The organism is Sporosarcina sp. YIM B06819, assembly GCF_033485175.1.
Lineage (GTDB): Bacteria > Bacillota > Bacilli > Bacillales_A > Planococcaceae > Sporosarcina.
Genome location: NZ_JAWLIQ010000007.1, coordinates 1 through 230,686 on the forward strand (window position 1 = coordinate 1; position 230,686 = coordinate 230,686).

At 41.9% G+C, this 230,686-nt stretch carries 221 protein-coding genes, 4 pseudogenes and 2 other annotated features (1 of these 227 cut by a window edge); of the genes and pseudogenes, 17 read left to right on the forward strand and 208 right to left on the reverse strand.

Translation table 11 applies throughout. From position 1 onward, the window contains the following. Nucleotides 1-133: 133 nt before the first annotated feature. From R2B72_RS05185 to R2B72_RS05205, 5 genes and pseudogenes are all read right to left on the reverse strand, one after another. Nucleotides 134-829, reverse strand: a complete 696-nt coding sequence (locus R2B72_RS05185) for a class I SAM-dependent methyltransferase (RefSeq protein ID WP_318615271.1) — start codon at nt 827-829, stop codon at nt 134-136. A gap of 126 nt (nt 830-955) precedes the next feature. Then, nucleotides 956-1,354, reverse strand: a complete 399-nt coding sequence (locus R2B72_RS05190; protein ID WP_318615272.1) for an Rrf2 family transcriptional regulator — start codon at nt 1,352-1,354, stop codon at nt 956-958. A gap of 139 nt (nt 1,355-1,493) precedes the next feature. Continuing rightward, nucleotides 1,494-2,402 (reverse strand): annotated as a pseudogene (locus R2B72_RS05195) (NAD(P)/FAD-dependent oxidoreductase). Between the two features lie 249 nt (nt 2,403-2,651). Beyond that, nucleotides 2,652-3,320, reverse strand: a complete 669-nt coding sequence (locus tag R2B72_RS05200) for a VWA domain-containing protein (protein ID WP_318615273.1) — start codon at nt 3,318-3,320, stop codon at nt 2,652-2,654. A 174-nt stretch (nt 3,321-3,494) separates the two neighbouring features. Further along, nucleotides 3,495-6,101: a cation-translocating P-type ATPase gene (locus R2B72_RS05205; RefSeq protein ID WP_318615274.1), complete on the reverse strand. Its 2,607-nt coding sequence runs from the start codon at nt 6,099-6,101 to the stop codon at nt 3,495-3,497. Between the two features lie 241 nt (nt 6,102-6,342). Between R2B72_RS05205 and R2B72_RS05210 the strand changes: the two genes are divergently transcribed. Together R2B72_RS05210 and R2B72_RS05215 are read left to right on the forward strand one after the other, a co-directional pair. Then, complete coding sequence (locus R2B72_RS05210) at nt 6,343-7,128, forward strand: AraC family transcriptional regulator (RefSeq protein WP_318615275.1); 786 nt, start codon at nt 6,343-6,345, stop codon at nt 7,126-7,128. 108 nt (nt 7,129-7,236) lie between these two features. Then, complete coding sequence (locus R2B72_RS05215) at nt 7,237-8,133, forward strand: phytanoyl-CoA dioxygenase family protein (RefSeq protein ID WP_318615276.1); 897 nt, start codon at nt 7,237-7,239, stop codon at nt 8,131-8,133. 520 nt (nt 8,134-8,653) lie between these two features. On the opposite strand, the gene R2B72_RS05220 is transcribed toward R2B72_RS05215, so the two are convergent. Next, nucleotides 8,654-9,292 carry a 2OG-Fe(II) oxygenase gene (locus R2B72_RS05220; protein ID WP_318615277.1) on the reverse strand — a complete coding sequence of 213 codons (639 nt, stop codon included), beginning with the start codon at nt 9,290-9,292 and terminating at the stop codon, nt 8,654-8,656. Nucleotides 9,293-10,093: 801 nt separating this feature from the next. Here R2B72_RS05220 and R2B72_RS05225 point away from each other — a divergent pair. Continuing rightward, nucleotides 10,094-11,143: a sialidase family protein gene (locus R2B72_RS05225; RefSeq protein ID WP_318615279.1), complete on the forward strand. Its 1,050-nt coding sequence runs from the start codon at nt 10,094-10,096 to the stop codon at nt 11,141-11,143. A 281-nt stretch (nt 11,144-11,424) separates the two neighbouring features. On the opposite strand, the gene R2B72_RS05230 is transcribed toward R2B72_RS05225, so the two are convergent. The 5 genes from R2B72_RS05230 to R2B72_RS05250 all read right to left on the reverse strand — a co-directional run bounded on the left by R2B72_RS05230 (nt 11,425) and on the right by R2B72_RS05250 (nt 17,629). Continuing rightward, complete coding sequence (locus tag R2B72_RS05230) at nt 11,425-12,888, reverse strand: protein adenylyltransferase SelO (RefSeq protein WP_318615280.1); 1,464 nt, start codon at nt 12,886-12,888, stop codon at nt 11,425-11,427. 230 nt (nt 12,889-13,118) lie between these two features. Then, on the reverse strand, nt 13,119-13,763 hold the full coding sequence (locus R2B72_RS05235; RefSeq protein WP_318615281.1) for a plasmid pRiA4b ORF-3 family protein: 645 nt from the start codon (nt 13,761-13,763) through the stop codon (nt 13,119-13,121). A 425-nt stretch (nt 13,764-14,188) separates the two neighbouring features. After that, on the reverse strand, nt 14,189-14,872 hold the full coding sequence (locus R2B72_RS05240) for a VCBS repeat-containing protein (protein WP_318615543.1): 684 nt from the start codon (nt 14,870-14,872) through the stop codon (nt 14,189-14,191). Nucleotides 14,873-15,056: 184 nt separating this feature from the next. Then, nucleotides 15,057-15,839 (reverse strand): YqhG family protein, encoded by a 783-nt coding sequence (locus tag R2B72_RS05245; RefSeq protein WP_318615282.1) that lies wholly within the window; start codon nt 15,837-15,839, stop codon nt 15,057-15,059. Between the two features lie 269 nt (nt 15,840-16,108). Next, a complete protein-coding gene (locus tag R2B72_RS05250; protein WP_318615284.1) occupies nt 16,109-17,629 on the reverse strand; it encodes a DEAD/DEAH box helicase in 1,521 nt (506 codons plus the stop codon). A 190-nt stretch (nt 17,630-17,819) separates the two neighbouring features. On the opposite strand from R2B72_RS05250, the gene R2B72_RS05255 reads away from it, so the two are divergent. Next, on the forward strand, nt 17,820-18,884 hold the full coding sequence (locus R2B72_RS05255) for an aminopeptidase P family protein (RefSeq protein ID WP_318615286.1): 1,065 nt from the start codon (nt 17,820-17,822) through the stop codon (nt 18,882-18,884). A gap of 218 nt (nt 18,885-19,102) precedes the next feature. Here R2B72_RS05255 and R2B72_RS05260 read toward each other — a convergent pair whose 3' ends face one another. Next, on the reverse strand, nt 19,103-19,738 hold the full coding sequence (locus tag R2B72_RS05260; RefSeq protein ID WP_318615287.1) for a GGDEF domain-containing protein: 636 nt from the start codon (nt 19,736-19,738) through the stop codon (nt 19,103-19,105). A gap of 644 nt (nt 19,739-20,382) precedes the next feature. Then, the gene (locus R2B72_RS05265) at nt 20,383-21,369 is read right to left on the reverse strand and encodes an ABC transporter substrate binding protein (protein WP_412177798.1); all 987 of its coding nucleotides are present in this window, start codon (nt 21,367-21,369) and stop codon (nt 20,383-20,385) included. Nucleotides 21,370-21,622: 253 nt separating this feature from the next. Between R2B72_RS05265 and R2B72_RS05270 the strand changes: the two genes are divergently transcribed. Further along, nucleotides 21,623-21,895: an alpha/beta-type small acid-soluble spore protein gene (locus R2B72_RS05270; protein ID WP_318615289.1), complete on the forward strand. Its 273-nt coding sequence runs from the start codon at nt 21,623-21,625 to the stop codon at nt 21,893-21,895. A gap of 169 nt (nt 21,896-22,064) precedes the next feature. On the opposite strand, the gene R2B72_RS05275 is transcribed toward R2B72_RS05270, so the two are convergent. Both R2B72_RS05275 and R2B72_RS05280 read right to left on the reverse strand, forming a co-directional pair. Continuing rightward, the gene (locus R2B72_RS05275; RefSeq protein ID WP_318615291.1) at nt 22,065-22,319 is read right to left on the reverse strand and encodes a YqkE family protein; all 255 of its coding nucleotides are present in this window, start codon (nt 22,317-22,319) and stop codon (nt 22,065-22,067) included. A 22-nt stretch (nt 22,320-22,341) separates the two neighbouring features. Further along, entirely contained in the window at nt 22,342-23,526 is a 1,185-nt protein-coding gene (locus tag R2B72_RS05280; RefSeq protein WP_318615292.1) for an acetyl-CoA C-acetyltransferase, read from the reverse strand. A gap of 76 nt (nt 23,527-23,602) precedes the next feature. Here R2B72_RS05280 and R2B72_RS05285 point away from each other — a divergent pair, with 76 nt between their 5' ends. Together R2B72_RS05285 and R2B72_RS05290 are read left to right on the forward strand one after the other, a co-directional pair. Further along, a complete protein-coding gene (locus tag R2B72_RS05285) occupies nt 23,603-24,502 on the forward strand; it encodes a hydroxymethylglutaryl-CoA lyase (RefSeq protein WP_318615293.1) in 900 nt (299 codons plus the stop codon). 18 nt (nt 24,503-24,520) lie between these two features. Beyond that, nucleotides 24,521-25,447 carry an alpha/beta hydrolase gene (locus R2B72_RS05290; RefSeq protein ID WP_318615294.1) on the forward strand — a complete coding sequence of 309 codons (927 nt, stop codon included), beginning with the start codon at nt 24,521-24,523 and terminating at the stop codon, nt 25,445-25,447. A gap of 127 nt (nt 25,448-25,574) precedes the next feature. On the opposite strand, the pseudogene R2B72_RS05295 reads toward R2B72_RS05290, so the two are convergent. From R2B72_RS05295 to R2B72_RS05325, 7 genes and pseudogenes are all read right to left on the reverse strand, one after another. Beyond that, nucleotides 25,575-25,673: pseudogene (locus R2B72_RS05295) on the reverse strand (YneF family protein); the annotation flags it as partial. Between the two features lie 868 nt (nt 25,674-26,541). After that, a complete protein-coding gene (locus R2B72_RS05300) occupies nt 26,542-28,098 on the reverse strand; it encodes an EVE domain-containing protein (protein WP_318615295.1) in 1,557 nt (518 codons plus the stop codon). An 88-nt stretch (nt 28,099-28,186) separates the two neighbouring features. After that, nucleotides 28,187-28,468: a hypothetical protein gene (locus tag R2B72_RS05305; protein WP_318615296.1), complete on the reverse strand. Its 282-nt coding sequence runs from the start codon at nt 28,466-28,468 to the stop codon at nt 28,187-28,189. A gap of 519 nt (nt 28,469-28,987) precedes the next feature. Beyond that, nucleotides 28,988-29,722: a hypothetical protein gene (locus R2B72_RS05310; protein WP_318615297.1), complete on the reverse strand. Its 735-nt coding sequence runs from the start codon at nt 29,720-29,722 to the stop codon at nt 28,988-28,990. Between the two features lie 586 nt (nt 29,723-30,308). Further along, a complete protein-coding gene (locus tag R2B72_RS05315; RefSeq protein ID WP_318615299.1) occupies nt 30,309-31,493 on the reverse strand; it encodes a hypothetical protein in 1,185 nt (394 codons plus the stop codon). A gap of 693 nt (nt 31,494-32,186) precedes the next feature. Beyond that, complete coding sequence (locus R2B72_RS05320) at nt 32,187-32,756, reverse strand: recombinase family protein (RefSeq protein WP_318615300.1); 570 nt, start codon at nt 32,754-32,756, stop codon at nt 32,187-32,189. A 110-nt stretch (nt 32,757-32,866) separates the two neighbouring features. After that, a complete protein-coding gene (locus tag R2B72_RS05325) occupies nt 32,867-33,589 on the reverse strand; it encodes a hypothetical protein (RefSeq protein ID WP_318615301.1) in 723 nt (240 codons plus the stop codon). 325 nt (nt 33,590-33,914) lie between these two features. On the opposite strand from R2B72_RS05325, the gene R2B72_RS05330 reads away from it, so the two are divergent. The 3 genes from R2B72_RS05330 to R2B72_RS05340 all read left to right on the forward strand — a co-directional run bounded on the left by R2B72_RS05330 (nt 33,915) and on the right by R2B72_RS05340 (nt 37,271). Further along, on the forward strand, nt 33,915-34,547 hold the full coding sequence (locus R2B72_RS05330) for a hypothetical protein (RefSeq protein WP_318615303.1): 633 nt from the start codon (nt 33,915-33,917) through the stop codon (nt 34,545-34,547). A gap of 510 nt (nt 34,548-35,057) precedes the next feature. After that, the gene (locus R2B72_RS05335; RefSeq protein ID WP_318615304.1) at nt 35,058-36,086 is read left to right on the forward strand and encodes a PIN domain-containing protein; all 1,029 of its coding nucleotides are present in this window, start codon (nt 35,058-35,060) and stop codon (nt 36,084-36,086) included. 345 nt (nt 36,087-36,431) lie between these two features. Beyond that, complete coding sequence (locus R2B72_RS05340) at nt 36,432-37,271, forward strand: hypothetical protein (RefSeq protein ID WP_318615305.1); 840 nt, start codon at nt 36,432-36,434, stop codon at nt 37,269-37,271. Between the two features lie 566 nt (nt 37,272-37,837). Here R2B72_RS05340 and R2B72_RS05345 read toward each other — a convergent pair. The 6 genes from R2B72_RS05345 to R2B72_RS05370 form a co-directional block, all read right to left on the reverse strand. Continuing rightward, complete coding sequence (locus R2B72_RS05345; protein WP_318615306.1) at nt 37,838-39,316, reverse strand: DEAD/DEAH box helicase; 1,479 nt, start codon at nt 39,314-39,316, stop codon at nt 37,838-37,840. Nucleotides 39,317-39,383: 67 nt separating this feature from the next. After that, on the reverse strand, nt 39,384-39,740 hold the full coding sequence (locus R2B72_RS05350) for a hypothetical protein (protein ID WP_318615308.1): 357 nt from the start codon (nt 39,738-39,740) through the stop codon (nt 39,384-39,386). Between the two features lie 32 nt (nt 39,741-39,772). Further along, the gene (locus R2B72_RS05355) at nt 39,773-40,300 is read right to left on the reverse strand and encodes a hypothetical protein (protein WP_318615309.1); all 528 of its coding nucleotides are present in this window, start codon (nt 40,298-40,300) and stop codon (nt 39,773-39,775) included. Between the two features lie 420 nt (nt 40,301-40,720). After that, nucleotides 40,721-40,942, reverse strand: coding sequence for a hypothetical protein (locus R2B72_RS05360; RefSeq protein ID WP_318615310.1), 222 nt, complete (start codon nt 40,940-40,942; stop codon nt 40,721-40,723). Continuing rightward, on the reverse strand, nt 40,939-41,859 hold the full coding sequence (locus R2B72_RS05365; protein ID WP_318615312.1) for a tyrosine-type recombinase/integrase: 921 nt from the start codon (nt 41,857-41,859) through the stop codon (nt 40,939-40,941). The genes R2B72_RS05360 and R2B72_RS05365 overlap by 4 nt, the downstream gene beginning before the upstream one ends. Before the next feature lie 186 nt (nt 41,860-42,045). After that, nucleotides 42,046-42,282 (reverse strand): YneF family protein, encoded by a 237-nt coding sequence (locus R2B72_RS05370; RefSeq protein WP_318615314.1) that lies wholly within the window; start codon nt 42,280-42,282, stop codon nt 42,046-42,048. A 167-nt stretch (nt 42,283-42,449) separates the two neighbouring features. On the opposite strand from R2B72_RS05370, the gene R2B72_RS05375 reads away from it, so the two are divergent. Continuing rightward, on the forward strand, nt 42,450-42,596 hold the full coding sequence (locus R2B72_RS05375; RefSeq protein WP_318615316.1) for a hypothetical protein: 147 nt from the start codon (nt 42,450-42,452) through the stop codon (nt 42,594-42,596). Nucleotides 42,597-42,822: 226 nt separating this feature from the next. Here R2B72_RS05375 and sirA read toward each other — a convergent pair whose 3' ends face one another. The 5 genes from sirA to R2B72_RS05400 form a co-directional block, all read right to left on the reverse strand. Beyond that, nucleotides 42,823-43,278 carry a sporulation inhibitor of replication protein SirA gene (gene sirA, locus R2B72_RS05380; protein ID WP_318615318.1) on the reverse strand — a complete coding sequence of 152 codons (456 nt, stop codon included), beginning with the start codon at nt 43,276-43,278 and terminating at the stop codon, nt 42,823-42,825. 348 nt (nt 43,279-43,626) lie between these two features. Then, a complete protein-coding gene (tkt, locus tag R2B72_RS05385) occupies nt 43,627-45,633 on the reverse strand; it encodes a transketolase (protein ID WP_318615320.1) in 2,007 nt (668 codons plus the stop codon). A 75-nt stretch (nt 45,634-45,708) separates the two neighbouring features. Then, nucleotides 45,709-45,942 carry a DUF896 domain-containing protein gene (locus R2B72_RS05390; protein ID WP_318615321.1) on the reverse strand — a complete coding sequence of 78 codons (234 nt, stop codon included), beginning with the start codon at nt 45,940-45,942 and terminating at the stop codon, nt 45,709-45,711. A gap of 67 nt (nt 45,943-46,009) precedes the next feature. Then, nucleotides 46,010-46,672: a recombinase family protein gene (locus R2B72_RS05395; protein ID WP_318615323.1), complete on the reverse strand. Its 663-nt coding sequence runs from the start codon at nt 46,670-46,672 to the stop codon at nt 46,010-46,012. Then, nucleotides 46,669-46,980, reverse strand: coding sequence for a hypothetical protein (locus R2B72_RS05400; RefSeq protein WP_318615325.1), 312 nt, complete (start codon nt 46,978-46,980; stop codon nt 46,669-46,671). The genes R2B72_RS05395 and R2B72_RS05400 overlap by 4 nt, the downstream gene beginning before the upstream one ends. A gap of 182 nt (nt 46,981-47,162) precedes the next feature. On the opposite strand from R2B72_RS05400, the gene lexA reads away from it, so the two are divergent. Further along, the gene (lexA, locus tag R2B72_RS05405) at nt 47,163-47,783 is read left to right on the forward strand and encodes a transcriptional repressor LexA (RefSeq protein WP_318615326.1); all 621 of its coding nucleotides are present in this window, start codon (nt 47,163-47,165) and stop codon (nt 47,781-47,783) included. 115 nt (nt 47,784-47,898) lie between these two features. On the opposite strand, the gene R2B72_RS05410 is transcribed toward lexA, so the two are convergent. After that, nucleotides 47,899-49,116 carry an aminotransferase class I/II-fold pyridoxal phosphate-dependent enzyme gene (locus R2B72_RS05410; protein WP_412177800.1) on the reverse strand — a complete coding sequence of 406 codons (1,218 nt, stop codon included), beginning with the start codon at nt 49,114-49,116 and terminating at the stop codon, nt 47,899-47,901. Between the two features lie 251 nt (nt 49,117-49,367). Here R2B72_RS05410 and R2B72_RS05415 point away from each other — a divergent pair, with 251 nt between their 5' ends. After that, nucleotides 49,368-49,970, forward strand: coding sequence for a trimeric intracellular cation channel family protein (locus R2B72_RS05415; RefSeq protein ID WP_318615329.1), 603 nt, complete (start codon nt 49,368-49,370; stop codon nt 49,968-49,970). Nucleotides 49,971-50,014: 44 nt separating this feature from the next. On the opposite strand, the gene hfq is transcribed toward R2B72_RS05415, so the two are convergent. The 121 genes and pseudogenes from hfq to R2B72_RS06020 form a co-directional block, all read right to left on the reverse strand. Then, nucleotides 50,015-50,239 carry an RNA chaperone Hfq gene (gene hfq, locus R2B72_RS05420; RefSeq protein WP_318615331.1) on the reverse strand — a complete coding sequence of 75 codons (225 nt, stop codon included), beginning with the start codon at nt 50,237-50,239 and terminating at the stop codon, nt 50,015-50,017. 44 nt (nt 50,240-50,283) lie between these two features. Further along, on the reverse strand, nt 50,284-51,231 hold the full coding sequence (miaA, locus tag R2B72_RS05425) for a tRNA (adenosine(37)-N6)-dimethylallyltransferase MiaA (RefSeq protein ID WP_318615332.1): 948 nt from the start codon (nt 51,229-51,231) through the stop codon (nt 50,284-50,286). After that, nucleotides 51,228-52,145, reverse strand: a complete 918-nt coding sequence (locus R2B72_RS05430) for an alpha/beta hydrolase (protein WP_318615333.1) — start codon at nt 52,143-52,145, stop codon at nt 51,228-51,230. The genes miaA and R2B72_RS05430 overlap by 4 nt, the downstream gene beginning before the upstream one ends. 21 nt (nt 52,146-52,166) lie before the next feature. Then, complete coding sequence (gene mutL, locus R2B72_RS05435; RefSeq protein ID WP_318615334.1) at nt 52,167-54,005, reverse strand: DNA mismatch repair endonuclease MutL; 1,839 nt, start codon at nt 54,003-54,005, stop codon at nt 52,167-52,169. Nucleotides 54,006-54,010: 5 nt separating this feature from the next. Next, complete coding sequence (mutS, locus tag R2B72_RS05440) at nt 54,011-56,581, reverse strand: DNA mismatch repair protein MutS (RefSeq protein ID WP_318615335.1); 2,571 nt, start codon at nt 56,579-56,581, stop codon at nt 54,011-54,013. 389 nt (nt 56,582-56,970) lie between these two features. Next, a complete protein-coding gene (cotE, locus tag R2B72_RS05445) occupies nt 56,971-57,525 on the reverse strand; it encodes an outer spore coat protein CotE (RefSeq protein WP_318615336.1) in 555 nt (184 codons plus the stop codon). Nucleotides 57,526-57,680: 155 nt separating this feature from the next. Next, the gene (locus R2B72_RS05450) at nt 57,681-58,112 is read right to left on the reverse strand and encodes a RicAFT regulatory complex protein RicA family protein (protein WP_318615337.1); all 432 of its coding nucleotides are present in this window, start codon (nt 58,110-58,112) and stop codon (nt 57,681-57,683) included. Beyond that, nucleotides 58,112-59,647: a tRNA (N6-isopentenyl adenosine(37)-C2)-methylthiotransferase MiaB gene (gene miaB, locus R2B72_RS05455; protein ID WP_318615339.1), complete on the reverse strand. Its 1,536-nt coding sequence runs from the start codon at nt 59,645-59,647 to the stop codon at nt 58,112-58,114. The genes R2B72_RS05450 and miaB overlap by 1 nt, the downstream gene beginning before the upstream one ends. 498 nt (nt 59,648-60,145) lie before the next feature. Next, nucleotides 60,146-60,415, reverse strand: coding sequence for a stage V sporulation protein S (locus tag R2B72_RS05460; RefSeq protein WP_318615340.1), 270 nt, complete (start codon nt 60,413-60,415; stop codon nt 60,146-60,148). An 86-nt stretch (nt 60,416-60,501) separates the two neighbouring features. Beyond that, a complete protein-coding gene (locus R2B72_RS05465) occupies nt 60,502-61,299 on the reverse strand; it encodes a TIGR00282 family metallophosphoesterase (RefSeq protein ID WP_318615341.1) in 798 nt (265 codons plus the stop codon). A 250-nt stretch (nt 61,300-61,549) separates the two neighbouring features. Beyond that, complete coding sequence (rny, locus tag R2B72_RS05470) at nt 61,550-63,109, reverse strand: ribonuclease Y (RefSeq protein ID WP_318615342.1); 1,560 nt, start codon at nt 63,107-63,109, stop codon at nt 61,550-61,552. Nucleotides 63,110-63,327: 218 nt separating this feature from the next. Further along, nucleotides 63,328-64,392, reverse strand: a complete 1,065-nt coding sequence (recA, locus tag R2B72_RS05475; RefSeq protein ID WP_318615343.1) for a recombinase RecA — start codon at nt 64,390-64,392, stop codon at nt 63,328-63,330. 201 nt (nt 64,393-64,593) lie between these two features. Continuing rightward, a complete protein-coding gene (locus tag R2B72_RS05480) occupies nt 64,594-65,847 on the reverse strand; it encodes a competence/damage-inducible protein A (protein WP_318615344.1) in 1,254 nt (417 codons plus the stop codon). A 14-nt stretch (nt 65,848-65,861) separates the two neighbouring features. Beyond that, nucleotides 65,862-66,440, reverse strand: coding sequence for a CDP-diacylglycerol--glycerol-3-phosphate 3-phosphatidyltransferase (gene pgsA, locus R2B72_RS05485; protein WP_318615345.1), 579 nt, complete (start codon nt 66,438-66,440; stop codon nt 65,862-65,864). Nucleotides 66,441-66,486: 46 nt separating this feature from the next. Then, the gene (locus R2B72_RS05490) at nt 66,487-67,353 is read right to left on the reverse strand and encodes a helix-turn-helix domain-containing protein (RefSeq protein ID WP_318615346.1); all 867 of its coding nucleotides are present in this window, start codon (nt 67,351-67,353) and stop codon (nt 66,487-66,489) included. A gap of 16 nt (nt 67,354-67,369) precedes the next feature. Beyond that, nucleotides 67,370-68,167 carry a DUF3388 domain-containing protein gene (locus R2B72_RS05495; RefSeq protein ID WP_318615347.1) on the reverse strand — a complete coding sequence of 266 codons (798 nt, stop codon included), beginning with the start codon at nt 68,165-68,167 and terminating at the stop codon, nt 67,370-67,372. A gap of 164 nt (nt 68,168-68,331) precedes the next feature. Then, a complete protein-coding gene (gene ymfI, locus R2B72_RS05500; RefSeq protein WP_318615348.1) occupies nt 68,332-69,066 on the reverse strand; it encodes an elongation factor P 5-aminopentanone reductase in 735 nt (244 codons plus the stop codon). Further along, on the reverse strand, nt 69,063-70,361 hold the full coding sequence (yfmH, locus tag R2B72_RS05505; protein ID WP_318615349.1) for an EF-P 5-aminopentanol modification-associated protein YfmH: 1,299 nt from the start codon (nt 70,359-70,361) through the stop codon (nt 69,063-69,065). Before yfmH ends, ymfI begins: the two co-directional genes overlap by 4 nt. Nucleotide 70,362: 1 nt before the next feature. Further along, nucleotides 70,363-71,631 carry an EF-P 5-aminopentanol modification-associated protein YfmF gene (gene yfmF / locus R2B72_RS05510; RefSeq protein WP_318615350.1) on the reverse strand — a complete coding sequence of 423 codons (1,269 nt, stop codon included), beginning with the start codon at nt 71,629-71,631 and terminating at the stop codon, nt 70,363-70,365. A 190-nt stretch (nt 71,632-71,821) separates the two neighbouring features. Next, nucleotides 71,822-72,781 carry an ABC transporter permease gene (locus tag R2B72_RS05515; RefSeq protein WP_318615351.1) on the reverse strand — a complete coding sequence of 320 codons (960 nt, stop codon included), beginning with the start codon at nt 72,779-72,781 and terminating at the stop codon, nt 71,822-71,824. A gap of 1 nt (nt 72,782) precedes the next feature. Further along, nucleotides 72,783-73,855 (reverse strand): annotated as a pseudogene (locus R2B72_RS05520) (ABC transporter permease). After that, the gene (locus R2B72_RS05525; RefSeq protein WP_318615353.1) at nt 73,815-75,365 is read right to left on the reverse strand and encodes an ABC transporter ATP-binding protein; all 1,551 of its coding nucleotides are present in this window, start codon (nt 75,363-75,365) and stop codon (nt 73,815-73,817) included. Before R2B72_RS05525 ends, R2B72_RS05520 begins: the two are co-directional and overlap by 41 nt. A gap of 155 nt (nt 75,366-75,520) precedes the next feature. Next, entirely contained in the window at nt 75,521-76,591 is a 1,071-nt protein-coding gene (locus tag R2B72_RS05530; RefSeq protein WP_318615354.1) for a BMP family protein, read from the reverse strand. A 49-nt stretch (nt 76,592-76,640) separates the two neighbouring features. Then, on the reverse strand, nt 76,641-77,369 hold the full coding sequence (locus tag R2B72_RS05535) for a GntR family transcriptional regulator (protein WP_318615355.1): 729 nt from the start codon (nt 77,367-77,369) through the stop codon (nt 76,641-76,643). A gap of 193 nt (nt 77,370-77,562) precedes the next feature. Further along, complete coding sequence (locus R2B72_RS05540) at nt 77,563-79,917, reverse strand: DNA translocase FtsK (RefSeq protein ID WP_318615356.1); 2,355 nt, start codon at nt 79,915-79,917, stop codon at nt 77,563-77,565. Nucleotides 79,918-80,046: 129 nt separating this feature from the next. Next, nucleotides 80,047-81,714: a ribonuclease J gene (locus R2B72_RS05545; protein WP_318615357.1), complete on the reverse strand. Its 1,668-nt coding sequence runs from the start codon at nt 81,712-81,714 to the stop codon at nt 80,047-80,049. A 108-nt stretch (nt 81,715-81,822) separates the two neighbouring features. Beyond that, the gene (dapA, locus tag R2B72_RS05550; RefSeq protein WP_318615359.1) at nt 81,823-82,713 is read right to left on the reverse strand and encodes a 4-hydroxy-tetrahydrodipicolinate synthase; all 891 of its coding nucleotides are present in this window, start codon (nt 82,711-82,713) and stop codon (nt 81,823-81,825) included. A 13-nt stretch (nt 82,714-82,726) separates the two neighbouring features. Beyond that, the gene (locus R2B72_RS05555; RefSeq protein WP_318615360.1) at nt 82,727-83,761 is read right to left on the reverse strand and encodes an aspartate-semialdehyde dehydrogenase; all 1,035 of its coding nucleotides are present in this window, start codon (nt 83,759-83,761) and stop codon (nt 82,727-82,729) included. 166 nt (nt 83,762-83,927) lie between these two features. Continuing rightward, nucleotides 83,928-84,518: a dipicolinate synthase subunit B gene (locus R2B72_RS05560; RefSeq protein WP_318615362.1), complete on the reverse strand. Its 591-nt coding sequence runs from the start codon at nt 84,516-84,518 to the stop codon at nt 83,928-83,930. 12 nt (nt 84,519-84,530) lie between these two features. Beyond that, on the reverse strand, nt 84,531-85,304 hold the full coding sequence (locus R2B72_RS05565) for an NAD(P)-dependent oxidoreductase (RefSeq protein WP_318615363.1): 774 nt from the start codon (nt 85,302-85,304) through the stop codon (nt 84,531-84,533). Further along, entirely contained in the window at nt 85,294-85,575 is a 282-nt protein-coding gene (locus tag R2B72_RS05570; RefSeq protein WP_318615364.1) for a YlmC/YmxH family sporulation protein, read from the reverse strand. Before R2B72_RS05570 ends, R2B72_RS05565 begins: the two co-directional genes overlap by 11 nt. A gap of 243 nt (nt 85,576-85,818) precedes the next feature. Beyond that, nucleotides 85,819-87,066, reverse strand: a complete 1,248-nt coding sequence (locus tag R2B72_RS05575) for a pitrilysin family protein (protein WP_318615366.1) — start codon at nt 87,064-87,066, stop codon at nt 85,819-85,821. Nucleotides 87,067-87,182: 116 nt separating this feature from the next. Further along, complete coding sequence (gene pnp, locus R2B72_RS05580; RefSeq protein ID WP_318615367.1) at nt 87,183-89,300, reverse strand: polyribonucleotide nucleotidyltransferase; 2,118 nt, start codon at nt 89,298-89,300, stop codon at nt 87,183-87,185. Nucleotides 89,301-89,785: 485 nt separating this feature from the next. Next, the gene (rpsO, locus tag R2B72_RS05585; protein ID WP_318615368.1) at nt 89,786-90,055 is read right to left on the reverse strand and encodes a 30S ribosomal protein S15; all 270 of its coding nucleotides are present in this window, start codon (nt 90,053-90,055) and stop codon (nt 89,786-89,788) included. A 312-nt stretch (nt 90,056-90,367) separates the two neighbouring features. Then, nucleotides 90,368-91,366: a bifunctional riboflavin kinase/FAD synthetase gene (locus tag R2B72_RS05590; RefSeq protein WP_318615370.1), complete on the reverse strand. Its 999-nt coding sequence runs from the start codon at nt 91,364-91,366 to the stop codon at nt 90,368-90,370. Between the two features lie 12 nt (nt 91,367-91,378). Further along, nucleotides 91,379-92,290, reverse strand: coding sequence for a tRNA pseudouridine(55) synthase TruB (truB, locus tag R2B72_RS05595; protein ID WP_318615371.1), 912 nt, complete (start codon nt 92,288-92,290; stop codon nt 91,379-91,381). A 404-nt stretch (nt 92,291-92,694) separates the two neighbouring features. Then, nucleotides 92,695-93,045 (reverse strand): 30S ribosome-binding factor RbfA, encoded by a 351-nt coding sequence (gene rbfA, locus R2B72_RS05600; protein WP_318615372.1) that lies wholly within the window; start codon nt 93,043-93,045, stop codon nt 92,695-92,697. 22 nt (nt 93,046-93,067) lie between these two features. Beyond that, on the reverse strand, nt 93,068-93,346 hold the full coding sequence (locus R2B72_RS05605) for a DUF503 domain-containing protein (protein WP_318615374.1): 279 nt from the start codon (nt 93,344-93,346) through the stop codon (nt 93,068-93,070). Then, nucleotides 93,343-95,790, reverse strand: coding sequence for a translation initiation factor IF-2 (gene infB, locus R2B72_RS05610; RefSeq protein ID WP_318615375.1), 2,448 nt, complete (start codon nt 95,788-95,790; stop codon nt 93,343-93,345). Before infB ends, R2B72_RS05605 begins: the two co-directional genes overlap by 4 nt. After that, complete coding sequence (locus R2B72_RS05615) at nt 95,738-96,115, reverse strand: YlxQ family RNA-binding protein (protein ID WP_318615376.1); 378 nt, start codon at nt 96,113-96,115, stop codon at nt 95,738-95,740. The genes infB and R2B72_RS05615 overlap by 53 nt, the downstream gene beginning before the upstream one ends. Beyond that, nucleotides 96,112-96,390: an RNase P modulator RnpM gene (gene rnpM / locus R2B72_RS05620; protein WP_318615377.1), complete on the reverse strand. Its 279-nt coding sequence runs from the start codon at nt 96,388-96,390 to the stop codon at nt 96,112-96,114. The genes R2B72_RS05615 and rnpM overlap by 4 nt, the downstream gene beginning before the upstream one ends. A gap of 19 nt (nt 96,391-96,409) precedes the next feature. Further along, nucleotides 96,410-97,597 (reverse strand): transcription termination factor NusA, encoded by a 1,188-nt coding sequence (gene nusA / locus R2B72_RS05625; RefSeq protein WP_318615378.1) that lies wholly within the window; start codon nt 97,595-97,597, stop codon nt 96,410-96,412. A 21-nt stretch (nt 97,598-97,618) separates the two neighbouring features. Continuing rightward, nucleotides 97,619-98,095 (reverse strand): ribosome maturation factor RimP, encoded by a 477-nt coding sequence (gene rimP / locus R2B72_RS05630; protein WP_318615381.1) that lies wholly within the window; start codon nt 98,093-98,095, stop codon nt 97,619-97,621. 236 nt (nt 98,096-98,331) lie between these two features. Continuing rightward, the gene (locus tag R2B72_RS05635; RefSeq protein WP_318615383.1) at nt 98,332-102,648 is read right to left on the reverse strand and encodes a PolC-type DNA polymerase III; all 4,317 of its coding nucleotides are present in this window, start codon (nt 102,646-102,648) and stop codon (nt 98,332-98,334) included. Between the two features lie 110 nt (nt 102,649-102,758). Beyond that, nucleotides 102,759-104,462 (reverse strand): proline--tRNA ligase, encoded by a 1,704-nt coding sequence (locus R2B72_RS05640; RefSeq protein WP_318615384.1) that lies wholly within the window; start codon nt 104,460-104,462, stop codon nt 102,759-102,761. Between the two features lie 47 nt (nt 104,463-104,509). Continuing rightward, on the reverse strand, nt 104,510-105,769 hold the full coding sequence (gene rseP / locus R2B72_RS05645) for an RIP metalloprotease RseP (protein WP_318615385.1): 1,260 nt from the start codon (nt 105,767-105,769) through the stop codon (nt 104,510-104,512). Between the two features lie 344 nt (nt 105,770-106,113). Then, entirely contained in the window at nt 106,114-107,259 is a 1,146-nt protein-coding gene (locus tag R2B72_RS05650) for a 1-deoxy-D-xylulose-5-phosphate reductoisomerase (protein ID WP_318615546.1), read from the reverse strand. A 22-nt stretch (nt 107,260-107,281) separates the two neighbouring features. After that, nucleotides 107,282-108,076 carry a phosphatidate cytidylyltransferase gene (locus R2B72_RS05655; RefSeq protein WP_318615386.1) on the reverse strand — a complete coding sequence of 265 codons (795 nt, stop codon included), beginning with the start codon at nt 108,074-108,076 and terminating at the stop codon, nt 107,282-107,284. Then, a complete protein-coding gene (locus tag R2B72_RS05660; RefSeq protein ID WP_318615387.1) occupies nt 108,073-108,867 on the reverse strand; it encodes an isoprenyl transferase in 795 nt (264 codons plus the stop codon). Before R2B72_RS05660 ends, R2B72_RS05655 begins: the two co-directional genes overlap by 4 nt. Nucleotides 108,868-109,046: 179 nt before the next feature. After that, nucleotides 109,047-109,604, reverse strand: coding sequence for a ribosome recycling factor (gene frr, locus R2B72_RS05665; RefSeq protein WP_318615388.1), 558 nt, complete (start codon nt 109,602-109,604; stop codon nt 109,047-109,049). Continuing rightward, entirely contained in the window at nt 109,604-110,329 is a 726-nt protein-coding gene (gene pyrH, locus R2B72_RS05670) for a UMP kinase (RefSeq protein ID WP_318615390.1), read from the reverse strand. Before pyrH ends, frr begins: the two co-directional genes overlap by 1 nt. Nucleotides 110,330-110,408: 79 nt before the next feature. Next, nucleotides 110,409-111,296 (reverse strand): translation elongation factor Ts, encoded by an 888-nt coding sequence (tsf, locus tag R2B72_RS05675; protein WP_318615391.1) that lies wholly within the window; start codon nt 111,294-111,296, stop codon nt 110,409-110,411. 174 nt (nt 111,297-111,470) lie between these two features. Then, nucleotides 111,471-112,196 (reverse strand): 30S ribosomal protein S2, encoded by a 726-nt coding sequence (gene rpsB, locus R2B72_RS05680; protein WP_318615392.1) that lies wholly within the window; start codon nt 112,194-112,196, stop codon nt 111,471-111,473. A gap of 143 nt (nt 112,197-112,339) precedes the next feature. After that, nucleotides 112,340-112,843, reverse strand: a complete 504-nt coding sequence (locus R2B72_RS05685) for a DUF6115 domain-containing protein (protein ID WP_318615393.1) — start codon at nt 112,841-112,843, stop codon at nt 112,340-112,342. 5 nt (nt 112,844-112,848) lie between these two features. Continuing rightward, nucleotides 112,849-113,157, reverse strand: a complete 309-nt coding sequence (locus tag R2B72_RS05690; protein WP_318615394.1) for a hypothetical protein — start codon at nt 113,155-113,157, stop codon at nt 112,849-112,851. Continuing rightward, nucleotides 113,154-113,936 carry a FliA/WhiG family RNA polymerase sigma factor gene (locus tag R2B72_RS05695; RefSeq protein WP_318615395.1) on the reverse strand — a complete coding sequence of 261 codons (783 nt, stop codon included), beginning with the start codon at nt 113,934-113,936 and terminating at the stop codon, nt 113,154-113,156. Before R2B72_RS05695 ends, R2B72_RS05690 begins: the two co-directional genes overlap by 4 nt. Before the next feature lie 158 nt (nt 113,937-114,094). Next, the gene (locus tag R2B72_RS05700) at nt 114,095-114,589 is read right to left on the reverse strand and encodes a chemotaxis protein CheD (RefSeq protein ID WP_318615396.1); all 495 of its coding nucleotides are present in this window, start codon (nt 114,587-114,589) and stop codon (nt 114,095-114,097) included. A 1-nt stretch (nt 114,590) separates the two neighbouring features. Next, nucleotides 114,591-115,223 carry a chemotaxis protein CheC gene (locus tag R2B72_RS05705; RefSeq protein WP_318615397.1) on the reverse strand — a complete coding sequence of 211 codons (633 nt, stop codon included), beginning with the start codon at nt 115,221-115,223 and terminating at the stop codon, nt 114,591-114,593. Next, nucleotides 115,213-115,680 (reverse strand): chemotaxis protein CheW, encoded by a 468-nt coding sequence (locus tag R2B72_RS05710; RefSeq protein ID WP_318615399.1) that lies wholly within the window; start codon nt 115,678-115,680, stop codon nt 115,213-115,215. Before R2B72_RS05710 ends, R2B72_RS05705 begins: the two co-directional genes overlap by 11 nt. Before the next feature lie 16 nt (nt 115,681-115,696). Continuing rightward, entirely contained in the window at nt 115,697-117,754 is a 2,058-nt protein-coding gene (locus R2B72_RS05715; protein WP_318615400.1) for a chemotaxis protein CheA, read from the reverse strand. Between the two features lie 13 nt (nt 117,755-117,767). Continuing rightward, a complete protein-coding gene (locus R2B72_RS05720; protein WP_318615402.1) occupies nt 117,768-118,916 on the reverse strand; it encodes a chemotaxis response regulator protein-glutamate methylesterase in 1,149 nt (382 codons plus the stop codon). A gap of 1 nt (nt 118,917) precedes the next feature. Then, the gene (locus R2B72_RS05725) at nt 118,918-119,787 is read right to left on the reverse strand and encodes a MinD/ParA family protein (protein ID WP_318615403.1); all 870 of its coding nucleotides are present in this window, start codon (nt 119,785-119,787) and stop codon (nt 118,918-118,920) included. Continuing rightward, complete coding sequence (flhF, locus tag R2B72_RS05730; protein WP_318615404.1) at nt 119,777-120,889, reverse strand: flagellar biosynthesis protein FlhF; 1,113 nt, start codon at nt 120,887-120,889, stop codon at nt 119,777-119,779. The genes R2B72_RS05725 and flhF overlap by 11 nt, the downstream gene beginning before the upstream one ends. Beyond that, nucleotides 120,889-122,919: a flagellar biosynthesis protein FlhA gene (gene flhA / locus R2B72_RS05735; RefSeq protein ID WP_318615405.1), complete on the reverse strand. Its 2,031-nt coding sequence runs from the start codon at nt 122,917-122,919 to the stop codon at nt 120,889-120,891. Before flhA ends, flhF begins: the two co-directional genes overlap by 1 nt. A gap of 121 nt (nt 122,920-123,040) precedes the next feature. Beyond that, nucleotides 123,041-124,123 (reverse strand): flagellar biosynthesis protein FlhB, encoded by a 1,083-nt coding sequence (flhB, locus tag R2B72_RS05740; RefSeq protein WP_318615406.1) that lies wholly within the window; start codon nt 124,121-124,123, stop codon nt 123,041-123,043. A gap of 1 nt (nt 124,124) precedes the next feature. Further along, nucleotides 124,125-124,901, reverse strand: a complete 777-nt coding sequence (gene fliR / locus R2B72_RS05745; RefSeq protein ID WP_318615407.1) for a flagellar biosynthetic protein FliR — start codon at nt 124,899-124,901, stop codon at nt 124,125-124,127. Between the two features lie 4 nt (nt 124,902-124,905). Then, nucleotides 124,906-125,175 (reverse strand): flagellar biosynthesis protein FliQ, encoded by a 270-nt coding sequence (gene fliQ / locus R2B72_RS05750; RefSeq protein WP_318615409.1) that lies wholly within the window; start codon nt 125,173-125,175, stop codon nt 124,906-124,908. Nucleotides 125,176-125,185: 10 nt separating this feature from the next. Continuing rightward, nucleotides 125,186-125,851 carry a flagellar type III secretion system pore protein FliP gene (fliP, locus tag R2B72_RS05755; RefSeq protein WP_318615411.1) on the reverse strand — a complete coding sequence of 222 codons (666 nt, stop codon included), beginning with the start codon at nt 125,849-125,851 and terminating at the stop codon, nt 125,186-125,188. Continuing rightward, the gene (locus tag R2B72_RS05760) at nt 125,844-126,563 is read right to left on the reverse strand and encodes a flagellar biosynthetic protein FliO (protein WP_318615412.1); all 720 of its coding nucleotides are present in this window, start codon (nt 126,561-126,563) and stop codon (nt 125,844-125,846) included. Before R2B72_RS05760 ends, fliP begins: the two co-directional genes overlap by 8 nt. A gap of 7 nt (nt 126,564-126,570) precedes the next feature. Continuing rightward, nucleotides 126,571-126,933, reverse strand: coding sequence for a response regulator (locus R2B72_RS05765; protein ID WP_318615413.1), 363 nt, complete (start codon nt 126,931-126,933; stop codon nt 126,571-126,573). Between the two features lie 19 nt (nt 126,934-126,952). Beyond that, entirely contained in the window at nt 126,953-128,146 is a 1,194-nt protein-coding gene (fliY, locus tag R2B72_RS05770) for a flagellar motor switch phosphatase FliY (protein ID WP_318615547.1), read from the reverse strand. Next, a complete protein-coding gene (gene fliM / locus R2B72_RS05775) occupies nt 128,139-129,137 on the reverse strand; it encodes a flagellar motor switch protein FliM (RefSeq protein WP_318615414.1) in 999 nt (332 codons plus the stop codon). Before fliM ends, fliY begins: the two co-directional genes overlap by 8 nt. A gap of 46 nt (nt 129,138-129,183) precedes the next feature. Continuing rightward, nucleotides 129,184-129,609, reverse strand: coding sequence for a flagellar basal body-associated protein FliL (gene fliL / locus R2B72_RS05780; RefSeq protein WP_318615415.1), 426 nt, complete (start codon nt 129,607-129,609; stop codon nt 129,184-129,186). Beyond that, entirely contained in the window at nt 129,599-129,820 is a 222-nt protein-coding gene (locus R2B72_RS05785) for a flagellar FlbD family protein (RefSeq protein ID WP_318615548.1), read from the reverse strand. The genes fliL and R2B72_RS05785 overlap by 11 nt, the downstream gene beginning before the upstream one ends. 81 nt (nt 129,821-129,901) lie before the next feature. After that, entirely contained in the window at nt 129,902-130,990 is a 1,089-nt protein-coding gene (locus tag R2B72_RS05790; RefSeq protein ID WP_318615416.1) for a flagellar hook-basal body complex protein, read from the reverse strand. 85 nt (nt 130,991-131,075) lie between these two features. Further along, nucleotides 131,076-131,456, reverse strand: coding sequence for a TIGR02530 family flagellar biosynthesis protein (locus tag R2B72_RS05795; RefSeq protein WP_318615549.1), 381 nt, complete (start codon nt 131,454-131,456; stop codon nt 131,076-131,078). 2 nt (nt 131,457-131,458) lie between these two features. After that, complete coding sequence (gene flgD / locus R2B72_RS05800) at nt 131,459-132,220, reverse strand: flagellar hook assembly protein FlgD (protein WP_318615417.1); 762 nt, start codon at nt 132,218-132,220, stop codon at nt 131,459-131,461. Between the two features lie 2 nt (nt 132,221-132,222). After that, nucleotides 132,223-133,491, reverse strand: coding sequence for a flagellar hook-length control protein FliK (locus R2B72_RS05805; protein ID WP_318615418.1), 1,269 nt, complete (start codon nt 133,489-133,491; stop codon nt 132,223-132,225). Nucleotides 133,492-133,531: 40 nt separating this feature from the next. Next, complete coding sequence (locus R2B72_RS05810; RefSeq protein WP_318615419.1) at nt 133,532-134,149, reverse strand: MotE family protein; 618 nt, start codon at nt 134,147-134,149, stop codon at nt 133,532-133,534. A gap of 1 nt (nt 134,150) precedes the next feature. Further along, complete coding sequence (gene fliJ / locus R2B72_RS05815; RefSeq protein ID WP_318615420.1) at nt 134,151-134,603, reverse strand: flagellar export protein FliJ; 453 nt, start codon at nt 134,601-134,603, stop codon at nt 134,151-134,153. After that, a complete protein-coding gene (gene fliI / locus R2B72_RS05820) occupies nt 134,600-135,931 on the reverse strand; it encodes a flagellar protein export ATPase FliI (protein ID WP_318615422.1) in 1,332 nt (443 codons plus the stop codon). The genes fliJ and fliI overlap by 4 nt, the downstream gene beginning before the upstream one ends. Nucleotides 135,932-135,933: 2 nt before the next feature. After that, complete coding sequence (fliH, locus tag R2B72_RS05825) at nt 135,934-136,704, reverse strand: flagellar assembly protein FliH (RefSeq protein WP_318615423.1); 771 nt, start codon at nt 136,702-136,704, stop codon at nt 135,934-135,936. Further along, nucleotides 136,697-137,710 carry a flagellar motor switch protein FliG gene (gene fliG, locus R2B72_RS05830; protein WP_318615425.1) on the reverse strand — a complete coding sequence of 338 codons (1,014 nt, stop codon included), beginning with the start codon at nt 137,708-137,710 and terminating at the stop codon, nt 136,697-136,699. The genes fliH and fliG overlap by 8 nt, the downstream gene beginning before the upstream one ends. Before the next feature lie 14 nt (nt 137,711-137,724). Continuing rightward, complete coding sequence (fliF, locus tag R2B72_RS05835; protein ID WP_318615427.1) at nt 137,725-139,302, reverse strand: flagellar basal-body MS-ring/collar protein FliF; 1,578 nt, start codon at nt 139,300-139,302, stop codon at nt 137,725-137,727. Between the two features lie 56 nt (nt 139,303-139,358). Next, a complete protein-coding gene (fliE, locus tag R2B72_RS05840; RefSeq protein WP_412177799.1) occupies nt 139,359-139,667 on the reverse strand; it encodes a flagellar hook-basal body complex protein FliE in 309 nt (102 codons plus the stop codon). A gap of 23 nt (nt 139,668-139,690) precedes the next feature. After that, nucleotides 139,691-140,152, reverse strand: a complete 462-nt coding sequence (flgC, locus tag R2B72_RS05845; protein ID WP_318615428.1) for a flagellar basal body rod protein FlgC — start codon at nt 140,150-140,152, stop codon at nt 139,691-139,693. Between the two features lie 2 nt (nt 140,153-140,154). Next, nucleotides 140,155-140,547: a flagellar basal body rod protein FlgB gene (gene flgB / locus R2B72_RS05850; RefSeq protein ID WP_318615430.1), complete on the reverse strand. Its 393-nt coding sequence runs from the start codon at nt 140,545-140,547 to the stop codon at nt 140,155-140,157. 322 nt (nt 140,548-140,869) lie between these two features. Then, nucleotides 140,870-141,646, reverse strand: coding sequence for a GTP-sensing pleiotropic transcriptional regulator CodY (gene codY, locus R2B72_RS05855; protein ID WP_318615432.1), 777 nt, complete (start codon nt 141,644-141,646; stop codon nt 140,870-140,872). Between the two features lie 87 nt (nt 141,647-141,733). After that, nucleotides 141,734-143,137 carry an ATP-dependent protease ATPase subunit HslU gene (hslU, locus tag R2B72_RS05860; protein WP_318615433.1) on the reverse strand — a complete coding sequence of 468 codons (1,404 nt, stop codon included), beginning with the start codon at nt 143,135-143,137 and terminating at the stop codon, nt 141,734-141,736. Then, nucleotides 143,137-143,676: an ATP-dependent protease subunit HslV gene (gene hslV, locus R2B72_RS05865; protein WP_318615434.1), complete on the reverse strand. Its 540-nt coding sequence runs from the start codon at nt 143,674-143,676 to the stop codon at nt 143,137-143,139. Before hslV ends, hslU begins: the two co-directional genes overlap by 1 nt. Nucleotides 143,677-143,688: 12 nt before the next feature. Further along, complete coding sequence (locus R2B72_RS05870) at nt 143,689-144,588, reverse strand: tyrosine recombinase XerC (protein WP_318615435.1); 900 nt, start codon at nt 144,586-144,588, stop codon at nt 143,689-143,691. A gap of 352 nt (nt 144,589-144,940) precedes the next feature. Further along, nucleotides 144,941-146,251 (reverse strand): FADH(2)-oxidizing methylenetetrahydrofolate--tRNA-(uracil(54)-C(5))-methyltransferase TrmFO, encoded by a 1,311-nt coding sequence (trmFO, locus tag R2B72_RS05875; protein WP_318615437.1) that lies wholly within the window; start codon nt 146,249-146,251, stop codon nt 144,941-144,943. A 216-nt stretch (nt 146,252-146,467) separates the two neighbouring features. After that, nucleotides 146,468-148,543: a type I DNA topoisomerase gene (topA, locus tag R2B72_RS05880; RefSeq protein WP_318615439.1), complete on the reverse strand. Its 2,076-nt coding sequence runs from the start codon at nt 148,541-148,543 to the stop codon at nt 146,468-146,470. 309 nt (nt 148,544-148,852) lie between these two features. Then, a complete protein-coding gene (gene dprA / locus R2B72_RS05885; protein ID WP_318615441.1) occupies nt 148,853-149,740 on the reverse strand; it encodes a DNA-processing protein DprA in 888 nt (295 codons plus the stop codon). Between the two features lie 93 nt (nt 149,741-149,833). Continuing rightward, nucleotides 149,834-150,736 (reverse strand): succinate--CoA ligase subunit alpha, encoded by a 903-nt coding sequence (gene sucD / locus R2B72_RS05890; RefSeq protein WP_318615442.1) that lies wholly within the window; start codon nt 150,734-150,736, stop codon nt 149,834-149,836. A gap of 18 nt (nt 150,737-150,754) precedes the next feature. Next, entirely contained in the window at nt 150,755-151,915 is a 1,161-nt protein-coding gene (sucC, locus tag R2B72_RS05895; RefSeq protein ID WP_318615444.1) for an ADP-forming succinate--CoA ligase subunit beta, read from the reverse strand. Between the two features lie 117 nt (nt 151,916-152,032). Beyond that, the gene (locus tag R2B72_RS05900) at nt 152,033-152,329 is read right to left on the reverse strand and encodes an EscU/YscU/HrcU family type III secretion system export apparatus switch protein (protein WP_318615445.1); all 297 of its coding nucleotides are present in this window, start codon (nt 152,327-152,329) and stop codon (nt 152,033-152,035) included. After that, on the reverse strand, nt 152,326-154,320 hold the full coding sequence (locus tag R2B72_RS05905) for a hypothetical protein (protein WP_318615446.1): 1,995 nt from the start codon (nt 154,318-154,320) through the stop codon (nt 152,326-152,328). The genes R2B72_RS05900 and R2B72_RS05905 overlap by 4 nt, the downstream gene beginning before the upstream one ends. Then, nucleotides 154,317-155,099 carry a ribonuclease HII gene (locus R2B72_RS05910; RefSeq protein ID WP_318615447.1) on the reverse strand — a complete coding sequence of 261 codons (783 nt, stop codon included), beginning with the start codon at nt 155,097-155,099 and terminating at the stop codon, nt 154,317-154,319. Before R2B72_RS05910 ends, R2B72_RS05905 begins: the two co-directional genes overlap by 4 nt. Nucleotides 155,100-155,226: 127 nt before the next feature. Beyond that, nucleotides 155,227-156,090, reverse strand: a complete 864-nt coding sequence (gene ylqF, locus R2B72_RS05915; RefSeq protein WP_318615448.1) for a ribosome biogenesis GTPase YlqF — start codon at nt 156,088-156,090, stop codon at nt 155,227-155,229. Nucleotides 156,091-156,106: 16 nt separating this feature from the next. Beyond that, complete coding sequence (gene lepB, locus R2B72_RS05920) at nt 156,107-156,664, reverse strand: signal peptidase I (protein ID WP_318615449.1); 558 nt, start codon at nt 156,662-156,664, stop codon at nt 156,107-156,109. Nucleotides 156,665-156,763: 99 nt separating this feature from the next. Then, on the reverse strand, nt 156,764-157,108 hold the full coding sequence (gene rplS / locus R2B72_RS05925; RefSeq protein ID WP_318615551.1) for a 50S ribosomal protein L19: 345 nt from the start codon (nt 157,106-157,108) through the stop codon (nt 156,764-156,766). Between the two features lie 134 nt (nt 157,109-157,242). Beyond that, on the reverse strand, nt 157,243-157,980 hold the full coding sequence (trmD, locus tag R2B72_RS05930; protein WP_318615552.1) for a tRNA (guanosine(37)-N1)-methyltransferase TrmD: 738 nt from the start codon (nt 157,978-157,980) through the stop codon (nt 157,243-157,245). Next, nucleotides 157,980-158,495, reverse strand: a complete 516-nt coding sequence (gene rimM, locus R2B72_RS05935) for a ribosome maturation factor RimM (RefSeq protein WP_318615450.1) — start codon at nt 158,493-158,495, stop codon at nt 157,980-157,982. The genes trmD and rimM overlap by 1 nt, the downstream gene beginning before the upstream one ends. A gap of 66 nt (nt 158,496-158,561) precedes the next feature. After that, complete coding sequence (locus R2B72_RS05940; protein WP_318615452.1) at nt 158,562-158,795, reverse strand: KH domain-containing protein; 234 nt, start codon at nt 158,793-158,795, stop codon at nt 158,562-158,564. A gap of 164 nt (nt 158,796-158,959) precedes the next feature. Continuing rightward, nucleotides 158,960-159,232 (reverse strand): 30S ribosomal protein S16, encoded by a 273-nt coding sequence (rpsP, locus tag R2B72_RS05945; RefSeq protein ID WP_203246201.1) that lies wholly within the window; start codon nt 159,230-159,232, stop codon nt 158,960-158,962. 112 nt (nt 159,233-159,344) lie between these two features. After that, nucleotides 159,345-160,700 carry a signal recognition particle protein gene (gene ffh, locus R2B72_RS05950; protein WP_318615454.1) on the reverse strand — a complete coding sequence of 452 codons (1,356 nt, stop codon included), beginning with the start codon at nt 160,698-160,700 and terminating at the stop codon, nt 159,345-159,347. Nucleotides 160,701-160,714: 14 nt separating this feature from the next. Beyond that, nucleotides 160,715-161,047 carry a putative DNA-binding protein gene (locus R2B72_RS05955; protein ID WP_318615455.1) on the reverse strand — a complete coding sequence of 111 codons (333 nt, stop codon included), beginning with the start codon at nt 161,045-161,047 and terminating at the stop codon, nt 160,715-160,717. A gap of 72 nt (nt 161,048-161,119) precedes the next feature. After that, nucleotides 161,120-162,127: a signal recognition particle-docking protein FtsY gene (ftsY, locus tag R2B72_RS05960; RefSeq protein WP_318615456.1), complete on the reverse strand. Its 1,008-nt coding sequence runs from the start codon at nt 162,125-162,127 to the stop codon at nt 161,120-161,122. Nucleotides 162,128-162,141: 14 nt separating this feature from the next. Beyond that, nucleotides 162,142-165,699 (reverse strand): chromosome segregation protein SMC, encoded by a 3,558-nt coding sequence (gene smc, locus R2B72_RS05965; protein ID WP_318615458.1) that lies wholly within the window; start codon nt 165,697-165,699, stop codon nt 162,142-162,144. A 2-nt stretch (nt 165,700-165,701) separates the two neighbouring features. Beyond that, a complete protein-coding gene (rnc, locus tag R2B72_RS05970; RefSeq protein WP_318615460.1) occupies nt 165,702-166,466 on the reverse strand; it encodes a ribonuclease III in 765 nt (254 codons plus the stop codon). 143 nt (nt 166,467-166,609) lie between these two features. Continuing rightward, nucleotides 166,610-166,846, reverse strand: a complete 237-nt coding sequence (locus R2B72_RS05975) for an acyl carrier protein (protein WP_203246195.1) — start codon at nt 166,844-166,846, stop codon at nt 166,610-166,612. A gap of 54 nt (nt 166,847-166,900) precedes the next feature. Beyond that, nucleotides 166,901-167,647: a 3-oxoacyl-[acyl-carrier-protein] reductase gene (fabG, locus tag R2B72_RS05980; protein WP_318615461.1), complete on the reverse strand. Its 747-nt coding sequence runs from the start codon at nt 167,645-167,647 to the stop codon at nt 166,901-166,903. Beyond that, nucleotides 167,647-168,591 (reverse strand): ACP S-malonyltransferase, encoded by a 945-nt coding sequence (gene fabD / locus R2B72_RS05985; RefSeq protein ID WP_318615462.1) that lies wholly within the window; start codon nt 168,589-168,591, stop codon nt 167,647-167,649. The genes fabG and fabD overlap by 1 nt, the downstream gene beginning before the upstream one ends. Beyond that, nucleotides 168,588-169,580 carry a phosphate acyltransferase PlsX gene (gene plsX, locus R2B72_RS05990; RefSeq protein ID WP_318615463.1) on the reverse strand — a complete coding sequence of 331 codons (993 nt, stop codon included), beginning with the start codon at nt 169,578-169,580 and terminating at the stop codon, nt 168,588-168,590. The genes fabD and plsX overlap by 4 nt, the downstream gene beginning before the upstream one ends. Nucleotides 169,581-169,591: 11 nt before the next feature. After that, nucleotides 169,592-170,161 carry a transcription factor FapR gene (gene fapR / locus R2B72_RS05995; RefSeq protein WP_318615464.1) on the reverse strand — a complete coding sequence of 190 codons (570 nt, stop codon included), beginning with the start codon at nt 170,159-170,161 and terminating at the stop codon, nt 169,592-169,594. A 299-nt stretch (nt 170,162-170,460) separates the two neighbouring features. Then, nucleotides 170,461-172,554 (reverse strand): annotated as a pseudogene (recG, locus tag R2B72_RS06000) (ATP-dependent DNA helicase RecG); the annotation flags it as partial. Continuing rightward, nucleotides 172,490-173,398: an L-serine ammonia-lyase, iron-sulfur-dependent, subunit alpha gene (sdaAA, locus tag R2B72_RS06005; protein WP_318615465.1), complete on the reverse strand. Its 909-nt coding sequence runs from the start codon at nt 173,396-173,398 to the stop codon at nt 172,490-172,492. The pseudogene recG and the gene sdaAA, both read right to left, overlap by 65 nt. Nucleotides 173,399-173,412: 14 nt before the next feature. Continuing rightward, nucleotides 173,413-174,075 carry an L-serine ammonia-lyase, iron-sulfur-dependent subunit beta gene (gene sdaAB, locus R2B72_RS06010; RefSeq protein ID WP_318615466.1) on the reverse strand — a complete coding sequence of 221 codons (663 nt, stop codon included), beginning with the start codon at nt 174,073-174,075 and terminating at the stop codon, nt 173,413-173,415. A 147-nt stretch (nt 174,076-174,222) separates the two neighbouring features. After that, entirely contained in the window at nt 174,223-175,890 is a 1,668-nt protein-coding gene (locus tag R2B72_RS06015; protein WP_318615467.1) for a DAK2 domain-containing protein, read from the reverse strand. Between the two features lie 17 nt (nt 175,891-175,907). Continuing rightward, complete coding sequence (locus R2B72_RS06020; protein ID WP_318615468.1) at nt 175,908-176,270, reverse strand: Asp23/Gls24 family envelope stress response protein; 363 nt, start codon at nt 176,268-176,270, stop codon at nt 175,908-175,910. Nucleotides 176,271-176,507: 237 nt separating this feature from the next. Between R2B72_RS06020 and rpmB the strand changes: the two genes are divergently transcribed. Then, nucleotides 176,508-176,696 (forward strand): 50S ribosomal protein L28, encoded by a 189-nt coding sequence (gene rpmB / locus R2B72_RS06025; protein ID WP_318615469.1) that lies wholly within the window; start codon nt 176,508-176,510, stop codon nt 176,694-176,696. A 56-nt stretch (nt 176,697-176,752) separates the two neighbouring features. Here rpmB and spoVM read toward each other — a convergent pair whose 3' ends face one another. From spoVM to gmk, 13 genes are all read right to left on the reverse strand, one after another. Continuing rightward, nucleotides 176,753-176,902 carry a stage V sporulation protein SpoVM gene (gene spoVM / locus R2B72_RS06030; protein WP_318615470.1) on the reverse strand — a complete coding sequence of 50 codons (150 nt, stop codon included), beginning with the start codon at nt 176,900-176,902 and terminating at the stop codon, nt 176,753-176,755. A gap of 13 nt (nt 176,903-176,915) precedes the next feature. Beyond that, nucleotides 176,916-177,569 carry a thiamine diphosphokinase gene (locus tag R2B72_RS06035; protein ID WP_318615472.1) on the reverse strand — a complete coding sequence of 218 codons (654 nt, stop codon included), beginning with the start codon at nt 177,567-177,569 and terminating at the stop codon, nt 176,916-176,918. Continuing rightward, nucleotides 177,566-178,234 (reverse strand): ribulose-phosphate 3-epimerase, encoded by a 669-nt coding sequence (gene rpe / locus R2B72_RS06040; RefSeq protein ID WP_318615554.1) that lies wholly within the window; start codon nt 178,232-178,234, stop codon nt 177,566-177,568. Before rpe ends, R2B72_RS06035 begins: the two co-directional genes overlap by 4 nt. Then, nucleotides 178,227-179,120, reverse strand: coding sequence for a ribosome small subunit-dependent GTPase A (gene rsgA, locus R2B72_RS06045; protein ID WP_318615473.1), 894 nt, complete (start codon nt 179,118-179,120; stop codon nt 178,227-178,229). Before rsgA ends, rpe begins: the two co-directional genes overlap by 8 nt. 14 nt (nt 179,121-179,134) lie before the next feature. Then, the gene (gene pknB / locus R2B72_RS06050) at nt 179,135-181,111 is read right to left on the reverse strand and encodes a Stk1 family PASTA domain-containing Ser/Thr kinase (RefSeq protein WP_318615474.1); all 1,977 of its coding nucleotides are present in this window, start codon (nt 181,109-181,111) and stop codon (nt 179,135-179,137) included. After that, on the reverse strand, nt 181,108-181,866 hold the full coding sequence (locus R2B72_RS06055; protein ID WP_318615476.1) for a Stp1/IreP family PP2C-type Ser/Thr phosphatase: 759 nt from the start codon (nt 181,864-181,866) through the stop codon (nt 181,108-181,110). The genes pknB and R2B72_RS06055 overlap by 4 nt, the downstream gene beginning before the upstream one ends. A 48-nt stretch (nt 181,867-181,914) precedes the next feature. Continuing rightward, nucleotides 181,915-183,273: a 16S rRNA (cytosine(967)-C(5))-methyltransferase RsmB gene (rsmB, locus tag R2B72_RS06060; RefSeq protein WP_318615477.1), complete on the reverse strand. Its 1,359-nt coding sequence runs from the start codon at nt 183,271-183,273 to the stop codon at nt 181,915-181,917. Further along, nucleotides 183,270-184,211, reverse strand: a complete 942-nt coding sequence (gene fmt / locus R2B72_RS06065) for a methionyl-tRNA formyltransferase (protein ID WP_318615478.1) — start codon at nt 184,209-184,211, stop codon at nt 183,270-183,272. Before fmt ends, rsmB begins: the two co-directional genes overlap by 4 nt. Continuing rightward, nucleotides 184,204-184,710 (reverse strand): peptide deformylase, encoded by a 507-nt coding sequence (gene def, locus R2B72_RS06070; protein WP_318615479.1) that lies wholly within the window; start codon nt 184,708-184,710, stop codon nt 184,204-184,206. Before def ends, fmt begins: the two co-directional genes overlap by 8 nt. A 22-nt stretch (nt 184,711-184,732) precedes the next feature. Next, nucleotides 184,733-187,144: a primosomal protein N' gene (priA, locus tag R2B72_RS06075; protein WP_318615556.1), complete on the reverse strand. Its 2,412-nt coding sequence runs from the start codon at nt 187,142-187,144 to the stop codon at nt 184,733-184,735. Continuing rightward, nucleotides 187,134-188,351, reverse strand: a complete 1,218-nt coding sequence (gene coaBC, locus R2B72_RS06080; RefSeq protein ID WP_318615480.1) for a bifunctional phosphopantothenoylcysteine decarboxylase/phosphopantothenate--cysteine ligase CoaBC — start codon at nt 188,349-188,351, stop codon at nt 187,134-187,136. Before coaBC ends, priA begins: the two co-directional genes overlap by 11 nt. A 105-nt stretch (nt 188,352-188,456) precedes the next feature. After that, a complete protein-coding gene (rpoZ, locus tag R2B72_RS06085; RefSeq protein ID WP_318615481.1) occupies nt 188,457-188,681 on the reverse strand; it encodes a DNA-directed RNA polymerase subunit omega in 225 nt (74 codons plus the stop codon). 3 nt (nt 188,682-188,684) lie between these two features. Continuing rightward, nucleotides 188,685-189,302 carry a guanylate kinase gene (gmk, locus tag R2B72_RS06090; protein ID WP_318615482.1) on the reverse strand — a complete coding sequence of 206 codons (618 nt, stop codon included), beginning with the start codon at nt 189,300-189,302 and terminating at the stop codon, nt 188,685-188,687. Nucleotides 189,303-189,460: 158 nt separating this feature from the next. On the opposite strand from gmk, the gene R2B72_RS06095 reads away from it, so the two are divergent. After that, on the forward strand, nt 189,461-191,152 hold the full coding sequence (locus tag R2B72_RS06095) for an NFACT family protein (RefSeq protein WP_318615483.1): 1,692 nt from the start codon (nt 189,461-189,463) through the stop codon (nt 191,150-191,152). 150 nt (nt 191,153-191,302) lie between these two features. Here R2B72_RS06095 and lysS read toward each other — a convergent pair whose 3' ends face one another. Beyond that, nucleotides 191,303-192,763: a lysine--tRNA ligase gene (gene lysS, locus R2B72_RS06100; protein ID WP_318615485.1), complete on the reverse strand. Its 1,461-nt coding sequence runs from the start codon at nt 192,761-192,763 to the stop codon at nt 191,303-191,305. A 106-nt stretch (nt 192,764-192,869) separates the two neighbouring features. Next, nucleotides 192,870-193,131, reverse strand: a binding site (T-box leader). A gap of 64 nt (nt 193,132-193,195) precedes the next feature. Continuing rightward, nucleotides 193,196-193,441, reverse strand: a complete 246-nt coding sequence (locus R2B72_RS06105; RefSeq protein WP_318615486.1) for a hypothetical protein — start codon at nt 193,439-193,441, stop codon at nt 193,196-193,198. Between the two features lie 248 nt (nt 193,442-193,689). Between R2B72_RS06105 and R2B72_RS06110 the strand changes: the two genes are divergently transcribed. Next, entirely contained in the window at nt 193,690-194,352 is a 663-nt protein-coding gene (locus tag R2B72_RS06110) for an MOSC domain-containing protein (RefSeq protein WP_318615487.1), read from the forward strand. A gap of 189 nt (nt 194,353-194,541) precedes the next feature. On the opposite strand, the gene R2B72_RS06115 is transcribed toward R2B72_RS06110, so the two are convergent. The 8 genes from R2B72_RS06115 to R2B72_RS06150 form a co-directional block, all read right to left on the reverse strand. Continuing rightward, the gene (locus R2B72_RS06115; RefSeq protein WP_318615488.1) at nt 194,542-195,021 is read right to left on the reverse strand and encodes an ureidoglycolate lyase; all 480 of its coding nucleotides are present in this window, start codon (nt 195,019-195,021) and stop codon (nt 194,542-194,544) included. 41 nt (nt 195,022-195,062) lie between these two features. Next, complete coding sequence (locus R2B72_RS06120) at nt 195,063-196,019, reverse strand: carbohydrate kinase family protein (RefSeq protein WP_318615490.1); 957 nt, start codon at nt 196,017-196,019, stop codon at nt 195,063-195,065. 30 nt (nt 196,020-196,049) lie between these two features. Next, nucleotides 196,050-196,793 (reverse strand): BtpA/SgcQ family protein, encoded by a 744-nt coding sequence (locus R2B72_RS06125; protein ID WP_318615491.1) that lies wholly within the window; start codon nt 196,791-196,793, stop codon nt 196,050-196,052. Nucleotides 196,794-196,832: 39 nt separating this feature from the next. Then, entirely contained in the window at nt 196,833-197,636 is an 804-nt protein-coding gene (locus R2B72_RS06130; RefSeq protein WP_318615492.1) for an ABC transporter ATP-binding protein, read from the reverse strand. After that, nucleotides 197,637-198,485, reverse strand: coding sequence for an ABC transporter ATP-binding protein (locus R2B72_RS06135; RefSeq protein WP_318615493.1), 849 nt, complete (start codon nt 198,483-198,485; stop codon nt 197,637-197,639). Then, nucleotides 198,482-199,267, reverse strand: a complete 786-nt coding sequence (locus tag R2B72_RS06140) for an energy-coupling factor transporter transmembrane component T (protein WP_318615494.1) — start codon at nt 199,265-199,267, stop codon at nt 198,482-198,484. Before R2B72_RS06140 ends, R2B72_RS06135 begins: the two co-directional genes overlap by 4 nt. An 88-nt stretch (nt 199,268-199,355) precedes the next feature. Continuing rightward, on the reverse strand, nt 199,356-199,964 hold the full coding sequence (locus R2B72_RS06145; RefSeq protein ID WP_318615495.1) for a hypothetical protein: 609 nt from the start codon (nt 199,962-199,964) through the stop codon (nt 199,356-199,358). Nucleotides 199,965-200,122: 158 nt separating this feature from the next. Further along, on the reverse strand, nt 200,123-200,845 hold the full coding sequence (locus R2B72_RS06150; RefSeq protein ID WP_318615496.1) for a GntR family transcriptional regulator: 723 nt from the start codon (nt 200,843-200,845) through the stop codon (nt 200,123-200,125). 450 nt (nt 200,846-201,295) lie between these two features. On the opposite strand from R2B72_RS06150, the gene R2B72_RS06155 reads away from it, so the two are divergent. Beyond that, nucleotides 201,296-201,391: a putative holin-like toxin gene (locus tag R2B72_RS06155; protein WP_318615498.1), complete on the forward strand. Its 96-nt coding sequence runs from the start codon at nt 201,296-201,298 to the stop codon at nt 201,389-201,391. Between the two features lie 272 nt (nt 201,392-201,663). Here R2B72_RS06155 and pyrE read toward each other — a convergent pair whose 3' ends face one another. The 30 genes from pyrE to murD all read right to left on the reverse strand — a co-directional run. Further along, on the reverse strand, nt 201,664-202,296 hold the full coding sequence (gene pyrE / locus R2B72_RS06160) for an orotate phosphoribosyltransferase (RefSeq protein WP_318615499.1): 633 nt from the start codon (nt 202,294-202,296) through the stop codon (nt 201,664-201,666). After that, a complete protein-coding gene (pyrF, locus tag R2B72_RS06165; protein WP_318615501.1) occupies nt 202,296-203,006 on the reverse strand; it encodes an orotidine-5'-phosphate decarboxylase in 711 nt (236 codons plus the stop codon). Before pyrF ends, pyrE begins: the two co-directional genes overlap by 1 nt. Further along, nucleotides 203,003-203,917, reverse strand: a complete 915-nt coding sequence (locus R2B72_RS06170; RefSeq protein ID WP_318615502.1) for a dihydroorotate dehydrogenase — start codon at nt 203,915-203,917, stop codon at nt 203,003-203,005. The genes pyrF and R2B72_RS06170 overlap by 4 nt, the downstream gene beginning before the upstream one ends. Beyond that, nucleotides 203,914-204,690, reverse strand: a complete 777-nt coding sequence (locus R2B72_RS06175; protein ID WP_318615503.1) for a dihydroorotate dehydrogenase electron transfer subunit — start codon at nt 204,688-204,690, stop codon at nt 203,914-203,916. Before R2B72_RS06175 ends, R2B72_RS06170 begins: the two co-directional genes overlap by 4 nt. Continuing rightward, the gene (carB, locus tag R2B72_RS06180; RefSeq protein ID WP_318615504.1) at nt 204,687-207,875 is read right to left on the reverse strand and encodes a carbamoyl-phosphate synthase large subunit; all 3,189 of its coding nucleotides are present in this window, start codon (nt 207,873-207,875) and stop codon (nt 204,687-204,689) included. Before carB ends, R2B72_RS06175 begins: the two co-directional genes overlap by 4 nt. Next, nucleotides 207,868-208,968, reverse strand: a complete 1,101-nt coding sequence (locus R2B72_RS06185; RefSeq protein ID WP_318615557.1) for a carbamoyl phosphate synthase small subunit — start codon at nt 208,966-208,968, stop codon at nt 207,868-207,870. Before R2B72_RS06185 ends, carB begins: the two co-directional genes overlap by 8 nt. Next, nucleotides 208,968-210,245: a dihydroorotase gene (locus tag R2B72_RS06190; protein ID WP_318615505.1), complete on the reverse strand. Its 1,278-nt coding sequence runs from the start codon at nt 210,243-210,245 to the stop codon at nt 208,968-208,970. The genes R2B72_RS06185 and R2B72_RS06190 overlap by 1 nt, the downstream gene beginning before the upstream one ends. 1 nt (nt 210,246) lies before the next feature. Continuing rightward, nucleotides 210,247-211,125, reverse strand: a complete 879-nt coding sequence (locus R2B72_RS06195) for an aspartate carbamoyltransferase catalytic subunit (RefSeq protein WP_318615506.1) — start codon at nt 211,123-211,125, stop codon at nt 210,247-210,249. A 157-nt stretch (nt 211,126-211,282) separates the two neighbouring features. Next, the gene (locus R2B72_RS06200; RefSeq protein ID WP_318615507.1) at nt 211,283-212,554 is read right to left on the reverse strand and encodes a solute carrier family 23 protein; all 1,272 of its coding nucleotides are present in this window, start codon (nt 212,552-212,554) and stop codon (nt 211,283-211,285) included. Nucleotides 212,555-212,583: 29 nt separating this feature from the next. Beyond that, nucleotides 212,584-213,126 carry a bifunctional pyr operon transcriptional regulator/uracil phosphoribosyltransferase PyrR gene (pyrR, locus tag R2B72_RS06205; RefSeq protein WP_318615509.1) on the reverse strand — a complete coding sequence of 181 codons (543 nt, stop codon included), beginning with the start codon at nt 213,124-213,126 and terminating at the stop codon, nt 212,584-212,586. Nucleotides 213,127-213,531: 405 nt separating this feature from the next. Further along, entirely contained in the window at nt 213,532-214,458 is a 927-nt protein-coding gene (locus R2B72_RS06210) for an RluA family pseudouridine synthase (RefSeq protein WP_318615510.1), read from the reverse strand. Continuing rightward, nucleotides 214,458-214,934, reverse strand: a complete 477-nt coding sequence (lspA, locus tag R2B72_RS06215; RefSeq protein ID WP_318615512.1) for a signal peptidase II — start codon at nt 214,932-214,934, stop codon at nt 214,458-214,460. Before lspA ends, R2B72_RS06210 begins: the two co-directional genes overlap by 1 nt. A 127-nt stretch (nt 214,935-215,061) precedes the next feature. After that, entirely contained in the window at nt 215,062-217,824 is a 2,763-nt protein-coding gene (ileS, locus tag R2B72_RS06220) for an isoleucine--tRNA ligase (RefSeq protein WP_318615513.1), read from the reverse strand. Nucleotides 217,825-218,007: 183 nt separating this feature from the next. Further along, nucleotides 218,008-218,225, reverse strand: a binding site (T-box leader). A 55-nt stretch (nt 218,226-218,280) separates the two neighbouring features. After that, nucleotides 218,281-218,787, reverse strand: coding sequence for a DivIVA domain-containing protein (locus R2B72_RS06225; protein WP_318615514.1), 507 nt, complete (start codon nt 218,785-218,787; stop codon nt 218,281-218,283). Nucleotides 218,788-218,877: 90 nt separating this feature from the next. Beyond that, complete coding sequence (locus tag R2B72_RS06230; RefSeq protein ID WP_318615515.1) at nt 218,878-219,654, reverse strand: RNA-binding protein; 777 nt, start codon at nt 219,652-219,654, stop codon at nt 218,878-218,880. A gap of 196 nt (nt 219,655-219,850) precedes the next feature. Beyond that, nucleotides 219,851-220,120 carry a YggT family protein gene (locus R2B72_RS06235; protein ID WP_318615516.1) on the reverse strand — a complete coding sequence of 90 codons (270 nt, stop codon included), beginning with the start codon at nt 220,118-220,120 and terminating at the stop codon, nt 219,851-219,853. A 26-nt stretch (nt 220,121-220,146) separates the two neighbouring features. Continuing rightward, entirely contained in the window at nt 220,147-220,611 is a 465-nt protein-coding gene (locus R2B72_RS06240) for a cell division protein SepF (RefSeq protein WP_318615517.1), read from the reverse strand. Then, on the reverse strand, nt 220,608-221,300 hold the full coding sequence (locus tag R2B72_RS06245; protein WP_318615518.1) for a YggS family pyridoxal phosphate-dependent enzyme: 693 nt from the start codon (nt 221,298-221,300) through the stop codon (nt 220,608-220,610). The genes R2B72_RS06240 and R2B72_RS06245 overlap by 4 nt, the downstream gene beginning before the upstream one ends. Nucleotides 221,301-221,369: 69 nt before the next feature. Further along, nucleotides 221,370-221,615: a PRC-barrel domain-containing protein gene (locus R2B72_RS06250; protein WP_318615520.1), complete on the reverse strand. Its 246-nt coding sequence runs from the start codon at nt 221,613-221,615 to the stop codon at nt 221,370-221,372. Between the two features lie 69 nt (nt 221,616-221,684). Continuing rightward, entirely contained in the window at nt 221,685-222,470 is a 786-nt protein-coding gene (gene sigG / locus R2B72_RS06255) for an RNA polymerase sporulation sigma factor SigG (protein ID WP_318615521.1), read from the reverse strand. Nucleotides 222,471-222,563: 93 nt separating this feature from the next. Then, nucleotides 222,564-223,274 (reverse strand): RNA polymerase sporulation sigma factor SigE, encoded by a 711-nt coding sequence (gene sigE, locus R2B72_RS06260; RefSeq protein WP_318615522.1) that lies wholly within the window; start codon nt 223,272-223,274, stop codon nt 222,564-222,566. Next, on the reverse strand, nt 223,264-224,106 hold the full coding sequence (locus tag R2B72_RS06265; RefSeq protein ID WP_318615523.1) for a sigma-E processing peptidase SpoIIGA: 843 nt from the start codon (nt 224,104-224,106) through the stop codon (nt 223,264-223,266). Before R2B72_RS06265 ends, sigE begins: the two co-directional genes overlap by 11 nt. A 168-nt stretch (nt 224,107-224,274) precedes the next feature. Further along, entirely contained in the window at nt 224,275-225,438 is a 1,164-nt protein-coding gene (gene ftsZ, locus R2B72_RS06270; protein ID WP_318615524.1) for a cell division protein FtsZ, read from the reverse strand. Nucleotides 225,439-225,489: 51 nt separating this feature from the next. After that, a complete protein-coding gene (gene ftsA, locus R2B72_RS06275) occupies nt 225,490-226,773 on the reverse strand; it encodes a cell division protein FtsA (protein WP_318615525.1) in 1,284 nt (427 codons plus the stop codon). A gap of 118 nt (nt 226,774-226,891) precedes the next feature. Then, nucleotides 226,892-227,263, reverse strand: a complete 372-nt coding sequence (locus R2B72_RS06280) for a small basic family protein (protein WP_318615526.1) — start codon at nt 227,261-227,263, stop codon at nt 226,892-226,894. 2 nt (nt 227,264-227,265) lie between these two features. Beyond that, nucleotides 227,266-227,985, reverse strand: a complete 720-nt coding sequence (locus R2B72_RS06285) for a DUF881 domain-containing protein (protein WP_318615528.1) — start codon at nt 227,983-227,985, stop codon at nt 227,266-227,268. 18 nt (nt 227,986-228,003) lie between these two features. Then, complete coding sequence (locus R2B72_RS06290) at nt 228,004-228,726, reverse strand: DUF881 domain-containing protein (protein WP_318615530.1); 723 nt, start codon at nt 228,724-228,726, stop codon at nt 228,004-228,006. Then, entirely contained in the window at nt 228,707-229,504 is a 798-nt protein-coding gene (locus R2B72_RS06295) for a cell division protein FtsQ/DivIB (protein ID WP_318615531.1), read from the reverse strand. Before R2B72_RS06295 ends, R2B72_RS06290 begins: the two co-directional genes overlap by 20 nt. A 16-nt stretch (nt 229,505-229,520) precedes the next feature. Beyond that, entirely contained in the window at nt 229,521-230,591 is a 1,071-nt protein-coding gene (gene ftsW / locus R2B72_RS06300) for a putative lipid II flippase FtsW (RefSeq protein WP_318615532.1), read from the reverse strand. A 41-nt stretch (nt 230,592-230,632) separates the two neighbouring features. After that, nucleotides 230,633-230,686, reverse strand: partial view of a UDP-N-acetylmuramoyl-L-alanine--D-glutamate ligase gene (murD, locus tag R2B72_RS06305; RefSeq protein WP_318615533.1) — the 3' portion only. 1,299 nt of this gene lie beyond the right edge of the window; only the last 54 of its 1,353 coding nucleotides appear in the window; its start codon lies off the right edge, out of view; it ends in the stop codon at nt 230,633-230,635.

Below are 230,686 nucleotides of genomic sequence, written 5' to 3' on the forward strand. Positions count from 1 at the left end.
CAGGATAGTTATTTTTAGTATACCTAGGCTTTTAGACAGAAAAAACCCCAAATGGGTCACTTTTTTAAAAGTGTCTACCATTTGGGGTTCAGTTCAAAAATGTAGTAAGGCCCCTATTTGATACTGCTGTTAATCATTCCGCATGACAAATCCATCCTGCGAAAAGTCCCGTTGAATAAAATCGGGTAATATTCGTAAAACCTGATTCCGCTAGTAGTCCCTCAATCTGTTTTTCAGGAATGAAAGAAATCTTCATAATACCTTTACCCATCTCATCCAATTTAGACGATTCATATCCGACATCAAAGAAGAAAGTTTTCCATACATTTATTCTGTCTTGAAGTTCGGCTTCACTAGGGTCTCCGTAGGCACTAACGAGCACGAATGGAGCTCCCGGCTTCAAATTATTCTTAATGGTTTGAAGCAGTTTCAACTTCTGCTGTACATCTTCTATGAAGTGAAGAACTAAGATACAACTTGCTGCATCGAACTTCGACTCTGAAAGTGGCAGATCGTCAATCGTTCCCTGAATAAGTCTGACACGACTTTCTAAGCCAAGTTGAATGGATTTATGCTCAGCCATCTGAAGCATCTCTTTAGAAGGGTCCACTCCGGTAAAAGTCCATTTGGGGTTCGACGGTCCCCATGCGGCTAATTCATTTCCTCCACCTGCTCCAATCACGAGCAATGAAGCCCCTTTTTCGCCCCATTGAGCTCGAAAATAAGATTGAACCATCGTAAATAACGTATCATATGTGGGTATCGAGACACGAGCACTCGCCTCGTATGCAAGAGTATTTTTAGAATCAAATGCAAGTTCCTCAGTCATTGTCAACCGCCTCCATTACGTTTTTATGCATTCCGCGACAAGAGTAATTATCCCTTACTAGCCAGATATTAAAGACTTGTTATATCTATAATTAATCCAAAATGACTATCATTTTTCTAGCTCAACTTACACTTTCGTATGCTGTTGAGCCAGGACCGCTAATTTCATTTTTTTAAGATAACCATGCATTTTCTCTTCGGCCTCTTTCATAATTGCTTGAATTGAGCATTCGTCACCATGAACAAAATCACATTCAAATAATGAGGCTGTACCTTCAATCGCATGAATAATATCTAAAAACGTTATGTCGTCCTTTCTAGACGATAATCGATAACCCCCATTGGCCCCTGAAATCGATTCGATCATCCCAGCTTTCACGAGCTTCGTTAAAATTTTGGAAAGATAAGTCGGAGAAACATCTTGAGATTCCGCCAACTGCTGGACTCTAATCGGTTTATCCGGTGAAACAGTAAAGAGCATAAGCATAGTATGGAGAGCATAATTCGTCGCTTTCGAAAATTTCATAGAAACACCCCTTTAAAGACTTATAGGGTCTATAATATCCTTGAAATCAATAATCCGTCAAGTTGTACGATTTTCCTCGTAGGTTGAAGTAGCCTATCCAAGCCCTTTACTTAAACTCGTCTAAAATAAAGTTTCGTTTTTAGTTTTCAAATTCCTCATTTATCAAATCGCTGATGACACCGATTGCCGCTTTACTTCCTTCAGCTGCCGCAATGATTACTTGGGAGAGTGAATTAAAATTAGAATTATCTCCACTGGCATAAACACCCGCGATATTCGTGCGTCCGAATATTTCAGTTTCGATGCCACCCATCTTGTTCATCGTACAGCCTAAAGTTTGCGCGAATGGAGCCGCTTGTTGTAGACCAGTCGCCAACAAGCCGCCATCCCTCGCGATTTCTTTCCCATTTTTAAATCGAATCTTTTTCAAATGACCCCTATCGCCTCCTAAATACAATATTTCATCTTCTATCAAAGTTATATTCTTCTTTGTGAATAACTCTTTCTGCTCGGGAGAAAGAATGCTTTTTCCATTTGTACAAACAACCACATCTCGGCTCCAATTATACATCATTTTAGTTATATGAAATGCACGGGGCTCTTCTGATATGACGACTACTGTACCGTTTTTTAATTCCCAACCATCACAAAATGGACAACTAAACAGACTTGTACCATAGAAATCATGAATGCCCGCAATCTGAGGCATAACATCTGTAAGCCCCGTCGATAAAATCACCTTTTTTGCTCGATACATGTTGCCGTCCTTTGTAAATACACCAATTGTTTCGTCTACCTTTTTTATATCAATCACTCGTTGCTTTTGAATAGCTATATTCGGATATTTCATCAAATCCCCTTGCGCGACCTTTTTAAATTAAGCAGGGGTGATTCCATCTCTCGGGATAAATCCATGAGACTCCTGTGCAACGGCTTTTCTCGGTTTATCTTCCTCAAAGAGCATGACCTTTCTTCCTGCCCTTGCTACAACAAGTGCAGCATTTAAACCTGCTGGTCCTCCACCAATAATTACGCAATCTAACAACATCAAACCACCTCTTTTCAATAAAGTATAATCAAGACTTCTAATATCTATAATCGAAATAAAAGCATGTTCTCTAGCCGTTCCATCCAAACCTATTATAGACCTTCAATGTCTGTGATTGATTGTAGTGAATCAGATACAAAATAGCAAGCAGCTTCCATTCACTTATTTGATAGTTGGTCGTATCACCCTTTAAATCCAATAAAAAAAGCTTGTTCAGTATACATACCAAAACAAGCCCTGAACCATTATTTAACGCAAAACCCCTTTTTGCTTAGCTTCTTCTAGCCATTCTGGAAACTCGTTTAATAATTGATCATATAATTCCTCATCTGATATGTCTTCCAAATAATCAAGGTGAAAGAAATTAGCGTTATCAACAAATCGTCCTTCCATTGTATCTAGCTTTCTCAAAACATCAAAATTAGAATTTCCTATGCCGATAAATTGCCAAAAGATAGGTTGTGTCGAAGACGAAACTATGGATTTTTTAATACCAGGTTTACAGCCGCCATCATTAATAAATACTAAAAAAACAGGCTCACTGCTCGGTTCTTCTTTCGTATATTTGAGAATGACATCTTCCATTACTTGAGGTTCATCATTTCTCCCAAATTTATGAATACTATCATTTTTTAGAATTTGCAGATCTACATAATCCTCAAAATCCTTTTCTGTAACAGCTGGTAAACGAGAAAATTCATTATCATATACCCACACATCTAAGGAACCATCATCATCAAATTGACTCGCAACAGCCAATATACGTTCAACCGCATCTTGTACAATCCCTTTTCGATATAACTGGCGCATTGAACCTGAAATATCTAAAACAATTCCTACTCTTGCAGTAACTCCAGTTAGTTTTTTCTTTTCTAGCACAATCTTCGCTGCGTTCTTTTTTAATGAAATTGTACTCATATGATAGCCTCCCTATTTCATTTCTCTTAGTCAACCGACCTTATATTCAAATAAAAGTGAATATTACCACTATAAATATACCATAATAAAAGAAGCAAACACCCTTCCCAAGGAGTTTGCTGTCACTGTTAAGCAACTTTATTTCATTTAATTGTTTAAGTGAATGGACTGCAATCATTTCCCTCTCACAAACAACACCTTAACCCACTGATTCACCAAAAACGGCATAACGGACAAACTATATATGAAGCCTAATTGTGTGCCACTTAAAGGCGCAACTTCAAACATGCCCGTAAGCGAAGGCATAAATAATACTGCATGTAAACATAAAAATCCGATTAAAAAAGCTAGCCACGTATACATATTCGTAAACAAACCAATTGTGAAGATTGATTCTTTCGATCTGGAGTTGAAGCCATGTATTAACCTCGACAAACATAATGTTGCAAATGCCATTGTGCTCGCTGTTAGCGTATCTCCTGTTGCCAAGCCCATTCGGAAAGCAATAACCGTTGAGATCGCAATTAATACGCCTTCGAGTAGCACTTGAATAGTAAATCTTTTATTTAATAAAGGGGCGTGAATATCTCTCGGCTTATCCTTCATGGTCTTTTTATTATGCGGCTCTAAACCGATGGCGATGGCTGGCAGACTGTCGGTCAGTAAGTTTATAAACAATAGATGCACGGGTGCAAAAGGAACTGATAAACCAAATACGGTTGCATATAGCACAACAAAAATCGCACCTGCATTGCCTGATAATAAGAATAGAATCGCGTTTTTAATATTCGTATACATGCTTCTGCCATTCGAAATCGCTTTGACAATCGTTGAAAAATTATCATCCGTTAAGATCATGGAGGATGCGTCTTTCGCTACCTCGGTACCCGTTATCCCCATCGCCACACCGATATCGGCTTGTTTTAAGGCAGGGCCATCATTAACACCGTCCCCCGTCATCGCAACGACATGCCCTTTTTCCTGCCATGCTTTGACGATTCGAATTTTATGCTCGGGTGTTACGCGAGCATAGACAGAGACATCTTGAACTTTTTCTTGGAGTTGTTGATCGGTTAATCCTTCAATTTCATATCCTTCAATCACTTCTGATGGATCATTGACTAGTCCAATTTGTTTGGCAATCGCAGTTGCTGTTATTTTATGGTCACCAGTAATCATAACGGGTTTAATACCCGCTTTAATACAGCTTTCAACCGCTGCTTTTGACTCTTTTCTTGGAGGATCCATCATCGCTATTAATCCGACAAAGGTGAAATCACTTTCTGCCCAGGCATCCATAGGCTGATGTGCCTGTATCCTTTTGTACGCAATCGCCAATACTCTTAATCCATTCATCGAAAAAGCACGATTCACTTCTTCGATTTTTTTGCGCTGTTCTGCAGTAATAGCATGTACACCTGTAGAAGTCTCGATTTTCACAACTTTTGGTAGAAGAACATCTACTGCTCCCTTGGTAATCATGACTGTTTGTTGACTGATTCGATTCACTGTCGTCATGAGCTTTCGATCAGAATCAAATGGAATTTCCGTCAGTCTTGGATAATGATTTCTGGCGACTAATTCGTCAAAATTGTACTGTTTTCCTAACTTCACAAGTGCAATTTCGGTAGGGTCACCGATTTCTTTCTGATCCCTTTCCACAGCATCATTACATAAGAGTCCTTGTAGGATCAATTTTTTCTCTATACTATTTCCCGTCTGAATTTGATCGTGTGAGATAATTTTCTGATCCACATAGACTTGTTGCACAGTCATTTTATTTTCGGTTAATGTGCCCGTTTTGTCTGAACAAATCACAGATACACTACCCAGACTTTCGACGGCATAGAGCTTTCGGATAATGGCATTTTCCTTCGCCATTTTTTGTGTCCCAAAAGCTAGCACAATGGTAACAATTGAACTTAATGCTTCTGGAATCGCTGCAACTGCAAGCGAAACCGCGAACATAAATGATTCGACTAATTCACGTCCCCTGAACAGATCAATTGTGAAAATGGCTAAACATATCAATGTAATTCCTAATGCTAATTTTTCACCAAAATGATCGAGACTAACTTGGAGAGGGGTTCTCTTCTCTTTTGCAGTATCTAATAAATTGGCGATTTTCCCGATTTCTGTTTCCATACCAATCGCTGTCACTACAACAATGCCACGTCCATTGGTGACAAAGCTACCAGTGAACACCATATTCCTTTTATCTGCAACGGTTACCTGATCTTTTTCAATCGAAGTGATACTTTTCTCCACTGCCAATGATTCACCCGTCAGCGAACTTTCATTTACATGTAGATTATGGCTTTCTACTAATCTGCCATCGGCGCTAATATAATCACCAGCATCCAAATAGAGCAGATCCCCTACAACGATATCTTCGGAAGGAATCTCTACTAGCTGATTATTTCGCATCACTTTGGCAACTGACGTGGTCAACTCTTTCAAACTATCCAAAGACTGTTCTGCCTTCACATGCTGTACAGTACCCAAGATTGCGTTTAACATAACAACAATCAGAATGACAATCGTGCTTTCTACTTCACCTAATAGAAATGAAATGAAAGCAGCAATCAGTAAAATAATGACTAATAAATCTTTAAACTGTCCAAAGAAAACGGCGAATGTACTTGTCCTTTTTCCTTCCTCCAATTCATTGGTACCGTATACTTCTTGTCTCTTTTGGACGTCATAATCACTCAATCCTTGATTTGTCACACCAAAAGCCTTCATAACTTCAACTGATGATTTTCGATGAAATTCTGACATTCGATTCCCCTTCCAGTATGTATTTTGTAGACTACCATACCATCGACTAGACCCCTTTTGGCTTGTCCTTACTTATGCTGGTAGCGAATGCCCTTGAATAGTGAGCATTTCAATTTTTCTCTTTATCTACTCCCCTTTCATAACACCTTACCAATACTATTCCTGATTCAATCTCAGTATGATAGTATTCAAAATAGAACTTGAATTTTTTAATGTATCGATGAAAATATGAGGTGTACGAATGGTAAACATTAAAACAAGTAGTGCCTTTGTCAATCACGAACCTGGTTGGCATATCGAACATCAACACAGTGCTATAGAGATTTCAGTGGTACTTGAAGGTAAAGGGTTGTTTTGCGCGGAGAATCGATTGATTGAGATACAAGAAGGAAACGTTATCCTCGTACGAAAAAATGTCAGCCATTGTTTTCAAGCAATCACCCCTATTCGTTTCGGAGTTTTAATGATTGATGATTTACCCGAAGGAACAACGCCATTCTTCGAACAATTAATCACTACGCGTCAGACCAAAATTATTTCCCTTTCACCTTATGAACTCCAGCAGTATTTATCGCTATTTAAAAATTGGTTACGGACCCTTTCTCAACCTTTTTTAAAAGAAAAAAATCTTCTTATCAAGAATTGGTTAGAAATTTTATTATTAAACCTATTACAGAATGCTCATATTGGGAACAAAGTATTTTCCGTTTCACAGGCTGCGGACTTTATAAGGAACCATCTCGAACAAGACATTGTGATGAACCACCTTGCAGAACAAACTGGACTGTCAGACTCTACTTTCAGAAGGTATTTTAAAGAACAATATGGAATCTCACCAAAAAGATTTCAACAGCAATATCGAATGGCCGAGGCTAAATGGCTTCTACGTTCTTCGGAAAAGTCCTTCCAACAAATCGGGGAAATTGTCGGCTTTTCTTCTGTACACTCGTTCTCTTCTTGGTTCAAAAAATATGAAGGTTTAAACCCTTCTGAATGGAGAAAGCAGCAACAAATCGGTTTATCCTAAGATCTTTGACGGTTTTGAACAAACTTTTAACCACTGTGACTAAATACTAATTCAATCTTTTCTTTTACAATTCATAATGAAGATATGATAAAAGGAAGGATTGATTGTATGAAAGTCAAAATGGGAAACCATGAATTAGAGATGAACAGTGATTATTTAACGGAATTACGTAGCTCAAATGACATTCTTGGTGATTGGGAAGCATTAAGAATGCGATTAAACGAAGAGGGATACTTGCTCATTCGTAATTTTCATGATCGCGAAAAAGTGCTAGAGGCTCGTCAAAACATTCTCGAAAAACTACAGCAGATGGGAAGGCTAGATCCTAATGCCCCGCTGGAAGCAGGAATGATTGTATCTGAAGGAAAAGGAGCCGCTTTTATGGGGGTCGCTGATAAGTTGAAAAATGAAATTCCAGATGTAGTGGCATTAAGTGAAAGTGAAAGAGTCATGAATTTCTTTGACCATTTACTTGGCGGCGAATCTCTTACCTATGATTTTAAATGGCCTCGAGCTGTGCCTACTGGCGGAAATACAGGAGCCCACTATGACAACGTCTATATGGGACGAGGAACAAGGAATTTATATACTTGTTGGACACCCTTAGGCGATGTTTCGCTAGACATGGGACCCCTCGTTGTGTGCCTAGGGTCGCAGAATTTTGAAAAAGTAAAAAGTACGTATGGGGAAATGGATGTCGACCGCGATAATGTAGAAGGCGGATGGTTATCGGATGATCCTTATGAAATCGTTGATAAGTTTGGCGGAAAATGGGCAACAACTTCTTTTAATGCAGGGGATGCTATCATATTTGGGATGTTTTTCTTACATGGATCATTAAATAATACAACAAATCAATATCGATTGAGTATGGACACCCGCTACCAATTAAAAAGTGAGCCTATTGATGAACGATGGTTTGGAAAAGATGCTAAAGGTCACTATGCTTGGGGTAAAGGAAAAGTAAAAACCATTTCCGAAGCAAGAAAAGAATGGGGCATTTAAAACAAAGAGCTTTTCCCGGATGAAAAGAACTTAAGATTTGAAAAAATGCAAGGCGCCTGCTAGACCCAACAGGGATAAGTCGAGCAGGCGCCTGGAGCTAAACACTTTTACAAATAAATTCATCAAACAAATGCAATACCATGATCCTCTTCTACATAAAATAGATAAAAAAAGGGAATATACGAGAATGTCTACATTTTTATGTAAAGGAAGGACCTCAAAAGAAATCTCTTTTCCTTTAGGAGGAATTGGTGTATACGCTCACTTTAATTCATTTTAAAAGCCTATGGTTTTATTGTCGTAATGGAATAAGTGAAGAGGTAGTGGTTAGAATTCCTATTTTCCGCATGGGGTGTTTGGTGTGCTGAGTCAGTTTTTCGATCTTACCGGATTTCCTGCTCCCTTACTTTCAATACATCCTCCATACACTTATGATACATATTAAGTATGATAAATTCCCAAAAATAAAAAGCACTCATTTTGAGCACTTTTCATGTCATGTTATTAAGTTAATTCAGTTTCATCTTACTCTTTGTTTTCTCATCCATTGCGTTGCGACCCACTTTTCTCCCGTTATAACTGGTGCTCCACCATGTAAAGTTAGCTCGTTTAAATTGTTATCGGTATAGAAGTACTCAAAATAAACGGCCGTACCTTTTTGTGGCGATACTGAAAAATTAAGTTTCGGGAAAAAAGTTTCTCCGCCTTGCTCTACATCATTTAAGTACATAACGAGCGTACTAATTCTATTATTGTTTGCTGCCTTACTGGTTGATGAAAAAAAATCATAATGTGCTTTATACTCTTGGCCAGGCGTATACTTCAGGATTTGAATACCTTCTCCGTGTTCAAGCGGTATATTCATAATAGCAGATATTCTTTTTTCAACTCTAGCAACAATTTCGTTTTCATTTTCTTGCAAAAACATGCTACTGCTTGTTCTCAATTCATTTACTTCGCGTGTCGCCCCAATTTTTGAACGTTGCATGTTGTCCTTCGCCAATCTAATTAGTTCATCGCATTCTTCATCACTTAACACATTTCCTAAAATCACTACCAATGGCTCTTCTAGTCTTGTGATAATTTCAATCTCTCTATCTGTTTTTATGGTATTTCCAGCGTGATCAAATATAGTTTGCTCTTTATTCTCCGTCGTCAACTTCAAGCAACCCCTTAAACTAATTAATTTTTAATACGAGTACGTGTTTTGTGTAGTGAATATTCGTGTTAATGGTTTTCTATTACTTCGACTACTCGATTATTAGGGCTGCTTTATCCTTTCTTTCCCAACACTATTTTATCACGCAAGTTTAATATGCCGCAAGTTTGGAAATAGTTATGCTAATAACAGGCGAAACGCTTCCAAAATACCACATCAAAAACGCATCTCCTATGTGCGTCAAGCTTGTCCATATGGTCGATTGATTTGCCAATTGTCTTTAAAATTATAGAAGATGGCTGGCTTTTTCCACTCCAGTAAACTACCTCCATCGGCATTCGGCTGTGCTATTCTCCCTTTGCAACCAAAAAAATAATATTTTTGATCCCCTTTTCAACAGAATTCAATGTAAATACTTCATTCTTATAGCACAAGTAATTTATTGTTTTAAAAACGCTTAAAATTAAGTAGAATATATAGATATTTCACAAGAGTTAGTTTACACTACAATAGTCGTTCTTGTAAACGCTTTGGTTAAAAATTGTCTGCTTGATTTAATAACCTAATTAAGATGATTAAGCTCCGCCTTAGCAAAAGTAGCAACTATATTTTTTATAAAACTAAAGAAGCGAAAAATTAGTCCTTATTGTTTTTCTTGTTATAAGTTTTAGTGAAGTAATAGACTTATCTAGGTATTGGCAGATAAGTCTAACAAGTAGTATCAGGCATTCGTTATTCCTTGATTAGTTCATCTAGTCTAGTTTTCAAATTAAATATGTTCAATCTTACTGGAGGTAAACGATGAATATTGAAAAATTCACCATTAGCAGGGATGATCAGATTTATGAAGCGTGGCCGGATGTAGTTTTAACTAAAGATGGACAATTAATTTGTGTTTTTGCAGAGTGTACTCATCATAATGATCGTTCTTTCACACGTCTAGTCTTATGTAAAAGTGATGATAGAGGACGAACTTGGAGCGAAAAACAACATCTCACACAAGGAACTAATGGGATACCTTATTGGAATTGCCCGAGAATCTCACGCATGAAAGATGATCGGTTAATCATTGTAGCCGACAAAATATTTGCTGGTAATGAATTAGGAGGAAAAGTTTATTATTGGATAGGGAATTCCCAGGAAACAGCATGGGATGGACCTATATCTACACCAGTTACTGGGATTGTTCCCGATAAATTATGTGAACTCAATAATGGAAGATGGATACTTTCAGCACATGATAGAAATAATGAAGGTTTTTTAGAACAAAAGTTATGGTACTCAGATAATCAGGGAGGGGAATGGCAAGGACCAGTCACTGTAGCAAGTCAGAATGGCTTGAATTTATGTGAAGTTTCTATTCTTTCTTTACCGGATGAAATCCTGGTAGCCTTTTTAAGGGAGAACTCTAGTCAAGGGTGGGATTGTTATAAAACTATATCTTATGACAATGGAGAAAGTTGGTCTGATGCTTACAATGTACCATTACCAGGATGCCATCGGCCAGTTGCTGGGCATTTGAGTAGTGGGAGAATCCTGATTACTTACCGATTTATGCAGGGAGGAAAAGGTTGGCTTGGCACTTGGACACAAAACTTCTTTGCGGCTCTAACAGATATAGAGTCTGTCAAGGCTACGGAAAGAAAAGAGCAATGGACGAGAATACTTCCTATTGATTTTGACAGAAGTCTAGTTGCTGATCTTGGTTATTCCGGCTGGGTACAATTTGAAGACGGCGAAATTTATATTGTCAATTATATAGTTGATGATGCTCCCAATGGACAAATTAGGGGCTATAGCCTCCGTGAAGAAAACTTTTTGATTGATAATAATTCACTACCAGTGAATTAATGTTTCGCCCTACGTTAGGCTAGTTGTCGGATTATGATTAAATGAATACTTTAATCATATTGATGTAATCTGGTTAAAGACTTCATTTATACAAAAAAATATGTAACCAAACAAAAAGGCGCTTTTGATCCAGCGCCTTTATCATTTATATACGTTTTTCAAGTCTAAAAATTACTTGCAGGTGTGTACCTTGATGAAAATTTGGAAATAAACTTTTTATCAATATATACCACCAAAGCCTGAGGTTTATTTTGATTGTACATATGAATACCCTCCCGAAGTTAAGTCCCGCAATACGTGTGATATGGACCGTCTGATTCAGGCACAGTCGCAAATTCCGCCTGTTCTTTGGAGTTCGCGTACGGATTGGACAGTATATCGAGTAACTGCTCCATCACACTGTAATCTCCATGCTCCACCGCAGCTTCAAGTGCGACTTCGACCCGATGGTTACGGGGAATGACTGCCGGATTGCTACTACGCATTAGCTGAGAAATTAGTTCCTTCGATTCCTGCTGCCTGTCAAGCCTTGCTTGCCATAGCGCGTGCCACTCGGCAAATTCCGCCGTACTAAATAAGTCACTCTCTTCCAACGTATCGAAAGTCAATGCACGGAATGTATTGGTGTAGTCCGCACGATGCTGCTCCATCATGCGAAGAAGGCGGTCAATGAGTGCTGCATCCTGTTGTTCTTCATTAAATATCCCCAATTTTGCGCGCATGCCAGCAATCCAATTGGCGAAATAGTGCTCGGGAAACTCTGAAAGGGCATCTTGCGCCAGTTTGGCACCTTCCCCATAATCGATATGCAATTGCGATATCAGACTTTCGGCAAAGCGTGCTAGATTCCAGCCGACAATATTCGGTTGATTGCAATAGGCGTAGCGACTTTGAACGTCAATGGAGCTGAAAACCGTTGCCGGATCATACGTATCCATAAATGCACACGGTCCGTAATCGATGGTCTCTCCGCTAATGGTCATGTTATCGGTATTCATTACCCCATGGATAAAACCAACCAATTGCCACTGCGCAACGAGGGCTGCCTGACGCTGGATGACGGCCTGTAACAATGCCAGATAGCGATTGTCATCCGTTTTAACATCTGGAAAATGGCGTTGAATTGCGTAGTCAGCCAGCTCGCGGAGCTCTTCATCTGTGCCCCACTTCGCCGCATATTGAAATGTCCCAAATCGTAAATGACTACTAGCGACACGGGTCAAAATCGCACCTGGAAGGTTAGTTTCACGGATGATGGATTCACCTGTCGTCACCACCGCTAAACTGCGTGTCGTAGGAATACCAAGTGCATGCATGGCTTCACTGATGATATATTCGCGCAGCATTGGACCCAGTGCCGCACGGCCATCGCCACTGCGCGAATACGGTGTTCGCCCCGAACCTTTGAGCTGGATATCAAACCGTTCACCAGAAGGCGTGAGTTGTTCACCAATAAGCATAGCTCGCCCATCGCCTAGCATTGTAAAATGACCAAATTGATGGCCCGCATAGGCTTGTGCGAGTGGCATAGCACCTTCTGGAACTCCATTCCCCGCAAGTACTGCGATACCTTCTTCGCTTTGCAGCGCCTGCGCATCTAACCCTAGGGATGCCGCCAAAGAATCATTGAATATGATCAATTTTGGTGCCTGCACTGGGTTCATGTTAATAGTGGAGAAAAAAGTGTTCGGTAGACGAGCATAGCTGTTATCTAAATGCCATCCTGATTGTTGTTGTTTTGTCATACAATCTCCTATCTTCTTACCTTTTTTAGACACATCTATCTGAGTGTGAGTTGTCCTAGTGTCATCTTCTGTTTGTTTATTATACCTTGCTACTTTTTAGAAAGCTTACTTTGACGTCAAAAAAGGATCGACCGCAACTTGAGCTGCATCGATCCTTTCTATATAGTTAACACTACAACACTTCTATGGATAATTAGATCAATATTAGAGTAATCACCTATATCTATCTATTATTCACTACGATATTTATCAGAAAGCACATAATAATTTTCGTGATGGATGTATTGCCATTCTGTCTTTTTGTATTTCACATATTTTAAACGCTTATTCACCTTGGCAATGTCTAGAGGCAAATAGTACTGTTGCTCCGCCCATGCATTGATAAATAAATGCTCTGGATGTGCCGGATCTCGATACACTTTTAGAAATTCCTCGTATCCAGGAGGACCGCCAACATCCTCTGGCGGTGCCGTCCCCTCTCCACCAAGCAATGTGGGATAGCCAAAATAATAATCCTCAACGATTTCTTCAAGTACCACCTGAATCCTCCAGTCGTCTCCAAAATCATAGTTATATGAAAAATAGTTATGCTTTTCAAGATACGCATCAATTTTAATACGATCTGGTTGCTTGACCGTTTTACCCGCATAACTCTTCCCTTTGTATTCGTCTAAAATCGATTCATTATCGGTAATAAAATAATCATCAATTTCCAAGCCAAATGAATGGTATGGAGATAGCCTGCTTTGAAAGTTTGTGACGTTTTGGATTGTTTCATGTAAGCGGTTAAATGTCGCACCTGCTGGTAAAACAATGCGTCGCCAAATAAGTGGTGTAATGTCTTCAAAGGACAGTTTCAAAATATATGCTTTCATGTGTCACCTTCGTCTTTTCTTTTAACCTTATTTCTTCAACTTTCTTCCTATTGTATATTTTAACGCATTCTATCTAATACATCGAAGAAAAGACCTTTCATACATTCAATGAACATGCGAAAGGTCTTATGGGAATAACACAGGTTGCTGTAAAATAAACTAAACTAGAACAAATAATATTGAAGCAGAAGGAGGATTTCCATGGGTTTTTGGTATATTTTATTATTTCTCATTGGTGTCGCATTATTTGTGTTTGGAATAACTCGAAAGTCAGTATGTAACGAGGTAAAAATTGTTATTCTGTCATTAATTCTCGGCATATTATTTGTATTTGGCGCTCTATTTCTGTTACTTCCCGGAAGTTCTGAACTACTTTCAACATTATTAGGCAGCCAAAATTAATCTTTATCCCACGTTATTTTTTATCACCTAAGATTTTCTCCAAGTACAGACACAGTCAGCCGATTTGAAATAAATTCAATATCTTTCCACGTCAATAGATTTTCAATATAACCTAATGTGTCCACATTGGTCGGTCCAATAATACGCTGCAAGGCCAATAAATCAAAATGATAGCTTTTGTTATTTGTAATGATTGGATATAAAGCCCCTAAGGCAAGGGCTCCTCCTTGTACTGGATTTTTTAGTCTCCCCTTATCGTCATAAAACTGTGATAAATAATCGGAGCCTTTGTTACTGATGTCTATCATGAACACCACGTTAAGCTCGGAGCTTTTCACACGCACTTTATAGAAATCCTCGTAATGGACTTCGAATGCATATTTTTCATTATATTTATCAACGTCAAACAGTTCCTGTAACCGATTATTTCGGAAGGAATAGATCGTAAAGATACCATATCCCCCACTGCCTCCCGTATCTATACTTACCATAATATCAGTAATAGCATCTTTGTTGAAATCACCAAGGAACAACCGTGCATTATAACCCGCGTTATTTTTGAGATGAACGGTTGTACTTTTAGTCGTCCTCCCATCTTGAATCACCAGTGTAATGTTATCAGCAAAGATGCCTGGCGGTCCATCGATTTGACCATACAAATAGACGGTGTCCACAACACCATCCCCGTTAACATCTCCCATTTTCACATCTAACAATGTATGATTCCTGTAAAATTTAATCCCTCCTGTTCAAATGCAATCGTCGTTCTTTGTATGATATGCCGATTAAAGCTAGTTGATTTTCTTACAAATGAATATTCAAAACAAAAAAAGACCTTCCTTATGTATAAATGTACATAGGGAGGGTCTTAGTTATTTGGGATAACATAATTCATTTCAAATAAAATACTCCACCATTCACAATATCAATGCTAATCCTCGCTTCATACTGCTGATCCATTGCCTCTTTCTCAATTTCATAACAATCCGGCTTGTTGTCTACCCCTTCATAAAAATATTCCAAGACCCTTCGATCCTTTTGCCATCTCTTCTTCGCTTCTTCCGCCCATGCATGATCCTCTTGTTGGATGATGTTATCAATCACAGCATCCAATCGTTCGAGGGCACGAATCGGCTTGATGATATAGGGTACATGAAAGGTATTACTCGAAATCGTCACATCTAAATCTACTTCACTTAACGATTCCTGAAAGTTATCTATCACACGCCCCGTTAGTAAATTAATTCCTAATGAATACAAAACTTCTTTCGTTTGATCACTGGAATACGTTACTTTATAATTCACACCTAACCAAGGCGTTAAAATCGTTTGACTATCAGATGTATTAGTCACCCGCTCATACATCTGCACAAATGAGCCCATCTCTTTCGTTACTTGAAACAGCTGACTGAGCCGTGGTGAACCAAAGTGGACAACTTCACCTTTAATATTTTCTCCAAGCTGATTTTTATCCGTAATTAACGTCAGTTGTGCAGGTCGCGGCTCGTCACCTGTACTAGCTAAATAGTGCCAATAAAATGGACGGTTCATAATTTTTTTATCCATCTCAATCGTCAATTGTACATCGATGTAATGGTAATGATTATTTAATATCTGGCAGTTATTTTCGTTGAAAAACTGTCGTAGATATTGATGAATTTGTTGTGGATACATACAAACCCTCCTATCAATTAAGCCTCGGCATAATTGCGTCCAAATTTTGAATTGCGCTTGAGGGCTACAGGGGGAAGGATTGACCTACATCCTTCCTTGTAGGTCATGCAGTCGTTGCGAATCGAACAGCGAAGGGTTCGATTTGCCGTATTTCTGCGTTCTTTGCGGAAATTAAGGCACGTTCCAGACATCGCGAACTTAGACTGCCTTCGCTTATCTCCCTTCAAAATTTATGACATCCGCCAGAGGCTTTAACCTGCTTTAGCAGGTTAAATGGACTCCTTATAAGTTGATAAAATATCATCTAATTCACCCACTACTTGTTCAAAGACGCCAATTTTCACATGCAGTAAATCCAATATATGGTCTTCGATTGTATGTTGAATCGCCAAATTGTAAATATGCACGTCATGCTCTTGCCCTAATCGGTGAACGCGCCCAATGCGTTGCTCTAACTTCATCGGATTCCAAGGTAAATCATAGTTAATGACATGGTGGCAAAATTGCAGGTTAATCCCTTCACTACCGGACTCCGTCGCAATGAGTACCTGCGCTTGTTCTTTAAACAGCTGCTTCATCCACTCGCGTTTACTTTTGCTATATTTCCCGTTAAACAGCACACTCGATATGCCTTTTGAATATAAATACTCCTGCAAATAGCTTTGACTCGCCCGATATTCGGTAAAAAGAATTACTTTATCATTTGCCTGTGTAATAATTTCATAAGCCTTTTCTGCTTTTGAATGAATAGCGAGCGCACTCAATTTCCCTGTAATTTCCTCCATATAAGAAATAGCTTCAGGTTGACTACATTCTTGACGCATTTTGGTTAACGTGACCAAGACAGCCTCCTTACTACTGCACATTTCCCTTTGTAATGTCATCTTGGAAAAAGCATCCGAAAAATGATCCAATTGCGAGATCATATCATAAACTTCTTGTTCTTCTACGGTAAAATCAATGGGTATAATTTGAACATGACGATTCGTCCAATCAATACCTGTATCTTGCCTTCGATTTCTGACCATCACTTGATGCACCAATTCCTTTAAAAATTCATCATGCTCCACAGCATGTTTTCGCGCAGAAAACGCCGATTGAAACGTTTCATAATTGCCAAGATGCCCTGGTTTTAATAACGATATGAGATGAAAGAGTTCAAACACATCATTTTGAATAGGCGTCGCCGTTAACAATAAACAGAACTTTTTCCTTAAGTTTTGCACAAACTCATAACTTTTCGTCTTGTGGTTCTTTAATTTATGAGCCTCATCAATAATGATTAAATCATATTCTTGCGCATAGATATTTTCTTTATGTGGGCTCCTTTTGGCCATATCGATACTCATGACGACAATCGTACAATAGTTTAAATCATAATTTTTTTTATAAGGAAAAGCTGGAATATGAAATTTTAGATTCAACTCATCCGTCCATTGATTGACAAGTGAAGCTGGAGCCAAAATAAGCGCTTTTTTGACAAGGCCCCTGATGAGATATTCTTTTAAAATTAAACCCGCTTCAATCGTTTTCCCAAGTCCCACTTCATCCGCCAAAATCGCTTTACCATTCATTCTTTCAATGACCGTTTCCGCTACTTCCAATTGATGGGCAAGAGGCGTTAAGTTCGGCAAATATTTTGGTGATTGAAGCCCTGTAAAATCGCTTATCAAAGTCGTTTTAGCGACCTCATAACTCATTTTATATAACGTCCAATTATCCCATGCTTCGCGATTTTCCAAGCGTTCGATAAAACCTTCTTTCCATGCGGACGACCTTTCAATGATCATAACATCACCTCATTCGACATTTGCTGTCTTATAAGGTTATCCTAAAATGAACTTCTTATGTTTAATGAATAAAATTTGAACGCAGACCTAAATAAAGCACTTTTATTTAATAGAATCTTATGCCATATTAGTAGTTGGAATACTTTTTCTATATCGAACTCTTTGATATCAAATCGATGGAGGTTTCACAATGGAGAAATTAGCAAAGTTAAGAGCAACGTTTGACAACTTAGGAATTGACGGGATTCTTATTACGGATGCATATAACAGGAGATACCTGACAGATTTTACCGGTAGTGCAGGGACAGTTATTGTGACGAAGACAGATGCGTTTTTATTGGTCGATTTCCGTTATGTCAGTCAAGCAAATGCACAAGCTACGAATTTCACCGTCAAAGAATTAGATCGGTCAATTATTTTTGAAGAGATTGCTACACTTGCAGAAAATCTGGGTATAAAGAAGCTTGGATTTGAACAGAAGCATCAAACCTATTTTTATCATTCCCAGCTCGTTAAAGCCGTTAAAGCAGATTTAGTACCTGTTGCCAATGTGGTGGAAACGTTACGGATGTTTAAAAACGAAGCTGAAATTGCCATTTTGAAAAAAGCTGCGGAAATTTCAGATGCTGCATTTTCGCATATTTTAACCTTTATTCAACCCGGACGAACTGAAATTGAAATTTCGAATGAATTGGAATTTCATATGCGAAAATTAGGGGCAACTTCTTCTTCCTTCGATATCATTGTCGCATCTGGTGCTCGTTCCGCATTGCCACATGGTGTAGCGAGTGACAAAGTAGTGGAAAAAGGCGATATGATTACGCTTGATTTTGGTGCTTATTATCAAGGCTATTGCTCTGATATGACACGTACGATTGCAGTTGGAGAACCAAATCCTAAGCTGAAGGAAATCTATGGTATCGTTCATGATGCCCTTGAAAATGCGCTGTCGGGCATAAAGGCAGGAATGACTGGTAAAGAAGCAGATGCTCTTACTCGTAATTTGATCAGTGAAAAAGGCTATGGCGACAATTATGGTCATGGCATGGGACATGGGATTGGCCTATATATCCATGAAGATATTTTCATGAACCCAACATGTGAACAGCACATAGAAGAAGGAATGGTGCTAACAATAGAGCCAGGCATCTACATACCTAATCTTGGTGGCGTGCGTATTGAGGATGACATCATCTTGAAAAAGGATAGCATCGAGATTATTACAAAATCTCGAAAAGAGTTGATTATTTTGTGATTGGGTAGGCACTCGAAATTAAATATCGCATTCTCAAATCTTCAAATGGATTGACGCACACATAAAATAACACCGGAAGTCCATCGACGTTTGGTCGAAGGATTTCCGGTGTTTTCTATTCAAAAGCAGGTTCCGAAGGGATCATCAAAAATCCGAGGAACTGTTCTATCTTCCTCGGATTTCTTGTTTCATTTTTATATTTACTTTCCTCTTCCAAATCAAGCCCCTTTTGCCTTATACATCGCTCCATCAGCTTTCTGTATTAATTCTTGAAGGCTTTGCCCATCATCGGGATAAATAGCAAAACCAAGAGACACGCCTACTGAAGAAAACTTCTCAAAGTTTTCACTAGCTAATTTTTGTTGAAGCTCTTGGATATAAATCGACTCAAAATCGTCTTTACTATCAGGTACGAGAATGAGAAATTCATCACCACCCCATCGTGCTACTACATCATTGTTCTTAACAGATTTTTTTATTAGATATGCAAAATGACTTAATAACTCATCACCTTTATTATGTCCGTATGTATCATTAATTTCTTTGAATTTATTGAGGTCCATCATAATAACAGCCAGTTTTTTATTTTCTTTTTTACAATCTTTCAAAAAGTTTTTGAAATGCTGTTCTACTGTTCGACGATTAAATGTATCTGTTAAAGGGTCCTTTTCAGAATAGTATTTCACCAAATCATATTGCTTTCCGCACCAGGCAGCAATCGCTAAAAAAATGATTGTTAATATAAAAAAGTTTGCTTTAAACGGAAGCCCTAAATAATAATGATAATAAAAATATCTGAGAACATTGAATACAATAACTACTAGAATAGCGGCTATCCTACCTACATACTTCATATAATCACTCATTTCTACACTGCATGCAGGTATATTACACTACCACAGAATGGACTGCAACTTAATTCACTACATTTTTTCTCACCCTTTGTAGTATATAGTTTCCTTAATCCTATCAACATTTTATTAAAGCGACAAAGTCTTTTACGGTATCAAATAGAAAATGAAACACTTTTTTTAAAAAATTGTTTATTATGGTTTAACTTTATAGAGGTCGGGTATATAAAGAATACAAGGCGAAACAACTAGGAAGAACGGCATTGTAGACGAGCAACCTACAATGATTTCCTATGATGAACTGCACGGCCTTGGCGGAAAATTTGCTTTGACTTGCGATTAGATACACTCGTCAGGAACTGAAAGACCCAAGTTCCATTCACTGAAGTGTGAACTATGCAGTAGAAGGAAAGTTTTTTGTGGAAGTGCAACTTGATGCCTGATTACAAACAGAAAATCACATGTAACATTATGTGACATTCCAACTTGAATCGGTCCAATCAAACTGCACAGACGAGCGATGGGTAAATGATCGTTAGGCAGAACAGTTTGTGTAATTGAAAAAACTATCAAATTTTCCGAGTGCGATTCCCTTTTGCAGAGGGATGGAAAAAGCATGGTCCCCGGGGGCCATGCTTTTTTCGTAGTTATTCACTAATTTCAGCTTGCCATTCCTCTTTAATGTCAAGCCCAATTGCAGATGCGGTTTCTTCATTCACAACAAACTGCAAGTTTTTCGTTACTTGAACAGGTAACTCAGAAGGCTTGCTTTCTCCCGTTAAGATCTTGACAGCCATTTGACCTGTTTCATAACCGAGATCGTGGTAACTGAAGCCGTATGCTGCTAAACCGCCTCGTTTGACGGAGTCTAGTTCACCGACCATCATCGGCAGTTTATTATCAAACGCAGCTGATGTGACAGATTCGAGCGCTGAAACAACTGTATTGTCTTTAATGATGTACAAAGAGTCCACTTTCCCAATCAACGAATCGACAGCTTGTTTAACATCCGCCGATGTGGCAACAGAAGCTTCAATAATGTTCAAATCCATTTCTTTTGCCAGCTCTTTCACCTTGTCAATCTGAACGCGTGCATTTTGTTCTCCTGCGTTAAACACTACACCAATATTTTTCGCCCCTAATTGCTTTTTCAGAAACGTCATCGTTAATGGAATAACATCTGGATGTAAATCGATTGTGCCTGTTACATTCCCACCCGGATTTTCTAATGAATCAACCAATTGAGCACCGACAGCATCCGTCACAGATGTGAACACGATTGGAATTTCTTGTGTCTCACTTGCCACAGCCTGTGCACTTGAAGTCGAATTCGCAAAAATTAAATCGACATTGGAATTCACAAGGTTAGTTGCAATTGTCATATTTGTACTGTTATCATTTTGTGCGTTCTGCACTTGATATTCTACGTCAAGCCCCGCATCTGCTAGTGCCTGTTTAAAACCTTCATAAGCAGCATTCAATGACGGATGTTCCACAATTTGCGTGACCCCTACTGTATATTTCTTGCCATTCCACTCGTTGCCCGATAATGGATTTTGATTTCCTCCACCGCAGGCTACAAGTAGTAACATAGCACTGAATAGAATAATTGTAATTTTTTTCAATTTACTCATGATTTCCTTCCTCCCCTTTTTGTATAAAAATTATACAAAGTTCTTAATTTTCCATAAGATTACACGGTCTCTAATTAATAGTCAATACAATTTTGAATACATCTTACTATTAAGCGCTTACATATTTTGCAGACCTCGATTTATCCAATTTAGGACTTGTAACATATAATTTTATTAATAAATTCCTTCTCAAATGAGTGGCAGAATGAACGCTCGATTTCGGGAAACACTACATGATTAAGGAGGGAATAAGATGGCGAAAAATAATAAAATTCTAGTACCAGAAGCGCGCAAAGCGTTGGATCAATTAAAAGCAGATGTGATGAGTGCACAAGGCTACAAAGTTGATACAGCCGATCCAGGCAATGTGAAATACGAAATTGCAGATGAGCTTGGTATTCCGTTGACGAAAGGCTATAACGGCAAACTCACATCTGAACAGGCTGGAAAAATCGGTGGTCCGATTGGTGGCAATATGGTGAAAGAAATGGTTCGGATGGCGCAGGAGAATATGGCGAAGAAATGAAATAAAACGCTGATCCATGAGAGAATGGATTAGCGTTTTATTATTTGTGATTGCTTGATGTTACACTGACTGTTTCAACAGTTTCTCGGTATACTTACAGTCCGACGATTTGCCATGACAATTCCCCAATAAAAAAGCACCGACCCAGTTACAGTCAGTGCTCTCCCCTTTAAAACTTCGATCCAACGTCCCCATATTCATTGAGAAGTTCTTCGAAACTTTTATTCTTCTCGCGTTCTTTGCGTTCACGACGAATCTCTTCTTGACGCTGTTCTTCTTTCGCCTGTTCTGCAGCCGATAATTGTTGTTTAGCAGCCTTCAACTTTGCAAGAATATCATCGCCGAGTGCGTCAGATAACGTCAACCTATCATTTTCTACCTTATTTGAACGTGTTGGTGCTACTTGCTTACGTTTTTTTGCCATTTGTTTCACCTGCTTTCATAATTTATGGTCGCGTAACGATGGTTGCGACGCCTTGCCCCCCGCCGATGCACAGTGTTACGAGTCCTGATTTGGCGTCACGACGCTTCATTTCGTGAAGGAGTGTGACGAGAATCCGTGCGCCACTAGCGCCGATTGGATGACCGAGTGCGATTGCCCCGCCGTTGACGTTCAGTTTTTCTTGATCAAACCCTAGTTCTTTATCGACAGCAATCGATTGTGCCGCGAATGCTTCGTTCGCTTCAATCAAATCAATGTCAGACAGTTGCATACCAGCTTTGTCAAGCGCCTGTTTAACAGCTTGAACAGGGCCAATACCCATAACTGCAGGATCGACGCCTGCATTGCCATTTGCCGCGATCGTTGCGAGCGGAGTCAAGCCGAGTTCGTCTGCCTTCGCTTTTGACATGATGACGAGTGCTGCCGCTCCATCATTGATACCCGAAGCATTTCCTGCCGTAACACTACCGTCTTTTTTAAAGGCTGGACGCAATTTCCCTAGCTTATCCACCGTCGTTCCTGCTTTAACATATTCATCTGTATCAAAAATAATTGGCTCGCCTTTCCGTTGCGGAATAGCAATCGGCACAATTTCATCTTTAAATACGTCTGCTTCAATAGCAGTAACTGCTTTCTGTTGTGACAGTGCTGAAAACGTATCTTGCTCTTCACGTGTAATCGCATAACGATCACATAAATTTTCAGCTGTAATACCCATATGATAATCATTGAATGCACACCATAAACCATCTGTAATCATGCTGTCTATGATTTTCTGATCACCCATTTTAAAGCCTTCTCGCCCATTTTTCAACAAATAAGGCGCTTGACTCATATTTTCCATGCCGCCTGCAACGATAATGTCTGCATCCCCTGCGATAATGGCTTGACGTGCTAAATGAACGGCTTTTAACCCAGAACCACATACTTTATTAATGGTGAGAGATGGAACTGTTTCAGGAAGCCCCGCTTTGATGGCGGCTTGACGTGCTGGATTTTGACCAAGCCCTGCTTGTAACACATTCCCCATAATCACTTCATCCACATTGTCAGGATCCACTCCCGCGCGTTGCAATGCCTCTTGAATAACCGCCGCACCAAGATCTGTTGCAGATACATCTTTCAATGAACCCAAAAAAGAACCGATGGCGGAACGGACCGCACTGACGATTACGACTTCTGTTGACATGAAATTTCCCCCATTCCCTTTATCAAGTTGCCTGTATATGCATCCCTTCAGTACAATATACTAGAGGAGGGATGTTATGTTTATTTTACCAAACAACGTTACGATTATCGAGGTCGGTCCGCGGGATGGGCTGCAAAATGACAAAAAACAGGTCGATACACAGCATAAACTCACATTCATACGGGCACTTCAAGGGGCAGGCATTACGGAAATGGAGCTGACTTCATTCGTATCGCCGAAGTGGGTGCCACAAATGGCAGATGCCAAGGAAATTATTGCAAAGACGCAACACATTGGACGGCAATTCGTCCTAGCACCGAATGCAAAAGGCGCAGAACTAGCACTCGAAGCGGGTGTGCGTAGCATCGCTGTGTTCGTAGGGGTCAGCAATTCATTTAACGAAAAAAATATTAACCGCACAACAGCTAAAAGTATGGAAGCACTACAAGCCGTTATTGCAACATTAAAAGCAGCCGGCGTTTTTGTCCGCGCCTGCATTTCCACTGCATTTTATTGCCCATACGAGGGAAAGATAAATCCTGAAGAAACTCTTGCATTATGCCACTGGTTCGCGGCTTTTGGTGTGGATGAATTAAGCGTGGCTGATACGATTGGCATGGCTAATCCACAGGAAAGTTATGACTTATTTAAAACTCTGAAGGAAGAACTGCCTAACGTTCTATTGACAGCACATTTCCACGATACGCGCAAAATGGCGATGGCCAATATTTTTGCTGCACTACAAGCTGGCATTGACCGCTTTGATACATCTGCCGGCGGGTTAGGTGGCTGTCCATTTGCCCCTGGTGCTACGGGCAATGTAGCGACGGAAGATGTTGTGCATATGCTCGACACGCTTGGTATCCAAACAGGGGTTGATGTAAAAAAAGTATGTGAGGCTGTCCAAGTCATTGCACCATATGTGTCACGGTCCATTGATACAGGCATGTACAGATTGTTCTTAAATGGACAATAATAGAGGGGAGAATTGACGATGAAACGGCGTGTTCTGTATATCACCGGTATTATTTCCGGTATTTTCACGGCGTTAATAACTATTTTGGGTATTTTCTTAACGAATAAGATGATGTTTTTGAAACCTAAGAATCCTGGGTTGATTATGAAACGAGAAATTCTTTCGAAAAGGTTTGATGAATATTGGTATGAAACGGTACGCAAGGATGACATGTGGATCATTTCCCCGAATGGCTATCGTTTAAAAGCAGTCTTTTTGAAACCGCTTGAGACAACTAGAACTGTCATCATCTGTCATGGCGTGACGGAAAATAAGATTAATTCGATGAAATATGCTCGTCTATTTGAACGGCTCGGTTTTAATTCGGTTGTGTACGATCACCGACGACACGGAGATTCTGGTGGCAAGACGACGAGTTTTGGCTATTATGAAAAAATTGATTTACAGGCGATTGTCCAAGCAGTGCGTGAGCGAATTGGCAAACGGGCGTTGCTCGGGATTCACGGGGAATCAATGGGGGCAGCCACGGCAATTTTATTTGCGGGTACCTACGAGGATGAAGTAGATTTTCTTGTGGCAGACTGCCCATTCTCCGATTTCACTGAGCAAATTCTCCATGTACTACGAACGGAAACACCACTACGTACAGCCATGATGCTGCGAATCGGCAATTTATTTCTTAAAATGCGAGATGGTTATTCGACAAACCTTGTGTCACCACGGGAGGTCGTTAATAACATTACAATCCCCGTGTTATTTATCCATAGCATGGAAGATGATTTTATCTTGCCGTATATGACAGAAGAATTATACGAGGCCAAGGCTGGCGATAAAATGCTGAAATTATTTCCAAAAGGGGCACATGCCAAATCTTACAATGATAACCCTATGCAATATGAATTGACCGTACGAGATTTTTTAGGTCGCTTTGGTTTTTCGCAATAATAAACTGACCCACTCTTCACTGAATGGAAGGTGGGTTATTGGAAATGCACCAGATGTCAGGGTTACACTAAAAAAACCACTCTTCTGTTAACTTTCAACAGAATAAGTGGTCGATTGATGAAGAAAATTATTTCTTCTTCGTGCTCTTTTCACTAGCTTTATTCATTTGTGTCATCATTTGATTAATTTTCTTTTGTGACGGTTTTTGTCCCATTTGCATCAAAACGTGATACCTACGGGCTTTCCGTCAACTATCTTGACCAAATTTACCGATGAGAGAAGTATAGCACAGGAGGTAAAATACGTCTAGCTATCTGGCACTAAATTAGTTGATTGATTAATTTTCCTGATTGAGGGCATTAATCAACATTCGTTCCTTAAATACCCAATCAAATATAAGTGCGTGCGAAAAGTGATATGGTCACAAAACATAGATAGACATAGAGCTATCAACCCTCACATCACAACAATCCCTGTTTCTATTCGCATATAGACTAGGTAGAAACTCAATATGCTTCAACTTCACAAGCTTGTTGGTATATCGTTTCGATTTAGGGGTCAAGTGGTGTTGACAGGACGGGACACGGACATCGCTATATTCAATTTTCAGTTTTGTCGGAATTAGGGGGGCTATCCTCTCACTACATCTCACGTTCACTAGAACCTCTTAAATGCCTCTCTGACAGGTTCTTACACTCCGCCCACTATGAGTAGAAAATGATTCTAATGAAGGTGTACGGTCACATGAGACTAGCGCAAGAAAAAAACTACAATATCAACTCCAGTCAAATGAAGATTCTTAGTATTCACTTTCAGAAGAGACTAAAATACTAAGTCAATGTACTTCTCCTTAATCCCACATTTTCACCCAAAGATATGTGTTTTCGGGTAAAGTAAAGTCCGTAATTCTAATGGATGAATTGTTGACATATCATATTTTGTACCATGTGCCTCGATTGATGGATGAATACCAATGTTTCTACCTGTATCGTTAAAATATACAAATTTCGTGTTTTCCCCCTCATTTTATAGCTCCATTATTGACTCTAGTTAATTGCCCTAGCTGTGACATGACCACAAATAAAAGATTGATTTTACTTCTCAATCCTCAACATAAGTTCCTTTAATGCTTCAATACTTAATACATCATCCTTCCTTCTATGTACCATACGATGACAGTTCGCACATAAAGGAATTAAATCCGTATCAGGATTAATCTCAGCAGCTTCTTCCAATGTACTTAAAGGTTTAATATGATGCACTTCGATAAAGTCTTTTCCTCGCTCACCATATACATCTTCAAAGTTAAAATCGCAAGCATAACAGTTCACTCCATGTTTCATTATTGCTAACTTTCTATTCTTAGAATCACGTTCGTAGCGTTTACCGTTATAATGTTTAACATGCCCTTCGATTCCATATCCTTCTTCAGCTTGTTCCGCTTCAAGGTCTGAATCAATACTTCTATCTAGTTCTGTTTCATCCAATAACTTTAATAGTCGGGTAACTTCTGAATAAGCTTCTCCCTTAGTTTCTAATATCTGAATCACTTCATTCAATTCTTCCTCCTGGAAAATCCCCCTATAGTCTGCTTTCATCCCCAAATAATAAAGGATATTTGCAGAACTACGACCTTTTGTACTTCCATCTTCTATACCAAGCACATTCATATCTAACCATCTGTGAGTTTCATTATTAACCAAGTGTTCAAATATCACGTCTGCTTTAAGTTCATCCGAATAAAAATTAAATTCTCTAATTCTTCCACTTGGGTGTAACGGCGGCAAGGAATAATCTCCAGTCTCCTGAGAATAAACTTTATCAATAGTTCCTGCTTCACTTTTCAAAATATTCACTGTGTAGTCTTTACGAGTGCGACCATCTAGACGCTGTTCAACGTATTTTCTTAACAGCGGATTATCTGAAGGCTTAAACCATTGCTTTAAATGATTTACGGTTGCCCTGCCATCAGTCCTTGCAATTGCCTCTTTATCAATATACATATCTCCTTTCATGCCTTCATAACCTATAAACTTACTTGGAGCTAACAACTTCTCTTCATGTATGTAATACCATTGTTGAAAACTTGAAATTTGCTTTTCTACCGTTTTAACATCTTTCATAAACTGCTTAATGTTTATCTTTAACTCATCAAGACTCTCAACTAATCTGAATCGTTTATCGACAGTCTGTTGCGTTGGAGGAACTCTGGCATACCATAATTGGCGTAAATGGCTACCATGTTCGTCACTCAATAGGTAGTTTGTGTTTTGGCGCAACCTTAAGATAAGCAGTTCTGATAAGACTTCATGTTCTCTAAACTCCAAGCGATTCAAACCATTTGTTACTTCTACTTCTAGTACTTCAAGTTCGACAGCTAGGTAGCTACCATTAACATCTTCATACCAATATTTTAGAGATTCATCATCATTTGTATACTCTTGCGGTAAAGAAACTACCTCACTTCTGGCAATTACTCCACCACTAGATTTATTGCCACCATCCGAACGCCAAATATACACTTCATCGCCAATACTAATATCCTTTGCATAGTGCTCTTGTCTAATTGACCACCAGATAAACTGATTTTCTAGTAAATAGTCATCAACATTAAACTTTGTTGGATTACCTTGAAATATCCATGTTTTCACAATGAATCTCCACCTTTATAATTATTCCAATTTACAAATACCTACCTATCAAACTAGATAGGTAGGTATTTGTGCAATGTTATTCATTTTAATCGTTATACGTTTGATTACGGTCTTTTAATCTTTGAATGGCTGCTAATACTTTTTCTAAATCCGAAACATCATTAGGGGTATTTGGCGTTGTCAAAATATGTGCCACTCTGCGGTAAGTTAACTTGTCTCCATATCCCATTATAATGTAAATCGCACGCTTGAATTGATTGTTTTCTTCCCAATCTACATCCCCATAAACAACACGATAATATGCATCATTACTATGTTGTGGTGCAGGAATATCTATGTAATCTATAGGCTGCTGATGAATTGCCATTTTATCCCCTCCTAATAATTGCACTCAATATTAACATTCTACAAAAGTCCTATAAATCCTTCTAATATCGACAATTCACTTACTTTTATATCATTTGGATACACCTACTACCACCCCTTCAGCTAGAAAAGGGCTAATGTTAATTTGGTAATTAGCCCCGCCTATGCAAACTATATCTGAACATGCCGCCCATTTCAGCACCAACTGGTTCAGCAAGTTCTGCAGCTACAACTTCTATCCACACTAATGCTATCGAGTCGTTTCGTCAGCATATCTAATTTGTGTGAGTGTAGCAGGTCACCAATATACAAGAAGATACCCTACTTCATTATCGGAAATACAGGGGCTACCCCTCTGTTCAAAGCAAACTTAGGTAGTGTTCTTACGGATACCATATGGAATCAATCTCAAGTCTCATAGGGAGTTTCTCCATCTCCACAGAGGGTTTGTGTGGCTAACATGACCTACAACCTATTCCTGTTATATAATCTTCTACCAAGACTAATATGCTTCTTCCTATTATATTTCGTTATATTCACAATAAAGTCGCTCAGGAAGCTCTCTCCAAAAACTTTGCAGTGCTTCTTTATACTTAATGAAGTCTGTATCTTTAACATTCAATACTCGTTCATTGAGAACAGTTCTATGAACTCTCATTAAGTTATTATCTGTTACTTCTGATATAAAGAAATCAGGTCTTAACTCTTCTAGCTCAATTGCAGAACCGCCCTCACCATGTTTGATAACATTAGCTAGTAGCCTCAGTTCATCTAGGGTTTCCCAACATAACATTTGCTCTAAATTTTGACCAAAGCTTAGAAATTGTTCCTTAATGTCATTAATTCCTCTCGTACAAAATCTTGAAAACTCGATTTCTCTCCCATTCTTAGTGAATAAAGTTATCTCTGAATGTTTGATTTCATCGAACAAGAACTTTCTTACTTGCTGCTCCCAAAACTGATATATCGTAGAAATCCACATCAACTGATTATTGTACTTGACTAAAGAAACAGCTTCATAATATTCTAAGCCTTTTTCAAATGCAGAATCTGCAAAATCAGCTACATCATGTCTATCAGGGTCAAAATAATGCCCTAACTTTTCATAATGATTTTGAGCTATGTTATCAGCTTCTTCTTCTAAGTTATTAAAAACTAAAGAAATTTTATTTAGGTACACATCCAGATAATAATCATAAGGTTTTTGGAATCTTACTCTCAACTCTTGGTATAGATATAGTTGTGCGGTTATCACTTCATTCACCTACTTTATTAAATTTAGAATCAAAAAAGAGAGCCTATTTTTAGCTCTCACATACTACCTATTCATTCCAATAAGATAACTCACCGCCAAAGTTAACTATGGAGAGTTGAACCTAACTCAGAAGTCTAGCGTGTTGGATACGAACGGTAATGCTCTCAGACATGTTCAAGTCGCCCCTCACAGAAACACTTGTACGGTCTTGCTTTCACAGCCTTACGTACCATACGCTAACACCTCCTAATTTTAGTTCAGGTGGTGAGTTACCTATACTTCACAATAAATTGGAAGCAAAGTACATAATATATTTTTGATAATCATTAGTATCATTTACTTTTACTTACTCGTTCAAGGTCGTCTATTTGTGTGCATGTAGCAGGTAGCTTCGATTCCCCTATTCCTCATCGCCAAAATATCGGAAACTAGTCTATTTTATAGCCTAAATCTCAATCACCTATACCATTAAGAATAGAACAGATACAGTTTTTGATAATAAGGGATTTTCTGTTAGTACATAAATAGCAAAACATAAAAGTGACCGTTTACTTGTCTGTTAGTTATATTGATTTAAATTCATTGTCTAATCTTCCAAAACAATTTCTTGTAGTAATGTATCAAACGTTTGTCGTCTTACAGCATTTGGCATATTGGTAAATCCTACATTATTATACCAGTCAATTAATCTTTGTTTTTTCTCATCTACTAGTTCACTAGAGCCATTAAAGATGAATACACCTAATAAATAAGTTATTTGTTCCATACGTGTAGGCTTTTTTAAATTCTCATTTTTAATAAACAAAATAGTTTCATCTAAATAATTTAGTGTATTGTTAATTATCTCTCTCAGTTCCGCAGGTTTTAGTTTAACTAAACTACCTTCTTTTGTATCTGATGGAATTGGACAAAAATTTAAAGCGTGAGTTGGCTGTTTAGTTAATACCTCATACGCTGGATTTAAAACTGCAATTGGATAAGAAACTTCTGTATCCTTCGTTTTAAATAATTTCATCAAATTAATTGTTTCAATTTTTTCCACGAATTTATTTACATACTCTGGATAAATATCTAATCCTTGAACTAACATTTTAGAAAATTTCATTTGAAGTTTAGAAATTTGACTACCCGCATTATTTAATACTTCAAACCACCCTATTTGCTCTTCTTCATTTAAATTTTCAGCCATATTTATTACAAAACTATAACCAAAAAATTTCTTTCTCACTGATAAGACAGCATCTTTAGTAATGTCATTTTTTAAAAATGAATTACTATTCATATAGTTATAGAAAACTTCCGCATTTTTATTTAATAGTATCCCAACAGGAATTTGATAGTTTTTAATAGCAGAAGTCACAATCATAAACTTAGCTCTACTGACATCAAAAACAATATCTTCAAATTCTGCATCATTAATATATGCTTTATATAAGCAACTAAGACGTTGCTGCCCGTCTGTAACAGAATGTTTACCCATCAAATTACCAGTTATTAAGTTTCTATGAATAAAAGATACTTGCTCTATGGCTTTTTCAACATCTGTAATTATATTCATTGAAATTGGCGCAACAGGTGCTTTTCCTCGATATATAAAATTATACAAGTCTACATTTTTTTGTTTTATCCAACGTAATCCTGTTTGATAAACTGGTAAAACTAAATTCTCAGATTCAATCTCTTTGCAAAGTGTTTCCATACTTTGTGTATGAGTTTTTTGAGTAGGGTTTAAATCTGCAAACATTGTTAAATCTTCATGCATTTTCGCCATAACTACCAATCTCCTTAAACTTCTTTGTTAAGTCAAATATATCACGCTGCTACTTTTTTGTAAACAAAATATAATAGGGCTGCTAATCAATAAACTTATATTTTAACGCAGATTCAACCGCTTTATAAATAGCTGCCATATTAACTTATTATTATATACAATTGAGCTGCGTGATTCATTGAATATTGAAATTATTTTAATTAAACCCTAAATCGTATCATCTCGAATTCTTATTAATAATGTGTGTCTCAAACTACCTATACATATTTCCGACCTTCTTCTCCACCAAAATACAGAAATACACCCACTATTATCCAATAAGAGATGCACGATACTCTAGTAGCACTCTGCGCCTCTCTTCAAAATTAATTTTAAAACTATACCACCTGTAATCCATTTAGATTCACAAAGTTCCCCAGTTCCTTATATCATCTGACTATTTTTCGCTATTGTATTGTGAATATATTTATTTTTATTAGCTGTAATTCCATCTTTCATCGTATACCGCTACTATTAAATCCTTCTCGAGCGATATTCATATAAATACTACTGTTTCTTAACTACTAAATTTATATAGTGTTAGAGGGGAGTGGCTCAAAACTATATTTTGTTACATTATCTTAGGCAGTAAATCTAAAGAATTTCAAAGCAAAACGAGAGACAATTCAGTAGAATCATCTCTCGTCATCACTACTATTTCACTTCACTTACTGCTCTTTTCTTCATAGCACGAATGAGCGTACTTTTACTAATTCCCGTCTTCTCAGCCACTTGATTGTACGAATTTCTCTCTAGCATATCTAAAGCGTGTTCTATCTGCGCCTTTGTGTATGTAGGCTTTCTACCTTCACGATAGTTGGGGTTTTGTCTTGCAATTGCCTTGCCTTCCTGTGTGCGTTCAACAATCATGTCACGCTCAAATTCAGCAAAGGCAAAGAAGATAGTACGAATAAGTTTTGAAGTCGGTTTGTTATCCATAATCCCCATGTTCAAAATGTTTACCCTTACGCCTTTTTCAATTAGCGCTTTTACCAATTCACTACCTTGCGTGGAGGAACGTGCTATACGGTCTAATTTAGTAACCATAAGCGTGTCGCCTTCCTCAAGTAGCTCCAAAAGCTTGTTCAATTCTGGTCTATCAGTTTGTGTCCCAGTGAACTTCTCTTGATAGATTTTTGTTGCTCCTTCTTTTTCCAATGCTTGAATCTGTGCTTCAAGGTCTTGACCAATCGTTGACACCCTTGCATATCCATATACCGCCATTTCAATCCCTCTTTCCGTGTTCACTTATGACACTTAATTGTGACACCAATTGATACCTTGATACTACTGCATCGGACTTTCAGTGTCAATACTTAGAAGTTATGGAACCTTCAACAATTTTTTTCATTCTCTATAAAAAAATTATTTATTTTAATTGTAGTTTCTATATATATATTCATACCTATCATCGTCTCTAGAGCTAATCTCTCGAAATGCTCAGGATTAGTTTTCTCTAAGAGTTTCAAGTGTGAAATAATTTTATTTTGATGTTTATCGGATAGAATATAATACTCATTAGTTCTAACCCTAACATTTGAAATGTCACCAAAAATCTCATAATCAATCGAATCAGTATATGCAAGTGCTTTTACTTCCTTATACGCATTTTCAATTAATCGAACACTAAAACTTATGTCCTCTATATACCTATAGAATAATTCAATTACTTCAGTTTTATTTTCTCTTACGTCATCATTAGCAAATAATGAACTTTTTTTTGCTAACTCTATTACCATTGAACGGGCATTTACTTCTATATTTTTAAGTTCCGCATAAACCAATGAATTGAACAGAGATTTTTTATTTAAAGCTATCTGTAGTTGCTCCTCCGCCCTACGCCTTTCTTGCTTCTCCCATTGATTATTAGCATTTACACCACTTAACCAAGTACCTGCTAACGCTCCACCCAATCCACCTATCAATGTCGCTATTGTTGAAGGTGCTACCCAATCACTATCAAAACCAATACTTCCATGTAGAATCATCATTATTAATGCCAACAACGAACTTAATAAAATCGCTATAACCCAAAGTAAAACAGCATTAATTTTCACATAAATCACTCCTTTTATTTTTCAAAGTTAAGAACTTAGCTTCATTATAATTGATAATCTCATCTTAGATTTTCAGCAATATTAATTTTAAGACCATTATCGTCAAGTCCTATGTTTCTCTATGAAGATGTCTGTCTACAATCACATGGTTCAATCAATGTTACATCTTGGCCGAGTTATAGCTGCTAGGTGTCCATTTGATTGCTTAATGCCATCTATCCATGATTTAGCTGTGTTTCATCGTGGTCAATCTAACACTGCTCGTGGCGGTTATTAGGCGTTGTCGTGTCGTCTGCTGTAACACTCAATCACTTTTGCTATACACTTGCTACCAAATCACATTTCACTCTGCTATTATTTACTTGTCAGTTCAATTCCGAAAGGAGGGTATCTCATAAAAAATATTAATACTCCTAAAATATTTAGTAGAATAGGGAAGCAATTTAAAGTTTTCAGGGTACTACTTGTTGTAGATGAATTAAGTGAAGCAAATAGAATTATTAAATTTCTTGGGCTTTCCTTTATAATTCTAGCTTTCTTTTACCTTTTAGGTTTAGTTAAGTTATCCGCCATAATTATAATATGCATTTCTTTATCAGGTATTTTCTTCATCATTGGAGATATATTTGAACATTTTTGCAAAGTTCAGTTTGCAAAAAAAGCAATTGATGCCCGTATCATAAATAATAGAATAGGTCATTTAAAGTTATTTAAATTGGGTTGTCAATTTTCAGCTATCATATCTTTAATTGTAGCCCCTTACCTTACATTAACCTTAGCGGATAGCATGCTTAACAAAGTCAGCAATACACTTGCAATGTTGGCCATAGGTTTAACCGTATTTAAAATAGGTTTAGATAACTCAATGAAAAAGTCTGAATTTGAAGACATGCTTATTGAAGAACTATCCAAACTTGCCGAAGAAACTACAACTCCTCAACAAGATAAGAATAAATAAATCATTCTTATTCTTGTTGAGCTGTTTTAAATATATATGACAAATTGTTAAACTTCAGATTCCTTGTGCAACAGGAAATCATAAATCACATGGCTGTTATGCAAATACCAATCCTCTACGTCATCACAACATGCCCGTACAGCTCCCGCCCACATCCGCTCACCTTCCTATCAACGCTCACATGCACGACAAACACTTCTAGGAGCTTGTTACGGTTGTCCATGCATGGTAGGCGTAACCCCAACTCAAATTCAAAGCGATAGAATGATAACTCTACCGCCCGTTACTGATTCTGAATTTCCCCCAATGACTTTAATGACTGCCTGTTACGGACATCGGACGCTATCTTGTCTTCTACCTAAACAGGCAAATAAACTTGCTACATCCACACCAATACTTATAAATATGTTACACTACAAAAAACGGCTAATTATTCATTTTTTCACAAAAGTCATATTTCGATAAACCTATTGAATATTTCAAATCAAAATAAACGGGAGTGTTGGTCGAATGAAAATTTATATTTTCTTGGATACAAATATACTCGACAAGCAATTTTTAATAAATCCAGAAATCGAAGAATTATTGAGATTTACAAATCTCTCTGGCAACGATGTGGAGATAGTACTAACTGAAATTGTCCTTCAAGAATTAGTTGACCACGCACGAAACGAAATTGTTGAAAAAAATGAAAGTATCAAATCTATAAATAAACTTAAACTTTGGGCGGATAAAATCCCAATTAGAGAGTTTGAAGTGGAGGAGCTTATCCTAAAGTATAAAGAACAGTTATTAACTAATTATCCTTTCACATTTTTCGCTCCAGATATTAATGTATTTAAAAAAGTCTATGACAGGTATTTTCAAAGATTAAAACCTTTCGACAATAAAAAGCAGCAATTTAAAGACGGGTTACTTTGGGAAACCATTCTAAACTTCAAAGAGAAGGTTAATATTGAAACGAGTCAATACTTTCTCATTTCCAAAAACTCAAACGACTTCGCTATAAATAAACAAAATATAAACGTTTTGCATCCTGACTACAAAGCAGAGTTTTCAGGAATAGAATTAAAAAATGATATTAATTCTTTTTTAGTGGATAAAGGATATTATGATGATTATGAAATAGATAGTTTAAAGGAAGAAAAAATGTTAGAACGACTAAAGGAATATTTTTCAAAACATAACTGGGAATTTGAAGAACCATTAAACGAATACATTTTTGAAAAGAATGTGTCTTCCAAAAATGAATTTGCTCTAAGCGGTATTAAAGAACAAGTCTGCCGTATCAACAATTCAAAAAAGCCACGTAAATCTAGTCTATACATCCATGTCCCACTCATAATCAAAACTTCAATAAATTTATTAGTGAGAGAACACTCTGAATCATGGGTACATGGTGGCGATGACGATGAATATATACTAAACATAATACCAGCAGAAATAACATGCGAAGCTGTCTTTAGTGAAGCACAAGATGATTATAGTGTGGTCATTATGGATAAAATTAGAATCTACGAGAAACCAGACGCAAGTTAATACAAATAAATTAATATGTAAAAACAGAACTTGGGTGTATGATTGATTCTCATATTATGCAAGTTTTTTTGTTATGCTCTCACAAGCCCACTAACAGCTCTGCAACAACAATTAGACAACCCCGATTGAATGAATCCCCCGCCATACCATCAACGCTCACAGGCTTATTAAACACAGATAAGGGCATGTTGTACACTAACTCAATGTTGTTGAAGCACTAGACTGAATCTACCTTAAAAAAATCTCCACCCGCATGGCTTACCCTAATGTATTTGTTCAAGATAACAACTATTAAAATGAAACTTATTCCGAATCTTTTCGTATTAAGGAATAGGGGGGGTAAATATGTTAACCGATAGAGAATTAGCAATATTAATTTGGCTAGTAATAGTTATTCTAATATGCTTAGTAATTTTGAGAAAGAGCCTATTTTCTCCATTGATTAGTTTAGTAAAAGCTCTTTGGGCAGTCTTACTTATGCCCTTCGCTATTATAGTAAACTGCTATATCGCTTTAATATTTTGTGTATTATGGTATTACAATATTTTAGAAACCGATTTGTTAATCACTTTTACGCTGTGGATTCTTTTGTTCTTGTATCCATCAATTAATACCGTTTATTCTAAACATAGCACATTGAGTATAGATGATTTTGTAAAATCATCTCTTTCACTAAACATCATCTTTATATTTTTAGTAAATAAATATACTTTCCCTTTATGGTTAGAGTTAATATTGGTACCCACTCTATTCTTCTTAGGAGCCATGAGTGAGTTTTCAAAAAACAAAATTGAGTATAGGATTGCTAATAAGTTGAGTAACTGCTTAATTATAGGCTTTGGAGTAGTTATGATATTAAATGTTGTAGTTCAGTTCATTCTAAACATTGAGGACTTAACTACATCAATATTTTGGAAGTCTTTCACTATCGAGCTATATGTTTTATTGCACTTACCTTTGCTTTATTTCGTGAAATACTATGCTTACTATGAGAAGTTCAAGATTCATTTCTCCTTTAAGACCTACTTTCAACTAAGTGGAATTAAAATACACTTATTCACTGCAAAAATCCTGTTTAAAACTAAATTTAATGTGGTTTCGTTAAACACTATATGGGATGGTATTAGAAAAAATAATTTCCGTAGCAAAGAAGAAATACTAAGAAGTATTGAACATGAAGATTAATGATGATTACTTATAAAACAATATAAAAACACATGAACTTTACGGTATAGCCACGTCTAAACGCTCATACAAGCCCTATGACCACACTAGACATAAATATGAAATATAAGGGACGATTCTATCGGAATCGTTGCTCATAGGGCTTGTGTGTTACACCCAGCTAGGACACTACATCCTCTATAAAAGGCGGCTCTAAGAATTGACCTGAACAATTCATGTAACCAAATGTATGTCTTTCTGATTCTCAAATCGTCTGAGCGCTGCTCTATTGCACCTAAAAAGAAAAAGCACACCAACTTAATGATGTGCTAGAAGAAATCATAAATTCTAAGTCTAACTACCATTAAAACATTTAGCGTTTCAGTCGCTTTGCTCCTTACACTTTTGCTAACGCATGTCGAGTCGTCATTATTTGAACATGGCTTTAGTCGCTAACGCTCCTTCCGCTCATGTTGAAATAACAACGAACTCAACATTTGTTGGTTTTCACTTCTTCGAAGCAAAAACCGTTGTACATAACACTATTTCTATCGTCAAGACAGAACAGTCGTAATGCTATATATAGCTTATAGCTCATTCTGTCTTACATGCGATAAAGTATAGATTCTACGCTGCTTTTTCTGTCCTCCAGAATCTATAATATACTCTTTAGATTCAACAAACTCATAAGGATAACCTAAAGTAACCAACTCTCTGTTAGCAATCGAGATACGCTTTATCACCTTCTCTGTCTTGCTATTTTTTAACGATAATTTCTCCAATAGTTCTTTGGCTTCCTCAAAAGAAAACTTGTTATTAATATTTTCTTCCAGTATTGCTAACCTAACTTGTTTAGCCTCAAGATAATCTTGAATATATACCTTTTCCTGATAACCCAATAGAAATTTAATTTCTTCAAGGTAACCATTAGGTTTCTGTACATACTTTTGGTATCTACTCAGGTTTACAGCTGATTTAATATATTTCATATTATTAACTTTCACCGTACCTGAACTGTCCATGTAAAATATGTCACTCAATTCCATACGCTTACCTTTAGTTGATTGGAGAGTCCCATAGAACAGTTTGCCTAATTCAACTCTTTTGCCTTCTTTAGATATATAACCACCCAACTGTTTGTTCGTATAGTTTTTAAACATGATATTAATCTTTTCATCGACTTTATCAGATAATCGCTTCCTACCAAGACATTGTAGGAATGTGTCCGTATCAAGCATATCGATTATTACATGCTGAACTTCTAAATCTACAATATTCACACCAACATCTAATGCAGAAGTGGCAATTAGGAACAACGTTTCAAACTTTTCTGCATTGATAATTGAATCTAATTTTCCCTTATCCACATGCTCTACAAAATCACTGTGCTTTCCGCAAACAAATGTAGCGTGCTGCTCGTACCGCTTGAAAATTTGATAAGCCTTTTTGTCACTTTGAATAAAAATCATTGCTTTATGATTATTTTCAAGCAACCAATCCACCGCTTTGTATAGATATTCGTCAGATTGATAGGCTGAGAGTTTATCAATATAGCTGTAATCTTGCTCTAGATGGTATTCAATAAGCTTTCTTTCTTTGTAGAAACGCTTCAAGAAATTAATAATACTATCACCTGTAGCACTTAGAAACAGTAATACTGCATGTGAAGTTGATAAAAGATGTTCTAACGACATGTCCGTATAATCATTGAAACTTGCGTCATTAGTAAAGTAATGCGATTCATCACAAACAATATATTTGTAAGCATTTAACCAATCATTATTATTCCCATGGTAATTACACTTAGCTTCAACAGTCTGATATAATTTAACCTCGATGTTTGTTATTCCTTGTTTGGCAAGAATAGCCTCAATCTGTTCCTTTAACCTTATCCTTGGAACAAGATATAGAATTAGCTCTCCATTTTGTTTTGCATATCCAGCAAGAACATTTTGAACAAAGTAACTTTTACCACTCCCTGTTCCGCTAGAAATATTCACCAAATCACCTGCGCCCCAGTCTTTAAAACTATTTCCTATGATTTCAGAAATCCTTATTTTCGTCATCTTATCTCTCCTAAAATAAAAAAGCGTGGATTTATGATACAATCCACACTTATCAATTAATTAAAAACTACACTGTATGTCGCTCATAGCCTCTATCAACAAATATTTGAGGCAAAGGTACAAGATTTTCTACTAGGTTATATAAGGAGTCTTTTGAATTTCCATTCTCCAAGAATCTGCCCTTATTTTCATACAACAAGTACCATAAAAATTCTTGGTAATCCATTTCTTTAATTCCTTGCATTGTCTCCTCAAGACAATTAATAGTATCAAGTACATAGTCATCAAAAGTACCTTCAACGGTTTCTCTAACAGCTAATTCTGATTTTGCCTTTGCATATTGTAAGAAACATTTCTCTTTAGCTGTATCTAACAGCACCTCCAAAAAAGTATCTTTCGGCAAAACGTAGTAATCTTTTTCCATTAAAATCCTCCTCATAATTTGTTATTTGTGAATCAATCTATATTAAATAGCTCACTTGCATTTATTTTAAATTCCTCTTCAGAAAACTTTTTCAGAAGAAAATCCGCTAATTCATCATCTGAGAGGTCAACATATTCTACTTCATCAACTTCCATAATTCGCAGGAATATCTCAGGAAGATTTCTACTCTTAAATCTAACTAATTGAGCAATTGTAATCGGAGTCTCTTCTGAGTATAGTTTCGCTATTTCTTCAATTTCTTCTTGAAGACAGTCATCATATACTCGCTGTACCTCATCCAAGAACTCCTCCAGCTCACTCGAGTCAAATTCTTCTCTCTTCAAGAAAGTGACTATAATATATGACTCGACTATCCCAAATACATTTTCAGTATCCGTGATACCCTTACCATAATTGTCATAGAGAAAATCTATGGCAGTTCTTAATATAAGGGCATTACTTACATCTCTTCCCTCAAATACACGTTTTTTTATTTTCTCCATTTTTTCTGATGTTATTTCATCAGTTCTAAAACTAATTGTCTTCGGTACATTCTCCATATTACCCCTCCTCGTTTAGGTATTAAATATTAATACTCTTGTTAATCCACTTGTTGTTTACACAATAATACACTTTTCTGTTTATGTCAACATAATAACCTATTTTCATACGCCCCTCTTGATATATTTATAACTTCTAATATATTTAGTCAGAGTTCAGAATATCGGCTGGACATAAAAACAACTGCCTACATCAAAGACACAAGTAATCTTGAGCCTAAGACATAGACAGTCATCACAACATGAGTCCATCATTTTAATTATCGCTCTACGTGCTGTCACATAGCATCAATTCCCATCCCACTAGCAACAAGGGACTCAGACAGCGTGTCCAACAAGTTTCTCAATATCTTGATTGGCAATAGATGTCTTGTGCCTGCTTGAATGGGGTTTCATCGAATCTGCACCTAAACGCAACCCTCACGGATGCTCCACGTCCTCTACTGCAAGCCCTGCGTCTTCTAGCCCCTTAATCACATAACCCAAGCAAGACTGATTACTCCATTCCTCTGCCTGCCACCTTAGCTTATGAATTACCTTTTGTAAGTCTTTGCGTTGGACTGTAATCATAATTGAATCCTCAGCGAACATGTCCAATTCATCCTTTATGCTTAACATTCCTTGTTTGATGTTATTGTTCATTTGTCTGCCCTCCTTAGATTCATCAACGGACTAGATGAAATTGCTTTACCTTCTAATTGTTCAGCCGTCATACTGTTTAAATAACGTTGTGTGATTCCTATATCCGAATGTCCTAGCAATCGGCTCAGAGTATAGACGTCCATCCCACTATTTAATGCTTGGACACTGTAAAAATGTCGAAACGTGTGAGGCGATACCCTTTTATCCTCAATGCCTGCCCTCTTACCTGCTTCCTTGACTGCATTGTATAGTGCAATATGACTCATAAAATCGCCTTGATACGTTAAAAAATAGGCATCTGATTTAACTATCTTATCTTTGAAATACTGCTTTTTTAGTCGTTCATATCGAATTAAAATCTTTTTCAAGGTAGGACTAATAAAAACAATCCTTTCCTTATTACCTTTTCCATTTACGAGAATCGTTGTTTCTTTTACATTGATTGAAAGCAGTCCTCTGATTTCCATTGCTCGCAAACCACAATCTGCCATCATCGCAATTAACGCTTTGTTACGTGCTTCTAAATAAGTTTTGTAACTGAAAGCATCAATCATCTTCACAACCTCTTTAGGCGTAAATCCAGACAATACTTTTCGAGGAACTTTTGGCGTTTCAACCTTTTTCATCGGACTTTCTTTGATATATTCTTCTTTGACACACCAGTTAAAAAAAGCTGAAATAATTTTCATCATACTGACAATAGATTGGGCTTGTAAGCCACTTGACTGCTTCCCTCTGAAATAAACTCTTAGGTCATGGACAGTGATTGCATCCATTTCTGTAATAGCCCTTTTTTCTTTTAAATACGATTCAATTTGCTTCAATTCCTGATTTTTATTAATCATTGTCTTCTCGGTTAACCCTCTCGCCAAGCAATGGTATCTGTATTCCTCCAACAAATCGCTTAACAACAACAAAAAAACCACCTCCACTGATTAATATCTCATCAGTAAAAATGGTTTTTTAGATAGTTTTAAAAGAAAATAACAATAGCAAATGAAGGATTAAGCCAATCAAATTAATTTATTTTTAACTTGATGAAAAAAGCAAGAAACCCAAATGCCAAAACGCTTCAAAATCGCATAGATTCAGCATTTACAGGCTTACTTCTTCTTCGTGCTCTTTTCACTAGCTTTATTCATTTGTGTCATCATTTGATTAATTTTCTTTTGTGACGGTTTTTGTCCCATTTGCATCATCATCATTCGTAACATATCTTCATTAATTGGCGGGTTATCTTTCAAATATTTCATCATATATTGACGTGCAATGAAAAATCCAAGGGCCACACCACCTGCTAGCGCGACGATGATTAAAATAATTCCTAATGTCAAATTCATCCGCTATTACCTCCTTCACTTCCGTAATTCGAGTGTACTCCACCATGATGGATTATACAGCATAGCAGTGGTAGATGGCAATGCTCCTACACAAAATATTCCTTTCATGAAATAATGGCCACAATAATTATTCTTCTAGGCATCCAAAAATGGAGAGGATGATGGTTATGAGTGAACAGCTTCTCCAGCAAATTTTGATTGAATTGAAGGACATAAAAACGGACCAGCAGGGATTTAAAACTGAACAGCAGAGCATGAAATTTCAAATTAATGAAAATACGCTGTTGACACGCGCAATCTTTGACAGACAGTAAGAAACCGATGCTAAACTAGAAAGCCTAACAATGGACGTCCACAAACTACATGGCGAGGTTGCAGAAATAAAAGATAACCTTGATTTCACTTATCAAAAAACGACCCGAAATGAATTGGAAATCTACAAGGTAAAAAAAATACCAACATGCATGTTCATGAATAAAGAAAGAGCCACATAAAAGAGACCCGCTAAACCGACAGCAGATCCCTTTTACATGGCTCTGTTTATATTCCTAAAAACACATTTTCTTCTCTCATTCTTAGATGGTTATATTTAACTGGCTTCAGCCATCCCCACTCCCCATGACCGTCCATCACGGCGAAGAAACGATCATCTGAGCCCGATAAGGCAACGAACAAATCGAGGTCCAACATACGAGACCCATCGCAATACACATTCAATGAATAAGACGAGCGCGAAATTCGAATAGACCCTTTTACAGGATGAGTCAGCCTATATTCTCCATCGCGGCACTCAATCGATGTGAAGGATTTTCCCAGGTTTGTCATAATCGCATCATTAATTAGCTCTTCTTCGAGCCTGTCACATAAATAATCAACTTCTCGCATACAATCGTTCTGTTGCCCGTCTTCTTTCAACAGGTCATACAATAGCCGTTCACGTCCAATGACGAATGGCTGGTACATTTCCTTCACTTTATAAATTCCATATGATCGCAAGTTCGCCACCCCCTATTACTAAGGTACAGTGTTTAAAATGAAAAGGCTGTCATATTGCGGAATAGAACAACACTATTATTGTCGGAAAAGATAGATAAGTCAAAATGATATAAAAAACGTTCCATTAGCCATAAAACCATAGGCTGATGGAACGTTTTTATTAAATCAATTACGCCTTGGCGTAATTGCGTCCAAATTTTGAATTGCGCTCGCGTGCCCGCAGGATGCGGGTATGCAACCGTTGCCGCAGGACGCGGCGAATTTAGGTTGCCTTCCCGCTCCCCTCAAAATTTGTGACATCCTCCGGAGGACTAAGTTACTTCAGCAATGTTATTCTGCTGAAGTAACTTAGTTATTAAATAATGACTTTACTTTTGCAATGACATTTTCTTCTGTGAAGCCGAATTCTTTGATGACTGTGTCGCCAGGCGCACTTGCACCAAATGTATCAATCGCGATGATTGCACCTTCGTCGCCGACATATTTATGCCAGCCTAATGAGACTGCCATTTCAATAGCTAGACGTTTTTTCACAGTTTTTGGCAAGACGCTTTGTTTATAAGCTTCGTCTTGTTTTTCGAATAAATCCCAAGAAGGCATGGAGACAACTGCTACGTCAATTCCTTCTGCCAATAGTTGTGCTTGTGCAGAAACAGCTAGGCTTACTTCAGAACCCGTTGCGATCAAGATAGCATCCGCTTGTTCTTTCGTTGCCGGTGAAACGGTATAAGCACCTTTTTTAACGCCTTCCATTGCTAGTTCACCAGATTTCGCTAATGTCGGCAAGTTTTGACGAGAAAGAACGAGTGCTGTTGGTGTACTTGCTGATGATACAGCAATATTCCATGCAGCAGCTGTTTCGTTAGCATCCGCTGGACGAATGACCGATAGACCTGGCATTGCACGAAGAGATGCTAAGTGCTCAACTGGTTCGTGTGTCGGGCCATCTTCTCCAACTGCTACACTATCGTGTGTGAACACGTATGTGACGGGAACACCCATAAGTGCTGACAATCTAATTGCTGGACGCACGTAGTCACTGAATACGAAGAACGTACCACCGAATACATGCAAACCACCGTGAAGAGCCATGCCGTTTAATGCTGTACCCATTGCAAATTCGCGTACACCGAACCAGATGTTACGGCCAGAGTAGTCCGTTGGAAGGAAATCGCCCGCGCCATTGATCGTTGTTTTATTTGAACCGGCTAGGTCTGCACTTCCTCCAAATAATGACGGTACCATTTGCGCGATTGCATTGATCGCTTCACCAGACGCAGAACGTGTTGCATGTGATGAACCTACTTCATATGTTGGTAAAGATTTTTCGAAGCCTTCTGGCAGTTTACGATCAATCGCGTCTTTTAACTGCTGAGCAAGCTCTGCATGTTCAGACTCGTATTGTGTGAACAGTTCAGTCCATTGTTGTTCTTTTTGCACGCCCAATGTTTCAGCTGCTTGCTGGAATGTCTCGTAGACACCTTCTGGAACGTGGAAATCTTCTTCAAATGTCCATTTGTAGTTTTCTTTTGTCAATTTGGATTCTTCTGCACCAAGTGGCATACCATGTGCGTCTGATTTTCCTGCTCTGTTCGGTGAACCGAAGCCAATAACCGTTTTCACTTCGATAATTGTTGGACCACCTGTATTACCTTTTGCAACTTCAATCGCTTGTGAAACTTCATCGACATCGTTACCATCTGCTACACGGATGTAATTCCAGCCGTATGACTCGAAACGCTTACGTGTATTTTCAGAGAAGGACATGTCTAAATCGCCATCAAGTGAAATATCATTACTATCGTATAGGACGATTAATTTATCTAACTGTAAGTGTCCTGCAAGAGAAATTGCCTCTGCTGCGACACCTTCCATTAAATCACCATCTCCACAAAGTGCATATGTGAAGTGGTCAACAACGTCAAAATTAGGTTTATTATATGTAGCAGCAAGATGTTTTTCTGCCATCGCCACACCGACTGCCATTCCAATTCCTTGACCAAGTGGTCCTGTTGTAGCTTCGACGCCGACTGTATGGCGGTATTCTGGGTGACCTGGTGTTAAAGATCCCCATTGTCTAAAGTTTTTTAGCTCTTCCATCGGGAGACCATAACCACCAAGGTGAAGCAGGCTATAGAGAAGCGCTGAACCATGTCCCGCAGAGAGGATAAAGCGATCGCGGTTAAACCACTGTGGATTTGAAGGGTTATGATGCATATGTTTTGTCCAGAGAGTGTAGGCCATTGGTGCTGCGCCCATTGGCAATCCTGGGTGTCCTGAATTCGCTTTTTCAATTGCATCGATAGATAGTGTACGTATCGTGTTAATAGCTAACTGATCAATCTGTTGAGTCATTGTATACTTCCTCTCCCCTAAAAACTAATTTTCTACAACTCCTAGTTTAGACAATTTGCGCAATGAATGCAAAGGTCAGTTTAAAAATTTACTATTGCGGGCTTGTTTCACCTTTTCAGGTGTCACATCATTGCCATCCGGATCGATCACTTTAACATGTTCGATTGTACCGCGCATTGACGACCTGAATGTCTCAAGGTACTCTTTACGTAATAACGTTTGTTCTTTAGCCTCTTCCAGTGTTAGACCTGTTGTTTTTGATTTTTTCGACAGCTCATTAATACGTGTAATTTTCTCTGCTGATAGCATGCTTTTGCCTCCATTTTGTTTCGTGAATACATAAAACGTATACAAAATGAGCAGAAAGTGCAACCAATCAGCCTTCCTGCTCCAGTTCATATTCTTTAAATCGACGATGTACGGTCGCTTTGCTAATATCATGTCCCAGTCCATTTAACACGCCTGTTATTTCAGCATACGTCAAACCTTTCACACGGAGTGCAACGATCTCATGCGTAGGCACTTCAATGCGTTCGCGCCCTTCTACATTTCCTCTATTTTTCAAGTTATGTTCTGGACGGTAGCCTTCTCGTACCGCACGTTTCATGCCTCGTCGTATTTTAGCATTATGTAGTTTGCGTTGATATTCTTCGACAATCGATAAAATTTCTAGCAACATTGTATCCATTTCGTTGAGTGCAATTGGCCCACTATCGTTCCGAGAATATATCGCCGTATTTGTTTTCGCCAATAAATGCAGTACGGCCATCCGCGCATTGCCACGTCCTAGCCTCGTCTCATCTTGGATCAACACCGCATCGACTTCTTCATCACGGATGAAATCGAGCAGACTTAGCAACCCTTCCCGGTCAATGTCAAAACCACTATGCTTGTCCTTAAAAACTTTTATAGCCTCAAGACCAAGTTCAGCCGCCAACTCAACAAGCTCTTCTTCCTGCCTAACAAGAGACATTTCCTGTGCATCCTTCTCCGTGCTTACCCGGCAATAAATTACACAGTTCTTTTGACGTCCATTCACCGATTATCACCTGCAAGTTGTATTATTTTTTGGTTTTCTACCGTTGGTTTAGTAGGTAGTAATAAATCTTCCCCCGTTTTTATTGTAGCAGTTTCAAGATCATTCAGCCTCATTACTTCTTTCATCCACTGTTCTTTCGACATATCTTCTGCATGATGAAGAGCAAGACCCCAAAGTGTATCGCCTTCCATAATGGTGATTTCCGTCATATGCTGCGCCTTACTCGATTTTGTGATACCTATAATTGAAAATCCCATACATAAAATGATTAGTAGTAAAATATAACTGTTATTTTTAATAAAACTCATGATTATCCCCCTCTAGAATGTTTGTTCGGAATACTTGTTCTTAGTATAAAAAAGAAAAAAACAAATGTCAACAGTTTTTTAGAACCTGTGTTTGCCATCTGTTCGCAACGATGATATACTAATCTTATTAAATTAGCCCGACTTTCAGTAGTCAGTAGAATTCTAGTTAAGAGGTGAATGGATTGAAAAAAATTTCGAAGAGACAAGAAGACATTTTGGCTTTTATCAAAGAAGAAGTAAAGAAAAAAGGCTATCCGCCATCCGTACGAGAAATTGGTGAAGCAGTCGGTCTTGCATCGAGTTCGACTGTACATGGCCATCTTGCCCGATTGGAAAGCAAAGGTTTCATCAGACGTGACCCAACGAAACCAAGAGCTATCGAAGTGCTTGATCCAGAAGGACTGGAAGCGATGAAACCAGGCGTCATTAATGTTCCTTTGGTTGGCAAAGTAACAGCAGGCTTACCGATTACGGCGATTGAAAATATCGAGGAGTACTTCCCGTTACCAGAATCATTCGGGACCAATGAGGACAATCTTTTCATGCTTGAAATTGTCGGCAATAGTATGATCGAAGCCGGCATCCTAAACGGCGACCATGTTATCGTCAAGCAACAGCAAACAGCGCACAATGGAGAAATCGTTGTAGCAATGACCGAAGACGATGAGGCAACGGTGAAACGTTTCTTCAAGGAGAAAGATTATTTCCGTCTACAGCCTGAAAACTCTTCAATGGATCCAATCATCGTTGACAACGTTTCAATTCTTGGTAAAGTTGTCGGTGTGTACCGCTTAATCCACTAATTCTTAAGATACAAAAGAGCTGTTCCCTTGAATGGGGAACAGCTCTTTTTATGTTGGTCAACTGGTTTGCCTGTTCACTTACAGTTTACACCTTCACCCTGACAATCCACGATGCTCACTGCTCAATTAAACCATCTTCTATTAACTTCTCGACAGAAGATAGTACCGCTGCCTTCACATGCTCATACGTCAGCCCACCTTGGACATACGCCGTGTATGGTGGTCTAATCGGGCCATCTGCTGTCAATTCGATACTGGAGCCTTGAATGAAGGTCCCTGCCGCCATGATGACGTCGTCTGTGTAGCCAGGCATATACGATGGCTCCGGCGCGTAATGCGCATTAATTGGCGAGTTGGCTTGGATTGTCCGACAGAAGGCAATCATTTGGTCCGCATTTTTAAAGGATACCGATTGAATCAAATCAGTTCTTTTTTCCGTATAATGAGGCGACGTCTTGAGTCCGAAGTCCTCAAGTAGCGCCGCTGTCAATAGCGCTCCCTTCACCGCCTGGCTGACGACATGTGGCGCAAGGAAAAAGCCTTGATACATTTCAAGTAACGTATCCAGCGAAGCCCCAGCCTCTGCTCCAAGTCCCGGTGATGTCATACGGTAAGCACATTGTTCAACCAGGTCAGCTCGACCTGCGATATAACCGCCTGTTCGCACAAGCCCGCCACCTGGATTTTTTATTAGAGAGCCTGCCATTAAATCTGCCCCGACTTCCATCGGCTCTTTATCTTCCACAAACTCTCCATAACAATTATCTACGAAAACGACAACTTCCGGATTCACAGCCTTCACTTTGCGAACCATTTCACCGATTTCATCTACCATGAACGAAGGGCGATCCGAATAACCTTTTGACCGCTGAATACCAATCATCTTCGTTTTACTATGCATACTTTTTATCACTTCATCAAAATTAACTGAACCATCTTCATTCAGATCAATATGTTTATACGAAATGCCATAATCCTGTAAGGAACCCGTGTCTTTTCCCTTACCAGATACAATGGATTCTAACGTATCATAAGGTTTTCCCGTAATATACAACAGTTCATCACCAGGGCGCAGAATGCCGAAGAGACTGATGGAAATAGCATGTGTTCCTGAAATAATTTGATTGCGCACGAGGCAATCTTCTGCTCCGAAAACATCGGCGTAGACTTGCTCCAGCACATCGCGGCCACTATCATCATAGCCATAACCCGTTGAACCCATTAGATGAAAATCACTCACCATATTTTTTCGGAAGGCAGCCAGTACTTTCCGTTGATTGTAAAATGCAATTTTTTCAACATCTTTGAAAAACGGAGCTAGCTTGTCTTCCATTGCTTCCGTTTTCTCCAGTAAAAACTCATCTAGTTCGTTCAATATCATTGTAATTCCTCATTCCGTAAAATAGTCACCCCATTATAATAGCAGTCCATCCGCTAAAGGACTAGTCATAGGATATCTGGTAGAATGCAATAAGGTATAATCAATTACGCTGCGGCAAAAATTTGTGACATCCGCCGTAGGCTAACTTCAATCAGCAGGGAGCTTGAACTCCCTGCTGATTGAAGTCGAATGGAGGAAGTGCATTGGCTTGGGATGTGTTTAGTTTCATAGGTACTGCGGCATTTGCCATTTCAGGCGCGATTGTCGCGATGGAAGAGGAATATGATATTTTCGGCGTCTATATATTGGGAATGGTCACTGCATTCGGTGGAGGAGCTGTTCGTAATCTATTAATTGGCGTTCCTGTCTCCGTTCTGTGGGATCAGCAATTTTTATTTGGAGTCGCAACTGTTTTAATCACATTGATTTTCTTTTTTTCAAAATATCTGCTGACCCATTGGACAAGATGGGGAAGCTATTTTGACGCGGTTGGTTTGGGGGCGTTTGCCATTCAAGGAGCGATGCTTGCGATTCAACTCGATATGCCACTCTATGCGGTCATGGTGGCAGCCGTTCTGACAGGAGCTGGCGGCGGTGTTATTCGTGATTTATTGGCAGGCAGAAAACCGCTCGTCTTTAAAGATGAAATCTACGCAGTTTGGGCAGCGATTGCCGGATTGCTCGTTGGACTTGGCGTTTTCACTGGCGATTGGGCATTGTATTTGTTACTTGTCTTAACAGCGGGCGCACGTATTTTATCGCTCGTCTTCCACTGGAAATTACCACTGCGAAAAATTCACGCATGATAAAAGCGGAACAGGGCTTGTCCAGCCTGTTCCGCTTTTCATTGTCATTCTTCTTCTTTCAAAATCACTGGTTTCGCTGGGACATAAGTAGAGATCGCATGCTTGTAAATCAGTTGCTGTTTGCCCTCTGATTCAAGTAAGACAGTATAATTGTCATACGATTTAATAAGTCCTTTCAATTGAAATCCATTGAGTAAAAATACCGTTACAAATGTGTTATTCTTTCGTAACGCATTCAAAAAAGTTTCTTGCATGTTCCCTTGTGCCATACGCGGAATCCTCCTGTTGGTGTGCTTATATTTCTCCTACTCCCTTACCTTATTCGCTTTTCACACTCAAAATCCTGCATAATTCTTAAAATTCCCTTAACAATTTCTACGCTCCCCAATTGCGCGTCAAACCAATTCACTTCCAACTTGTTGCGGAAGTAGGTCATTTGCCGTTTTGCATAATTACGTGTATTTTTCTTGATCAATTCAACGGCCTCATCCAGCAATAGCTTTCCTTCAATCGTTTGATGCAGTTCTTTATAGCCAATTGCTTGAACAGATTGCATCCCTTGAATACCAGCGTCCCATAAGGTCCTCGCTTCATCCAATAAACCCCTGTCCATCATGATGTCCACGCGTCGATCAATTCGTTCATACAGCACGTCACGCTCCATCTCAAGTCCAATAATTAGATGATTGTAAAGAGCTGCATGGCCCGCATTTTCTTCGTGATCACCTTTTGTTTTACCTGTCACTTCAATAATTTCAAGCGCCCGGACAAGTCGGCGATGATTATTAGGGTGAATCTTTTCAGCACCTGCTGGATCGATGGACAACAGTTTGGCATACAGCGCTTCAGCCCCCTGTTCCACCAATTCACGCTCCAATCGTTCCCTTACTGCAAGATCCGCCGCCTCTTCTGTAAAACGGAAATCATACAGCACGGATTGTACGTACAGGCCCGTTCCCCCTGCAATAATCGGTGTCTTGCCACGATCTTGAATATCTTTAATCCAATGGCGTACTGCCGTTTGGTATTCAGCAACAGAAAAAGATTCGTTCGGTTCTTTGACATCAAATAAATGATGCGGGACACCATCCATTTCTTCGGCAGTAATTTTTGCCGTCCCAATATCAAGCTCTTTATACACTTGCATCGCATCGCCATTAATGACTTCTCCACCAATGGCTTTAGCAAGCGCCACACTTAAAGCCGTTTTCCCAGACGCAGTAGGTCCGACGATAGCAATCACTTCTGGCATTTTATTCATCGCTTCTCCATCCAATTATAAATAGAATCAAAGACGTGCTGACGGTTGTTTTCGTTGAGCATTTCATGTCTGCACCCTTCAAATAACATAACTGTCACATCTTTAATCCCCGCACGATCATAATGCTGGGCCGCATCCCAAACCCCTTTTCCATAATTTCCAACAGGGTCTTCAATCCCTGAGAACAGTAGGATAGGCAAGGTTTGTGGGATATTGCTAATTTCATCCGCAGCGTGAACTTTCCCCAACCCTTCAAACAAATCCGCAAAAAGTCGTGTTGTCGATACAAAACCGCAGGCCGGATCAGCAAGGTATTTGGCGACAGCTTCCGGATTACTTGCTAACCAGTCAAATGGTGTTTTAGGGTTTTGCACGGCTTTATTAAATCCACCAAAAAGCAACTTATTAAGAAAATGATCCGGTTGATCAAAACCATTTTTCTTGCCTTGTAAATAGGCTACTGCCTGGCCTGCTAGGCGACTAACACCCGGATCCCCGCCTGTCCCAGAAAGCACCGCCAAATCCACTTCTTGGCCATGTAATTGGATATATCTCCGCGCCACGAACGATCCCATACTGTGACCAAATAAAATGAAGCGCTTAGCTGGATACTGCACACGTAAAGCCGTCACAATCTCATAGACGTCTTGCACAACACGCTCAAAGCCATCTGTATCAGCAAAATGTCCTTGCTTTCCGTTCAATTCGGCTGTCTTGCCGTGGCCTCGGTGATCATGCCCCGAGACGATATAGCCTTGTCCCGCAAGATAATGTGCAAATTCCTCGTACCTACCGATATGTTCAGCCATACCATGAAGCAAATGAATATGCCCTTTCGGCTCACCATCTGGTTGTAAAATGAACGTATGGACTAAAAAGCCATCTGTCATGTCCATTGTCAAATCCTTCATCATCATCCACCATCCTTTCATTTTTTACATCACGCGTTTGAACATCTTCTCGATTTCATATGTGGTGAAATGAATGAGTACAGGTCGGCCATGCGGACAGGTAAAAGGATTTTCGGATTCGGCTAAATCATGCAGTAACCTTTCCATATCTGCTATTGTCAAATGATGATTGGCCTTGATAGACTTTTTACAACTCATCATAATAGCTGCTTCCTCACGTAGCTTGCCAATATCCACCCGTCGCTTTTCCAACACTTGTTCAATCAGTTCTTCGATAATCTCTGTCTCTTGTCCTTCTGGAAACCAAGATGGATATTCTTTTACTGCATAAGAGGACGGTCCAAATTCCTCTAAGAAAATGCCGACATCTTGTAGCAAGGTCTTATTTTCCTCAATTTTCGTCTTGTCGTTTGATGAATAATGAAACATTAGTGGTAGCAATAACAGTTGACGTTCCGCGTTATCTGGGTTCGCCAATTTATCTCTGAAAAACTCATATTTTATACGTTCTTGTGCAGCATGTTGGTCAATCATAAAAAAGCCATCTTCATTTTGTGCAACAATGTACGTACCATGCACTTGTCCAACCGGAACGAGGGACGGAAAGGTTTTTTCCGGTTCGCTTGGAATCGACGCCTGTTCTCTTGGACTTGGCGGATTTTCTGGGGCAATTGGCGCTTCATTGACCGTCCATGGTTGTTGTTCACTGACAACGACTCCAGCTGGCTCATAGGGCTGTTGAACGGGGGCCGCCTCGCTAACTGGTGGTCTTTCTGACACTGGAGATGATTTGACAGTGTTGAATGACTCCCAAATGTTCACTTGCTCGGATTGGATTTTCTTAACAGGTTCTTTTTTAATCGCATCTGGCACAATAATACTTTTCTTAATGGCTGCACGTATCGCTTCTTTAATTAGCGTCAACAGCTCACCCTCCTTACTCATACGAATATGCTGTTTGGAAGGGTGAACATTGACATCTGTTAAAAAGGGATCACCTTCGACGTTAATAACGGCGACTGGCGAACGTCCGATTGGCAGATAGGTGTGAAACGCATCTTGCACAGTATGATTTACCGCATTACTCTTTACCCATCTACCATTTACGATTAACGTCATATAATTTTTCGATGCACGGGTCATTTCAGGTAATGTGACATAGCCTTGCACGCTGTAATCTGCATTGGCGCCCGAAAAAGGCACCATCTTCTTGGCAACTGCAATGCCATATATATCTGATAACACACGACGCTGGTCGCCGCTTCCAGAAGTTTGAAGCAACGTCTGGCTATGATGCGACAGTTTGAAGGCAATAGTTGGATGACTGAGCGCAAGCCTGTTAACCAGGTCAATGGTATGGCCCAACTCCGTTTGAATTGTTTTCATATATTTTAAACGGGCTGGTGTATTGAAAAATAGTTGGGATACCGTCATGTCTGTTCCTTTACGAAATGCCGCATTTTCATGCTTAATCAGACGACCACCATCAATATGGACTTCCGTACCCGAAGTTTCCCCATCTGACGTCCACAAGCTGATTTTGGACACAGAGGCAATACTGGCAAGCGCCTCTCCGCGGAAGCCTAGTGTTCGGATGCGAAACAAATCATGTTCATTGGTAATTTTGCTAGTGGCATGGCGCTCAAACGCTTGGACAGCATCCTGGCGTGTCATCCCCTTACCATTGTCCGTAACGCGAATTGACGTCAAGCCCGCTTCTTCCAGCGCAATTTCAATAACGGTGCTCTCTGCATCAATGGCGTTCTCAACGAGTTCTTTAACAATGGAGGCTGGACGTTCAACGACTTCACCCGCAGCAATTTTATTCGATAACGTATCGTCCATCACTTTGATGATGTCCATTCGCCTCACCCTTTCTTCGCACTAAGCTTTTCTTTCATTTCATAGACGTATTGGAATGCTTGAAGTGGCGTCATGTTTAGGACATCATAACTAGCTAAGTCTGCTAATACTTGCTGTTCCACTGTTGATAAAACGTCCGGTTCTTCTTTTGGCAAATCGAAGAATGTTAACTGCTGTGGCTCTTCTTCATGCGTGACCAATTTGTCTGTACTTTCAAATGCAGCTAGTAAATTTTTGGCCCGTTCTAGGAGTGGTGCTGGAAGACCTGCGAGCTCTGCCACGTAAATCCCGTAACTTTTATCAGCCGGTCCTGCCATGACTTTATGGAGAAATACTACTTTGCCGTCTTGCTCCATCGCAGCCACATGGACATTTTCCAATCTCGAAAGTTCTTCATCCAAATTAGTCAATTCATGATAATGCGTGGAGAATAGCGTATTGGCCCCGATTTCATGATGAATATATTCCATCATGGCCTGCGCAAGTGCCATGCCGTCATACGTTGAAGTTCCCCGCCCGATTTCATCGAACAATAATAGGCTTTTCGCCGTTGCATTGGCGATGGCATGCTGCGACTCCATCATTTCCATCATGAAAGTACTTTGACCGGAAGCGAGGTCATCTGCCGCCCCAATACGTGTAAAGATTTGATCGGTGACGGGCAGGTGAGCATGCTCACAAGGAACGTAACAGCCGATTTGTGCCATGACAATTGTCAGCGCTACTTGTCGCATATACGTACTTTTCCCGGACATATTAGGTCCCGTAATGAGTAGCATATTGGCTTGCTCCGCCAATTTACAACTATTCGGTACATAGAGCGAATGATCCATCATTTTTTCAACGACAGGATGACGTCCATTTTTAATTTCCAAAGCGATGCCTTCGTGAAATACGGGCTTAACATAGTTGCGTTTTTCCGATACCGCCGCGAATGAAAGAAGAACATCTAATTCGCTCAAAACACTTGCGAGATGCTGGATTTTTCGAATATGCGTTTTCATGTCATCTCGAACGATACTGAACAGACGATATTCAAGCTCCTGCCCTTCCGCTTCCGCATTCAGAATCAGGTCTTCCTTGTCTTTCAACTCCGGTGTTATGTAACGTTCTGCATTGGCAAGCGTTTGCTTACGTTCATAGCGATCCAAATCAGCAAGGTGAATATTAGATTTTGTAATTTCAATAAAGTAGCCGAATATGCGGTTATAGCCTATTTTTAACGTTTTAATGCCTGTTCGTTCACGCTCTTCCCGCTCAAGATCTGCCAGCCATGCTTTACCATTCTTTGAAGCATCTCGGTATTGGTCCAGTTTTGCGTCATAACCATCCTTAATGACGCCGCCTTCTTTAACGGATAACGGTGGATCTTCAGCAATAGCCGCTTCAAGTGTGCCAAGCGCAGTTTCACAAGTGTCAATGCGCTGCGCAAAGTGGTTCAATAACGGCCGTCCGGCTTCTTGGAGTAATCTTTTCAATTCGGGTACACGGCGCAATGAATTGCGTAATTGTGCCAAATCTCGTCCACTTGCACTGCCCATGGAAATACGCCCAGCTAATCGCTCTAAATCATAGACTTCTTTTAAGTTCGTTTTCAGCTCATCACTCAAGAAAAACTCTTCCATTAGCTCTGTCACGGTTTCCAAGCGATTATCAATCATTGATTGATCGGCAAGTGGCTGATGAATCCACATTTTCAGCTTTCGCGCGCCCATTGCTGTCACAGTTTCATCCAACAGCCAATAAAGTGTACCTTCCTTGCTACCATTGCGAATAGATTGGACTAATTCCAGATTGCGCATGGAATTGGCGTCGATGGATAACTTCGCTTGCTTTTGGATAAATTCAAACGGTCGGATATGGTCGAGTGCTGTTTTTTGCGTCCGTTTAATATAGGAAACGAGCATACTGCACGCTTCTGTTACTACCGCTGGGATATTGCCAAATAAATCCGTTGTTTCGATGCGCTCTTCGCAATGCTCAATGGATAGCACGATACTACGTTTTGCCATGCTATCACTAAGTGCGATATGAAGCCTTTCACCGACAACGATTTCCTTCATCCCTAGTGCCTCAATTTCGGCGATTAACGACCGTTCATCCCCTTCAACACGTTCCACTTTCCCTTCCCCTGTTGCAAGATCAAGATAAGCAAGCGCATAGTGGTCACCCTCTAAGCTATCAACAGCACCTATGAAATGATTGGTATTTGCATCAATCGTTTTACCTTCCGTCATTGTGCCGGGTGTAATAATTCTAACGACTTCTCGTTTAACTATACCAACCGCCACTTTCGGATCTTCTGTCTGCTCACAAATAGCCACTTTATGCCCTTTACGTACTAGTGTTTCAATATAACCGGCTGCCGAATGATACGGCACGCCACACATCGGAATGCGCTCACGCCCCCCCGAGGCATCTCGGCTTGTTAACGTAATTTCAAGAATTTGTGATGCTTCTGTGGCATCGGTAAAAAATAGTTCATAAAAATCACCCAGCCTGAAAAATAAAAATGCATCTTCATGCTGCGCTTTCACTTGTAAATATTGCTGAATCATTGGTGTATGTGTTGTCATTTATTTACCCTCACTACAGTTACTTTTTTTATTATTATACAGTAGTCAACCGATTTCTGTTGAACAAATCCATGAAATACAAAAAACAAAAGCGCAGGGCGCCTGTATAAAGGAACGCAGTCTAAGTCCGCCACCTCCTGTGGCAACGACTGCATGACCTACTTCTTGTAGGCCCGCGACAGGCATAAGACGGATTGGCTAAGAGGCGGTTTTTGCCTCGTAGCCAATATGGCTATCAGGGAACGCAGTCTAAGAACGCCGCGTCCTGCGGCAACAAGGAAGGATGCAGTTCAATCCTTCCCCACTGCGTAACTCACCTCCTGTGAGCCTCCGAGCATCTGGCGCCCGGAGCCTAGACGAGAAAAAAAGCCGGTAGAATTTGCCGGCTCTCAAAATGATGGTGCATCTTTTCCTCTCGGATGATCATGACCAGGACCTGGCCTGCCTTCATGCCTAGCCTCTTCTCTGTTCTCGTGTCGATTACCATGATTGTGACTATGCTCGTGTTCATGGTTATGTGATGACGATTCATCACGATATGGCCATTCTTCTTCAAAATTATGTTCATGGACCAGGACGCAAATTTTTGTTTCACCAATCACATCCACAATCAGTTCACGTTCAACCGTGATAATAAATTTCTCTCCACATTCTGAAATAATCGCTTCTGTGCAATTTGGATGTTGAATAACGTTGACAATGATTTCCTCGTGTCCAGACATTGGCTCGTCACGATAATGTAAACGAATCCGTTCTTTGTACGTTACACTCTCTGTGAAAACAGACGTTTTTGAATGCTCTTGATGGGAGTACCATACGTTGACATCGAATTTTCCCGTCACTTCAACGAATTTGCCAACCTTTTTGGCCTGGTGCGTATGGTTGATAACCCAGCAACCTAGTATACTCGTTGGGCAATTCGGTGGCTTCAACGTTACTTTCATTTCAGTCCGCTGCTTGCCTTTAGCAATAATCGTCCTTGCCACAATCTGACGTAAATTTTTCAGCTCGACTCCTCCTCCATTCGCTTCAATCCATTCTATGCAACAAAAGCCCAGAGAGTGAAAAAAATCGGCAGGAAATTTTCCCTGCCGATTTCTTATAACTTATCGTATGTTGTATTTTTGATGTAAGAGCCTGTTTCTCCTCGCGTTACATCGCCACCAGTTGATCGCATAATTTCATCCGTCACGCCGTTCGCAATAGCATTTGACACAAGTTGTAGCAAGTCATTGACATCCATTTGTGATTGTTTGAACTCCTGCACAATCGGAACTTCATCAATTTCAGTTTGAATCTTATCGATTTTACCTTCAATAATATTCATCGCTTTTTCTTTGCCATACTGTTGGAAATTGACAGCTTGCTTTTGTAATGACTTCAAGCTAGCAATATTTTCACGAATTTTCGAGTTTTCATTAATTTGCGCTTCTGCACGTTTGAAAAACTCGACTTCTTCCGTATTCGCAATCATCATGGCAATTTCATTGGCTTTTGCGACAATCTCATCTTTTGTATATAACTTCTCCATTAGTTCATCACCTTTTCCTTTTCCGCGACGCCGATAAATTCACCGTCGAGTGACCATGTTTTGGTCTCTATTATTTTAACATTCACTAGTTTTCCAATCACTGATTGTGGTGCTTTAAAATTAACCAATTTATTTTTCGCCGTGTAGCCTGCGAGCACTTCTGAATTCCTTTTACTTTCTCCCTCAACAAGCACTTCAACAATTTGTCCTTTATACAGCTTCATCGCCTCTGCGGACCCATCATTTACAAGCTTATTCAGTCGCTGTAATCGCTCTTTTTTCACCTCTGCCGGCACGTTGTCCACCATATTAGCAGCTGGTGTACCTTCGCGTGGTGAATAAATGTACGTGTAAGCAATATCAAAGCCGACTTCTTCATACAACGACATCGTCTCTTCAAACTGCTCGTCCGTTTCATTTGGGAAGCCTACAATAATATCCGTCGTTAACGTCACACTCGGTATGGCCGCTTTTATTTTACGGACAAGTTCAAGATAATGCTCACGCGTATACTTTCTAGACATGATTTTCAAAATATCACTGGAACCCGATTGTACAGGTAGATGAATATGATCGACTAGATTGCCGCCTTTGGCAAGTACTTCAATCAGATGGTCATCAAAGTCGCGCGGATGACTCGTTGTAAAACGGATTCTCGCAATATCAATTTTCCGCAAATCATCCATCAAATTACCAAAACGGTAGTCAACATCCTCGAAATCCTTGCCGTACGCATTGACGTTTTGGCCCAGCACCGTAATTTCACGGTAGCCTTGTGCCGCTAATTGACGTACTTCCTGGATAATATCTTCAGGTCGTCTACTACGTTCCTTGCCGCGCGTGTAAGGAACGATGCAATACGTGCAAAACTTATCACAGCCATACATGATATTGACCCATGCCTTAATGTTTCCATGGCGTACCTTCGGAAGGTTTTCAATGATATCCCCTTCTTTAGACCACACTTCAATAACCATTTCTTTTGATAAATAAGCTTCATGTAAGATATGGGGCAACCTATGAATATTATGTGTACCAAAAATCATATCCACTTGATCGTAGGTCTTTAAAATTTTATTGACAACGGATTCTTCTTGCGACATACAACCGCATACCCCAATAAGCACGTCAGGATTTCGCCGCTTAAGTGATTTCAGATGCCCTAACTCTCCGAATACTTTGTTCTCTGCATTTTCACGAATCGCACATGTGTTGAGTAAAATAACGTTGGCATCTTCGACTGTATCAGTCAGTTCATAACCTAGACCTGTAAATATTCCCGCCATTACTTCTGTGTCGTGTTCGTTCATCTGACAGCCGTATGTACGTATATAAAATTTCCTACCGATTCCCATATCGCGAAAGCGTTCATCAATATGGAAGTCATCATGATAAGTGATTTCTTCCTTACCACGTTTTTTCGCATCCTTCAATGAAGGCGGTGTATAGACTGTTTGAAAATATTGACTATAATCCTTTTCTACTGCTTCTGTCGATTTCACAAGCCCCGCCTGTAAACGCTGTTCCTCATTCATAAAAAAGTCCCCTTCCCTACGATTTCCTTAGGAATATCAATCGCGCCTCAGCGTGATTGCGTCCGGATTTTTTTCGAGCATGTGGCCAGCACGGAGGAAGGATTGAACTACATCCTTCCTCCGTGCTGGTCATGCAGTCGTTGCGAATCGAACAGTGAAGGGTTCGATTTGCCTTAATTTCTGCGTTCTTTGCAGAAATTAAGGCACGTTCTAGACGTCGCGCACTTAGACTGCCTTCCTAAGCTCCTCTAAAAATCCGTGACATCCACTGGAGGCTTTATCTGGATTCAGTCGGGGTTTCTGTAGCCGACGCTTCGCTTTCAGTACAAATACATTTGCTGAATCCAGATAAACATATGCTTCTATTATACTGAATTGCAGAGCGGCTTTACAAGTTGTGGCCGCTTTGTCGGTTGTTTGTCACAGTTGCAACTTTTTTTAATCATAAAAGACCGTGGAAGGTAACATCCTCCACGGTCTTGATTCTTCATATTTACATCACTGACGTATCCGTTTTTCAACAAGTAACTTCAATGCTGTTCGTCCCTCGCCGTTAATCTCAATATCGGTAAAAGCGGGTGCGCATATAAGGTCTGAGCCGCTTGGAGCGACGAATCCTCGCGCAATTGCAACTGCCTTCACTGCCTGATTTAATGCACCTGCACCTACTGCTTGCATTTCAGCGTAGCCCTGGTCCCGTATTACTGCGACGAGTGCACCTGCTACCGAGTTCGGATTCGAGCGAGATGATACTTTCAATGGATTCACCATTATTCCTCCTTATTTTCCGATGTCTATGGAATGGATTTCTCCATAAACCATCCTATGAACCGGAGGCAATGTTTAGACGCGAATCATCCTTTGAGCGGACGATCGTCATTAATGCTGATCCGCTCGACTTTTAACGCTTTTCCTGTTTGATTGTCCAATTCGACAAAAAGACCGTTCAACTGCGTACGTCCATTTTTAGGCACTTCGAAACGAACGGGTAAATTGGTACGGAAACGGTAGATGACATCTTCTTTTTTCATCCCTAGTATTTCATCGTAAGGGCCTGTCATGCCCGCATCCGTTAAATAGGCAGTTCCTCCCGGTAAGATGCGGTCATCCGCGGTCTGAACGTGTGTATGCGTTCCTACAACGACAGAAGCCTTACCGTCAAGATGCCAGCCCATTGCAACTTTCTCACTCGTCGCTTCTGCATGGAAATCGACAAAAATTAGCGGAGAAATTTCTTTCGCCTCTGCCACTAGCTCATCGGCCTTTTCAAACGGATCGCCATGTGGCGGTAAAAATGTCCGCCCATGTAAATTAATAATGGATAACGTCACGCCGTTGCGTGAAATCGTCGTCATCCCTCTACCCGGTGCTTCATCCGAAAAGTTTGCTGGGCGAATGAGGTAATCCGTTTCATCAATAAAATCGTAAATTTCTTTCTGATCCCACGTATGGTTGCCCATTGTTACAACATCCACGCCAGCGCGCAATAGATCGTCAAAAATCGCCTTAGTAATGCCTCTACCTGATGCTGCATTTTCTCCGTTGGCAATGATGACATCGGGGCTATACTTGCGTTTTAGTCTTGGTAAATAGTCAAATAACATATCCCGTCCTGGTGAACCTACAATGTCGCCGATGAATAATACTTTCATTTCATAATCTCTCCCAATCAATTACGCCTTGGCGTAATTGTGTCCAGATTTTTTCGAGCTTTCTCTAAAAACTTTCTAGAAAATCTGTGACATCCGCCGGAGGCTTTATCTTCGTTTAGCAGGGGTGCGAACATCCACTAAACGAGAAAATAATATATATTTCTCCGCCTCTAATAGGAGCGGAGATTCTTTGCTAAATGAAGATAAAAAGAGGCTTCCGGACCTAAGTTCACGGAAGCCCCCCTCTTCATTATTTCGCGTATTCGACCGCCCGTGTTTCACGGATGACCGTTACTTTAATATGTCCTGGATAATCGAGTTCTTCTTCAATTCGCTTACGGATATCTCTCGCTAGACGATGCGCTGTAATATCATCGATCTGATCAGGACGAACGATAATTCGAACCTCACGACCTGCTTGGATAGCAAATGATTTTTCTACACCTTCATACGATTCTGAAATCTCTTCAAGTTTCTGCAATCTACGAATGTAATTCTCAAGCGTTTCACTACGTGCGCCTGGTCTTGCAGCTGATAATGCATCTGCCGCCGCAACTAGTACCGCAATAACCGATGTCGCTTCTGTATCCCCATGGTGGGATGCAATACTGTTAATGACAACTGGATGTTCTTTATATTTTGTTGCCAGTTCTACACCAATTTCAACGTGACTGCCCTCAACTTCATGATCAATCGCTTTTCCGATATCGTGAAGAAGACCTGCACGTCTTGCCAGTGTCACATCTTCACCAAGCTCGGCAGCTAATAGCCCAGCAAGGTAAGCAACTTCTGTTGAGTGCTTCAAAACGTTCTGACCATAACTTGTACGGAAACGCAGTCTACCTAGAATTTTAATAAGATCTGGGTGTAGATTATGGACACCAACATCAAATGATGTTTGCTCACCAGTCTCGCGGATAAGCTCATCCACTTCACGCCTTGACTTATCAACCATTTCTTCGATGCGCGCTGGATGAATTCGTCCATCTTGTACGAGCTTTTCCAATGCCAAACGTGCTGTTTCTCGACGTACCGGATCGAAGCCTGATAGAATAACTGCTTCTGGTGTGTCATCAATAATTAGATCGATTCCGGTCAAGGTCTCAAGCGTTCGGATATTACGTCCTTCCCGCCCAATGATGCGACCTTTCATTTCGTCATTTGGTAAGTTAACTACTGATACTGTTGTTTCAGCAACATGATCTGCTGCAAAACGTTGCAAAGCAAGGGAAAGAATTTCTCGTGATTTCTTATCCGATTCTTCTTTCGCGCGTTGTTCTGATTCTTTTGTCATAACAGCGATATCTGTAGCAAGTTCTTGCTCCACTTCATTAAGAATAAGCTTTTTCGCCTCATCTCGTGTCAGTGATGATACTCTTTCAAGTTCCGTCTGTTGCACGGCAACAAGTTCTTCCGCCTTGCGTTCCATCTGCTCGATATGCTGTTGTCTGCCGGTTAGCGTTTCTTCTTTACGCTCCAGACCTGCTTCTCTTTTGTTTAGAGCATCATCCTTGCGGTCAAGATTTTCTTCCCGTTGTAAAAGGCGGTTTTCCTGCTTTTGCAGTTCCGACCTTCGTATACGGATCTCTGATTCCGCTTCAATTCTCAGTTTGTGAGTTTCATCCTTCGCTTCTAGAAGTGCCTCTTTTTTCATAGCTTCTGCTTCACGCTTCGCCTCTTCGACGATTTGTTCCGCAGTATTTTTGGCACCAGTCACTTTTGAATCATTCACGTTCTTAATAACAAAATAGGTAACACCAGCACCGACAAGCAGACTGACCAAAACGGAGATGATAATAATTTCTAACATTTAGGTCACCTCCTCCTGTCATTCTTGTCATTTTCAGTCGACTCGTATATCCATAACCAATATACTGCCAAAATCAGTTTAAGGGTATTTAATTATACAATTCTAATTGTATCTGTGTGAAAATGACATGTCAAGGTTTCGCGAGCTATCGTTATGCATTATTAAGATAGAATAAAAGCCAACCCCCTTATTAAAGGAAGATTGGCTTTTAAATATACTTATTCTTTTTCGTCAAGAAGTAGTTCCAACTCTTCGTCTTCATCATCTTCGTCATGACCTGCGATGATATAGTTTGCACTTGCAAGGCCATAAGATTCACGAATTTTGTTAGCAATTTCTGCACAGACAGCAGGGTTTTCCTTCAAAAATTGTTTCGAATTCTCGCGTCCTTGTCCAAGTCGCTCTCCTTCATATGAATACCAAGATCCACTCTTCTGGACAACCTCGACTTCAACACCAAGATCGACAACTTCACCTTCTCTAGAAATTCCTTCTCCATACATAATATCCACTTCTGCTGTACGGAACGGTGGTGCTACTTTATTTTTCACAACCTTAATACGTGTCTTGTTCCCAACAATATCATTGCCTTGTTTAATCGCTTCACCCCGTCGTACATCTATTCGTACGGATGAATAGAATTTAAGTGCACGTCCACCAGGTGTGACTTCAGGACTTCCAAACATGACACCAACTTTTTCACGGATCTGGTTAATGAATACTGCTAGTGTATTGGACTTGTTAATAGCTCCAGAAAGTTTACGTAAGGCCTGCGACATAAGACGAGCTTGCAACCCAACGTGTGAGTCACCCATCTCCCCTTCAATTTCCGCTTTTGGCACAAGTGCTGCAACGGAGTCGACAACAATAATATCAACAGCACCACTTCGAACAAGTGCCTCAGCAATTTCAAGCGCTTGTTCACCCGTATCTGGTTGGGAAAGAAGTAATTCATCAATATTTACTCCTAATTTACTCGCATAGATTGGATCGAGGGCATGCTCTGCATCGATAAATGCTGCTGTTCCACCATTTGCTTGTACTTCTGCAATCGCATGAAGGGATACAGTCGTTTTACCAGAACTTTCAGGTCCATAAATTTCGATAACACGTCCGCGTGGATAACCACCTACACCGAGTGCAGCATCGAGTGCAAGAGACCCCGATGAAGATGTTGAAATTTCTAGGTTAGTCTTTTCACCTAGTTTCATAACAGACCCTTTACCGAATTGTTTTTCAATTTGCTTTAATGCCATGTCTAAAGCGGCTTTACGATCACTCAAATTATTTCCTCCCTCAGGATAATGTTCTATTTTTTAGTATCTAGTAGATGCCCATCGCTTTTCTTACTGTCTCTACTATACTCCGTTATCCTAAAATATTCAACTAGAAAGCGAACATTTATTCGAAAACTTTTATGAATCTACGTTTTAATTGAGAATAAGGAGGATATTTGATTTTTAATTGAGAATAGTGGCCAAACTTTAAATTCGGCCTTCTTTTTCACTGAGATACTGAACGAGATAATAGAGCGCAAATCTTGCAGCCCTTAGACGATTTGCGTTTCTTGATCCTGACAAGAATAACTTATAAGTTTTAGGTTCTTCATCTTTAAAGCTGATTCCAATCCAAACCGTACCAACAGGCTCACCGTCGTGAGGAGATGGGCCGGCTGCGCCCGTAAGACCTATTCCGATGTCTGTACCAAATTTACGCTTGACGCAAACTGCTAGCGCAGCTGCACATTCTTCACTAACAACACCGAATTCGTCAAGTAAAGCACTATCTAGATCAAGCTGAGTAACTTTCATCTGCTCATTATAGACCACAACGCCACCTGCAAGTGACGAACCAATGCCCGGCTCACTCGCCAGTTCCGCCATGAACAAGCCGGCCGTCAAACTTTCCGCGGCCGCAATGGTCCAACCATTGCAAATAAGTTGCTCCGCAGCTTTGGAGGATAATGAATCGTCATCGATTCCGAAAATAAATTCGCCAACAATTGCTCGAATTTCTTTCTCCACTGGTGCAATAAGCTCAAGTGCTTCATCAGCCGACTGTGCTTTTGCTGTCAGGCGTAATGTCACTGCATCTGCTGTCGCCAATGGCGCCACTGTCGGATTCGTCTGTTTCTCCAAAATAGCTTGGATACGGTATTCTAGCTCTGCCTCCCCAATGCCATAAAATTTCAAAACACGCGAAGTGATGACTTCCTTATTCCCCGTTGCACCTAACAAGTAGGGAATCGCTTCATCCGTAAACATCGGCTCCATTTCATGTGGTGGACCCGGGAGTAGAATATAGCGAATACCTTCTTTTTCTACAGCCATTCCAGGTGCCATCCCTTTACTGTTCGGTAATACATGAGCACCTTTAAAAACAAGGGCTTGCTTCTTATTATTGTCTGTCATAACACGCCCACTACGCTCAAAATACTGTTCAATATAACGAAGAGCCTCGTCATCGCTAACTAGCGTTGTACCGATATGCTTAACAATCGTTTCTTTTGTCATATCATCTTTCGTAGGTCCAAGCCCACCCGTAAAAATCAAAACATCCGCACGTTGTCTAGCGATGGTGATGACTTCATCCAACCTGGTTGGATTGTCCCCCACAACCGTTTGATAATAAACGTCGATGCCAATTTCTGCAAGTTTAGATGAAATGAATGTAGCATTCGTATTGGTAATTTGACCGAGCAATAACTCTGATCCAACTGCAATAATTTCAGCTTTCATGAATACACATCCCCTTACATCGATTCAAGCAACACGCGTCTGTTTTTATAGAAATAATCGACACCTGACCAAATTGTAAAAATAAGCGCAATGTAAAGCATAATCATGCCAAAGGGCACACCGATTGATTCAAAAAAGATATTATTCAATAATAGTGATACAATCGCTAGTATTTGTGCAGTTGTTTTAATTTTACCAAGCTGATTTGCCGCTACAACTTCTCCACCGCCAGCTAAGATCATTCGCAATCCTGTCACGGCAAATTCACGGCTAATAATAATAATGACAATCCATGAAGGCACCGTTCCCAGTTCAACAAGAATAATAAATGCTGCCGAAACTAATAATTTATCGGCAAGCGGATCCAAAAATTTCCCCATATTCGTGACGAGTCCATTTTTCCTTGCGATATAACCATCGAGCCAATCTGTAATCGAAGCAACAATAAAAATAAGTCCACCAATTAAATGGCCTGTCTTCATTTCAGTACCCGCAATCGTCACAGTGCCAAAACCGAAATTCACGAGCATGAAAATCATGAAAACGGGGATAAGTAAAACACGTGATACCGTGATTTTGTTTGGTAAATTCATTCGATACACCTGTCCTTTCAAAGAAAATAGTCATCTAGGCAGATGACTATAGTCCTTTTTTGTATTCAATAATAATATTTTGGGTCACGTGATCCGTTCCATACTTCAACAATTCACCATTGACGAAAATTTCAGTAGACTGTGTACGTCCTACACGAATTCGGATGGATTCCGTATCCGATACATCTAATTCTACCCGTCCTCCAGCCCTCATAATGTCGGCTTTTGGCACCATTCGTTCCTGCCTGTTACTATCCAGGACACCAATCCACGAATCTCCAGACGTTCGGATTTCAAGATGGAAGGTTTCCGCCCCTGACAATACAAACGTTGACGTTTCTCCGCTTGCACTTTCAAAAGTAAGCGATTGTGTCGGTTTTTCGGGCTCCAAAACGGGCTCTTCTTCCACCGGTTCATCCGTTACCTTATCAAGATCAGGCTTGTTTGTATCCGGCTTCTTTTCAATTGTTATCGGCTGTTGCTCCTGTCCAACGCTTATCTCTGGCTTATTGGACGCAACAGACAGATAAAGAAACCAAAAGATGACGAAAATGGCAATGATAAATAAAGCAGCAATTACTTTTGGTATCATTTCATTTACCCGGTTATTGCTCGTTAAACCTCTTTTCCGCGTCAATGTCGGCGAAGTAATTTGAGTTGTCTCTTCCTCAATCATTTTTGCAGGAGCGGCATCCTTATACAAGGCTAACATATCATCTGCATTCAGTCCTACTGCCTCTGCATACTGCTTGATAAAAGCACGCACATAAAAAGATCCAGGCATCATGCTGTAATCTTCGTTTTCGATACCTGAAAGGTACCGTTTCTGTATTTTTGTTATGGACTGCAAATCATCCAATGTAAATCCTTTTGCTGTTCTCGCCTCTCTGAGACGATCACCTAATCCGGTCACCCAAAACACCTACCTGTCAGAAGTTAAATAAGCCCGAACCACCCATTGCCCCTTGGTCAGACATCATATGGTTTTTTTCCATCATATCATATGTAATTTCCTGATCTGGGTCGGTTCTTAATTCAATAATGTAATCAAAATCTTCAATGTCATATTCGGAATGCTGCACAAACATGTCAGGATGCTCCACCACTTTTATCGTTGGCATCCGCATCATTTCTCTAACAAGTTGCATGTGGCGCTCATCCCCCGCCCGACGCGTCACAATACCATCTAAAATAAATATGTTATCTTCAGAGAACTCGTCTCCCATCAAATTATTGCGCACCGTTTGCTTAATCATCGTGGATGAAAGAAATATCCATTTCTTATTGGCACAAACGCTTGCCGCAACAACCGATTCGGTTTTACCAACACGTGGCATCCCACGAATACCAATCAGTTTATGGCCATCTTGTTTGAATATTTCCGCCATGAAATCAACCAAAATACCCAGTTCACTTCGCAGAAATCGGAAAGTCTTGCGTTCATCTACATCACGTTGAATATAACGACCATGTCGGACCGCTAAAATATCGCGCAACTTTGGCTCACGAATTTTTTTGACTTGAATCGTATCCATCGTCGAAGCTATTTGTGCAAAACGTTCGATTTGGTCATCATTGTCAGTTCGTAATAACATGCCACGATGCCCGCCATCGACGCCATTGATGGTGACAATATTGACACGTAACATCCCCAGCAGCGACGAGATATCGCCGAGAAGACCAGGACGGTTTACTTGGACTTCGTATTCAAGATACCATTCACCCATCCGACACACCCCTTTTATTAGTAGGACGTACAACAAGCAATATAGTTCTATAATAACGGATAGTACTCATTAAGAAAAGGAAAAAAGAAAAAGGGGGATTTCAAAATCCCTTCCCCCAGGTCACAATCAATTCTGCCGGAGATTTGAACTCCTGCTGAATGAAGTTAAATATACCAGCCACCATTTACTTTCATAATTTCACCAGTTGTATAATTCGCTTTGCCACTCAGCAGGAAATGAACCGCTTCAGCGACATGTTGTGTCGTCCCGGTTGTCATCAACGGAATTTCATCAATGACCATTTGCCTTTCATCAGGCGGAATGATATCATTCATGCGGGTTTCAATCCAGCCTGGCGCAACTGCATTGACACGGACTCCGGAAGGCGCAGCCTCTTTGGCATAGGCTTTAACAAATGCATGCTGTGCTCCCTTAACCGCGGAATACATCACTTCTCCTGCCGCCCCCGTATTGCCCCAAATCGAACCAATTAGCACGACATATGACGTGTCGAACTGGCGTAACTGAGATGACACTAGGCTAATAAACCTGGCTGGATTTTGGACATGGACTTTCCATAATGCATCCATGTCCTCCACAGTCGTTTCTGTCAATAGCTTCAACATCGATTGCCCATTGGCAACCACAATGGCCCCCACTCGTCGAACTTGTTTCGCCAAAATTTCTGCTCCGTCTACTGTACCAAAATCAGCTTGCACGACCCGAAAGTTCGCTTGCGGGTATGCTATAGTCAATTCCCCTTGCAAGTGAATTGCCTGCATAGCATTGGCATTATAATGAAGGTATAGCGACCAACCCGCAGAGGCTAGCTTGCGACTAATCGCCTCACCAATCTCTCCAGATGCACCTAGCACGACGCAGTATTTGTGGTCAATCATTGAGCTTTATCAGCCGGAACAACCGAATAGATCGTATGTCCGTTATCATCAGCAAATGTTTGGAAAGCCTCTTGCAAATGTTGAACGGTTAATTTTTCGAGCGTCGGCACAACATCAAACAGGTTCATATTATTAAACGCATAACGCGTAAACTGATTGGCGATAAATTCTGGTGAATTCAACGAACGCATGAACTGTCCAATTTTCTTTTTGCGCATACGATCCAATTCTATATTCGTAATCGGCCAGTTGTCCACTGCTGTTCGCATCGTTTGGCGAATCGCCGCTTCCAGTTGTTCTGGATGCTCAGTATCCGACCCAACCATCGCGAAACCGAAGCCATTTTCAAGCGTGAAATCATAGGAAAATGACTCATCAATCAGCCCTTCATTGTAAGCAGCTGTATAGAAATCAGATGTTCTACCAAATAAAAGATCGAGAACAAGACCCGATGACAGTTCTTGAATAAGCATTTCTTCGCCCTCAACATCCGTTTTGTTGCACTTCATACCCATATTAAATTTCGGCTTAGAAATATCCATGGCAAGTGTTCGCTCTGTGTTTGCAGCCGTATCCCCCTCAGTTGGGAATATCCGTACAATGTCTGCCGGCTCATCAAATGTTTTCGCATCTTGATTTTTCTTAATAAAAGCCATCATTTCTTCTGGATCGACCGCACCCACTACAAACAGCACCATATTGGACGGATGATAAAACGTTTCATAGCATTCATATAAATGCTCTGCTGTGATGTCTTGAATAGATTCAACCGTTCCTGCAATATCAATTTTCACTGGATGCTCATGGTACAAGTTTTCAATTGTACCAAAATAGAGCCGCCAATCGGGTTCATCATCGTACATCGTTATTTCCTGGGCAATAATCCCCTTTTCCTTATCAACGGTCTTTTGCGTAAAATAAGGTTCTTGTACGAAATCGAGCAATATCTCCGTATTATCATAAAGCATATCCGTTGCAGAGAATAAATAAGCAGTCCGTGTAAATGAAGTGAAAGCATTGGCCGAAGCGCCTTTGACACTAAATTTCTGGAATACATCGCCATCTTCTTTTTCAAACATTTTATGCTCTAAAAAATGAGCAATACCATCTGGAACAGTGACTGCTTCATCTTTCCCCCGTGGGATAAATGTCCGATCAACAGAACCGTATTTCGTTGTAAACGTCACGAATGTTTTTGAAAATCCTCGTTTCGGTAAAATATAAACATCAAGCCCATTGGACAATTTTTCATTATATAATGTTTCCTGTAATTTTTCAAAATGGATTTTCTTCATTTTACACAGCCTCCTTGCCGGATAATAGGTAAACAATTTCCAGCGTGATTTCAGAAGCCATCTGTTGGACGTCCTCTTTTGTAACAGCCTGCCATCCAGCAATTAGTTTTTCTGCTGTGAAATGCTCATCCTGTTCTTTGTATTGATCGAACACTTCAATCTGCCCTCGCGCAGAGTCAAAAGCACTTTTAATGCCATTGGCAAGTAATGCTTTTGTCTGTTCAAGCTCAAGCGCTGTGATATCCCCTTGTTGGAGTGCCACTAGCTGCTCTTTAATAAGGTTAACAGCCTTGTCTTCAAGTTCCGCGTCAATCCCCGCGTTAACATAGAGCAAACCGTAATGGGATGCATAGGAACTAGATGCGTAATACGCCATACTTTCCTTCTCACGCACATTCATAAACAGCTTACTATGTGCAAAAGCACCGAACACGCCGTTTGTCATTTGCATTTTGGCGTAATCTGGGTGTTGGAATGTCACAGGCGTACTAAAGCCTAGATGTAATTTCCCTTGCTTCATATCCTGTTGCTCTCGAACATGCTGCTGATTAGCTATCGGTTGAGTGACAAACGCGTGGCTTGCTGCTTGGGGTTTACGGGCATTGAATGTAAACGTAGACTTGATTTTGTTGATCATGTCATTATCATCAATATCACCCACGATATAAATATCGATTGCATCTTCAGCTAACATTTGTGTATAAGCTGCAAAGAGGTCAGCAGATGTTAAGGCTTCCACATCTGCTTCTGTACCATAAGACGAAGCAGATGCTGGATGATTCGGTCGTATCAATTCGAGCATACGCTTTTGGGCATATCTTGTTTTATCATCATACAACGAACGAATTCGCTCGATAACCGAACGTTTTTCACGGTTGACAATGGCTTCATCGAACTGACCGTTCACCAAATTAGGATCAAAAATCGTTGTCTGGATTAAACCAAGTACATCGTCTAGCACGCCACCCTCAGACAAATATTCTTCGTTGACACATTCAGCATACAGCGAAAAAATATGGGTCTCGCCACGTTTGGCAACATCTGCATATAACACCGTGCCATATAATTCGTCCAACTTATTGCGGAACGCAGTTTGCGTCCGGTAACGACCGTTAGAATCTTGTAAGACATTTGACAACACCGCGCGTTGTGCTGATTTTTTTTCATCGAGTGCCGTTTTCCATTTCACCGAAAAATTGACCGTTTTAAACTGGTCTGACTTGCGGATATATAATGTGACGCCTTCTTGAAGCTCAACTTTTTTGAACATACAAACACCTCTGTTTTCGTTAATATGCGGAATCCTTACTTCACTATACATTCCGTTTGTCGGAATATGCAAATAAAATTGAAAAGCGGAGGGCGCCTGCTTATGCCCAAGCATCTGGTACCCAAAGCTAGATGCCAAGTAAAAAGCTGCCCGAAATCTGAAAAAACAGGATTTCGAGGCAGCTTCATTGTTACCTTTGCCCTTTAATATATGGTTGCCCAACTGCCTTCGGTGCATTCGCTTTACCGATAAATCCTGCAAGCGCAAGAATCGTTAAAACGTATGGCAGAATATGCAAGTAAACAGAAGGTACATTTGCTAATAACTCAATACCGGATGCACTGATGGCAAGTGCCTGTGCAAATCCGAAGAATAAGGCAGCACCCATCGCGCCAATTGGATGCCATTTTCCAAATATTAGCGCCGCTAGTGCCATAAATCCTTGCCCGTTAATCGTTGAGTGGCTAAAATCATTCGTCATTGTCTGCGAATAGATTGCCCCACCAATACCAGCCAATCCACCTGAAATAATGACGGCGATATAACGAATTTTCGTTACATTGATCCCCATTGTATCCGCAGCCATCGGATGTTCTCCAACAGAACGAAGACGAAGACCAAATGGCGTTTTATAGACGATGAACCACGTCAGGAATGCAAGGCCAATCGCTAAAAATGAAGAGCCATAGACACCTGTGAAAAATAACGGTCCGATAAATGGAATCTCATGCAAAATTGGCACATTAAAACGTGGAATACTGTATTGAATGAAATCTGTCTGCCCTTTATCAAAAATCAATTTAACAGAGAATAACGCAATCGCAATCCCTAACATGTTGATGGCGACACCTGAAACTACCTGATCTGCACGAAATGTAATCGATGCAACTGCGTGCATAATCGAGAAGATAGCCGCAACAAGCATCGCTGCAATCAATGCTAGCCACGGTGTCCAAGTACCGAATGTCTCTGCGAAAAATAAGTTGAAGAGAATACCAATGAAGGCACCCATAACCATCAGACCTTCTAGTCCAATATTAACGACACCTGAACGCTCAGAAAACAAACCACCAATTGCTGTGAAAATTAAAGGGGCGGCATATGAAATTGTCAACGGAATGACGAAATACAGTACTTCAATAAAAGTCATATCACTTGGCCTCCTTCTTCTTCATTTTGCTAATAAGCACCCGAATAATATAACCCGATGCAACAAAGAAGATGATGAGTGCAATGACGATAGAGACAATTTCAATCGGCACGCCAGCTTCGTTTGGCATATTACCCGCACCATATTTTAACGAACCGAAAAGACTAGCTCCGAAAATAACACCGAGTGGTGTATTGGCACCGAGTAGAGCAACGGCAATACCGTCAAATCCAATCCCCGTAAAAGCACTACGTGATACTACATTACCAAACGTCCCCAATGCTTCCATCGCGCCCCCTAGCCCTGCAAACGCGCCTGAAATAACCATCGATAATACAATATTTTTTTGACATTCATCCCTGCATATTGTGAGGCATGCTCATTAAATCCAACCGATTTAAGCTCATAGCCCATTTTTGTTTTTTCCAACATAAACCACATGACAGCAACCATCGCAAGTGCAACTATAATCCCATAATGCAGCGTCGAGAAATCTGTTAAATTAGACAAAAACTCTGAACGAAGTGATGCCGTTGCATGCACTTTCTCCGTCTTATAGCCGCCACCTGATATCGTTTTAATAAGTGCATTAACCGTATGCAGCGCGATATAGTTCATCATAATCGTGACAATTACTTCATGAACATGCAACCTTGCCTTCAAAATACCTGGTATTAGTCCCCATAGCGCACCCGCGGCTGCGGCTGCAAGAAGCGCTAATGGTAAATGAATCATTTTAGGTAATTCAAATGCCATTCCCACATAAGCTGCTGCAAACCAACCAACAATCAGCTGACCCTCTACCCCAATATTGAATAACCCTGTTCGGAAAGCGAAAGCAACTGCAAGACCCGCTAAAATATATGGACTTATTTGACGAATCGTTTCTCCAATCGTATATGGACTACCAAAAATTCCATTCCATAGCGCAGTGTAGCCAGTAACCGGATCATGACCGCTTAATAACATAACAACCGCTCCTACAAGCAGTCCAAGAATAATAGAAATAATCGGTACTAATAAATTGATAACTCTATTTGACATCGTTGTCTTCACCCTCTTTCCTTGCAACATCTTCTGTCGTTTGCCCTGCCATCAACAGGCCAAGTTCCTGTTCGCTAGTCTCTTCCGGAATCACAGTATCGACAATCTGACCATCGTAAATTACCGCAATGCGATCGGAGACATTCATTACTTCATCCAATTCAAAGGAAATGAGTAACACGGCTTTGCCATTATCACGTTGTTCAATCAATCTTTTGTGAATAAATTCAATCGCCCCAACATCAAGACCACGTGTAGGTAGTGCTGCAATAAGTAAATCTGGATTGCGATCCACTTCACGCCCGATAATCAGTTTCTGCTGATTACCACCTGATAATGCACGAGCCAATTCATGCTCTCCCCGTGTTCGTACATCGAAGGTTTCAATGATCTTATTCGCTTTTGCAGATATCAACTTATAATTAATGATACCATTTTTAGACAACGGTGCTTTATAATAGGTTTGCAATGCAACGTTATAGCCGACTGGAAAGTCTAGCACTAAACCATGCTTATGACGGTCCTGCGGAATATGCCCAATACCCATTTCCGTAATGTCACGCGGTTTTTTCCCTGTGACATCTTTCTGGTTAACAAAGACTTTCCCACTCTTCACTTTCCGCAAACCCGTGATAGCTTCGATTAGCTCAGATTGACCATTGCCGTCAATTCCTGCAATACCAACTATCTCTCCTTTACGCACAGAAAGATTCAAGCCCTTCACTTTGGGAATACCACGGTAATCATTCACAACCAAATTTTCGACGCGAAGTACTTCTTCTTTCGGATAAGCTGGACCTTTTTCCGTTTTAAACGTCACTTGACGTCCAACCATCAATGTAGCAAGTTCTTCCGGATTTGTTTCAGCCGTAATAACCGTGCCAATTCCTTGCCCCTTACGGATGACTGTTACACGATCAGAAACGTCCATAATCTCTTGAAGTTTGTGGGTAATGATAATAATCGATTTTCCTTCATCAATTAATTTCCGCATAATCAATATCAGTTCATTGATTTCTTGCGGTGTTAAAGATGCCGTCGGTTCATCAAAAATAAGTATTTCTGCTCCCCGGTAAAGCGTTTTCAAAATCTCAACACGCTGTTGCATGCCAACTGAAATATCTTCAATTTTCGCATTAGGGTCTACTTCAAGGCCGTATAACTTCGAAATATCAGCAACTTTTTTTGCCGCATCCTTAATATTGATCATGCCTCTTTTTTTAGGTTCATTGCCGAGGATGATATTTTCTGTAACAGTCAAATTTTCAACAAGCATGAAATGTTGGTGAACCATGCCAATCCCTAAATTATTGGCAACGTTTGGATCTGTAATCGCTGTTACTTTTCCACGTACTTTTATTTCTCCACCTTCGGGCTGGTATAGACCGAATAGCACGTTCATTAACGTAGACTTCCCTGCACCATTCTCGCCTAACAGAGCATGAATTTCGCCCTTCTCCAACTGAAGCGTAATATTATCATTCGCGACAAAATTACCGAATTCCTTGCGTATGTTCAGCATTTCAATTACATATTCCACTGGGTTCACTCCCTTGTATTTTCATATGTATATACTATTTAGTTTTAATTTAATACAAGAAAGGATTCCTTCCATGGAATCCTTTCTTGTATTAATTAAAATCATGAAGGTCAATATACATCGACCTTCATGATCTTGCAGTGCTTTACTTTTAATTATTTAAATTCTGGTACTTCGATTTCACCAGCTGCGATTTTTTTCGTGAACTCATCAATCTCAGCTAGAACATCTTCCGGAATTGCACCGCGTGAATCGGCAAGCGCAATTCCTTCGTCAGCAAGACCGAAAGTTGTTACTTTACCGCCTGGGAATTGACCTTTAGCAGCAAGTTCTGCTGTGTTTTTAACTGCATTATCAACACGTTTAAGCATTGAAGTCAAAGTAATGTTTGTCTTATCGTCAACTTTACCTTCTTCATACTGGTCAGAGTCAACGCCGATAACCCAAACATATGCATTTGGATCTGCTTTTTTACGTTCTTTCGCCTCGGAGAATACACCATTACCTGATCCACCAGCAGCGTGGAAAATAATATCTACACCTGATGAATACATACGGTTTGCAGCCATTTTACCAAGTTCAGCTTTTGCAAAATCGCCCGTGTACTGAATGTCAACTTTGATGTCAGGTCTTACTGCTGCAACACCTGCAACAAATCCTGCTTCAAAACGTTCGATTACTGGAATTTCCATACCGCCAACAAAACCGATTTTGTCGGATTTTGTCATACGAGCCGCAGCAACACCCGCAAGGTATGCTCCCTCTTGCTCTTTGAACATTAAGCTTGCAATGTTCGGTAGGTCTGACACTTCATCTACAAGTGCAAATTTATTGTCTGGACGTTGTGTAGCAACTTCTTCCATTGCATCTTTTAGCAAGTATCCGATTCCGAAAATAAGATCGAAGTCACGTTGAACAAGTTTGTTCAAGTTTGATGGGTATTCCGATTCTTCTTTTGACTGTAAGTAGTCGAAACCACCGTTGCCTTTTGTAAGATTGTTATCCGCACCATATTCTTGAATACCAAGCCAAGCTGATGTATTGAACGATTTGTCGTCAACACCGCCTGTATCCGTTACCATTGCAATTGAAAAAGTATCCTCTTTCGGCGTGCCTGTAGTTCCTGAACCTTCATTGTCTTTCGCTTTATTCGTTCCACACGCGCCAAGAATTGTACCGGCAGCTAGAACCATTGATAAAGCAAGACCAAATTTACGTTTGCTCATTGTTGGAACCTCCCTATTTTTCTTTTTATTAGTATGACGTGTTAACGCCTTATACCCTTTTTCGAACAACATGAAAACTGAATTTATCAGCCCGGAAATAGTTCTTGGAGTACAGGACCATTTCGCCTGCCTCACTATAATGCTGTTGCAACAAAACAAGAAGTGGAACATCGACACCGCATCTTAAAATTGCTGATGCTTCATCATCATAGCCTACGGGTTCGATATGAGCCACAGCTTGAGCAATACGGATAGTGCCTGATTTTTCAATTGCATCAAAAATAGATTCATTCAATAACTCGTCCGCACCTAACGGAATGTTTTTTGACAGCACCTGATCGATACAATAGACGACTGGTTCCTGATCGGCTGTTCTGACCCTTTTGATTGTAACGAGACGACTTTCTTCACCACAATCAAACTTTGCCATGCTATCCTCACAGACCTCTGTTTCTGTGACATCCATGAAAATCGTTCCCGGTTCCATACCCGCATCACGAATCATAGAAGACACACTGGACAATTGTTCAATGCCAGAAGAAAATAGTGGTCTAGGATTGACAAATGTACCTACACCATGTTTTCGAACAATCACTTTTTCTTCTTCAAGTACGCGGAGTGCTTCCCGAAGCGTTGCGCGACTGACGCCTAACGTACGAGCTAGTTCAAATTCAGAAGGGAACCTTTCGTTCTCCTTGAATATACCAGAATCGATATCTTGCTTCAAACGCTCAATGACTTGTACATATAGATGTCTTTGATCCGCCTTTACCATCATACCATCTCCCCCTCAGCGAGGTCAGACCTCTGATGTTAAACGTCATTACTAATCATCCATACTATATCACTTTCATCCTGTAAAATAAACAACCTAATTAAAAAAAATCTAAATGCATTCGTTTTTAATGCTGAAATATACCTACTTTGTCACACTACTTATCAATCACGCCTAGGCTTGATCTGAATTCAGATCAATAATCATCCACTTCTCCCCTGCCAACCAGGACTTGGCGTGGCTTACTTCCTTCAGGCGGCCCCACAACCCCACGCATCTCCATCTGATCAACAATTCGTGCCGCTCTTGAGTAGCCTACCCTAAAACGACGTTGTAGCATAGAGACAGAAGCTGTTTGCATTTCTGTGACAAGCTGCACAGCCTCATCATATAGTTCGTCCGTTTCTTCATGGGCCGGTACTTCTTTGATATCTTGTGGAATCATTTCTTCTTGATATTGAGCCTTTTGTTGTTCAATGACAAAATCAACAATCGCTTCTACTTCACTATCCGACACAAATGCCCCTTGGATACGAACCGGTTTTGCAACACCTGCTGGCAAGAATAGCATATCGCCTCTCCCCAGCAGCTTTTCCGCCCCTCCGCTGTCCAAAATCGTTCGCGAATCAATGGCGGATGAAACAGCGAATGCTACGCGCGATGGGATGTTTGCTTTAATGATTCCTGTGATGACATCGACACTTGGACGCTGGGTGGCAATAATTAAGTGTATACCAGCGGCACGGGCCATCTGCGCCAGTCGAGTAATAGAATCCTCAACATCACTAGATGCAACCATCATGAGATCCGCCAACTCATCGACAATGACGACGATATAAGGCATGCGTGGATGTTTTTCTTCATTCTCTTCATTCCATACTTCAATATGCTCGTTATAGCCTTCAATATTTCGTGTACCCGTATGCGAAAATAGTTCATAGCGTCGTTCCATTTCAGAAACAACTTTTTGCAATGCTTGAGCCGCTTTCCGTGGGTCCGTAACGACAGGTGCCAATAAATGCGGCACGCCATTATAGACATTCAGCTCCACCATTTTCGGGTCAATCATCATCATTTTCACTTCATGCGGTTTGGCACGCATTAAAATACTAACGATAATACCATTGATGCACACACTTTTCCCGCTACCCGTTGAACCAGCAATAAGGACGTGTGGCATTTTATTTAACTCTGCAAGCATAGCCTGCCCTGTAACGTCGCGACCAAGTGATATCATTAATTTAGAATCAGGGCGATTATTTTCCTTCGCTTCAATGACTTCACGCAGACTAACAACAGCAATCGAACTGTTCGGTACTTCGATACCAATGGCCGATTTCCCGGGAATAGGGGCTTCGATTCGAATGCCACTCGCAGCAAGTGCCAGCGCAATATCATCTGCCAAACTGACAATTCGGCTCACCTTAACACCAGTATCTGGTAACACTTCATATTTCGTGACTGTTGGTCCAAGATGCACTTGCGTCACTTTTGCTTTGACACCAAAACTAAGAAATGTCCGTTCTAGCTTTTGGGCATTTGCTTGAATGGAATCGTATTCCTCCGATTGATCGATGAAGGGCGTTTGTTTAAGTAAAGATGCAGGAGGTAAAATATACGATTCATTCTCTTCTTCCCCAGCCACGACTGCATAGGATACTGCTTCTTCCTTCGGTGGATGTTCATCTGCGGACGTAGACGTTGATGCTCCTACTACCGCCTCTTGCAAGGGTTCTACAGCCTTCATTTGTACATCGTGGATAGGTTGTTCAATTCGTTCACTAAACGCCGAAATAATTGGCTGCGACACAACTTCTTCCTCCACCCGCGGGACTAAAGATTCCTCTACAATAGTAGCCCTTGTCTTTGTTTTCTTCTTCGAGCGAGTTACCCGCGATTGCGATTCAGTCGCCGGCTTAGATATGGGTTTCTCTTTTTTGGCTAATAAATGTGTGAGTGCATCAACAAATTTCGGGAAATAATCAATTAAATAAGGCATGAATGCTTTTCCAGTAATAAGAACAAGTCCTATAAGCAATAATAAGACACCTGCAACCATGGCTCCTGCAGAATCGAACAACGAATGAAACAGCGCAAACAAGATGGCCCCCGCCATTCCACCGCCGAGTGCACCACTTCTCGAGGTAATTCCACCGTTTGAAATGAGTACTTTCCACGTTTCCTTCAGCGCAGAATCTGTCATCAGGACGCGACTTGCGTGCAATTCCTTGAACAAGTAAATATGGCTAAACAACACCAAACTTGCCAAAACAAACAGGCTCCCCCCAACAACACGGTTTTTCCAACCGCCCGCCTTACGCTTAATCATAAACATCAGCGCTTGCACAATGAGCAGCAACGGAATCGCACTATGCCAATTCCCAAAAATAAAACGCGCTGCAGAAGAAAGCCCTCTACCAACAATTCCAAATTCAAAAATAATGATAATGGCGAACCCCATCATCGCCAAGCCAATTACCTCATATAATAATGGATTTAATCCGGATGGCTTCTTTTTCTTGGCAGCTGATTTCTTCTTTTTCCTAGCCATTTTCCCTCCTCCTTCCGATGAAAAACTAGGACTAGACAATATCTAAAACAAGAAAAGGATTTCCCGCCGTTCAGACGGCAAGGAAATCCTTCGGATCGGTCCTATAAAACCTTACATATTAATCACAAATTAGTATTCCATGATAATCGGTATTATCATTGGTCTTCTTTTCGTTTGTTGGAATAAATAAGAGCTGAGTGTATCGCGAATCTCTTGTTTAATGTTTGTCCATTCGAACGTCTCTTTATTCACATACTTCTCAACTATTTTTGTTACGAGTTTTGTTGATTCATCAAACAACTCTTCCGATTCACGTACGTAAACGAATCCGCGTGACACAATTTCTGGACCAGCAGCGATGCATTTTTGTTTACGGCTGAGCGTTACGACAACTGTGAAAATTCCATCCTGAGATAGTAACTTGCGGTCGCGAAGTACGATATTACCGACATCACCAACACCTATACCATCAATGAGGATATTACCCGCTTGAACACGTCCACTCATGCGCATTTTGTCATTCTTATATTCGACAATATCACCTTTATCGGCAATAAATACTTGTGCTTTTTGAAGGCCCGTCTCCTGCGCGAGCTTAGAGTGTGCAATAAGCATCCGGTATTCCCCTTGTATCGGGATGAAGTACTTCGGCTTCATTAAGTTTAGCATCAATTTCAAGTCTTCTTGGCTACCATGACCAGAAACGTGAACATTTTTACTTGACGTCAACACGGTTGCGCCTGCTTTCGCAAGGTCATTCATCGTTTGATACATCGACACTTCCATACCTGGCGATGGTGTGAACGTAATTAACACCGTATCTGTATCTTTGATGCGAATGTCTTTATGATGTTTACGTACAATCCGCTCAAGTGCATCTAGTGGCTCGCCTTTATTACCTGTAACGATAATAACTACTTGGCTATCATCGTATTTGTCGATTTCTTTAACCGGGATAACGACATCATCTTTAATAGTTAAATAACCCAATTTGACACCGACTTCAAAATAGCTTTCTAAGCTTTTTCCAACAACCGCTACTTTTTTACCGTTTTCAAACGCTTTGTCAAACACCTGCTGGATACGGATGAAGTTCGATGCATAAAGTGCAACGAGAATTCTGCCTTCCGCCCCATGGAATGTTTTAGAAAGGCTGTTCTCAATCACTGACTCGGAAGTTGTATAGCCCGGACGCTCCGCTTCCGATGAATCTGACATCAGGATGAAGACGCCCTCTTCTCCAATTGCCGCCATCTTTGCAATGTCTGGACGATATTTCCCTTTCGCGGACTGATCGAATTTGAATTCGCCTGTGTGCACGATCGCCCCTTCACTCGTATGGAATACGATACCCAATGAGTCTGGAATACTGTGCGTTGTATGGAAAAATGTGACGTGTGTGCCTTTAAAATTCATCCGGCTTTTGTTTGTCACTTCGAAAAACTTAACGCTCGGCGGTGCCGGCATTTCTTTCAAATGTTCTTTCGCTAAAGCAATTGTCAGTTTAGAGCCATAGACAGGTGCTTGTACTTTTTGTAGCAGGTAGGCAATCGATCCGATTGCATCCTCGTGACCATGCGTCAAAAACACACCTTTGACACGCTCTTTGTTTTCTTCAATATAAGAAATGTCTGGAATCACGATGTCGATTCCGAGCATTTCTCCTTCTGGGAACATCAGTCCCGCGTCTACGATGAATAGTTCTTCATCGATTTCGACGACGTACATCGCTTTCCCAATTTCCCCCACTCCACCGAGAGGGATGATTCTTATTAGCTCATTTTTAGTTTTTACCACATTATTTCCTCCTATTACTCATTCCCGTTCATCACGACTATGTTTCATTATACGGGACAGAACCTTTCTGTACAAACAAAAAAAGCCGGTTATTGCTACCGGCTTTAATTAGTTGAAAATGTGAAGGTTTTTTTGATAGTTTTCCCATACTTTATCAAAGGGTTCATCTTTGTTTTCAAGTCCGATTAGTGGCAGTCTGACTCCTCCAGTTTCAACTCCGAGTTTTTCTAATGCATATTTCACCATGACCGGATTGGGTGCGGAAAATATGGCTCGGAATAAAGGAAGTAACGTCCTATGCATCGCGCCGGCTTGTTCTGTCTGCCCTTCTTTGAATGCGGTTATCATCCGTTGCATTTCATTACCTGCAACGTGCGAGGCGACCGACACGATACCTTTTCCACCTATCGCAAGAGTCGGCAACGTCAAAGCATCGTCACCGCTGTAAACAGAAAATCCTTCATCCGTCCCGGATATGATCTCAACCATCTGGTCGAGGCTTCCACTTGCTTCTTTTACCGCTCGGATATTTGTTATTTTTGATAATGCAATGAGCGTTTCTGGAAGCATATTGACGGCCGCTCGCCCCGGAATATTGTACAACATCACCGGCAGGCTAGTTTCCCCCGCGACATGTGCGAAGTGAGCGTACATTCCTTTTTGATCGGGCTTATTGTAATAAGGTGCGACGAGCATAATACCGTCAGCCCCTACCCGTTCCGCCATCTTTGTAAGCTTTACAGTTTCCTTTGTAGAGAACGTCCCCGTTCCCGCGATCACTGGTATGCGCTTGTTTACCTCCTTTACCGTAAAAGTAAAAAGGGATTCTTTTTCTTCAACTGAAAGTGTAGGAGATTCCCCTGTCGTTCCGCACACGACCAAGGAATCACTGCCATTCGCAATAAGGTGTTCAATCAGTTTTGCTGTTTTATCATAATCAATGTCACCTGTTGTTGAAAAAGGCGTGACCATCGCCGTCGATACGCGGCCAAGTTCCATAATTATCAGCCCTTCACTTTGGTTTGTTAATCAATTGTTCTGCAATTTGCACCGAGTTTAGTGCAGCCCCTTTAAGCAGATTGTCCGAGACGATCCACATATGGAATCCTCCTGCATGATTCGGATCTTTACGGATGCGACCAACGAATACTTCGTCTTTCCCTTCCGCAAATAACGGCATTGGGTACAATTGTTGTGCTGGATTATCTTGAACGACAACGCCTGGTGCACCTTCCATACTCGCCCGGATGTCTTCGACCGTCACACCTTCTTGATCGATTTCGATATAAACTGACTCTGAGTGACCTGTCACAACTGGTAGACGGACGCAAGTTGCCGTCACAGACATCTCATAGTCACCAAAAATCTTTTTCGTTTCATTCATCATTTTCAATTCTTCAAGTGTATATCCTGAAGCATCAAATGCATCAATTTGCGGGATGGCATTGAATGCGATTGGATAATGCTTTGCCGCTGACGCAGAAGGCAAGATTTCCGCTTCGTTCGTTGCCCGCCCTTCAAATTGTTGACTTTGACTTTCCAATTCATCAATCGCTTCTGCACCCGCTCCAGAAACTGCTTGATACGTCGACACAATAATACGACTCAAACCGAACTTTTCTTTAACAGGCTGAAGTGCCGCCACCATTTGAATCGTGGAGCAATTCGGATTAGCAATGATACCAGAATGACTACTTAACGCCTGTGCATTCACTTCTGGGACAACAAGCGGTATATCTGCTACCATGCGGAATGCACTCGTGTTATCAACAACAACCGCACCTCTTTTAACAGCTTCAGGTGCAAACTTCTCCGAAATAGATCCGCCCGCACTAAAAAATGCGATATCTACACCTTCAAATGATTCCGGGACAGTTTCTTCTACAATATAGTTAAAACCAGCTGCTGTAATTTCTGTTCCAGCAGATCGTTTTGATGCAAGTAGTTTAATTGATTTAAATGGAAAATCCCGTTCAATCAATTTTTCCAGAATTTTTGTACCAACAGCTCCCGTAGCACCCACGATTGCAACATTAACTTTATTCATCTCTATCTCCCTTTCAGCTTTTACGGATGTGTTAAAAGCTAGACTTACACAGTTCCCACTCGATTCGCATACCGTAATACGCTTCGCAGAAAACTTTAGTCCTTTACACCGTTAGCAGTTCGTTGGTGGAATTATATCATATCTACGAATATTCTGTGCTGTATTTTTATATTTTCTCATGAATAATTAATAAAGGTTGGAGTTGTCTATTGTCAAGCGCTGCTGCTGCAGTAGGTACCATCAGTGTAAAATCGGAGATAAGGGAGTTTGGTTTCTTGAACGGATCATCCTGTCCGAACGGAATAAAGAAGACATTTTTCATATTTAATAACTTCATAATGTTCATCGAATTTAAGCCAAGCGCATCATTCGTTGAAATACCGATAACAACTGGACTACCATTGCGTAACGTCGCTTTCGCCGCCATTAGCACAGGTGAGTCTGTCGCCGCATTGGCAAATTTACTAATAGAGTTACCTGTCATCGGTGCAATAATCATACAATCTACGGGTGTTTTCGGACCGAATGGCTCTGCCCCAACAATTGTAGAAATGACTTTTTCTCCCGTCGCCGCCTCAATGCGTGCAATCCACTCTTCCCCCGTGCCAAAACGCGTTGCGGCTGTTAACACAGAATGTGTAATGATTGGAACAACCGTCGCCCCCGCATCCTTTAGCGAATCAATGACCGGTATGATTGCTTCATAAGTACAATGTGACGCCGTAATCCCAAGACCTATTCTCTTTCCTTGTAGCATCGAGATCCCCTTTCATTCCCTAGACATCCCCTCGACGGTATCCGTCAAAACGGCTGCCGCATCAATCGGAAAATGTTTTCCCGGCAATCCGAGGAGTACTGTATAGTATTCGGGCGAAAGAGGTTCCTTTAGGCAACCGGGCGCTGATGCTAGGTCAAATATATGAAGCTCAGGATTACCAGTCACCGCAAGCCATTTTGCAGGAATCGTATTGACTAGATTGCCTGTGGTTATATCGAAATCAGCCGTCAGCCGCTCTGTTTTATAACCTAATACAGCTGCTTCACTCAGTTGTGTAACAGATCTAGCGACAACGGTCACATCCGCCCCAAGCGCAGCCAATGCATGCGCCGTTGTCTTGCCTACCTTGCCAAAACCAGCTACATGAAACTGATTGCCTGCTAGCTGTCGTTTCACGCGTGCATAATATTCATGAACAAAAGCCTCCGCCGTCAATCTCGCATTGTACCAAATGAAAGGCTCATCCTTGACATAACTATGGACCTTTAGCCCTGCATCTTCAAAAGGCTTCCGCCACTCTTCCGAAGCAACACCTGTGTACAATCGCGTCCCTTCTGCAAGCAAAGCCGGCGGAATTGTTCCTGTCATTTGTAAAATCGGAAAAACGATATGCTTCGGCGATAAGTGCGCAATGCATTCACCCAGTTGTTCTGTATACTCATTGGTAGCAAAATGATGGCAACTGTAGCCTCTCTCCGTCAACATAGCGCAACAAGTCGCCAATCGTTGATCTGTCCCAATGACAAGCCATTGATTATCTTTCATCCAGATCCAACCCTTCCATGCTATGCGTTTTGCCAAACAGGATTCGATGTTCACCAATCAACACAATTTCACTCCACGGAATAAATTCATCCGACTGATCCTGACGATTTTTAAACGAAAAACGACCAAGCTTCTTTTTAATTTCAAATCCAATAATATCCCCCGTTTTACCATCAAAAATAAGGTCGGTATCCGCTAAAAAACCATAGCGGACCCCGTCCTCAACTTGAATAAGCTCTTTCTGTGCAAGTTCTGATAATAGCATCGCCATTCTCCTCTCCTATATCTCCACCCATTATATGAATGAAGAGCGGGAAAGCTTACTGCTATATTTCAATTACGCCCCGGCGTAATTGCGTCCTGATTTAGAATTGCGCTTGAGGCCGACAGGGGGGAAGGATTGAACTGCATCCTTCCTTGTAGGTCATGCAACCGTCGCCACAGAACGTGGTGCACTTAGGTTGCCTTCTTCTTAACTTGATTTAGCCTGGCTTTAACCCCCGGCTGAATCAAGTTAAATTTCAATGGTATTAACGGTATTCTCTGGTGCAATGATTGACGTAGCTCGTTGTTGTGTAAAAATATCATTTGCCATTCTATACACATTAGCTACTTGAACGTTGTCAATAAGTGCTACGACTTCATCAATCGTCTTATGCTCTTGTAAAATCAGTTCGTTCTTCCCATTGCGGTGCATTCTGGATTCCGAACTTTCCAGACCTAATAAAAATCCACCTTTTAGCTGTTCTTTCGCATTATGCAATTCGTTTTCTGTAATACCTTCGCGTAAAATCGATTGGATCACTTCATCTATCGTGTCGGATAATTCGCCTAAATTTTCGGGTGCAGTCCCCCCGTATATGGCGAATACACCTGTCGTATTGTAAGCCGAATAATAAGAGCAAATAGAATAAGCGAGGCCACGTTCTTCACGGACTTCTTGGAACAAGCGAGAAGACATCGTGCCACCCAGTATACTGTCTAAAATAATGAGATCATGAATGCGTTCGTCTTTTACTGTCAGCCCTGGGTAACCGATACAAATATGCGCTTGTTCAATGTCTTTCGCTTTAACGGTCATCCCCGCGTGGAATTCAGGTGCTTGAACAGCGATCGGCTGTTCAACCTTTGCCTGCCGTTTAAATGAACCAAATTGCACTTTAATTAGCTGAATCAATCGATCATCATAATTTCCCGCAATGGAGATGACAATCTGTTCAGGCCTATACATGCGTTCCATAAATTGCTCAATCATTTGTTTATTAAATGTATTAATCGTCTGTTCATTGCCCAAAACAGGTTTGCCAATTGCTTGGTCTGGATACATCACGCCCCATAAACGCTCATCGACATCGTCGTCAGGCGTATCTTCGACTGCCGCAATTTCATCAAGGACAATCGACTTCTCTTTGGCAATTTCTGCTTCGTCAAATGCTGAATTAAAAAACATATCCGCTAAAATTGTTAAGGCACGTGGTGCATGATGCCCAAGGACAGTCGTATAATAACAAGTCATTTCCTTCGACGTGAATGCATTGACATCTCCACCAATACGGTCAAATTCTTCTGCAATCGTCCGTGCACTTCTCGTTGCAGTACCTTTAAATAGCATGTGTTCGATGAAATGCGCGATGCCCGCTTCTGATTCCTGCTCATCCCCAGAACCCGCACCTACCCATATTCCAAGCGCCACGGAGCGTACATACGGCATTTTTTCATGTACGATTCTCACACCATTTGGACAAATATACTGTTCTATCATCTAGTAAATCCCCCTTTTTGATTCTCCATTATTTTAATACAAAAACTTTAATATAAGAACAAAAAGCCTCCATCTCCATAACGAAGCGGGGCTTTCCATTCTATTGACCTTCAGATTCAGTTTTTCTCTTTTTCAGCTGCTTCTTTTTCTTCTTTGACAACAGCTTTTCTGGACAAGTTGACACGTCCTTGGTTATCGATTTCAGTTACTTTTACGAACAAGACATCATCCATTTTCAAGACGTCTTCAACCGCTTTTGTCCGCTCTTCTGCAATTTCTGAAATATGGAGTAGTCCATCTTTACCTGGGAATAGTTCAAGGAAAGCACCGAATTTTTCAATGCGTTTCACTTTCGCCATGTAATATTCGCCGACTTTTGCTTCACGCACGATATTTTCAATCATCGCTTTCGCTTTGTCGTTCATATCATTATTTGGTGAAGAGATATAAATCGTACCGTCTTGCTCTGTATCAATTTTAACATTTGTCTCTTCAATAATTTTGTTAATGACTTTTCCGCCAGGTCCAATAACATCGCGGATCTTGTCTGGGTTAATTTTGATCATAATGATCTTCGGAGCAAATTCCGACAACTCTGTACGTGGTGTACTGATTGCTGTCATCATATGATTCAAGATTTTCAAACGACCTACTTTAGCTTGCGCCAACGCCTCTTCTAAAATTTGTCGAGAAAGTCCTTCGATTTTAATATCCATTTGAAGAGCAGTAATGCCGTGTTCAGTTCCCGCTACTTTGAAATCCATATCACCAAGATGATCTTCCATCCCTTGAATATCGGAAAGAACAGAGTAGTTGTCCCCTTTTTTCACAAGACCCATTGCAATACCTGCAACCGGTGCTTTTAGTGGTACACCTGCATCCATCATCGCCATTGTCGACGCACAAATCGAAGCCTGTGAAGATGAACCATTTGATTCTAGTACTTCTGCAACAAGACGCATTGTGTACGGGAAATCTGTTTCACTTGGCAGGACAGCTGTCAACGCACGTTCTCCAAGCGCTCCGTGACCGATTTCACGACGACCCGGTCCACGAATCGGTCCTGTTTCCCCGACACTGAAGTTCGGGAAATTATAATGGTGCATGAAACGTTTTGATTCTTCAATACCAAGACCATCGATGATTTGTACTTCACCCAATGCTCCTAGTGTACAAACACTTAGTGCTTGGGTTTGTCCACGCGTAAAGAGACCTGAACCGTGTGTACGTGGCAAAATACCAACTTCAGAAGCAAGTGGACGAATTTCATCCAAACCGCGGCCATCTGGACGGATTTTTTCATCTGTAATCAAACGACGTACTTCTTCTTTGACAAGATGCTCCAAGATATTTTTCACTTGTTTCATCGTTGCTTCGTCAGCTTCTTCTGCCTCGTAGCGCTCAATTACTTCATTACGTACGGCATTGATCGCTTCTTCACGTGCGTGCTTTTCTTGTGTTTGGATTGCACTCACAAGGTCCGCTTCACAGCTATTTTTAATATCAGCTAAAATTGTTTCATCCAATTGGAACAATGGAATATCAAGTTTTGCTTTACCAATTTCTGCAACAATTTTCTCTTGGAATTCGATTAGCTTAATGATTTCCTCATGTCCAAACATAATTGCTTCAAGAACAACGTCCTCTGCAATTTCTTTCGCGCCCGCTTCAACCATGTTAATCGCATCTTTAGTTCCTGCTACTACAAGGTCCAGGTCACTCTTGTCCAATTGTGCAGGTGTTGGGTTGACGATGAATTTCCCGTCGATACGTCCAACTTGAACACCCGCAATCGGTCCTTCAAATGGGATATCAGATACAGACAATGCTAGTGAAGAGCCGAGCATTGCAGCCATCTCAGATGAGCAGTCCTGATCTACTGACATCACAAGTGAAATTACCTGAACGTCATTACGGAAACCTTCCGCGAATAAAGGGCGGATTGGACGGTCAATTAGGCGGCTTGTTAAAACAGCCTTATCAGATGGACGACCTTCACGTTTAAGGAAGCCCCCTGGGATTTTCCCAACTGCATACATACGCTCTTCATAGTTCACCGTAAGTGGGAAGAAATCTAACCCTCGTGAATTTTTGGAAGTTGTTGCTGTTGAAAGTACTGTTGTATCTCCGTAACGAACGAGTACTGCTCCGTTCGCTTGTTTCGCAAGTTGCCCCGTTTCAATCGTTAACGGTCGACCTGCCCAATCAAATGTGTAGACTTTTTTCTCTGTCATTATAGAACTCCTCTCCATATTCCAGCCTGAACTGTATACGTTATATGTATTAATAGTAGTGTAAGTGATAGCGCTCAGTGAACACAAGTTTAACGTCATTCAGCAGAGCCTCTGCTGAATAAGGAGGAATGAAGTTCAATTCCTCCCTGTTAAAGCCTCCGGCGGATGCCACAGATTTTGAAAGGAATCGGGGAAGGCAGTCTAAGTTCGCGACATCCTGTCGCAACGACTGCATGACCTGCATCACGCAGGCCCCAAGCTCAATTCAAAATCTTGGGCACAATCCCGCCAAGGCGTGAATGATCCATCATTAACCGACACCATGGCACATTTGTATAGTATACCACTTTTTAATGGATTCTAATATAGATTGGGGAGAAATATTGGGGTTTTGGTTTTTTTATGAGAAATCAAGAAAAAAGTAAGCCATTAAAAACACAAAAAAGCGAGCACAAGGCTCGCTTTTCGGGTTGTCTTATTAACGATTAACGGCGTAGGCCAAGTTTAGCAATAAGATCACGGTAACGTTGTACTTCTGTTTCACGTAGGAATTTAAGAAGACTACGACGAGTACCAATCATTTTCATAAGTCCACGACGTGAGTGGTGGTCTTTCTTATGAGTTCTAAGGTGCTCTGTTAAGTTATTGATCTCTTCTGTAAGGACAGCGATCTGAACATCTGCAGATCCAGTGTCAGTATCGTGAATTTTGAATTCGTTGATCAATTCGTGTTTACGTTCTTGTGTAATAGCCATCCTTTTCACCTCCAAATAATAAAATATCCCCGGTTCCCGAGCAAACGTTGGTGATTCGTATTGCCAAGGAATGGTTCGTGCACATCAGCACTCACTTATAATACCATGACTATTTTTGAATTGCAACAATCACTCTTGCGCTAATCAATTACGCCTCGGCGTAATTGCGTCCAAATTTTGAATTGTGCCCACAGGACGTGGGTATGCAGTCGTTGCGAATCGAACTGCGAAGTGTTCGATTTGCCGTATTTCTGCGTTCTTTGCGGAAATTAAGGCACTCTTTTGGGAGTCGCGAACTTAGACTGCCTGCAATTAACTCCCTTCAAAATTTGTGACATCCGCCGGAGGCTTACTTAAACCAGCAGGATCTTCTGCTGGTTTAAGTACTACCCTTGCTTGTTGTTTATCTATGACCATTTGTTCAATCAATGCATTTACCGACTCAAACTTCTCTTCTGGTCGCAAATATTTAATCCAATCAACGGCTACTTCTTTATCATATAAATCGCCATCAAAGTCGAGGACATTCACTTCCACTATAGGTGGGATTCCCGATTCATGGAAGGTTGGCTTTACACCGACACTACAGACGCCATTACGCATGATACCATCTGCTGTAAAGCGCACGGCATAGACACCATTGGCAGGCAACACCGTATTATTCTTCGGAGAAACGTTTGCTGTTGGAAAACCAAGCAGTCTCCCACGCTTTTCACCATGGACAACGATGCCAACTGTTCGGAACGGCCTGCCGAGCAGCACTGCTGTTTCTTCGACGTCGCCCTTTGCTAGTAACTGACGAATGCGGGTCGAAGAAACTTTTTCATCATGATCAGTCACTTTGTCAATAACTGTCGTGCCAAAAGCACCGTCTGCCAACGCTGCCATCTGCTCCATCGTGCCAGCACCCTTTGAACCAAACGTATAATCAAACCCAGCCGTTACATGCTTAATCGGAAGCCCTTTCATGAATATATCCACAAATTGCTTTGGCGAAAGTGAAGCAAGGTCCCAATCAAATGTCACGATAAATAATGCATCAATCTCCATTGATTCAAGTAATCGCGCTTTCTCAGGGTATTGTGTAATATAACCTACCTTTTTGTCGCCATCACCGAACAAATGCGATGGATGCGGGTCGAATGTCATTACAGCTGAACGAATACCGAGTTCTACTGCTTTCTTTTTTGCTTCAGCAATCACAGTTTGATGCCCTTTATGTAAACCATCAAAAAAACCAATTGCCAGCGAGTACTGGTCAGTACTGTCTATCTTCATCGTTTCCGGATAATGCAATTTGTAAATATCCATTTGTGTTCCCCCTTACATGTTCAAAGGAAACATCTTTTCAGGCTTCATAAGACCCGGCTTGGAAGGATGTCTCTTGTATACGGCAATTGCCCTGCCATCCGTCGTAAAGAGAACTGATTCATCACTTTGTAGCGAAGGATGCTCTGGCAATACTTGGCCGTTCATTACTTTGTCATAAAGCCCCTCACTGATTTCTACACTCGGAAAGTCAGTTAATGCATCTTCAAGCGGGCGCAGTATCGTTGTGATGTCGCCAGCTTCTTGCAGTTCCCTTACTTGATCCAACGTGCGGCAATCAGCTTGTCTGTATGTCCCGGAAGCCGTCCTGACGAGTGACGCCATATGCGCGGGATAACCAAGAAGCTCGCCTATCTGCACCGCCAGCGTCCGGATATACGTCCCTTTGCCGCAAGCAACTCGGATACGGAATTGAACTTCTGTCCCTTCATACGATTGTACAGGGTCAAGCAGTTCGATGTCATGAATCATGACTTTACGCTCCGGACGTTCGACTTCAATTCCTTTGCGTGCATATTCATAAAGTTTACGACCATTTACTTTCACAGCAGAATACATCGGCGGAATTTGAATAATTTCACCCGTCAATTGAGTGAGCGCCTCTTCAATTTGGCTACGTGAAATTTGTTTTGCCGATAAATCAGAAGCAACCACTTCGCCATCTGCATCTTCGGTTTCAGTTGCCGTTCCAATCGACACAACTGCAACATACTCTTTACCTGAATCCGTCACATACTCTGCCACTTTCGTTGCTTGTCCAATACAAATGGGTAACACACCTTCTACACTTGGATCGAGCGTGCCCGTATGGCCTACTTTTTTTGTGCCTAAAATTTTTCGCAGTTTGAAGACACAATCATGTGAGGTCATGCCTTTTTCTTTCCAGAGGGGTAATATTCCGTTCATGCAACGACCTCCTTTTTATCTTTATTCAGCAGTAGACCCCCACCCCTACAGGTGGAGATATGAATACAGTTTTATTTCCTGTTCAGCGGATGTTCTAACCCTCGCTAAACAAAGATAAAGCCTCCGGCGGATGTCACAGATTTTTAGGGGAGCTTTAAGAAGGCAGTCTAAGTGCGCGACGTCCAAAAGAGTGCCTTAATTTCCGCAAAGAACGCAGAAATACGGCAAATCGAACACTTCGCAGTTCGATTCGCAACGACTGCATGACCTACTTCCAGTAGGCCCCAAGCCCGAAAAAATCTGGACGCAATTACGCCGAGGCGTAATTGATATGTAAATAGAGGAAGCCGGAAAGTCCTTGTGGACACCGACTTCCTCCGTTTTGTTATCAGCTAAATTTCTTCTTAGTCTTCCTGTCCGTCTTTCACTTGTCTTAGAAGTGAATCAATTCGATTACCGTATGCAACGGATTCATCGAACTCGAACATGATCTCAGGTGTTATGCGGAGTCTGATTCGCCGACCAATTTCTGTGCGAATAAAACCTTTCGCCTTGTTGAGCCCTTTAAGCGTATCTTCTTTTTCCGATTCTTTCCCAAGAACAGAAATGTAGATCGTTGCTTGTTGAAGATCACCAGTCACCTCGACATCAGTTACAGTCATAAAACCAATTCGCGGATCTTTCACTTTGTTACCGATGATATCGCCAAGTTCTTTTTTCATCTGTTCTGCGACACGGTTAGCACGCATTGACATGGATGGTCACCCCGATTCCGTATCAGTAATAGTCGAGCGTCATCTCGGACATTTCCCATTCTGGATTTGACTCCAGAAATCGGATTGCCCTTCTGACTTCACGCTCTGCTGCATCTTTTGATGAAGCGACGGCAACGACTGCGATAGTCGTCCGTTGCCATAAATCTTGATGATCAATTTCCGCGATGGAGACGTTGTAGGCATTTTTCACCCGGTCCGTCATCCGTTTCAAGACGGCCCGCTTGTCTTTCAAAGAGGCCGCTTCTGAGATGAAGAAACAACATTCCGCGTAGACAATCATACTCGTTTAATTTCTTCCATAACATAAGCTTCGATAATGTCACCTTCATGAATATCATCGAATTTTTTAATGGTAATCCCACATTCATAGCCTTTTGCAACTTCTTTTGCATCGTCTTTGAAGCGTTTCAATGTATCTAATTCACCTTCGAAGATGACGATATTATCACGTAAGATGCGGACGCTTGAATCACGAGTGATTTTACCTTCTGTTACATAGCTTCCCGCAATCGTACCGATTTTAGACACTTTAATTGTCGCGCGTACTTCAGCTTGACCGATGACTTTTTCTTCAAATTCAGGATCAAGCATACCTTTCATCGCCAATTCGATTTCTTCGATCACTTTATAAATGACGCGATGTAGTCTAATATCAACGCCTTCTTCGTCTGCCGCACGCTTCGCGTTAGTATCTGGACGAACGTTGAAACCAATAACAATGGCATTCGAAGCCGAAGCAAGAGAAATATCGGATTCATTGATCGCACCTGCACCCGTATGGATGATTTTCACGTTAACGCCTTCTACTTCGATTTTCATCAATGAGGCTGCCATCGCTTCAACCGTACCTTGTACGTCTGCTTTTACAATCAAGTTCAATTCTTTCATTTCGCCTTGTTTCATCTGATCAAACAGGTTATCAAGCGTGATACGCGTTTTCTCAACACGTTGCTCTTGCTGCGCTTCACTCGCTCTTGATTCACCGATTTGACGAGCAGTTTTCTCATCTTCAAAGACAACAAAACGGTCACCCGCTTGTGGTACATCACTTAAACCAGTGATTTCAACTGGCGTTGATGGACCTGCTTCTTTGACACGACGCCCAACATCATTAATCATCGCACGTACGCGTCCAAATGTGTTACCGACAACGATTGGATCGCCTACATGAAGTGTTCCATCTTGTACAAGAAGTGTTGCCACTGAACCACGACCGCGATCCAATTGTGCTTCAATAACTGTTCCACGTGCACGAATGTTTGGATCAGCCTTCAACTCGCCTACTTCTGCAACTAACAGAACCATTTCAAGCAACTGGTCAATTCCTTCACCATTCAATGCAGAAATAGGTACGAAGATTGCATCGCCGCCCCATGCCTCTGCTACAAGTCCATGCTCCGTCAATTCTTGCATAACACGATCAGGGTTTGCTGATGGTTTATCCATTTTATTGACCGCAACAATGATTGGAACTTCTGCCGCTTTGGCGTGGTTGATTGCTTCAATTGTTTGTGGCATAACGCCATCGTCTGCTGCCACAACAAGAATCGTAAGGTCCGTCACTTTCGCTCCACGTGCACGCATTGTCGTAAACGCTGCGTGACCTGGTGTATCTAGGAATGTGATTTTTTTACCTTTTTCTTGAATTTGGTAAGCACCGATATGCTGGGTAATCCCGCCCGCTTCACCTTGTGTTACTTTTGTATTTCGAATCGAGTCGAGAAGCGTTGTTTTCCCGTGGTCAACGTGACCCATGATTGTCACAACTGCCGGACGTTCGACTGGTTCAGATACAACCTCTTCAGATTCTTCGAAATAAATTTCAAGATCCGTTACATCGACGCGAATTTCTTCTTCTACTTCCACTTCATAATCCGTACAGATAAGTTCAATTGCGTCCTTATCTAATTCTTGGTTGATTGTCGCCATGATGCCCAACATGAACAATTTTTTGATGATTTCAGATGGCTCACGGTGTAGCTTCTGTCCAAGTTCAGCTACGGACAATGATTCGTAGAATGTAATTTTTTCTGGTAATGGCAATTCTACTTTGGGTTGTGGAGCCGGACGATATCTTCTGCGTCCTTGGTTAATACCCCGTGCTGGTGGACGTCCACCGCGTGCGCCACCGCCTCCTGAACGACCTGGACCGCCACCTTGTGCTGGACGGTTACCCGCTGGTGCTGCTCCTTGTGCTGGACGGTTTTGACCACCTTGCACTGGACGATTACCGCCTTGTGTTCCTTGTGCCGGACGGTTTTGACCACCTTGCGCTGGACGATTACCGCCTTGCGTTCCTTGTGCCGGGCGGTTTTGACCGCCTTGTGCTGGGCGATTGCCGCCTTGTGTTCCTTGTGCCGGACGGTTTTGACCGCCTTGTGCTGGGCGATTACCACCTTGTGTTCCTTGTGCCGGACGGTTTTGACCACTTTGCGCTGGACGATTGCCGCCTTGCTGTGGATTCTTTTGACCTACATTTGGTGTACTAGCAGGACGTGCCGATGTTGACGCGCCTTTCGTGCTAGTATTTTTTGATTCTGTTTTTGGTGCTTGCTGATTATTTTTATTGCCACCAAATTTACTATCAAGCTTCGTAATCGCTTCTTTATCAATCGTTGACATATGGTTCGCTACATTCACATTAATCTTCCCAAGCTCATCGATAACTTCTTTACTCGACCGATTCACTTTTTTCGCGTATTCGTGTACACGTATTTTCGTCATTAGCCCACCCCCGGTTATATTCGTTGAGGAGCCCGGACAGTTTGCGTGCAAACCCTGCGTCCGTTAGCGCAAGTACAACTCGCGACTCTTTTCCGATTGCATGCCCGAGATCATCGCGACTCCCAAAAGCATGCTTCTCAACGTTGTAATACATACATTTATCAGTTAACTTTTTCATGGTATTGTTAGATGCATCTTCGGCAACAATAACAAGATGCGCAGTCCCATTACGAACTTCCCGGACGACTAGTTCTTCGCCCGTGATAATCATCCTTGCACGCGCCGCCATACCAAGCAGTTGAAAAATCTTTTTTGAATCATTCATTTCAGTGCCTCCCGGCGAATTGCATGAAGAAGGTCATCATACACTTGTTCAGGTACAGCCGTTCCAAGTTGACTTTCAATCGATCGGTTCCGACGTGCTGCCTCAACTGCTTCTTCGGATTTTGACACATATGTCCCACGGCCGGATTTTTTGCCTGTGAGATCCACTGAAACTTCTCCTTCTTTCGGGCGAACGATACGGATCATTTCCTTTTTAGGAAACATTTCGCCCGTTGCAGCACATTTACGCAAAGGAACTTTTTTCATGTTTGCCATGTGTGGTCATCCTTTCTTCTCAGTCCTCGTCATCCGAATACAGATCGATGGATGTGTTGTCCAACTCATCTTTTGGTTCTTCTTCAACGAAATAGGGATCATTATCGTTTGCAGACTCCTCTAACCCAGCTTCAACGCCTGATTCATCGAAAGTAGGTGGATAGATACCTAGTTCACGTGCATCCGTTTCACTTTTGATGTCTATCTTCCAGCCTGTTAGTTTAGCCGCAAGCCTTGCATTCTGTCCACGTTTCCCAATGGCAAGCGACAATTGGTAATCAGGTACAACAACTCTTGTCGATCTTTCTTCTTCATTGACTTGAACATCGATGACTTTCGAAGGACTTAGAGCATTGGCCACAAAAATAGCTGGATCCTCAGACCATTCAACAATATCGATTTTTTCGCCATTCAATTCATTGGAAATCGTTTGGACACGCGCACCTCTCGCACCTACGCAAGAGCCAACGGGATCCACTTCTTCGTTATTCGTATGAACAGATATTTTTGAACGATCACCCGCTTCACGTGCAATTGATTTGATTTCGACAATGCCTTCAAAAATTTCAGGGACTTCGACTTCAAACAACCTACGGAGCAGTCCTGGATGCGTCCGGGATACGAACACTTGTGGACCGCGTGATGTACGTTCAACTTTTGTAATATATACTTTGATGCGGTCATGTGGCTGAAATGTTTCAGTTGGAATTTGTTCTCCTACCGGTAAAACAGCTTCTACTTTGCCAAGTCCAACATACAAATTGCGAGCGTCCAGACGTTCGATAATACCATTGACAATATCATCTTCTCTGTCGACGTACTCTTCATAGATAATTCCACGCTCCGCTTCTCGTACACGTTGCGTTACGACTTGCTTAGCCGTTTGCGCTGCAATACGACCGAAATCACGTGGTGTCACTTCTTGCTCAACGATATCCGCAAGTTCATAAGCTGGGTTAATCTTTTGTGCATCTTCAAGTGAAATGGACAAACGATCATCCTCAACCTCCTCGACGACATCTTTGCGGGAATAGACTTTCATCGTCCCTTTATCAAGATTCAAATCAACCCGCACGTTTTGCGCTTGATTGAAATTGCGTTTATATGCGGTTACAAGTGCCGCTTCGATCGCTTCTACCAAGACGTCCCGAGAAATTCCTTTTTGCTTTTCAAGGGCTGTCAATGCATCGAGTAGATCACTACTCATGTTAATCACTCCTACATTCAATTATGCGGAAAAATCGATAGCTAGGCGGGCCAGCGCGATTTTTTCCTTGTCGATCACAACAGTCACTTTTCTTGTCTTAATACGCATTTCTACTTCCACAGTATCCGGTCCGTTTGCTAATAAATAACCCTCGAATTCCTTCAACCCATCGATTGGTTCATACGTCTTAATGAATACAAAATGACCAACCGCTTGTACGTAATCCTCTTCCTTCTTCAACGGTCGCTCTGCACCAGGTGAAGATACTTCAAGGAAATAGTTTTGCGTAATTGGATCTGTTCGATCAAGTTCTTCACTCAACTTTTCACTTACTTGAGCGCACTGGTCTATATCGATACCTCCATCAGGAGTATCAATATAGACTCGAAGGAACCAGTCTCTTCCTTCTTTTAGAAACTCAATATCGACAAGCTCCAAATTCAGTTCTTCGACAATCGGACTGACGAGTTTCTCAACTTCTTCTGTAATTTTACTCATCTTATCCCTCCACAAAATCTTAATCAAATACGCCTCGGCGAATTTGTGCCGGAGGCTAACAGGACGTTAGTCACTCAGAGGTTGCCGCAGGACGCGGCAATCTTAGTCTGAGTTCCTCCGTAAAAAAACAGTACAGAACAACAGAAAAGAGCGGGAAATCCCACTCTTTTTGCGCAAGACTATTACAAAAGTTGTTCCCATCATACCATACGTTACAGGAGCACGCAAATAATGTGCTAGAACAAAGACAGTTGATTGGCTTCAGGCATGCCTTCCAAACAGCCAAGTGTCGTCATATATTCCACAACTGTTTTTGAAACACGACCGCGTTGTTGAAGGTCTTCCTTCGATAAAAACTCTCCATCTTTTCTAGCTTCAACTATTGTATTAGCGACGTTTGTCCCAAGGGATGGAATCGAATTGAACGGCGGAATCAGTGTGTCTCCATCAATGAGAAACTTCGTTGCATCCGATTTATACAAGTCTGGCTTGACAATGGAAAAGCCGCGTTCACTCATCTCAAGCGCAATTTCAAGCACCGTCAATAAACTCTTTTCTTTTGGCAATGCATCCAGCCCTTTAGCGTTGATTTCTTTAATTTGTGCACGCATCGATGCTGATCCTTTAGTCATCGTCAGCAAATCATAATCCGTAGCCCGCACAGTGAAATACGTGGCATAGTACAAAATTGGATGATGCACTTTAAAATATGCAATGCGCAACGCCATCAGAACATAGGCAGCCGCGTGCGCCTTTGGGAACATGTATTTAATCTTTTTACAGGATTCGATATACCAGTTCGGCACACTTTGCGCTTTCATTTCCTCTTCAAATTCGGGGGTCAACCCTTTCCCTTTCCGCACAGATTCCATAATTTTAAACGCCATAGACGGATCCAATCCTTGATAAATCAAGTAGACCATAATATCATCACGGCAACCGATAACATCGGACAACTGACAGGTTTTATTTTGAATCAATTCCTGTGCGTTACCGAGCCAAACGTCCGTCCCATGCGATAATCCCGAAATCTGAATAAGCTCTGAAAACGTCGACGGCTTCGTTTCTTCTAACATCTGACGAACGAATCTTGTCCCAAACTCCGGCACACCAAGTGTTCCTGTCTTACAGCCAATCTGTTCCTCTGTTACCCCGAGTGACGATGTGCCACTGAATAATTCCATGACGCCTTTATCATCCGGCGGAATCGTTAATGGATCGATACCCGAAAGGTCTTGCAGCATTTTAATCATCGTTGGATCATCATGCCCTAGAATATCGAGCTTTAATAAGTTATTGTCGATGGAATGGAAATCGAAATGCGTCGTTTTCCAGCTCGAATTCGTATCATCGGCAGGAAACTGAATCGGCGTAAAATCGAATATTTCCATATGATCTGGCACAACGATAATACCGCCGGGGTGTTGTCCGGTATTGCGCTTAACGCCTGAACACCCTTGTACAAGTCGGTCAATTTCAGCCCCACGGAAAGTATAACCATTATCATTCATATAACCACGAACATAACCGTAAGCTGTTTTCTCCGCAACCGTTCCAATCGTCCCCGCCCGATAAACATAATCCTCACCAAACAAATCCTTCGTATAATTATGCGCATGTGCTTGATAATCGCCACTGAAGTTGAGATCGATATCTGGAACTTTATCCCCTTTAAACCCTAAAAATGTCTCAAAAGGAATATCCTGCCCATCTTTTTTAAACTTCGCTGCGCATGAAGGACAATCTTTATCCGGCAAATCATAGCCCGAACTAACAGATCCATCATCGAAAAACTCTGTTGTTTTACATGATGGACACACATAATGTGGCGGCAATGGATTGACTTCCGTAATTTCCATCATCGTCGCAACGAGTGACGAACCAACCGACCCACGCGATCCAACAAGATAGCCATCATCTAACGACCGCTTAACGAGTTTATGCGAAATCAGATAAATAACCGCGAATCCATGCCCGATAATTGACTTCAATTCTTTTTCAATCCGCGCCTCAATAATTTCCGGCAATTGCTCACCATAAATGCGATGGGCCATGGAATAAGTCAATTCTCTTACTTCCTCATCTGCCCCTTGAATTGTCGGCGTATATAAATCGTCCTTGATCGGCTTCACATCACCGATTCTTTCCAATATAGCATGCGGGTTGTCAATGACGATTTCTTCCGCCACTTGCTCCCCGAGGAATGAAAACTCTGCCAGCATTTCATCCGTTGTCCGAAAATGGACAGCTGGTAGCGTATAGCGGTTCATGGGATTGGCTCCGCCCTGCGAACGAACAAGGACGTTACGGAAAGTCGCATCTGTTTCATCAATATAATGGACATTTCCAGTCGCACAAACAGGTAGCCCAACCTTTTTCCCAAGCTTGACCATCTTGCGCATAATATCTTCCAAATTCCATTCATCCCGAATTAATTCAAGCTCCAGTAGATGGGAGTATACAGGCTTCGGATGAATCTCCAAGTAATCATAAAACTTTGCAATTTCCTCAACCTCATCCAAAGACTTTTGCATGAGTCCTTCAAATACTTCACCTTTATCACAGCCTGAACCAACGAGTAGACCTTTTCGATGCTTAACAAGCAACGAACGCGGAATACGTGGAACGCGGTAAAAGTAATCCATATGCGAATAGGACACGAGTTTGAAAATATTTTTCAATCCCTCATCATCCACTGCAAGCAACGTACAATGCGATGGTCGTGAACGCTTATAGGCATCGCTTTCCCCGATACGTTGGTTGAAGTCGTCCAGGTAAACAATCCCTTTTTCTTCTGACTCTTTTAGTAATCGCAAGAACAGATGAGCCGTTGCTTCCGTATCATAAATCGCCCGGTGATGCTGCGTAAGTTCGATATTATACTTTTTCGCCAACGTATTCAGCCGGTGATTTCTCATTTCTGGATGAATGTAGCGAGCCAGTTCCAGCGTATCAATAACAGGGTAAGCAATAGCCGGTAAGCCAGCCTTCTTTGAGGCTTCGTAAAAGAACCCCATATCGAATTTCGCATTATGAGCAACCAAAATCGAATCGCCGATGAAGTCACTGAAATCTTTCACAACGTCCGCTACTTCAGGCGCATCCTTCACCATATCATCCGTAATACCCGTCAGTTCTGTCGTCGTATTCGACAGCGGATGATGCGGATTCGCAAAGCGTTCGAAGGTCTCGACAATTTCACCATTTCTTAAGCGCACTGCAGCAAGTTCGATAATCGTATCGTAAACCGCTGAAAGGCCCGTTGTCTCCACGTCAAAGACGACATAACTGTCACCCTCAAGCTTACGATGTTGTTCATCAAAAACAATCGGCACACCATCATCGACTAAGTTAGCTTCCAGACCAAAAATCACTTTAACGCCTTGCTTCTTACCTTCAGCATAAGCCTCTGGGTATGACTGGACGTTAGCATGATCCGTAATCGCAATGGCAGGATGCCCCCATTTCGCCGCCTGTCCAACGAGTTTCGATGCCGATACAACTGCATCCATCTGACTCATGGTCGTATGCGCATGTAGTTCAATCCGTTTTCGGTCCTTTGGTGCTTTGTCTTGGCGGATAATCGGTGATATTTCCATGACATCTTGCGCCATCATAATGAGGTCCCGAACGAAAGTATCGTTCTGAATGCCACCACGTGCGCGAACCCAAGCCCCTTTTTTCAACATCTTCATCATTTCTGCATCTTCATTATCACGCGAGAACATTTTCACTAAAATGGAATCGGTATAATCCGTCACTTTAATCGTTAGCAATGATCGACCACTGCGTAATTCGCGCACCTCCGTATCAAACACATAGCCCTCAATCGTCACGCGACGTTCCTCATCTTGAATATGTTGGATATCCATAATAGGCTCATCCTGTTTGATAGCTGTACCAAGGCGAAACGGACCGGATACAGTGGCGCCACTTTCCTTCATAGACGTTTCTCGTTGCATCATATCTGCAAGTGCTTTTTGACCGAGCGCTTCTTCTTCCGCATCCCGCTGCGCAATAAATGATGCTAGTCGAGCAGCTTCCACACCACTATCTTCCTCTGATAATTTGAAATCGACAAACGGTCGTGCAAAACCGAACGAACGATAGATATTCGCAATTAAATCAGCATATTTGCCTCTCAAGGTTTGTAGTTCTATATCATTTGTACAATGAAGCATTAGCTTGCCGCCTGTCATCACCGGTCGTTGGCTCATTAGCCGTTCACGAATGGGCGGCGACATATCACTCAACTCTTCGATGATGAACGGCCAGTAGTCAGTCAGCATTGTTTCATCTACTTCAGTCGAGCGGCAAGTCATCTCTAACCGCACCGTCGCAATAGCGGAAAAAGCCTCGTTGACGCGCTTGCTAAACTCTCGATAGACAGCCGCTGGTAACGGCTGCTTTAGCGTTAAATTAAATTGCCAGAGCCTTGATTTTCGGTGGATATTCACCTTGTTCAGTTCGGCCTGTTCAAAGTGGATGGCAAATTGGTCATCCGTCATCCCGATTTGCTGCAACAAAATATACAGCTTGTTAATCGCATCCATAGATCTCACCCCTATTTTTTTCAAATCAATTACGCGGGAGGCCCACTTGCTTCTGCTGAAGCAAGCGGAAAGGGAAGTACCGACAGACGGCCTTCCCTTCCCCATGCATGTTATGCACTAAAAAACCCTTGTAGTTTTTCAGTAATTTCTTCTTTTCGCCATTCAAATGAATCTCCGGATTGTCTAAATTTCACTTCGACAATTCCGTCTACTGCTTTTTTACCAATTGTAATACGAACCGGTAAGCCAATTAAATCCGAATCGGCAAATTTAACACCCGCCCGTTCAGGACGATCATCATAAAGGACATCATAGCGATACGATTTCAAAACCGTATATAACTCCTCCGCCAAGCCTACTTGACTGTCATCCTTAACGTTCACCGTAACCAGATGGACATCGAAAGGCGCAAGCTTCGTTGGCCACTTCAAGCCGTCATCGTCATTGTATTGCTCAGCAACAGCAGCCATAATCCGTGATACACCAATTCCGTAACAGCCCATGATGAACGGCTGTGCTTTCCCGTTATCATCCAAAAATGTCGCCTTCATTGACTCACTATACGTAGTTCCCAATTTGAAAATATGACCCACTTCAATCCCTTTAGCAAATCGAATCGTCCCATTACCATCCGGTGAAGCATCCCCTTCACGGATAAAACGAAGATCTTCATAGCGATCAATCGCAAAATCACGCTCAGGGTTAACATTCGTTAAATGAAAACCATCATCGTTAGCACCACAAACCCCATTGACGATAGAGGCGACCGCATGATCTGCAATCACTTTTAAACCAACTGGCAATTTAACAGGGCCAATTGAGCCAACCTGACACGACAGAAGTGCTAGCACATCTGCTTCATGCGCTAACTCAACAACTGTCGCACCGAGTGCATTTTTCAGCTTGATATCATTGATTTCATGATCGCCACGACTCAGTACGACAATCAACTCTTCATCCGCCTTGAAAATGAGTGTCTTAATCAGGCGCTCCACATCTACTTCAAGGAATGACACAACTTCGTCAATCGTTCGCTGATCAGGTGTTGAGACTTTGGTTACTTCTTTCAACGACGCATCCCGCTTAGCATAGACCACATTCACTTCAGCCATTTCAATATTGGCTGCATAGGAAGAGGAATCACTGTAGGCAATCGTATCTTCACCGATGTCTGACAGCGCCATAAATTCATGCGTCCCTGTCCCACCAATCGATCCGCCATCCGCAATAACCGCACGGAAATCTAACCCAAGCCTTGTAAAAATATTCGTATACGCTTGCATCATATCCATATACTTGTCATGCAAACTGTCTTCTGTCGCATGGAAGGAATATGCATCTTTCATAATGAACTCACGACCGCGCAACAAGCCAAAACGTGGACGTTGCTCATCTCTGAACTTCGTTTGTATTTGGAACATTGTCAGTGGCAATTTTTTATAGGATTTCACTTCATCACGCACGAGGGAAGTAATGACTTCTTCATGTGTTGCGCCAAGTGCAAACTCCCGATTATGCCTATCTTTCAATCTGAATAGCTCAGGACCATACGCACTCCATCTACCCGTCTCCTGCCAAAGCTCCGCCTGTTGCATAGCCGGCATGAACACTTCCACAGCATCAATGGCTTCCATTTCTTCACGTATAATCGTCTCTATTTTCTGAAGCACTTTTTTACCAAGAGGAAGGAAGGAATAAATCCCACTCGTATTTTGTCGTATAAACCCCGCGCGTAACAGCAACTGATGGGATTTAATATCTGCATCAGCAGGTACTTCACGCATTGTAGGGATAAATGTTCGTGATTGTTTCATTAAATTCCCACCTCAAGTTAAGTTTTAAAATTGTTGATTTCCGCTAACTATTGAAAGAAAAAGCGTTGAATATCATTCCATGTAACAACCAACATCAGCACCATTAAAAGGACAATCCCCACAAAATGGACCAAGCCTTCTTTTTGCTTATCAATCGGCTTACCACGCACTGCCTCAAAGAAGAAGAACAGCAATCTTCCACCGTCAAGCGCCGGCAGCGGCAATAAGTTCATAATACCTAAGTTAATGCTTAACACAGCAGCCCAGTTCATAAGATTATAAATCCCGTACTGCGCCACTTCCTCAGTCGCCTTGTAAATCCCAACAGGTCCAGATAAGTCATCAATTGAGAATTGTCCAGTTATTAAAGTCCCTAACAATTCAAATATTCTTTTAATCCAATTGATGGTTTGTTCCGCTCCATATACAACTGCCTTCACTGGATTTTTTTCCATCGGTCGAGTAACGCCAAGTTGCCCGTATTCTTGACCTGATTTATCCTTTATTGTCGTGGGAGTGATGTTCAATTTCACCAATGTACCATCACGCTCTACAACAAATTGTAGCGGATTTCCTGGGTTCGCTTGGACGATTTCCACAAATTCATTCCATGTGCTAACCGAATGTCCGTCAATCTCTTTCACAAGATCCCCAGCTTCCACTCCGGCTGCAAAAGCAACATTATCACTTTGCACATCTGCAATAATAGCTTCTTTCATCGGAACACCTTGCATCAGTCCAAGTGCTAGGAAGATGAAAAATGACAGAATAAAGTTGAATAGAGGACCTGCAAAAATAGCCATTGCTCGGCTACCCACAGACTTCGATTCAAACTGTCGGTCATATGGCGCAATTAGCGTTTTCTGCCCTTTTTCATATATAACAGCTTTTCTCGATACTTTGAAGCGCACTAACTGCCCTTCATCATCATAGCCTTCAATAAACAGCTTTTTTTCCAAATCCGATGATTCTACTTCTAGAAATAGCACATCTGGATTGGCAACATTGCGGTTCAAATAGATTTTTTCGATTTCATCGGAAGCATTGATGAGCAGACCTACACGGTAACCAGGCTGCAATTCAACCTTATCAAAATCTTCTCCTGCCATCCTGACATAACCGCCAAGAGGCAGTAGACGAATTGTATATAACGTTTCACCTTTTTGAATACCAATAATTTTCGGCCCGAATCCAATCGCAAATTCGCGTACCATGATCCCAGCCTTTTTCGCAAACAGGAAATGCCCTAGTTCATGAAAAAAGACGAGAGAACCGAATATGATGATAAACGCAATAACGGTTTCCATGAAAAACCACCTTCACTGACCATTTTGGTCGTTAATTGTCAAATACGTCTCGGCGGAGTTGTGACGGGATTTTGAATTGTTCTTGAGGCCAGTCGTTGCGAATCGAACTGCAAAGGGTTCGATTTGCCGTATTTCTGTTCTTTTTACAGAAATTAAGGCACATAATTTGATGTCGCGTATTTAGACTGCCCTCCTAACTCCTTTCAAAATCCCAGACATCTGCCGGAAGCTTTTGCCTGCACGATGCAGGTCATGCAGGCGTTGCCACAGGACGTGGCGAACTTAGCCTGCCTTCTACTATTCAGCAGGGAGTTTGAACTCCCTGCTGAATCAAGTTAAATAACTCACTCTACCATAGCATACACCATTTTTCGAGCAAGTGAATCTGCTTCCAAAATGGTTTCGAGATCTGGAACCGAACTTGTTCGATGGGTGTCCATGACACGTTCAATGATGTCTTCGATTTGAATGAATGGAATGCGTCCTTGCATGAATAAGGCTACAGCAATTTCATTGGCTGCATTCATAGCAGTCGGCATTGTACCGCCTTCCCGCCCCGCAGCATAGGCCAGTGCTAACGCCTTGAAACGGACATAATCCATTGTTTCAAAATGCAACTTGCCGATTTCTTCAAGGCGAAGCGGCTTAGCATTTTGCATCGGAATACGATCAGGATACGTCAGCGCATATTGGATAGGCACACGCATATCAGGTGAGCCGAGCTGCGCCATAACGCTCGTATCCTCAAACTCCACCATCGAATGGATAATACTTTCTTTGTGCAGTAAACAATCGATTTGATCATAAGGCATGCCAAAAAGATGGTGTGCCTCAATTACTTCGAGTCCTTTGTTCATCATCGTTGCAGAATCGATTGTTAGTTTATTGCCCATCGACCAATTCGGATGTGCAAGTGCTTGTTCCACTGTCACATTGGAAAGGTCTGCGCGAGAAAGATCCCTGAAACTACCACCCGAGGCCGTTAGTATCAATCGTGACACACGTTTCGGATTTTCTCCATTCAACGCTTGGAACAATGCTGAATGCTCACTATCAACAGGTAACAGGGGGACGTTGTATTTGCGGGCTTCCGCCATGACGATATCCCCTGCCGCAACAAGTGTTTCTTTGTTCGCGATGGCAATCGTAATACCTGCACGAATGGCTTCCAGCGTCGGCTTGAGTCCAACGCTACCAATCACAGCATTGACTAGGACATCAGCGTTTGTATGAGCCGCCACCTCGATGAGACCCTCTTCCCCATACACAACACGGCTAGCAGGGAATTCACTTTGCAATCTCTCCGCATCTTCACGTCTGATGACTGATATCGTCTGTGGCTGATGTGTGCGAGTAATCTCTCTCACCTTATCGATATTCATACCGGCCGAAAAAGATACGAGTTTAAATTTTTCTGGATTCGACTCAATGATATCGAGTGTCTGGATTCCAATAGAGCCAGTTGCCCCAAGTAAACTTATTTTTTTTATCACAATGACACCTATCTTTCCTTTAGCCTACAAAATGTAAAAAATGAAGGAGTGGTAATACGAACAGTAGACTATCGAACCTATCAAGAATACCACCATGTCCTGGTAATAATTTCCCTGAATCCTTGACCGCATAATGTCTTTTCAGGGCTGATTCAACAAGGTCACCCATTTGCCCCACAATTGATGCAACGATCGTTACAGCGATTAGTATTGTGTAAGTAGAGGCGATTGAATAAAAGTATTGGAAGACAATCGCAAAAACTACGGCAGATATTATACCACCGACAAATCCTTCGATAGTTTTATTGGGGGATATTTCCGGCCATAGCTTACGTTTACCGATTTTCCTACCAACAAAATACGCACCCGAATCCGTCGTCCAGATAACTAATAACGCATAGACAACATATTCAATTCCATATAATCGCGTTTCAATTAAATAATAAAATCCGATGCCGACATATAATGCACCTAAGATAGAAAATGCTGCATGATCAAACGTAAATCGATTTTTCACAATTACTGTATACGTTAGCAAAATAAGGACGACAGCGAATGTCATTTCAATTTTCGTATACCCCAGCGCCTGAAAAACATTCCTTTCCCATGCAGCCGGCATTAGTAACACCACAAGTGTAGCCCATGTCAGAAATCCTTCAATTGAAAAAAGATGGAGATCCCTCATCCTTAACAGCTCATATAAACCGATAGTCGCAATGATATATACAGCGATTGTAAAAGGCAAGCCCCCTACAATTACAAGCGGAATGAATAAGGCAGACGCCACAATTGCCGTCAGTATCCTTTGTTTCAAACGTTCCCGTCTCCTTCCACGCTTCCAAAGCGACGATTGCGCAATTGGAATTCTTCGATGGCATTTAACATGCATGTTGCATCAAAATCGGGCCATAGTACATCTGTAAACGAAAATTCGGCATAGGCAAGCTGCCACAGCATGAAGTTAGACAGTCTCACTTCGCCGCTTGTGCGAATGAGCAAATCCGGTTCCGGTAAATGCGCAGTCATTAAATTTGAGCCTATTAATGACTCATCAATATCTTCAACTGAAATGGCTCCCTCAGCAATAAGTGAAGCTATTTCTTTAACGGACTCGACAATTTCTAGTCTACTGCCATAATTCATCGCAAAATTCAATGTCAAACCATCATTATCAGCAGTTGCTATCATAGCTTGCTGAATAGCATGCTTAGTATGATCTGGTAGCATATCAAAATTACCAATCATTTCAACTTTCACATTCTGTTCAACCAATTCAGGTAGATATGTACTAAGAAATTCTCCAGGCAGTTTCATTAGAAAATCTATTTCTAATTTCGGTCGTTTCCAGTTCTCAGTGGAAAAAGCGTAAAGTGTAAGCACTTTTATGCCGAGTTCATTTGCGATACGCGTAATTTTGCGAACCGTCTTCATCCCCTCATGATGGCCAGCAATCCTCGGTAAATTACGTTGCTTTGCCCATCTACCGTTGCCATCCATAATAATCGCTACATGTGCAGGGATTGGCTTGCTTTTGACAACAGCAATCCTAGTAGTTATTGCAGCATCTGGTACCGCAGTTTTTTTTCGCAAGAGTTTTTCAAGCATGTCGTTTCCTCCACTCAGCTACTTTTCAGAGCAAGTACATACTCTATCGTAACAAATTAGACGATAAATTTCATTTTATAAGAAAAGCATACGTTTAATTATGCATGTGTTCGGCTTATCTAATAAGAAAAAAAGACGTCCTGGAATTAGGACGTCCCGGAATATAGAAAGTTCTTCTATCAGATTTCCATGATTTCGTTTTCTTTATCTTTTGCAATTGCATCGATTTTCACAATCGTTGAATCCGTCAGCTTCTGGATTTCTTCACCGCTGCGGCGCAATTCATCTTCAGTGATATCGCTACTTTTTTCAAGCTTCTTGAAGTCATCATTAGCATCACGACGAACGTTACGAATCGCAATTTTTGCGTCTTCTGCTTCTTTTTTCACCAATTTAACAAGCTCTTTACGACGATCCTCAGTCAATAAAGGAATTGCAAGACGGATAAGCGTTCCATCACTTGATGGTGTAATCCCAATATCTGATTTCATAATGGCTTTTTCAATATCTCCAATCGTCGTTTTGTCATACGGTTGAATGACAAGAAGACGGGCTTCAGGTACTGAAATAGCTGCCATCTGACTAAGAGGCGTAGGCGCTCCATAATACTCGACAGATATTCTGTCTAGCAAAGAAGCATTTGCACGCCCTGCACGAATCGAGGCAAGTTCCCTTGTATACGCGCCAATCGCTTTGTCCATGCGATCTTTTGCTTGATCCATCACTGTGTTTGGCATTATAAATTCCTCCTGACGACCGTCCCAATCGGCTCACCGAGGACGGCTCTTTTTATATTTCCAGTTTCCATAATTGAGAATACTACGAGTGGGATATCATTGTCCATACAAAGGGTTGAAGCAGTTGAATCCATGACTTCAAGTCCTTTGCTAATGACATCTAGATAGGCTAGCTCTGTGTATTTGACTGCATTTTTATCTTTCATCGGATCGGCAGAATAGACACCATCGACATTATTTTTCGCCATTAAGATCACATCTGCTTCAATTTCTGCTGCACGAAGCGCTGCTGTTGTATCTGTCGAAAAATAAGGATTTCCAGTACCTGCTGCAAAAATGACAACCCGCTTCTTTTCAAGATGTCGAATAGCTTTACGGCGAATGTAAGGTTCCGCCACTTGTCTCATTTCAATTGAAGAAGAAACACGTGTTTCAACGCCCAATTTTTCAAGGGAATCCTGCAATGCAAGGGAATTCATTACTGTTGCCAGCATTCCCATATAGTCTGCTGTTGCACGATCCATCCCCATTTCACTGCCAATTTTACCACGCCAGATATTTCCGCCTCCGACAACAACTGCCACCTCAACATCCAGATCAACTACTTCTTTTACTTGTTCAGCAACCGTTTTGATGATTTCGGGTGATAGCCCAAAACCTTTATCTCCAGCAAGTGCTTCACCGCTTAACTTTAAAACGATTCGTTTGTATTCTGGGACGCTCATTTGTACCCTCCATCTATTTCGTTTTCTCGAAAATAGGGAACACAGGCATGTGTTCCCCATTGGTTATTCTTATGATGGATCAGTTGTTACCTTTAACTTGGCTCATTACTTCTTCTGCAAAGTTGTCTTCACGTTTTTCGATTCCTTCACCAACCGCATAGCGGATAAACTCTACCAATGTACCACCAGTTGAATTTACGAAGTCACGAACTTTTTGATCTGAATTTTTAACGAATGGTTGATCAAGCACACAAATCTCTTCAAAATATTTACCGATACGGCCTTCGACCATTTTCGCTACAATATTTTCAGGTTTTCCTTCGTTCAATGCTTGTTCAGTTAGAACTTTACGCTCACGTTCAACTTCTTCTGCAGAAACTTGGTCACGTGAAACGTATTGTGGGTTCAATGCTGCAACGTGCATCGCAACATCTTTCGCTGCTTCTGCATCTGTTGAACCTTCAAGAATTGTAAGAACGCCAATACGACCGCCCATATGAAGGTATGGACCAAATGCGTCTGCATCTGTTTTTGTACGAATTTCGAAGCGACGGAGTGATAACTTCTCACCGATTTTCGCAATAGCATTTGAAATGTGATCCGCAACTGATAGACCACTTGCCATTTTTGACTCAAGTGCTTCTTCAACTGAAGCTGGTTTTGTAGCAAGAAGGTGCTCTGCAAGCTCTTGTACTAATGTTTGGAAGCCTTCGTTTTTAGCAACGAAATCTGTTTCAGCATTCACCTCAAGAAGAATTGCTTCGTTTCCATTCACATAGATAGATGTTGTACCTTCCGCTGCAATACGGTCAGCCTTTTTAGCTGCGCTTGAAAGTCCTTTTTCACGAAGGAAGTCGATTGCTGCTTCCATATCACCATTTACTTCTGTTAGTGCTTTTTTGCAGTCCATCATACCTGCACCTGTTTTTTCACGTAATTCTTTTACCATTTGAGCTGTAATCGCCATTTTATATTCCTCCTAAATAGTACGTCATCAATTCCCTAGAAAAGCGGAAGGTGCCCGCTTAAACGAAACAGCCAATCCGACTTACGTCCCAAGCATTTGGCACCTAGAGCCTAGACAATTCCTAAAAAAGACGATAAGGGTATTAGCCGCTTATCGTCCCGTCATTTACTGATTTCACTCTACAGCTACTGCATCCTCTTGAGTTGCCTCTTCGTCTTCGCCTTGTTTTGATTCAAGCAAAGCGTCAGCCATTTTACCTGTTAATAGGCGTACTGCACGAATCGCATCATCATTCGCAGGAATGATATAATCGATTTCGTCTGGATCACAGTTTGTATCAACGATTCCGACTAGTGGAATGTTCAATTTGATTGCTTCTGCTACTGCGATACGTTCTTTGCGTGGGTCAACAACGAACATAACGTCTGGAATAGCTTTCATATCACGGATTCCGCCAAGGAATTTAACTAGGCGTTCGTGTTCTTTTTTAAGTTGTCCAACTTCTTTTTTAGGAAGTACGTCGAAAGTACCGTCTTCTTCCATTTTCTCGATTTGTTTCATTCGAGCAACACGTTTTTGAATCGTGCCGAAGTTTGTAAGTGTTCCACCTAGCCAGCGTTGGTTGATGTAGTACATTCCAGCGCGTTCAGCTTCTTCTTTAATTGCATCTTGAGCTTGTTTTTTTGTACCTACGAATAGGACTTTCCCGCCATCAGCACCAACTTGACGCATAAATGCATATGCTTCTTCAAGTTTCTTCACCGTTTTTTGTAGATCGATGATGTAGATGCCGTTACGTTCCACGAAGATAAATTTCTTCATTTTCGGGTTCCAACGACGTGTCTGGTGTCCGAAGTGTACTCCTGCTTCAAGCAGTTGTTTCATTGAGATTACTGACATTTGTTATTCCTCCTGTTTGGTTAGATTCCGCCGTGCGCTTCATTCGGTAGAGCGACCTTTCGGCACCGTTTCTATCGTCCATGCACGTGAGTAGTAATACCATTTGATAATATACCATAATACTTTTCCCTTTGCAACCCAATTCATTTAAATTTCAAAATGAGTTCTACTTCCGTCCGCCCTTTGCCCAGTGCTTTTGCAATTTCTTCGATGGACTGACCAGCATCGTGCAATTTAATGGCTCGTGTTCGATCATTATCCACTTCCACTGGCGATTCTTGTTGAACGGCTACTGTGTTATATGACTTAAGCGCAACATTAATAGGGACAGTAGGCTTACTAACGCGCATCACAGGTTGAGGTTGCTCCACAGTATCAACCTCCTGTTTGATAGCAGATGGCATAATATTATCTACTTTTTTCATAACAGGAATTTGATCACGTGTAGCAAGTCGTTCGATTAAACGCTCATTTTCATCTTTCAACTCAGATAGATACGCGCCAATCGAATCATCCATTTCAACCATCAATTTGCGTTGTTTTTTTTCAAGATCATCAAATTTCGACACCTTCGTGTACAGTAATGCTAAAAAATAAAAACTAATTATTTGCACGATAAATAATACAACTAAAGCTATCCATACCATGTTAATTACCTTGAGAAGTCAACGAATGAACCTTTATAAGGATGCACCGTATTCTTCTTGTCCTCTTCTTTTTGTAACCGCTGACGTTCTTCTTCCTCTGCACGCTCTCGTTCACGTCGATCGCCATCAGAATTCATTTTGGCATACTTCTCTGATTCCAAAACAGTCTCACTGTTTTTCAGTGTTTGTTGTTCCATCTTGGCAGTAGCCTGATCCATGTTCAATTGTGTCTGCTGATGCTTCTGCTCCGCAATCTTCCCCGCATCGAACGTCTTCGGTATTGCAATTTGCAGTTCAATCCCTTTCAGACTCATAGGATCCCTCCATCTACTATTTCAGACGATAATAGCTTGCGAAGTTTGAATAACGCTTTAGAGTGAATCTGAGAAATTCGAGAAGTGGATAGGCTTAGAATTTCGCCGATCTCCGTCAACGTCATTTCTTCCGTGTAGAAAAGACTTAGAACAAGTTGCTCATTTTTATTTAGTTCTTTAATCTTTATGGATAAGTCGCCAATCAGCTCGTTCATCATAGTTCGTTGTTCGGGTGTTCTCGATGCTTGGTCTTTTATGACAAACGATTTTTGACCTTCGTCATCATCATCATTGATTTTTTCATCGATGGACAAAACATTTGAAAAGTAATGTTCATGGACAGTCTGGTAAACATCGTCGACACTCATACCCATATGTTCGGCAATTTCTTCCGGTGTCGCATGACGCAGTAATTTTTGTTCAAGTTTGGTAATTTCATCTTCCAACTTTTTAGACTTTTCTCTCGAAGAGCGCGGCAACCAATCCTCTTTCCTTAAGCCATCGATAATCGTTCCTCGAATTCGGAAAGAAGCATACGTATCGAATTTCAAATCTCGGCCCGGATCGAATTTTGTCAAAGCGTCAAATAACCCATGAAGTCCGAGACTCATAATATCATCACGCGAAACATTTCGTGGCAGTCCTGAGCTAATCCGTTGCACGTGATAAGTGACAAGTGGAGTATATCTTTGGACCAAGATATCCCCCGCATCAGGATTGCGATTACGGATCCACAGGTCCCAACATGTTTCTTCCTCCATCAAATCCTGTTTCGACATCGAATCCCTCACTTCCCATGATGATTCCGTCATAATTACTACTATTATAGCAAATAAGCATGAAAAAAGGCGTCTGAACCAATCAGCCGCCCAAATTTTGCCTAGACTTTAGCGACTAGATCATAAGCCTTCACCATATCGGCTGCACTCACTTTATTCTAAAGCTCTTTCGTTCCTTGGTTCACTGTTCGAATATTAAGGATCGATGTTGCAGGATCAAATTCGATTGTACGTCCACTTGACCCACCCGTATCTTCAGCAATAATTGGGATAGACAAACGTCTCAATTCTTTTTTGACAGCTTCAACATTCCTTGGACCAATTCGTATGGTATCACTCGAACCGAATTGGAACATTTGAGAGCCACCTGCTATTTTCGCCTTTAAAGACATCGGTCTAACACCTTCTGCTTTTAGCATTTCCATTAATGCATAAATGCCCGTATCCGCAAACTTAGCGATATTTAGCTGATTCGATTTGCCAAGATTGGAATCTGGAAGCATGATATGTAACAAGCCTGCAACCTTTTTCATTTCATCATATAATACAACACCAACACATGAACCGAGTCCAGATGTGCGAATTGTCATCGGTTCTTTAACTATATTCATATCTGCTATGCCTACCCTGACTACCTCTTTCAGCACCATCATTTTACATTACACCTAGAGATTTAAAAATCGTGATATAGGATGATGGATCAGGGAGCAAGAAAAAGTGACCGTTAATACTTGTACTGCCACTCTCTCCTTCTTCACGAATCTGCGTATCAATGACGATGACTTCATCGCTATAATGAGATACTTCAATCAATCCAAAACTAACGATGGCTCCAACCATATCCACGCTTAACGACGGCACTGTTGGATAGATTTTTAAACCCGTAAAATCGGATAATGCGGACAAATAAGAGCCAGAAAGAATATTACCAAGTTCCTGCATAGCAGATACACCAATTTCAGGAAGGGTGGAGGCACTAAAACTGAATGTTTCATCGTCTATTAGTCTTCTGATAAAATGATTGGACGACTCCAAAGATAGAACAAAAAACATACTGCCTGATAGATCTCCTTCTATTCGAAGGTAAATACCTGCTACAATTGCTTCGGCCCCTCCCGCGAGATCGAACATTTCATCGAATGACACAAGCTTAACATTCGGTACATACATATCAATTTTGCGATCCAGTAATTGTGACAGAGAGGTTGCCGCATGCGCCGCACCGATGTTACCAATTTCCTTCAAGACATCAAGATGCATATCCGTAATAGGGCTTTCAGATGTCATCCGAAGTCACCCGCTTTATAGGTTCTAAAACTTTATTCAAATTCAGCATGACGAGTAGACGTTTGTCAACTTTAGCGACACCTGAAATGAAGTCTACTTCCACCGAACCAACGACTTCTGGTTGTGGTTCAATGGACTCCATTGGTATGTCAAGTACATCATTTGCAGCGTCGACAACAAGACCCACATCATAATCTTCTAACGTGACAATAATAATTCTTGTACTTTCATCCATCTCTTTAACCTCGAGACCGAACCGCGCACGTAAGTCGACTATTGGCGTAACAGCACCTCGAAGATTAAGTACACCTTTCACATAAGACGGAGTTTTTGGAACACGTGCAATAGATAGCATCTTCTCGATACCCTGAACGACATCTACACTAATGGCATACTCTTTATCCATCAATTGAAAAACAATTACTTTCATATCTTTTTGATTGAGCATTTCAGTCATGACTTTTCACTCCCGCCTATTTAATCAATGAGTTACAATCGACAATAAGTGCCACTTGTCCATTTCCAAGAATTGTCGCACCAGATATCGCAAAGACATTTTGTAAGTAATTACCGAGAGATTTCAAGACAATCTCCTGCTGACCGATGAATGAGTCGACAACTAATCCTGCTAGTCTTTCGCCTTTCCGGACAATAACCACTGATTGGAATCCACCGGACTCATCATGTTGTTCCGGCATTTCGAAAATTTCTTTCAGATAGACAAGTGGTACGATATTACCACGGAAATCGATTACTTTTTGATTGTGTGCATTCAAAATATCTGACGTTTGAATGATTGCCGTTTCTATAATAGATGACAATGGAATAGCGTATACTTCTTTTTCTAGCTCAACAAGCATTACCGAAATAATGGACAATGTTAATGGCAATTGAACTTGGAATAGAGAACCTTGTCCTTCTGTCGACTCGATAGAAATATAGCCGCCAAGTGATTCAATCGTGTTTTTCACGACATCCAAACCAACTCCTCGGCCAGATACATCCGAAATTTTCTCGGCTGTAGAAAAACCTGATGCTAAAATGAGTTCCGCCACTTGACGGTCCGTCATTGTTTTCGCCATTTCTTCAGTGATAATACCATTTGCAATCGCTTTAGCAACAACCCGATCACGGTTAACACCGGCTCCATCATCTTCAAGCTCGATGAATACGTGATTGCCTGAGTGATAAGCACGAAGTGTGACAGTTCCTTCTTCTGGTTTGCCTTTTGCCAAACGTTCAGCAGGGCTCTCTACTCCATGATCGAGTGCGTTACGAATTAAGTGAACAAGCGGATCACCAATTTCATCGATAACGGTTCGATCTAGTTCGGTTTCAGCACCAATAATTTCAAGTGATACTTTTTTATCCAAATCACGCGCTAACTGCCTAACCATTTTCGGGAAACGATTGAAGACTGTTTCGACCGGGATCATCCGCATGTTCAAAATGATGCTTTGCAAATCACCGGATACGCGGGTCATGCGCTCAACCGTTTCATTCAACTCTGGGTTATGAAGCTCACTTGCAATGGACTGTAGTCTCCCACGATCAATCACTAACTCTTCAAATAGATTCATAAGGATATCCAGTCGATCGATATTGACACGAATTGTCTTATTACCTGACTGTACTCCTGTATTACGTTTCCCCTTTTGAACACCTTGTTCTTTCACTACAGCTGGCTCTGGTTGTGTAGCGATTGCAGTTTCTATCGCTTGAACCACTTTGTCGTCTTCGGCACGTTTACCATCTGTTAAGTAATCATGTGTCAGCACAGTAATTGTGACAGATGCTACTTCAGATACTTTCAGCACTTTTTCCTTCAAAACATCTGCATTTTCTTTGGTAATCAATGCTACTGTAAATGTTTCACCAAAGTCTTCATTTTCAAGCTGTTCCACTTTGGGTTCAGATTTAACAATTTCGCCGACCTTTTCCAAGATGCCGAATACCATGAACACTCGTGCTGCTTTTAACACGCAGTCTTCCCGTAATTGTACAGTCATTTCAAAGGAGTTGAAGCCCTGGTCAGATGATTGATTAATAACTGTCATTTCATAATCATCATAACTGAGTACAGCTTTTTGGTTATTTACTTCTACTACACTAGATACCGCCGTTTCAACAACAGCTGCAGTAACAACAGCACCGCCTGCCTCAATACGATTAAGTGATTCTACAAGCTCGCGAACATTTTTTTTACCCGTTCCACCAGACGCTATATCCATTACCATCTCTTCAAGATAGTCAACGGCTTGAAGAACAACATCAAAAATTTCCGTCGTTACAGGTATTTTGGAATTACGGATTGCATCCAACACATTTTCCATCATATGTGTTAGGTCTGCAATGTCTTCATAGCCCATTGTTGCAGACATTCCTTTTAATGTATGCGCAGATCGAAATATTTCATTGACAATACTAAGATCTTGCGGGTTTTTCTCAAGTTCCAGCAAATGCTCGTTACAGGATTGAAGATGTTCCTTGCTCTCATCAATAAACATTTCTAAATATTGATTTGTATCCATCGTGCTGCCCCCTCTATGACTTTATAATTTCCAACATCGATTCCGATATGTCTTGCAAATCCACTACTTTATCAGCAAGTCCAGCTTCTTTTATGGCTTTTGGCATTCCATAGACAACAGAGGTCTTGGCCGACTCGGCAATTGTAACTGTTTTGCCATTTCTTCGTATCACGTCCATGCCGACTTTTCCGTCATAGCCCATCCCCGTCATAATGACTGTCAAGTAGTTCACATCTGTGTATTGTGCAGCTGACTCAAGCAGGACATCGACAGACGGACGATGCCCCATGCGCGGTGGGTCAATTGCATCTAGTCTCACAAAATAGTTCACACCGTTCTTTTGGATTTTTAGGTGCTTGCCTCCCGGTGCAATATACGCCGTGCCATTTTCAAGAAGCTCACCGTCTTCTGCCTCTTTTACTTTAATGTTACAAAGACCATCCAGCCTGTCGGCTAGAGATTTTGTAAATCCGGCTGGCATATGCTGAACAATGAGGATTGGAACGCCAATTGAAGCTGGTAATTTTGCTAATACCTCTTGCAGTGCCCGCGGACCCCCTGTCGATGTACCTATTATAACAAAACTTCTACCTGATTTGAAAGTCTTATTAGTAGGTATAGCATTTACTGGACGCTGAGGGCTCGTCAACGATGTTATCGGGACTTTGGGTTCTACTAATTTACTGACAAGTTTCGGGGCAATTGGCATCGCCAAACGGTGACTCGGTACCTTGCGTGTTAGCGTAGACATACGCACACCTAACGCAGCTATAACTTTTTCCAATATCTCTTCCTTCACCTCATGAAGATTTAAAGAAATTGCTCCACCTGGCTTCGCTACAAAGTCAACTGCACCATATTCCATAGCGAGCATTGTATTTTCTGCTCCACTTTTTGTTGTACTTGACAACATAACAACAGGCACTGGATACTTGTCCATAATTTCTTTTAACGCCTCAAGACCATTCATAATGGGCATCTCGACGTCCATTGTGACAACGTCCGGTTTTAAAGTCCTTACTTTATCAATAGCCTCTTGACCATTGCGCGCAGTTCCGACTACCTCAATTTCGGGATGCCCCGAAAGGAAATCAGAAATCAGCTTACGCATAAACGCCGAATCATCCACAACAAGCGCTTTCTTTCGACTGCTTGTACCCAATTCATCCACGTCCTTTCGTAAATATGTTTCTCAATTTTCCGAGGAACCCTTCTCCTTGTCTAAATTCTTGGCCAGAACTTGTCCCGATAAAAGTTTCCGCGATGGCTATCATCCTTTTCGAAATAGGAGCGTTTGGAAAAAGAAGTATAAATGGTTGCTGTGCAACAACAGCCTTGTGGACTATTGGATCTTCGGGAAGAAAACCAAGTATTGTAGTTTCTTTGTTCAAAAACTTCTGCATAGTATACTGCAACCTTATCACAGCATTATTACCGTCATCACCTTTTGAAACACGATTGCTGACTAAATGAAAAGTCTTGTCAGGATCTTGTACACAAATGAACTTCATCATAGAGTATGCGTCTGTAATAGAAGTTGGCTCCGTCGTCGAGATAACAATGACCTCATCGACTGCTATAATTAATTCAATCGACCGTTGTGTCGCACCCGCTCCCATGTCAAATATAATGAAATCGTATCTTTGTTGTAAAAATTCAAATGCCTGAATAAGACGGTCGAACATATCCCTTGACCATTCCAAGACAATATCCAGGCCAGAACCCCCTGAAATAAAGTGTAAACCTTCGGATGTCTCGTTGATAACCTCTTGAAGTTCTTCGTTGCCTAGTAAATAATCTTTTAAACTATATCGCGGTGCCATACCGAGAAGAATATGAATATTGCCCATCCCAATATCCATATCTACGATGATCACATTCTTACCTTGAAGTAGGAGGGCATGGGCGAAATTCGTTGAGAAGTTTGACTTCCCAACACCACCTTTTCCGCTTACGATGGCAATCGATCTGGATAGATCCCCCTGAGACTTCAACATCTTGAGCCTTAGTGTCTCTGCCTGATCACGCATCATAAGCACCCTTCAGCAGTAAAGAAATTAACTTACTACTGTCCGCTTCGGTAATGTCTTCTGGTACTTCTTGACCATCGGTATAATAAGCGGTACCGATATTGTGATCTTTCATCAAGTTGAACATCGGCCCAATGGAGCTTGTTTCATCCATTTTGGTGAAAATGAACTTTTCAACTGCAAACTGATTGAACTGCTCGACGATAACTTTCATATCTTGTTCTTTTGATGTCAATGACAGAACGAGATAGGATTCCATATCCAAAGAAAAATCGATTAGCTTCGACAAATCCTCAACAAACTTAACTTCTTTATAATTTCGTCCTGCTGTGTCTATAAAAATAACATCACGATCAGCAAGTTTGTCGATGGCATTTTTAAAATCCTGACTGTTATAGGCAACTTCCACTGGGGCTTGCAAAAGATTAGCATATGTACGAAGCTGCTCAATCGCTGCAATTCGGTATGTATCCGTTGTGATAAAACCGATTTTCTTCTTATTTTCAAGAAGAGCCCTAGCCGCTATCTTGGCAATTGTTGTTGTTTTTCCGACTCCAGTCGGTCCGAGTACGTTAATATATTTCTTGTTGAAAGATATGCCTCCAAACGGCAAGTCTTCCATTTCTTTTTTCAGTAATTCCTTTGTAATGAGCAATTGCTCCTGCTGCGTAAAATCCTTCTTCTCGGCTTTCATACGATTATAAATTTCTTCACCTATTTGTGTAATGGAACTTGTCGATAAGCCCTGTTTGTCAAGATGTGCTAGTAATGGTTTCAACTCATCCGGAAAACGAGATTGTCTAGCCAACTGCTGCATATCCTTCAACATTTTTTTCAACTCATTCATTTCTTCTTTCAGTTCGCCAGACGTCCTATCGACATTCTCAATACGAGGGGAACTAATCGGAAAAACCGGTTCTTCCATTTTCGGAGCCGGTTCATCAAAGCCTGCAACAACTTCTACAGATTTCTTTTTAAAGAAGCCAAGAAATCCTTTTGTTTTGACAACGGTTGAACTAAGAATAATCGCATCATCACCAAAATCAGCACGCACTTTTTTCATCACTTCAACCATTGTCTCAGCTGTATACTTTTTCATTTTCATTAGATATCCACCACCCCAACGCTTTGAACTTCAACGGAAGCTTCCAATTCATTATACGATAATACTGGGATTTGAGGGAAATACCGCTCTGTGATTTGCCTCAAATACATCCGAATGGCCGGTGAACATAGCACGACTGGCGATTGGTCCATCAACGCTACGCGTTCTACTTCTCCAGCAATCGATTCTAGGATTTCTTGTGAGTGCCCTGGATCTATCGATAAATAATTTCCTTGTTCTGTTTGCTGAATATTATCGGCAATCATTTTCTCGATTTTACCAGACACGGTAAGCACTTTGAGTGATTGACCGGTTGATGCATATTGATTTGTAATCTGCCTTGCAAGAGCTTGCCTGACATATTCCGTCAACACATCAACATCTGAGGTATATTTAGAATAATCCGCCAGTGTTTCAAAAATGATTGGCAAATTCCGCACCGAAACATGCTCATTTAACAATTTTGCCAATACTTTTTGGATTTCTCCAATTGACAATGGAGTAGGTGTTAGCTCGTCAACAAGAATCGGGAATGTTTCACGCACATGATCGACAAGTTGTTTTGTTTCTTGACGACCTATCAAATCTGCAGCATTCGCACGGATTACTTCTGTCAGATGTGTTGACACAACACTTGGTGGATCGACAACGGTGTAACCAAGAATTTCTGCATCTTCTTTGACATCTTCGGCTATCCATTTTGCAGGAAGTCCAAATGACGGCTCAATCGTATCAATCCCTTCGATTGAATCATCGCCACCCGGGCTCATCGCGAGATAATGGTCAAGCAGAAGTTCTCCCCTTGCTAACTCACTTCCCTTTATTTTGATTCTGTACTCATTTGGCTGCAATTGAATGTTATCCCGAATACGAACGACTGGAATGACAAGACCAAGTTCAATGGCCAACTGCCTCCGAATCATAACGACTCGATCGAGAAGGTCACCACCTTGCGTCGCGTCAACAAGTGGAATCAACCCATAACCGAATTCGAATTCAATAGGATCGACATTAAGAAGATTGACAACATTTTCCGGACTCTTCATGCCCTCTGTTTCAGTCTCCTCTTCCATCTCCAGCAATTCTTCCGGATCTTTTTCGCCTTTGCGCGACATCATAAGTGCACTAATGGCAAGTGTGGCGGCAACTGGAATCGTAAGCATATCGTTGATAGGTGTAGCAAGACCAAGCAATAGGATTGTTGCCGCACCCACGTATAATAGCTTCGTTTGACCAAGAAGCTGCCTAGTAATATCCTCACCAAGATTGCCTTCAGACGTTGCCCGTGTAACGACAATCCCTGTTGCAGTCGAAATAAGCAGTGCCGGTATTTGAGAAACGATACCGTCACCGACTGTCAGTTGGGAAAAGAGCAAAGCTGCTTCTCCAAATGGAAGTCCCATTTGGACAACCCCGATAATCATACCGACAAGCAAGTTAATGATGACCATAATAATGCCGGCAATGGCGTCCCCTTTAACAAACTTCGTTGCTCCATCCATCGCACCGTAGAAGTCAGCTTCATTACTGACTTTTTCACGCCGCGTACGCGCTTCCGTTTCAGAAATCATTCCTGCATTCAAATCAGCATCAATACTCATCTGCTTCCCTGGCATTGCATCGAGCGTAAAGCGCGCTGCGACTTCCGATACCCGTTCTGCCCCTTTTGTAATAACGAGGAACTGGATAAGAACGAGGATTGCGAAGACGACGAGACCAACGATAACATTACCGCCCGTTACAAACGTTCCAAACGTTTCAACGACACCACCAGCATCTCCATTCGCTAAGATTGCCCTCGTTGTAGAGACATTCAATCCCAGTCGAAATAACGTCAACAGGAGTACTAGTGTTGGGAAAATAGAAAACTCCAATGCTTCCTTCATATTCATAGATGTCATTAACACCATTAAACCAAGTGTAATATTGATGATAATTAGGAAGCTGAGGAGCCAAGTCGGAAGCGGGATGACAAGCATCGCGATAATCATGATGACCGCCGCGAGCACGCCTATATCTCTTAATTTCATGTCATCCCTACTTTCTTTAATTTAATCAAATACGCCTTGGTGTATTTGCCTCCAGATTTTGAATTGAATTTTTGGCCTATAGTGGGGAAGGATTGAACTGCATCCTTCCTTGTTGGTCAAATCAGATTTTACGTTGTATGCGATAGACATACGCCAGTATTTCGGCGATTGCTTTAAAGAACTCTTCAGGAATTCGTCCCCCAATCTCCACTTCATCGTATAGTGATCTTGCAAGTGGTCGATTTTCAACCATAACGATATCATGTTCTTTTGCAATCAATTTAATCTTCTGTGCAACGAAGTCAAGACCTTTTGCCACTACAATCGGCGCATCCATATTGCCATCATCATACTTGATAGCGATAGCAAAATGTGTCGGGTTTGTTATCACCACATCTGCATTTGGAACTTCCTGCATCATACGGCGCATAGCCATTTCGCGCTGGCGCTGCTTTATGCGGGATTTAATAATCGGATCCCCTTCGCTGTTCTTATGTTCATCCTTAATATCCTGTTTGGACATTCGGAGATTTTTTTCATAGTCAAATTTCTGATAAAAGAAGTCAAGAATTGAAATGAATAATAAAACTAATGCTGCTGTAATCCCCATAATAGCCGCAAGTTGCGCCACAGTAGTCATTACATCCCAAGGACTTTTGAATGCTAATGCCAGCACTTTGTCGATATTCATCATCAGGATGATAACAGTTGTTGAACCAATAAATGAAATTTTCAGTACAGACTTTAATAACTCGATGATTGCACGCATTGAAAAAATACGTTTAAGTCCTTTGATGGGATCAATTTTCTTCAAATCGAATTTCAATGGCTCCGTCGTAAAAAGTAATCCAATCTGAAATAAATTTCCTGCTAAGCCTGCGACTACTGCCGCTAACATAATGGGTAATAAAATAAACGCCATTTGAATTACAACTTCAGAATAAATAAGCATTGCCTTATCTTCATCTAGATGCGTGAGCGGAACATATTCCGTAAAAGCATGCTTAAAAAACAGGAAAAAGCGGTCCCTCATGAATCCCGCGATAAAGAACAGGAAAAGGAACACGGTAAGGAGGACGGTTGCACTTGTCACATCTTGACTTTTTAACACTTGCCCTTTTTTCCGGGAATCTTGACGTTTTTTCGGCGTGGCTTTTTCGGTCTTTTCCCCTGCAAAAAATTGCAGATCTAACCGCAACATCATGTTAGCCACCTCCAAGAAGTATCATCAAGTCCCTCATAGCGATGATCATCATTTCAAATAATTTTTTCATCATCTGCACCATTACACCCATCATAATCGCTAGCACAAGGAAACTGACACTAATCTTGATGGGAAATCCAACAACAAAAATATTCATTTGTGGCACAGCTCTTGCTGTAATTCCAAGCGCTAAATCGACTAGAAACAATGTCGCAACAATTGGAATAGACATTTGGAAAGCAATCACAAATGAGGTTGCGAATGTCTTAACAATAAAATCAGCTAAACGTTCTTCGCCAAGAGCCGGCCAAAGCTGCTCCATCGGGATAAATTGATAGCTGTAAAAAATACCGTCTAACAACATATGATGACCATTCAATGCCAATAATAGAAGAATAGCAAGTGAATTGAAGAATTGACCGAGAAGTGGTGATTGCGCTCCAGTTTGTGGATCAATTACGTTGGCAATGGCGAAGCCCATCTGAAAATCGATGAACCCACCCGCAATCTGAATGGCCGCCATAATGATAAATGCGATAATTCCAATTGCCAAACCTGTTACAGCTTCTTTAATAACAAGCAAAATAAAAGTCCCATTAACCTCTAAATGGGGGATTTCAATTGTATAGACGAGCATCCATGCTAGCAATGCGCCAAAAATGATTCGTTGTGTCGCAGGAATTGCCCGGTAAGAGAATAGCGGAACTGTAACAAAAAATGCAGTAACTCGAGTTAAAATAAGTAGGTATGCGGCGAATGAAGGAACTAATTCTTCCATTTAATCACCCGATATACCTAACAAGATTTTCAAAAATATTACCTGCGAATGTGGTTACCTTTGTCAGCATCCACGGACCAAAAAAAACGATCCCTACGAGTACAGCAACAATTTTAGGAACAAATGCCAACGTCTGTTCCTGAATTTGCGTCGTTGCTTGAAAAATACTAACTGCAAGGCCCGATCCAAGTGCAATGAGAAGGAGGGGACCTGATGTCATAAGGATGACCCAGATTGCACTCTCAGCCAAGCCTATAATCGTTTCCATCGTCATGTTAACCCTCCTAGAAACTTTGTAACAATGATTTAATAATGAGATACCAACCATCGACAAGTACGAATAACAATATCTTAAACGGTAATGAAATCATGACAGGTGGTAACATCATCATCCCCATCGACATTAAAATACTCGCAACAATCATATCAATGACTAGAAATGGAATAAAGATCATAAAACCCATTTGAAATGCCGTTTTAATTTCACTCAATGCAAATGCAGGGACAAGCATAGTGAGTGATACATCTTCAAGCGTTTCTGGTACATCCGCTTGGTTATAGCGCAGGAATAATTCCAAATCCTTCTGCCGCGTATGCTTACTCATAAACTCTTTCAAGGGCATACTAGCCTTTTCATAAGCTTCTTCGAGCGTTATTTCATCTTCGAATAGCGGGGTCAGTGCCTGTTCATTCACTTGTTGAAATGTCGGTGCCATGATGAAAAATGTTAAAAAAAGTGCAAGGCCGACAATTACTTGGTTTGGCGGCATTTGCTGCGTAGCAAGTGCCGTTCTGACGAATGATAAGACAATGACAATGCGTGCAAAAGAGGTCATTAATATTAGAATAGCCGGCGCGAGTGACAACACTGTCAAAAGGAGCATCATTTTGATAGATGTCGATACGTTGGTAGCGTCACTATCCGAAAAAAACTGAACGAAATCATTCATCTTGGTTCCGCTCCTTTTCTGTCAATCGGCTAATATGCCGGTTCCTCTCCTCTTTCATCTCATCGAGTCTAGTTTTAAATAGTTCACCAAAATCACTTGACTCTCCTGTTTGCACGTTTCGGTCATTTGGGGATTTCCCAGTCATTTTCTTAAGAATTTGATCGAGCATCCCCGTTGCTAATTCACGATCGTCCCCCCCGTAAAATTCGACAAGTTTGTCAATCTCCCCGGGATCCGTAATCTCTTTCAATAAACGGATATCGTCTCCAACACCTATTAAGTAGTAAGATTCGCCAACGGCCACTAGTTGAACTGACTTATGCTGTCCAAGCGATATGCCGCCCATATTTTTCATAAATCGATTTTTATCGTAAAGTCGATTTTTTCGATTCACGAATTTCAAAAGTCCAAATAATAAACATACGACGAACAATAAAGCAACCATTACTTTTATGTAATCACCCACCGATGATCCAACTGCTTTGTCGGTAGACGACCTATCAGCAGTTGGTGCATTGATGTTATTGTCAAGTTCTTTTTTTTCTGTATCACTATCTTTTTCTACATCACTATCTTTGTCAGTCGTCCAATAGTCCGACACGGATTTATTGGGATCATCGTCTGCAAAAGCAGATAAAGACGATAATTGACTGACAAAGAGTATCATCAAAACGAATGCTAGCACATACTTTTTTACCGTTGCTAATTTCATCCTATGATTATCCTAATGCTTTTTCGATTGCTTCAATCACGCGGTCTGCCTGGAAAGGTTTAACGATAAAATCTTTTGCACCCGCTTGAATAGCATCGATAACCATCGCCTGCTGTCCCATCGCCGAGCACATAATAATCGTTGCAGAAGGATGTTTTTCTTTAATCGCTTTTAGTGCCGCGATTCCATCCATTTCAGGCATTGTAATATCCATTGTAACGAGATCTGGCTTTAATTCATCATATTTTTCAACAGCCTGTGCACCATCCGCAGCTTCACCGACAACTTCAAAATTGTTTTTTGTCAAAATATCTTTGATCATCATACGCATAAAAGCTGCGTCATCCACTATTAAAATACGTTTACTCATTTGTATTACCCCCTGATTTCTATCGTAAATTATTTAAACGTTCTGCTTGGCTTAAAATATCTGTGATTCGTACACCGAAGTTTTCATCGATAACAACTACTTCACCTTTTGCAATATGGCGATTGTTGACAAGTATATCAACGGGCTCACCTGCAAGTTTGTCCAGTTCAATGATTGAGCCACTTGACATTTCTAAAATTTCCTTAACAGAACGTTTAGTTCTACCAAGTTCAACAGTCACTTGTAACGGAATATCGAGAAGCATATTCAAGTTATTCGTCTCTGTTTGGTTCAATGTTGGACTTTCAAAGCTAGCAAACTGTGCTTGTTGAACATTCACCTGCGGTTGCTGGATACGCATTTGTTGCTGTGGCATAGGTTGTGTGTATGGCTGCTGGTACATGTCTTGAGCCGGTGCTTGTTGCTGATACACTGGCTGCGTTGGTTGTTGCATAGCTACTGGTTGCTGTTTTTCGAGCGGCGGTGCCATCTCTGCAACGGCTGCCGTCTCCTCTGTTGCGCCACCTCCTAGTAGAGTAGCTACTAAATCTTTTCCAAAAACTAGTGGTAGTAGCTGCATAATATTAGAATCGATTAGTTCGCCTACCTTAAGTGCAAATGAAACTTTTATCGACAATTCATCTTGAGGGATTAGTTCACGCCCCCTGTCAGACTCCATATCCAATAAATCAATGGCCGGCGGTGATATATCCACCTTTTTATTAAACATTGTTGACATGGATGTAGCCGCTGACCCCATCATCTGATTCATGGCTTCCTGCACTGCACTCAAATGGATTTCCCCGAGATTCATATCGGGATTCGTCCCATCACCACCTAACATAAGATCTGCAATAATGGCCGCATCACTTTGCTTAATAACGAAAAGATTCATGCCCCTTAGCCCTTCAGTATATTCCACTTTAACAGCCACATATGGATGGATAAACTCTGCTTCTAGCTCTTTTCTATGAACAACAGAAATAGTCGGAGTTGTTATATCGACCTTTTGTCCAAGTAATGCAGATAGCGCAGTTGCGGAGCTACCAAAGGAAATATTGCCTATTTCACCCAACGCGTCTTGTTCTATCTCATCTAAATAATCGGCTGTTACCTTCTCATCGGAGGACGAGAAGGTGGAATCTTCAATACCAATGGGCTCACCACGCAATAACGCTTCTATTTCTTCCTGCGAAAGGATATTATCACTCATCATCTTCATCCCCTCCTATTATTGTGTCAATTATCTGCACGGCCATCCGACTTCTCAGATGTCCTGGTTGCGCTGTGAATTTAGGTATATCACCAATTTTTACGACGAGCGGATCATCAATTTTACGGTCGAGCGAAACTACATCTCCTACTTGTAAATAAAGGAAATCTTCAATCGTCATCTTACCATGACCAAGTTCGGCAACGACAGGTAGTGGAGCTTGCTTCAAACGCCTTTCAAGTATGGCACTTTGCTCGGGAGTCGGTTCTTTTATATTGGACTGCATCCAATACCTAACCGATAAATTGGGAACAATCGGTTCTAACACAACGTGTGGAATACAAATATTAATCATCCCACTCGATTCACCAATCACGATATTAAACGAAATGACGACTACCGTTTCGTTCGGCGATATCATTTGAAGGAATTGTGGATTCACTTCCATCTCTGTGAGGAACGGATCCATATCAATGATGCCAGACCACGCTTCACGGTAGTTATCAAAGGATCGCTCAAATAAGCCCGTCATTATTTTCGTTTCAATTTCGGTTAAATTATCGGCTTTCCCTAGACTTGTTCCAACGCCTCCCATAAGGCGGTCAAGCATTGAATAAGCTATATTCGGATTGACTTCCATCAAGATGTTGCCATCAAGTGGGGGCACTTCGAAAATATTGATCAATGTCATATTCGGGATTGACCGAATAAATTCCTCAAAAGGAATCTGATCCGCTGAAGCGACATTGATTTGGACGTATGTCCGTAGCTGGGCCGAAAAATAGGTAGTTAGTAGTCTAGCAAAGTTTTCATGGATTCGCGTTAAACTTCGAATCTGATCTTTGGAAAACCGGAGAGCACGTTTAAAATCATACACTTTAACCTTCCGCGGTTCATCATCTTTCTTCATGTCTTCTGCAGTCATCTCACCTGTCGATAACGCGGACAAAAGTGCATCTATCTCATTTTGGGATAAAATATCGCCAGCCATATAGTCACCTCCTTGCATTAGGGTTTAGTACGTACATATTGTCTACTTATTGAATAATGTGAGAAACGATATATACTTTTTGAATTTCCCCTGATTGCATGAGTGGATTCAAATGCGATTTGATCGAGTCTTCCAGAGCCTGTTTGCCAATTTTACCTTCTAAATCTTGTGGAGTCATTTCAGATAATTCTTGGATAACAATATTTTTTACTTGGAAATCTCTTTTAGCTAACTCTTCTGCCGCTTTCTTATTATCCGTTTGGATTTTTAAAGAAATACGGATAAATTGTTTGCCTACTAGATTCGTTGTAATTTCTTCAATATCAACTGAGTTTTCGATAATCTCATCAATGGTCGGCTCTGCTTTAGCGTCACCTTTGTTCAACTGCATAACTAGAATGAGTGCAACAACACCAATTAGTGTAATACATACTAGAATAATAAGCGAAATGGTCAACACTTTATTCTTCATCTTCTTCACCTCTGATAAACGGATTTGATAACAACTGGACCGCCTTATAAAATTCGATGATCCGACTATTGACGATATCAGCCGTATCGAGGACTACATATTTGGTACCTGTTGTAAGCGTAATGGTCGTATCAGGGAACGACTCAATTTTTTCTATATACAGTGCGTTCAATGTGAATGTACTGCCGTTCAAACGTGTAACCTGAATCATATGTAAGGGGCCGGGCTTCAAGAGCCGGCCCGACCCTCCTTTTCTGGGAATAGCTATGCTAGTTTAATTGACATGATTATATTATCGTTTCAAGTTAACAAGCTCTTGCAAGATTTCATCAGATGTTGTGATGATACGCGTATTCGCTTGGAAACCACGTTGTGCTACGATCATATCCGTAAACTCTTCCGCAAGGTCTACATTGGACATTTCTAAGAAGCCTGACTCTAATTTACCGAAACCTTGATCTAAACCAAAACCGACTCTTGCATCTCCTGAGTTTGCTGACACTCGGAAATAGTTACCGCCCACTTTATCGAGACCACCTGGGTTTGAGAAGGTTGCAATTTGAAATTTACCAGCGACTTGGAGTACAGCTTTATTGTCAGCTTTTACACCCGCTAAGGTATCTAATGCCTCTTGATAGTCATCCTCTGCATCTTTCAAAGCTGTTTTAGCGGCTTCAACAGCTACTGGATCTGCTGGATCTGCATTATCCAAATTAGCTTTCGCAGTCGTTATAGCTGTTTTCAAAGTCTGTTCTTCATTAAGAAAATCTAATTCCGCAAGTCTTACAAGCTCTTTTCCTGCTGCTGTTGTGTCTACAAAATATACTGTGCCGTCTTGACCGATGGACATAGACGATGCTGTTTTAGGAATTGTGATTTTCCCAATAATTTGGTTTGCAGGATCAGCAGGAAGTCCCATTTCCCCATCTCCATCATCCACATAGTCAGTACCATCACTTGGTTTTCCCTGCATTCCTTGAAGATATCTCCCTTCACCATCAACTAGGTCGCCCGAACTATCCATGTAAAAATTACCCGCTCTTGTATACATCATTTCACTGCCGTTAATTACTTGGAAGAATCCATCTCCCGCAATGGCAAGATCCAGTGTGTTCCCAGTGAATTGTGTAGACCCCCCTGTATGAAGTGTGTCAATTGCAGCAATCTGTGATCCTAGTCCAACTTGTTTCGCGTTGACTCCACCACGACTACCACCAGGGCCTGAAGCACCTGCTACTGTCTGTGAAATCAAATCTTTGAAAATGGTACGGCCTTTTTTGAAGCCGTATGTGTTAACGTTAGCGATGTTGTTCCCGATAACATCTAATTTTGTTTGGAAGTTTCGTAGACCTGAGATACCTGAGTACATTGAGCGTAACATAAAATAATTTTCCCCTCTCGGTTTTGAGTGTAGCCGCTTCAATCAGTCAGTGGCTAATGGCATCCTTTACGGTCCTGCCAAAGTGTTAGCTTAGCACGATTGTGCCGTCGATATTCGTAAATAATTGGTCTTTTGCTTCCGTGCGATCCATCGCTGTAATGACTGTTGAATTGCGAGCACTAACAATGAGCGCTGCTTGGTCCATCAGTACAAGCGATTCTTTGATGCCTTTTGCTTTCGCTTCGTTGACCATATCCGTCACACGTGCCCACTCGGCGTCCGATATGTCAATATTGCGTTCTGCTAATCGTTCAGCTGCATGCTTGCTTATTTTAAGCGTCGCTGGCTGTATCGCATTGTTTAAATGCTCTAGAAACGATTGTTTTGGACTTTGTGTCGGTTTAAGCAATTGCCCTTGTTGAAACATTGGCTGTGCTGTAATGCGATGGAGATTTATATTGTCCATCTTCATGGAGTTGTCCCTTTCGATGTTCCCGGTACCTCTTCAGGTTTTACTGGCTCTTCAGGCTTTGGCTGTTCTTCGGCTTTTGGTAATTCTGTTTCACTAATTGCTGTGAAATTCTTACCTTCAATCCGAGTGCCATCATCCAAAATGTATTGAAGTTTACCATCTTTGTTTGATACGGATACGACTTTACCTGACTTTTCTTCCTTGCCGTCCATATAGCCAACAAATTTACCAATGAGTAGACTTGCTTCAACAAGGTTGTTTGTCCCAGCAGCACTCCCCGTCTGCACTTCAGAAATATTACCTGGTGTAATGACTCTGTCATTGTCCAAGACAAATTTCACATCGCCATTTTCATACTTAATAGAGACGATTTTGTTTGTACCTTCTTCGACAACCAGCTTGCCATCTTCCCCTTCAATCGGATTACCTTTATCATCTAGCATTAACTCATGCCAAGTGACACTTTTACCAACAAAACTCGTATATTGAATCATTTGGGCCTGCGTTTGTGCTTCTGCAAACTTTTCAAATGACTTCGCTAAGTTCGTCGTTTGTTCAAGTGCTGAGAACTGCGCCATTTGAGCGATAAACTCATTGTCTTTCATCGGGTTCGTCGGGTCCTGGTTTTGTAATTGGGCGATGAGTAATTTCATGAAATCATCTTTGCCTAAGGTTCCATCGCCTGTTTTACGCTCATCACGCTTTTTATTGACAAGGTAATCCGTTCCTGAAATCGGTTTTTGTCCTATATTAGTCATTATTACACCTCCAACTCAATCATATATTCTTGGAATGTTAGTTGTTCTTCTTCGTTTTGTTCTTGCTGTTGGTCTGTTTCCTGACCTTGATTTTTAAAATGCTGATTAAAGGCTTGCTCACGTTCATGTCTTGGCGTATCTTGCAATGTTTGGGTAACGTCGATTCGTTCTACTTGCAAGTTTTGCTGTAAGAACGCTTGTCGAAGCTGATTTAGCTGACTGTCGAGCATTTCTTTACCTAGTGCAGTCGATGCAAGAATTCTCGCAGTCATGATGCCATTGACTTGCAACAATTCAATACGGACCTGTCCTAGATGTTCAGGATATAGTTTGACAAGTAGACGATTCGTCCCACCTGTTTGACCAAAATTGGCGCGTTTGAAGACATTTTGCATTTCACGAACCAATGCTTCGTTGCGCGCATTGTTACGGTTTTCTGCTTCTGTCGCTGACAGTTCACCTTTGACTACAGCAAAGGGGCCAGATGCAGTAATGGCAGTCGTTTCGGAACCTTTGTCCTTCGCTCCATCATCCGTCATAGCTTGCCCTGTAGTCGTAGGGGTGATAAATCTAACAGCGTGCCTCGATTCCATTAACGGTACCACACCTTGCTTACTAGAACTGCTGGTAGTAAGTGCCTCCTCGAACTGTCCACCCGCTGCTACGAGAAAGCTTTGCAATGAGAAAACTTGTTGTTCTTGTTTCAACAGTAAATCAGTTTTAGGTGAGACAAGTTCCACCGTTTTCAATACGGTTAACAAGTCAATTGCTTGTTGCTTCGGTAATTCCCCTTCGCCTTCAAGTGCATGTGTTAACTGCTCGTAAAACTGTGGTGCTACTTTATCAATCGCGCTCAGCATTGTCCATAAGTCAGTGGAATAAGTGACTTCTAATAGTTCTTCTTCGCCAAGGCCGGCTTTTTCCAATAGAGACAGTATACTGTCTAGCAATTGCTTCGGATCTACTTCTAATAAGTTAGCTAACTCTTCCAAGTTACCGAGGCCAGTTATTGAAGACAAGTCGCCAACCGCTTCATCTACTACAACTTCCAGTTCCTCAACTGATGTTGCATTAAAAATAGCTAGTATCGATTCATCGGACGCTAGGTCAGTGGACTGCTGTTGAACAGGTACTATAACCGCTGTGCCAGCTGCAACAATACTGCCGAAAACCGAGCCAAACGTTTCCTTAGATGCTGAACTAGTTTGTACACCTTTGGTAGAAGTTTGTGAATTTTGCCCAACCATTGCTTGTAGTGCTGCGATTTTCACTCTTTCATCTCCCCTCCATACAGAATGAAGTCAAAAACTCTTAACTTTCACCAGTTAGCAATGACGTATATTTTGCTGCATCTTCAGGTGCCATCTTCTCCAACACCGCAGCGAGTGTATCCGGTTTTAAGCTAGCTAAAATCCGAACAGCTTCCCCATCGGTCATTTTCGTAATGACGGGAGCGATTGATTTTGGAGACATTTGTTCATAGGTTGTCACAATTCCATTGAATTCTTTTTTGGAAATGTCTTTTTCGCTGATGAGCTGTGCAATTTCATCGTTCAATCTTTGTTGCTCTAGTAGCAATTTTTCTTTTTCAGAAACGGACTTATCAAGTTCCCCTTGCACCTTGAATAACTCCGCTTCTTTCTCCTTGATTTCCGCTTGTAAGGCCACAACCTGTTCCCCTAAGACGAGATTTGCTACTCCAGCATCATCTTGTTCTTCGTTTTTTTCGCCCACGAAAGGAAGTTTGCCAGACCACTCCTGCGCTTTGTCAAATACATTAATATCCGCAAACTTAGCAATGATAAGTAAGACAGCCGATGCAAAGAGTAGTGGGATGAATATCCACAGCAATAGGATTTGGAATATCCCAGCGGATTTCCCTTTTTCCACTTCAAATTCGGTATTTATTTCTTTATTTTTTTTCGGCACATTACCACCCGTTTTCTCTTCTACGGAACTTCAACGTCGCTAATTCATCAAGCTGTATTGCTTCCAGTTGTTCCATTTCAGTACGATGATGTTCATGATCTTTTTCTTTCATTTTTTCAAACTTTCGTACCTCAAGTGTCTTTTCTAACAGTTTGTCTTCAAACCATGTCATTTTCGAGCGAGCTTGTATCACTTGTTGCTGCGTGACTACAATACGCTTTTCTAAACTTTCGATGAAGCGCGAATAGTGGTGAATTTCATTAATCATAAAGCCAGTCATCATCTTCTCCTGTTGCTCCTCTAGCGTGTCTTCCTTCTTTTTCAGCAAATCGTACAGTTGAGTAGCAACGATTTCAAATGTTTGAACAGCTTCCTTGTACTCGATTTCCGTTTCAGTCTTTTCTTGTTCACGGTACACCAGCACTTTTTCAAAACGGTATTGGTATTTCTTCATGTTGTACTACCCCCAGCGCCTAGTGAAACAAGTTGAGCTATACTATCAGCCATCGAAATATTGTCCCTATATCCTTGCTTCAAAAAGTTTGTAATGAGGGGCTCGTATTCAATGGCCTGATCGATTTCTTTCGATGTTCCACGTTTATAAGCACCTATATTAATGAGGTCTTCAGATTTGTCATACGTATAATACAAATCACGTAATCTTTCCGCCGCTTTCACATGTTCTGGGTCTGCAATATGGTTCATCAGACGACTAACACTTTTTAAGACATTAATCGCAGGATATTGCCCTCTGTTTGCGAGCGTTCGGTCTAACACGATATGTCCATCGAGAATCCCCCGTACTGCATCGGCAATCGGCTCATTCATATCGTCACCATCGACAAGTACTGTATAGAACGCTGTAATCGCACCATGTTCATTTGTCCCTGTACGCTCTAAAATTTTGGGTAATATCGCAAAGACGGATGGTGTATATCCACGTGTTGCAGGCGGTTCTCCAACAGCTAGTCCAATTTCACGCTGCGCCATTGCAATCCGAGTAACAGAGTCCATCATCAGCATTACGTTCATGCCTTTATCCCTGAAATACTCTGCAATTGCAGTAGCCGTGTAGGCCCCTTTAATACGCATGAGTGCAGGCTGGTCTGATGTTGCGGCAATGACAATTGTCTTTTTCATCCCCTCTGGTCCAAGATCCCGTTCGATGAATTCACGAACTTCACGACCACGTTCCCCGATAAGTGCAATCACGTTCAAATCGGCTGTTGTGTTACGAGCAATCATACCGAGTAATGTACTCTTCCCGACACCTGATCCGGCAAATATCCCAACACGTTGTCCATTTCCAACCGTTAACATGCCATCAATCGCTTTGACACCTACAGATAACTTCTCATTAATCGGCGGACGCGTCATTGCATTGGGTGGATCCTGCTCTGTTCGAACAGTTGTTAAGCCTTTTGGCAGTGGACTCTTATCTATCGGATTGCCCATTGAGTCGAGAACTTTTCCAATTAAATTCATTCCCACTTTCACTTCAAGCGGCTTCCCCGTCCCTTCAACGAGACAACCACTAGATATATCGCGGACATCCATATAAGGCATAAGAATAACGACTTCTTCTCTGAATCCAACAACTTCTGCCTTTATTACTGATTCGCCTGTGCCAGACGTATTTAGATGGATAAGACACACATCACCAATAGAACTTTCAGGACCTTGTGACTCAATCATGAGGCCGACAACGCGGACAACACGCCCAAACTTTTTAAAAGTCTTCACTTTTGGTATAAAGTCGGTTAGTTCTTCCGCTTTTTTCATCGTCAATCCCCGCTTTCCATGATTTCAACGAGCCTTTCCCTTAATTCATTCAACTGTTCGTCGATACTGACTACAATTCGGCCATGATTCGTTTCAATATAACACTGGGTTGGTTCGAACTCATCATTAGCAAAAATAAGGAATGGCACATCTGGAGGAAAAATAGCTGCAAGCTCCGCGCGGTTATCAGAAACTAGTTCAAAATAATCGAGAGACACATATAATTTAATCTCTTTCATTTCGCGTGCTTCTTTTAACGCCCTTTTGACTACTGACACATAACTTTCTTCGTCATCTTGCAGTGTTTGGCCAAGAATACGTTCAGCTGTTCGTATGCCCAGTTCAAGTATGACTCGTTCTTGGCTGTCCAAATATTGTTGCGCATTTTTCTGGGATTGTGCAGTTGTTTCATTGGCGATTTGAATGGCGCTAGCCATATCTGCCATCACCTTGTTATGCCCTTCTTCAAAACCGACTTGAAAGCCTTCGTCATAAGCTTGTTGTTGGAGTATTGCTTTTTCATCCTGCCATGCTACTTGCATAGCTGAAATATCTTCCATGGCAGTTTGCCGCAACTGTTCGATGACTGCTTTTTCCTGTTCAATTTCTTGTTGAGCCTTTTTCATCAATCTTTCTCGTTCGGCAAGTACTACTTCTAATGTTAGCTCTTCCGGTGCGTTAGTGTCCTGTGGAAGAGTGAGATTACGAATGGTGATTTCCCTGGATTGCCCTTCTTCGGATATCGTGTTGAAAGAACGAAATACGTTAGACAATGATGTCATCTCCTCCGCCACGTGCGATGATGATTTCACCCGAATCTTCAAGTCTTCTAATAATACCTACGATACGAGTTTGCGCTTCTTCTACATCGCGTAGACGTACAGGTCCCATGACGTCCATCTCCTCCCGGAATGACTCTGCCATCCGCTGGGACATGTTGCGATACAAAACTTCTTTTACTTCTTCACTAGATACTTTCAGTGACAAGATCAAGTCCTCGTTCTCACAATCACGAACAATACGCTGAATTGAACGGTTGTCCAATGTAACAATATCTTCGAAGACGAACATCCGCTTCCGGATTTCTTCTGCAAGTTCCGGATCTTGAATTTCAAGCGCATCGAGAATCGTCTTCTCTGTCGCTCTGTCGACGCCGTTCAACACTTCTACAACTGCATCTACGCCACCTGTTTCCGTGAAATCCTGGGTAACAGTTGAAGATAGCTTACGTTCAAGGACCGCTTCAACTTCGCTAATCACTTCTGGAGAGGTTGAATCCATCGTAGCAATTCTCTTGGCAATATCTGCCTGCATTTCTTGTGGCAATGATGATAAAATCATTCCTGCTTGTTCTGCTTCCAAGTATGACAAGATTAACGCTATCGTTTGTGGATGCTCGTTTTGGATAAAGTTTAAAATCTGTGATGGATCAGCCCGTCTCGCAAAGTCGAAAGGCCTCACTTGTAAAGATGAAGTCAAGCGATTAATAATTGCTTGTGCATGATCTTTACCAAGTGCTTTTTCCAGAACCGTTTTCGCGTAACCAATCCCGCCTTGTGAGATATAATCTTGCGCGAGTGCGATATTATGGAACTCTTCGATGATTTCTTCTTTTACAGATGCTTCCACCTTTTTAACACCAGAAATTTCAAGCGTCAGGCGTTCAATCTCATCTTCATTCAAATGCTTATATATCGCGGCCGACACTTCCGGGCCAAGGGAGATGAGCAGGAGCGCTGCTTTCTGTTTACCAGTCATTTCTTTTTCTTTCTTAACCAAAATTCATCCCTCCGTCATTCCTCGGCAATCCATGTACGTAATAGCTTCGCAAATTCTTCTGGTTTTTCTTTCGCCATTTTCTCGAGTTGTTTTCTACGGACAGTTCCCTCTGTTTCAAGTTCTGAATTGATATCATCCACATCAAATGTGGCAAGCTGTTCTTCGATAATTGTTTCTTCTCCCATTTCTCTTGCTTTCCGTCTACTACGGAAGAACATAAAGATTAGAACACCAATAATGAGCAGTAATACAGCTCCTACAATATAAACCCATAAAGGAATAACAGTTTGTGGTGCTGCGAATGGGTCTGCACTACCATTGAATGGCTGAACTGAAACGATGACTTTATTATCCAAATCTTCCTCGAAATTCAATCCTGCAGCTTCTTTATCAACCGATGTGCGTGCGATTGTTTTAAGGATGTTTTCAATCTCGCCCTTCAATTCTGCAGGTACAGTATCGCCATCACCATCTACCATTACTTGGATTCCGATATCTCTAATTTTGTATGGACTTTCAACGATTTCTTTTCGAATACGGTTTACTTCGTTGTTTACCGTTTCCTCAAGTCGCTCATAGTCCCCATTTGACATTGTTCCTTCCTGTAACGATGCATTATCAGTTCCATCCTCTGCCATTGGCGTGCCGCCAGCTAACGCCCCATCCCCCGTAAAGGTCTCCGTAATTCGTTGAACACTGAGTGCAATTCCTTCCATACTCTCCTCGTCTACGGGCAAAACGAGATTCTCTTCCCGGTTTTCAAGCTTAAAGTCGATATCTGTTGTTACAGATACAATGACTTTGTCTTGCCCTATCATTGTGCCAAGCATCATTTGTATTTGGCGTTGTAAATCGCGTTCAATCGTCTTTTTAACTGTCATCTGATCAGTGATACTTGCTCCATATGTATTGCTAGTCGTTGCTAAATCAAAGGACTCAGAGTACTGATTGACTATAGTGATATCTTCCTTCGATAAATTGGATACACCGTTCGATACAAGATTATAAAGTGCAGTAATTTGTGACTCTGTGAACTGATGTCCCGGATTTGTTTTTAACATGACCGATGCAGTTGCATTCTGCGTAGTATCATTCATGAAAACGCCTTGTTTCGGCAACGTGATCAAAACTTTTGCATCTTGCACGCCTTCGATTCCTTTAAGCAAGTTGGCAAGTTCCGTTTGTGTAGCCCCTAATTTAATCATATCGAACTCGTTATCTGTCGTTCCAAACCCTGCATTTTCAAAAAAGAAAGCATAGCCAGGTGCTCCGGAAGACGGAAATCCTTCCGCAGCTAAGGAAACAAGTAAGTCATCGACTCGCTCTTGTGGTACAAGAATCGCCGACCCACCTGGTGCGATTTTACTTGATACGCCTTGGCTATCTAACTGTTCTTTAATGCGACCGATTTCTGCTCGTGATACATCTTTATAGAGCGTCACATAATTTGTCCTAGACAAATAGAACGTCAAGAAGGCGGCGATTAAAATGATAGCCGCGGCAGAAACCACATATGTAATTTTTTGTTTTTTTGTGCGACCCGTCCAGAACTCTTTTAAATCTGTTCTGATTTTCGCCAATCGTTCATTCATTGTAATCCCCCGGTCAGCTTACATAATTCGACTATCTACTCGCACGATGTACCCAATTAGACAGGCATCCTAATAATCTCTTGATAGGCTTCTATCACCTTGTTGCGTACTTCCATCGTTGCGTTTAAAGCAATCGTTGCTTTCTGTGCTGTAATCATGACATCATGTAATTCGACATTTTCGCCCATCACAAGTTTTTGTGTCATAACGTCTGATTCAAATTGCTTCGTGTTAACATTGTCGATTGCTGTTTTTAAATAGCTGCCAAAATTTTGTTGTGCTTCATACGGGGTCGGTTTCACTTGCGTATCCATCTTCAGCAATCCAGCTGTTGGTGCCACATTAAAAATAGATTGTATAGCCACTTGATTATCTCCTTCCAAATCCATTACTTCCCGATTTCAAGTGCTTTCATAAGCATTGATTTATTAGCATTTAACACAGTAATATTCGCCTCATAAGAACGTGTAGCGGACATTAGGTCAATCATTTCCCGTAACGGATCAACGTTTGGCATTTCAACATAGCCTTCATCATTCGCATCAGGATGCGAAGGGTCAAAGACAATTTTAAATGGTGTGTCGGTATCATCCTTAATCCTTGAAACCGTCACACCATATCCTGCTGATCCTATTACTCGTTTGCCCATCGCGGCATTTAACATCGATGAAAATTGCCCTTCACGCGGTTGAAGCGTAACTGTTTTCCGACGATAAGGCTGCCATTCTCCATCAACCATTTTGCCTCTTGTCGTATCGATGTTCGCCATATTAGATGATATGACATCCATGCGCATACGTTGAGCAGTCAATGCGGATGCAGATGTGTTCAAGCTATGAAATATCGTCAACGTCAACGGCCTCCTTTAATAACATTTTGCAACGAATTGAACTTCCCATTTATACGGTCGACAAGTGCATTATAATAAATCTGGTTTGCCGCAAGATCAGCTTGCTCCTTATCCATGTCCACCCCGTTACCATCGTGGCGGTAGCGCAAGTTCGAATAACTAAAAACGCCAGGGTGCGTCCCGTTTGATTTGAATGCAATATGACGCGCATCTGTCCGATAAGCTTCTAGTGCATTTGCTTTTACATCCGCAAACACTTCTTTGAAACTGACATTTTTCGCTTTATAGTGTGGCGTGTCGACATTTGCTATATTTTGCGATATCGATTTCCCTTTTGTGGCGGAAAAATCCAAACCACGTTCCAAATGTGAAATCGTCCCTCCGAAAATATTCATCTTCTCACCCCGTATTCCCTATACTTTGATAACTCAAACTATATAATTTCTTTCCAAACTTTCTTTTTCAACACATACTCTTATTGTAGCGGATGCTAGCGAATTTTGTCTATTAAATATAGGTATAATCTTTTAGTCCTAAACAACCTTTTTGCGCTTCGATATATCTCAACATTATTAAACAAAGGAGTATAGACCTATTAAATAAAATTGATATATATCCATTAGTCCTAATCTATCAACTAAATGCACCTCAGTTTCACCGCATGCAAAAAGAGACACTTTTTCCCTGAATTAGGAAAAAGCGTCTCTTGAAGCATTATTATGATTTTTGTTTTTCAAGTTCTTCAAGGAATTTGCCATTCAGCACTTTGATGTAAGTACCTTTCATCCCAAGTGAACGAGATTCGATAACACCAGCACTTTCAAGTTTACGCAGTGCATTAACGATAACCGAGCGCGTGATACCTACGCGATCCGCAATTTTAGATGCAACGAGTAGACCTTCATTGCCATCAAGCTCATTAAAGATATGTTCAATTGCTTCGTGCTCACTATAAGAAAGTGAATTAATAGCCATTTGAACAACTGCTTTACTACGAGCTTCCGTTTCAATCTGCTCTGATTTCTCACGTAAGATTTCCATACCAACAACCGTTGCGCCGTACTCTGCAAGGATCAAATCGTCTTCTTGGAACTCTTCTTTCAATCTTGCCAAAATTAGCGTACCAAGACGCTCGCCGCCTCCAATGATCGGTACGATTGTCGTTAAGCCTTCTTTGAACAACTCACGGTTTTCAATCGGGAATACTGTGTGGTCACTGTTCACATCTAAGTTTGAAGACGTTTCTCTTACTTCGAACAATCTGTTTGTATACTCTTCCGGGAATTTACGATCTTCAAACATCTTCTTCATACGATCATTCTCGATTTGATGATGAATTTCTAGACCAAGCAATTTCCCCTTCCTGCTGACGATGAATGCATTACAATCGATAACTGAGCTGAGCTTTTCAGCCATTTCCTTAAAGTTTACCGGCTTACCTGCTGATCTTTGAAGCATAGCATTAATTTCACGAGTTTTTATTAACAATGACATTTGTTGTTTCCTCCTTGGTATAGTTGCTTGTGTGTTTAAAGAATATTCTAAAGGTTTTCAATCATTAAATAAACTAAAACGATTTTATTAAAGTATAAATTGTGACAAATCTTTGTTTTTTACGATGTTTTTCAACTTTTCATCGACATAAGCTGGTGTTACCTTGATCGTTGCTGGTCCGATATCCGCCGCTTCAAATGATAACTCTTCAAGTAATTTCTCCAAAATTGTATGAAGTCGTCTCGCACCAATGTTTTCGGTATTATCATTTACATCGAACGCAATTTCCGCAAGTTTGCTAATTGCCTCATCCGTAAAATCTAACACCACATCCTCTGTCGCTAACAACTTTTCATATTGACGAATCAAAGAAAAGTCCGGCTCTTTTAAAATGCGCTCAAAATCATCTTTTGACAGCTTTTCTAATTCGACACGAATCGGGAAACGGCCTTGTAGTTCAGGGATAATGTCCGAAGGCTTCGCCGTGTGAAAAGCACCTGCCGCGATAAATAGAATAAAATCGGTCTTTACTGTACCATACTTCGTCGTGATAGTTGAACCTTCAACGATTGGTAAAATATCCCGTTGCACACCTTCACGCGAAACATCCGCTGAAGAACCTCCACCATTACGACTGGCGATCTTATCCATTTCATCAATAAAGATAATCCCCGATTGCTCCGTCAACTCAATTGCACGTCTAGCAATTTCATCATGATCAATCAGCTTATCAGCTTCTTCCGCCTCAAGTGCTTTACGGGCATCTTTGACTTTCATCTTACGCTTCACTGACTTTTTCGGCATTAAGGAAGACAATGCATCTTGCATATTAGCACCCATCTGTTCCATACCCGAACCTTGTAGTGCATCAAACATAGAAGGTTGCTGCGCAGAAACTTCCACAGTAACCATTTGTTCTTCGAGCTTCCCTGCTTTGAGACTCGCCGTAATTTCAGATCGCTTCCGCTTCACTTCGGCAACCTCCGCATAATTAGGCTCTTCCGGCTCATTTTTTTGCCCAAATAGCATTTCAAATGGATTTTGCATACCACTACCCATTTTCTTCTTTTCTGGAACAAGCAGTTCAACCAATCGTTCCTCCGCAAGCACAATCGCATGCTCTTTCACAGCTTCACGCTGCTCTTGACGAACGATGCGAATACCCACTTCAGTTAAGTCCCGTACCATCGACTCGACATCACGCCCGACATAGCCCACCTCGGTAAACTTCGTTGCTTCCACTTTAATAAAAGGAGCATTGACAAGCTTAGCTATTCTTCTCGCGATTTCTGTCTTACCAACACCTGTCGGACCAATCATCAGAATATTTTTCGGAATGATTTCACTTTTCTCTTCATCAGGAAGAAGACTTCTTCTGTATCGATTGCGAATCGCTACAGCCACCGCCCGCTTGGCGTTATCTTGACCAATGATGTAGCGGTCAAGATGGGCAGTCAATTCCTTCGGTGTCAGTTCTTGTCGTTTAGTCATTAGAGTACCTCCACAATAATATTGTCATTCGTGTAGACACATATTTCTGCAGCCGTCTCAAGTGCCGCTTTCGCTATCTCTGAAGCAGTAAGTGACTGCCCACTATACTTCTTCAATGCACGCCCAGCAGCAAGCGCATAATTGCCGCCTGAACCAATTGCCAAAATGCCGTCATCCGGTTCAATGACTTCTCCCGTCCCCGACACCAGCAGTAACCGTTCACTATCCATGACGAGTAACATCGCTTCAAGTTTCCGAAGAATCCGATCCCCACGCCATTCTTTCGCCAGCTCGACAGAAGCCCGTTCAAGGTTCCCGTTGTATTCTGTCAGCTTCGCCTCAAATAATTCAAACAATGTGAAAGCGTCTGCCACTGACCCAGCAAAACCCGCTAGCACTTTACCACCAAAAATTCTGCGAACTTTTCTCGCCGTGCGCTTCATAACAACTGCATTACCTACCGTTACTTGCCCATCACCAGACATGGCACAAGAACCTTCATGACGAATTGCAAAAATCGTCGTTGCATGGAATTCCATCCAATCATCCTCCTATGCTCGCGGATGCGTATTCATATACGTTTTCCGTAAATGTTCTTTCGTAATATGGGTATACACTTGCGTTGAAGATAAATGACTATGTCCTAAAAGTTCCTGAACAGTTCTCATGTCGGCGCCACCTGCCAGTAGATGCGTTGCAAAAGAGTGACGAATCATATGTGGATAGATTTTGGAGTGGAGTGATGCCCGCTCCATCATCTTGCTTAGTATATGGCGCACTCCCCCATCAGTTAGCGGGTCGCCTCGCAAGTTGACGAATAACCTATCATGCTCCTTTTGTTTCATCAAAACTAATCTACTGTTTTCTCGGTAAGCATCCAGTGCTGACTGTGCAAAACTACCAAATGGAACATAGCGTTCTTTACGGCCTTTTCCCATGACGAGCACAATGCCCAAATGATCATCAATATCCTGCATTCTGATGGATAGTAGCTCACTAACTCGAATACCCGTTGCGTAAAGTAGCTCAAGAAGTGCATAATCGCGTAAAGATTTCTTATCTTGCCCTTTACAGCTCGAAAATAACAACTCCAGCTCCTCTTCATAAAAAAAAGCCGGAAGCCGTTCTTCCTTCTTCGGATGATGTAACAATCGGAATGCACTATCGTTAATGTCATAGCGAGCATTGGCAAATTTGAAAAAAGAACGCACAGAGGAAATATTCCTAGAAATTGATGCTCTCGATAAACCCTTGTCATATAGTCCAGTCACATAAAGTCTCGCTTCAGAATATGCGACAGCATTCAAATCTGTTATTCCTTCAACCTCTAGGAATGTCAAAAAAGCATCGACATCTTTTTCGTATTCTAACACTGTATAAGATGAATAGTTTTTTTCCAAGCGTACATACGTAATGTATTCATCACGGACGGTAGATGGTCGCGGAGTCATATCGTTCACCCCTCAGAATGAAAAGCCTTTATTATTATAACAACATTACGAGTCGTTTGAATAGTGAAACACATTGCACGAAGTTCGACTGTGGTAAATCATGTAAAAAACTACAAAATGGTGACTAATTCAGCAATTCCAAAGTCATCCACGATTCACTATACATTATATGATAAGCGTACGGCAACCTTCTTTTCGCAAGATGTCTGACCTCTTACGATTAGAATGCATTTTTGACACACTTTGTTCATATCTGAAAATTTCAGCGGGGTCCGTTAGATACTTTAACGTTAAATAAAGAAGAAGTCCAGGATATTTTCCTTGGACTTCTTCTTTTCATCTACTTATTTTTTTATGATGATACAGTTGATTGAAATTCCTCAATTGCCCTCAATGCGCGATTTGCATGTTTTTCTGCACGTTCGACTTTAGATTTCACACGTTCTCCAAGATCTGGGAATAGACCGAAGTTAATATTCATCGGTTGGAAGTTTTTCGCGTCTGCTTCAGTAATATACCTCGCCATACTTCCCAATGCTGTTTCGTGCGGAAATAGAATAGGTTCTTTGCCTAAGGCTAAGTTAGCCGCATTGATGCCCGCGATAAGACCTGAACCCGCCGATTCAACATAGCCTTCAACGCCCGTCATCTGTCCAGCGAAGAATATGTTCGGGTTTGCCTTCAACTGATAAGTCGCATCTAGTACACGAGGTGAGTTGATGAATGTATTACGATGCATCACTCCGTAGCGCACGATTTCAACATTTTCAAGGCCTGGAATCAGGTTAATAACTTCTTTTTGTGCTCCCCATTTCATATGCGTTTGGAAGCCGACGATATTGTACAAAGTGCCAGCTGCGTCGTCCTGTCGAAGTTGAACAACTGCTTTCGGGCGTTTCCCTGTTTCAGGATGCTCGAGGCCGACTGGTTTAAGTGCTCCGAATAACAAGGTCTTTTCACCACGTTGAGCAAGAACTTCTACAGGCATGCAACCTTCAAAGTAAATTTCCTTTTCAAATTCTTTTAAAGGAACAACCTCTGCTGCAACAAGAGCATTATGGAAACGCTTAAATTCCTCTTCGTTCATCGGGCAGTTTAAATAAGCCGCTTCACCTTTATCGTAACGAGATTTCAAATAGACCTTGTCCATGTCGATTGAATCTTTTTCGATAATTGGTGCTGCTGCATCATAGAAATAAAGATACTCTTCACCTGTTAATTTACGAATTTGTTCAGCAAGCGCTGGTGATGTGAGTGGGCCAGTCGCAATAATCGTAATTCCTTCGGGAAGCACTGTCACTTCTTCGTTAACAATTTCGATAAACGGGTGATTACGAATACTGTCGGTCACATTGCCTGCAAACTCATGGCGATCAACCGCTAAAGCGCCTCCAGCAGGAACCGCACAAGCATCCGCCGCTCGAATAATAAGAGAATCCAGTTTTCTCATCTCTTCTTTGATAACGCCAACTGCATTCGTTAAATTGTTGGCACGTAGCGAGTTACTGCACACCAGTTCAGCAAATTTGTCTGTGTGATGCGCGGGCGTCTGTTTTACCGGTCTCATTTCAAATAAACGGACATTTACTCCACGGCTAGCAATCTGCCATGCCGCCTCACTCCCTGCAAGTCCTGCACCTATTACATTTACGATAGGAGTCATTCTATTACCTTCTTCCTTCATTCCTACTGTCTAGCTCCGAGCGCCAGATGCTTGGGGTCATATGCCAACCTAGCTATGCGGCAAAGAACGCCGCGTCGCTTGGCCAGCAGGCACCCGGAGCTTGGGCCCACACGAAGTGGGTCATGCATTGGAGAGGGATTGAATTGCATCCCTCTTTATTGCCGCAGGATGCGGCGTTCTTAGACTGCCTTCCCCTTATTGCTGTGCATCTTCTTTATAATCACATTCCGTACATTGAATTTGTACGCCTTTTTTCAATTTCTTCTCAACGAGTGTATGTTCACATTTCGGACACGGCCTAGCAACAGGCTTATCCCATGATACATATTCACATTCCGGATACCGGTCGCAACCGTAAAAGATCCGCTTCGTCTTACTTTTTCGCTCGACAACTTGCCCTTCTTTACAAGATGGACAAGTTACGCCAATTGGTTTAATAATCGCTTTTGTATTACGGCAATCCGGAAAACCAGAGCAAGCCATAAACTTGCCGTAACGACCCAATTTGAATACCATCGGTAACCCGCATTTTTCACAATCTTCACCGGCGGGCTCATCTTTAATTTCAATTTTCTCCATTTCAGCGTCTGCCACTTGTACATGCTTTTCAAAATCCTGATAGAAGTCATCAATAACTTTTACCCATTTGATATTGCCTTCCTCTACATTATCAAGCCCTTTTTCCATTTGCGCCGTAAATTCTACGTCGATAATATCAGGGAAATATTGATTGACTGCCTGATGAACAATTTCTCCGAGCTCTGTAGGTATAAAGCGTTTCGCATCCAATGTGACATAGCCGCGCTTTTGAATCGTATCAAGTGTTGGCGCAAACGTTGAAGGTCGGCCTATGCCTAGTTCTTCTAACGTTTTGACTAATCTCGCTTCCGAAAATCGTGGTGGCGGTTGTGTAAAGTGTTGCTTCGGGTCGATATCACTGTATTTCAAGCGTTCGCCTTCTTCTAGCGGCGGCAAGATACGGTCCTTTTCTTCTTCCTTATCATCGTCGCCTTCCACATACACCTGCATAAACCCTTGGAACTTGACTTGTGAACCGTTCGCTCTAAAGCGGACATCATTGTTTACAAGATCAATCGTAACCGTATCCAGTATCGCTGGAGCCATCTGACTAGCTACGAATCGTTCCCAAATCAGTTTGTATAAGCGCAGCTGGTCACGTGATAACACTGTCTTCATAGCAGCCGGTGGACGCATGACAGATGTCGGTCGAATCGCTTCGTGCGCATCTTGCGTTTTAGTAGACTCTTTTTTAACCACTTTCGATTGTGTCACGTACTCCTTGCCATACATTGTTTCAATAAATGATTTCGCTTCTTCTTTTGCACTGTCAGCAATCCGCGTTGAATCCGTTCTCATATAAGTAATGAGACCAACGTTTCCTTCTTTTCCAAGGTTTATCCCCTCATAGAGCTGTTGAGCAAGCATCATCGTCTTCCTTGCTCGGAAGTTCAGCTTACGGGCAGCCTCTTGTTGTAACGATGACGTTGTAAACGGCACAGCAGGATTACGTTTTCGTTCTTTTTTCACGACAGTCGCAATTTCGAATTCATCTTTATCTAATTGACCAATAATCGTTTCGACCTGTTCCTTGTTTGTCAGCTTCACTTTTTTCTTTGCATCCCCATAGTACACCGCTTCGAATTCTTTGTTACCTTTTTTAAATTGGCTAGTAATACTCCAATATTCTTCGGGAATAAATGACTGAATCTCATTTTCCCGATCGATGATCAGTCGTAGCGCGACAGATTGAACCCGTCCAGCGGAGAGGCCTTTCTTTACCTTCTTCCACAAAATCGGACTGATATTGTAGCCAACTAGCCTATCTAGTATGCGGCGTGCTTGCTGCGCATCAACCAAATCCATATTGATAGGTCTTGGATTCTTAAATGATTCCTTAATAGCTTCCTTCGTTATTTCATTAAACACGACACGACAATCCGATTCGATGTCCACGCCGAGCTGATGTGCCAAGTGCCAGGCAATCGCTTCCCCTTCTCTGTCGGGGTCAGCCGCGAGAAAGATTTTTTTTGCTTTTTTTGCTTCTTTTTTTAAGTCTTGCAGAATCGGACCTTTGCCGCGAATGGTAATGTATTTCGGTTCATAATTATTTTCAGTATCGACACCCATCTGACTGCGCGGAAGATCGCGCAAATGACCAAGTGATGCACGCACTTTATATTTTTTTCCGAGATAGCGTTCAATCGTTTTCGCCTTTGCAGGGGATTCCACGATTACTAAGTAATCTGCCATTATTTGTGTGCCTCCTTAAAGAGGTTCCTTATTTATTCTATCAATTACGCCCCGGTGTCATTGCGAATCGAACAGCGAAGGGTTCGATTTGCCTTAATTTCTGCGTTCTTTGCAGAAATTAAGGCACTTTCTAGGACGTCGCGCATTTAGGCTGCCTTCCTAAACTTCCCTAAAAAATCTGTGACATCCGCCGGAGGCTTTATCTTCGTTCAGCAGGTTTTCCGCTGAATGAAGATAAAAGAATATCTGTTGCAAAATGTATAACAGATTTGACAATAAAGCAAGGCTTTCAATGAGAAGGTTGTTTATTTAATGGTTCAAAACGAGTGATTCAATGATTTGAAAGCCATTCCAAACTGGCTTCGCACCCTCATCTAACAGTTTATTTGGACCTACTGATAGCGGCGATGTAATGGGTCCTGGAACTATAAAAATATCTTTGCCATGATCAAGTGCATGTTCAACTGTACTCATCGTGCCGCTTTTATCCGTGGATTCTGTTACAACGACAGCATTCGACAAACCGCTGATAATTCGATTGCGCATCGGAAAAGTCCAACGTTCAGGCTTTACATAGGGCGGATATTCCGTCAGCAACAACTGATGCTTCACCATTTCCTCGGCAAGCAATCGATTTTCTTTTGGATACAGATGAAAGAATCCATGTCCAAGGACAGCAATCGTTTTGCCGCCAAATTCAATCGCTGCTTCATGCGCCATTGTATCAGCCCCCTTCGCTAGTCCTGAAATGATGACAACCTCATTCGCTACAAGAGGAGGTACAATTAGCGACATAGCCTTTCTCGAATAAACTGTCGCCTTGCGTGAGCCAATAATGGCAATTTTAAATGGTTTCTTCAATAATTGCTGATCACCTTTTGTATACAAGACGGCCGGCGGGTCAATAAGTATGCGTAACTGGTCAGGGTAGTAGGGATTGGAGAACGGAATTGGGGTAATGGTATGCCGTTCATATAACTTATCATAAGGGGTCATGGCATTTCGCTGTAAATTCTCTGCCAATTGAATGGCCTTGGCTAGTGAAATGTTCAATAAGTCGACTAGCTCGTTCGCCCGGTACGTGTACAACCTTTCGAGATTGGGGTCTCTGTCATACAAACGGCTCAACCTGTTTAACGGCACCGGAAATACATAGTGGAGCGCTAGTAGACGTTTTTCTGCATTTGTCAGTTCCATTAAGTTCCTCCTTTAGGTAGGAATTGTAGTTCATTCCTACTTCATAGATAAAAAAAGATGCAGCGCTTATACCTACACGCTGCATCTTTTATATTAATGTGTTTTACACTTTTCGTACAGACCTTTTTCTTTGATTACTTTAATAAGTGTTTCACCAATTACAGATGGTGTGTCTGCAACTTCAACGCCAGCAGCGTTAAGTGCTTTAATTTTCTCAGCAGCAGTTCCTTTACCGCCAGAAATAATGGCACCAGCGTGGCCCATACGTTTTCCTTCAGGAGCTGTTTGCCCACCGATGAAGCCGACAACAGGCTTCGTCATGTTTGCTTTGATCCATTCAGCAGCTTCTTCTTCGCCAGTTCCGCCGATTTCACCGATCATGACAACTGCATATGTCTCAGGGTCTTCATTGAATGCTTTTAGCACGTCGATGAAGTTTGTTCCATTTACTGGGTCTCCACCGATACCAACAGCAGTCGTTTGACCAATGCCAGCTTGGCTTAATTGGTGAGTAGCTTCATACGTCAGTGTACCTGAACGTGAAACGACGCCAACATGACCTTTTGTATGAATGTAACCAGGCATGATACCGATTTTACATTCGTCTGCCGTGATAACACCTGGGCAGTTCGGTCCGACAAGACGTGTTTTCTTGCCTTCCATGTAGCGCTTCACTTTTACCATGTCTAGGACTGGGATATGCTCTGTAATACAGATCGTCATATCAAGATTTGCATCTACTGCTTCTAAAATTGCATCTGCCGCAAATGGAGCTGGTACATAAATAACAGAAACGTTTGCGCCTGTTGCTTTTACCGCTTCTTCAACTGTGTTGAATACAGGTACGCCTGCCGCTTCAGTTCCGCCTTTACCTGGCGTTACACCACCGACGATTTTCGTACCGTATTCAAGCATTTGTTGTGTATGGAAAAGTGCCGTAGCACCTGTAATTCCTTGTACGATTACTTTTGTATCTTTGTTAATAAAAATACTCATCGTTTGTCCCTGCCTTTCTTAACCTACGAGTTCAACAATCTTTTTCGCACCGTCTGCCATTGTGTCAGCAGCAATGATGTTCAAGCCTGATTCGTTCAATAGTGCCTTACCTTTGTCGACATTTGTACCTTCCAAACGAACGACTAATGGCACTTGAAGACCTACTTCTTTTGACGCAGCAATAACACCCTCAGCGATAACGTCACACTTCATGATGCCACCGAAAATGTTAACAAAGATTCCTTTAACATTTGAGTCTGAAAGGATGATTTTGAATGCTTCTGTAACTTTTTCAGCCGTTGCACTACCACCAACGTCAAGGAAGTTAGCAGGTGAGCCGCCGAAGTAGTTAATTGTATCCATAGTCGCCATCGCTAAACCCGCACCGTTTACCATACAACCAACGCTACCATCTAATGAAATATAGCTCAGGTCATACTTAGATGCTTCGATTTCTTTTGGATCTTCTTCGTCGAAGTCACGAAGCTCTTGAATGTCTTTATGACGGTAAAGTGCACTGTCATCAAAGTTGAATTTCGCGTCAAGTGCAAGTACATCGTCCCCACCAGTTACAACTAACGGGTTAATTTCAACGATAGATGCATCTTTTTCAACGAATACTTGATACAATCCAAGCATGAATTTCACTGCTTTGTTAACAAGATGTGTAGGGATATTCATGTTGAATGCCATGCGACGTGCTTGGAATCCAGTCAATCCTACTACTGGGTCGATGACTTCTTTGAAAATCTTTTCAGGTGTTGCTTCTGCAACTTCCTCGATATCCATTCCGCCTTCTTCAGAACCCATTAGCGTTACACGGCTTGTACCGCTGTCAAGGACAAGTCCAAGATAGTATTCTTTCTTAATGTCAGAACCTTCTTCGACAAGAAGACGTTTCACTTCTTTACCTTCAGGACCTGTTTGGTGAGTCACAAGTGTCTTACCAATCAATTCCTCAGCATAAGCACGCACTTCGTCAAGATTTTTTGCAATCTTAACGCCGCCCGCTTTCCCACGGCCACCTGCGTGGATTTGTGCTTTTACAACGATAACGTCCGTACCGAGCTCTTTCGCCGCTTTAACTGCCTCTTCAGGAGAGAAAGCAACAAGGCCGTTAGAAACAGCTACACCATATTCTCTTAGTAGCTGTTTACCTTGATATTCATGGATATTCATCTTACATCCTCCAATCGAACTTGTAACTCATAATTTACTTGCCTTAACCATTGTAGTAAACATGTCATACAATGTCCACAACTACATTGTCGAATCTAGTGATTTATTGCAATCAATTTAGGAATCCTTCTTCTTTTTAAGTCCATGCTCGCGATCGATTTGATAAATATAGGCAAAAACCTCAGATACTGCTTTATATAACTCTTCTGGAATCGATTCATTAATATTCAATTGTCCTAAAATTTCTACAAGGCTAGGATCTTCCTGAATCGGAATATCATGTGCTTTTGCTTTTTCTACAATATTTTCAGCAATTTTCCCTTTCCCCGCCGCTATTACTTTCGGTGCACTGGCCGAATTCGGATTATAAGAAAGAGCAACCGCCTCCTTTCGGACGTGCCCCTCAGTCGTCATATTCGAAAATCAACTCCTTGTCCATCTGTTAGGATACTTTTTTTCATTTTCGACATTTTTTCCTCTTCCTCGATGAAATTCTTGAAAAAGACAGCCGATAATTTGTAGCCAGCTGCCCCAAGTCCCTCTTTCAGCTTATGCTGTAGAGGTGCCGCAACTGCCTTGAGCGTATCATCCGCATTGAAAACCGTCACCGAGATGACCCTGTTTTGAACCTGCATGTCAATTACCGTCTTATCAATTGATCCAAGGTCGAGATAAAAGAGAATTCGTGCAAAGTCAGGATCAATTTTTCCATTGTCTTTCATACGACCATTCCACTGTAATGTCGCATCAATCCGCTTACCGAAAAACTCTAACGGTACTTGCATAATGAGCTGATGTTGAACACCATTTTCTCCTGATTGAAGAAGAGGACCATTCATCCTCATGACAACAGTTTCTGCCGCCTCACGCAATGCTGGCGATACGGTTAGGTCTTGCATTAATGCTAACAGCTGCGGCTTGAGTGTTTCCGCAAGACGCCCAACATCAGCATCTTTGCCAAGGAGCCCCGCTTCATAATTGAGTCCAAATGACCGCATAACCGTTTGCAATGCCTCTTTTACCGCTTTACCGTCAACTGCTGCGGCAACCGCTGTTTCAGCTGTTTGTAGTGCCTTTTGGATCGCACCATTGTCGGAGCGTTCTGCCGCTTGGACAAGTGTTGCTAACTTTTCAGCCCCTTGCTGCGGTGATTGTTGACCGAGTAAAGTAAGCAATTGTTCTTTAAAACCTTGGGCTGGTGTATGCATCTGAAGCTGTGTAGAAATCGCATTCTCGGCCGTCCCCCGAATGAGTGCATGGCTAAATTCTTGAACTAGCTTCGTTGCTGCATCAGCAGCTGGAGGTGTGCCCATCGGACGGTCAAGAATTGCCATTAGTACTGCTTTCTGACTAGTATTTATCGTTGGTTCGGCCGCAATAAGCACTTTTAACGTTTCAATGGATGCTTTCATCTGCGCAGGAGACGCGTTGCCCATTTGTTTCAGGAGGGTTGCTATTTCTTGCATACTTTGTGCAGACTGCAAGGGTGCTTGGGTTTGAATTGGTTGAGCGCTTATCTGATTTGTCTGCACTGTCCGAGTTACATTCGCATCCAACGAGGTCTCCGCACGTCCGCTATCACCATTAGTCAACAGAGAGGCGAGGACTTGTTGCAAGTTCGCAAGCGATGTTTGCTGCGGTAAAATCCCTGCACTTTTCAACATTTGCAAAATAGAAAATCGATTTTCCGAGCTCTCCGTATCGCTGAGTAGTGTTAGTAACGATTGACCTAGAAGCGCACCTCCAGTCGCTTGCGCCATCGGTTTAGCCATTTTGTCTAGCGCAGCAAGGATGACATCTTTTACTTGTGCAGAAACAGCTGAGTCTGCCATCAATGCCGTTTTGAGCGAAGTCAAAACGGCGTGTAATCCCTCTTTCGTTTCGACGCCTAACAATGAACGAAAAATCGTTTCATTGAAAGGTAATTTTAATTCAACTATCTTCTGTATGGACGCAAGTGCTTCATTCCTGGCAGCAGCAGGCACACTTTTTAGCATAGCTTCCGCTTCAAGCAAGTTCTCTCTTGTCATCGTAATTTTATTTTTCATCACAGTCGTTAAAAGTGCTTGCATTTCTGGTGTCTTCGGTAATTGCATCGCGTCCATAAGGCCACCCAATTTAGGGGCTTGTCCTTCGGCTGTCTGTGTAGGTCCCGATATGATTTTCAATTGCAGTTCCGGTTCCACTGCTTTCACTTGAAAATAATAAGAATCGCCGGCTTTCATAGGCACTTCCAGTTTGGCAATTAACTTTTGATTACCAATTTGCACTTCCGCCACTTGACCCGGGAAAAGTTGTTTGATTTGCCCATGGAACATCTGTCCTTCGTTCATCACAAGTGGTTTGGCTTGGACAGCGGTTAGCGTTACTTGGCTCGTTATGGGTGCGGACGTCGGAAAACTCATCGGCTCTTCCTCCCTTCTGCAATCATTGATTTAACGGGTTCAAAACTTGTGCGGTGGTGTTCGCATGGTCCGTGTATATGTAAGGCTTCTACATGTTCCGCTGTTCCATATCCCGCATTTTTTTCGAAATGATACTCGGGAAAATCAGTATGTAACTGATCCATAATGGCATCTCTTGTTGTCTTTGCGATAATAGAAGCTGCCGCTACTGCTAAGCTCTTTGCATCGCCTTTGATGACGGACTCAGTCGGACAATCTATGTCGAGTGCCATCGCATCTACAATGACAAAGTCAGGCTTAACAGGTAGCGCCTTTACTGCTTGTTCCATCGAATCTCTTGTTGCGGCGTAAATATTCAAGTCATCAATACTACGAGCTGATTGAATATGTGTCGAACAGGCAATCGAAACGTTATGAATAAGCTCCGCCAACCGTTGCCGTTCCACTTTCGAAATGCTCTTCGAATCATCAAGCCCAACTAATTCTGGGACTTCTCGCGGTAAAATGACCGCAGCCGTCACTACCGGCCCCGCTAGCGGCCCTCTACCAGCTTCATCAACCCCAGCAACCATCGCTCCTTCAAACGGCGCAAATGACTTGTCAAACGCCATTTTCGCCATATGCTCTTGCATCATCATTTGTTTTTTATGATATTGACGTTGCCATCTAGCCAACGCATTTTTTACGCCCGCCCTCGAGTCTTGCCCGAGTTCTGCCATCCACGGCGCAGGTTCTTCGGCCTTCTGCAACATTTCTATAATGTCTTTTATTGTTGTCATTGTAATCACCTTCCAGCACTCGATGTCATGTCGCCCTACTACATATATCGGCTATTCACAGCGCTTTTCTACCCATATAATAGGAAAGGCCGATAGCCTCGGAAATAAGTTCCGTATCGGCATCGGCCTAGTCATTTTGGAGTTGGTCAGCTGTGAAGTCAAATGTTAGTTTACCGAGATATTCGTTGCGTATATCACGAACGATTAGCTCTGCTACTTTATCATATTCAACTTCTCCACCTGTCGTATACACTTTACGAAGTGAACCGATTTGATTGAACACTTGAAGAATGTCGTCGCCAACAGTTGTTAAACCGTATCTTTCTGACAGCCGGTTAGGATAATGCGCTTCAAGAAAACGCAGACCGTAGACAGCCAAGTCCTCCATATTGACGATGGAGTCTTTGATAGCACCTGTCAACGCCAGTTTATAACCTGCATCTTTGTCTTCAAACTTCGGCCAAAGAATCCCTGGTGTATCGAGCAACTCAAGTTCTTTTTCAAACTTGATCCACTGCTGGGCTCTGGTGACACCAGGTGTGTTTCCTGTCCTAGCAATGTTTTTCTTCGCAAGTCGGTTAATCAATGTTGATTTCCCGACGTTCGGGATCCCAACAATCATCGCTCGGATTGCACCTGGGCGAATGCCTCTCTTGCGCATCCTCTCTAGCTTCGGTTCCAATATTTCTTTCGCAGCCTTAATAACCGTCTGAAGACCTTTGCCTTCGAATGAATTAATGGCAACAGCACGATCACCTCGCGCTTCAAAATAATGGATCCAACGTGCAGTCTCCGTTTCATCTGCCAGGTCCATTTTATTCAAAATAAGCAGTCTCGGTTTCTGATGGATGACCTCATCAATCATTGGATTTCTAGATGACAGCGGAAGCCTTGCGTCAATCAATTCAAAAACGATATCTACAAGCTTCAGCTGCTCGGTTACTTCGCGGCGCGCTTTCGCCATATGCCCTGGGAACCACTGAATTGTCATACTATGAACACCTTTCTTATTTAACGAACCCGAAATCTTCGATTGGCCAAAATACAATATTCGTATTGCCAATGATTTCGTCAATTGCTACGGCTCCAATGTGTCTGGAATCCTTACTTTTTCTTCTATTATCCCCAAGAACAAACACATGACCTTCCGGGACTGTTGTACGTTGAATTTTCTCTTCAAGCGTGAAATCTTCTGTTAGGGGACTATCCGCAACTTCTGCTTTGTATTGATCAAGATAAGGTTCCTCAAATGCCTTGCCATTAATGTACAAAACGTCATCTCGATACTCCACTTCGTCACCAGGAAGTCCGATGACTCGTTTGATGTAATCTTTCTGTTCAGGCGCGTGGAACACGACAATATCAAATCGGTCCGGTTTACCAATTGTGTAACCAATTTTGTTAACAATCATCCGGTCCCCATTCTCAAGTGTTGGCATCATCGATTCTCCATCTACAACAATCGGTGTAAATAAGAATACACGAATAATTGCTGCAAGCCCGAACGCGATTAATAGCGCCTTCATCCATTCCCATGTTTCGTTTTTCTTCTTCTCTTCATTCATCGCCAAAGCCTCCCGCATACTTCTGTCCTTATTGTACAGTCTATTCAATTTTGAGGCAAAAAGAAAGGAGGCCTTTTGTTGGCCTCCTGCATCTTTGTTTTATCGAAGTTCTTTGATACGTGCAGCTTTTCCGCGTAGACTGCGAAGGTAGTACAATTTCGCACGACGTACTTTACCACGACGAATTACTTCAAGTAGAGTGATTTTTGGTGTGTGTACAGGGAATGTACGCTCAACACCAACACCGTTAGAAATTTTACGAACTGTGAAAGTTTCACTAATTCCGCCACCACGACGTTTGATAACAACGCCTTCGAATAGCTGGATACGCTCACGCGTTCCCTCAACGATTTTCACGTGCAAACGAACTGTGTCTCCCGCACGGAATGATGGATGATCTGCACGAAGCTGATCTTTTGTAATGTCTGCAATAAGTTGTTGCATAATTTTTTCTCTCCTTCTCCACAGACGCTCATGCATCTCTTGCCTTTGCAGCGGAACATCAGTCAATATGTACTCCCCATAGAAGTACAAATTAAATAATAGCACAAAGGACAAGTCGGTGCAAGACGAGTCGTTTATTTTTGTTGTTGATTTAATTGCTGAAGCAATTTGCGTTGATGGTCAGTAAGTGGCGCGTCTTTGAGCATGTCCTTGCGCCGTTCAAATGTCCGGAGAAGAGATTGCTCTTCACGCCATTGATCGACTTTGGCATGGTTGCCGGATAATAATATCTCCGGCACTTCCATGCCTTTGAAATTTGCCGGCCGCGTGTATTGTGGATGTTCGAGCAAGCCATTAGAAAATGAATCGAGTACAGGCGAGTCTACGTTACCTAGTACATTCGGTAGCAAGCGAACAACACTGTCGATGACAGCCATCGCAGCGATTTCTCCACCCGTCAGAACGAAGTCCCCAATGGATAGCTCATCTGTCACCAGATGCTGGCGTATCCGCTCGTCGTAGCCCTCATAATGGCCGCAAATAAAAATGACATGCTCTTCTGTCGACAGCTCTTCTGCTTTCTTTTGCGTAAAGCGTTCCCCTTGAGGGCACATAAGAATGACACGGGGGCGTTTTTCAAGCCCCTCAGACAATGCTTCTACTGCCGCAAAAATCGGTTCCGGCTTGAGCACCATCCCCGCTCCACCACCATACGGATAATCATCGACTTTGTGATGCTTGTCCGTAGAGTAGTCACGGAAATCGGTCACTTCAAAAGATACCGCATCATTGGTTTGCGCTTTTTTCATAATAGATGAATGAAGTACACCTTCAAACATTTCCGGAAACAATGACAGGACATCGATTTTCATCATGACAGAAGTCCTTCCATCGGATCAATGATAATTTTTTTAGAATCAATATCTACTTCTTTGACAATGTCTTCAATATAAGGAATATAATGCGGCTTCCCTTTTTCTGGCGTTACTGTCCAGACATCATTGGCACCTGTTTCAAGAATTTCCGTTACTTTACCGATATTGACGCCTTCAGTCGTGAAAACTGTACAACCGACAATTTCATGGTAGTAGAACTCATTTTCATCCAGCTCACCTAGGTCGTTTTCCGATATTTTGAAAACACCGTTGCGATACTTTTCAACATCATTGACATTAAAGTGATTTTCAAACGTCAGCAAATCAAAATTCTTATGCTGACGATGACTTGCCACAACTAGGTAAATAGGTGTTTTACTGTCGGGCATAAACAGCGCAAGCTTATTGCCTACTGTATAGCGTTCTTCCGGAAAATGCGTGCGTGAAATCACACGTACTTCCCCGCGAATACCATGTGTATTGACGATTGTTCCTACGTTAAACCATTGCATACGTACACCGTCCTTTTATTTTTTATAAGCAAAAGGGAAGGAACATAGGCTCCTTCCCTTTTCATATCAATCTACAATATCGATATAAACTTTCTTGCCGTGGTGACCGCCTGCTGCTGAATAAACAATAGTGCGTATCGCTTTCGCCACACGCCCCTGCTTGCCGATAACTTTTCCCAAATCTTCAGGATTTACGGCTAGTTTGTAGATGACACGATTATCGTGCTCATCCATTGCAACCCGGACATCCCCGGGATAATCGACTAACGGTTTGACGATTGTTTCAATCAGCTGCTTCATGTGCACCCCTCCTGATTACCCCGCATTAACGGGCAGTAAAACTCCACTTTCATAGCTAGAATTGAATCTCCAGACATTACGTAGGCGTTAACTGCCCGTAAATGCCCGATTGGTTCAACTAGCAATCAGTGGGTGAGAAAATCCCCACTGATTGCAGTTTCACTTTACTTACCGTGTTTAGCGTTATGGAATTTCTCCATGATACCTTGGTCAGAAAACAGATTACGAACTGTATCAGATGGTTTCGCACCATTCTGAAGCCATTTAAGCGCTAGCTCTTCGTTGATTTTTACTTCCGCTGGTTTTGTAAGCGGGTTGTAAGTACCAACTGTTTCGATTTGACGACCATCACGTGGTGAACGTGAATCTGCTACAACAATACGATAGAAAGGAGTTTTCTTTGCTCCCATACGTTTAAGACGAATTTTTACTGACATTTTTACTTGCACCTCCGAATAGTTTCACACAAGATAGTATATTATCAAGCTTTTTGATGTTTGTAAAGTGTTTTTTCTTAACACCTTAAAATTCTTTTAAAAATCGTGGATTTTATTTAAAAAACGCGTCAAATCCAGGCATTTTATTTTTCTTTTTACCTTTTTGTTGCATGTTCGACATTTGCTTAACCATCTTCTTCATGTCTTCGAATTGCTTCAGTAATCGATTAACGTCTTGAATAGTCGTCCCAGATCCTTTGGCGATTCGCTTACGGCGATTGGCGTTGATAATGTCAGGTGTAGTACGCTCCGCCGTTGTCATTGACTGAATGACTGCTTCAACGCGCCCCATCTGACCTTCATCAACTTTGGCATTTTCAAGGCCTTTGATTTTATTGGCACCCGGCATCATTTTCAATAACTCGTCGAGCGGCCCCATTTTTTTCACTTGCTGAAGCTGGTCGAGGAAGTCATCGAGCGTAAATGATTGCGTTCGGAACTTTTGTTCAAGTTCTTTAGCCTTTTCTTCATCCACATTCTCTTGCGCTTTTTCGATGAGTGACATAACATCGCCCATCCCAAGAATTCTAGACGCCATACGCTCTGGATGAAATGGTTCAAGTGCATCCATTTTCTCACCCATACCGACAAATTTAATAGGCTTGTCAGTAACTGAACGTATAGAAAGTGCCGCACCACCTCGTGTGTCTCCATCCAATTTCGTAAGAACAACACCTGTGATGCCAACTGTTTCATTGAAACTTTGCGCGACGTTAACAGCATCCTGCCCTGTCATTGCATCAACCACGAGGAATACTTCTTCCGGCTTGCTAAGATCTCGAATGTCTTGTAGCTCTTGCATCAGTACTTCATCAACATGAAGCCGCCCTGCCGTGTCAATGATGACAACGTCATGGTGTTCTCTTTCCGCTTCTGCAAGTGCTTGGCGAACGATTTCAACAGGAGATACATCCGTTCCAAGTGAAAAGACCGGTACAGTTAACTGTTTGCCAAGTGTTTCCAACTGTTGAATCGCAGCTGGTCTGTAAACGTCCGCTGCTACAAGTAGCGGTTTTTTGTTGTGTCGCTTACGAAGAACGGTTGCCAATTTCCCGGATGTCGTCGTTTTCCCTGCCCCTTGCAGACCGACCATCATAATAACTGTCGGAGATTTCCTGGCAAATTGAATGGGATTTTGTTCGCCACCCATCAAATTTGTCAGTTCATCTTTAACGATTTTGACCACTTGTTGACCAGGTGTTAGACTTTTCATAACATCTTGGCCAACAGCCCGTTCACTTACTGTTTTAACAAACTCTTTAACAACTTTTAAATTGACGTCTGCTTCGATAAGTGCGAAGCGCACTTCACGCATCATTTCTTTGACGTCTGCTTCGCTGATTTTCCCTTTGCCCGTTATTTTCTGTAGCGTCCCTTGCAGGCGCTGGGCTAAACCTTCAAATGCCATGCACAGAGCCTCCTCTACTCATGATCTTTTAGTTCAATCAACAGTTCTCTAATCGTTGCCGATTGTTCGTCTGGATCGGTTATGAGCTGTTCCAGACGGTCCACAATTTCTAACCGTTGTTGAAACTTCGAAAACAAGTTTAACTTCATTTCATAGTCTTCGAGCATTGCCTCTGTCCTACGCACATTATCATAGACAGCTTGTCGTGATACGCCGTATTCTCCTGCAATCTCGCCGAGCGAAAAGTCTTCCAAGTAATATAATTGCATATACAGTCTCTGTTTATCAGTCAAAAGCGACTGATAGAAATCAAAGAGGAAGTTAATGCGTGTTGTTTTTGCAAGCACGATAAGTCTTGCCCCCTCGCCTGTTTCTTCCTATGTCATCATAGTATGACCATCGTGTACTGTCAAGCTAAATTACTTGTCTGATTCATCCTGCTGCTGTTCCAATTCCAGACCATCTGCAAAAAGACCATAAACATATTTTTCCGGATCAAAAGGTTGCAAATCGTCTACTCCTTCACCAAGACCGACGAATTTCACAGGGATATTCAATTTATTTCGAATAGCAAGGACGATGCCCCCCTTTGCTGTGCCATCTAGCTTTGTCAAGACAATACCAGTGACATTTGTTGCTTCCTTGAATGTCTGCGCTTGGACCAATGCATTTTGACCTGTTGTTGCATCAAGTGCAAGGAGCACTTCATGTGGCGCTCCCTCTACTTCTTTACTAATGACACGATGCACTTTTTCAAGTTCATTCATCAAGTTAACTTTGTTTTGGAGCCTACCAGCCGTATCGCAAATCAAGACATCAACATTACGATTTTTCGCAGCACGGATGGCATCGTACATCACAGCCGCCGGATCGGATCCTTCTGATTGACGGATCACTTCAACACCGGCACGTTCACCCCACACGACGAGCTGATCAATAGCCCCAGCTCGGAATGTATCTCCAGCCGCTAGCATGACCGTCTTCCCTTCTGCCATCAGTCGGGCAGCCAATTTGCCGATGGTAGTCGTCTTACCGACACCATTCACCCCAACCATTAACACAACAGTCAATCCATCTTCTTGGATATTTAAGTTGCTATCAATTTTTTCTCCAGCCTCATATATTTCGACAAGTTTTTCTGAAATAACTGACTGAATACCTGCTGTATCTTTAATGTTTTTTCGTTGTACTTCGAGCTTTAGTTGATCAATCAATTCCATAACTGTTTCAAAGCCAACATCAGCTTGCAACAGTAGTTCTTCTAATTCCTCAAAAAACTCCTCGTCGACTTCACGAAAACGTGCAACTAGGTCGTTTACTTTTGAGGTAAATGTGTCACGCGTCTTCGCCAAACCATCCTTAAATTTCTCAGTTACCGCTTCATTTGTACCTGTGATTTTCTCTTTTAACTTCTTGAAAAAAGACATGCTAATCCACTCCCTTACATAATTGCTTCTTCTGGTACCTCAGACAGCTTGACCGAAATGAGTCTGGACACACCCGATTCCTGCATCGTAATTCCATAAAGCACGTCAGCCCCTTCCATCGTTCCTTTCCGATGGGTAATGACGATGAATTGTGTGTTCTCAGAGGATTTCCTCAAATATTTACTGTATCGTATGACATTCGCTTCATCAAGCGCCGCTTCCACTTCATCAAGAATACAAAACGGCACAGGTCGAACTTCGATGATGGAGAACAACAAAGCAATCGCCGTCAATGAACGTTCGCCACCTGACAGCAAACTTAAATTCTGCAATTTCTTCCCTGGAGGGCGTGCAACGATTTCTACACCCGTTTCCAACAAATTATTCGGTTGTGTGAGGATTAAATCAGCATCCCCGCCGCCGAACATCTCCTTAAACACTTGACGAAAACGATTCTGAACAGCATTGAATGTCGTCGAGAAACGCATGGTCATTTCCGCATCCATCTCGGACATCGCTTCGCGAAGCGTGTTTTTGGCTTCTATTAAGTCATTGCGCTGCTCGTTTAAAAATGTATGGCGCTCTGACACTTCCAAAAACTCTTCAATAGAACCAGGATTGACGGGCCCTAAGGCTGCTAGTTGCTGTTTTAACTCCTCAACCTTTTCCCTCGTTTGCTGCACTTCAAAATCAACGAGGAGAATTCCATCTGGATACAATCCATAATCATCCAACAGCCGTTGCGTGATGGCCTCATATTTCACTTCAAGACGTGAGATGATGACAGACAGTCCATTCAATGCGGAAATAACTTCACCCGAGTGCTCTCTGAGCTGCCGCAGCAACATGCCTTTCCCTTCAAGTTGAGTGGAAAGTTCCGCGCGTGTTTCTCGACCTGTCATAATCGCTGTTTCAATTAAACTTCTTTCGGCAGACGCCTTGTCAATTTGCGCAACAATCTCTTCGGCCGTTAACTCTCGGCCATCTTCATTCCCTGCGAAAAACTGCATTTGATCCTGCAACGAAATTAGTTTTTGCTCAGCCTGGCTAGATGCATGTTGCATTTCATCGATTAAGGATTGTTGATGCACCTTTTGCTCACGTAGGACAGCCGCTTGCTCGCGTAATTCATTGTAACGGCTTGTTAATGTGGCTTCTTCGTTTCTCCAATTGGAAGCAAGGCGTTCCAGTGTTGCTACTTCCGACTGGATCACGTCCAACTTGTTTTTCACCTGCGCATGATTTTCCAGTAGTGTTGATTTCTTGTCCAATAACTCGGAGCCCGTATGTTCAGCGCCGCGTCTTCCCAAATCCGTCGATGCAATATCTGCTTCAACGGACTGGATGGCTATTTCCGACTCACGAATGCTGGATTCTGCCGTTGCAATATCGATTTGTAGGCTGTCGCTTAGTTTCCGGAATCGATCCGCATCGTGTAAATTTTTCGCAACAACCATTTTTGTATCGCCAATTGTCGTTGTGGCAGATTGGATGGATTCAGCCATGCGAGCAAGCTGTACCTGCAATGTTTCAAGCTCCGCTTTTCGTGAAAAGACTGAAGCCTGTCCTTTAACGCCGCCCCCGGTCAGGGAACCACCTGCATTGACAATATCACCGTCAATCGTCACAACACGGAAACGATAACCCAGTGCCTTCGCGATAGCCGATGCACCTGCCAGTGTTTTGGCAACAATTGTATTACCAAGTAAGTTTTCAGTAATGATTGCATAGGCTGCATCAGCTTGTACAAGGCGATCCGCAGTGCCGATGAATTCCGGATGTTGCTCCACGGCACGCAAAGCTGACGGCTGAATCTTCCGCGACTTCATGACATCTCGTGGCAAGAATGTCGCTCTCCCCGCATTCTTTGCCTTTAAATAAGCAATAGCCTTTCTCGCTTCCAGCTCAGTCGCTGTGACGATATGTTGCATGGCACCACCAAGTGCTGTTTCCACTGCTTTAATATAGTCTTTATCAACAGAAATTAATTCTGCTACCGCCCCATCAATCCCCGCTAGCTTCCCAGATTTCTTCGCAACTAGCACTTCTTTGACTCCTGAATAGAAACCGGAAAAATCCGCTTCCATACTTTCAAGTGCATGTACTCTACCACGCATTTCATGTTGCTTGTTAAGCGCTTTTTGCACAAGGTCTTGTTGCACATTGAGGTCATCTTCTGTCTTCCGTAATACCTTTGTTACTTCACGATAAGCTGAATCTGCTTTTGCTAACTCTCGCTTCAATTCAGCTAATGCAGCCACTTTTACAGACTTTTCTATCGTGAGTTCTTGAAGTTTCTCTTGAAGAATAGATGTCTGTTGTGAAATTTTTTCAGATGAAGTTCGTTCCCCTTCGAGACGCTCCTCAATATGTTTTAAATCATTACGAATAGTCGCTTCCTCGTTCAACCGATCGATATAAGTCGATTTTAACTCTTCGATTTGTTGTTCGGTTTCCTTGACGGAGCGCTTTAAAATTTGAGAAATGCCATCCATTTCAATAGTTATTTTTTTATGTTCACTTTGCGACAAGGCTAATTTTTCATGGGCTGTCGCGAGTTTTGCAGCAAGCACCAACTTATCCTGTTCAGTTTCAACAAGTTCTCGTTGAATCCTTTCGAGCTGTTGGTCGCTATTACGACGCTTTTCTAATGATAAAAGACGTCTACCTTCCCATTTTTCAGCCTCCGCACTCGCTTCGACAAGCTGCTTTTGTAGGTCATCCAATTGTTCGTCAATCACAACGAGCTGTTGGGTCAGGGAAGCGGACTCTTCATCCGCCACCTTGATATCTGCTTCAAGCCGCCCTTTATCTCGTTCAAACTTTTCCGCTTCCTCTACTTTAACGACTATGTCATTCCGTAGATTTTGTGCATCGTAATTGAGTAAGCAAACATCCGCTTCACGTGTTTCCTCTGAAAGCACTTGATGTTTCTTGGCTGCTTCCGCACTTTCTCGTAGAGGGCCGATTCGCGAATCAAGTTCCTTTAATATATCGAGAATACGATCTAAATTATCCTCGGTCTCAAACAGCTTGTGCTCGGCTTTCTTTTTTCTCGTTTTATACTTGAGTACTCCAGCCGCTTCATCGAAAATACTTCGTCTATCCTCTGGACGACTGTTCAGAATTTCATCAACACGGCCTTGTGAAATGATAGAAAACGCTTCTTTTCCAAGTCCCGAATCCATAAAGACATCGTTGACATCTTTCAAACGACATTGTTGACCGTTTAAAAGATATGCACTTTCCCCAGATCGAAACACACGTCTACTGACACTTATTTCCGTATAATCCAGCGGAAACAGCCCTTTGCTGTTATCGAGAATAAGCGTCACTTCTGCAAAATTCAGCGGTTTCCGCGAATCACTTCCTACAAATATGACATCCTCCATCTTCGCACCACGGAGGGATTTAGCTGACTGTTCGCCAAGCACCCAACGGATTGCATCTGTAATATTACTTTTCCCACTGCCATTCGGACCGACAACAGCTGTTACACCTGGGACAAAATCAACGCCAACCCGCTCGGCAAATGATTTGAATCCCATAATTTCAAGTCTTTTCAGAAACACAATCAGTTCTCCCCTTCAGCCTGGCGACTCTTTAGTTCTTGAATCGCATGGCGAGCAGCTTCTTGTTCGGCTTCTTTTTTTGATTTCCCAAGACCTGTTCCAAGTTCTGTCTCACCAAGGCGGACCACCGTCACGAATTTTTTCGCATGGGCAGGTCCTTTCTCCTCAATGATTTCATACTGGAGTTGACCATTATTTTTCTGCTGAACAATTTCTTGTAGACGACTTTTATAATCCATCACATGCGAAAAAGCACCGACACTGATTTTCGGAAATACGACTTTTTCAAGAAACGGGACGACGGCTTCCATTCCTTGATCTATGTACAACGCGCCGATAAATGCCTCAAATACGTCTGCTAGCAAGGCTGGGCGCATCCGTCCCCCTGTTTGTTCCTCGCCTTTTCCTAGGAGAATATAATCTCCAAAATGGAGCTCGCTAGAAAACTTAACGAGGGAAGGTTCGCAAACAATCGCGGCCCTTAGTTTCGTCAGTTCCCCTTCACTCATGCCAGGCTCTGTCGAATAAAGGAACCGGGACACACCGAGTTCAAGTACGGCATCCCCTAAAAATTCAAGTCTTTCGTTATCAGTGAAATTTTTTCTCCGATGCTCATTCACATAAGATGAATGCGTGAACGCATTGTACAGTAACGCATGGTTTTTAAAATGAATATCCAATCTCTGTTGCAACTCATCAAACTTATTGCGTATTGTGATTGGAAGTGTTGCAGTGGTAGTTCTTCCATTGTTTCGTCTACTATTCATAACCGATTCTGCCTTTCAGTACATAATGATATAATTTTAACCTTTTCTCGGGCTTTGTGCAAAAGAGAATCGTGAAAGATGGAAAAGAGACTCTTTCATCCTTTCAAGTAGAAAGGATGAAGGAGTCTCATCAGGAATGACTATTAGTTGATTTTTGATTCGATATACGAAACTGTATCTCCTACAGTCGTTACCTTTTCAGCATCATCATCAGAAATTTCCATTTCGAATTCATCTTCTAATTCCATAACAAGTTCTACGACGTCCAATGAATCTGCGCCGAGATCGTCACGGAAAGAAGCTTCTAATTTAACTTCGCTTTCATCGACACCAAGGCGATCGACGATTACTTTCGTTACACGTTCAAGTACTGTTGACAAATTTGTCACCTCCCCTCAATGGTTTTAACTTTGTTCAGTAGAATACTACTTTTATTACATTACCATTCCACCGTCTACATGGATAGTCTGTCCTGTAATATAAGCGGCATCATCTGATAATAAAAACGCAACCGTTTTTGCTACATCTGCTGGACTTCCTAGCTTACCAAGTGGAATAGCCGTTAACATTTGGCTTTTCACGTCTTCATTCAACTCATCTGTCATATCCGTCGTAATGAAGCCAGGAGCAACAGCGTTGACATTGATATTACGTGAAGCAAGCTCTTTGGCCACTGTTTTTGTAAAGCCGATGACGCCCGCTTTTGCCGCAACATAATTCGCCTGACCCGGATTCCCCGAGACACCAACAATCGATGCAACGTTGACAATTTTGCCGGCACGCTGCTTCATCATTTGTCGTGTGACACCTTTCGTGCATAGGAACACACCTTTTAAGTTGATGTTGATGACGTCATCCCACTCATCATCTTTCATTCGCATCAGTAAGTTATCTCTTGTAATCCCCGCATTGTTAACGAGTATATCAATTGAGCCAAAGGTTTCTAACGTTTGATCGACCATCGCTTTCACGCTGTCGGCATTGGAAACATCCGCTTGAATCGCAAACGCTTCTCCGCCAGATTCCGTGATCAATTGAACGACCTCTTCAGCCTTGTCCTTGCTACCACTGTAGTTAACAGCAACGCGCGCGCCTTCTTGCGCCAGTAGCAATGCGATTTCTCGACCAATTCCGCGTGACGCTCCTGTAACAATTGCCACTTTCCCTAAAAACTTGCCCATTACGACCACCCTTTCGAAGCTTCGATAACAGCTTGTAACGTCTCTTCATCATAAACCGGCAGTATTGTAGCACTGCGATCTATCTTCTTAACGAGTCCACTCAATACTTTACCTGGGCCACATTCGATGAAGTGCGTGACACCTAGTTCGAGTAGTGTTCGAACGGAATCCTCCCAAAGTACTGGAGAATAGAGTTGTTCAACGAGTAAGCCTTTTATGTCATCAGCATGTGTGACTGCAGATGCATTGACATTGGCAATGACCGGAATGGTTGCATCTGTCATCGTTATTCCATCTAACGCAGCACGTAACTTTTCCGCCGCTGGTTTCATCAGTGATGAGTGGAACGGCCCACTGACATCGAGTGGAATCGCTCTTTTTGCGCCCGCCTCTTTTAGCTGAACACAAGCTTTTTCGACGCCGACTTTCGTTCCCGAGATCACAATTTGCCCCGGACAGTTCAAGTTAGCCGGTTGGACAGCAAAGCCCTCAGCTGTAATCGCATCCGTCACTTCTCTCAGCTTGTCACCCTCAAGTCCGAGAATAGCTGCCATTGCCCCTTCGCCTGCTGGAACTGCTTCATTCATAAACAAACCACGCTGATGAACGACAGAAACACCGTCTTCAAACGACAGTACGCCCGAAGCAACTAGCGCCGTATATTCCCCGAGACTGTGTCCAGCCGTATAATCCGGTGTAACACCAGCTTCTACTAACCTTGCGGCAATCATCGAGCCAACCGTTAGTAGCGCAGGCTGTGCGTTGTAAGTAAGCGTCAATTCGTCTTGCGGACCTTCCGTAATCAGCTGGCTTAGTTGAAAATCAAGGACACGGTCTGCCTGCTCAAAGAATTGCTTACTGTTGTCATAAGTTGCTGCCAATTCTTGTCCCATACCAACTGTTTGCGAGCCTTGTCCTGGGAAAATAAATGCCACTTTCGTCATTGTATATCCACCTTTCTTACCGTTTCACGAATCGTGCCACAAACATCATATTGCGCCATCGTTCTAGCTTGTCGAACGGCATTCAAGATGGCATTCGCATTGGATGAACCATGTGCTTTAATAACAGGCGAATTTAAGCCAAACAATCCCGCTCCACCATATTCTGTATAATCCATTTTGTTCTTCAAGCCACGTAAATCATTTTTCACTAGCGCAGCTGACAGCTTTGTTTTCACCGAAGCACCGTATACTTCTTTCAGCATAGAAAAGAAAGCACCCGCAGTTCCTTCGATCGTTTTTAACACGACATTACCTGTAAAGCCATCTGTTACGACGACATCCGCCACACCGGTCAATAAATCACGTGCTTCCACATTGCCAATAAAGTTAATCGGCGCTTCTGACAGAACAGCAAACGCCGCTTTTGTCAATTCATTGCCTTTACCTTCTTCAGTGCCAATATTGAGTAGACCTATACGCGGATTGTCGATGCCGCGAACTTTTTCAGCATAAATGCTTCCCATCACTGCATATTGCCCTAGTTGAGATGGTTTGGCATCTGCATTGGCACCTAGATCTAGCATAACAAAACCTTTGCCATCAACCGTTGGAAGTGTTGGAGCAAGTGCTGGACGCTCAATGCCGTCAATTCGTCCTACGACGAACAAACCTGCAGCCATCAGCGCACCTGTATTCCCCGCCGACACACATGCCATCGCTTCCCCGTCTTTAACTGCTTGCGCCATTCTGACCATGGATGCATCTTTTTTCCGACGGATCGCGCGAACTGGCTCATCATCCGCCTCAATTTTCTCTGTACAATGAATCACTTTTAAACGCTCATGTTGTTGAAGAAAAGGTGACATGGCCTGCTCATCACCATAAATATGTATGTGTATGTCATCGAATGCAGCGAGACTTTCCAATGCACCGGCAATAATTTCACCGGGCGCATGATCCCCACCCATTCCATCTAGCGCTATTATCATCTAGTTCCCACCTACTTCCTATCTGTCGTCCGAAACATATAAAACTCTCCTGTGAATACCGTTTCTTCACCGACTGTTGAAACAACTTCAACGAGTGTCCGTTTTTCCAACAAGCTTTCTTTTTTTACTTCAGCGCGCGCGACAACTCTGTCCCCCGCTTTCACAGGTTTCAAGAAGTTGATTGTCGATTTCACTGTCAACGCCAAATCATCATCCATAACTGCAACGGCAAGTGAATTGGCTTGAGCAAAAAGATGATGTCCCCGCGTAATGCCATTTCGTTGGAAAACGTGATCTGTCGTCACATCAAAAATGGATAGCGCTTTTTTATCAAGTTCTATATCAATAATATCTCCAATAATTTCATCGGAATGAAGTGACTTCACTTCTTCTTTCATCGTGCGTGTTGCGACCGTTTTTAACCGTTCCCTTAGTTCAGGGATGCCGCCTTCCAATCGATCCAATCGAATCGTTTGTACACTGACCGTAAAATGTTCCGATAGTTCCCCATCCGTTAAGAATGGATTTTCTTCGAGCAACAATCCAAGCTGTCGTTGCCGTTCCTTTTTAGGCATTCTCAATCATTTCACCTTCCGGATTAGCACTTGGTACTAATAGTAGTATATAAAGATGGAAAAGAGAATGCAAGTATAGAAATACGGAAGGCGCCGTTTTATGGAATACAACCTACATTCGCCGCGTCCTGCGGCAACAAGGAGGGATGTAGTTCAATCCTTCCTCCCTGTAGGCCCGTGGCAGGTATATGACAGATTGCCGAAGAGTGCCCTTTGCCTCACAGACGAGCTGACTTATGTCCAAACATCTGACGCCTGGAGCTAGACACCATAGAAATGCAGAAGATGTCTCCAACTCAATTATCTTAATCCAATCTCTCCATACTAAGCGCACCTGATTGCTCCAATTGTGACTTCAAAATGCTATACTCAGGATCTTCCCAGAAATGATTCGACGCCAATAGTTGTTCCGCATCTTTTCGCGCTGTTTCCAGTGCCCTATAATCATGAACGGGATCAGCCACTTTAAATTCAGGCATACCGCTTTGCTTTCTGCCGAAAAAATCGCCTGCTCCTCTTAGTTCCAAATCCTTTTCCGCTAAAACAAAACCGTCATTCGTTTCAGTCATAATCTGCATCCGTTCTTTGCCTTCCTCCGTTTTCGGATCGGCTAGCAGAACACAGTAAGACTGGTCTGCACCGCGTCCCACACGCCCCCTCAGTTGATGGAGCTGGGCAAGCCCAAATCGCGTGGCATCATAAATAAGCATAAACGTCGCATTCGGCACGTTGACGCCGACTTCTACAACAGTCGTCGACACAAGAATATGAATGTCCCCATCACTAAATTCCCGCATAATCGCATCTTTATCGTCCGCGTGCAAACGGCCATGCATAAGGCCGACCTTGTATTTACCCGCGAAATGACTAGACAGTTGACCGTGTACATCTACTGCATTTTGAACGTCCAGCTTATCCGATTCTTCGATTAATGGACAAATAACATACGCCTGTCGTCCCGCACTCAGCTCTTTTTCCATCTTGCGTAAAACGGGAAGTAGCGAATCTTCCTTCAACCAATGCGTTTCAATTTTCTTGCGTCCAGCAGGCAATTCATCCAGAATCGACACATCCATTTCGCCAAATGCAGTAATGGCGAGCGTCCTTGGAATAGGGGTCGCTGTCATGAAGAGGACATCTGGATTTAATCCTTTATCTCGTAAAATACGCCGTTGCTCGACACCAAAACGATGCTGTTCATCTGTGATGACCAATCCAGGGTTACTAAAAATGACATCCGGCTGGATGAGTGCATGTGTACCGATTAACAAATCGATTTCACCTAGTTCTAGCTGTTCAAGCAAGGCCTTTCTTGCCTTCACTTTTGTTGAACCTGCTAGAAAGGCCACCGTGACGCCATGAGGCTCCAGCCACTCTGCAAGTGAAGTCGCATGCTGCTCGGCAAGGATTTCTGTTGGCGCCATTAGCGCTCCTTGGAAACCTGCCGTGGTAGCAGCGTATAAAGCAATGGCTGCGACAACGGTCTTGCCCGATCCAACATCCCCTTGCAACAGACGGTTCATCCGTGTTGGACTTTTCAGCTCTGTACATAATTCATTGACGACGCGTTTTTGAGCACCCGTTAATTCAAACGGTAAACTGGCGATGAAGGCTTTCACCTTCGCCAGATCATAGTCGACGGCAACGCCTTGCTCTGCCTCTTTCCGCGCTTTTTTCATACCAAGCATTTTCAGTTGGAACATAAGCAGTTCCTCATAAACAAAGCGCCTTCTGGCATGCTTAACATCCCCGGGACTCGTTGGAAAATGGATCATTTCAAGCGCCTGTCCGATACCAGGTAAGCGATAAGTCTCGCGAACGTCCAAAGGGAGCGATTCTTCATGTTGCCCGACTACCGTATCCAACGCGTTGCGCATAAAACGGCGAAACGTCTTTTGGTGCATGACGCCTTTCAAGCTGTATACGGGTTCAAAATCGGCTTGCTCCGTCTTTGGACCTTCTTTAAAGTTGCTGACATTAATAACTTGCCTGCCCCGATCCCACTTCCCTGTGACCGTAACAATCATGCCTGGCGCTAGACGATCCTTTAAATAATGTTGATTGAAAAAGACCGCCTTCACAAGATGCCTGCCGGCAAGAAGACGGATTTGCAGACGGGATCTGCTTTTCCCTAAAAATAGAACGGAAGGCTCACTTTCGACCCTTCCTTCAATCGTCACCCGTTCATTATGTGGTGTTTCAGTCAAATCTTTCAATCTAAAATCCTCATGACGATACGGGAATGTCATGACAAAATCGTGAATGGAGGAAATCCCGAGCGCTTCTAGCTGTTCGCCCGTCGATTTCCCAACTCCTTTTATCGTCGTAACTGCATCATATAGTGACGACGTCACTGTCAGCCTTGTCCTTCCCAAAGATTTTAGCTTCCAACGCTTTACCTGTCGCCGTAGCCGCCAATCCGCCTTTTGCTGTTTCCCGTAGTGCAGAAGGCATGGTTTGACCGATTTTATGCATCGCTTCAATGACTTCATCTGTCGGAATACGACTAACGATACCTGCGAGCGCCATATCTGCTCCAACGAGCGCTTTAGCCGCTCCCATTGCATTACGTTTAACACATGGCACTTCTACAAGACCTGCAACCGGGTCACAAACAAGACCAAGCATGTTTTTCATGACAATGGAAAATGCCTCGGCGCTTTGTTGAGGCGTACCACCCGCCATTTCAACAATAGCAGCAGCAGCCATTGAACCCGCTGACCCCGTTTCAGCCTGACAACCACCTGCTGCACCTGAAATCGATGCATTATTCGCGACGATAAAACCGAATGCACCCGATGTAAAGAGATAGTTAATCATTTGCTCTCGTGTTGGGTTCAATTTATTTTTCACAGCAAATAATGTACCCGGCACAATACCCGCTGCACCCGCAGTTGGTGTTGCACAAATCGTACCCATCGCTGCATTCACTTCATTCGTGGCAACTGCTTTGCTAACCGCATCTAACAGTAAATCGCCAGACAACCCTTTGCCTGTCGCTATATAGTTTTGAAGAAGGACCGCATCTCCACCCGTTAAACCCGACGTCGATTGAACACCTTGAAGCCCCCTATCGACTGCATTTTCCATAACCGTCAAATTATTATCCATTTGTGCGATAATATCTTCTCGCGACCGTTTTGTAATAAGCATTTCTTGTTCAATCATAATTTCTGAAATAGGCTTCTGTTGTGACTCTGCTAGTGCTACAAGTTCTTTAACTGAACCAAATAAAATTTCCATGTATGTTTTCCTCCTTAATTCGCTAACGTTGAAACTTGCGTGACATGCGATATAGCTTTTAATTCATTAAGCAAAGTATCATCAATCATCTGATCTACTTCGATGACCATAAGTGCCATTTCCCCTTTTTCTTTGCGACCGACTTCCATATGCGCGATATTCATGCCCTGCTTTGCAATCACATTGGAAACGCTTGCAATTACACCCGAACGGTCATCATGAACAACAAGGAGCGCTGGGTAATGGCCTGATAATCGTAGCGGGAAACCATTCAAATCGACAACTTCCATCGTCCCTCCACCAATCGAAATACCCGTTAACTCCATCGTACCTTGGCTGTCCCCAATGACAAGGCGTGCCGTATTTGGATGAACAGCCTCTTCCTCTTCAGCAATGAAGTCAAACGTCATACCTAGTTGCGCAGCTTCTTCAAATGCTGTTTTAATGCGTTCATCAAAAGTATCATAGTCTAGCAATCCCCCGATAATTGCAACATCCGTACCATGACCTTTATATGTTTGTGCGAATGAACCATAAAGATGGATTCGCGCCCATTCAGGTTGTCGTCCAAAAAGTGTCCGGGCAACCCGGCCAATTCGTGCTGCGCCAGCAGTATGTGAAGAGGATGGTCCAATCATGACCGGTCCAATAATTTCGAAAACAGATCTATATTTCATAAATGCCTATCCCCTTTAACGTTAAGATGTTGTAATGCTCTTGTTCATTTTACACGAAAGAATGGTTTAAAACAAAAAATGTTGTTTTTTGACTCAATCATGAAAGAAGCAGTACGCCTATGATACGGCGCACTGCTCGATAATGCGTTATTCGACTGAAATGATATACGGATATAATGGCTGTTTACCATCATACAGTTCAACTTCCGTGTGACTAAAGTTATCCTCTACATAACTAGCAATGGAAGAAGCGTCCTCTTCGCTAACATCTTCACCATATAAAATCGTGACAATTTCATCATCTTCATCAACCAAAGAAGCTAAAAGAGTCTTCATCGCTTCGTCCAGTGAAGGTGTCGAGATTATTATTTTGCCTCCCGATATTCCCATGAAGTCGTCTTTTTTAATGTCTACACCGTCAATGGATGTATCCCGTACGGCATGCGTAACTTGTCCTGTTTTAACGCATGCAGCTGCATCTTGCATCGCAGCTGCATTGGCAGTCACTTCAGCTTCAGGATTAAATGCCAGGATAGCTGCAAGTCCTTCAGGCACTGTCTTCGTAGGTACGACAGCTGCTTCAATGCCGATTACTTCAGCGGCTTGCTCGGCTGCCATAATGATATTTTTATTGTTCGGTAAAATAAGGACGCGCTCCGCGCCGACTTCCTTAATCGCCTTGACAATATCTTCCGTAGATGGATTCATTGTTTGTCCGCCCTCAATAACAGCAGATGCACCAACGCTTCTTAACAATTCAGCAATACCTGATCCCATAGCAACTGTAACGACTGCATACGGATGTTTAACAGCTTCTTTTTTCACCGCATTTTGTGTCGAATGATTCTCTCCGACGATTTCAATATGTTGTTCACGCATATTTTCAATTTTTATTTTGATAAGTGAACCGAATTTTTGACCGTAATTTAATGCGTCACCCGGTTCTTCTGTGTGAATATGTACTTTTGCAACTTCCTCATCGGAAATGACAAGAAGCGAATCACCATATTGGCTTAATGCTTGGCGAAATTCAGATTCGTCATAGGGATTCGTTGCTAATTTTTCGGCTTCGAATTTCACCATGAATTCCGTACAATAGCCGAATTCAATATCTTCCGTATTCATAAATCCTTGGACACTACGGTGGTGCTCAGCATTCACCAAATCATCCATCGATCCGACAACTGTCCGTTCTGGAAGTTCTTCACCTTTTAAGCATGCTAAAAAGCCCTCGTACACATAAACGAGGCCTTGACCGCCACTATCCACGACGCCAACTTCTTTTAAGACTGGCAATAAATCTGGAGTGCGCTCAAGTGAAGCTTTCGATTCCTCCACGATTGCTTCCATGACCTCAATGATATCCTCAGTTGATGCAGCTTTTTCTACGCCAACATTTGCGGCATCCTTGGCAACCGTTAGGATTGTTCCTTCAACTGGCTTCATCACTGCTTTATATGCCGTCTCTACACCATACTTCAAAGCCGCTGCAAATTTTTCACCATTCACAGTCGCTTCCTGTTCAACTGATTTTCCAAAGCCACGAAATAATTGCGACAGAATGACACCTGAATTACCACGCGCCCCCATTAGCAAGCCTTTCGATAATGCCTGTGCAGTTTGCCCCAGGTGAGCAACAGCATTTTCTTCCGTTTCTTTCGCTCCTGATGACATGGACAAATTCATATTTGTACCTGTATCACCATCTGGAACCGGGAACACGTTTAGCGAATCGACATAGTCAGCATTTTGATAGAGATGGTGAGCACCCATCTTGATCATTTCCGCAAACTTTAAACCATCAATAGACTTCATTAAATTTACTTCCTCCCTCACAGGTTTGTCACTCGGACTCCCTGGACAAAAATATTAACAGATTTGACAGTCATGCCAACTGCCTTTTTTAATGTATACTTTACTTTTGATTGGACTTGATAGGCAACTTCTGAAATTTTAGTACCATATCCTACAATGACATACATATCAATATGCGTATCTTCTCCAACGTTACGGACGATGACTCCACGGGAAAAACTTTCTTTCCGAAGAATCTCTGTCAGTCCATCCCGAATCTGATGCCTTGAAGCCATACCGACAATCCCGTAACATTCGATAGTCGCCTCGCCAACGATTTGAGCGATGACGTCGTTTGTAATATCGATTTTACCGTATTCATTTTTCAATTCAATTGACATAGTTAGGTCCCCCTTGCATCTTTTCTCGCTACACCCATTGTACTATATCCCCAATAATAATAAAAGAAAGCATTCTAACTCATCAAGACAAAAACCGTTTATAAAAATCGTGTAAAGGGAATTACCTTGAAAGATGTCGTAAAAAAGGTTGCAACACCGTATGTCATATGATACATTATTATGGTATGCGAATAACAAGTAAATCGCTTAATCATCATTCGCAAGGAGGTACTAACTATGGCTAAAGAATGTGCTATTACAGGACGCAAAGCCCGTACAGGTAACACGCGTTCACACGCATTGAACTCAAGCAGACGTACATGGGGTGCGAACCTTCAAAAAGTCCGTGTTCTTATTAACGGTAAACCTAAACGTGTATGGGTCTCTGCAAGAGCCCTTAAATCAGGTAAAGTTCAACGCGTTTAATTCTAGTATCTTACAACTAGATATGAACGGGAAATAAAACACTAGGCTGAATTGCTTCAGCCTAGTGTTTTTTCTTTTCTCTTTTTTTTAGGTTTATTACTAGCACTTGCAGTTGCTTTTGTCGAATCCTCTTTTTGAAAAACAACCAAGCACTTCCGAACGAGACCACTCACAACTTTCGGCATCGTAAATGTATAAACGCGCAATTCCCCACTCCTTTCAGGAATCTGAACTTCTTACCATTAAGCATATGCCCTGATGGAATGAGATAGTACAGACTTCTGCAGCAGGTTCATTACTCGTAAATTTAGTCATGCCCGTTTCAAGTCTAGCATCAACCGTTTCATACTTAAAACCGGACAGCGTGAGACCTAAAACATCTCCACCAAAAGGAAAAAAAGATATGTATGCGAAACGATCTTCACGCGCACACTCATGAACGCCTGGAAAAAGAATTGATAACTCGTTTGTTTTATTGCGAATGGAAAATGCAATCTCTCTATGCTGCATCTGAAGGCGGTACAACAGGTGGAGGGCAGATTCCATATGATCTAACCTTCCTCCTGTAACACCTGTTAAAATAACGCGTTCAGGATTATATGTGAGCGCACGGTCAACCGCTAGTTCCGTGTCAGTTTCATTTTTCTCCGAACGAAACCGTCCCACTTTATGAACAGCTGCTGCAATTTGATCGTACTCTTCACTCGTCACCGAGTCGAAATCCCCGACAGCTTCGTGTGGAGTAATTCCTTGTTGCAGCAAGTGTAAGGCTCCCCTGTCCGCACCAATGAATACAGTATCGTCTTGCAGAAATTCCGTCATATCTACAATTTCTGGGTTAGGTCCCCCTGCACAAATGACGGCAACTATCATGGTCTAAGCGCACCCTCACCCGCTACCTTAATGCGTTGCAAAGCTTCTGCACGGTCAGGCGCATTAAAGACAGCTGATCCTGCAACAAGAATCGTTGCTCCAGCCTCAACACACGGAATAATCGTTTCTTCATTGACACCGCCATCGATTTCAATATCAATCGGTAGATTACGTTCACGAATAATAGCTGCTAATTGTTTTACTTTTGGAAGTACGGAATAAATGAATTTCTGACCGCCAAATCCTGGATTTACCGTCATAAACAACACCATATCTACTTCTTCCAGCACATGTTGAATCGTTTCAACCGACGTATGTGGATTCAATACGACACCCGATTTTACACCAAATGATTTAATGAGTTGCAGTGTACGGTGTAAATGCGGACACGCTTCCACATGAACCGTGATATAATCTGCTCCCGCTTTCGCGAACTGTTCAATATACGCATCAGGGTTACTAATCATCAAATGGACATCTAACGGTAATTTAGTTACCGGTCTAAGTGCCTCTACTGCGATTGCCCCCATTGTAATATTCGGAACAAAATGGCCGTCCATGACATCGATATGAATGAGCTCTGCTCCAGCTGCTTCTACTTCTCTTACTTCATCGGCAAGTTTTGAAAAATCTGCTGCTAAAATGGAAGGTGCTATTTTAATCATGTTTGTCATACCTCGGCTTCCTGTCAAGTATTTCCTGCATAAATTGCAAGTAGTTTTCATAACGATGACGCGGCATTTCTCCAGCCTCCACTTGCTCTTTCACTGCACACTTCGGCTCTTTCATATGCAGGCAACCTCGAAATTTACACATCGCAGATAGCTCATCCATATCTACGAAATAATAGGATAATTGCTCCTTGTCGATATGATCAAAATCAAGTGAGCTAAATCCTGGTGTATCCGCTACAAGCCCCCCGGCAATTTCAAGCAACTCCACATGACGCGTTGTATGCTTCCCACGACCAAGTGCTTCTGAAATTTCACCGGTTTTTAATGCTAACATCGGCAAGACAGTATTTAATAAAGTCGATTTTCCGACACCTGACTGCCCTGCTAAAACGGTTGTCTTACCTTTCAAATACGGTTGCAATATATCCGAAAGAGATTCATCGTCAATAAAGGTTTCAATCACATCGTACCCGATTTTTTTGTAATAGGCCGCTGCTTCCGCCACTTTCTCAAGTTCTTCAGCGCATGCCAAATCTTTTTTCGTCAAACAGATCACCGGCTTTACACCAAATGATTCGACGACCACAAGAAAACGATCCAGCAAATGTGGACTAAAAGCAGGCTCTACCATTGAAAATACAAGCAAAGCCTGGTCAATATTAGAAATCGGCGGGCGCACAAGCTCATTACGACGCTCATGAACGACTGTAATGAGCGCATCATTATCACCATCCGGCACATATGTCACAAAATCTCCAACAAGAGGATGGATACCACGGTTTCTGAACACTCCACGGCTCTTACATTGAATCAATTGCCCATCTTGTTCTACATAATAAAACCCACTAATCGCTTTTCTAATTTGTCCTTCCGGCATTCAATTCCTTCTTTCTAGTCGTTGTATTCGACCGATTGCTCGGCAATAATATTGCCATTACGCGTAATCTTATAAGCCCCTGATTGACCTTCTTCTAGTTCAATCTTAATCTGCTTCGTCGTATTCTCCGTAATCATGAAAACCTCTACTGGATCGACCATCGTATTCGACTTATCCTGGACATAGATTTTAATCTCTTGAGGGACTTGTTCCGGTTCTATCCAGTTGCCATCCTCGTCCATTTCATACTGCTCAATCACTTCAGGTACATATTCGATTGTTACTGTATGGACAATGTGCTTCACCGGCTTTTTCTCTTCACCTTTCGACAAAGCAACCTCCACTTTGTCTCCCTCTTTCATGTCGGTTCCCTGTCTAGGACTTTGCCAAACAACTTGTCCCGCAGGCGCTGTAGGGTGATACTCTTCTTTCACAACGGTAATCTTGAAGCCAGTCGTCCTGGCATAGTCATTCAACGCTTGTCTATCGCGTCCTATAAGATTTTCAAGCTTTTGGGGTTCTTTCCCTTTACTAATTGTAAATACTACGATAGTTTCCTCTGGCACTACTTCGGTATCAGCTACTGGATCCTGCTCCAAAATAGTACCAGGCTCTTCATCCGCAAATATTTCTTTCGGATCACTTAATTGGAAGCCTTGTTTCGACAAAAAGTCAGCAACTCGCTCAAAGCCTTGCCCTCTATAATCATTAAACGTAGTCATATTTTTGCCCGTACTAATATATAAAGTGATCAAGGACCCGACTTCTCGTTTCTTGTCAGCTTCTGGGTAGGTACGAATGACTTGCCCTTTTGCAAATTCTTCGGATGGTTCTTCATTTCTTTCATCCACTTTAAAGCCTTTTTCCTCCAGCATATCGATTGCTTCCGCCACTTCTTTCCCAGTCACGTCTGGAATGGTCTCTGTTTTAGGACCAAACAGACTCGGCAGTAACAATAATAGTAGAACTAGGATGAATACACCAGCGATTCCCCCAACAATGAGAGGCCATTTTTTACGCTTTTTAACAGGTGCTTGGGGTGTTTCAACGACAACTGGCTCTATTTTTTTGACCTTTTCAACAACCTCGAACTTGGATGCTTCCGTCACAATGGGTATAGCATGTGTCCGATCATCGTCAAACGGTAAGCTAAATTTTGGGTCCGTTGCTCGTTCTGGCGATAATGCTGTCAGTAAATCATCATACATTTCATCCGCTGAACGGTAACGATGTCCAGCATCTTTCGCGGTTGCTTTCAAAATAACATTTTCAACACTTTGTGGAATGGACGGGAATAACTCTCGAACAGAAGGCGTTTCTTCCTGTAAATGCTTTAATGCAATGGCAACAGCAGTCTCCGCTGAAAACGGCAATTCACCTGTCAATAATTCATAAAAGACAATGCCTAGCGAATAAATATCCGATTTCTTTGTCGCCATGCCGCCGCGCGCTTGCTCAGGTGATAAATAATGTACTGTACCAATGACAGAGTTTGTTTTCGTATGCGCAGTCGCACTGAGTGCCATCGCGATCCCGAAATCCGTGATTTTCAAATTACCTTCTGTATCCATCAAAATATTTTGCGGTTTAATATCCCGGTGAACAATGCCGTTATGATGAGCATTTGAAATAGCTGAAACGAGTTGTCGCATGATCGGCAATGCCTGTTTAGGCGACAATGGACCGTTCGATTGAATGAATTTTTTCAATGTCTGCCCTTCGACATACTCCATCACAAGGTAAAGAAGTTCTCCTTCTTCTCCCACATCGAAAATATCGACAATATGCGGATGCGTCAGACTTGTTGCAGACAGTGCTTCTCGCTGAAATCTTCGTTTGAGCTCTTCTTCATTGGCAAAATCATAATTCAATACCTTAATGGCGACGTCTCGGTTGAGAATCATGTCGTGTGCTAGATAGACTTTCGACATGCCCCCATCACCGATACTTTTAAGTATTTCATAACGCTCTCCGATTCTACTTCCAATCATGGATGATTCACCTCCAATTTAGTAGAATCAATCAAAATGACGGAAATATTATCTTCTCCGCCCCTGTTATTCGCTAAATCCACTAGTTTTTTCACTTTGTCATGTAGTGTTGTATCCTCTAAAATAACTTCTTGTATGAGCCGTTGATCGACTTTATTGCTAAGGCCATCTGTACATAATAATAAGTAGGATTTATCATTTAACTCGATTGAATAATGGTCAGGTTCAATGGTCTTTTCGGAACCAATCGCCTTCATAATCCAGTTCTTCTGGGGATGAACTGCCGCCTCTTCCTCAGTAATTTCCCCACTATCCAGCAGGACATTGACATAGGAATGATCTCGCGTCACTTGGAGAATGCCATTATCATTAATGGCATAGACACGGCTATCGCCCGTGTGAGAGATTAGACAGTTGCGGCCACGGATAAGTGCAGCCTCTAATGTTGTGCCCATCCCTTTCAGGTCTTCATTTTCATTGGCATGATTATAAAGTAATCTGTTGACATGATTAACGACTTCTCGAAGCCATTCTGCCCAATTCTGTTCATCTTCGAAGTTAGCCATGTCGAGTTCCATGAATTGTTCGCCAATTACTTGAATGGCTGTTGAACTTGCATAATCCCCCCCGAGATGACCACCCATTCCATCTGCAATGACTGCTAGAATGATGCCATTTGGCAGTGTAAAAACGGCGGCACTATCCTCGTTGACTGTTCTTTTCTTACCTACATCTGATAAGATTCCGAATTGCAACGTCCATCCCCCCTTGTTTGTTTCAAGTTCTCTATAAAAACCGCTGATTTACTGTTGTTTTTTACGGAAGGCGGCGACGAAGAATCCGTCACTACCGAAATGTTGCGGTAGCACTTGGAGTGTGTCTTCTTCGATTGCTAATTTGTCAATTTCATTCAACTGAGCCAATGGGATTTTCTCCATATCTGTATGGCGTGCTAAGAAACGGTCGACCATTCCACGGTTTTCCATATGCTCCACTGTACATGTACTATAAACGATAATGCCATCCGGTTTGATTAATTCACGTGCGGTGTCGAGTAAGTCCGATTGAATTTGTACGAGACCATTGAAATCGGCTTCTGTCTTATTGTACTTAATTTCAGGTTTTCTACGTATAACGCCTAGACCACTACATGGTGCGTCGACGAGAATACGATCGAAGGAAGAAGCAGCATACAGTTCCGTCAATTTCCGGCTATCTCCACTTTGCGCTTGTATAGACGTTAGACCAAGTCGCGTTGCATTGGCTTCAATGAGCGCCATTTTATGTTCGTGGATATCATGCGCGAACACTTCGCCTGTATCTTTCATCTTCTCGGCAATATGGGTCGTTTTCCCTCCTGGTGCTGCACACATATCGAGTACTTTCATGCCTGGTTGTACATCTAATGCCAATACAGGTAGCATGGAGCTTTCATCTTGAATCGTAATCAAGCCTTTTTTATAGGCTTCTGTATTTGCTGGATTGCTGTTGATGGAAACGATACATTCTGGAACCACTTCGCCTGCTCTCACTTCAATGCCTTCCGCTTCAAGAGATGCTATTACTTCAGCTACTGTCGTTTTTGCCGTATTGACACGAACCGTCATTGCAGGCGGGTTATTATTTTCATGTGCCATAATGGCTGCTTCTTGTTCACCGAACTGTTCACTCCAGCGCTTGATGAGCCATTCAGGATGACTCGTTTCAATTGCTGTTTTCGCAATGCCATCCGCCATGTCGTCTAATGAACGAACACCTTTGCGTAAGACAGAACGAAGAATGCCGTTAACTGTTGGCGCAATGCGTTTATGTCCCCGTCTTTTCGCAATTTCTACCGCTTCATGAACAACAGCATGCGGCGGGATTTTCGTCAAAAAGACAATCTGATACAACGACATTCTTAGTAATTCTCGTACCCAGCCATCCAATTTTCCACGAACAAAAGGCTCAAGATAATAGTCCAGTGCCATGCGATGTTGCAATGTACCATAAGTCAATTCCGTCAACAATCCACGGTCTTTTGTTTCAATACCGTATTTGTCAATCGTTCGATGTAGCAATAAATTGCTGTATGCTTGGTTATTATTGATTTCCATTAAGATAGATAATGCTGCGTCACGGACGTTGCCGTTCCAGATTTTCTTTTTTGGTCTAGTATTCATTCAAATCGGTCCCCTTCGTTCCATTTCGATCCGGTTCCACGAACAAATACATCCGCTGGCATCCGTTTTTTTCCGGCTGGTTGGAGGTCCGTTATAGCAATTGCAACGTCATCGCCTGCTTTGACGATGATTTTGTCTGGTTCAATTTTTATAATTGTGCCTGGTTCAGCATCTACCTGCGTAGCTACCTTTTCACTCCACCACACCTTGACGTTTTCACCTTGAATCGTCGTATAAGCAACCGGCCACGGATGAAGTCCGCGAACTTGATCATAAATGGATTTGCCGCCTTTTGACCAATCAATGCGCTCTTGTTCACGAGAGATATTACGTGCAAATGTCACAAGGGATTCATCTTGAACCGTTTTGTTATTTGTACACTCTAGTATAGAAGGAAGTGTTTCTTTTAATAGTCGCGTTCCTGCTACGGACAATGCTTCGAATAGCAGTCCCGTATGGTCTGTATCCGCGATCGGTACAACCACCTGTGAAATGATATCGCCAGCATCTAGTTTTTCGACCATATACATAATTGTCACACCAGTTTCTGTTTCTCCGTCCATAATGGACTGATGGATGGGTGCACCGCCACGGTATTTTGGCAATAAAGAAGCATGGACATTAATGCAACCGAGCCTAGGGACTTCCAACAATTCCTTCGGTAAAATCTGACCAAAGGCTGCAGTCACAATGAGGTCTGGTTGGAGTGCAATAATTTCCGCCAGTTCACTAGAACCTGTTAGTTTTTCAGGCTGAATAATCGGTAAGCCCAGTCGAAGCGCCTCTACTTTTACAGGTGGAGGTGTTAGTACGCGTTTGCGTCCGACCGGTCGATCGGGTTGCGTGACAACTGCTGAGATTGTATGACCTTCATCATGCAACATCGTTAGCACTGACACTGAAAATTCAGGGGTTCCCATAAAGACGATATTAGTCATGGTCACTTACCTCCTCTTCTTCATCCAACTCTTCGAATTCAGATGGATCGACGACACGAATAATTTTCGAATCGAATAACACACCATTCAAATGATCGATTTCATGAAGAATAGCTCGTGCTTCATAATCTTCCGCTTCAATTTGGTACAAGGAACCATCCCGCTCCTGCGCCTCTACACGAACAAAAAAGGGTCTTTCTACTTCACCATATAGCCCTGGGAAGCTAAGGCAGCCCTCAATTTCAACTTCAGAACCTCCAATAGCCGTCACAACAGGGTTGACCATTTCAATAACGTCCTGACCCTCACCCATATCCACAATCGCCACGCGTATCGCCTCGCCAATTTGTGGTGCTGCGAGGCCTACGCCATCCGCCGCAACCATCGTGTCGTACATATCATCTAAAAGCTTCGCAAGCTTTTTATCAAATTTCACTACTTCTTTACACATTTGCTTAAGCACCGGTGCTGGATGCTCTACGATTTTACGTATTGCCAATTCAATTCCTCTTTTCGTTTATTCAATAAATGGACACTGGTTCAACATCAACAGTCATTGTGAGGCCTGCTTTGATCCAGTCTGTCCGGTAGTATTTAATGAGTTGTTGCAAAGTCTCTGTCAACTTGGGCTCTTTTTTGTATTTTATCAAACATTGGTAACGATATCTATTATTGACACGGCTAATGGCAGCCGCTGTTGGACCGATGATGACGGTATTCGGCGATAAGTTCCCTTTTAAGAACCTAGCTCCTTTATCCGCAAAGTCGGCTACTTTCAACAAATCTTCATGCGTAAACTGGACGAGCGTGACAAAATAAAAGGGCGGGTAGCCATACTGTCTCCTAGCCGCCATTTCCAAATGATAAAAAGGCTCGTAATGCTGGGCCTTTGCCAATTCGATCGCGTAATGCTCCGGAGAATACGTTTGAATAAAGACTTCCCCAGGCAATTCGTGACGGCCTGCTCGTCCACTCACTTGTGTCATGAGCTGGAACGTCTTTTCCGCAGCACGGAAATCAGCCAAATGTAACGTCGTATCCGCCGCCAGTACACCGACCAATGTAATATTCGGGAAATCGAGCCCCTTGGCAATCATTTGCGTCCCAAGTAAAATATCCGCCTGTCCTTCGCTGAACTGCCTTAATAACCGTTCATGAGATCCTTTTTGACTGGTCGTATCGACATCCATGCGAATGACGCGCGCTTCTGGAAACAGTTTTGCAATTTCCTCTTGTGCTTTTTGTGTTCCTGTCCCAAAAAAGCGGATATAATCACTTTTACATTGTGGACATTCAAGAGGGACATGTTCTTCATGACCACAATAATGGCATTTCAGCCGTTCATTCGCACGATGGTATGTCAACGAAATATCACAGTTCGGGCATTCTACAACCGTTCCACAATCCCTACATAACACGAAAGAAGAAAAACCTCGCTTATTGAGGAATAAAACCGTCTGTTCCCTTCTCTCCAGGCGGATACGAACCGCTTCCGCTAACGGCAATGAAAACATTGAACGGTTACCATTTTTTAATTCATCTCGCATATCGACGACTGTTACCGCAGGAAGTTCCTGGTCTTTTGCTCGTCTTGTCAACGTCAGCAATGTGTAGACCCCTTTAGTCGCTCGCGCATAGGATTCCAATGATGGCGTCGCGCTACCTAAAATAACCGGACAGCCATAATATTCCGATCGTTTAATCGCAACATCTCGTGCATGATAACGCGGTGTATCCTCTTGTTTATAGGTCGATTCATGTTCTTCATCGAGAATGATGATACCGATATTTTCAAACGGGGCAAATATTGCCGACCTTGCACCAACGACAACTTTAACTTCGCCTCGTTGAATCTTACGCCACTCATCGTATTTCTCTCCTGCCGACAAGCCACTGTGCATCACAGCAACGAGTGGACCGAAGCGTTCTTTAAAACGCGACGTCATTTGCGGTGTCAACGAAATTTCTGGCACGAGAACGATAGCTTCCTGCCCTTTATCCAACACATGTTTAATCGCTCGCAAATACACTTCTGTTTTCCCACTACCTGTTATGCCATGAAGAAGAAACGTCTCCGCCTTATGCTGATCTGCAGCATTTCTGATTGCCCCAAGTGCGATACGCTGTTCCTCAGTCAACTCCACTGGAATCGCCGTATCTTTCAACTGTGGCGCTTCAGGCTCTCGGTATACTTCCGTGTATTGTTCTGATGCAGCCCCTCTTTCGATAACCGCTTTTAACACAGCAGACTGGATGCCCGATTGCTCCATTAGTTGTTTCGCAAGGATTGATTGTCCTGCACGATCTTTCATCCAATGCAGCAATTCAATTTGCTTTTTCGCATTGGCAGACATCGCGTTGAGTACTGTTTGCAATATCTCATCATTTGCGATTTGAATCATGCGTACTTTTTTGACAGCCGTTTTTTGATTGACAGCCGTATCGACTGTAATCATGCCTTGGTCAGCATAGCGTTTAACTGTTTTCAGCAGCCCTAACGTATCTGCTTCTTTTAACGAAACCCGTTGCCGTCCTGCCAGAAATCGAAGAAAATCCTCATCTTCAATATTGTCCGGCTGTTCCACAACGATGAATTTTTCGTATTTTGCACGCATGGCGGCTGGTAGCATCACTTGCAGCGCATCAATTTCGTAGGCCAATGTCTGCGTCGCTAGCCAGCGTGATAAGGTTAATAATTCAGCAGAAATGATTGGCTCTAAATCGATTAATTCATCAATCGGTTTCAATTTGGCTACATCAAGTCCGCTCTCTTCTTTTAACGCTGTAACATAGCCCAATACTTTTCTCGGCCCAAACGGGACTTTTACACGGCTACCCGCTTCAATAACAGCAACCATTGTGTCAGGCACAACATAATCGAACGGCCGATCAATCGGATAAGCCGACACGTCGACAATGACTTCAGCGATCATTGAGCTGTTCACTTTCTTCATTTAGAATTGCTTCAAATAATACTTTCGCTAATTCTTTTTTTGCCATAGCTTGGAATGGCTGATGTGTGCCTCGTTTAGATAGCAGTGTGACAACATTTGTATCACTGCCAAATCCTCCATCCGGGTCTGTAACATCATTGACAATGACGTAATCTAAGTTTTTACTTTCTAATTTCCCCGCACCATAGCCAACTGCATTCGTTGTTTCTGCAGCAAAACCAACAAGGATTTGGTTGGTTTTCATACCACCTATCGTTTTTAAAATATCAATCGTTCTTTCAAGTTCAATAACCGAATCTCCCAGTTGTTTTTTCATCTTTTCCGGATGAATATCTTTTGGGCGATAATCGGCAACTGCAGCAGATTTGACAACAATATCAGCATCATCAAACTGTGTACGCACTGCTTCCAGCATGTCTGCTGCACTTTCCACATCGATAACAGTCATACCTGTTGGTTTATCTAGTCCTACAGGTCCAGAAATGAGAACCGTTTCTGCCCCAAGCGCCGCGGCAGCTTCTGCCATCGCATAGCCCATTTTGCCACTAGAGAAATTTGACACATAGCGCACCGGGTCTATCCGTTCACGCGTTGGACCAGCTGTAATGACAACTTTCTTGCCCGACAACGGAAGGTTGTTCGTTGTTGTAAAACGTTGAGTAATGAGTTCCACAATTTTTTCCGGTTCTTCTAAACGCCCTTTACCTACATAACCACATGCCAAAAAGCCCTCGGATGGTTCGATGAATCGATAACCGTCCGCGTGCAAGGTAGTAATGTTGCGTATAACCGCTTTATTTTCATACATATGAACATTCATAGCAGGTGCAATCCATACTTCCGCTGTTGTTGCTAACAGTGTTGTCGTGACCATATCATCCGCAATGCCATTTGCTAGTTTACCAATGACATTTGCTGTCGCCGGTGCGACAACAACGAGATCAGCCCAATCAGCTAAATCGATATGCGCAATGACGCGAGAATCTTTTTCATCGAACGTATCATTAAAAACTTCATTGCGAGACATCGCTTGGAAGGTCAGCGGTGTGACAAATTGCTGTGCCGACTCCGTCATAATTACCTTTACTTGTGCTCCTGCTTGCGATAGCTTACTAACAAGTGCAACAGCTTTATATACTGCAATTCCACCAGTGACACAAAGGAGGATTTTTTTGTTTACCAACACTGTCCTCATCCTTTCTAAAATGACAAACTCCCAAAGAAAATTCGTTTCTAAGGGAGTATAGCGTATGCTTATTTTAATGATAGTACGTGATAAAACTAGACCAAATTACACTTCGTCTTCGTAAACGATTGAATCATCTTGTTTTTCTTTTGATAAAACGCCAGCCGCTACTTCTTCAAGTGCTTTACCAACGTTTTTATGTGATTTATACGAAGTGAGAAGTCTTGTTCCCTCTTCTTGCATTTGACGTGCACGTTTTGAAGCAAGTGTGACCAGTGTGTATTTAGAATCAACTTTTTCTTTTAATGAATCAAGTGTTGGTGTTAACATAATTTATTCCCCCTCCAGCATAAGTAAGTAGCGTTTTTCTACACGTTCTCTACGGCAATGTTCTGCTAAAACAATGGCATTGACCCGATCACAAGCATGTGAAACTTCGTCATTTTCGACGACATAATCGTATAAATTCATCATCTCAAGCTCTTCTCGTGCTTTCGCGATGCGAGTGGCAATAACATCTGGTGCCTCAGTTCCTCTACCCACAAGGCGATCTTCCAGTTCTGATAAACTCGGTGGTGCTAGGAAAATGAATAGCCCATCTGGAGCTTTTGCTCGGACTTGTGCAGCCCCAACTACTTCAATTTCAAGAAAAACATCTCTTCCTGCATCCAGTGTTGCATTGACATAGTCGAGTGGCGTGCCGTAATAATTGCCGACATACTCGGCGTGCTCCAGCAATTTACCTTCTTCAATGAGTTGTTCAAATTCCACTCTCGATTTGAAGAAATAATCTTCCCCATCTACTTCACCTTCGCGTGGACTTCTTGTCGTCATCGATATGGAGTATTCATAGTTCGTATCAGGTTGAGAAAAAAGCTCTTTGCGCACTGTCCCTTTCCCAACACCAGAAGGGCCGGACAGAACAATCAAAAGCCCACGTTTTTTGTACATGCAATCCCTCTTCTTATCTAGTCTACTTGACGCAAGAGCAAACCCCTTAGTAGGTAGCTCCATTATTATTGTTCAATCAAAACAATCTTCACTTATTATACCATACCGCACGCATAGAGTGGTAAAATGGGACAAAACGAATTGAAAGAGGAATCAGCATGGCATTTGACGGTTTATTCACCACGGCGATGGTGCAAGAATTGCAAGTTCTAAAAAACGGACGCATTTCTAAAATTCATCAGCCGAACGCACAAGAAGTCGTATTTTTGATTCGCTCAGGCGGAAAAAATCATAAACTTCTTATTTCCATCCATTCATCCTATTCACGCGTCCAGCTAACAGAAGAAGCCCTTACAAACCCTTCTGAGCCTCCAATGTTTTGCATGGTGTTGCGCAAACATTTAGAGGGCGGCATGATTACAGCCGTCGACCAATTCGGCACAGACCGAATTATTACGTTCGATGTTCAAGCGAAAAATGAAATCGGCGACGACATTAGCAGAAGATTGTACATCGAAATTATGGGGCGGCATAGTAACTTACTGATCGTTGACCCCGAGCGCAATATTATTGTCGATAGCATGAAACATTTACCACCTTCTGTGAATAGTTATCGTACAGTATTACCGGGGCAACCTTTCATACCCGCGCCGCCGCAAGATAAAACAGATCCATTTAGCGTGACTGAGCAACAATTTAGTACGCTACTGCCACAGTTTGACAGTGCCCGCGATGTTGTCGGGACATTTTCAGGATTTTCACCCATTAATGCGGAAGAACTATTGCACCGATTAAAAAATGTCTCTGCGAATGAAGCATTCGCTGTGTTTACTGCATTCCTCGCTTCATTTAAAGGAACAGCAAGTACACCCAACATTGCGGAAATCGGGACGAAAACGGTATTTTCCGCGGCGGCATTGTCACATGCAGATAAATCAATTGCGGAGTATAGCACTCTCGGTGATTTATTGGATAAAGTGTATTTTGCACGGGCTGAAAGAGAGCGCGTTAAATCGCAAGCAGCAGATCTTGAACGCTGGCTTGATAATGAAATTGCCAAATTAAATTTAAAGGTAAAAAAGCTATCGAAAGAACAAGAGGCTGCTGGGAAACTAGATACGTTCCAGCTGTACGGTGAACTACTTACCGCCAATAGTTATGCGCTTCAAAAAGGGATGACGGAGGCAGTCGTTGACAATTATTATGAAGAAGGAACGACAGTAACTATTCCACTCGATCCAAGAAAAACCCCTATTGATAATGCCCAGCGTTATTATTCAAGGTATACAAAAGCGAAAACAGCGCTCATTATGATTGCCGAACAGCTTGAAAAAGCCGCTGAGGACATCGCTTATTTTGAAATGATCAAACAGCAAGTCATGCAAGCATCCCCTGAAGACATCGAAGAAATACGTGAAGAGCTTGCCGAACTTGGTTTTCTGAAGGCACGTAAGTTGAAAAAGAAGATTAAGCCAAAAAAACCAACACCTGAAACGTATGTGTCAACTGCTGGTGTTAAAATTTCAGTCGGAAAAAATAATAAGCAAAATGATTACTTAACATTCAAGATTGCTGCGCGGGATCAAACTTGGCTGCATACGAAAGATATTCCAGGATCGCACGTATTGATTCACGATACCAATCCCGATGAAGAAACGATTCGCGAAGCGGCGATTCTCTCCGCTTACTTCAGCAAAGCACGCGGCTCGTCATCTGTACCCGTAGACTATACGGAAGTGCGACACGTGAAAAAGCCAAATGGTTCGAAGCCGGGGTTTGTCATTTATTTTGAACAAAAAACGATTTTTGTTACGCCTGATGAGGATATTGTGATGAAGTTGAGGAAGTAATTGGGGAGTTATGCGTGATTCCGGATGAGTCGCCGGTAAATTCGGAAACTCGCTTGTATTTCCTAAACGTATACGTACTTTCTAAAAAAGTGCCTAGCCTACGACAATAATTGTTGTAGGCTAGGCACTTTGTAATTGAGATAAAACTTTTTACAGTCTTTTAGTCAATGGAAAAAACACACAATCCTTAATATTATCACTATCACTGAGGACCATTAACAATCGCTCAATCCCAAATCCCCACCCTGAAATAGGTGGCATGCCGTATTCCATCGCAGTTAGATAATCTTCATCCATCTCCATAGCCTCTACGTCTCCATTCGTTCTAAGCTGCGCTTGTTCCTCTAACCGTTTTCTTTGCTCAATCGGGTCCACTAATTCTGAATATGCATTAATAATTTCTGCCCCATTGACAACTAATTGAAAACGGTCTGTTAGAGTCGGATTAACATCATTAGCCCTAGCAAGTGGCGATAAATCAATTGGGTGCTGAACTAGAAACGTCGGGCGTACAAGATGTGGCCGACATGTTTTTTTATAAAGAAGATCTATAAAATTACCTCTCCCCATTGATTGAATTTCCGAATGGTCCAAAATAATATTTTTTCTCTTCGTTTCCTCATAAAGATCTGGCACATCTGGATAAAGGTCTATATCAATCCCCGTATTGCTCAAAATCAAATCTCTGAAGGATACAACGTCCCATTCTAATGAAAAATCAATGGTTTGACCTTGGACAGTAAGAATAGTCGTTTGGAAGGTTCGATCAAGAACAAACAAAATCATTTCACGCATTAATTTCATCGTATCCTTATAGTTCCAATAGGCAGCATACCCTTCAACCATTGTAAATTCCTGAAGATGCTGTGGACTTATACCTTCATTTCTAAAACACCTTGCAAATTCAAATACTTTCGTAAATCCACCAACAATTAGCCTTTTTAAATAAGTTTCTGGAGCTATGCGTAAGTAAAACTCAGAATCCAAGGAGTTATGGTAAGTTTTAAACGGTCTAGCAAGTGCACCAGACGGTGTTTGCTGTAAAACAGGCGTTTCAACCTCTAAGAAATGTTGATCCTCAAAAAATCTACGTATTGAACTGACCATTTTCGTTCGAGCTAATAGTCGATTTTGTGTTTCCTTTGTCATGATGACATCCAAATAGCGTTGTCGATAGCGAAGATCAATATTGCTTAAGCCACTCCATTTATCTGGAAGGGGACGTATTGACTTTCCAAGAAAGACATAATTCTCAATACGAAGAGTCTTCTCATGCGTTTTGGTGCTATACATTTCCCCCTTCACACCGATAAAATCCCCAATGTCCAGCAAATCATGAAACTGATGAAAGGATTCCTCACCCACCTCTTCTTTTTTCAATAGGAGTTGCAGGCTGCCTTGTATGTTTGAAATCGTGATAAAACCTAATTTACTGAAATGCCTAATACTCATTACTCTTCCAGCGACTTTAACGTTGGAAATTCCATCTTCAAGCATTGCCGCTTCATTCAGCTCATAATTAGTATGAAAACTTTCTGGATGCAATGGAATCCCGCGTGATTGCATCACATCTAATTTCTCTCTTCTACGAATCATTTGTTCATTACTCATGTTCACCACTCCATTTTCTGTTATTGTCTGATGACTATAAATATTTCCCACTAGCTATTTATAGATTTATAAACAACAAAAAACTCCCACCCCCAAGATTATTCATCTTGAGGACGAGAGTTGTGAACTTCGTGGTACCACCTCAGTTTATTGATATGTTGCCATATCAATCTCTTCGGGTACGTCAACTTTCGAGTATACCCTATCTCTATAACGGGAGATCCCGTCGCATGATGGCTTAAGTTTGTCACTTAGTCCCATACGAAGCTCCAAGTCTTTTTTCATTGAGGTTATTATTACTCCTTCACAGCAAACGGAGCTCTCTGAAAATAATTAGTCTCAACTACTCTTCTCTTCATCGCTATCTACTTTATAATTTAATAATTTTTACTATTATATTTAAAACTATATGTGTAGTCAAGTAAAATATTACTAATGCCTGTTTGGCGGTGTCACTGTTGAATTATTTTTATCATCCCTAAAGTACTCCGATAGTTGCACAACCCGAACAACTTGTGTATTCAACTCATGATAAATTCCTCTGCTATCCCGAAACGATATGTATTGGTCTCGCTCACTTCGGATTAGCTCTTCTGCACTTTCAAAGGATTCCATGTGAATAAATCTTCTAATGTAGTGATTTTCATCAAAAAAATAAGTTACTTTGAATTCTTTCATGATTTTTAACTCCTCACATACTGTAAATTACTTTATCCCTATCTACAGGCCCGTCATCTTTCTCTATATCATATCCATTTCATTTTATGCCAAGACATTCATCTCAAAATAAGCATACTTTCATTAAACATAATTTACAGCTGCTCTCTTTAAAAATTTTGATAACAATCTTCCGCTGTGGTTTAATTATAAGAACCTCGTGAACAATGAAACTAACTATCATCATTAATAGAAAGCAGGTACATAACATGACAACCATCATTGAATTAAAAAACTTATCCATCGGTTTACCGAAAAAAATGAAGTATGGACAGGACAAAGAACTAGAAACGGCTATTTGCAAAGAAACAGTTGAGGAAGTCTTTCTAACAAAAGATGGCTTTCGCGGAGATGGCGTAGCAGACTTACAACATCATGGTGGGCTTGACCGCGCAGTTTGTGTCTATCCATATGAGCACTATGCACGTTGGGAGCAGGAGTTTAACAATCCCCTCCCACGCTCGGCTTTCGGAGAGAATATTACCGTAACAAATATGCTTGAACAAGACATTCATATTGGGGATATTTTTCGTCTTGGAGAAGCCGTTATCCAAGTCACACAGGGACGAATTCCATGTAGCACCATTACGAAAAGAACTGACCTACCTCCTCTTCTCAAAGGAATGGTCGATACCGGATTTACGGGTTATTTATGTCGAGTATTAGAAGAAGGCATTGTTCGCGAAGATTCTACCATTACATTAGTAGAATCACATCCACAACAAGTATCTATCCTGTTCGCCAATCAACTTTATTTCCACCGCCCAAAGGATATTGAAGGTATTCAACGAGTGTTGGCTGTTCAGGAACTGGCGCAGGATTGGCGGGAGCGTTTGACGATTCGACTAGAGAAGCTAACAAGTCTTATTTGACATCTCTCTATGCAGCATTATTAAAAGGTGTAGTGCTTAAAACGATGTTAAGCACTACACCTTTTGAATTTATGTATCAAATTACAGTAGAATTTAACCAGTCAAATAAATTAGTGCTGAATATCATTTATTTCCTGGAAATGATATATATACAATTTTTGGATTCATTCTAATGACTACCCCTATATCTTATACATACAGTTCTACCGGTCCACCAGATATAGCAACCCATTCTGTTGGTGTATCAACGACCGTTGCAAACCAATAATAGGGCACGGACATGTCAATTCCATGACAAGCATCATGCCAGATCCCTTTATCCAAAACAATAACTTCCCCTGGACTAATGATAATTGCTTTAATATCTTCCGCCATCGGCTGCTCCTTATTTCCGCTGTTTGCAATCGCCAACACAATTGGATTCGACATGCAAAAGAGCGCTTCCTCAGAATGCAGATGTCTTTCCATTTTAGTCGTTTTACTTGGAAGAGGCGATCCAACGGTTAACCCTAGACTTCCTTGTGAATTTATCAGAGGAGAATCGGTCATGCAATCTTCCCATCCATCACCTTTTGAACGCACAACATTCGAGGACTCACTTTTCATATTGTAATACTTTCCATAAGGTGAGAAGTCAATTGAAGAAATAGGCACTGCTTTAATCTTCATGCCTATCACCTTCTGCTCTAAATTTTTCTATCTTCTTCGGACTAAAAACAGTCATACTCACTCCCTTTGACCCTACCCTTTTCTTTCATAAAATCAATAATCTTCTCACTCGTAGCAACGCCTCCTCGAGGGCCCATTACAGTAACTGCTCGCGCTGCCGCCGCATTTGCAAAATTAGCTACAAGCGCTAGATTATCACTTTTATTTAAAGCATGTATAAATGAACTACAAAATGTATCGCCCGCTCCAGTGACATCCACAACTTCAACCGGAATTCCTGGGACATAAATTTGCTGTTCTTTTGTATACACAACGCACCCATTTTCCGCATGTGTGACTACGATTACTTCAGTTCCAAACGCTAACAACTGAGCGATTGCTTGCTCGGGTGTTTTTCCATCTCGATACACGTCAAATCCGATTGTATTAAAAAATACAATGTCCATCTCTTCAATAAATAGTTCATCGCCAGGCTCCAAATGAGCTACGTCAAGATCATAGACCATTTTCGCACCACTTGCCCTAACTTTCCTAATAATATCGAGTGCACTCAAATCTCCACAGCGCAAAGGTCTGATTTCTGATATACATGTATAAACGTATTGGGCATTGCACATCGCATCGATAATTTCATGCGTCACTTCAAAATGTGTGATACCTAATGTCGGGATAAATAATGTATGGTCATCTTCTGCCAATATAATAATATTCTTGGCATCCGGAAGCGTGTCATCGTGAAGAATATACCGCGTGTCTATGCCTCTATCCTGCAAATCTTTACATAGAACCTGAGTAATATTACCGCTGTTAAGTAAAGCGAGATAGTAAATGTTTTCATTATAAGCAGCATAGACACTTGCCGCATTTGCAATCATTCCGCCTACGTAAGAATCTAATGTCTCAACGAGAACTTTTTCTCGAATCCCCGGCCAATAAGGAGACTTATAATATTCGTCTAACGCAATGTCTCCAACAAAAAAAGAATAATCCTTCTTCATATGAACCCCTCCACTACCAATTGGAATAGCTTATCTTACTTTCTTTACTTCATTCATAAAATGACGAACATGATTAACGCATACATTTCCACTATCATTATACGTATCTTTCAAATAGCTACCTACAATTGCAGCATCTACTAGATCAAGTTGGTTGTCGAGATTATCCGCTGTAATGCCAGCACCGACAACAAGCGGGAAGTCATGCCCCATTATTCTTCTAAACTCTTTGATTTTAGTTATATCGGTTTCTAGACCAGTTCCTTCGCCTGTAACAACGATGGCATCACATCTATCCATGCCGATTTTTAGATCCTCTTCCAATGATCTGCCTGATAGATAGGGTTGATACTTAAATCTAACGCCGCCAAGTATAAAGGCTGTCGTTTGTTTTCGCGCTTTCGTAATCCATTCATGAAACGCAGCATCAGCCTCCAACTCCAGATGTCCTGCCACCGAATCCAACTGAATGAACTTAACATCGTACTTAACAGCAAGTTCAAATGCTTTTTTATCATCATCTAGGACATTAACACCATATACAATATTTTTTCGCTCTTGATAAACATAACTTAACACTTCTTCCACAACTTCTGGCGTGCCGAAATAATTCTCAATAATAACTGCATCTATGCCATTTTCAATTAATTGATCTATTTCAAGTTTAGCAATTTCAATTTTTTCTTCATCACTTTCACCTTTCAAATGTATCATTGCCATTATCGGTTTTTCCACATCAAATAAGCTTAAAAATCCCTTTGTTTTGGTACTCATTTCCTTCACCTCATACTCATATTTTTGTAGATCTATTCCCTAATACTTCTTCAATAGTTCCACCAGTTCATGTCGGAAAATAATATTGCCTTTCAAGCCGAGTTCCTCGGCAACTTCCCCAATTTGAGGTTTTTTAATTCTGGCTTCTGTAATAATTTCTTTAGACCAAAATGTATTTCGTGCGGAATCATCTGAAATGATTCTCTTATTTGCCATCGTTACTACTCGCGTAAAGTTATCCGCAACAAATTCCATATCATGGGTAATTGTAATAACACTTTTCCCCTCTTCCTGTAGACGGTCCAATAAGTTCGAGAGAGTTTTGATGCCAATTAGGTCTTGTCCAGCAGTCGGTTCATCAAGGATGATATACGGCGTTTCAAGGGCTAAAACCATTGCGATAGTTACAAATCTCCTAATTGAATAGGGAACATCGAATGGATTCATATGTAAATAGCCCTCGATTCCAGTAAGTTCAACCGCCCGACTAACACGCCGTTCTATTTCTTGCTGATCTAGTTTCAAATAATGAAGCATGTATTCAATTTCTTTCTGGACATTACTATTAAATATCTGATCATCTGGATTTTGAAAAACGTATCCAACATAGGCTGAAATTTGGGCAGTCGTTTGATTTTTCGTATTAATACCATTGACGAGAACATCGCCGCTCGTTGGCTTGTTCAAACCATTCATTAATTTCACCGCTGTCGTCTTTCCTGCTCCGTTCTGCCCGACAATCGCTACTCTTTCCCCTTTGCGAATAACAAGATTCAGTTCTTCGTTGGCAACATGGCCATCGGGGTATGCAAACGTAACATTCTTTAATTCAATTGCCTCCATTTACACGCCCACCCTTTTCATAATCTGATCTTTCACTTGGGATTTCGTAATCGATATTGTATCGATTGCCTTATCGATCTTTTGCAAGTCGTAACTAAGTAAAGTGGCTTGCGGAAGCGTGACACCCATTTGGAGCAAGCTCAAATCGGAAAGTACGTCTGCCGTCAAGCCACTTCGTGCAATTTGCCCTTGATTGAGTACAATGACTTCATCCGCATATTCAGCAATTAAATCTATTTTATGTTCAACAAGAAAAATCGTTTTTCCTTGTTCCTTCAGTAGGTTGATGATCTTGAAAATTTCGTCAGTGCTCTCCGGATCAAGCTGTGAAGTCGGTTCATCAATCACCAAAATATCGCTATTCATAGCAATAATAGAAGCAAATGCAACACGTTGTTTTTGTCCGCCGGAAAGGTTATTCGGATTCTTCTTTATGAGTTTTTCCAGTTTAAGAAGCTTCACAACTTCTACGACTCTTTCAATCAACTCTTCTTTTTCTACTCCGAGATTCTCAAGTCCAAGCGCAATTTCCTCGAAAACAGTTTCTTTTATGCCACTAATTTGGGTAAAAGGATTTTGGAAAATGTAACCGATTTTCGTAGATAATAGATCGCTATTCCAATCCCGTACATCTTGGCCTTCAATCAATACATCTCCGGACAAATCTCCGTGAAAAAAATGGGGAATCATTCCTCGAAGAAGATTACAAAATGTCGTTTTTCCACTACCGTTCGGACCAATAATTCCATAGAATTTGCCTTTCTCGAACTGATAATTTATATTTGCGAGTACAAAGTCTTCAGTATATGGATACTTATAAGATACATCTTTCAATGTTATACAATTCATCCGATTACCCTCCATACGATAAACGCTATAAAAGCTAGATTGACGATAACCAAGATTAATTTTTCAGACATAGGAACTGGTCGTAATTCACGTAAATGTGTGTTTTTTTCAGGTGCATAAAATGCTCTAGCATCCATCGCAATTGCTTTTTCTTCAGAGTTTGAGATAGCCCCTAAAAACAACGGTCCTAATATCGGGAAAAAAGCTTTGATTCGATTCATTGCTTTTCCTTCAGTCTCAATTCCTCGTGCTTTCTGCGACTCCATAATGATCTTCGACATTCTTCCAAGATCGATAATAGACTGAAGCGAAGAAAGAATAACATAGGTAGCCGTGTGGGGTACGCCTTTTTTTTCTAGTGCGAGCATTAGGTCTCTCGCCTGTGTTGCAACACTATAAAATACAAGCGCTCCGCAAATCGCCACGACTAATGAAGCAAACCGCGCTCCATGATCCACACCTTCTTGTGTAATCGTGATAAAGCCAATTTTCATCAAGGTATCTTCACCAGGTATGAACATCGCTCTCATAATAAATAGTAACGAACCAATTAGTAGCGCCAGTCTTACATATACCTTTGAAAACTGTTTAAGACGATTGGATGCTACGGCAAGTACAAAATAAAAGGTAATTACCGCCACACTCACTTGCCAGCTATGGGAGAGTATTGGAATGATCGCTAAAATAATAATGATATTTAACTTACTAAGTGGATTAAGATCCAAAAACCAATTATGTTGCACTTGTGGCTTCCTAAAGGAATCGACAAACTGATAATCCATTTATATTGCTCCTCCTTTCTAAAAACAAAGCTCCCAACACGCAGGAATCCACTACAGGTGGGGAGATGCGACTGCACAATAATCAGTATTAGGCTTCTTTTCGAGTTGCGCCAGACAGTTTATTTGTATTAATCAGCACATGACCTAATGGAAGTTTTGCTAACGTTCTCACTGGGATACTCTTAAGGATAAAAAATACTATAATTAAGGTCGGAATTTTATCAAGTAAGTCTGCAAACAACTCAGACATAAATGCTCCTGCTTGTACTGAGAAACCGATTGTCATTAGCATTCCAGTAATCATGCCAGTTGTCCCAGCACCTAAACCATCAAATAGTAAGATTGTAATCATCGAGCCAACGCCTCCGCCAATAAGGGCGAATCCGAAACCGGCAATAACTGTCTTCCACAACTTTTTAAATACGCCTTTTTTCGATAAATAACCAGCGAGTAAACCAAACCCGATATTCAACCATATATAAGCAAGCGTTGTAGGGTTGGTAACAGAAATACTAATATTAGTAATAGCTCCAACAATTGCTCCTGGTATTCCTCCACAAAGTGCACCTACTGTAATCGTGCCGATTGAGTCCAAATAAAGAGGTAATTTTAATAAAAGTGCGATTTGTCCCCCGATAAAGTTGACCGCTATCCCAATTGGAATCAAAAAAATTGTTAACTTATTCATTTTTTTCATTACACTTCTCCCACTCTTCCGTTATGATTTTTATGAATACTTATTGTCATTATTTTCATTCCCTGCAATAACAACAAAACACCCCTTAATGGCAACGCTTACAAATTATTGAGATTCATTTATAGTGAAAGCTATAAACTTCTCATTTTTCCGATTTATTATTTATGAACATTTGGAGCAATACTTGTCATAATATTGAATTCTATACTTGACGTATAAACAATTTTCACAATCTCAATCTTCACATCATTTTCATCATAAATATTTCCTTCTGCTTTTAATAATGCTACTTCTTTTTCATCAACCTTCAGTATTTCCCGCATTTGATCATCCACTAAAACAGGTGATAATGAAATTTCCGACCGGGTCGGAGTGACTTGATATTTCTCACGCAACACCTTGTATAGTGATTCATTTTCAAAATCAAACTTGTCTAATCCCGGGAATAAGCTTACTGGGAGCAGTGAGGTATCTATCATTAGATAGCTTATGACATCCTCTTTTTGCACCCCTCGTGCACGAGTCAATTGATAATATTCTGTCCCTTCAATTGTGACCCTACTTTGTTCCAATACCTTTGAAACTGCTACCTCATTACGATTATTCAAGTAATCTGTAAATCCACCAAAATTCGTAATGCTGTATTGAAGTGGACTTAGTCGGACGAAGGTACCTTTCCCTCGAACTTGATGGACCAATCCTTCATTCACTAACAACGATAATGCTTTTCGAATCGTTCCTCTCGTAGTTTGGAACAACTTCATCATTTCAGATTCAGATGGAATAGCCTCCCCCTGCTTATACTCCCCATTTACGATATTTAACCTAAGCTGCCGATGTAGTTGAATATACAAAGGGGTAAAATTATTTCGATCTAACAATTAACACCCTCCATTATTTATTTTTTACAACTTGAACACTTATGTGTACAAGTTGATAATAACACTAGTAATTCATTAGTGTCAATAGTCTTTTATTTTAATTATTCCTCGAATACTTGGCATTTTGGATGCAAAAAAAGCTATTCCACATGTCAAATACCCGTGGAATAGCTCTTCTTTTTATTTTATTTCAACAAACCAGCCTTCAATTTACCATGCCAGTTCAACAAACTGCCGATGGTTTCTTCGCTGATCGCACCGCTTTCCTTTGCTAGAAACCCCGGTGCCAGTCAATCATACAAAAAAATAGAAGGAAGGACTGAAAATGTTATGCCGGAACAAACGTATGATATAATGGAAGAATAATAGAATAAGGTTTTCGAGAGTGGACAGCGTCCCGCTACTTGTCCCAGTCACGGTTATTCCATGACGGATGGGGGTGCTGCCAAGATGACGATGTTTGAATCGCTTGTGATTATGATTAGTTTTGCAACATTAATTGTTGCGATACTGGCACTTGCGTACACTATGTCACAAAAGAAATAATCCACCCTTAAGTTTTAGCCGACTCAGGTGGATTATTTCATCTCGTGACGCTGACTCCCCTAAGGGGAACCTGCCTATTATGAGTACCTTAACAATGCTAGAACATCGTTAAGGTCTTTTTAATATATACTACTTCTACAATAATTATAACAAACACTTCACTATATGTCTAGAATTCCAAAGAGCCGGTACTTTTTCTAAACAACCAAATACAAATGAGTATACAGAAAAACTATTCCACAAGTCAAACACCTGCGGAATAGCTTTTCTCTTTATTTCAACAAACCAGCCTTCAATTTACCATGCCAATCCAACAAACTACCGATGGATTCTTCGCTAATTGCACCGCTTTCCTGTGCAGCTTCAGCAAGTGCGCCAAAATCAGTCAGGCTTGTATATGTCAATCCAACTGATGCGAATGTTTCGTCTGCGCTTTGGAGTTCGTATGTAAAGATTGACACAACTCCTGTTACTTCGATACCTTCTGAACGGAGTGCTTCCGCAGCATTTAAGCTGCTACCACCCGTGGAAATCAAATCTTCAATGATGATCGCTTTATCAGCTGCATCAATTTTACCTTCGATTTGACGGCTACGTCCGTGGCCTTTTGCTGCCGAACGGATGTAGACCATTGGCAAGCCAAGAATGTCTGCTACCCAGGCAGCATGCGGAATGCCTGCTGTTGCCGTTCCGGCAATTACTGTTGTTTGTGGATATTGGGCACGAATGATGTCTGCAAGTCCTTGTGCAATTTGTTTGCGTCCAACTGGGTCAGACATTGTTAAACGGTTATCGCAGTAAATTGGTGATTCGATGCCTGATGCCCATGTAAATGGCTCATTCGGGCTCAGTTCAACTGCCCCTACGTTTAATAGAATTTTGGCGATTTCTTTTTTCTGCGTCATCACTCTGTCCCCTTCCACAATGCATTGATTTGTTCATAAGCCGCTCGCGGATCTGTTGCACCCGTAATAGCCCGTCCAACAACGATATGTGTTGAACCTGCAAGGCGTGCTTCTACCGGCGTTGCGATACGTTTTTGGTCATGCGCACCACCGTCTGCAAGGCGAATGCCTGGTGTAACTTTGAAAAATTCTTTGCCACAAACTTCTGCAATAACTGCTGACTCATGGACAGAACAAACCACTCCGTCTAGTCCTGCCTCTTTCGTCAACTTCGCATATTGTAGAACTGACTCCTGCAATGAAGCCCCAATTAGCTGTTCTTCACGTACTTGGCGCTCGTCTGTCGACGTCAATTGTGTAACGGCAATGATAGAAGGGCGTGCAATGCCTGATGGCGTACCTTTATCCAACCCTTCAAGTGCCGCCTCCATCATCGTTTTATTCCCCGCTGCATGGACATTGACGAGATCAACGCCAAATCCTGCGAGCACTTCCATCGCCGACTTTACTGTATTAGGAATATCATGTAATTTCAAATCAAGGAAAATATCATAGCCAAGCTCTTTCAAACGAGCGACAATCGCTGGCCCTTCTTTGTAATAGAGCTGCATACCGACTTTAACATTGACATCTCCATCAAACGCGCGAAGGAAGTCGAACGTTTTGGCAGCTGAATCAAAATCGAGTGCAATAATCGGTGATGTTTTCATAGACGATGGCTCCTTCCTATTAGTTCAGAAATATGATTAATACCAAGCTCGTCCAACTTCGCTGGTAATTCCTCAATGATTTGTGGACAGATAAACGGATTGACGAAGTTTGCTGTTCCTACTGCGACAGCACTTGCGCCCGCAGATAGGAAGTCGATAACATCAGCAGTTTCTGACACGCCGCCCATGCCGATAATCGGAATATTGACCACTTTACTCACTTCATAAACCATTCGAATTGCCACTGGCTTCACTGCTGGTCCAGACAAACCGCCTGTACCATTGGCGATAACAGGACGTCCCGTTTTCTGATCAAGTCGCATACCGACAAGTGTATTGATCATCGTGATGCCATCTGCTCCGCCAGCTTCTACCGCCTTAGCAATCCCCACGATATCCGTGACATTCGGTGACAATTTGACGTAAACGGGTACTTGAGAAACTTCTTTCACAGCTCTTGTTAACTCTTTAGCTACTTCAGGATCTGTTCCAAAAGTAATACCGCCTGCTTTAACGTTCGGACAAGAGATATTTAGTTCTAACGCTTTAACGTTTGGAGCCTTGGATACTTCTTTCGCGACTTCAACGTAATCCGCTGTTTCCGTACCCGCAACGTTGGCAATAATAGGCACATCGAACTTTTCGAGCCACGGTAATTCGCCTTCTAATACACCTTGTAATCCCGGATTTTGTAAACCAATGGCATTAAGCATGCCTGAAGCGGTTTCCGCCACACGTGGTGTTGGATTGCCAAGTCTTGTTTCCAGCGTTGTTGCTTTAATCATAATTGCGCCAAGCAACGACAAATCGTATAATCCGCCGTATTCCTTACCGAATCCAAAACAACCAGATGCCGGCATAATCGGATTTTTCAATTGTAAACCTGGTAAGTCAATCGCTAATCTATTCATAATGCCACCACCCCTGCTGGGAAGACCGGACCGTCAGAGCATACTTTAATGTATGCTTTGTCGTTGCCTTCCGTCGTTTGACAGACACATGCGAAACAAGCGCCGATGCCACAGCCCATTCGTTGTTCGAATGATAAAAAGCCTTTTTTACCTGCGTACATATTTTGCACAGCGTTCAGCATTGGCATTGGGCCACAGCTATAATATGTTTCGAAGTCATTACCGAGAGTCTCCATAACATTCGTAACGAATCCTGCTGTTCCAGCAGTCCCATCGACCGTCACGATATGCGTACACCCTAGTGCTGCAAACTTTTCTTCATAAAATACAACGTTATCCGATTGGAAGCCAAGTACGTGAATGCACTTAACGCCTTGTGCCGTCAATTGCTTCGATAGTTCATAGAGGGGAGGTACACCGATGCCCCCACCAATTAAGATAGCCGTCTCTCCCGATGCGGTTTCTTCCACAGGAAAACCGTTGCCCAGTGGACCTAGTACGTCGACTTCATCCCCCGCACGTTTTTGCGAGAGAAGTGTTGTTCCACGTCCTTCTGCACGGTAAATGATGGTCATTTCACCAGCTTCCTGATCGATTGACGCGATCGAAATCGGACGGCGCAACAAAGGTTCAAATGAATCAGCCACACGAATGTGGACAAACTGGCCTGGGGAAGAAATTTCCCCAACCAGTTTTCCAGCCACTGTCATTTCAAATATGTTATGGGCAATTTGCTGTTGTGATATGACCTTCATACGGTCTTGAATAATCATAGCTGTTTCCCCATTTCCTCCGTTTGGAACGTCATTGATTCGATAACACGTAGCATTGCATCCGCTGTATCAAGTGAAGTGAAGCAAGGAACGCCATTTTCGACTGATTCACGGCGAATTCTAAAGCCATCACGCTCAGGCTGTTTGCCTTTTGTCAGCGTATTGATGACTACTTGCGCTTCTCCTTTTTGAATGACATCTAGAAGTGTTGGCCCTTCAGAACCAATTTTGTCGACAACTTTCACTGGGATGCCTAGATTTCTCAATACTTTCGCAGTACCTTCTGTTGCCAAAATACGATAGCCGATTGCAGTAAAGCGTCTCGCGATGCCAATCATTTCTTCTTTATCTTTATCCGATACCGTCATAAGCACGGAGCCGTATTCTTTGATTTCCATACCCGCTGCTACAAGGCCTTTGTACAACGCTTTTTCAAGAGTTGTATCGCGTCCCATAACTTCCCCAGTCGATTTCATTTCAGGTCCGAGTGTAATGTCAACCCGACGCAATTTCGCGAATGAAAACACCGGTACTTTGACGTAAACTCCAGCAGGTGCTTCTGCAAGCCCAGTTTTGTAGCCTTGTTCAACGATTGACTGCCCAAGAATCGCTTTTGTTGCGATATTAGCCATTGGGATGTCAGTAATTTTACTTAGGAATGGCACCGTCCGGCTCGAACGTGGGTTCACTTCGATGACGTATACTTGCCCTTCTGAAATAACGAACTGGATGTTCAGCAAGCCGACGATTTTGAGTCCTTTTGCCAATCGTGTCGTATAATCCGTAATTGTTTCCATTTGAGAAGCCGACAAGTTTTGTGGAGGATAAACAGCAATCGAGTCGCCTGAGTGAACTCCAGCACGTTCGATATGCTCCATGATGCCCGGAATTAGGACGTTTTCCCCGTCAGAAATACCATCAACTTCAATTTCGATACCCGTTAAATAACGGTCAACAAGAATTGGATGGTCAGGACTTGTTTCTACAGCATGCTCCATATAATGTAGCAACTCTTCTTCACGGTAGACGATTTCCATCGCGCGTCCTCCAAGTACATAGGACGGTCTGACGAGTACGGGATAACCGATTTCATTGGCAATAACAACTGCTTCTTCTACTGACAGAGCCGTTTTTCCAAGTGGTTGTGGAATGCCGATTTCGCGCAATGCACGCTCAAACTTATCACGGTTTTCTGCACGGTCAATGTCTTCCAAAGTTGTTCCTAAAATTTTCACGCCGCGTGCTTCCAATCCATCCGCCAAGTTGATAGCTGTTTGTCCACCGAACTGAACGATAACGCCCTCTGGCTGCTCCAAATCGATGATGTGCATAACATCTTCAATTGTTAGTGGCTCAAAGTATAATTTATCGGAAATCGAGAAGTCCGTTGATACTGTTTCTGGGTTGTTGTTGATAATGATTGCTTCGTAACCTGCTTGCTGGATTGCCCATACAGAGTGTACTGTTGCATAGTCGAACTCAACGCCTTGTCCGATTCGAATTGGACCTGATCCTAGAACGATGACACTTTTCTTGTCAGATTTGACTGATTCATTCTCATCTTCATACGTTCCGTAGAAATATGGTGTATCCGACTCAAATTCACCTGCGCATGTATCGACTTTTTTATAAACTGGAATAAGTCCTTGCTCTTTACGCCAATCATAGATAGCACGCTCATCCGTATTCCATAGTTCTGCAACCGTTACGTCGGAGAAGCCCATACGTTTCGCTGTACGCAATGTAGCAAAATCGAACGGATTTTCTTGAAGTACTGCTTCAAATTGAACGATTTTTTCTAACTTACGTAAGAAGAAGACGTCGATTTGACTCCACTCATGAATTGTTGCTACCGTTACGCCTCTACGGAATGCTTCACCGATGAAGAATAGTCGTTCATCACCAGCACGACGGATTCGTTTTTCAATCCATTCGTCTGTCATTTCCGCACCGTTTTTCAACGATAAACCGAATTGTCCTGTTTCAAGTGAACGCACTGCTTTCAAGATAGACTCTTCGAATGTGCGACCAATCGCCATGACTTCGCCAGTCGCTTTCATTTGTGTACCCAAATTCCGTTTTGCTGATTCGAATTTATCGAACGGCCAGCGAGGAATTTTTGTCACGATGTAATCAAGTGCTGGTTCGAAGCAAGCGTATGTTGTGCCTGTGACTGGGTTCATCATTTCATCTAGCGTCAAACCAACTGCAATTTTCGCTGCCAATTTTGCAATCGGATAGCCTGTTGCTTTCGATGCCAGTGCAGAAGAACGGCTGACACGTGGGTTTACCTCAATGATGTAATAATCGAAGCTATGCGGATCAAGTGCTAGCTGAACGTTACAGCCACCTTCGATACCTAACGCACGAATAATTTTTAAGGATACATTACGTAGCATTTGATTTTCACGGTCTGTCATCGTTTGGCTTGGTGCCGCAACGATGGAGTCACCTGTATGGATACCGACCGCATCGACGTTTTCCATGTTACAAACTACGATGGCATTATCTGCTGAGTCACGCATGACTTCGTATTCGATTTCTTTAAAGCCAGCAATCGATTTTTCCAGTAGACATTGTGTTACCGGGCTATATTTCAAACCACTTGTCACGATTTCTTCAAGGTCTTTATCGTCATGACAAATCCCGCCGCCTGTTCCACCAAGTGTGAATGCAGGACGAACAATAACCGGATAGCCGATTCTTTCAACGAATGCATAAGCTTCTTCAAGGTTATGGATAATATCACTTTCTGGAACAGGCTCGCCAAGGTCATTCATCAAAGTTCGGAATAAATCACGGTCTTCCGCTTGATGAATGGCATTTAACTTTGTCCCTAGAATTTCAATGTTAAGCTCCTCTAAAATACCTGATTCATGCAATTCGATCGCCATGTTAAGACCCGTTTGTCCACCAAGTGTTGGCAATAGTGCATCCGGACGTTCTTTGCGAATGATACGGCTAACAAATTCAAGTGTGATTGGCTCGATATAAACTTTATCGGCTACTTCTGTATCTGTCATAATCGTTGCAGGGTTCGAGTTAATAAGAATAACGCGGTAACCCTCTTCTTTTAAAGATAGACATGCTTGTGTTCCAGCATAGTCAAACTCTGCGGCCTGCCCAATGACAATTGGACCTGACCCGATTACTAGTATAGTTTCAATATCTTGACGTTTAGGCATTGAAATTCTCCTTTCGGCTGCTCGTTTTCATGACATCTGTAAAGCGGTCAAACAGGTGATTTGAATCTTCTGGTCCAGGTGAAGCTTCTGGATGGAATTGTACAGAAAACGCTTCGTACTCTGTGCTCTTGATCCCTTCGACTGAACTGTCGTTTAGCGCTTTATGCGTCACTTCAAGATTCGTTCCTTCAAGTGATGCTTCGATAACTGCGTAACCATGACCTTGTGAAGTCAATTCTGTACGACCTGTTAGTAAATCTTTGACAGGATGATTGCCGCCATAGTGACCATTTTTCAACTTCTCTGTGCTAGCACCACTTGCTAGTGCTAGCAATTGATGACCAAGACCAATGCCGAAAATCGGTGCTTTGCCAAGTAATTCTTTGATGGTTTCCACAGCACCTTCGACATCTTCAGGGTTACCTGGTCCGTTTGACAGCACAATACCATCTGGGAATAACGATAGAATGTCTTTAGTAGATGTATTGTATGGAACAACGATGACGTCGCAGTCGCGTTTATTTAATTCACGTAAAATTCCGTGCTTCATACCGTAATCAATGAGAACAACACGTTCGGCACTACCTGGACTTGCATACGATTTTTTCGTAGATACCCGCGCGACAAGATCTGTCGGTAGTGTATAGCTAGCCGCCTCTGCAATCGTTGCCTCAACATTTACTTCTTCTCCAGCTGCTGTCAAGATGCCTTTTAGCGGCCCTTTGTCGCGTAGCAGACGCGTTAACTTTCTTGTATCAATCCCTTGAATACCCGGAATACCTTTCATTGACAACAATTCACATAGTGTCATACCGCTACGGAAGTTAGATGGTTCGTTTTCCAATTCACGAACAACGATACCGCTTGCCACTGGCTCGATGGATTCATAGTCATCTCGGTTAATGCCGTAGTTCCCGATTAGCGGGTACGTCATGACGATAATTTGTCCACAACCTGATGGATTTGAAATCGTTTCCTGGTAGCCTGTCATCCCTGTTGTAAAGATTGTTTCTCCAATTGAAGCTGCGTCAGAACCAAATGCGATTCCTTCAAAAATCGTACCATCTTCTAATATGAGCATTCGTTTTTTCATCATTTTCCATCCTCCCAAACGACTTGTCCGCCGTAAATTGTTGTCACTGGCCAGCCTGCACATGCCCAGCCGTCAAACGGTGTATTTTTACCTTGTGATACGAATGTTGTGCGGTCAATCTTTTGTTCTTTAGTTAAATCAATTAATACCAAGTCTGCTGTTGCGCCGACTTCAAGTTTGCCATATGGCATTCCGAATACATCAGCCGGTTTTTGCGTCATCCAATCGATCAGTTGCTTCAACGTCCAAGTCCCTTTTTTCACAAAGTTTGTGTAAAGTAATGGGAATGCCGTTTCAAATCCTGTAATGCCGAATGGTGCTGTTTTCATACCATTCGCTTTTTCCTCTGCTGTATGTGGTGCGTGATCTGTTGCGATGAAATCAAGCGTTCCGTCAAGTAAACCTTCGCGCAGTGCATCAAGATCCTCTTGTCCACGAAGTGGGGGATTCATTTTCCAATCTGCATCGTCACCAGGGATATCATCTTCACAGAGTAGAAGATGGTGCGGACTGACTTCTCCTGTTACATGGATACCTGCCCGTTTCGCATCGCGAATGACGCGAACTGATTCTTTTGTACTAACGTGACACACATGGTAATGCGCGCCTGCTGCTTCTGCCAATAAAATATCACGTGCAATATGAACCGATTCCGCTATCGAAGGAATTCCTGGTAAGCCAAGCTCTTTGTTTTTCTTACCTTCGTGCATTGCACCACCGTAAATCAATGTATTATCTTCACAATGTGCGACAATTGGCATACCAATTGCTGCTGCATCTTGCATCGCTTCGTACATCATACCTGCTTCCTGCACACCGACACCATCATCCGTGAAAGCGAATGCGCCGTGTTCTTTTAACTCAGCAAGATTCGTACGTTCTTTACCTGCTTCGCGAATTGTAATAGATGCATAAGGTAGGACACGGATACGTGCATTTTTCGCAATCAATTCATTAACAAGTGTTAAATTTTCTTTCGTATCTGGTACAGGGCGTGTATTCGGCATCGCACAAATCGTTGTGTAGCCGCCTTTTGCAGCTGCATGCGTACCACTTGCGATGGTTTCTTTATGCTCACCACCTGGTTCACGAAGATGCACATGCACGTCGATGAAGCCCGGTGCTAAGAATAGCCCGTTACCTTCGATGACTTCCGCATTGCCCTTGTCAAGTTCGTTACCAATTGCTGAAATTTTATCACCTGTGATTTTGACATCCCCCGTGATCAATTCGCCTGCTTCGTTTAACATTTGTACGCCTTGAATCAATTTCTCCATGTTAATTCCTCCCTTTCAAAATTGCTTCCAATACGGCTGCCCGTATGAATACACCATTTTCCATTTGTTTAAAAATTCTTGATTGAGCACATTCTATTAAGCTATCTGCTATTTCAACGCCCCGGTTAAAAGGACCTGGATGCATAATAATTGCACGTTCTTTCATTTGACTTGCACGTTGTTCTGTTAATCCATATTGTTCATGGTAGCTTTCTTTCGTAAAGAGTTCTTCTCCCTCATGTCTTTCATGCTGGACACGCAAGAGCATCACAACATCACTTGTTTCAATCACTTCATCCCACGAATCAACACTGTGGAATTCACCCGCCCACTCAGTCGGACACAGGTAGGTCACATTGGCGCCTAATTTCTTTAGGGCATCCGCATTGGAACGCGCCACACGGCTATGGACAATATCCCCTGCAATCAAAATATTCAACCCTTCGAAAGAACCAAATTCTTCCTTTATTGTGAATAAATCTAACAGCGACTGTGTTGGATGTTGCCCCGAACCGTCTCCTCCGTTAATGATGGACACGCTTGTGCGACCGACAAGTTCCTCGTAGTAACCATCTTCAGGATGCCGGATGACGAGTACTTCTACGCCGATTGCTTCCAGTGTTTTCACCGTGTCATACAATGTTTCCCCTTTAAGCGTACTAGAGAAACTAGATTCAAAGGGTAGTACGTCAAGACCCAGTTGTCGTTCTGCCATTTCAAAACTCATTTTTGTTCTTGTACTTGGTTCGAAGAATAAGTTACTAACCGTGTATTTCCCGGGAAATTCTCGTATACCGTATTTTTTAAACGTTTCTGCTCGTTCAAGAAGTGCCATAATTTCTGCTTCTGTCAGTTGCTTCATTGATACTAGGTGATCCATTATGCTTCCTCCTCTATTCGTGCTTGGTGCTAAAAAACGAGCCTTCCCGACAGGCGGAAAGGCTCGTTACACATGACAATCCGCATTCTTTACATAATGTAGAGAACGGGTGTCAAACGAACCTTTCTTTGCCTCTCTGGACAATCTTAAAAGGTAGTTATTTTATTTGTTTTGTTTTTCCAGGTAACACCAGATTGAGCAAGACTCCAACGATGGCCGCCAATGCCATTCCTTCGATCTGGAATGTTTCAGTGAACTTGATAGAAGCTCCACCGATACCGATGACCAAAATGACCGATGGGATAACAAGGTTACGCTGTTGACCAAAATCGATGTTATGATCGACCAGCATGCGTAATCCAGATGAAGCGATAATCCCAAATAGAAGAATCGACACACCTCCGAGCACGGCTGTTGGAATGGTTGCAATCAATGCCATTGCTTTGCCTAAGAAAGAGAAGGCGATGGCAAATACTGCCGCTCCTAAAATGACGTAGACACTATAAACTCTCGTAAGTGCTAAAACACCGATATTTTCGCCGTAAGTTGTTTTCGGTGGCCCACCAACAAATCCACTAATAAGTGTGCCGAGTCCATCACCGAGAAGTGATCGATGTAACCCTGGACTTTCTATGTAATCTCTTTCCACAATTCGTCCTAAGACGAGCTGATGGCCTATATGTTCGGAAATCGTGACAATCGCGATGGGCACCATAACCATTAGCAATGTAGGTGTAATAACAAAGTCATAATCGATACCTGGAATGAGCATTTTCGGAAATTCAAACCACTTTGCTTCCAGCACTTTTGTAAAATCAAGAATACCGATGAATGCTGAGTAGATGTAGCCAACGATAATCCCTATTAAGATAGGCATTAAGCTAATCATGCCTTTGAAAAACATCAGGCAAACGATGGCAGTTGCCAATGTTACTAATGCTGCCGAAAAGTGCAGCATGCTATAGACTGATTCGTCGTCAACCATGATTGTACTCGCCATACTAATCGCTGTCGGCGATAAGGCTAAACCGATGACGATAATAACAGGTGCCACAACAATGGGCGGCAATATTTTCATAATCCAACTATGGCCGGTTTTCCAAATAACTAAGGATACAATTCCATAGACCAAGGCAACGAACATACTGCCAATCATCGCACTGCCAATACCACCTGTTTCAGTTGCCACTTGAATTGGGATAATAAAAGCAAATGATGAACCCAAGTATGCCGGTACTTGAAAGCGCGTTACAACTACAAAAACGATTGTTGCAATTCCACTTGTTAGGAGCGCAATTGCCGGGCTTAACCCAACAAGCTGTGGTACTAAAATCGTTGCACCAAACATGGCAAACATATGCTGCAAACTAAGGATGAGCCATCTAGCTGCTCTAGGCTTTTCATGAACATCCAATACTTTTTCAGTCATTATCAATTTCCCCCGTATATACTGCTTATTTAATTCGAATGGATAGATACGCCATCTTTGCCATCTGTCTCTTGTACACTGACAACAACGCGTTCCTCGCTTGATGTTGGAATGTTCTTTCCTACATAATCCGGACGAATTGGTAATTCTCTGTGACCCCGATCGACAAGCACTGCAAGTTGAATGGATGCCGGTCTGCCCAAATCCATGACTGCGTCCATCGCTGCGCGTACCGTTCTACCTGTATACAACACATCATCAACAAGTACCACTTTTTTTTCTGATACATCATGCTTAATGTCCACTTGATGAACAAGCGGCTCTTCATTGTCATGTTTCGGCAGTAGATCGTCACGATATAAGGTAATATCGAGTTCTCCTGTCTTGATAGGTTTGCCTTCGATTTGCTCGATTTTTTCAGCCAGCCTTTTCGCTAAATATGCACCTCTAGTTTTAATGCCGACAAGAATACAATCGTCAATCCCTTTGTTACGTTCAATAATTTCATGGGCAATTCGCGTGACAGCCCGACCAATTGCCTGTTCATCTAAAATACTTGCTTTTTCCGCCACTGTTCTATCCCCCATTTCTTCAATTAGGTCTAAGGCAAAGGATTTGACAAAATCAATTACGCCTTGGCGTAATTGCGTCGGGATTTTGAATTGAGCTTGCTCAATTGACTCCTTTCAAAATCCCTGACATCCGCCGGAGGCTTAACTTGAATCAGCAGGGAGTTTGAACTCCCTTTGATTAAAATGCTTTTCTGGCATTCATCCCACCGTTTATAGAAGTGGGAACTTCTGCTGAATCAAGTTAAAAAACCCTCCTGCCTTAGACGGCGGGAGGGTATACGTGCAGAAAAAACTGTACAAAGAAACTGCGCGCAGCAGTTCTGTTGTACTTCCGTGCAACCTTCCCAGCCTCTCTGGACTGATGTTAAAGGTATCGCTATTTAATTTCTTTGTTTAGTATAGCTTTTAGTCTTCTGTTTTGTCAACGTTTTTTCGAACTTTGTCAAGCAATGTTTGGAAATCCTCAGGTAGAGGGCTTGTAAACTCCATATATTCTCCCGTTACAGGATGATTAAAACCAAGCGTTCCCGCATGCAATACTTGTCCGCCGAATTCAAGCGTTTTTTTCGGGCCATATTTTGGATCACCTACAAGTGGGTAGCCAATATATTTCATATGGACACGAATTTGGTGTGTTCTTCCCGTTTCCAACCTACATTCAACGAGCGTATAATTACCAAATCGTTCTAGCACTTTAAAATGAGTGACGGCATGCTTCCCTTTGTCGACGATCGCCATACTTTGACGATCGCGTTTATCGCGACCAATCGGCGCATCAATCGTCCCATTATCATGGGGAATATGACCGTGGACAAGTGCTGTATAAACACGTGTCACCGATTTAGCAACTAGTTGATTTACTAATGATACGTGCGCTACATCATTTTTTGCAACCATTAGCAGGCCGGATGTATCCTTATCGGTACGGTGAACAATTCCAGGGCGCATCACACCGTTAATTCCTGATAAGTCTTTACAATGGTGCATAAGGCCGTTAACGACTGTTCCAGTTGCATGCCCCGGCGCCGGATGAACAACCATGCCGCGCGGTTTATTGACAACTAGGACGTCTTTATCTTCATAGATAATGTTGAGGTTCAGGTCCTCAGCAATGACATCGAGCTCTTCAGCTTCGGGCTCATCGACGATTATCGTATCGCCTAGTTTCACTTTATAATTGGGTTTGACTTGTGCATCATTGACGATCACAAAGCCTTCTTTCAACCAATGCTGGACTTGCGTCCGTGACCAATCTGGGTTAACCGTTGTCAACGCTTTGTCAATACGGCTATTTGCGTGCTCTTCTGTTATTACAACTTCAAACTTATCCATTAGGACACCTTTTTCTTATTCTTTTTTTCATCCAGAATGACATGGATGATGATTAATACAACGCCGACCGTCAGTGCTGCGTCGGCTACATTGAAAATCGGAAAATCATAGTTGATAACTGGGATGATGACGTCGACGAAATCAACGACTTCTTTACGCCATAGTCGATCGATGAAGTTACCAATCGCCCCTCCAAGAAGAAACATTAAACTAAATCCGAAAAGGACAGAGCCTTTCGCTTCTTTATGGAAGAAATAGATGATGCCTGCCACGACTAGGACTGTAACGATATAAAATAACCACATTTGCCCCTCAAGCATTCCCCATGCTGCTCCTCTATTGCGATGTGAAAGTAAGCCTAAGTAAGGATCTGCGATACTAATTCTTTCGCCAAGTTCCATGTTTTTAACGACAAGCCATTTCGTCCATTGATCTAAAAGGATGACGAATACTGCCAATCCATAATAAATAAACAAATATACTACCTCCGTCCAACAGGTTACGTATTATTTTACCACATTAAGGGGCGAGGGTGTCAGTATTAAAAAGCGGCTATGACAAGTCTTTTAATAAGACTGCCACAGCCGTTCTATTTTTATATCATTACGCGTAGTGTTTTTTCACAACGTCTGCACAACGTACACATAGTGTTGCATGTGTGTCATCCTGGCCAACTGTTTCGGAAATTGTCCAGCAACGCTCACATTTCTCACCGTCTGCATGTTCAACAAGGACGCTAACTGTATCTAACTTCAACGTTCCTTCAGGCATGTTAGCAACATTGCCTTCTACAAATTGCGATACGATGAAGAATTGCGCGAAGTCAATATCTTCTGCTGCAAAGATACCCTGCAAGTTTTCTGGAACTGCAACCGTCACTTTTGCTTCAAGTGATTTACCGATGACTTTGCTATTTCGTGCTTCTTCGAGTGCTTTCAAAACATCATCACGGACAAGCATAAGCGTTGCAAAACGTTCACGCAGTGCTTGCGCTTGCTCTCCAAGATCTTGCGCTTCTGGCATATCCGTTAACTGAATGCTATCTTCTTCCACATGCTCAAGATACGCCCACATTTCATCCGTCGTATGAGGCACGATAGGTGTCAACAGTTTCAACAACGCCATCAATGTTTCATGCATCACTGTTTGCATCGCACGACGATGCAGATGATCAGCACCTTCGATATAAACAACATCCTTGGCAATATCCAAGTAGAATGAGCTCAATTCACCCGTACAGAAGTTGTTCACTGCATGGTAAACTGTTGCAAATTCATAGTTGTCATACGCCGCGCGTACTTCTTTGATCAAATCTTGTAATTTCACATAGACAAATTGATCTACTGGGCGAAGGTCTGCGAATGCAACTGCATCTGTTGCAGGATTGAAGTCCGATGTATTACCGTGCAAGAAGCGCAGTGTGTTACGGATTTTACGATACACTTCAGATACTTGCTTGAAGTTCGAATCTGAAACCCGCACATCCGCCGTGTAATCCACAGAAGAAACCCACAGACGAAGAATGTCTGCACCAAGCTGGTTCATCACTTTTGCAGGTACGATGACATTACCGATGGATTTACTCATTTTACGCCCTTCACCGTCCAGTGTGAAACCATGACTTAGCAAGCCTTTGTAAGGTGCATGACCGTTGATGGCAACACTTGTCGTTAGGGATGAGTTGAACCATCCACGGTATTGGTCAGATCCTTCTAAATACAAATCAGCTGGGTAGACAAGGTCGTCTCTTTCGACAAGCACACCTTGATGCGTCGTCCCTGAATCAAACCAAACGTCCATGATATCCGTCTCTTTTGTAAATTCTCCGTTCGGGCTTCCCGCATGCGTGAAACCTTCTGGTAGAAGATCTTTTGCTTCACGTTCAAACCAAATATTTGAACCATGCTCACGGAATAATGCTGCAACATTATCAATCGTTTCATCTGTAATGATTGGCTCGCCATTTTCTGCGTAGAACACAGGAATTGGAACACCCCAAACGCGTTGACGTGAAATACACCAGTCGCCACGGTCGCGAACCATGTTATAAAGACGAGTTTCACCCCATGCTGGCGTGAATTTCGTGTTGTTGATCGCATCTAGCAATTCAGTGCGGAACGATTCAATCGAAGCGAACCATTGTGCAGTCGCCCGGTAAATAACCGGTTTTTTCGTGCGCCAATCATGCGGATATGAATGCGTGATGAATGATAATTTCTTCAGTGCGCCTACTTTTTCGAGTGCTTCTGTAACGGCTTTATTCGCATCTTCGTAGAATAATCCTGCAAAGCCAGGTGCTTCGTCAGTCATCACACCACGATCATCAATCGGTGATAATGCATCAATGCCGTAAGCTTTCGATACGTAAAAGTCATCTTCCCCGTGACCTGGTGCCGTATGGACGCAACCAGTACCCGCTTCAGCTGTTACGTGTTCGCCAAGCATGACGAGTGAATCACGATCATACAGGGGATGCTTCGCAACAACACGATCAAGTTCAGAACCTTTCAGCTCACGTTCAACAGTGTAGTCTTCCCAGCCAATTTCTGTTGCCACAAAAGTAAGCAAGTCTTTGGCAATTAAAATCTTCTCTTCTCCAACTTTCACAATAACGTATGTGAATTCTGGGTGCACCGAAATCCCAAGGTTTGCAGGAATCGTCCATGGAGTCGTCGTCCAGATTAGGAATTGCACGTCTGTATCAATGACACCTAAACCGTCTTTCACAGGGAAACCAACATAAATCGACGCTGATTTTTTATCTTGATATTCAATTTCTGCTTCTGCAAGTGCAGATTCACTTGAAGGTGACCAATAAACGGGCTTCAAGCCTTTATAGATGTAGCCTTTTTTCGCCATATCACCAAATACTTTGATTTGACGCGCTTCAAATGCAGGCTTCAACGTAATATATGGGTTATCCCAATCGCCACGAACACCAATCCGTTTAAATTGTGAACGTTGGCTATCGATTTGGCTATACGCATAGTCCTCACACATTTTACGGAATTCAGCGAGTGAGTGTTCTTTACGCTTAACTCCTTTGTTGACAAGTGCCTGCTCGATTGGCAATCCATGTGTATCCCAACCTGGAACGTACGGTGCGTGGAAGCCCGTCATTGATTTATGGCGGATAATCATATCTTTTAGTACTTTGTTGAGTGCGTGCCCCATATGAAGATCACCGTTAGCATATGGAGGTCCGTCATGGAGAATGAAGAACGGGCGACCAGCAGTCCGTTCTTGTACTTGTTTATAAATGTCCATCTGTTCCCATTTTTCTTGCATTTTCGGTTCGTTCGTTGGTAAACCTCCACGCATTGGGAAGTCTGTTTTCGGCATTAGTAATGTATCTTTGTATTCCATCTTGTATTCCTCCTTTTAATTTTGAAAAACTCTAGGGAAGGCAGCTTAAGTGCACAACTCCCGCGATATGTGCCTTAATTTCTGCAAAAAGCACAGAAATACGGCCAATCGAACCCTTCGCAGTTCGATTGGCAAAGGCCGCATACCCGCATCCTGCGGGCATAAAAAAAATCCCCGCCCCTAAAAAGGGACGAAGAATTATTCTCGCGTTACCACCCTACTTGCAGCAAACGAATTTGCTACCACTCAGACACCATAACGGGGTGTTTCCGGGATTGTGGACAATTTCCGCAATCCAGCTCAAGAGTGATTTTCGTTTCCAATTTGTTGACCGGGCTCTCACCATCCCCGACTCGCTAAGCACAATTTTTGGAAAGTACTCTCTCTTTCAACGCTGTTTTTACCTGTATTAATTATGCACACTATTATAGATGTGAATTTAGAATAAAGTCAAGCTTACTCGTTATCCGCTACCATTTCTAACTGTTCCGTATTCATTTCATACTCCAATAAATGATCCCAGTCATCTGCTTGAATCAGTTCAAGCTGTGCTTCAATTAGCATTTTGAAACGGGTGCGGAACACTTTTGACTGCTTTTTCAGATCTTCGATTTCAACAGAAATTCTACGCGCACGAGAAAGAGCTTCATTGACAATTCGATCTGCATTTTTTTCTGCTTCTTTGACAATCAGCTTAGATTCTTTCATGGAGTTGCGACGGACATCCTCTGCCGCTTCCTGGGCAATCAGGATTGATTTTTGCAATGTCTGTTCAATCGAATTAAAATGAGAAACTTGCTCATTCGATTGCTTCAAACTACTCTTCAACGCTTTATTTTCTTCAAGAATATTTTCGAAGTCTTTCATGATTTGCTCTAAAAATTCATTGACTTCATCTTCATCATAACCACGGAATTTGCTTGTAAATTCCTTATTATGTATATCAATTGGTGACAGAGCCATTTAAAGCATCCCCCTACAACATCGTTTATATTCTATTATACATGCTGCGTCATTAGAAAACAGCATTTTTTAAAACTATTATCTGAAAAGTCATTCTAACTTTCCAATAATTAGGAGTATCTTATCTTTTCGCGTTCTTCCTTCAATCGCCATCACTTTAAATCTTCCTGAACCTCTAACGGATAGCATGTCCAATTCTTGCAATTCAAAAGCAGGTTGATCCCGTACTGCCCAGTTCACTTTTACTTTGTCGCCATGAATGAGCGATGCCGCCTTCTGACGCGAAATGTTGGCGAGTGCCGCAATAACCGTATCGAGTCGCAATGAACTGACAATATGCATTTCTTCCGTCCAACTATCTGTGGCTACAATCCAGTCTTCAGGTTGATTACTTTCCTCAACCGTTACCTTTGCTTTGCCGATGGATAAAAAATTGGCGGTCATATAATCTTTTAATTCATCAGCAACTGCAAATTGCACTTCATCTTCCCCGACACGAATGTCACCGAATTTCGAACGATCAATCCCAAGTGACATCATCGATCCGAGAATATCTTTATGCTCTAGCTTCAAGAATTTCGAAGCGTATTTGACATTGAACATCGCGATTTGATAATCTTCCTTTTCCGGTACATAATAATCGGGATAGATAAGAATACGCTGTCGCTCCGCCTCCACAAAAGCCCCATATGAGCCGACCAACAACATAGAATTACGAGCCAACGACTCCACAATGAATTGCTGTCTCGGGTCTAAAAACCCCGTCAACTTGGGGGCATAGCTATCTTCAACTTCACGTATCCAACCAATCGCCATCTCAATAAACGGCTGCTCATCTTTACGAAAATGCTGTAATATCGTTTCCATTGACTGTACCTCCTTTTAATCAATTACGCCTCGGCGTAATTGCGTCCAAATTTTGAATTGCGCTTGCGCAATTAACTCCCTACAAAATTTGTGACATCCGCCGGAGGCTTTAACTTCATTCAGGAGGGATTTGAACCCTCCTGAATGAAGTTAAAAAATCCCCACCAAGGTGAGGATATGCATGATTTGTTATATTTTAGTAAAGAACAATACTTAGTAATGAAAAAACACCCGTTCGAATTAAACTTAATGCAAATAACGCAACAATTGGTGAAATATCAATCATACCTAATGGCGGGATGAATTTCCTGAAAAACCCTAAATATGGCTCTACAATTGCCGCAAGAAATTGGCCGAATTTTGTTTCGCGTGTGGATGGTACCCATGACATCAAAATATAAATAACGAGTAATATCGTATAGATTTGAAATGCCCATGCTATACCATTAAAAATTAAACCTACCATACTAATTCATACACCTCATTCAAATTCTATCGTTCAAAGTAATCCGAAATTGCACCGGCAACTTCTACATTTTCAGGCGTGCATAGGAATATATCCGTTCCAATGCGCTGAATGTCTCCGCCAAGCGCATAGACCGTACCACTTAGAAAATCCACAATGCGGATGCCTTGGTCGCGCTCGATTCGCTGTAAATTGACAACAACTGCCCGTTTGTTTTTCAGATGTTCTGATATATCTTGTGCTTCGGCATACACACGCGGTTCAATTAAGATCACTTTTGAGGATTTCTGGATGCTTTGCAGACTGACAACGGTTCCAGCTTGTTGCGGCTCGCCCATTGGTTGCTGCTGTCGTCGAGGTTGCGCCTTACGCAACGGCTGTTGCGGCTCTTGAACGGCACGCGGTTCTTCTCGACGCGGCTGCTGTTCCCCGACATCATCCTCTTCATCATCTAAGTAAAACCATTTCTCAAACTTGTTTTTGATGCTCATGCGTCCTCCCCGCTTTCTGCTCCGACAAGTGCAGTCCCGATTCTGACATGAGTTGCACCTTCTTCGATTGCGATTATGAAATCATTAGACATTCCCATAGACAATTGTGTGCATGGTGCATAAGGCAATTCTAGTGCGGCAATTCCATCACGGAGTTGTCGTAACGATCGAAAGACTGACCGTATCAAATCCACATCCTCCGTGAAAGGAGCCATCGTCATTAAACCGACGATGCGGATTTTATCGTAAGCCGCCATTTGTTCAATAAAATTCTTAAGTTCAGCTGGTGTAACACCTGATTTACTTTCCTCGCCTGAAACATTCACTTGAATAAAGCAATCGATGATATGATCCGCTCGCTTGTGAATCTCTTTTGCAATACTTATTCGATCAACAGAATGTAAATAATCAATTCGATTAATGATGTCTTTCACTTTTCTACTTTGGACATTACCGATGAAATGCCATTTAGCACCACTTTGAATCGTTTCCTGTTTATCCAGTAAAACTTCGGGACGATTTTCACCAAGATTGGCAAAACCCGCCTCAATCATAGCGGATGCTCTTGCTGCTGACACTTCTTTGGTAACGGCGACAACCGTAATATCCGATCGCTTCCGACCGATACGTTGACAAACATCTTGTATATCATATTCAATTTTTTCAATTCGCTGTTGTAAATTACTCATGATTATCACTACTTTTCATGTTTCTTACATCTCATTGTAACAAGTGGACGACTACATATCAATGATAAGTCATTTTTTGTCGTCTTTTTTGCCAACCAAAACAATATCTTTTCCGATAGTCGCGACGTCGTCAAGACGAACTCGTTTTGCGTCCTTATCTTTGGCTTCAAAAAATATACCGCGCTCCCCGCCACCGACATGTAATGACTCCACTTTACCGTTTTTAATATCAATCGTTGCATCTTGCACAAATCCAAGGAATGACCCTTTCGTAGCGTCAATAACTTCTTTCTTTTGAATTTCCGAAAACCTCATGCAAATCCCTCCTTAGAATGACTATATGATAAAAAACGAGATACCATTAAGGTATCTCGTTTTAGGCGATTATTTTTTTTGATCCATGCCATCCCGAATGATTTTCACTGCATTTTTTTCTAATCTGGAAATTTGAGCTTGCGAAATTCCTAGTTCTTTGGCAATCTCTGTCTGCGTTTGTCCTAAATAAAACCTTTTAGAAAGAATCGCCTGTTGCCGTTCATCCATCTCGGAAACAGTCTCCTTCACAGCGACATATGTCAACCAGCGATCTTCAGAGACTGTTTTATCTTGCAGTTGATCCATCATATAAACTGGATCTCCGCCATCGCTATTGATAGGCTCATGCAACGACATAGGATCTTGAATTGCATCGAGTGCAAATAATATATCATCCGCTGGAATTCCCGTCGCTTCGGACAAATCCGAGATGCGTGGTTCTTTTTGATGATCATTGATAAATTGCTCTTTTGCCCTGATCGCCTTATATGCAATATCACGCAGTGACCTTGAAACCCGTATGGAATGATGATCACGCAGATGCCTTTTAATTTCCCCGATAATCATCGGGACAGCATAAGTGGAAAATCTTACATTATGTTTCAAATCGAAGTTGTCAATCGATTTTAATAAGCCAATACAACCGACTTGAAATAAATCATCCGCTTGTTCCCCTCTGTAAGCAAATCGTTGAACTAAACTTAACACAAGTCGTAAATTACCAATAACAAGTTCTTCTCTCGCAGAATGATCGCCACTTTGCAGCCTGATAAACGTTGCTTTCATCACTTCATTCGTGAGTAATGGCAATTCGGACGTATCTATTCCACATATTTCTACTCTTGTACGTACCATTCGCTCTTCCTCCGTATTCTGTAGATGACTGTAACAGTAGTTTGTCCGCAGTCGTCCAGAATATGCGAAAAAGCACTTCTCCAATTTCAACCATCACGCAAGTGAATGATTTAATCGCTCGCGTAAATCCATAATAATTTTCTTTTCAAGTCGAGAAATATAAGACTGGGAAATGCCGAGTAGCTCTGCTACTTCCTTCTGTGTCATTTCCACTTGTCCCGTCAAACCAAAACGACATTCCATAATATAACGCTCTCGCTCATCGAGTGTGCCAATCGCTTCAATCATATGTTGTCTTTCAATTTTCTTTTCAACATCATCTGTAATAATATCTTCATCTGTGCCAAGAATATCAGATAGCAGTAATTCATTGCCATCCGCATCTGAATTGAGGGGTTCATCAAAAGAAATTTCTGAACGTGTTCGATTTGTTTTGCGAAGATGCATCAAAATTTCATTTTCAATGCAGCGGGATGCGTACGTAGCCAATTTAATATTTTTGTCGATTTTGAATGTCTCAATAGCTTTGATTAACCCAATAGCGCCAATACTAATAAGATCTTCGATATGTGTATTGGTATTATCAAAACGTCGGGCGATGTAAACGACAAGGCGTAAATTTTTTTCAATGAGCGTATCACGTGCATTCATATCACCTTCCATAAAGGCATGAATAGTTTTAGCTTCTTCTTCGCGCGTCAGTGGTTTCGGTAATGATTCGTGGCCTCCAATATAGTATGTGCCGTTTTTCTGTTTAAAAAAGCTTGCAAGTACCGACATCCACTTTTTCAATTCATGCAACATGTACAGTTCCCCCTTTTAATGATTCCATTGCGGATACGTGTAAAATGGCTTCGGCGCCGTCAGGATAGCGACGGTCATTTTTAGTAAGTACGATATAACCAGGTTGTAGCGAATTGCCTGCTCCAATTGTCCATCGTTCAAATTTCAAACCTACCGCCCATGACCTCCCTTGAATCGTCATTAATCGAATCAACCGCAATGATTTTTGATAACAATCAGGGAATTCTGCAAGCGTTGGACTACCATTCCAAGCAAGCAGCGTCTCCTTTAAATCATTGGGAATATCCTTCTCGACTGCTTTCAGCGATACAAAATGGACTGCTGCACCTGACAATGGCTCTGTACAACTATTGCCTGAATCGATGAACACATCTATCGGGATATCCTGTCCCCAGATACGGAGAACGGATGACGATTTCAGTTCTGATACATGACGGGCTGTCCTGACATCTATCCATTTCTTTTTCATGAAATAAAGGGCGACATATGCCACAACTGCATAGCTCAAGACGTTCAGCGATGAATTTATTGTCTGGATACGAAAGTGGAATGCTGTCAATAATCCTCCAGCAAATACCGCTCCAATCAACACCATTGTTGCGGATTTCCTCCACGGTTCGAATGCCTTGCCAAAAGCGCATAACGTCATACCTATAAAAGATAGGACAACCGCGATTGCGGATGATGGAAAAATGGTGACAGGCAATGCGCCTACAAAGGAAGCGAACAACATTCGTCCGCGGGCGGCTTGAACGTTCCCTACTTTGTTCGCAAATGACAGGATGGCATAATTGAACAGCATATTCACTCCAATAATGAGTTCCCCATACATAAGCTGCCCTCCTTGCAAATAACGATAGCATCTATGGGTTGAAATGTTTGTCGGAACGGGGATGAAAACCCATGAAATAATCGACATATATTGCACTCTCTTGACACTTGGGGGATAAAAAAAAGCAGTGTCCTTGTCAAATTTGACAAAGACACTGCTTTACTAAAATTACCGACGTCGATTACGTAAAAATGTTGGGATATCTAGCGTATCATCTTGTTGACTGCTCTGTTGTTGGCGCATTGGTTCTGGTTGCTGGAACTGCGGCGCTTCTTCTCTACGTTCACGCGTAGGCGTTTGTTGTGTTGATGGCTTTTCAGATTGCGAACGGCTTGCACCGAAGCCAGAGCTTCTTGCAGGACGTGCTTGCATCAGCTGCGCTTCGTTGAACCCAGTAGCAATAACTGTAACAATAATTTCATCTTTCAAATCATCATTGATGACAGAACCAAAGATCATATTGACCTCTTCATCTGATGCAGAAGCCACAATATCCGCAGCTTCTTGTACCTCAAATAGGCTCAGGTTGGAGCCACCCGTAATATTCATCAATACACCTTTAGCACCGTCAATAGACGTTTCAAGCAATGGACTGGAAATTGCTTTCTTCGCTGCTTCAGCCGCCCGGTTTTCACCCGTAGCCATCCCAATTCCCATAAGGGCAGATCCTTTGTTTGACATAATTGTCTTAACGTCAGCAAAGTCAAGGTTGATAAGACCTGGTACAGCAATTAAATCCGAAATACCTTGTACCCCTTGGCGTAGTACATTATCTGCTTCACGGAACGCTTCTAGCATCGGCGTATTTTTATCGACAATTTCTAGTAATTTATCGTTTGGAATCACAATAAGCGTGTCCACAGACTCTTTCATCGAAGTGATACCGCCAATTGCCTGCGTAGAACGCTTGCGCCCTTCAAATGTAAACGGTCTTGTGACAACACCAACTGTCAATGCACCTAGATCCTTAGCAATTTGTGCGATAACAGGAGCGGCACCCGTACCCGTTCCGCCACCCATACCAGCAGTCACAAATACCATGTCTGCTCCACGTAAAGCTTCCTCTAGCTGTTCTTTACTTTCTTCGGCAGCTTTTTTACCAACTTCCGGATTCGCACCTGCTCCAAGCCCTCGTGTCAATTTACCGCCAATTTGCAATTTCACTTCAGCACTTGATAGGTTGAGAGCTTGTGCATCCGTGTTCACCGCTATGAACTCCACACCTCGTACACCATGTTCAATCATTCGATTGACAGCATTATTTCCACCGCCGCCAACACCGATTACCTTGATAACCGCAAGCGCGTCGATATTTGTATCAAATTCTAACATCGTCTCTCCTCCTCAACTATTCCACCTATTCATTAGGTTGTCTATCTGTCATTATTCAAAGAAATTGTCGAAAACTTTCTTCGCCTTATCAAAAATTCCTTGTTTCTTTTCTTGATTTCGCTCAATAGGCTTTTTCTTATTACTTGGGGCGGGTGCATGGTTGTCTATCGCTGTCGCTGTCTCTGAAGCCGACTCATGACCAAAATAGGAATCCTGCATATACGCGTAACGAATCAGTCCTACCGCTGTCGTATACATCGGTTCACGTACACCAATGTATTCTGGTGTATGGATACGAACCCTCGTTTTCAACACATGTCTCGCCAATTGTAAAATACCATCCAGTTTCGTTATACCACCAGTTAATACTACACCGCCAGGTAAATCGCGTATCCCCATCCGATAAAACTCTTCCAAAATAAGTTCAAAAAGCTCTTCAAGTCGGACACCGATAATTTCCGATATGTATCGTTGGCTGTACTGATCCTTTGAATCTACGCCAATGATAGGGACTTCAAACAGTTCATCATCAGAAGCATCATCAGAAAAAGCATGGCCATATTGATGTTTGATTTTCCTAGCTTGTTCAGTTGGCGTTTTTAAAATAATGGATAGATCCTTGGTAATATGGTCGCCACCCACAGGGATAACGGCTGTCGACATAAAACGATTTTCTCCGAATACAGCAATTGTTGTAGAACCTCCACCAATATCGATGAATGCAGTTCCGTGATTTTTTTCATCATCCGTTAAAGCAAATGTACCTGCCGCTAATGGCTGCAAGTAAATTTCACGGATTGTAAGTCCAGCCCGTTCGACGCAACGCAAGATATTATGCACCAGCGTTTTAGATGTCGTAATCAGCGTTCCATCCATCTCTAAACGAACGCCAATCATGCCACGCGGGTCTGTAATTTCATCATAATCATCTACAATAAATTGTTTTGGAATAATATTAACAATTTCTCGCTCTGGTGGAACCGACATGACTTGCGCTGATTTCATAACCCGTGCCAAATCATCATCCGTAATTTCACGATTTTCCGAGTTAACGGCCACAACCCCCTTCACATCCTGCAATAAGATACCGTTTGCAGGAATTCCAAGAATGACTTCGCGGATTTGCATCCCTATCATTCGCTCCGCTTGGTCAACCGCTTTCCGAATAGATTGGACGGTTGCATCAATATCGATGATTGTTCCTTTCCGAATCCCCGCAGATTGGACATTGCCGACTCCAATGACGTGCAAAGATCCACCGTCCACTTCGCCGATTAACACCTTAACTGTTGAAGAACCTATATCAAGTGATACATATAATTCTGATTGGCTCAAACTAGCACCTCCCATTGCAACTCTTGCATAATACTTACACTACATTACACTTATCTCTTATTCTATTGTATTACAGGTGCATTGTCTAAATATTTTCGACATCTCTTGCCTAAATCCTTTATTCTGGAGCATTTGTATTAGAATGTTTGCTACGCTCCGTCCATTTTGTCAAAAGAATCCTTCTAATTACCGCAATATTTTGGAATAACCGAACACCGAAGGCAAAAACTGCAGCCAGATACAAATCGACGCCTAGATGTACGCCTAGAAACGCTAGAACTGCGGCAAGGACGATGTTGAAGAAGAATCCCGATACAAATACCTTATCATCGTATACTTGCTGTAAATAAGCTCTGATGCCTCCAAATAGCGTATCGAGAGCAGCAAGTACAGCAATCGACAAGTAATTATTATATATTTGTGGAATTTGTATGTCCGATAACAAACCAAGTGAAATCCCAAGCATAAGCCCGAGCAAAGGCAACCACATTGTCATTCCCCTTTCGGCATTTCCTCCAAAAACTGATTGTCGAATCTCTCCGGAAAGCCACGGATTTCAATGGATGCTTCCGGTTTTCTAATATCCAGAAGAAGATTATCAAGATAGAAATCATCATGAATAGGTGAAGCTGCTAAATAATTGTACATTTTTTCGCTCTCTTTTAACGAGGAGGAAATGATTTTCATCGAGAAAGGTGGTTTTGACACATTCAGTCCGTTGACCGTTGTAATGCCATTAATATCCCTAATCGAACTTAACGTCGTAAACCGTTTGCCATCAATTTCAAGGGTGAATCCTTTGTAGCGGTTCACTTCATTAACGAAACGGGTCAGCAAATCTGGAGATATATCCGTAATCGGCGCGCCTAACGCAATACTTTCTGCTGATGGCCTCACTTCGATAATAATGCCTGGCCCTTCAACATCCGTCATACCTGCTTGCCGATGTAGCTTGTCCACTGTTTCCATCAAAGCTTTCCCTGTGTTCTCATCACTTAGCGATTTATAGGTCTTAATAGTATTATCTAGTTCACGTATTTCGGACAGCAATTCAGAGTGAAACTGTTTTTCGTTCGATAGCTCTTGACGAATCGTCCAAATATCCCGCGTGTCGCGTTGCTCGGGGCTTTTCATTGAATTGTATTGGACGGCTGTCATAAACCCGACGATTAGTAGGATTAATGTGAATTTCCAATGGATAACTTTTTTCACCCGTCCACCCCCCTACCTTCAATTTTCAGTCCTCAATGCGGATAATTGGATTTCTTTCAATTGTTCTGTTGTCACGACGATGTTATCCCGAACGAGACTATCAATCACACCGCCCTTTAAATACAGGGCAGAAGATAGGACGTTCATATCTCCAATTGCCTCGATAATAAATGGAGCAGGAAATGTTCGACCATCGACTGTTATAACAGGGCCTGTACATTTAATATAAGAGTTTGACGTTATTCTCTGTCCGTTTATCGCTAATCCTTGTGCACCCGAGATTTTGAGTTCATTGATAACCCGAAAAATATGACTTTCATGAACAATATAATCATTTGGATTGTGTTCGACTGGGTCATAATCAGCATCTTTTAGTGTAACCTTAACACCTTGTCCGATAGCGGGAATCACACCAAGCAGCAAGCGAAGGTCTTGTGCCTCTTCAACAAGTTCGGCATGATCTTCCTCTCTTGTAGAAAAAGAACGCTCATACTCACGTATCTCCTCCTGCTTGGCAGCAATTTCATCGGCTAACTCTTTATTGCGCTCTTGCTGGCTTATTAAATCTTCTCGATACTTCTCTTCATTAAGAAAAGAGGCCGATTGAATATTATCGGTGTCTTCATGTACACCCAGAGTCCGATAAGAAAATGCAAGAATAAAGCCAAAGACGAGAAAAACGACAGAAAAAAGAATATGTCTTCCCCTTTTTTTGTACTCATCATTCATTTTCTTCGTCAAGTGGGTTAGCCTCCTCTTCATCACCTTCCAGTCCGTAGACTTTACTGAATGGGCTAAAGAATGTACCGACCTCCATATCAATCACACCTTTTTCCAAGCCTTTTAATTGCGCAGTAATTTCTGGATAAAAATCCATCCTTTCTGCAAATGTTGCAATGACAGCACGGACCTCAAATCCATCATCCATATAAACAGTAATGCTATCCGCATCTTCCGACGTCCCATCAAAAATAATTTCGGATACTAACCGGTAGACATTGTCTTCCATCTTTAACAACTGAGCAGACATCTGCTTCAAGCTGTCTTCGTTAGTAAAGTTATTTAATATAGGGGCTTCCGCTTCTAGTGCTATCCCACCAGCCGGGAACTTTTCACCATTTTCCAACAACAAGCTATATTGTCCCGCTTCTTCGAGATAGGCGACGGTTTCCCATTCCTCGATAACAATTTCGATGTCGCGCAACCATTTTCGTGACACATCTACATGCTTAACGCCATTAATGGCCGTCAGAGTCTTTTCAACTTTTTCAGTACTGAAACTCCATAAAGGGTTGTCCATTGTTAAACCACTTTGCTCTTTGTAAAACGACTGCTCATGGAGAACTGCACCGCTCACAATAATGCTCCCTATTTTACTGAGCGGTGATTGGAAATAAAGGATAGCGAGGAGCGCAACAACAAACACAGTCAACATGAACAGGAATTTCTTATTCGTCTTCCTGCGACGCTTTTCCCGCATAGAAGGAATTCGCTCTTCAATATCAATGACTTTATCCATTCTGGCTCCTCCTTCCTCAACTAGAACTTTTTTTTGCAGTAAAATGCATAATGGTTCCGGCTGCCATCCATGTCGTCATCAACGATGAACCCCCGTAACTAATAAATGGCAATGTTACACCTGTTACTGGCAACAGTCCTGATACGACGCCGACATTCAAAAATGTTTGAAAAATAATCATCGAACCCATACCAGCCACCATCAAAAATGCATAACGCCCTTTCGTTCGAATTGCAATGCCGAAAGTGGTTACCAACAGCAAAGCAAATAACAATATGACGACAGTTGCTCCAATGAATCCTGTTTCTTCTGCAATAATTGAAAAGATAAAATCGTTTTGGGGTTCCGGCAAATATAAATACTTCTGGCGACTATTGCCGTAACCATGCCCAACCAATCCACCCGGTGCGATAGCAAACAACGACTGAATCCCTTGAAAGCCCGTGCCTCGTGGATCGCTCCAGGGATCGATATAAGACTTGATACGAGCCAAGCGATACGGTGCCGCAGCAATTAGCGCGATAAAGGCAGCAATCCCTCCTGCACCTAGAAACGCAAAAAACTTCAACGGATAGCCAGCAACAAATAAAATAACGAAAGCTGAAACAATCATAATAACGGCAGACCCAAGATCCGGTTGAAGCATGATAAGACCAGCCGGCAAGAGGATTAAACCAAAATGTCTTAGCCGGAAAACGCCTTTGCCACTCGTATCATTCATGCTACATGCCAGTTTCCCAATCAGCGCAACTTTAATGAATTCAGCTGGCTGTAGACTAAATGGACCAAAAGCAATCCAACTTTGAGATCCATTCCGCACCGCCCCAATACCAGGAATGAGCACCGCAACCAGTAACAGAATGGTCGCAAAATAAAACACTGTCCATGTTTTAGGGCTAGATGTCAATGGACTTTTCATAATGACAACTGCAATGCCTATGGATACTGCCATATAAATAGCTTGTTTCACAATGAATGGCGATGAATCTGCATAATGGACGGCTCCCCAATACGAACCCGCCGAATAGACAAAAGCCAATCCGATGAATGACAGCGCCACGGCCGAAACGGTAAACAATGTTTTCAACTTGCCTTCCAGTGAACGCATCCTTCCGCAAATTTACTTAATCATTGCAGCTGCATTATGGCTTCAATAAACTGGTCTCCCCGTACTTCAAAGCT

Excerpts from the sequence above, each read along its gene's own strand:
- frr (WP_318615388.1), bottom strand. The coding sequence starts at position 109,604 with ATGCCAAACACAGTGATGGATCAAGCAAAAGATCGCATGGACAAAGCG.
- infB (WP_318615375.1), bottom strand. The coding sequence starts at position 95,790 with ATGACGAAAATACGTGTACACGAATACGCGAAAAAAGTGAATCGGTCG.
- rsmB (WP_318615477.1), bottom strand. The coding sequence starts at position 183,273 with ATGAATACTAGACCAAAAAAGAAAATCTGGAACGGCAACGTCCGTGAC.
- mutL (WP_318615334.1), bottom strand. The coding sequence starts at position 54,005 with ATGGACATCATCAAAGTGATGGACGATACGTTATCGAATAAAATTGCT.
- R2B72_RS05695 (WP_318615395.1), bottom strand. The coding sequence starts at position 113,936 with ATGTCGAAACAGGATTTGATGGAGGAAGAAACATGTTGGGACCTGTGG.
- flgD (WP_318615417.1), bottom strand. The coding sequence starts at position 132,220 with ATGACTAATATAGGACAAAAACCGATTTCAGGAACGGATTACCTTGTC.
- tsf (WP_318615391.1), bottom strand. The coding sequence starts at position 111,296 with ATGGCGATTACAGCTCAAATGGTAAAAGAATTACGTGAAAAAACAGGT.
- R2B72_RS05190 (WP_318615272.1), bottom strand. The coding sequence starts at position 1,354 with ATGAAATTTTCGAAAGCGACGAATTATGCTCTCCATACTATGCTTATG.
- R2B72_RS06185 (WP_318615557.1), bottom strand. The coding sequence starts at position 208,968 with ATGAAAAAACGAATGCTCATATTAGAAGATGGTACGATTTTTGAAGGA.
- R2B72_RS05280 (WP_318615292.1), bottom strand. The coding sequence starts at position 23,526 with ATGTCAACAGAAGTCGTAATCGTCAGTGCGGTCCGTTCCGCCATCGGT.
- R2B72_RS05350 (WP_318615308.1), bottom strand. The coding sequence starts at position 39,740 with ATGGAAAAAGATTACTACGTTTTGCCGAAAGATACTTTTTTGGAGGTG.
- trmD (WP_318615552.1), bottom strand. The coding sequence starts at position 157,980 with ATGAAAATCGATGTCCTGTCATTGTTTCCGGAAATGTTTGAAGGTGTA.
- fliY (WP_318615547.1), bottom strand. The coding sequence starts at position 128,146 with ATGAGTGATAATATCCTTTCGCAGGAAGAAATAGAAGCGTTATTGCGT.
- plsX (WP_318615463.1), bottom strand. The coding sequence starts at position 169,580 with ATGATAATAGCGCTAGATGGAATGGGTGGGGATCATGCGCCCGGTGAA.
- lysS (WP_318615485.1), bottom strand. The coding sequence starts at position 192,763 with ATGAGTAATGAACAAATGATTCGTAGAAGAGAGAAATTAGATGTGATG.
- R2B72_RS05285 (WP_318615293.1), top strand. The coding sequence starts at position 23,603 with ATGTTTATTTTACCAAACAACGTTACGATTATCGAGGTCGGTCCGCGG.
- R2B72_RS06280 (WP_318615526.1), bottom strand. The coding sequence starts at position 227,263 with ATGTGGTTGCCTTTGCTCGGGCTTATGCTTGGGATTTCACTTGGTTTG.
- R2B72_RS05480 (WP_318615344.1), bottom strand. The coding sequence starts at position 65,847 with ATGAAAGCTGAAATTATTGCAGTTGGATCAGAGTTATTGCTCGGTCAA.
- miaB (WP_318615339.1), bottom strand. The coding sequence starts at position 59,647 with ATGAATGAGGAACAGCGTTTACAGGCGGGGCTTGTGAAATCGACAGAA.
- ffh (WP_318615454.1), bottom strand. The coding sequence starts at position 160,700 with ATGGCATTTGAAGGTTTAGCCCAGCGCCTGCAAGGGACGCTACAGAAA.
- cotE (WP_318615336.1), bottom strand. The coding sequence starts at position 57,525 with ATGAAAGTAACGTTGAAGCCACCGAATTGCCCAACGAGTATACTAGGT.
- R2B72_RS05265 (WP_412177798.1), bottom strand. The coding sequence starts at position 21,369 with ATGAGTAAATTGAAAAAAATTACAATTATTCTATTCAGTGCTATGTTA.
- fliR (WP_318615407.1), bottom strand. The coding sequence starts at position 124,901 with ATGGAAGAATTAGTTCCTTCATTCGCCGCATACCTACTTATTTTAACT.
- R2B72_RS06200 (WP_318615507.1), bottom strand. The coding sequence starts at position 212,554 with ATGACTGAAAAAGTATTGGATGTTCATGAAAAGCCTAGAGCAGCTAGA.
- R2B72_RS05185 (WP_318615271.1), bottom strand. The coding sequence starts at position 829 with ATGACTGAGGAACTTGCATTTGATTCTAAAAATACTCTTGCATACGAG.
- trmFO (WP_318615437.1), bottom strand. The coding sequence starts at position 146,251 with ATGACTCCTATCGTAAATGTAATAGGTGCAGGACTTGCAGGGAGTGAG.
- sucC (WP_318615444.1), bottom strand. The coding sequence starts at position 151,915 with ATGAATATCCATGAATATCAAGGTAAACAGCTACTAAGAGAATATGGT.
- R2B72_RS05250 (WP_318615284.1), bottom strand. The coding sequence starts at position 17,629 with ATGATCATTGAAAGGTCGTCCGCATGGAAAGAAGGTTTTATCGAACGC.
- R2B72_RS05725 (WP_318615403.1), bottom strand. The coding sequence starts at position 119,787 with ATGATGCGTGATCAGGCAGAGACACTAAGGCTCAAGATGTTGAAGTCT.
- R2B72_RS06120 (WP_318615490.1), bottom strand. The coding sequence starts at position 196,019 with ATGAAGAAGGATTATTCTTTTTTTGTTGGAGACATTGCGTTAGACGAA.
- R2B72_RS05940 (WP_318615452.1), bottom strand. The coding sequence starts at position 158,795 with ATGAAGCAGCTGATTGAAACAATCGTCAAACCGTTAGTCGATTATCCC.
- R2B72_RS05260 (WP_318615287.1), bottom strand. The coding sequence starts at position 19,738 with ATGAAGTATGTAGGTAGGATAGCCGCTATTCTAGTAGTTATTGTATTC.
- rplS (WP_318615551.1), bottom strand. The coding sequence starts at position 157,108 with ATGCAACAACTTATTGCAGACATTACAAAAGATCAGCTTCGTGCAGAT.
- R2B72_RS06245 (WP_318615518.1), bottom strand. The coding sequence starts at position 221,300 with ATGAGTAATTTACAACAGCGAATTGAAAAAATTGAATATGATATACAA.
- R2B72_RS05305 (WP_318615296.1), bottom strand. The coding sequence starts at position 28,468 with ATGGCAATTCATCAGCAGCCTATAGATTACATAGATATTCCTGCACCA.
- R2B72_RS06295 (WP_318615531.1), bottom strand. The coding sequence starts at position 229,504 with ATGGATAAAGTCATTGATATTGAAGAGCGAATTCCTTCTATGCGGGAA.
- R2B72_RS05200 (WP_318615273.1), bottom strand. The coding sequence starts at position 3,320 with ATGAGTACAATTTCATTAAAAAAGAACGCAGCGAAGATTGTGCTAGAA.
- R2B72_RS06250 (WP_318615520.1), bottom strand. The coding sequence starts at position 221,615 with ATGAGGTTTTCGGAAATTCAAAAGAAAGAAGTTATTGACGCTACGAAA.
- R2B72_RS05255 (WP_318615286.1), top strand. The coding sequence starts at position 17,820 with ATGGAGAAATTAGCAAAGTTAAGAGCAACGTTTGACAACTTAGGAATT.
- R2B72_RS05275 (WP_318615291.1), bottom strand. The coding sequence starts at position 22,319 with ATGGCAAAAAAACGTAAGCAAGTAGCACCAACACGTTCAAATAAGGTA.
- flhA (WP_318615405.1), bottom strand. The coding sequence starts at position 122,919 with ATGAAATTAAGAGATATAGGCGTGCTCGCGGCGGTCATCATGATTATC.
- R2B72_RS05230 (WP_318615280.1), bottom strand. The coding sequence starts at position 12,888 with ATGACAAAACAACAACAATCAGGATGGCATTTAGATAACAGCTATGCT.
- lepB (WP_318615449.1), bottom strand. The coding sequence starts at position 156,664 with ATGAATGAAGAGAAGAAGAAAAACGAAACATGGGAATGGATGAAGGCG.
- rnpM (WP_318615377.1), bottom strand. The coding sequence starts at position 96,390 with ATGGCAAACATGAAAAAAGTTCCTTTGCGTAAATGTGCTGCAACGGGC.
- R2B72_RS05535 (WP_318615355.1), bottom strand. The coding sequence starts at position 77,369 with ATGATGGTAAAGGCGGATCAAAGACATCTATATGTACAAGTCATTGAG.
- sucD (WP_318615442.1), bottom strand. The coding sequence starts at position 150,736 with ATGAGTATTTTTATTAACAAAGATACAAAAGTAATCGTACAAGGAATT.
- flgB (WP_318615430.1), bottom strand. The coding sequence starts at position 140,547 with ATGAATATTTTCGGAGGGACGATTTCACATTTGGAACGTGGTTTGGAT.
- R2B72_RS06230 (WP_318615515.1), bottom strand. The coding sequence starts at position 219,654 with ATGGAAACGATATTACAGCATTTTCGTAAAGATGAGCAGCCGTTTATT.
- R2B72_RS05400 (WP_318615325.1), bottom strand. The coding sequence starts at position 46,980 with ATGAGTTTTATTAAAAATAACAGTTATATTTTACTACTAATCATTTTA.
- rnc (WP_318615460.1), bottom strand. The coding sequence starts at position 166,466 with ATGAATAGTAGACGAAACAATGGAAGAACTACCACTGCAACACTTCCA.
- mutS (WP_318615335.1), bottom strand. The coding sequence starts at position 56,581 with ATGACAACACATACACCAATGATTCAGCAATATTTACAAGTGAAAGCG.
- R2B72_RS05530 (WP_318615354.1), bottom strand. The coding sequence starts at position 76,591 with ATGAGCAAACGTAAATTTGGTCTTGCTTTATCAATGGTTCTAGCTGCC.
- R2B72_RS05335 (WP_318615304.1), top strand. The coding sequence starts at position 35,058 with ATGAAAATTTATATTTTCTTGGATACAAATATACTCGACAAGCAATTT.
- sigE (WP_318615522.1), bottom strand. The coding sequence starts at position 223,274 with ATGTTGCATGAATTGAAAAAGTGGATGTCGGTACTTGCAAGCTTTTTT.
- R2B72_RS05360 (WP_318615310.1), bottom strand. The coding sequence starts at position 40,942 with ATGAACAATAACATCAAACAAGGAATGTTAAGCATAAAGGATGAATTG.
- ymfI (WP_318615348.1), bottom strand. The coding sequence starts at position 69,066 with ATGATTGACCACAAATACTGCGTCGTGCTAGGTGCATCTGGAGAGATT.
- R2B72_RS05640 (WP_318615384.1), bottom strand. The coding sequence starts at position 104,462 with ATGAAACAATCACGAACATTTATCCCTACAATGCGTGAAGTACCTGCT.
- R2B72_RS06035 (WP_318615472.1), bottom strand. The coding sequence starts at position 177,569 with ATGATAGTTGCCGTCATTTGTGCAGGGGGACCTAACCCAGAAATTGTA.
- pyrE (WP_318615499.1), bottom strand. The coding sequence starts at position 202,296 with ATGACGCAGAAAAAAGAAATCGCCAAAATTCTATTAAACGTAGGGGCA.
- R2B72_RS05605 (WP_318615374.1), bottom strand. The coding sequence starts at position 93,346 with ATGATTGTCTACGCGGAATGTTGTTTCTTCATCTCAGAAGCGGCCTCT.
- R2B72_RS05690 (WP_318615394.1), bottom strand. The coding sequence starts at position 113,157 with ATGAGTCTGAAAGGGATTGAACTGCAAATTGCAATACCGAAGACGTTC.
- R2B72_RS06265 (WP_318615523.1), bottom strand. The coding sequence starts at position 224,106 with ATGTATGGGGAACTCATTATTGGAGTGAATATGCTGTTCAATTATGCC.
- R2B72_RS05870 (WP_318615435.1), bottom strand. The coding sequence starts at position 144,588 with ATGACTCCGCGACCATCTACCGTCCGTGATGAATACATTACGTATGTA.
- R2B72_RS05590 (WP_318615370.1), bottom strand. The coding sequence starts at position 91,366 with ATGGATATTTACAAATTGCATTATCCGGAAACGATGAAGATAGACAGT.
- R2B72_RS05245 (WP_318615282.1), bottom strand. The coding sequence starts at position 15,839 with ATGTATCCACAACAAATTCATCAATATCTACGACAGTTTTTCAACGAA.
- R2B72_RS05515 (WP_318615351.1), bottom strand. The coding sequence starts at position 72,781 with ATGACTTTTATTGAAGTACTGTATTTCGTCATTCCGTTGACAATTTCA.
- R2B72_RS06210 (WP_318615510.1), bottom strand. The coding sequence starts at position 214,458 with ATGGATAAGTTTGAAGTTGTAATAACAGAAGAGCACGCAAATAGCCGT.
- R2B72_RS05570 (WP_318615364.1), bottom strand. The coding sequence starts at position 85,575 with ATGGCGATGCTATTATCAGAACTTGCACAGAAAGAGCTTATTCAAGTT.
- dapA (WP_318615359.1), bottom strand. The coding sequence starts at position 82,713 with ATGGAACTTGGCCGCGTATCGACGGCGATGGTCACGCCTTTTTCAACA.
- sigG (WP_318615521.1), bottom strand. The coding sequence starts at position 222,470 with ATGGTACGTACAAGAGTAGAAATATGTGGAATAGATACGTCCGAATTG.
- R2B72_RS05635 (WP_318615383.1), bottom strand. The coding sequence starts at position 102,648 with ATGGATGCGATTAACAAGCTGTATATTTTGTTGCAGCAAATCGGGATG.
- fabD (WP_318615462.1), bottom strand. The coding sequence starts at position 168,591 with ATGACGAAAGTGGCATTTATTTTCCCAGGACAAGGCTCGCAAACAGTT.
- R2B72_RS05790 (WP_318615416.1), bottom strand. The coding sequence starts at position 130,990 with ATGTTACGCTCAATGTACTCAGGTATCTCAGGTCTACGAAACTTCCAA.
- carB (WP_318615504.1), bottom strand. The coding sequence starts at position 207,875 with ATGCCTAAACGTCAAGATATTGAAACTATACTAGTAATCGGGTCAGGT.
- fliI (WP_318615422.1), bottom strand. The coding sequence starts at position 135,931 with ATGAAAAAAGCGGAAGAACTAACCGACTTTATACCAAAAGTGAAGACT.
- R2B72_RS06155 (WP_318615498.1), top strand. The coding sequence starts at position 201,296 with ATGACGATGTTTGAATCGCTTGTGATTATGATTAGTTTTGCAACATTA.
- rpsO (WP_318615368.1), bottom strand. The coding sequence starts at position 90,055 with ATGGCTATTACACAAGAACGTAAACACGAATTGATCAACGAATTCAAA.
- R2B72_RS06110 (WP_318615487.1), top strand. The coding sequence starts at position 193,690 with ATGACAACCATCATTGAATTAAAAAACTTATCCATCGGTTTACCGAAA.
- ylqF (WP_318615448.1), bottom strand. The coding sequence starts at position 156,090 with ATGACAATTCAGTGGTTCCCAGGGCATATGGCGAAAGCGCGCCGCGAA.
- R2B72_RS05555 (WP_318615360.1), bottom strand. The coding sequence starts at position 83,761 with ATGAATAAAGTTAATGTTGCAATCGTGGGTGCTACGGGAGCTGTTGGT.
- rsgA (WP_318615473.1), bottom strand. The coding sequence starts at position 179,120 with ATGCCGGAAGGACAAATTAGAAAAGCGATTAGTGGGTTTTATTATGTA.
- ftsZ (WP_318615524.1), bottom strand. The coding sequence starts at position 225,438 with ATGTTAGAATTTGATACAAATATCGACGCGCTTGCGGTTATCAAGGTA.
- rseP (WP_318615385.1), bottom strand. The coding sequence starts at position 105,769 with ATGGAAACCGTTATTGCGTTTATCATCATATTCGGTTCTCTCGTCTTT.
- R2B72_RS06145 (WP_318615495.1), bottom strand. The coding sequence starts at position 199,964 with ATGAAAAAAATGAATAAGTTAACAATTTTTTTGATTCCAATTGGGATA.
- rpsP (WP_203246201.1), bottom strand. The coding sequence starts at position 159,232 with ATGTCAGTAAAAATTCGTCTTAAACGTATGGGAGCAAAGAAAACTCCT.
- R2B72_RS05450 (WP_318615337.1), bottom strand. The coding sequence starts at position 58,112 with ATGGAGAAGTTATATACAAAAGATGAGATTGTCGCAAAAGCCAATGAA.
- R2B72_RS06240 (WP_318615517.1), bottom strand. The coding sequence starts at position 220,611 with ATGAGCATCAAAAACAAGTTTGAGAAATGGTTTTACTTAGATGATGAA.
- R2B72_RS05290 (WP_318615294.1), top strand. The coding sequence starts at position 24,521 with ATGAAACGGCGTGTTCTGTATATCACCGGTATTATTTCCGGTATTTTC.
- R2B72_RS05410 (WP_412177800.1), bottom strand. The coding sequence starts at position 49,116 with ATGGAAGACAAGCTAGCTCCGTTTTTCAAAGATGTTGAAAAAATTGCA.
- rpe (WP_318615554.1), bottom strand. The coding sequence starts at position 178,234 with ATGATTAAAATAGCACCTTCCATTTTAGCAGCAGATTTTTCAAAACTT.
- R2B72_RS05495 (WP_318615347.1), bottom strand. The coding sequence starts at position 68,167 with ATGGGTGAATGGTATCTTGAATACGAAGTCCAAGTAAACCGTCCTGGT.
- R2B72_RS06125 (WP_318615491.1), bottom strand. The coding sequence starts at position 196,793 with ATGAGTACCAAAACAAAGGGATTTTTAAGCTTATTTGATGTGGAAAAA.
- truB (WP_318615371.1), bottom strand. The coding sequence starts at position 92,290 with ATGAACGGAATATTACCCCTCTGGAAAGAAAAAGGCATGACCTCACAT.
- pnp (WP_318615367.1), bottom strand. The coding sequence starts at position 89,300 with ATGACAGAGAAAAAAGTCTACACATTTGATTGGGCAGGTCGACCGTTA.
- R2B72_RS06140 (WP_318615494.1), bottom strand. The coding sequence starts at position 199,267 with ATGGATTATCAGTTTGTCGATTCCTTTAGGAAGCCACAAGTGCAACAT.
- R2B72_RS05710 (WP_318615399.1), bottom strand. The coding sequence starts at position 115,680 with ATGACTGAAATGCTCAATCAAAAAGATATGAAAGTAATTGTTTTTCAA.
- fliJ (WP_318615420.1), bottom strand. The coding sequence starts at position 134,603 with ATGAAGAAATACCAATACCGTTTTGAAAAAGTGCTGGTGTACCGTGAA.
- R2B72_RS06115 (WP_318615488.1), bottom strand. The coding sequence starts at position 195,021 with ATGAAGATTAAAGCAGTGCCTATTTCTTCAATTGACTTCTCACCTTAT.
- pyrH (WP_318615390.1), bottom strand. The coding sequence starts at position 110,329 with ATGAGCGTCCCAGAATACAAACGAATCGTTTTAAAGTTAAGCGGTGAA.
- R2B72_RS05910 (WP_318615447.1), bottom strand. The coding sequence starts at position 155,099 with ATGACAACAATAAAAGACATTATAGAAATGTTGCAGAAGGCCGAAGAA.
- codY (WP_318615432.1), bottom strand. The coding sequence starts at position 141,646 with ATGTCATTGTTAATAAAAACTCGTGAAATTAATGCTATGCTTCAAAGA.
- hfq (WP_318615331.1), bottom strand. The coding sequence starts at position 50,239 with ATGGCACAAGGGAACATGCAAGAAACTTTTTTGAATGCGTTACGAAAG.
- fliL (WP_318615415.1), bottom strand. The coding sequence starts at position 129,609 with ATGAAGAATAAAGTGTTGACCATTTCGCTTATTATTCTAGTATGTATT.
- R2B72_RS05765 (WP_318615413.1), bottom strand. The coding sequence starts at position 126,933 with ATGAGTAAACGTATTTTAATAGTGGATGACGCAGCTTTTATGCGTATG.
- R2B72_RS05705 (WP_318615397.1), bottom strand. The coding sequence starts at position 115,223 with ATGACATCTGAAAGCCCTATTACGGATATGCATCTTGATGTCTTGAAG.
- fliF (WP_318615427.1), bottom strand. The coding sequence starts at position 139,302 with ATGAATGAACGATTGGCGAAAATCAGAACAGATTTAAAAGAGTTCTGG.
- R2B72_RS06095 (WP_318615483.1), top strand. The coding sequence starts at position 189,461 with ATGGCATTTGACGGTTTATTCACCACGGCGATGGTGCAAGAATTGCAA.
- fabG (WP_318615461.1), bottom strand. The coding sequence starts at position 167,647 with ATGGGCAAGTTTTTAGGGAAAGTGGCAATTGTTACAGGAGCGTCACGC.
- R2B72_RS05375 (WP_318615316.1), top strand. The coding sequence starts at position 42,450 with ATGAGTGAACAGCTTCTCCAGCAAATTTTGATTGAATTGAAGGACATA.
- R2B72_RS05560 (WP_318615362.1), bottom strand. The coding sequence starts at position 84,518 with ATGCTACAAGGAAAGAGAATAGGTCTTGGGATTACGGCGTCACATTGT.
- R2B72_RS06020 (WP_318615468.1), bottom strand. The coding sequence starts at position 176,270 with ATGTCAATTGAATTGAAAAATGAATACGGTAAAATCGATATTACAAAC.
- R2B72_RS05905 (WP_318615446.1), bottom strand. The coding sequence starts at position 154,320 with ATGAGTTTTCCGACGTCCGCACCCATAACGAGCCAAGTAACGCTAACC.
- R2B72_RS05340 (WP_318615305.1), top strand. The coding sequence starts at position 36,432 with ATGTTAACCGATAGAGAATTAGCAATATTAATTTGGCTAGTAATAGTT.
- R2B72_RS06170 (WP_318615502.1), bottom strand. The coding sequence starts at position 203,917 with ATGAATAGATTAGCGATTGACTTACCAGGTTTACAATTGAAAAATCCG.
- rbfA (WP_318615372.1), bottom strand. The coding sequence starts at position 93,045 with ATGTCAATGCGTGCTAACCGTGTCGCAGAACAGATGAAAAAAGAACTT.
- priA (WP_318615556.1), bottom strand. The coding sequence starts at position 187,144 with ATGATCGCTGAAGTCATTGTCGACGTGTCGGCTTATCCGATTGATCGG.
- R2B72_RS05370 (WP_318615314.1), bottom strand. The coding sequence starts at position 42,282 with ATGAATTTGACATTAGGAATTATTTTAATCATCGTCGCGCTAGCAGGT.
- rimM (WP_318615450.1), bottom strand. The coding sequence starts at position 158,495 with ATGCAATGGTTTAACGTAGGAACAATCGTCAATACACATGGTATTCGC.
- R2B72_RS06105 (WP_318615486.1), bottom strand. The coding sequence starts at position 193,441 with ATGAAAGAATTCAAAGTAACTTATTTTTTTGATGAAAATCACTACATT.
- R2B72_RS05540 (WP_318615356.1), bottom strand. The coding sequence starts at position 79,917 with ATGGCTAGGAAAAAGAAGAAATCAGCTGCCAAGAAAAAGAAGCCATCC.
- R2B72_RS06190 (WP_318615505.1), bottom strand. The coding sequence starts at position 210,245 with ATGGAGAAATTGATTCAAGGCGTACAAATGTTAAACGAAGCAGGCGAA.
- R2B72_RS06175 (WP_318615503.1), bottom strand. The coding sequence starts at position 204,690 with ATGATTATTCAAGACCGTATGAAGGTCATATCACAACAGCAAATTGCC.
- hslU (WP_318615433.1), bottom strand. The coding sequence starts at position 143,137 with ATGACTAAACGACAAGAACTGACACCGAAGGAATTGACTGCCCATCTT.
- pknB (WP_318615474.1), bottom strand. The coding sequence starts at position 181,111 with ATGATTGGAAGTAGAATCGGAGAGCGTTATGAAATACTTAAAAGTATC.
- yfmF (WP_318615350.1), bottom strand. The coding sequence starts at position 71,631 with ATGTTCAAAAAAGTTGAGCTTCAAGAAGGCGTCACATTATATATCCGC.
- fliP (WP_318615411.1), bottom strand. The coding sequence starts at position 125,851 with ATGAATGATTTCGTTCAGTTTTTTTCGGATAGTGACGCTACCAACGTA.
- gmk (WP_318615482.1), bottom strand. The coding sequence starts at position 189,302 with ATGTACAAAAAACGTGGGCTTTTGATTGTTCTGTCCGGCCCTTCTGGT.
- rpmB (WP_318615469.1), top strand. The coding sequence starts at position 176,508 with ATGGCTAAAGAATGTGCTATTACAGGACGCAAAGCCCGTACAGGTAAC.
- R2B72_RS05575 (WP_318615366.1), bottom strand. The coding sequence starts at position 87,066 with ATGATAGAACAGTATATTTGTCCAAATGGTGTGAGAATCGTACATGAA.
- R2B72_RS05320 (WP_318615300.1), bottom strand. The coding sequence starts at position 32,756 with ATGGCGGTATATGGATATGCAAGGGTGTCAACGATTGGTCAAGACCTT.
- R2B72_RS06235 (WP_318615516.1), bottom strand. The coding sequence starts at position 220,120 with ATGGTAGGTTTAATTTTTAATGGTATAGCATGGGCATTTCAAATCTAT.
- ileS (WP_318615513.1), bottom strand. The coding sequence starts at position 217,824 with ATGGAATACAAAGATACATTACTAATGCCGAAAACAGACTTCCCAATG.
- R2B72_RS05785 (WP_318615548.1), bottom strand. The coding sequence starts at position 129,820 with ATGATTCAGGTTACACGTTTGAACGGCAGTACATTCACATTGAACGCA.
- R2B72_RS06130 (WP_318615492.1), bottom strand. The coding sequence starts at position 197,636 with ATGGAGGCAATTGAATTAAAGAATGTTACGTTTGCATACCCCGATGGC.
- rpoZ (WP_318615481.1), bottom strand. The coding sequence starts at position 188,681 with ATGTTAACACCAACACTTGATTCATTAAAAGAAAAAGTTGATTCTAAA.
- R2B72_RS05210 (WP_318615275.1), top strand. The coding sequence starts at position 6,343 with ATGGTAAACATTAAAACAAGTAGTGCCTTTGTCAATCACGAACCTGGT.
- R2B72_RS06135 (WP_318615493.1), bottom strand. The coding sequence starts at position 198,485 with ATGAATTGTATAACATTGAAAGATGTATCTTATAAGTATCCATATACT.
- R2B72_RS05235 (WP_318615281.1), bottom strand. The coding sequence starts at position 13,763 with ATGAAAGCATATATTTTGAAACTGTCCTTTGAAGACATTACACCACTT.
- dprA (WP_318615441.1), bottom strand. The coding sequence starts at position 149,740 with ATGGAACTGACAAATGCAGAAAAACGTCTACTAGCGCTCCACTATGTA.
- R2B72_RS05345 (WP_318615306.1), bottom strand. The coding sequence starts at position 39,316 with ATGACGAAAATAAGGATTTCTGAAATCATAGGAAATAGTTTTAAAGAC.
- tkt (WP_318615320.1), bottom strand. The coding sequence starts at position 45,633 with ATGACTCAACAGATTGATCAGTTAGCTATTAACACGATACGTACACTA.
- rimP (WP_318615381.1), bottom strand. The coding sequence starts at position 98,095 with ATGAGTAAAATTACAGAAGAAGTTGAGAAACTCGTCAGTCCGATTGTC.
- miaA (WP_318615332.1), bottom strand. The coding sequence starts at position 51,231 with ATGAATAAAATGCCAGAAGTGATTGCTATCGTCGGACCTACTGCGTCT.
- R2B72_RS05390 (WP_318615321.1), bottom strand. The coding sequence starts at position 45,942 with ATGCTATCAGCAGAGAAAATTACACGTATTAATGAGCTGTCGAAAAAA.
- R2B72_RS06015 (WP_318615467.1), bottom strand. The coding sequence starts at position 175,890 with ATGAAGTCTATTGATGGTTTAAAGTTTGCGGAAATGATCAAGATGGGT.
- pyrF (WP_318615501.1), bottom strand. The coding sequence starts at position 203,006 with ATGAAAACATCACCGATTATTGCACTCGATTTTGATTCAGCTGCCAAA.
- yfmH (WP_318615349.1), bottom strand. The coding sequence starts at position 70,361 with ATGAAGAAAATCCATTTTGAAAAATTACAGGAAACATTATATAATGAA.
- R2B72_RS06225 (WP_318615514.1), bottom strand. The coding sequence starts at position 218,787 with ATGGCTCTGTCACCAATTGATATACATAATAAGGAATTTACAAGCAAA.
- R2B72_RS05355 (WP_318615309.1), bottom strand. The coding sequence starts at position 40,300 with ATGGAGAATGTACCGAAGACAATTAGTTTTAGAACTGATGAAATAACA.
- R2B72_RS06195 (WP_318615506.1), bottom strand. The coding sequence starts at position 211,125 with ATGGATCACCTAGTATCAATGAAGCAACTGACAGAAGCAGAAATTATG.
- R2B72_RS05660 (WP_318615387.1), bottom strand. The coding sequence starts at position 108,867 with ATGCTTGAAAAACTCTTGCGAAAAAAAACTGCGGTACCAGATGCTGCA.
- R2B72_RS05465 (WP_318615341.1), bottom strand. The coding sequence starts at position 61,299 with ATGAAAGTATTATTCATCGGCGACATTGTAGGTTCACCAGGACGGGAT.
- sdaAA (WP_318615465.1), bottom strand. The coding sequence starts at position 173,398 with ATGGAAATTTTATTTGGTTCAGTTAAAGAACTTGTAGCACTAGCAGAG.
- topA (WP_318615439.1), bottom strand. The coding sequence starts at position 148,543 with ATGGCAGATTACTTAGTAATCGTGGAATCCCCTGCAAAGGCGAAAACG.
- sdaAB (WP_318615466.1), bottom strand. The coding sequence starts at position 174,075 with ATGAAATATAGATCTGTTTTCGAAATTATTGGACCGGTCATGATTGGA.
- R2B72_RS05900 (WP_318615445.1), bottom strand. The coding sequence starts at position 152,329 with ATGACGACTGAGGGGCACGTCCGAAAGGAGGCGGTTGCTCTTTCTTAT.
- R2B72_RS05225 (WP_318615279.1), top strand. The coding sequence starts at position 10,094 with ATGAATATTGAAAAATTCACCATTAGCAGGGATGATCAGATTTATGAA.
- ftsY (WP_318615456.1), bottom strand. The coding sequence starts at position 162,127 with ATGTCTTTTTTCAAGAAGTTAAAAGAGAAAATCACAGGTACAAATGAA.
- R2B72_RS05615 (WP_318615376.1), bottom strand. The coding sequence starts at position 96,115 with ATGAATGATTCAAAAAAGATTTTTCAACTGCTTGGTATGGCGGCGCGT.
- R2B72_RS05700 (WP_318615396.1), bottom strand. The coding sequence starts at position 114,589 with ATGATGGTGCTGAAAGAGGTAGTCAGGGTAGGCATAGCAGATATGAAT.
- R2B72_RS05215 (WP_318615276.1), top strand. The coding sequence starts at position 7,237 with ATGAAAGTCAAAATGGGAAACCATGAATTAGAGATGAACAGTGATTAT.
- R2B72_RS05315 (WP_318615299.1), bottom strand. The coding sequence starts at position 31,493 with ATGGCGAAAATGCATGAAGATTTAACAATGTTTGCAGATTTAAACCCT.
- hslV (WP_318615434.1), bottom strand. The coding sequence starts at position 143,676 with ATGGAATTCCATGCAACGACGATTTTTGCAATTCGTCATGAAGGTTCT.
- nusA (WP_318615378.1), bottom strand. The coding sequence starts at position 97,597 with ATGAGTAGTGATCTACTCGATGCATTGACAGCCCTTGAAAAGCAAAAA.
- R2B72_RS05685 (WP_318615393.1), bottom strand. The coding sequence starts at position 112,843 with ATGGTATGGATAGCTTTAGTTGTATTATTTATCGTGCAAATAATTAGT.
- R2B72_RS05565 (WP_318615363.1), bottom strand. The coding sequence starts at position 85,304 with ATGAAAGATAATCAATGGCTTGTCATTGGGACAGATCAACGATTGGCG.
- flhF (WP_318615404.1), bottom strand. The coding sequence starts at position 120,889 with ATGAAAATGAAAAAGTATACAGCTGAGACAATGGTTGAAGTGATGAAA.
- flhB (WP_318615406.1), bottom strand. The coding sequence starts at position 124,123 with ATGATGTTGCGGTTAGATCTGCAATTTTTTGCAGGGGAAAAGACCGAA.
- R2B72_RS05760 (WP_318615412.1), bottom strand. The coding sequence starts at position 126,563 with ATGAAATTAGCAACGGTAAAAAAGTATGTGCTAGCATTCGTTTTGATG.
- pgsA (WP_318615345.1), bottom strand. The coding sequence starts at position 66,440 with ATGAATTTACCAAACAAAATCACGGTATCACGTGTTTTACTTATCCCC.
- R2B72_RS05430 (WP_318615333.1), bottom strand. The coding sequence starts at position 52,145 with ATGATGAAGGATTTGACAATGGACATGACAGATGGCTTTTTAGTCCAT.
- fliQ (WP_318615409.1), bottom strand. The coding sequence starts at position 125,175 with ATGACGATGGAAACGATTATAGGCTTGGCTGAGAGTGCAATCTGGGTC.
- R2B72_RS05270 (WP_318615289.1), top strand. The coding sequence starts at position 21,623 with ATGGCGAAAAATAATAAAATTCTAGTACCAGAAGCGCGCAAAGCGTTG.
- R2B72_RS05205 (WP_318615274.1), bottom strand. The coding sequence starts at position 6,101 with ATGTCAGAATTTCATCGAAAATCATCAGTTGAAGTTATGAAGGCTTTT.
- rny (WP_318615342.1), bottom strand. The coding sequence starts at position 63,109 with ATGTTAGAAATTATTATCATCTCCGTTTTGGTCAGTCTGCTTGTCGGT.
- fliM (WP_318615414.1), bottom strand. The coding sequence starts at position 129,137 with ATGGCTGGCGATATTTTATCCCAAAATGAGATAGATGCACTTTTGTCC.
- rpsB (WP_318615392.1), bottom strand. The coding sequence starts at position 112,196 with ATGTCAGTAATCTCAATGAAACAACTGCTTGAAGCAGGAGTACACTTC.
- fmt (WP_318615478.1), bottom strand. The coding sequence starts at position 184,211 with ATGACTAATATCGTCTTTATGGGAACCCCTGAATTTTCAGTGTCAGTG.
- R2B72_RS05715 (WP_318615400.1), bottom strand. The coding sequence starts at position 117,754 with ATGGATACAAATCAATATTTAGAAATGTTTATTGATGAGAGCAAGGAA.
- R2B72_RS05795 (WP_318615549.1), bottom strand. The coding sequence starts at position 131,456 with ATGGACAATATAAATCTCCATCGCATTACAGCACAGCCAATGTTTCAA.